Source organism: Amycolatopsis viridis (assembly GCF_011758765.1).
In the GTDB taxonomy this organism is placed as follows: domain Bacteria; phylum Actinomycetota; class Actinomycetes; order Mycobacteriales; family Pseudonocardiaceae; genus Amycolatopsis_E; species Amycolatopsis_E viridis.
Map to the genome: position 1 here is coordinate 1120545 of NZ_JAANOU010000001.1, position 226566 is coordinate 1347110.

A 226566-nucleotide genomic window follows, 5' to 3' on the forward strand; every position below is an offset into this window, starting at 1 on the left:
GAGGGTGTGCGCCCCGTCGTCGATCTTCAGCGGCGGCAGGATCAGGCGGCTGCCGTCCCGGCGGGTGGCCAGCGACTGGTCGTCCAGCGTGACGACGACCCGGTCGAGATCGCTGTCCCGCGCTGCCGTCACCCGGATGGCGCGCAGCGACTCCGCGTTGGTCGTCACCCCGTCACCGAGTCCCTGGATGGCCAGCCCGAACGGGAGCGACTGCACCACGACCGGGGTCACGGCGACGGCCATCGTGGCGATGATGGTCACGAGGACCAGGACCGAGTTCTGCGACCGCGTCCCCATGTACCCCTCCAGCGCCGTGTGCCGAGCAGCGGACGCATTCCCCGGATCCGCGGGGTCACGCCTGAAAGCATCCCTTCGGGTTACACCCTGTTGCCTGTGTGCTACTCAGGGCGCACGTTGGAAGGCGTGACACCCAAACTGGCTTCCCTCGTCGCGGTCCTGTTCCTGCTCACGGCTTGCACGACGGTGGTGGACGGCCAGGCGCACGAGCAACGCGACGCCGGCCGGCAGCAGGCGGCGTTCGTGCCGGCGGCGCCGCCGCCCGCCGAGGTCGGGGCCAACGAGCTGGGCCAGGTGCCGGTGCTGATGTACCACCGGATCGTGGCCCAGCCCAAGTCGGTCTACGACCGCACGCCGGAGGATTTCCGGGCCGAGCTGGAGCGGCTCGACCGGGAGGGTTACGTGCCCGTCTCGGCCGCCGACTTCACCGCCCGCCGCCTGGACGTCCCGGCCGGCAAGCACCCGGTGGTGCTCACCTTCGACGACGGCGATCCCAGCCAGTTCACGCTCGGCCCGGACGGCGGCCCGGCTGCGGGGACCGCGGTGCGGATCCTGCTCGACTTCGCCGGGACCCACCCGCAGTTCCGCCCGGTGGCCACGTTCTACGTCAACGCCGAGCCGTTCGGCGACCCCGGTGGCACCCGCACCATCCCGTGGCTGCTGGACCACGGGTTCGACGTCGGCAACCACACGATGACCCACGCGAACCTGCGCTCGGCGGGGGAGAGCGCCGTGCAGAGCGAGATCGGGGACCTCGACGCCCTGATCCGCCGGGCGGCACCACAGGCCGCCCCGGCGACCATCGCGCTGCCGTTCGGCATCCACCCGCGGCCCAAGGAACTGGCGCTGGACGGCCCCGGCTACCACTACCGGGGGGCCTTCCTGGTCGGGTCGAACCCGTCGCCGTCGCCCTACACCGCCCGTTTCGACCCGCTCGACATCCCGCGCATCCGCTCGCAGGGGCCGACGGGCGACGAGGCCGAATACGGTTCCTCGGTGTGGCTGGACAAGCTCGCCAGGAACCGCGCCGGTCTGTACACGTCGGACGGTGACCCGGCGCGGATCTCCTACCCGAAGTCGGACACCGACGACGTGGCGGCCGAGTTCCGCGGTCAGGTCAACGCCTACTAACGATCACATCACGCTAGGCTGACCCGCGTGACGGACCCGGAGACCCCCGCGGCGGGGGAAGAACACCCAGGCCACGAGGACGGCGCCCGGCCGGGAAAGCGGGCCCGGAAGAAGCGCTCGTTCTGGGTCGAACTGCCGATCCTGCTCGTCGTGGCGCTCGCGCTGGCGTTCGTGTTCCAGCACTTCCTGGGGCGGGTCTACACGATTCCGTCGCGCTCGATGGAGGCCACGCTGCACGGCTGCGAGGGGTGCTACGGCGACAAGGTCCTCGTCGACAAGATCACCTTCGACTTCACCAGCCCCGCACAAGGTGACGTCGTGGTGTTCAAGGGCCCCGACGGCTGGGTGGCGAACGAGGCGTCCACCGAGCGCTCGGACAACGCGGTGCTGCGATTCCTGCAGAACGTCGGATCGCCGTTCGGATTGGCGCCGCCGGACGAGCAGGACTTCGTGAAGCGGATCATCGCGACCGGTGGCCAGACCGTCCAGTGCTGCGACGACCGCAACCGGGTCCTGGTGGACGGCAAGCCGCTGGACGAGCCGTACCTGCACTGGGAGAACCCCGCTCGCCAGTGGCAAGATTCGTTCCCGCCGGTCCGGGTTCCGGACGGCTACGTCTGGGTCATGGGCGACAACCGCAACAACTCGTGCGACTCACGCTGCGAACCGCACGACGGGCCCAGGGGCGTCGTCCCGGTGGACAACATCATCGGCAAGGTCCGCTTGATCGTGCTCCCGCCCAGCCGGTGGGGCACCGTCCACTAGCGATGGGCCGGCGCCGCCTGTGCCATGAGGTGTTGCAGGAGGATCACCAGCACCTGCTTGGTGGATTCGCGGTCCCGCGCGTCGCACAACAGGATCGGGACGCTGCCGTCCAGTTCGAGCGCCGCGCGGACCTCCTCGGTGCCGTACCGGTGGGCGTTGTCGAAGCAGTTGACCGCCACCACGAACGGCAGACCGCGGCGCTCGAAGAAATCCACGGCCGGGAAGCAGCTCTCCAGCCGGCGCGTGTCGGCCAGCACCACGGCGCCCAGCGCGCCCTGCGCGAGCTCGTCCCACATGAACCAGAACCGGTCCTGCCCCGGTGTGCCGAACAGGTAGAGGATCAGCTCCGGGTTGATCGTGATGCGGCCGAAGTCCAGTGCCACGGTCGTGGTGGTCTTCCGCTCCACGCCGGTCAGGTCGTCCACCCCGGCGGACGCCTGGGTGATCGACTCCTCGGTGCGCAGCGGGGAGATCTCGCTCACCGAGCCGACCATGGTGGTCTTGCCGACCCCGAAGCCGCCGGCGATCAGCAGCTTCACCACGGTGGCGGTGACGTTCCGCCGGGGTTCAGAGCCTGCGGATGCCATCGAGAACCGCCTGGAGTACGTGTTGGTCCGGGGTGTCGGAGGGGGGCTGGGACGTCCGGTAGATCACCTGACCGCGCTCGATCAGGTCGGCCAGCAGCACCTTCACGATCGGCACCGGCAGGTCCAGGTGCGCCGCGACCTCGGCGACCGACAGCGGCCGCTGGCACAACCGCACGATCCGGGCGTACTCCGGCGCCATCGTCGCGGCCTCGGCCGGAGCGGGCAGCGCCACCACGAGCGACAGCAGCTGCAGGTCGAGGTCGCCGGCGCGGGTGCGGCCGCCGGTGATCGTGTACGGCCGGGCGATCGGACCGGCCGCGTCATCGAACCAGGTGTCGTCGTCCCGCGAGGTCATCATGGTGCACTTTGCGGTTCAACCCGTGGCGCGGCGCTCAGCGCGGCACCGACCCGCTTGACCATCGTGTTCATCGCGTACGCGACCAGACCCATGTCGACGTCCTCGGCGGTCAGCAGCGCGAGGCAGGCACCCTGCCCGGCGGCGGTGACGAACAGGAACGCGTGCTCCATCTCGACGATGGTCTGGCGCACCGCGCCGCCGCCGAAGTGGCGCCCGGTTCCCTTGGCGAGGCTCTGGAACGCCGACGCGACCGCCGACAGGTGCTCACCGTCCTCTTCGGACAGGTTGGTGGACCTGCCGACGAGCAGGCCGTCGGCCGACAGCACGACGGCCCGGTCCGCGCCGACCACCTGCTGGAGGAGGTCGTCGAGGAGCCAGTCCAGCTCGTTGATTCCCGCGTGCGTCACGTGTGTTCTCCCCAGAACGTCGGTGGTGCTCGAATCCTGTTCGCGAGCGCGGCGAGTGCCCTGCTGGAACGCCGAGAGCCTGCTACGGGCCTGCTCGGGGCTGTCGGCGGGCACCGGGCTGTGGGCGGTGGTGGTGCGCGTCGTGGCCGGCTCGTCCTTCCTCAACTGCGGGGCCAGGTTCTGCTGCCGCCGGCGGCGCGGTAGCGGCGGGCGGTCGGGCGGGATCGGTCCGGCGTGCTGCGCTCGGACCTGCGGTGGCCGGGTGTCGACCGGAACGCGCTGGTCCAGCGGCGGACGTGCCGGAGCCTGCGGGCGCTGCGGCGGTGTGTGCTGCTGTGTTGTGTGCTGCTGGGGTTCGGTGGCGGCGACCGGAACGGTGGGGCGGAACAGGTCCCCTCGGGTATCCGCGTGCCGGCCCGGTGCGGGTGGCTCGGGCGGGGTAGCGGTCTCCGCCGGCCAGTGGTGGGCGGGCGCGGCCTGCGCCGGGACCGCCGTGTCCGCGAGCGGCCTCTCCTCGGGCAGCGGGGCGAGCAGTTCGGACCGGACGAGCACGATCGCGCGGGTGCCCCCGTAGGCGGACTCCCGCAGCGTGACCGAAATCCCGTGCCGGGCGGCCAGGCGCGCGACCACGAACAGGCCGAGACGCGGTTCCGCGGACAGCGCCATCACGCTGAAGTCCGGGGGCTCCCGCAGCATCGCGTTGAGCCGTTCGGCCTGCTCCGGCTCGATGCCCAGGCCCTGGTCCTCGATCTCGACGACCACGCCCCTGCCCACGACGTCGCCGAACACCTCGACCCGTGAGCTCGGCGGCGAGAACGAGGTGGCGTTGTCCAGCAGCTCGGCGAGCAGGTGCACCAGGTCGGCCACGACCGGGCCGGCAACCGCGACCTCGGGCAGCCTGCCGACGCTGACGCGCGCGTAATCCTCGGTCTCGCCGGTGGCGCCGCGCACCAGTTCGGCCAGTGCGACCGGGTTGCGCCACTGCCGTCCCGGCCGCTCGCCACCGAGGATGATCAGGTTCTCCGCGTTGCGGCGGGCTCGCGTGGACAGGTGGTCCAGGCGGAACAGCACGTCCAGCTGGTCCGGGTCCTCCTGCTTGCGCTCGGCCTCGTCGAGCGCCTTGAGCTGCCGGTGCACCAGCACCTGACTGCGGTGCGCGATGTTGAGGAAGACCTTCTTGGTGCCTTCCCGCGTCTTGGCTTCGTCCACGGCCGCGGCGATCGCCGTCTGCTGCGCCTTGTTGAAGGCGTCGGCGACCTGGCCGATCTCGTCGTCGCCGTGGTCCAGCAGCGCCACCTCGGAGTCGAGGTCGACGGCCTCACCGGACCGCACGCGCTCGACCAGCCGCGGGAGCTGCGTCTCGGCGGCCTCCAGGGTCTCCGCGCGCAGGCGCCGAAGCCGCCGGATCAGCCCGCCGGACAGGCGCCGGGCGACGAGGAACACCGCGAGCGACACGATCAGCGCGGCGGCGCCGGCGATGATCGAGGTGACCAGCGTGCGGTTCCCGTTGTCCAGGCCGATCTGGGTCGCGTTGGAACTCTGCTCGATGTAGAGGCTCATCAACGCGTTCCCGACCTGGGTCGCGGCGTCCCGCCACTGCGTCTCGGGGACCGGCAGCGCGCTCTGGTTGCCGTGCAGGAATGCGCTTTCCACCGCGCTGAGCGTCGTCCAGGCGGGACTGGCGAGCAGCGCGTCGTACTTGGCCCGCACCGACGGGATCATCTGCGGCGCGGCCACCTCCAGTTCGGCGTGGTAGGCGCCGATCTGGCCGATGTAGGTGCGGAACTCCTCCTCGGACAGGCCGCGGCCGGCGATGCCCGCCGCCGCCAGCGCGTCCCCGCGGGACATCGCGTCGGCCGCGGTGAACAGCGGCATCGCGGTGACCCGGAGGAACGCGGTCCGGGCGTCCGGCGCACCTTCGGCCACGCCGTTGAGCCCGTTGGCGAACTCGTCGATGATGCGGTTGTAGAAGGTGTAGGCGTCGAGCGGGGTGGCTTGCCTGCTGTCCACGCGCTGCCGCATCCCAGGCAGCTGCGCGAAGTTCGCGCTGGTCCTGGCGATGCTCTGACGCACCGGCTCGGGTGCGTCGCCGACCATGTCCTGCAGCACGGAGGCCATGCGGGCGGCGGTGGCGTCGGTTCTGGCGCGCGCCTGGAGAAGGTCCGCGCCGGGTGCGCTGTTGCTCGCCACGGTGCGCAGGGTCAGCACCCGTTCGGCGCGCACCGCACCGAAGAAGAGGGCGCCCGGCTCGGCCGAGTCGTGCACCTTGGTCGCGAACTCGCGTGCGTTGACCGCCTGCACGACCAGGTAACCCGCGAGCGCCACGCCCGCGAGCAGCAGGGCGACGCTGGGCACGATCGCGATCGCGAGCACCCTCGACCGGATCGAAGCACGCCGCCTACGTGTTCCGAATACCTTTTCCAACGCTCTGAGGAGCCTTCCCGCAACTCGATGTGATGGCCTCGGCCCCCGGACCGGAGTTTGACACCGTGCACACGAACCACGAGGGGTCGTGCGACCGGGAGAGTGAACCAGTCCGGACAAGTACGAGTCAACTTCACGTTCCGTCCGCAATCGACGCCGCACCGTGGAGAAGTCGTTCACTGCCCGGGGTTGTCGCCGCGGGATAAGTTCTTGTTACCGCCCGCGCCGCCGGATGGTCCGGGCGATTGCTCCGGATGGCCGTAGCCTCCGGGATCAGCGGCTTTCTTCGGGGCGTTCCGCACCGTGATCGCTCCGGTACCGCCGTGCCGAACCGGATTCCAGCGACTGGCCCCCCAGCGCGTGCCCCCGGTCCCGGCCGGCCGCGCTGTTGATCAGCTGTGGCCCGGTTCACGGGGTGTCGCCGGCGGCGGACGCTGCCCGTCCGGCCGAACCTGGTTCGCCGCTGCCGGATCTGCCGGAATGGTGCGGACGGGCCTCTTCATCCGGTTTCTTCGGGTGGTTTCCCGGCAATTCCGGTGCGAGGATCCCGGATATGGCGAAACAGCCTCTGACCACGGATCAGCGGAACTCGTTCCTGGCCGCCGTGCTCGGCTGGACGATGGACGCTTTCGACTATTTCATCGTCGTGTTCGTTTACGCCGACATCGCGAAAACCTTCGGTATGGGAAAGTCCGAGGTCGCGTTCATCACCACCGCGACGCTGATCATGCGTCCGGTGGGAGCGCTGATCTTCGGCCTCTGGGCGGACCGGGTGGGCCGTCGTGTTCCCTTGATGGTGGATGTCGCTTTTTACTCCGTTGTCGGTTTTGCCTGTGCCTTCGCGCCGAACTTCACAGTGCTGCTCGTTCTGCGGATGCTGTACGGCATCGGAATGGGCGGCGAATGGGGACTGGGCGCTGCGCTGGCGATGGAGAAGATCCCGGTCGCCCGCCGCGGGTTCTTCTCCGGGGTCTTGCAGGAGGGCTACTCCTTCGGATACCTGCTGGCCTCCCTGGCCTCGCTGGTCGTGCTGCACTGGGCCGGACTGTCCTGGCGGTGGCTGTTCGGGCTGAGCATCGTCCCCGCGCTGATCAGCCTGATCATCCGGTCGCGGGTCAAGGAGTCCGAGGCGTGGGAGCGCGCCCAGCAGCGGATGCGCGTGACCCGCACCTCGATCCGCGACATCCTGCTCGACCCGAAGATCATCCGCCGGTTCGTCTACCTGGTCCTGCTGATGACCGCGTTCAACTGGATGAGCCACGGAACGCAGGACGTCTACCCGACCTTCCTGTCCGCCCACACCAACGGCGGTGCCGGGTTGTCCAGCACCACCGCCACCTGGATCGCGGTCATCTACAACATCGGCGCGATCATCGGCGGGCTGATCTTCGGGTCGCTGTCCGAACGGTTCGGCCGCCGGCACACGATCGCGTTCTGCGCGGTGCTGGCGCTACCCATCGTGCCGCTGTTCGCGTTCTCGAGGACCGCCGCGCTGCTGTGCCTCGGGTCGTTCCTGATGCAGGTCATGGTGCAGGGCGCCTGGGGTGTGATCCCCGCGCACCTCACGGAGATGTCGCCGGACGCGATCCGCGGGTTCTACCCGGGCGTGACCTACCAGCTCGGCAACTGCCTGGCGGCGTTCAACCTGCCGATCCAGGAGGCTCTCGCGTCCACGCACGGGTATCCGTTCGCCCTGGCCGCGACGATCGTCCCGGTGCTGGTCGTCGTCACGGTGCTGACCCTGGTGGGCAAGGAGGCCAAGGGCATCGCGTTCGGCGCCGGCGGCGCGGACGTGCCCGCGCACGGGCCGGCGCTCGGTGCGGACGGCGAAGGCCGCCGAAGCTGACGCGCGCCCCGGCCGGACGGCTACTTCGCGGACGGCGGCCGGTTCGCGGGCGGCTGCTGCTCCTCGCCGCGGGCAGCCGGGCCGGCGAGCGCGGCGGGTGGCTTGCCGGTCGCCGGAGCGGCACCACCGGGCTTGCCCGGCGCCGCCTGACCCGCGCCACCCGGCACCGCCTGCGGGGCGGCGAACACCTTCGTCGCCGCCGAAGCCCCGCCACCGGGCGCGCCACCGCCCGCCGCGGGAACCGGGCCGGATCCGGGCGCGGGCGGCGGCACCGGCGGTACCGTCTTCGTCGCCTCACCGTCGGGCTCCGCCGCCGGGCGGCTCATGTCCACCACGGACTCTTCCCGCAGCGGCTCCAGCGCGGATTGGCTGCGCGCCAGCACCTCGTCGGTCTTGCGGAGCCGTCCGGCCACCTCCGCGCTGATCCGGGACAACCGCTCGACCAGTTCCCGCGCCTCGCGCTCGCGTTGCTCCGCGCGCGCCGTCGCGTCCTCGACCAGTGCCCGCGCCCGCGCGGTCGCTTCGTCGACGAGCCGCTTCGCCTCGGCCGTCGCCTCCGCGATGCGGCGTTCGGCCTGCTGCTTGCTCGCCGTCTGCTGGTCCGCGACGTGCTTCTCCAGCGCGGCGCGCTGCGTCGCCATCGACTGCTCGAAGTCGTGCTGCACGGTGCGGCGCTTGCGCTCGGCCTCGATGTCCAGCTGGGTGCGCCGCTGCGCCGCCTCGGCCGTCAGCCGCTCGACCTCGGCCTTGGTGGCCTCCAGCGCGCGCTTGTGCTCGGCCTGCAGGGCCTGCCCGTGCGAGTCCAGCTCGGACAGCAGGTTCTGGTACCGCTCCCGCAGTTTCGTGGACAGTTCGGTGGTCGCGCTCCAGTGTTCCTCCGCGGCGACCTGCGCCCGGGACGTGATCTCCTCGGCGCGCATCTCGGCCAGCTCCACGGTGCGCTGCATGCGCTCGTCGAGGTCCTCGATCCGCTCCGGCGGCCGCTTGAGCTCCTCCACCCGGTTGCGCAGCCGCGCGATCTCGCCGCGTGCGCCCTCCAGCTCCCGGGACAAGTTGCTCGCCTGGGTCATCGCGTTGTCGCGATCCGCGATCACCCGGCGCAGGTTCGCCTCGACGTGGTCCAGGTACTGCAGCACCTGGCCACGGTCGAAGCCGTGCCACACCTGGTTGTACTCACGCCTCAACGGCAGCAGGCTGTCGCGTTCGGAGACCATGGCAGAACCGTACCCGCGCACAGCGTGTTAACACCGTCAGGCCGCGGCCGGTGTGTCACTCACCAGTGGAATCCCCTGGTCAGTTTGATCAGGGCGTTCGCCGCGCGGGACAGGTGCCGCTCGCCCTTGCCGATGCGCAGCTCGCCGCCGCCACCGGCCGCCGCCGAGTCGGGGAAGACCCGGTACCCCTCGTAGGCGATCGCGTCGACCAGGCCGGGCAGCAGCGTGTAGGCCGCCTGGATCAGGTACCCCTCCGGGGTGCCGATGTGCTTGGGCCGGTTCTTCAGCGCCCGCACCACCATGGCCGCGGCCTGGTCCGGCGATTTCGTCGGGAACGCGTCGTAGATCTTCGTCGGCCGGATCATCGGCGTGCGGACCAGCGGCATGTGGATGGTGGTGAAGGTGATGCCGTCGCCGTGCGTCTCGGTCGCCGCGATCTTGCTGAAGTAGTCGAGCGCCGCCTTCGACGCGACGTAGGCGGAGAAGCGCGGCGCGATGCCCTGCACCCCGATCGACGACACGTTGACGATGTGCCCGAACTTCCGCTCCGCCATGTGCGGCAGCACCGCGAGGATCAGCCGCACCGCGCCGAAGTAGTTGATCGCCATCGCGCGCTCGTAGTCGTGGAAGCGGTCGAAGGACAGCTTGATCGAGCGCCGGATCGACCGGCCGGCGTTGTTCACCAGCATGTCGATGCGGCCGTGGTCGGCCAGCATCTGGTCGACGATCTTGCGCACGGCCTCCTCGTCGGTGAGGTCCGCCGGGTAGACCGAGGCGGACCCGCCGGCGGCGACGATCTCGTCCCGGACTTCCGTCAGCTCCGCCTCCCGCCGCGCGACGAGCAGCGGGACCCCGCCCTCCGCGGCGACCTTCAGCGCGGTCGCCCGCCCGATGCCGGACGAGGCGCCGGTGATGATCACGCGCCGGCCGTCCAGCTCGCCGCGCGGCCCGTGCTTGCGCGCGCGGAACGGGTCGAGGTGCTCGCGCCAGTACCGCCACAGCACCGGCGCGTAGTCCTCGATCCGCGGCACGTCGATCCCGCCGGCGGCCAGCTCCTTGCGGGTCGCCGCGGAGGCGAAGACCGACGGGAACGACAGCGTGTCCAGCAGGACGGCCGGGATGCCCAGGCGCTCCAGGAACGCGTCCCGGGTGATGGTGAACCCGGGCACGTGCTCGCTCAGCCGGGCCAGCTTCAGCAGGCCGCGGGAGAGCCGCCGGTCGAGTTCCAGGTTGATCGTCGGCGCGCCGGCCGCGCGAGCGAACGCGTTGTAGACGCACACCACCGACTGCGGTTCGGGGCTGACCAGGTGGAACGCGCGCCCGTCCAGCCCGGGCCGGACGACGAGTTCCAGCAGCGCCCTGGCCACGTAGTCGACGGGGACGACGTTCGTGTCGCCCAGGTCGGGCCCGGCGAGCGGCACGTCCGGCAGCGCGGCGAGCCTGCTGATCGCGGGGAACAGGTAGTACGGCCCGTCGATCTTGTCCATCTCGCCGGTCTGCGAGTGGCCCACCACCACGGCGGGCCGGTACACCCGCCACGGCACCTCGGACTGCTGCCGGACGATCCGCTCGGCCTCGAACTTCGTCCGGTGGTACGGGGTGGGCAGGCGCTGGCCGACGTCGAACATCTCCTCGGTGAACACGCCCTCGTGGTCACCGGCCACGGCCACGGACGAGACGTGGTGCAGGCAGCCGGCGCCGATGTCGGCGGCCAGCCCGAGCACGTGCCGGGTGCCGTCGACGTTGGCCTTGACGCTGGTCGCGTCGTCGGCGGTGAGGTCGTAGAGCGCGGCGAGGTGCACCAGCCCGTCCACCTTGCCGCGCAGCCCGGCGCGCACGTCCTCGCCGACGCCCAGGCCCTCCCGGCCGATGTCGCCGTCGACGAGGGTGACCTTCTCCGGGTGCGGCCAGCCGCTGACCAGGTCGGTCAGCCGCTCCCGCGACTTCTCGCGCACCAGGAGGAACACCCGCTCGACGTCCTCCCGCGCGAGCAGCAGCGGGGTGAAGTGGCGCCCGATCAGCCCGGTGGCCCCCGTGACGAGATACCCGGTCATGTGCCTGCCCTCCGCCGTGCCTGCCCCGACCGGCTGCATTGTGCGTCAGCGCGGCGGGCCTTGACCACAGTCCTAGTGCACGGGGTTCCCCCGGTGATCACCGGGCGAGGGTAAAGTCGTCTTTACTTGACGGGAACCGGCAGGGCGCTGCCGACGTTGAACCCGATGCAGGTGCCAGTAGATCCAGGAGGATCAGGTGCGTTCCACAAGCAACCCAGCGTTCCGCAACCTGCCTACCGGCGGCGCGGGATACGGCTCCTACGGGCCGAACGTAGGCTTCAACCAGCCCCAGGGCATGCCCGGGTACGGCATGCCGTCCGGCTACGGCGGCCCCCAGGCGCCGTCGGCCGAACGCCCCATGACGGTCGACGACGTGGTCATCAAAACCGGTGCGAGCCTGGCCACCGCCCTGATCACCGGCGTGCTCGCCGCCACCTGGGCGATGTCCCAGGCCCATGCGCGCGCGCTCGGCCCGGTCCTGGGGCTGATGGTCGGCGGCATGCTCGTCGGTCTCGTGCTGTCGCTGATCATGATCTTCCGGCGGAAGCCGAGCGGCCCGATGACGCTGCTGTACTCGGCGGCCGAAGGTGTCTTCCTCGGTGCGATCACCGGGCTGTTCGAGTTCATCTACCCGGGCATCGCGCTGCAGGCGATCGTCGGCACGGCGGGCGTGTTCATCACGATGCTGGTGGTCTACAAGACCGGTGCGGTGAAGGTCACGCCGAAGCTCACCAAGTGGATCATCGGTGCGACGGCCGGTGCTGCGATCCTGATGCTGTTCAACCTGATCATGAGCCTGTTCGGGGTGAACACCGGCCTGCGGGACGGTCACCCGCTCGCGATCATCTTCAGCCTGCTCGTGATCGGCATCGCGGCGTTCAACTTCCTGCTCGACTTCGACATGACGGACCAGATGATCCGCCAGGGCATGCCGGCCAGGTGGGCGTGGTTCGCCGCCTTCGGCCTGATGACCACGCTGGTCTGGCTCTACCTGGAGATCCTGCGCCTGCTGTCGTACCTGCAGAACGACTAGCGGTTCCTCGGCGCTTTCCCGTTCCTCAGGAGGACATCCGGTGACCAGCCGGGTGTCCTCCTTGTTTTTCGTCACCCTTCCGTGGGGCGGTGATCGCCAAGGCGGCTACGCGGTGTTTGATACGAGGCGTTGTCTCGTCCCTTTACATCTGTGAGGTCCGCGTGAGCGTCCCCCCACCGCCGGTTCCGCCTGGAGGGCAGCCGGCACCGTTCGGCAACCAGCCGCCCGCCGGCAACCAGGGCGCTCCCGGCGCGCCCGGCGGGCAGTTCGGTCCGCCGCCCGGCCACCCCGCGGGGGCCCCGCCGGCCTTCCCGCCGCCCGGCCAGTTCGGTCCACCGCCCGGGCAGCCGTTCGGCCCGCCACCCGGCCGTCCGGTGCAGCGCAAGCGTCGGCCGCCGTGGTTGCTGGTCCTCGCCCCGATCGTTGTCGTCGGGCTGATCGTCGTGGCGGCCGTTGCCGTCCTGCACTCCCCGGACAGCGCGGCGGTCGGCGACTGCCTGCACATCACCGAGTTCTCCAAGAGCGGCGACACGCCGTCGAAGATCGACTGCGGCGACCAGGAGGCGAACGTCAAGGTCGGGGTGAAGCTGGACGATGCGTCGTCGAAGTGCCCCACCGGCGACTACGACACCTACAGCGTCACCGGCCGCGGCGACTACAAGCTGTGCCTGATGATCAACGCGCACGAGGGTGACTGCTTCGCCAACGTCACCTCCGACACCGCGGGTTACAAGCGCGTCCCGTGCACCGACCCGGCGGCCGAGATCGAGTTCATCAAGATCGTCACCGGCCAGGCCGACGAGTCGGCCTGCACCGGGGTGAAGGCCGACGGCGCGGTCACCTACTCCGAGCCCGCCACGACCATGTGCGCGGTGGCGAAGAACCGCGACAGCGCCTGATCCAGGACGCACGACGAAGGGGCCCGGCACCGAGCCGGGCCCCTTTTCCGTGTGCTGCCGAGAGGTCTAGCTGAGGCGCTCGATGACCATGGCCATGCCCTGACCGCCGCCGACACACATCGTCTCCAGGCCCCACTGCTTGTCGTGGTGCTGGAGCGAGTTGATCAGCGTCGAGGTGATGCGGGCGCCGGTCATGCCGAACGGGTGACCGACGGCGATCGCGCCGCCGTTGACGTTCAGCCGGTCGATGTCGATGCCCAGGTCCCGGTACGACGGGATGACCTGCGCCGCGAACGCCTCGTTGATCTCGACCAGGTCGATGTCGCCGATCGACATCCCGGCGCGGGCCAGCGCCCGCTGCGACGCCTCGACCGGGCCGTACCCCATGATCTCCGGCGACAGGCCGGACACGCCGGTCGACACGACCCGCGCCAGCGGCGTGATGCCGAGCTGCTTCGCCTTGGTGTCGGACATGATCACCAGCGCGGCGGCGCCGTCGTTGAGCGGGCAGCAGTTGGCCGCGGTGACACGGCCGTCGGGGCGGAACACCGGCTTCAGGCCGGACACGCCCTCCAGCGTCACGCCCGGCCGGGGACCGTCGTCCTTGGACACGACCGTGCCGTCCGGCAGGGTCACCGGCGTGATGTCCTTGGCCCAGAACCCGTCCGCGATGGCCTTCTCGGCCAGGTTCTGCGATCGCACGCCGAACTCGTCCATCTCCTCGCGGGAGACGTTCTTCAGGCGGGCGAGGTTCTCCGCGGTCTGGCCCATCGCGATGTAGACGTCGGGCACCTCGCCGTTCTCGCGCGGGTCCACCCAGGTGTCACTGCCCTCGGCAGCGACCTTCGCGGTGCGGGCCTCGGCGTCGGCGAAGAGGGGGTTGTGCGTGTCGGGCCAGGAGTCGGAGCTGCCCTTCGCGAACCGCGACACGGTCTCCACACCGGCGGAGATGAACACGTCACCCTCGCCGGCCTTGATCGCGTGCAACGCCATCCGGGTGGTCTGCAGGCTGGAGGAGCAGTAGCGGGTGATGGTGCACCCGGGCAGGTGGTCGTACCCGAGCTGGACCGCGACGGCGCGGCCCATGTTGAAGCCCTGCTCACCACCGGGCAGGCCGCAGCCGAGCATGAGGTCGTCGATGTCCTGCGGGTCCAGCTGCGGCACCTTGTCCAGCGCGGCGCGGACCATCTGGACGGTCAGGTCGTCCGGCCGCATGCTCACCAGCGAGCCCTTCCCGGCGCGGCCGATCGGCGAACGCGCCGCGGAGACGATGACGGCTTCAGGCATGGCGGGACACTCCTTCGGGTCGGGCTAAGCGCGTGCTTACCCACATCCTGCACCCTGGGAGCGCGCGGTCAAACCCCTGCGCGACGTCCACCACCCTTACCCTGGGGGCGTGGACTACGTCGAGCACATCGCAGACCTCGTGGGCAACACCCCGCTGGTCAAGCTGAACTCCCTCGCCGAGGGCCTGGCACCGCTCGTGCTGGCGAAGGTGGAGTACTTCAACCCGGGCGGCAGCGTGAAGGACCGCATCGCGCTGCGGATGGTCGAAGCCGCCGAAGCCTCGGGCGAGCTGCGGCCCGGCGGCACCATCGTGGAACCGACCTCCGGCAACACCGGCGTCGGCCTGGCGATGGTCGCCCAGCGCAAGGGCTACAAGTGCGTCTTCGTCTGCCCGGACAAGGTGAGCGAGGACAAGCGCAACGTGCTCAAGGCGTACGGCGCCCGCGTCGTCGTGTGCCCGACGGCCGTGCCGCCCGAGCACCCGGACTCCTACTACTCCGTCTCCGACCGGCTGGTGCGTGAGATCGAGGGCGCCTGGAAGCCCAACCAGTACGCCAACAAGGAGAACCCGGCGAGCCACTACGAGTCGACCGGCCCGGAGATCTGGCGGCAGACCGAGGGCCGGATCACCCATTTCGTGGCGGGTGTGGGTACCGGCGGCACCATTTCCGGTACCGGCCGTTACCTCAAGGAGGCGTCGCAGGGCCGGGTGCAGGTGATCGGCGCCGATCCCGAGGGTTCGGTCTACTCCGGCGGCACCGGCCGTCCCTATCTGGTCGAGGGCGTCGGCGAGGACTTCTGGCCGGACACCTACGACCGCGGCATCGCCGACGAGATCATCTCCATTTCCGACGCCGAGTCCTTCTCGACCACCCGCCGCCTCGCCCTGGAGGAGGGCCTGCTGGTCGGCGGCTCGTGCGGGATGGCCGTCGCCGCCGCGCTCAAGCTCGCGCAACGACTCGGCCCGGACGACGTGGTCGTCGTGCTCCTGCCCGACGGCGGCCGCGGCTACCTGGGCAAGGTGTTCAACGACCGGTGGATGGCCGGCTACGGCTTCCTCGAGCCGGACTCCTCCGGCGCCACGGTCGGCGACGTGCTCCGCGCCAAGACCGGGTCGCTGCCCGACCTCGTGCACACGCACCCGAACGAGACGGTCGCCGAGGCCGTTGCCATCCTGTCCGAGTTCGACGTCAGCCAGATGCCGGTCGTCAGCGCCGAACCGCCGGTGATGGCGGGCGAGGTGGTCGGCGCGGTCAACGAGCGGGAGCTGCTGGAGGCCCTGTTCACCGGGAAGGCCCAGCTCGCGGACCGGCTGGACAAGCACATGTCGCCGCCGCTGCCGACGATCGGCGCGAGCGAGGGCGTCGGCGCCGCGATGAAGGCGCTCTCCGGTGCCGATGGCGCGCTCGTTCTGGTCGACGGCAAGCCCGCCGGCGTGCTGACCAGGCACGACCTCCTGGGCTTCCTCGCCGGACGCTGAACCGGGTTTCATCGCACGGAACCGCCGGGGCGTTACGAGCGTCCACCAGTCGCATCCGATAGCGTGTGGCCACCCAGACCAACGTGAACACATACTGTCATTCCTCTCGAGGGGGTTCAAGACCCACATGAGCGCTCCGCAGCCGCCCAACCAGCCGTGGGGTGGCGGTCAGCCGCCTCAGGGTCCGCCGAGCGGTCCCCAGCAACAGTCAGACAACCCGTTCGACTCCTCCGAACCGACCCAGGTCGTGCAGCCCGGCGAGTCGCAGCAGCCGTCCGAGGGTGGTTCGTTCGGTGAGACCGCGGAGCCGACTCAGGTGGTGCAGCCCGATGGCGACCCGAACGCCACGCAGAAGGTCAACCCGGGCGAGACGTCGGGCGCGGAGTCCACGCAGCTGATGCCCCCGGGCTCGCAGTCGCCCGGCATCCCGTACGCGCCGCCGCCCAGCGCGGCCGACAACCCGGGCGCGGTGAACCCGCAGCAGGGCTTCGCGCAGCAGGGCTTCGGTCAGCAGGGTTTCGGCCAGCAGCAGCCCGGGTTCGGGCAGCAGCAGCCCGGTCCGTACGGCCAGCCGCCGCAGGGCTACGGCCCGCCCTCGCAGCCGGGTGGCTTCGCCCAGCCGACGCAGAATTTCGCGACGCCGGGTTACGGCCGACCGGGTGGCGGCGCCGGGAACAACGCGCTGTTCGGTTACATCGCCGGTGGTGTCGCCGCGCTGCTGGGCCTGATCGCCGCCATCCTGGTGCTGGTCGATTTCGGTGACGCGAGCAACTACGCCAAGCTCTACGACACCGTCAAGGAGCAGGCCTCGAACCTCGGGCTGCCGAGCCCGGGCCTGATCTGGTTCTACCTGATCATGATCTTGGTCGGTTCCCTCGCGGCACTGGCCGGTGGTGTGCTCATCGCGCTGGCCGGCCGGGTCAGCGCCGCGCTCCGGAAGATCGCACCGATCCTGACCGCGGTCGGCGGCTTCCTGCTGCTGCTGTTCGCCATCCTCTTCATGACCGCGTTCCCGAGCCGGGTGGACGTGCCCGGCAAGGCGATCATGTACCTGATCTTCGGGATCATCCTGCTGGCGATCGGCGTCCTGGGTCTCGTCCCGGGGACGAAGCAGTTCGTCGGCCTCGGCGAGGGCGGCGGCGGGCAGGCCGGCCCGGGCGGCTTCGGTGGCCCCGGCGGGTTCGGCGGTCCGCCGAGCGGCGGGTTCCCGCAGCCCGGTCACCCGGGTCAGTTCGGGCAGCCGCAGTACGGTCAGCCGGGCGGGCCGAACCCGGCCAGCGGTGGTTTCCCGCAGCCCGGCCAGTACGGCCAGCAGCCCGGATACGGCCAGCCGGGGCAATACGGCCAGCCGGGGCAATACGGCCAGCCGGGGCAGTTCGGCCAGCCGGGCCAGCCGGGCCAGTACGGCCAGCAGCCGGGTTACGGGCAGCCGCAGCCCGGTCAGTACGGGCAGCAGCCCGGATACGGCCAGCCGCCGCAGCAGCCGCAGCAGCCGGGCCCCTACGGGCAGCCCGGTCAGCAGCCGCCGCAGCAGTGGTGATCCGCTGAGTTCTCCCGTCGATGCCCCCGGCCCGGTGCCGGGGGCATCGGCTTGTGCCCGGCTGGTGCCGGCCCCCGTGCCGGCGTCGCTAGGGTGAGCGCCGACCCGATTCGATCCCCTGGGGGCGCCGTGACCAGACGCGACGACCACGAGCCGCGTCCCAGTGCCGTGACCGCGACCCTCGCCGGCGCTCTCGGGCTGGTCCTCGCCGGGGTGCTGGGGTACCTGCCGTTGAAGTTCTTCGTCGACTACGGATTTGCCGGGATGGACGGCAAGGTGCGCGTCGTGCTCGTGATCTATTCGGCGGCCGCGCTGGTGCTGCTGGTGGGCGCGCTGGCGACGTTCTTCCGGGCGGTCGCCGGTGCGGTGCTGCTGCTGGCGGGCGGTCTGCTCGCGGTCGCCGCGGTGGTTGGCGAACCGGTCCTGCTCTACCCCGGCTACTTCGGGGACTTCTTCGCGGCCATGTTCCGGTTCGCGCCCGACGACGCGTTCGTGCGGGTCGGCGCCGCGGTCGGCGGCCCGGTCGTGTTCGTGCTCGCGCTGCTTCCTGGCACCTTCCGGTACCTGCGGTACCGCCCGGCTGGTAGTTGGTAGTGGTGACCTTTCCGTCCCCTCCCGAACCCGCCGCGACCTCCCGCGGCGGCGGCACCGGCATCACCGCCGCGATCCTGGCCCTCCTCGGTGGCCTGTTCCACCTCATCGGCGTGGCCGGTGGCGCGGTGATGCTCGCCGGCGACGACGACCTGGCGCGTGGGCTGCTCACGTTCGCCGCGCACCTGGTGCTCGCCGCGACCCTCGTCACCGGCGGGGTCGGGCTGATCCTGCCCAGGGAGTTCGGCCGCGCCGCGACCATCGCCGGGTCGGCCGCGGCGCTCGCGGTGTACCTGCTGGTGCTGGTGCTCGGCGCGTTCGGCGTGTACTTCCTCGGGCTGGTCGACGGGGACGTGCCGCTGGTCTACATCGCCGTGTTGTGCGTCCCGGCGGTCGGCACGCTGGTGCTGGCGAGCCTGCCGCCCACCGGGCGGTGGGTGGCGCGCGGCTGGTCGTAGGCTGGGGCAATGACCCACGACCTCTCCTCCGCAGGCTTCGAGACACGCGCCATCCACGCAGGTCAGGAGCCTGACCCGCGGACGGGTGCGGTCATCGTGCCGATCTACCAGACCTCGACCTACGCACAGGACGGTGTCGGCGCCACCCGTGAGGGTGACTACGAGTACTCGCGCACGGCGAACCCGACGCGCACCGCGCTGGAGGAGGCGCTCGCCTCGCTGGAGGGTGCCCGGCACGGCCTGGCGTTCGCGTCCGGCATGGCCGCCACCGACGCGGTGCTGCGGACCGTGCTGCGCCCGGGCGACCACCTGGTGCTGGGCAACGACGCGTACGGCGGCACTTTCCGGCTGATCGACAAGGTCCTCAAGCTGTGGGGCGTCGAGTACGGCATCGCGGACCTGTCGAACGCGGACGAGGTGCGCGCCGCGATCCAGCCCGAGACGAAGCTGATCTGGTGCGAGTCGCCGTCCAACCCGCTGCTGGGCATCGCGGACCTGGCGGTGCTGGCGGAGATCGCGCACGGCGCCGGTGCCCGGCTCGTCGTGGACAACACGTTCGCCACGCCCTACCTGCAGACGCCGCTGGCGCTCGGGGCGGACATCGTCGTGCACTCGACCACGAAGTACCTGGGCGGCCACTCGGACGTCGTCGGCGGCGCGGTGCTCACCAACGAGGACGAGCTGCGGGAGAACCTGTTCTTCCTGCGCAACGCGGCCGGCGCGGTGCCCGGCCCGTTCGACGCCTGGCTGACCCTGCGTGGCCTGAAGACGCTCGCCGTCCGGATGGACCGGCACTGCGACAACGCCGAGCAGATCGCCGAGATGCTGGTGGCGCACCCGAAGGTCGCCGAGGTCTACTACCCGGGCCTGCCCGGGCACCCGGGCCACGACCTCGCGGCCAAGCAGATGCGCCGGTTCGGCGGCATGGTCTCCTTCCGTCACGCCGACGGTCACCAGGCCGCCCTGGACGCCGCGGCGCGCACGTCGCTGTTCATCCTGGCCGAGTCGCTCGGCGGCATCGAATCGCTCATCGAGCACCCGGGCCAGATGACGCACGCGAGCGTCGTCGGCTCGATGCTCCAGGTGCCGGAGGACCTGCTGCGGTTGTCCGTGGGCATCGAAGACGCCCGTGACCTGAGCGACGACCTCCGCTCCGCGCTGGGCTGAGGCGTGTTCCGCCTGTGGCTTGCGCCGCGGGGCGGGTAGCGGAACCACGCGTGCCGGTTAGCGGCCCACCCGCCCGCGGCTCCGCCGCTTGGGCAACCGCCCAACACGGCGCCGCAACCGCCCAACACGGCGCCGCCAGCGGCAAACACGGCGCCGCCAGCGGCAAACACGGCGCCGCCAGCGGCAAACACGCGGGTGGCCGCCGTGTTCGCCGTTCCGGGTGGCGTGTTGGCCCCTGCGGGTGGCGTGTTTGCCGTTCCGGGCGGTGTGTTTGCCGTTCGGATTGTGGCGCCGGACCGGGGAGACGAGCCTCCGGATCCGCGGCTTCGGTCGTCGGTGCGCGGCACGCCGGGAGCGTCAGGGGCGGTAGTTGTTCAGCTCGGCGGTTTTCGCCTCGCCCGGCGTGGTGCCGGTGCGGATGCTGTGCAGGTCCGTCCGGTCGACGCAGCCGCCGACCAGTTCCACGTAGTTGTCGTGGCGGATGTACTGGCCGGGATCGCCGCAGCCGGCCCGGTCCACCGTGTAGACGGCCGCGCCGGTGAGGGCCAGCGCCGAGGTCACGCCCGCGACCAGCGGCAGCAGTCCGGCCGCACGCGTGGCACGCCGGACTCTGCTGCCCGTTTCGCTCCGCGCTGGCATGGCTACTCCCGATTCGCCGTCCTGACCGGCTCCAGGGTACCGAAACCGCCGCCGCCGGAGTGGCATGATCCGGGATATGGATCTGGTGGACGTCGAACGCATCCGTGCGGCGCGGAAGCTCCTCGCGGGCATCACCCGCGTGACCCCCATGGAGCACGCGCGGGATCTGGAAAAGTCACACGGCGGGCCGGTCCACCTCAAGTGCGAGAACCTGCAACGCACCGGTTCGTTCAAGATCCGCGGTGCCTACACGCGGCTGCACGGCCTGAGCGCGGAGGAGCGGGCCCGCGGGGTGGTCGCCGCCAGCGCGGGCAACCACGCGCAGGGGGTGGCGCTCGCGGCGTCGCTGCTGGGCATCTCGTCGACGGTGTTCATGCCCACCCGTGCCCCGCTGCCGAAGCTGGCCGCCACCCGCGGGTACGGCGCGGACGTGCACCTGCACGGTGACGTGCTGGAGGAGGCCCTCGCCGAGGCGATCGCGTTCGCCGACCGGACCGGGGCGGTGTTCATCCACCCCTTCGACCACCCCGACATCATCGCCGGGCAGGGCACGGTCGGTCTGGAAATCCTGGAGCAGGTACCGGAAGCGGCCACGGTCCTGGTGCCCACCGGCGGGGGCGGGCTCGTCGGAGGCGTGGCGTGCGCGGTGAAGGCGTCGCGGCCGGACGTGCGGGTGGTCGCGGTGCAGGCCGAGGACGCCGCGGCGTACCCCCCGTCGCTCGCCGCGGGAGGACCGGTGCGGTTGCGCGAGATGCAGACCATGGCCGACGGGATCGCGGTCGGCCAGCCCGGCCCGGTGAGCTACGCGCACGTGGCGGCGAAGGTCGATGACGTCCTCACGGTGTCGGAGGAATCGCTGTCCCGCGCCGTGCTGCTGTGCCTGGAACGGCGCAAGCTGGTGGTCGAGCCCGCGGGCGCGGCGGCGGTCGCCGCCCTGTTGCAGTACCCGGGCGAGTTCGCGGCGCCGGTGGTGGCTGTGGTCTCCGGTGGGAACGTGGACCCGTTGCTGCTGCTGCAGATCATCCAGCACGGCATGACCGCCGGCGGGCGCTACCTCGCGCTGCGGCTGCGCGTGCCGGACCGGCCGGGCTCGCTGGTGTCGGTGCTGTCCCGGGTGCGGGACCTCGGCGCGAACGTCCTCGACGTCGAACACTCGCGGATCTCCGGAGCACTGGCCCTCGGCGAGGTCGAGATCGCGCTCAACCTGGAGACCCGAGGGCCGGCGCACTGCCAGGAGGTTCGCACCGAACTCCAGCGCGCCGGGTTCACCGTCGTCGGCTAGCGAGTGCCGAAGAGCTGCGTGCGCAACGCCAGCGCAGTTCGCTGGACACTGTGTCCAGTGGTCGGCCACGATGATCCGGCAACATGCGCAATCTGACCAGGAGGTCGCGGTGGACGCGCTCGACGCCAAGTTGTTGCTGCTGCTCACCGACGCGCCCCGGCTGAACGTGCTGGAGTGCGCGCGCCGGCTCGGCGTCGCCCGCGGCACGGTCCAGGCCCGCCTGGACCGGCTGACCGAGCAGGGCATCCTCGGCGGGTTCCCGCCCGAGCTGGACCTCGCCGCGATGGGCTACGGACTGACCGCGTTCGCCGTCCTGGAGATCGCCCAGGGCAGGCGCACGGCGGTGGCGGAGGCGCTGGCGGCGATCGAGCAGGTGTGCGAGGTGCACGCCACCACCGGGCAGGGCGACCTGTTCGTGCGCATGGTGGCGCGCGACCACGACGACCTGCAGCGCGTGATCGACGCGGTGGTCAGCGTGCCGGACGTGCGGCGCACCTCGACGTCACTGGCCCTGTCGACCCCGGTGCCGCCGCGGGTCCGGCCGCTGCTGGAACGGCTCGCCTACGAAACGAACTCCAGGTAGCGCTTGGCCGAGCGCTGCACGACCTCGTGGCCGTCCCGGCGCACCACCGCGTCCCACCACGCGCCGTAGATCGCCTCGAAGCGGTAGCCGGCGAGGATCTCCGCCGCGCGGCGCACGACGGCAGGCCGTTCCGGGATGAGGTTCGGGTAGCTGTACATGAAGGCCACGAACTCCCGGTCCGGGATGACCTGCACGATGTCGCCGGACAGCAGGGCGCCCTCACCGTGCTCGCCACCGGACCAGTGCAGCACGGTGCCGCCGGCGAAGTGCACGCCCAGGTTGATCAGGGTCAGCTCGTCGCTGATCCGCTTCGTGCGCCCGCTCCACAGCTCGATCCTCCCGTCCGGGCGGCCGATCCACTGCCGGTCGTGCTCGTGCAGGTAGACCGGCACGTCGAAGGCTCGGGCCCACTCCACGCACGTGGTGTAGTAGTGCGGGTGGCTGATCGCGATGCCGGTGATGCCGCCGCGGGCGGCGATCTCCCCGGCGATGGTGTCGTCCAGGTAGGCCGTGAGGTCCCAGAGGAAGTTGCCGCCCGCCGCCTCCACGAGCAGCGCCCGCTGGCCGATGGCGAACTTCGGGGTGCAGCCGATGCCGGTGATGCCCTCACCCTCCGGCCGCACGAGGGCCTCGTGTTCGGACCGGAGCGTGGCGAAGTCGGTCCACTGCTGGCCCGAGGGCGGGACGTACTGGCGCTCGTCCTCGCAGATCGGGCAGTCCTCCCGCGGCGCGGCGTACTGCATGCCGCAGGTCATGCAGATCGGGTTCATGCCGCCACGCTAGCCGCTCCGGCACGACGAGAGCGGCTGTTCCGAGCTGATTCTCCCAGCCGGAACAGCCGCTCTCGGAAGTCGTGGGCTCAGCCGGTGTAGGGCACGGCCTTGATCAGGGTGACCTTCTGCGTGCTGCCGTTGGGCAGCTCGTACTCACGCGACTCGCCCTCCTTGGCGCCCAGCAGGGCCTTGCCCAGCGGCGACTCCGGGGAGTACACGTCCAGGTCGCCCTCCGAGGCGCCCTCTTCACGGGTGGCGAGCAGGAACTTCTCCTCCTCGTCGTCACCGTCGTAGCGGACGGTGAGGACCTTGCCGGGACCGGCGACGCCGTCGTTCGCCGGGGCTTCGCCGACCTTGGCGGACCGCAGCAGCTCCTGGAGGTGCCGGATGCGCGCCTCCTGCTGGCCCTGCTCCTCACGGGCGGCGTGGTAGCCCCCGTTCTCCTTGAGGTCGCCTTCCTCGCGGCTGTCGTTGATCTTCGCAGCGATGACCGGACGATTCTCGATCAGCTCGTCGAGCTCGTGCTTGAGCCTGTCGTAGGCTTCCTGGGTCAGCCAGGTCACCTGGGTGTCGCTCACGGCCACCATCTCCTCGTCGTGCCTGCCGGACATGGGTGTTCATGCCGGCGGCCGCACTGCATCGAGTGCGGCTGGATAAAGGAAAAACACGGCCCGTCTGGGCCGTGCCGGTAGATCAGGGTACCACGGCAGGGCTGGTCAGCGCCGGTGCGCACGTCAAGAGCCGGGCATTCGGCGCCTCATTCACCCCGTTGGCCGCTAACTCCTTGACAAATACTCCGGTATGTCGTAGGAGCACCCGTACACGTCCGCGGTGACCGGCTGGTCGATGCTCCGCACCACCGCGTCGACGCGCGTGGCCCCCGGCGGGACGTAGACCTCGCGCCGCCCGCTCTCCGCGCCGCTGATGTCCCGCGTCCGCACGATGCACACGCCGGGCCGTCCCGGTTCGTCCCGCGTCACGTTGAGCGACACCGTCATCGCGTTGCCCGGCAGCTCCTGGAACGTGACCCGCTCCGCCGTGATCGGCGCGGCGCCCAGGTTCAGGTACCCGATCCACGCCACGGCGCCGCCCACGGCCACCGCCACCACGGCGTACGCCCACCGGCGCCAACGCCGGCTCGGCCGCTGGGGGCGCCCGTAGCGGCCTTCCGGCAGCGACGGGGGCGCGCTCGCGGTGCTCAAGCCGGGCCTCCGATCCAAACTGTCGTACCCCCGGGGACAATGGGGGCAACCGCAGTATCCCTCCGCGGTGGAATACGTATTCAGAAGGGGTCGTTGGACGCATGGTGGGTTCTGTCGAACTGGTGTCCGGGTCGGGATCGCGCCTGCGTCTCATGGCGGTGCACGCCCATCCCGACGACGAATCGAGCAAGGGTGCGGCCACGATGGCCCGCTACGTGGCCGAGGGTGCCGAGGTCATGGTCGTGACCTGCACCGGAGGCGAGGCGGGCAGCATCCTGAACCCGGCCATGGACCGGCCCGACGTGCTCGCCAACATGTCCGCCATCCGCCGCGAGGAGATGGCGAAGGCCGCGCAGATCCTCGGCGTGCAGCACCGCTGGCTGGGTTTCGTCGACTCCGGCCTGCCAGAAGGTGACCCGCTGCCGCCGCTGCCCGAGGGCTGCTTCGCGCTCACCCCGCTCGAGGAGCCGGTGCGCGAGCTGGTCAAGGTCATCCGCGAGTTCCGCCCGCACGTGGTGCTGACCTACGACGAGAACGGCGGCTACCCGCACCCCGACCACATCCGCTGCCACGAGGTCTCCGTCGCGGCCTTCGACGCTGCCGCCGAGCCGGACAACTTCCCGGAGGCGGGCGAGCCGTGGCAGCCGCTCAAGCTGTACTACATCCACGGGTTCTCCCGCGCGCGCATGGAGGCCTTCCACGAGGCGCTGGTCGAGGCGGGCATGGAGTCGCCGTACGCGGAGTGGCTCGGCAAGTGGGACCCGGACCGCGCCGACGTCATGGAGCGGGTCACCACCCGCGTCGAGTGCGCGGACTACTTCGAGGTCCGGGACGAGGCGCTGAAGGCCCACGCCACGCAGATCGACCCGGACAGCCGCTGGTTCTTCGTGCCGCTGGAGATGCAGCGCCGGGTGTGGCCGACCGAGGAGTACGAGCTGGTCCGGTCGCTCGTCGACAGCACGCTGCCCGAGGACGACCTGTTCGCGGGCATCCGTGAGAAGGTGAACACATGAGTCTCTTGTTGCCGGTGACGGCGCCGGTCGCCACGACCGCCCTCGTCCTCGCGCAGCAGCCGGGCAACGGCGACAACGGCGGCCAGGGCGAGGACTTTGGCAAGTCCTCGCCGCTGGGGTTCCTGATCCTCCTGCTGTTCCTCATCGCCGTCGCCCTGCTGGTGCGCTCGATGACCAAGCACCTCAAGCGGGTGCCGCCGACGTTCGACCCCGAGGAGCAGGCCGCCGCGGAGGCGAAGGCCGGCGAGCCGGGCGGTGAACCCGCTGCCGCGCGCGCTGGGGAGCCCGCCAAGCAGCCGGAGAAGAGCGAGAGCAGCTAGCGCGGCGATGCCGCGGAGGCCGTGACACCCTGGTGGCATGGCCAATCGACTCGCTGCCGCGACGAGCCCGTACCTGCTGCAGCACGCCCAGAACCCGGTCGACTGGTGGCCGTGGGGCGCCGAGGCGCTCGCCGAGGCCCGGCGCCGGGACGTGCCGATCCTGCTCTCGGTCGGCTACGCGGCGTGCCACTGGTGCCACGTCATGGCCCACGAGTCCTTCGAGGACGCCGAAACCGCGCGCCTGATGAACGAGCACTTCGTCAACATCAAGGTCGACCGCGAGGAGCGTCCCGACATCGATGCGGTCTACATGACCGCGACCCAGGCGATGACCGGTCAGGGCGGCTGGCCGATGACCTGTTTCCTCACCCCGGACGGCGAACCGTTCCACTGCGGTACCTACTACCCGCCGCAGCCGCGGCCCGGGATGCCGTCGTTCCAGCATCTCCTCGTCGCGGTGGCGCAGGCGTGGCAGGACCGGCGTGACGAGCTGCGCGAGGGCGCCGGGAAGATCGTCGAGCACCTCGCCGGGCAGCTCGGCCCGCTGCCGCCGGCCCCGGTCGACGCGGGCGCGCTGGACGGCGCGTTGCGGAGGCTGGCCGCGGAAGCCGACCGTGAGCGGGGCGGATTCGGTGGGGCGCCGAAGTTCCCGCCGTCGATGGTGCTGGAGTTCCTGCTGCGCCACCACGAACGCACCGGGTCCGCGGAAGCGCTGTCCCTCGCCGAGTCCAGTGCCGGGGCGATGGCGCGCGGCGGCATCCACGACCAGCTCGCCGGCGGGTTCGCCCGCTACTCCGTCGACGCGTCCTGGGTCGTGCCGCACTTCGAAAAGATGTTGTACGACAACGCGTTGCTCTTGCGCTGCTACGCGCACCTGGCCCGCCGCACCGGCTCCGCACGCGCTGCGACGGTGGCGCGGATGACCGGGGCCTTCCTGCTGGAGCGCCTGCGCACCACCGAGGGCGGGTTCGCCGCATCACTGGACGCCGACACGCTCGGCGAGGAGGGGCTGACCTACGTCTGGACGCCCGCGCAGCTGCGCGAGGTGCTGGGCGACGAGGACGGAGCCTGGGCGGCGGAGCTGTTCACGGTCACCGCATCGGGCACGTTCGAGCACGGCAGCTCGGTCCTCCAGCTGGTGCGCGACCCGGACGACCCCGCGCGCTTCGAGCGCGTGCGGGCCGCCTTGCTGGCCGCGCGGGACCAGCGACCGCAGCCGGGCCGGGACGACAAGGTGATCGCGGCCTGGAACGGGCTGGCGATCACCGCGTTGTGCGAGGCGGGTGTCGCGCTCGACGAGCCGGGCTGGGTGGCCGCGGCCGAGCGGGCCGCGTCCGCGGTGCTCGGCATCCACCTCCGTGACAACCGCCTGCGCCGCAGCTCCCGGGACGGCGTCGCCGGGGACGCGGCGGGGGTGCTGGAGGACTACGGCTGCCTCGCCGAGGGCCTGCTCGCCCTGCACCAGGCGACCGCCGAGCCACGCCGGCTCGCCGAGGCGGTGAACCTGCTGGACATCGCGCTGGAGCAGTTCGCCGTCGCGGGGTCCCCGGGTGCGTTCCACGACACCGCCGACGACGCCGAGGTCCTCGTGCACCGGCCCGCGGACCCGACCGACAACGCGAGCCCGTCCGGCGCCTCCGCGCTGACGAACGCGCTGGTCACCGCCTCGGTGCTGGTCGGAGGGGAACGCGCGGCACGGTATCGGGCGGCGGCCGAGGAGGCGGTCCGGCGGGCCGGGCAGCTGATCGCGAAGGCGCCGCGGTTCGCCGGGCACTGGCTGACCGCGGCGGAGGCGCTGCTGGCCGGGCCGGTCCAGGTCGCCATCGCGGGCCCGGACTCGACGGAACGCGACCTCCTGCGTGGGGTGGCTGCCCGGCGCGTGCACGGCGGCGCGGTCGTGGTGGCCGGGGAGCCGGACGCGGACGGGGTGCCGTTGCTCGCGGACCGGCCGATGGTCGATGGGAAGACCGCCGCCTACGTCTGCCGCGGCTATGTCTGCGACCGGCCGGTGACCAGCCCGGACGACCTGGTCGCCGCCTTGTCCGCCGGCAGTGAACACCGGTCCTGACTGCGCGCTACACGAGTAGCGTCAATAGCGATGTAATCAAGTAATCATCGCTGGAGGCGAGACCGATGCGGACGCACGCGCAGTGGGGTCGGGGCTGGAAGGGCCGTGGGCAGGCCGAGGTGCCGCCCGCGGACGACGCGGCGGGCTGGTTCGCCGGCCGGTTGCCCGACGGCTGGTTCACCGGCACCCCGGACATCACCGTCGACCGCGAGGAGATCCTGGTCGTCGGCGAGCTGCCGGCCCTGACCGAGGAGTTCGCCGACGACGCCGCACGCGCCGCGGCAGAGGCCGGCCGCATCAGCCGGTTCCGCGAGGAGACCCGCGAGCAGCGCATCGAGATCGCGCGGCAGGCCGAACACCGGTACCAGCGCAAGGTGTCGTGGGGCGCGCGCCTGGGCGGCAGCGAGGAGTTGTTCACCACACAGTCCGTGCCGGTGATGACGCGGCTGCGGCAGCCCGAGCGGCTGGTGCTCGACACCTTGGTCGACGCCGGGGTGGCGCGGTCCCGCTCGGACGCGCTGGCCTGGGCCGTTCGCCTGGTCGGGCAGCACGCCGAACAGTGGCTGGGTGAGCTGCGCGAGGCCATGTCGAAGGTGGACGAACTGCGCCGCGAGGGACCGGATCTGGGCTGAGCTCACCCTGCGGGATCGCGGAAGTTACGCCAGAGTAGGAACATGAACCCCGATGCGTTGACCGCGGTACTGGATGGACAGTGGGCCCAGCTGCGCCGGGAGATTCGCGCGCAGTTCGCGGACTACGACCACGACGAGCCCCACGACCTGAGCACGGAGGAGTACCGGGCCTGGGTGCTGGAGCGCCTGCGTGAGCTGGCGAAGAGCGGCTGGCACCGGCTCGGTTTCTCCACCGAGTACGGCGGGGGCGGGGACATCGGCGGCTCGGTCGTGTCGTTCGAGATGCTCGGTTACGGCGACCTGTCGCTGATGGTGAAGTCCGGGGTGCAGTGGGGCCTGTTCGGCGGCGCGATCCAGCTGCTCGGCACCGCGCACCACCACGAGCGCTACCTCGCCCGGATCATGGACCTGGACCTGCTCGGCTGCTTCGCGATGACCGAGACCGGGCACGGCTCCGACGTGCAGCACCTGCGCACCACGGCGACCTACGACCCGGCGACCCGGGAGTTCGTCATCGACACCCCCGACGAGCAGGCGCGCAAGGACTACATCGGCAACGCCGCCCGGCACGGCCGCATGGCGGTGGTGTTCGCGCAGCTCGTCACGGGTGGGGAAAGCCGCGGCGTGCACGCGTTCGTGGTGCCGATCCGCGACGAGGCCGGCGCCCCGCTGGCTGGCGTGGAAATCGGCGACGACGGCCGCAAGGCAGGGCTCAACGGCGTCGACAACGGGCGCCTGACGTTCCACTCCGTGCGGGTGCCGCGCGACGCGCTGCTCAACCGCTACGGGGATGTGACCGAGGACGGGACCTACACGAGCCCGATCGACAGCGACAACCGCCGGTTCTTCACGATGCTGGGCACGCTGATCCGCGGCCGGGTCAGCGTGGCCGGCGGTGCGATCCACGCCACGGAGCGGGCGCTCGCGATCGCGACCCGCTACGCGGAGCAGCGCCGCCAGTTCGCCCGGCCCGACGGCTCCGGCGAGGTCGTGCTGCTGGATTACCGGGCGCACCAGCGGAAACTGCTGCCCGCCATCGCGCGGACCTACGCGCTGCACTTCGCGCACGAGGAGCTGACCCGTGCGCTGCACGACCTCCAGAGCTCCGCCGAGGCCGGGGAACGCGCGCAACGGGAGCTGGAATCGCGTGCGGCCGGGATCAAGGCGGTCGCCACCTGGCACGCGACCCGGACCATCCAGATCGCGCGGGAAGCGTGTGGCGGCGCGGGATACCTGGCGGAGAACCTGCTCCCGGCGCTCAAGGCCGACACCGACGTGTTCACCACGTTCGAGGGCGACAACACGGTACTGCTGCAACTGGTCGCGAAGGGACTGCTGACCAGCTACCGCGACCACTTCGCCGATCTGAGCCCGCTCGCCACCGCCCGGCTGGTCGCCGAGCAGTTCGTCGGCGCGGTGATCGAGCGGACCGCGGCGCGCAAGGTGATCGAGCGGCTCGTGGACGCCGCACCCGGCCGGGACGACGACGGCGTGCTGTTCGACCGCGGCTGGCAGCTGAAGCTGTTCGAGGACCGCGAACAGCACGTGCTGGAGGGCTGCGCGCGGCGGCTGCGCCGGGCCGCGGAGGCGGACCCGTTCGAGGTGTTCAACGACGCGCAGGACCACGTGCTGCGCGCGGCGCGGGTGCACGTCGACCGGGTCGTGCTGGAGGCGTTCGTCGCGGCCATCGACCGGTGCGCGGACGAGGAGGCGCGTGCGCTGCTGAACCGGCTGTGCGACCTGTACGTGCTGTCGAACGTCGAAGAGGACCGCGCCTGGTTCCTCGAACACGGCCGGCTCACCTCGCCGCGGTCCAAGGCCGTGGTCGCCGCGGTGAACGACCTGTGCGCGGAGCTGCGCCCGCACGCGCGGCTGCTGGTGGACGGTTTCGCGGTGCCGGAACCGTTCCTGCGGCCCGCGATGCTGCGTTGAGCGGGCCTCGCGAGGGGCTTGATCAGCCGATCGGTGGTGCCAGGTATTCCAGCGCGTAACCCTCACCGGAGGGGGTTACGCGCGCGATGCCGGGCGAGTCGAGGTGGGCGCCGGCTACGAAGTGGTGTGGTTGGGTCAGTTGTTCGAGGAGTGTCCCCCGCGCGGCGCGCGCCTGGGACTGGTTGCCGTCGAGCTCCCAGGAAACGTTCGGCTGATCGAATTGGAGCGTGGGAACGTGCACGGTGTCGCCCCAGGCGAGAAGGTGGCCGGCGCCGCTGCTGACCTCGTAGACCGTGTGACCGGGGGTATGGCCCGGCGTCGGGATCGCGGTGGTCCAGTCGTTGATCGCGGCATTCTCCGACACGGGAACGACCCGGTCGCGGAACGACTCGAGCCGTCCCGTGAACACCGAGGTGTCGGCCGCGCCGATCCACACGCGTTCGAGTTCGGGGAACGCCTCTGAACCGTCGGGCGCGATCAGGCCGCTCACGTGGTCTACGTGCCGGTGGGTGATGGCCACATCGGTGACCTGTGCGCGGTCGATCTCCGCTTCCTCGAGCGCGTCGTAGATCAATCCCATCGTCGGGTCGTGCCACGCGTTGGACGCACCGGTGTCGATGAGAACCGACCGCGTGCCGTCGGTGACGAAGAAGGCGTTGACCGACAGCCGCAAGTTGTCGCCGGCCAGCGGGACGGCGGCCGGCAGCTCATCGAGGGCGCGTCCATTCTCATCGCGGAGCCGCGTCGGCGCCATGTCGATGTACCCATCTCGCAACGAGATCACCTGCAGATCGCCGAATTCGAACCTCGCGTGGTGCCGGCCACTCGAAACCAAGCGCATGGAACACTCCCAGAATGTCTTCGATAGAAGAACTGCTCTCCTTTAGGAGAGACCATACACTGCTGGGAGCGAGGTAGCCATCGATCAAGGAGCACGATGGTCGAGCAAGACGGATACGCAGCCGGGCCACAGCGCCGTGACGACCTGGCGGGCGCGTTCGGCGCGAACGTGCGGCGACGCCGCGAGGAGGCGGGCCTGACGCTGGATCAGCTGTCCACGCGGTCATCGGTCAGCCGGGCGATGCTGTCCAAGGTCGAACGCGGCGAGAAGAGCCCGACGATCGGTGTCGCCTCCAGGATCGCCCACGCGCTCAACGTGTCGCTCTCGGACCTGATCGATGCGCCCGCTGCGGCCGCGTCCGGTGTGGCCGTGGTCATGCGCGTGAACGAACGCCCCGTTTTCCGTGACCCGGAAACCGGCTTCGAGCGGCACATCGTTTCGGCGGCCCCGGGCGCGGGAGGAGCCGAGGTGGTGTTCCACCACCTCCCCGCGCAGGTCTCCACCGGCCTGCTGCCCGCCTATCCGCCGGGTACGGAGAAGCAACTCGTGGTGCTCGACGGCACCCTCACCGTCGCGCTCGGCGGGATCAGCGAGACCCTGAACGCAGGCGACTCCCTGTTCTTCCAGGCCGACGCGGACCACGGCTTCGCCAACCGAACCGGCGAGCCCTGCGAATACATCATGGTCATCTCGCGCAGGACCTGATCGTCCGCAGTTCGCGGTAGCTCAGGCGGACAGGGCGAGCCAGACCGCGATGTAGTGCGAAACCGCGGCGAGCACGGTGCACGCATGGAAGAATTCGTGGTACCCGAAGGTGTTCGGCCAGTAGTTGGGCCACTTGACCGCGTAGAAGACCGCGCCGGCGGTGTAGAACGCGCCACCGACCAGCAGCAGCACGAGCGCCGTGACACCGGCGTGCGTCGCCAGCTCGGGCAGCACGAAGATCGCCACCCAGCCGAGCGCGACGTAGATCGGCACGCCCAGCCAGCGCGGCGCGCCCGGCCACAGCATCTTCAGCGCGACCCCGGCCACCGCCCCGCCCCACACCACGGCGAGCACGACGTACCCGGTGGGCTTCGACATCGCCAGCAGCGTGAACGGGGTGTACGTGCCCGCGATGAACAGGAAGATCATCGAGTGGTCGGCGCGCTTCATCCACTGGTAGGCACGCGGGCTCCACAGCCGCCGGTGGTACAGCGCGCTGACCCCGAACACGCCGAGCACGGTCACCCCGTACACCGAGGTGGCCAGCACCGCCAGGCCGGACACCGTGGCGGCGGCGAAGGCGACCAGGGCGGCCACGCAGGCGAGCGCGCCGAAGAACGTCCAGAAGTGGATATGCCCGCGGAGCCGGGGCCGCGTGTCGACGAAGGACGGTGGGTCGGTCTCAACGGTCACACCCACCAGGTTACGGCCCCGTAGGTACCGCGCCAGCCAACCGTGGCCCGCCCCACGCCACTCCGGACGGCTGCGTACATTGGTTGGACGTGAGTCTTCGCTCCTTCGCGTCCAAGGTCGTCTACGGCGTGTACAGCCGCCGGCTGATCCAGCAGGCGGCCGGCAAGCATCCGCGACATATCGCGATCATGCTGGACGGCAACCGCAGGTGGGCGCGGGAAGCGGGCTTCACCGACGTCTCCGACGGGCACCGCGCCGGCGCCCGCAAGATCGCCGACTTCCTCAGCTGGTGCCGCGAGGCCGAGGTCGAGGTCGTGACCATGTGGTTGCTGTCCACGGACAACCTCAGCCGCGCCAGCGAGGAGCTCGAACCGCTGCTGGAGATCATCGCCGACGTCGTCGACGAGCTCGCCCAGCCGGGGAACCCGTGGCGCATCCGGGTGGTGGGCGCGCTGGACCTGCTGCCCGAGCCGATCTCCAAGCGCCTGCAATCCGCGGCGGCCAGCACCGAGAGACGCACCGGGATGGAGGTCAACGTCGCCGTCGGTTACGGCGGGCGGCAGGAGATCGCCGACGCGGTCAAGAAGCTGCTGCTCCACCACGCCGACGAGGGCACCCCGATCCGCGAACTGGCGAAGATCCTCGACGTCGACCACATCTCCGAGCACCTCTACACGTCGGGACAGCCCGACCCGGACCTCATCATCCGCACCTCCGGTGAGCAACGCCTCTCCGGTTTCCTGCTGTGGCAGTCCGCGCACTCCGAGTTCTGGTTCACCGAGGCGTACTGGCCCGCGTTCCGCCGCGTCGACTTCCTGCGCGCGCTGCGCGACTACGCCTGGCGGCACCGCCGTTTCGGTACTTGACAACACCCACCGTCGTCATTTCGCCCGTTCTCCTCTACCGACGGTGAGATGACAACCTGGTGAATCACCTGCTCGGCTGCCTGCACGAAACGGCCGACGCAGGTAACTTCCGAAGTGATGGCTCGTGACCTTGCGGACCATCACGGGAGGCCCTGGTAGTGGCGGTTGTAGAGCTGACGGCGCGTGAGCCGTTCGCGATACCCACGAGGGGGCCGGCACCCGGCCCTCGTGGCCCTGCGCGCTGACGCAGAAGCGACAGCGAAGAGCGGACCAGCCAGGGTGGTGCCCGGCCCAGCGAGTGTGGGCGTGGTGCCACGTCCACGAGGGAGATGCCGTCGTGACTACGCAGCGTTCGTCCCGTAGGGCCTCTGGCCGCTCATCGAATTCCGCGGAGGGCACCGCAGAACCCCCGAGTACCGTTCCCGGGCAGCACACCTACGTCCTGGACACCTCGGTCCTGCTCGCCGACCCGTGGGCCATCACGAGATTCGCCGAGCACGCTGTGGTCCTGCCGTTGGTCGTGATCAGTGAACTGGAGGCGAAACGGCATCACCCCGAGCTGGGCTGGTTCGCGCGGGAATCCCTGCGCCAGCTCGACGACCTGCGGCTCAAGCACGGCCGCCTGGACGCCCCGATCCCGATCGGTGACACCGGCGGCACCCTGCACGTCGAGCTGAACCACTCGGACCCGACGGTCCTGCCGCCCGGGTTCCGCACCGACTCCAACGACCACCGCATCCTCGCCTGCGCCCTCAACCTCAAGGTCGAGCGCACGACCGTCACGCTGGTCACCAAGGACATCCCGTTGCGCGTCAAGGCCGGTGCGGTCGGCCTGGATGCCGAGGAGTACCGCGCGCTCGAGGTCACGCCGTCCGGCTGGACCGGGATGCTCGACGTCGAGGTCCCGCAGGAGGCCGTGGACGCGTTGTTCCGCGACGGCGTCGTGGACCTGGCCGAGTACGGGCTGCCCGAGGTGGGCGAATCGCCGTGCCACACCGGTCTGCGGCTCGTCGCCGGCTCCGGCTCCTCCAGTGCGCTGGGGCGGCTGACCCCGGCGAAGCAGGTGAAGCTGGTGCGCGGCGACCGGGAGGCGTTCGGCCTGCACGGCCGGTCCGCCGAGCAGCGGATCGCGCTGGACCTGCTGCTCGACCCGGACATCGGCATCGTCTCCCTCGGCGGCCGGGCCGGCACCGGCAAGTCGGCGCTCGCGCTGTGCGCGGGCCTGGAGTCGGTGATGGAACGCCGCGAGCACCGGAAAGTGGTCGTGTTCCGCCCGGTGTACGCGGTCGGCGGCCAGGACCTCGGCTACCTGCCGGGGTCGGAGTCGGAGAAGATGCAGCCGTGGGCGCAGGCGGTGTTCGACACGCTCGGCGCCCTCGTCAGCCAAGAGGTGCTGGACGAGGTGTTCGACCGCGGCATGCTCGAGGTCCTGCCGCTGACGCACATCCGCGGCCGTTCGCTGCACGACTCGTTCGTCATCGTGGACGAGGCGCAGTCGCTCGAGCGCAACGTGCTGCTCACGGTGCTGTCCCGGCTGGGCACGGCGTCCCGCGTGGTGCTCACGCACGATGTGGCGCAGCGCGACAACTTGCGCGTCGGCCGCCACGACGGGGTGTCGGCGGTGATCGAGAAGCTGAAGGGCCACCCGCTCTTCGCGCACGTCACGCTGACCCGCTCGGAGCGGTCGCCCATCGCGGCGCTGGTCACCGAGATGCTCGAGGATCACGGCTGAGTTCCGTGCGGGCCGCCTCCTGCCGGGGCGGCCCGCACGGCTCACCAGCCCGCGGGCAGCGGCCGGCCCTCGGCGAAGCCGGCGGCCGACTGGATACCCACCACCGCGCTGCGGTGGAAGTCCTCGATGTCGCGGGCGCCGGCGTAGGTGAACGCGGACCGCACACCCGAGCAGATCGAGTCGAGCAGGTCCTCGACCCCGGGACGCTGTGGGTCCAGCAGCATCCGCGACGAGGAGATGCCCTCCTCGAACAGCGCCTTGCGCGCCCGCTCGAACACGTTGTCGGTGCGGGTGCGGGCGCCCACGGCACGCTTGCTGGCCATGCCGAACGACTCCTTGTACGGCCGCCCGTGCTCGTCGTAGCGCAGGTCACCGGGGGATTCGTGGGTGCCGGCGAACCACGAGCCGACCATGGCCGCAGACGCGCCGGCCGCCAGGGCCAGCGCGACGTCCCGCGGGTGCCGCACACCGCCGTCGGCCCACACGTGCTTGCCCAGCTCCCGCGCGGCCTTCGCGCACTCCAGCACCGCGGAGAACTGCGGGCGGCCGACGCCGGTCATCATCCGCGTCGTGCACATCGCGCCCGGCCCGACGCCGACCTTGACCACGTCCGCGCCGGCGGCGATGAGGTCGCGGGTGCCCTCCGCGGTGACTACGTTGCCCGCCACCACCGGCACCGCGGGCGAGACCGAGCGGACGGCCTTCAGCGCGGCGATCATCTTCTCCTGGTGGCCGTGCGCGGTGTCCACCACGAGCGTGTCGATGCCCGCGGCCAGCAGCGACTCGGCCTTCGCCGCCACGTCCCCGTTGATCCCGACCGCGGCCGCGACCCGCAGCCGGCCCTGTGCGTCCACGGCCGGGGTGTAGATGCCGGCCCGCAGCGCCGCCGTCTGGGTGAGGATGCCGGCGAGCTTGCCGTCGGCGTCCACGCCCAGCGCGACCTGCGCACCCGCGGCGTGCAGGCGCTCGAAGACCTCCCGTGAGGGGGTGTCCAGCGGGCAGGTGACCGCCGGTTCGTAGGCGACCTCGGCGACTCGGGCGAACCGGTCGACACCGGTGCACGCCGCCTCGTCCACGACACCCCGAGGGCGCCCGTCCTCGTCGACCACGACGACAGCGCCGTGCGCGCGCTTGCCGATCAGGTTGAGGGCGTCGGCGACCGCGTCACCGCCGGTGAGGACCAGCGGGGTGTCCCAGACCGGGTGCCGGTGCTTCACCCACGCGACGATGTCCGCGACCGCGGCCGGGTCGACATCCTGGGGCAGAACGACCAACCCGCCGCGGCGGGCGACCGTCTCGGCCATCCGCCGCCCGGCGACGGCGGTCATGTTCGCGACGACGATCGGGATCGTCGCGCCGGTGCCGTCGACGGTGGACAGGTCGACGTCGAAACGCGACTCCACGCCCGACCGGCTGGGGACGAGGAAGACGTCGTCGTAGGTGAGGTCGTGAGCGGGCCCGTGGCCATCGAGAAAACGCACGAGTCCCCAGACTACGGCACAATCGTGACCATGGCCGATCGGGACCGCGACGCCGAGGGGCGGCCGCGCAACGCCCGCCCCCGCGACGGGCTCGGGCGCCCGTTGCCGTACGGGGCGCCCGGGGTGTCGCGCCAGCCGGAGGGCGTGGTGCGCACGCCCGCGGAAACCGTGACGGAGGCGCAGCGCCTGCTCGACGCCGGCCGCCCGTTCCACGCGCACGAGGTGTTCGAAGACGCGTGGAAGTCCTCGGACGGGCCGGATCGCGCGTTGTGGAAGGGTTTGGCGCAGCTGGCGGTCGGGCTCACGCACTCCGCGCGGGGGAACCTGAAGGGGGCTGCCTCGCTGCTGGCCCGGGGTGCGGCCGCCATCGAGCCGTACGCGGCGCAGGCTCCGCACGGGATCGACGTGGCCGGACTCCTGCGGTGGGCGCGCGCGGGCACGGACGCACCACAGGACCTGGCCACCCCGCGACTGACCTGACGCCCCCCGGCCACCCACCACCGCCAGCGGCGAACACGCCGCGCGCAGCGGCGAACACCTCGCGCACGGCGGCGAACACGCCGCGCCCAGCGGCGAACACGGCGGCCAACACGCCGCGCCCAGCGGCGAACACAGCGCGCACGGCGGCCAAGACGGCGCGCGCAGCGGCCAAAGCGCTACCGCTAGTGGCCAACACGCCGCCGCGAACGGCCAACACGCCGCGCCCAGCGGCGAACACGGCGCGCACGGCGGTCAAGACGGCGCGCACGGCGGCCAAAGCGCTACCGCCAGTGGCAAACACGGCGCCGCGAGTGGCCAACACGCCGCCGCGAACGGCAAACACGGTGCCGCGAGGGGCGAACACGCCGTCGCCAGCGGCGAACACGCGGGATGCGGCGTGTTTGCTCCTCCGGGCGGTGTGTTGGCCGGTTTGGGTGGCGTGTTGGCGAGTCCGGGCGGCGTGTTGGCGAGTCCGGGTGGCGTGTCAGTGGTCGCGGTGTCGGTGGCCGGGGCTCAGGCGACCTTGCGTGCGCCCTCGAGGTTCGCCGCGAGGTTGTTGATCGTGCGGGCCTGTGCGGTGTAGTCCATCGACGAGAACTCCCACGGGAAGACCTGCCCGGCCGCGGCCGCGGGCATCCGCGCGAACGTGACCTGCTGCATCAGCGCGTTCCGGTCCATCGCGCGCAGCGAGTACAGCACCACGTCGGTCGGGTACCTGCCGATGTTCTCCCAGCTCACGTGCTCCCAGTAGTACTTCGAGCCGCCCGGGTCGGGGTAGGTGAGGCCGAGCTCGGTGTAGCTGCGCAGGGCCGGGTCGTCGGCGGCCTTCGCGATGTAGACGCCGTCCCCGGGGTACGCGGCGATCGCCATCACGGTCAGGCCCTTCGCGGCGGCGTTCTTCAGCCGGGCGCGCGCGTTCTCGTAGTCCTGCCGCGCCGCCGCGGCCGGCTCCGTGCCCAGGGCCCGCGCCAGCTCGACCGTCCGGTCCACGACCCCGGTCGCCGACCCCGCCATCTTCAGCGCCACGATCGGTGCGATCTCGGCGACGGCCCGCTGCTGGGTGACGTCCTTGAACCCGTACAGCGGCGCGTTCCGGTCGATGGTCCCGGCGCTGTCCACCGGGTAGGCGTGGGTGAGGATCAGGTCCGGCTTCGCGGCGGCGAGGGCTTCGATGTCGATCTCGCCGTAGGTCCGGCCGACCTCCTTGACCTGACTGAGGTCGCGGCCGCGGAAGTTCACGTCGTCGGCCATCGCGGTGTAGCCGAACGCGGCGGCGGGGGTGATTCCGTAGTTCCACAGCGACGCGACCGCGTCGGTGAGCCCGGCGATGCGCGCCGGGCGGGCGCCGAGGTCGACCTTGGTACCCAGGTCGTCGGTGAACGACCAGGCGCTGCTGCCCGCAGCCGGGTTCGATCCGCCCGAACCGCAGGCGGCGAGGAGGCCGGTCGCGGCCACGGCCAGGCTGCCGGTGAGGAACGTCCGGCGGGTGGTCGTCATGGGGTCACCTTTCTTCGGGGTCAACGACGTCGGAGGAGGAGCCAGATGAGGTAGGGCGCGCCGATCGCGGCGGTGATCAGGCCGACCGGGACCTCCCACCCGAAGGCGGTGCGGCCCAGCAGGTCGGCGGCCTGGACGAGCAGGGCTCCGCCGAGTGCGGACGCGACCAGCGGCGGCCGGGACCCGCCGGTGAGGCGCAGCATGATCTGCGGGGTCACGAGGGCGACGAAGCCGACCGGCCCGGCGGCGGCGACGGCCGCGGCGGTCAACCCGACGGCTACCGCGATGGTCGTCAGCCGCGCGGTCTGGATGCGCACGCCGAGCCCGGCGGCCGCGTCGTCGCCGAGCTGGGTGACCGCGAGGGTGCGGAGGAGGGTGAGCGCGGCCGGGACGAGCAGCGCGGTGAGGACGATCAGCGGGACGGCCTGGTTCCAGCTGACCGCGCTGATGGACCCGACCAGCCACACCGTCGCCTGGGCGGCGCTGTTGATGCTGGCGAGGATGAGCAGCCAGTTGGTGAGCGCGGCGAGGACGGCGGCGCACCCGATACCGACCAGCACCAGCCGGAAACCGTCCACACCGTGACGCCAGGCGAAACCGTAGACCGCGAGGGCCGCGAGGAGACCACCGGCGAGCGCGGCGACCGGCACCCCGAGGGTGATGGTGCCGCTGCTCAGGCTGTAGACGCCGCCACCGAAGACGATCACCGCGACGGCGGCCGCGGACGCGCCTCCGGTGACGCCGAGGATGTCGGGAGTGGCCAGCGGGTTGCGTGAGATCGTCTGGGTCAGCGCGCCGGCCATGGCGAGGCACGCGCCGGCGAGGCATCCCGTGATCGCTCGCGGAAGCCGCAGGTCGAACAGGATGTGCCGGTCGATCCGCGCACCGCCGCCGGCGAGGAGTTCGGGCAGCTGCCCGAGCGGGATCGGGTACTCCCCGATGGTCAGTCCTACGGCGGTGACCAGGAGCAACACACCGAGCGCGACGAGGCACACCGTGGCCGCGCGGGTGTGCCGCCGCGCGCCGAGGGCGGCGGTGCGGGTGAGCGGCGCCATCAGAGCTTCGCCATCCGGGTGCGCCGGGCGATGACGACGAAGGCGCCACCACCGAGGACGGCGAGCGTGATGCCGGCCGGGATCTCGGCGGGCCCGGCGACCAGGCGCCCGACCACGTCGGCGAGCAGCAACAACACCGCGCCGGCCAGCGCCGAGCACGGGACGAGCCACCGGTGGTCGGGACCGGTCACCGCGCGGACCACGTGCGGGACGATCAGGCCCAGTGCGGTGATCGGGCCCGCGGCGGCGGTCGCCGCGCCGGCGAGCAGGGTGACCGCGGTGAGCCCCACGAGCCGGCTCACCGCGACCGACTGACCGAGGCCCCGCGCGGTGTCCTCGCCGAGCGAGACCGCGTTCAGGGCGCGCGTGTTGATCATGGCCAGGACCAGCCCGGCGACCACGAACGGCAGAACGGTGGCGCTGATGCTCGCGTCCCGGCCGCTGACCGAGCCGACGACCCAGCGGCGGTAGACGTCGAGCGTCGGGTTGTCGCTCAGGACGACCAGCGAGGTGAAGGTCGACAGCAGCGCCATCACGGCCGCCCCGGCGAGCGCCATCGGCACCGCGTTGAGCTGGCGCCCGGTGGACCCGATCGCGAACACCGCCGCGGTCGCGATCAGTGCACCGGCGAACCCGAACACCACCTGCCCGCGCGGGTCGCCGATCCCGAACAGCTGGGCGGCCAGTGCCACCGCGAGCGCGGCGCCCGCGTTGATGCCGAGCAGACCGGGGTCGGCCAGCGGGTTCCGGGTGTGCCCCTGCATGAGGACCCCGGCGGCGCCGAGGGCGAGGCCGACGAGCACCCCGAGCGTGGTGCGGGGCAGGCGCAGGTCCCGGACGATGGTCGCTGCTTCGCTGCCTTCGTCGTGCAGCAGGACCCGGACCGCGGTGCCCAGCCCGAGGTTGTTGCTTCCCAGGACCAGGCTGAGCGCGACCGACACGACCAGCGCCACCAGCAACGACATCAGGAGCACCGGTGCCCTGCGCGGCGTCCTGCGGGCGGGTGGGGCCGAGACGATCGCGTTCACGGTTTGCAACTTAGCTTAGCCGTACCTAAGTCGGAAGTGTGACATTCGTTCAGGTTCTGGACACGCGGTGGACCGTCCGGCGGCCCGCGACGGTCACCCGCCGCTGATGACATGGCCGCATGTGCATGAATTGCGGGGTTTCCCGGCGTGGCTTCCTCCAAGCGGCGTCGGTGGCCGGGGCGGTCACGCTCGCGCCGGTGACGTTCGCCGAAGCGGCCGAGGGGCAGGCCGAAACCAGGGTGCTGACCGGCCGGTTCGAACCGGGCACCGCGGACTTCGTCTACCTGCCGGTGGAGGTGCCCGCCGGGGTGAACCAGCTGTCGGTGGTCTACAGCTACGACAAGCCGGCCGTGCCCAGCGGGACGCCCGGCAACTCGTGCGACATCGGCATCTTCGACAACCGCGGCACGGCGCTCGGTGGTGCCGGCTTCCGCGGCTGGTCGGGCGGTTTCCGCGACCGCTTCACGATCAGCCGCACCGAGGCCACCCCGGGCTACCTGCCCGGGGACATCACGCCCGGCACGTGGTACATCGTGCTCGGCCCGTACATGATCGCCCCACAGGGCCTGAACTACCGCGTCGAGGTGACCCTCACCCACGGCCCAGCCGGCGCCGCGTACCAGCCGAACTACCCGCCCGAGCGGACGCGTACCCGCGGCCGCCGGTGGTACCGCGGCGACTGCCACCTCCACACCGTGCACTCGGACGGCAAGCGGCTACCGGCCGAGGTGGCCGCGGGCGCGCGGGCAGCCGGGCTCGACTTCATCACCTCGACCGAGCACAACACGTCCTCGTCCCACGGCGTCTGGGGCGAATTCGCCGGGGACGACCTGCTGATCATGCTCGGCGAGGAGGTCACCACCCGCAACGGGCACTGGCTCGCGCTCGGTCTGCGGCCCGGTCAGTTCGTCGACTGGCGATACCGGTCCCGGGACGGCAAGCTGCCCGAGTACCAGCAGGCGGTGCACCGTTCCGGCGGACTCTGCGTCGCCGCGCACCCGAACGGCCCGTGGGTCGCGAGCAACTTCAAGTTCGGCTACACCGGCTTCGACGCGGTCGAGGTGTGGAACGGCCCGTGGACGTGGGACGACGAGGCCACGTTGGCCGACTGGGACAACGGCCTGGTGGAATCCCTGCGTGGCAAGGGGAACTGGGTTCCCGCGCTGGGCAACAGCGACGCGCACAGCCCCGGCAACACAATCGGGCTGCCGCAGACCGTCGTCTCCGCCGACGCGCTCACCCGTGACGCGATTCTCGCCGGGATCAAGGCCGGGCGCAGCTGGATCGCCGAATCGGCGGGTGTCGACCTGTCGCTCGTCGCGACCGGGCCGCGCGGCCAGGCCGCCGGGATCGGCGACCGTCTCCCCGCGGGCGACGCCGACAAGGTTGCCGTGCGCCTGGACGTGTCGGGTGTGCCGAACGGAACCGTGCGGCTGATCACCGACGAGGGACAGATGTTCCAGCAGAGCCTGCCCGCTTCCGGAAGCGGCACCGTGACGTGGCTGACCACGCCGGCGGTGTCGGCGTACGTGCGTGCCGAGGTGCGCCACCCCCGTGCCGATGGTTCCCCGGGTGCCCCGGCCGTGTCGCCCGAACCGAACTTCGGACCCATGGCGGCGATGACCAACCCGATCTTCCTCGGCCGCGCGTGACGTCCTGACGGTCCCGCGCGGCCCGGGGCGGCCGCGCGGGATGGCGCGCTGTCCGCGGTCTGCTCAGTGGTCGACGGCCAACCGGATGCCGAGGCCGATGAAGATGCCACCGCTGGTGACCTCGATGCGGCGCCGTGCGGCGTGTTTGCGGCGCAGCCACCCGCCGATGCGGCCGGCCAGGACGCCGACGGTGCCGTCGACGAGGAACTCGAAGGCGATCATGATCGCGCCGAGGATCGCGAACTGCAGCCAGACCCGGCCCAGTGCCGGGTCGATGAACTGCGGGAGGAACGCGATGGTGAAGGTCACCATCTTCGGGTTGAGCAGGTTGGTCAGCAGGCCGGAGAGGTAGGCGCGGCGCCCCGGGACACCCGTCGTGTGTTCCTCGTCCGCACTGGTGCCGCGCTTCCGGATGGCCTGCGCACCGAGGTAGATGAGGTAGGCGGCGCCGACGACCCGGACGACGGTGAACGCGACGGGCACGGCGGCGAACAGCGCGGCGAGCCCCGCGCGGCGACTGCGACGTGCACGGCCTCGCTGGTGGCGACCCCGGCGGTGGCGTGCAGGCCGGAGCGGGGACCGCCGCGCATGCCGCAGCCCAGGATGAACAGCATGTCGGGGCCCGGGATCACCATGGTGATGATGGTGGTGGCCAGGAAGGCGAGCAGCAGGTGCGGGTCGATCGGCATGCCCCATCCCGACATCCGCCCGGTCGAGGCGAGCTGTTTCCGGTCGGCACCACATCACAGCGGCCGGGTGGAAGCCGGGGCACGGCCGCAACCCCGGTGCCACTCCCGTCGTGGCACGCCTTGCACATCGATGTCCGCGCAGAGCGCACCGGCGGCAAGCCGGCCATGGACGAGACCGGCTCCCACTGTGCCACGCCAAGGTGGATGGGATCAGCCGCGCCAGCGGCGCCGGGACGCACCGCTGTGCTCAGCCGCGCACCGTGGCACGGACCGCGTCGATCGTGTCCGCCTCCCCGGGGTCCTTGTCCGGGCGGTACCGCACCACGCGCGCGAACCGCAGTGCGACGCCACCCGGATAGCGGGTGCTCACCTGCGCACCGTCCAATTCGATCTCAACCACCAGCTCCGGCCGGACGTACACCGTCCACCGGTCGCGGTGGGACTCGATCTCCTGGAACACCCTGGTCTGCCACGCCAGGAGTTCGTCGGTCAGCCCCTTGAACGTCTTGCCCACCATGATCGGCGGCCCGCCGTCCGGGTCGCGCGCACCGAGGTGCAGGTTCGACAGGTAACCGGTTCGGCGGCCGTGGCCCCACTCGGCGGCGAGGACGACGAGGTCGAGCGTGTGCACCGGCTTCACCTTCAGCCACGCCCGGCCCCGCCGCCCCGCCGCGTACGGCGATTCGAGCGCTTTCACCATCACGCCCTCGTGCCCGGCCTCGAGGGCGGCCGCGAGGATCGCGTCCGGATCGGACGGTTCGGCCCGGCCCGGGATGAGGTGCTCGCCGGCCACCCGGCGCAGCGCCTCGTTGCGGTCCCGCAACGGCCTGTCCAGCAGGTCCGTGCCGTCCAGGTGCAGGCAGTCGAAGAAGTACGGCCGCAGCAGCAACGCGCGCACCTGCTCCTCGCGCGTGCTGCCGAACCGGCTCATCGTCTCCTGGAACGGCCGGGGCCTGCCGTCGTCGGTCAGCGCGAGCGTCTCGCCGTCGAGCACCACCGACCGGCACGGCAGTGCGCGCACCAGCGACACCAGCTCGCCCACGTGCTGGGTGATCTCACGCAGTGTTCTCGTGTAGACGTGCACCTCGTCGCCGTCGCGGTGCACCTGTATCCGCGCTCCGTCCATTTTGTACTCGACGATGGCGGACGGGTGCTCGCGCACCGCCTCGTCGAGTGACTCCGCCGGGGACGCCAGCATCGGCCGCAGCGGACGCCCCAGCTCGAGCCCGAACCGCCCGAGCGCGGCCTCGCCACCGGTGACCGCGGCCAGCGCGGTGACCGGCAGCCGCCCGGACAGCATGAACGCGCGGCGGACCGCCTCGGCCGGCACGTCCGCGGCCGCGGCGATGCCGTCCAGCATCACGCCTTCCAGCGCTCCCTGCCGCAGCTCGCCGGTGAGCAGGCGGAAGAGGAACTGCTGTTCGGCCTCGGTGGCGCGGGTGAACAGCTCCGCCAGCAGGCCGGACCGGCGCCTGGCCGACCCGCTGCCGGCAGCGGCACCCACCTCTCCGAGGACCGCGTCGACCTCGGCCACCGTCAGGTTCGCCGTGTCCGCCGGGCTCGCGCCCAGCTCGGCCAGCGTGCGCCACCCCGTCCCGATCCGGCCCTGGGTGGGCCGTCCGGTCAGGAACGCCACGACGGCGGGCAGCTCCCGCTCGTCCGCGCGGTTGAGCAGGTCTGCCAGCGTCGTGATCTTCGCCTTGCGCGAGCGGGTGGCCGCTAGCGAGGCGGAGGCTGTGACGACGTCGGCGAGGAGCATGCGGACATCATCTCCCGGCCCACCGACAATTTCCGTGGACGGTGCAGGACCAGCACCACTGCCGCCAGGCACACCACCAGGCCGAGCAGACCACGCAGCGTGATCGTGTCACCGAACATGATCCAGGCGAGCACCATCGTCGTCGGCGGGGTGAGGTACAGCAGGGTGGACACGGTGGTCACCGAGCTACGCCGGAGCACCAGCCAGTAGCAGCCGTATCCCCCGAACGTGGAAAACAGCACGACCCACCCGATCGCGACCCAGAATTCCGGGACTGGTGGCGGGGTCAGCTGGCCGGTCGCGGCCGCGATGCCGGTGAACAGCACGGTGCTCGTGAGGCACTGCACGACGAGACCGTCCATCAGGGGCACGTCCGGCGCGGTGCGGCGTTCCAGGAACGTGGCGGCCACCAGGGCCAGCATCGCCAGGAACGGCAACCCGTAGGCCAGGACCGGGGTGCCCGGACTGCCCGAGAGGTCGCCGCCGACCACCAGCGCGACCCCGGCGAGCCCTGCGACCAGGCCCGCCCATCGCCGCACCCCGGCTCGTTCGCCGAGCACGAGCTGCGCGAGGACCACCGCGGCGATCGGCTGCAACGCGGCGATCAACGCCGTTGTGCCTGGTGGCACGCCGAGATCCGCCGCCGCGTACGTGAAGTACAGGTAACCGGCCTGGGAGAGCACGCCGAGACCGGCGTGAACCGCGGCATCGCGGGGCCGCATCGAGCGTCGCCGGACCAGCCACCACGCCCCGAGCAGCAGGCCCACCACGATGAACCGCCAGGCGAGCAGGGTCACCGGACCGCTGGACCGGGCACCCAGCGTCGCGCCCACGAACCCCGAGCTCCAGAACAAGACGAACCCGGCTCCGGGGATGGCGTTCCGGCCCATGCGGTCTCCTTCCAGGTATACAGATCTGTTTAGTCACCGTAGCTATACCGGTGGGTGTACTGTCAAGTCGTGGAGACGGAAAAGCCGCTGACCCCGGCCGCTGAACGGATCCTCACGGTCGCCGAGGAACTGTTCTACGCCAACGGGATCCACGCGATCGGCGTCGACACGATCGCCGCCGAGGCCGGGGTCACCAAGAAGACCCTCTACGACCGGTTCGGGTCGAAGGCCGAACTGGTCGCGCTCTACCTGCGCCGCCGGGACGAGCGGTGGCGGGATTGGGTGCACGGGTACGCGGACCCGCGCGCGGCGCCGCAGCGCCGCATCCTGCGCGTGTTCGACGCCCTCGCCGACTGGATGAGCATGGCGAACAGGCGCGGATGTGCGTTCGTGAACGCGCACGCCGAGCTGCCCGCGGCCGACCACCCGGCGCAGCAGGTGATCGCGGCCTCCAAGGAGTGGCTGCTGGACTACCTGCGGCAGCTCGCGGCCGAGGCCGGGGCGCGCAACCCGGCACGGCTGGCGGAAGCGTTGCTGATCCTGATCGAGGGCGCCACGGTGGTCGCTTCGCTGGACGTGCTGCCGACCGCGGTGGCCGCGGCGAAGCGGGTGGCGAAGTCGCTGGTCGACGAGGCGACCGCGGCGCGCTGACCGGCCGCTCCCCGATCTCGCGGCAGGCGGACGGTACCCGCCCGGTTCAGCTGTACCCGGTCGGGCTGCTGTTCGGCGTCCGGTTCGGCACCGCGACCCAGGTGCTGGGGCCGGCGCGCGTCGAGCACCGCTGGAGCTCAGCCCAGTGATGCGGCCCGGCGGGCCGGACTGAGCGCGGCGGCCAGATCCTCGCGGGCCCGGAACACGCGGGACCGGATGGTGCCGACCGCGCACTCGCACACCTCAGCCGTGTCCGCATAGGACAGACCGACGACCTGGGTGAGCACGAACGCCTCCCGGCGTTCCGGCTCCAGCCCGGCGATCAACGCGCGCAGCACGACGAGCCGGCCGTGGTCCGGCGTGTGCGCGCCGCTCTGTTCGGCGGTCGCGACCCAGTCCTCCACCTGGTTGGTCCGCGGGCGCCGCCGGCTGGTGCGCAGGTGGTCCGCGGCGACGCGCTTGGCGATCGACAGCAGCCACATCCGGGCCGGTGACCGACCGGCGAAGGACGGCAGGGCGGCGAAGGCACGCAGGTAGGTTTCCTGCACGAGGTCCTCGGCGGCGCCGGGGTCGGACAGGTAGGTGAGCAGCCGGTGCAGCTGCCGCTGCGTCGCCGACACGAACCGCTCGGCGGCCACCTGATCGCCGCGGGCGGCCAGGAAGGCGTGCCGGGTGATCTCGTCGTCGTCCACTTCGCGTTCCTCCCGCGAGCATGATCATGGGGCGTCCATGGAACCGCACACTCCGGGAAATCCCAACCGGTCCCACATCGCGGGGCGGCGCGGCGGAACTATCCCGCCACCCGTGACGACCAGGCAGGTATGGACTGTGCGACCGCGCGCGAGGCGATCTCGGCCACTCTGGACGGTGAGGACCCCGGGGTGGCTCCCGCCGCGCTGGACGAGCACCTCACGCGCTGCGCGGCATGCGTGGCCTGGCAGGACGAGGCCGCGGCCGTGACCCGGCTGGTGCGCCTCGAACCGGCCGCCACCGCGCCGGATGTGACCGAGCGTGTGCTGGGCCACGCGCCGCCACGCACCGCCGGAGGCGACTGGCCGCGCTGGGCGCTCGGGCTCGCCGCAGCCGCCCAGATGTCGATCGCCGTGTCGTTGCTGTCCGGGCCGCACGCGATGGCAGGCGGGATGGCGGTCCAGCCCGGCTCCCACCTGGAGCACGAGTCCGCGGCGTTCAACTTCGCTGTCGCGGTCGCGCTGCTGTGGGCGGCCGCGAAACCCGGGCAGGCCCGCAGTCAGCTACCGGTGCTGCTCAGTTTCACCGCCGTGCTGGGCGGGCTGTCCCTGCTGGACGCGCTGGGCGGCCGGGTCGGCTGGGAACGCCTCGCCAGTCACCTGCCGCTGGTGTTCGGCGTGTGCTGCGCGGCGCTGATCGCGCGCCGGGACGGCCGGTGGCCGTGGCCGGGCAACCGGGCGGGCGCCCGGCCTGGGCGCAGAGCGGGCCGCGGCGGCAGCGCGCACGAGCTCGCCCAGCCGGGCACGCCGTCCCGCGAGCATCAGCCGCCGGCGGCCCGGCGCAGGGTGGCCTGATCGACGTCCTCGGTGCTGATCCAGCTGGCGAGCGACCCCAGCGCCCGCTCGGACTCCGAGCCGGGCTCCGCCGTGTAGGTGAGCAGCGCCTGGTCGGGTTCGTCCGGCAGGCGGAACGTCTCGTACCGCAGGTGCAGCTCGCCGACCAGCGGATTGTGGATGAGCTTGTGGCCGTGGGCCTTGTCCCGCACGTGGTGCCCGGCCCACAACCGCCGGAACCGCTCGCTGCCCAGTGACAACTCACCGATCAGCTGGGGCAGCCGCGCATCGTCCGGGCACCGGCCCGCCTCGGCCCGCAGGTTCGCCACCAGGTCCTGGCAGACCTGGTCGAACTCGGGGTGCAGGGCGCGGGCCTCGTCCTCGTTGAGGAAGAACAGCTTGGCCATGTTGCGGTCCTCGGCCCGCACCGAACCGAAGTCGAAGGTGAGGATGCCGCCGAGATCGTTCCAGGCCAGCACGTCCAGGTAGCGGCCGAAGACGAACGCCGGCACGGCCATCGCGTCCAGCAGCTGCTGGAGCGCCGGCCGCACCTGCTGGGCGGGGCACCAGCCCGGCCGCTTGCGCCGCGGGACGGCGAGGTTGTGCAGGTAGGTGCGCTCGTCCGGAGCCAGCCGCAACGCCCGGGCGAGCGAATCGAGCACCTCGTCCGACACGTTGGGTGCGCGGCCTTGCTCCAGCCGGGTCAGGTAGTCGACGCTGATCCCGGCCAGCTGGGCCAGCTCCTCGCGCCGCAGCCCGGGGACCCGCCGCCGGGTGATCCCCTCGGGCAGTCCCAGCTCGCGCGGATCCAGCGCCGCGCGCCGCGCCTTGAGGAACGCCCCGAGATCAGCTCCGTCCATGCCGCCCAGTATCCCAGGGTGGCAGCCCGTTGCCTGGTACTGCCGGACCCAGGTCGAGCGATGCCTGGTCCGGTCCTCCCGTCGGCGGCAACGTGGTTGGCACAGGCACTACGAGGGAGGAACCCGACATGCGACGACGGATTCTCGGCGGCACCGGCATCGAGGTCAGCGAGTACACGCTGGGTGCGATGATGTTCGGCGCGTGGGGCAACCAGGATCACGACGAGTCGATCCGCATGATCCACACCGCGCTCGACGCCGGCATCAACTTCGTCGACACGGCGGACATCTACTCCGACGGCGAGAGCGAGGTCATCGTCGGCAAGGCGCTGAAGGGGCGCCGTGACGACGTGGTCCTGGCGACCAAGGGGCACTTCGAAAGACTCGGCGGCGGCGGCAGCAACTCCCGCCGCTGGCTGACCAAGGCACTGGACGCCAGCCTGCGGCGCCTCGACGTCGACCACGTGGACCTGTACCAGGTCCACCGGCCCGACCACCTGACCGACATCGACGAGACCCTGTCCGCGCTCTCGGACTTCGTGCGCGCCGGCAAGGTGCGTGCGGTCGGGTCGTCGGTCTTCCCGGCCGAGCAGATCGTCGAGGCGCAGTGGGTCGCCGAGCGGCGCGGGCACGTGCGGTTCCGCACCGAGCAGCCGCCGTACTCGATCCTCAACCGCGGCATCGAAGCGCACGTCCTGCCGACCACCCAGCGTTACGGCATGGGCGTCCTGACCTGGGGGCCGCTGGCGGCGGGCTGGCTGTCCGGCCGGTACTCGAAGCCGTCCGATGTGGACCTGCAGGCCGGCCGGGTCGCCGTGCAGAACCACAAGTTCGACCCCGCCATGCCCGGGAACGCGGCGAAGCTGGCGGCGACGAACGAGCTGAAGAAGATCGCCGCCGAGCTGGGCCGCCCGCTGACGCACCTGGCGCTGGCGTTCGTGCGCTCGCACCCGGCGGTCACCTCGGCGATCATCGGGCCGCGCACGCCGGAGCAGCTCACCGACCTGCTGGCCGGTGCGGACCTGGTGCTCGACGACGAGGTCCTGGACCGGATCGACGAGATCGTCCCGCCGGGCGTCGACCTCAACGCGGCCGACCCCGACTACACGCCGCCCGCGCTCGCGGACAAGTCCCTGCGCCGCCGCTGATACGGCGTGGAGGCCACCCGCCCGGGTGGCCTCCACCGGCTCACCTGCCGCCGCGCGCCATCCGGAGCACGTCGAGGGCCTCGTCGAGCTGGGCCTCGGTCAGCTTGCCCTGCTCGATGTAGCCGCGCTCGACCACGACCTCGCGGATCGTCTTCAGCTCCTTGAGCGCCTGCTTCGCGACCGCGGCGGCCTCTTCGTAACCGATGTACTTGTTCAGCGGCGTCACGATCGACGGGGAGCCCTCGGCGTAGGCCCGGGTGCGCTCCCCGTTGACCGTGATCCCGGCGATCACCTTGTCGGCCAGCAGCCGGGACACCGCGGCCAGCAGGCGCGCCGACTCCAGCACGTTCCGGGCGATGACCGGCAGGTTCACGTTGAGCTGGAAATTGCCCTGCGAACCGGCGTAGGCCACGGCCGCGTCGTTGCCGATGACCTGCGCGACGACCTGCAGCGTCGCCTCCGGGATCACCGGGTTGACCTTGCCCGGCATGATCGACGAGCCCGGCTGCAGGTCGGGCAGCTGCAGCTCGGCCAGACCGGTGCGCGGACCGGAACCCAGCCAGCGCAGGTCGTTGGCGATCTTGGCCAGCGACACCGCGACCGTCCGCAGGTGACCGGAGGTCTCGACCACGCTGTCCTGGCTGGCCTGCGCCTCGAAGTGGTTGCGCGCCTCGGTCAGCGGCAGCCCGGTGACCGTCGCCAGCTCCTCGGCCACGGCGGCGCCGAAGCCCTCCGGCGCGTTCAGCCCGGACCCGACCGCGGTACCACCGATCGGCAGCTCGCCCAGCCGGCCCAGTCCGGACTCCAGCCGTTCGATGCCGAAGCGGACCTGCGCCGCCCACGCCCCGGCCTCCTGGCCCAGCGTGATCGGCACCGCGTCCATCAGGTGCGTGCGGCCGGACTTGACGATGTCCTGCCATTCCCCGGCGCGCCGCTCGATCGTCTCGGCGAGGTGCGTCAGCGCCGGGACGACGTCGGTGAGCACGGCCTCGGTCGCGGCGATGTGGATCGTCGTCGGGAACGTGTCGTTCGACGACTGCGAGGCGTTGACGTGGTCGTTCGGGTGCACGTCGGTGCCCAGCGCGCGGCTCGCCAGGGTCGCGATGACCTCGTTGGCGTTCATGTTCGACGAGGTGCCGGACCCGGTCTGGAACACGTCGATGGGGAAGTGCGCGTCGTGCTCGCCCGCGGCGACCTCGTCGGCGGCCGCCGCGATCGCGGCGGCCAGGTCGTCGTCGAGCACCCCGAACCGTGCGTTGACCCGCGCCGCGGCGGCTTTGAGCAGGCCGAGCGCGCGGATCTGGGCGCGCTCGAGGCCGCGGCCGGAGATCGGGAAGTTCTCGACGGCGCGCTGGGTCTGGGCCCGGTACAGCGCGTCCGCGGGCACCTTCACCTCGCCCATCGTGTCGTGTTCGATCCGGTATTCCTGTTCAGCCATAACCCGAGTCTGGCCCTTCCGCCCGGTGCTCGCTTCGTGTGTTTGCGCACCCGGAATGGTTGAATCGGACGTGTCCTGGATCACTGCGAAAGGGTGGCCGCGCGGATGGCTCTGTCAGTGGACGTGCTGATCGTGGGGGCGGGTCCGACGGGCCTGTTCGCCGCCTACTACGCCGGGTTCCGCGGTCTGTCGACGGCGGTCGTGGACTCCCTGCCCGAGGCCGGCGGTCAGGTCACCGCGATGTACCCGGAGAAGCTGATCTACGACGTGGGCGGGTTCCCCGCGGTGCGCGGCCGGGATCTGGTCAAGGGCCTGCTCGAACAGGCCGCGCCGTGGCACCCGCGGTACCTGCTCGGGCGCAAGGCCGAGGAGCTGCGCCGCGGCGCCGACGGGCTGGACGTGGTGCTCGACGGCGGTGAGGTGGTGCACGCGGGCGCGGTGCTGATCACGGCCGGGATCGGCGAGTTCACGCCCCGGCCGTTGCCCGCCGGGGACGGCTGGCTCGGCCGCGGCATGGTTCACTTCGTGCCGTCGCTGGACGCCCACGCCGGGCAGGACGTGGTGGTCGTTGGCGGCGGCGATTCGGCGTTCGACTGGGTGCTGGCGCTGCACCCGCTCGCGTCCAGCGTGACGCTCGTGCACCGGCGCGCGAAGTTCCGCGCGGCCGAGTCGATCGTCGCGCAGGCCCGCGAGCTGGGGGTGCGGATCATCACCGACGCCGAGGTCACCGAGCTGCGCCCGGGGCCGGACGGCGCGCTCGCCGAGGTCGAGGTGCGGGTGAAGGACGCGGAGGCGCTGGTGCTGCCCGCGCAGGCGGTGGTGGCCGCGCTCGGGTTCACCGCCGATCTCGGGCCGCTGGAGAACTGGGGCCTGGACATCCACCAGCGGGCCATCCGCGTCGACTCGACCATGGCGACCGGGGTGGAGCGCGTGTTCGCCGCCGGTGACGTGGCGGCCTACCCCGGCAAGGTCAAGCTCATCGCGACCGGGTTCGGCGAGGCCGCGACCGCGGTGAACAACATCGCCGTCACGCTCGACCCGGAGGCCCACCTGTTCCCGGGGCACTCCAGCAACCCGTGATCACACCGCCGGCGCCGTGGTCGTCGGCACGGTGGTCGTCGGCACCGTGGTCGTAGGCACCGTGGTCGTCGGCGGCGCGGGGCTGGTGGTGGGAGCCGGGCTGGGTGCCGGAGCGGGCGCGGGTGCCGGGGCGGCCGGCGGGGGCGCGGTCTGCTCGGCGATCCACTGCGTGTACGCCACCGCCGAGGTGTAGATCGACGGCGCGGTCGTGCACGTCGAGTCGTTGTTGCCGGAGCGGCTGGTCAGGCCGAGCAGCAGCCACCGGTCACCGGCGCGGAGCAGCTCCGGTCCGCCGGAATCGCCGTAGCAGGCGCCGGACTTGCCGCCCGGGGAGTCCGTGCACAGTTCCGTCGCGGCGTCGATCGCGGCGCACCGCGTCACCTCGACCAGCGTCGTGTCGAGCTGCTGCAAGTCGATCGGCGGGGCTCCGCACCCTGGGGTCGGACAGGTCTGGCCCCAGCCGAGCAGCCGGACCGGCGTGCCGGCCGCGGCCGGCGTAGCCAGCCCGATCGGCGCGGCCTGCACCGGGCTCGCCAGGTGGACCAGTGCGATGTCCCCGCCCGGGCCGTTCGGGTTGTAGCCCGGGTGGGAGATGACCCGGTCGGGGCGGCCGATCTCGCCACCCTGCGTGCGGTCGTTGCTGCCGACGCGGGCCGTGAACGCGTTCGCCGTCTGGTCGTGGACGCAGTGCGCGGCGGTCAGCAGCCACTGCGGCGCGATCAGCGACGCCCCGCAGAAGTGCCGGCCCGCGGTCGTTTGCAGCGACGCCACGAACGGGTAGGGCTGGTCCGCGGACACGCCGCCGACCAGGTCCGGCCGGGCCGCCGCCGGCTGTCCGAGCACGCCTAGGGCGAGCAGGCAGGCGGCGGCGGCCAGCAGGAGTCGTCTCACGGCAGCGGGGGCACCACGTCGTCGTCGGGGGAGCCGGTCAGGACGCCGTCGAAGTCCACCGACGAGTAGGCGCGCAGCTTGGTCAGGCGGTGGTAGCCGTCGATCATCCGCACCGTGCCCGACTTGGACCGCATCACGATCGACTGGGTCGTCGCGCCGCCGGCGCGGTAGTGCACGCCGCGCAGCAGGTCGCCGTCGGTGACGCCGGTCGCGCAGAAGAACACGTTGTCGCCGCGCACCAGGTCGTCCGTGGTGAGCACGCGGTCGAGGTCGTGACCGGCCCCGATCGCCTTCTCGCGCTCGGCGTCGTCCTTCGGCCACAGCCGGCCCTGCAGCTCCCCGCCCAGGCACTTCATCGCGCAGGCGGTGATGATGCCCTCGGGCGTGCCGCCGATGCCGAGCAGCATGTCCACGCCGGTGGTCGGGCGGGCCGCGGCGATCGCGCCGGCGACGTCACCGTCGGAGATGAAGCGGATCCGGGCGCCCGCCTCGCGGACCTCCTGGACCAGCTTCTCGTGCCGCGGCCGGTCCAGGATGCAGACCGTCACGTCGGACACGTCGCTGTGCTTGGCCTTCGCGACCCGGCGGATGTTCTCCGCGACCGGCGCGGACAGGTCCACCACGCCCGCGGCCTCCGGTCCGACGGCCAGCTTCTCCATGTAGAAGACCGCCGACGGGTCGAACATCGCGCCGCGCTCGGCGACCGCGAGCACCGCCAGGGCGTTCGGCATGCCCTTCGCCATCAGGGTGGTGCCGTCGATCGGGTCGACGGCGACGTCGCAGGCCGGGCCGTCCCCGTTGCCCACCTCTTCGCCGTTGTAGAGCATCGGGGCTTCGTCCTTCTCGCCCTCACCGATGACGACGACACCGCGCATCGAGACGGTCGAGATCAGCTGGCGCATCGCGTCGACGGCCGCACCGTCGCCGGCGTTCTTGTCGCCCTTGCCGACCCACCGGCCCGCCGCCATCGCGGCGGCTTCGGTGACGCGCACCAGTTCCATCGCGAGGTTGCGATCCGGCGCTTCCCGGCGTCTGGTCGTGCTCGGGGAATCGGTGCCGCTGGTCATTGCTGCCCTCCACGGTCGTGCTGGCCGGGTAACGATTCTCGCAGACTCGCGCGGGCTCGCAGGGCAGCGGCGTGATGGTGAATGTCACCCCTCGTCGCCGGTCGGGTCCTCCACGGACTTCAGGGCATCCTCGATCCGGTGACGCGCGCCTTCCAGGTGCCGCTCGCAGAGCTTCGCGAGGTGCTCGCCCTTCTCCCACAGCGCCAGCGACTGCTCCAGGGACAGGCCGCCCGCCTCCAGCTCGCGGACGACCTCGATGAGCTGGTCGCGGGCCTGTTCATAGTCGAGTTCTTCGGTCACCGGGTTGTGCTCCTCGCGGGTCGACGAGCGCACACTACCGCGGTCGCCATCGCGTGGTCGTACCCGGCGAAGGCGGTCGCGAACTCCTGGCCGTCGCCCTCGGTGATCGCCAGTTCGATGTCGCTCTGCGCGTGGGCCACCCGCCGGCGGTGCGGCGCGCCGTCGTGGAACCACCACTTCGTGCCCACGTAGGCCGAGGTCGCCTCGGACAGCTGGCGCAGGCGGACGTCCAGGTCCCAGCGACCGGGCACGGCGCACCCGGCGAGCAGCGACACCCAGCAGGCGCCGGCCGCGGCCTCCGCGGCGCCGGCCCGGTCGAGGACGGTGCGGGCACCGGCCCGCGCCGCGGCGTCGGTGGTGAGCGGGAGGAACGTCGCTCGGGCGGAACGCAGCACTTCCTACTCCCCGGGTTCAGTCGATCGCGCCACCGCGTGCACCGCTCCGTCGACGACGCGCACGCGCAGCGGAGTTCCCTCCGCAACTTCAGAGATGTGCCGGAGCACCTGGAGGTTGCCCGCCTCGTCGCGGTACTGCACGACGGCGTACCCGCGCTCGAGGGTCGCCGCCGGGCCGAGCGCGGCCAGCGTGCCGCGAGCGCCGGCGATGGCGGCCTGTTCGTGCGAGACGAGGTTGAGCACGGCGCGCCGGCCGCGTTCCCGGTGCAGCTCGATCTCGTCGGCCCGCCGGTCGACCGGGCCCATCGGATCGGCCAGGACGGGCCGGCTGCGCAGCTGGTCGAGCAGCCGGCACTGGGTGTCCACCCAGCCGTGCAGGGCGCGCCGGGCCCGGTCCCGCAGCTGCCGCACCCGCTCGGTCTCCTCCTTGACGTCCGGCACCACGCGCTTGCCGGCGTCGGTCGGCGTGGAGCAGCGCACGTCGGCGACGTGGTCCAGCAGCGGTGTGTCCGGCTCGTGCCCGATCGCGCTGACCACGGGCGTGCGTGCCGCCGCGACCGCGCGGCACAGGGTCTCGTCGGAGAACGGGAGCAGGTCCTCCACACTGCCGCCACCGCGCGCGATGACGATGACCTCGACGGACGGGTCGGCGTCCAGCATGTGCAGCGCCTTGACGATCTGCGGCACGGCCTGCACGCCCTGCACCGCGGTGTTGACCACCTGGAACGGCGCGGCCGGCCAACGAGCGTGCGCGTTGACCAGCACGTCCCGTTCCGCGGCCGACGCGCGGCCGGTGATCAGGCCGATGCCCTTGGGCAGGAACGGCAGGCGGCGCTTGCGCTCCGCGGCGAACAGGCCCTCGGCGGCAAGCAGGCGGCGCAGCCGTTCGATGCGGGCGAGCAGCTCACCGATGCCGACCGCGCGGATCTCGCTCGCCCGCAACGAGATGGTGCCGCGCCCCAGGTAGAACGTCGGTTTGGCGAAGACGACCACGCTCGCGCCGTCCCGCAGCGGCGGTTCGATGCCGCGCAGCAGGCCGGTCGGGCAGGTGACGGTCATGGACACGTCGGCAGCCGGGTCGCGCAGCGTGAGGAACGCGGTCTGCGTGCCGGGGCGGGCGTTGACCTGCGTGACCTGGCCCTCGACCCACACCGAGCCGAGCCGGTTGATCCACTCGGCGATCTTGCGGGCGACGGTGCGGACCGGCCACGGGTTCTCCGCGCTGGTGGGTTCGGCGCTCACTCCGCGTCGGCGTCCCCGGTGGCGTTGGCGCGCTGCACGTTGGTGATGCGCCGGGCCAGCATGCCCACGAACTGCGCCCGGTTGCCGTGGGCGCGCTCGTAGGCCAGCAGCTCCTCGAGTTCGTCCAGGGAGAAGCGGCGCAGGCGGGCGCGCAGCTGGGGGAGCGTGAGCTCGTCGTAGTTGTCCAGGCCGAGCGGGCCGTCGCCGGTGCCGGCCGGGCTGTCGAACTCGCCCTCGGCGTGCTCCTCGCCCAGGGCGCGTTCCTCCTGCTCCCAGGGGCTGTCGGCGACATCGGCGAGGACGGCGTCCGGGCGGTGGCCGTTGCTGCGTGGTTCCTCGGCCGGCGAGCGGTCCGTGGTCAGGTCCTCGTCGAAGGTGGCCCAGCTGGGCGTCTCCTCGACCGGGCGGAGTGACGACAGGGCGTCGTCACCGCGGATGGCCAGCTCGGTGATCTGCTGCTGCATGCGCATGGAGAACTGGAGCACGCCGGAGATCACCGTGACGGGCAGGCCGAGCAGCGTCTTCGGCAGGTCACGGGCGCGCTCGGCGGCGGTCACGGCGAGTCCTGCGGCGACGCGGAGGGGAAGCGGGAACGGCTTCATGGGTACAGCGTGCCGCACCTGGGCCGGTCAGCCCAACCGGCGCGGCGGGCAGAGGTGACCGGACGCACAGATTCCGGGTGGGAAGCCGGCCGGTGGGCGCCCGGGCGGCCCGGGCGGCGGCCCGTACCCTGGAGGTATGACTGCTGCCTCCGAGCCCGTCAAGCGTGTGCTGCTGGCCAAGCCGCGCGGCTACTGCGCCGGTGTCGACCGGGCCGTGGTCGCCGTGGAGAAGGCGCTCGAGCTGTACGGGCCGCCGGTGTACGTGCGCAAGGAGATCGTGCACAACCGCCACGTGGTGGAATCGCTGCGTGAGCGGGGGGTCGTCTTCGTGGACGACACGTCCGAGGTGCCCGAGGGTGAGCTCGTGGTGTTCTCCGCGCACGGCGTGTCCCCGGCCGTGCGCGCGGAGGCGGAGGAGCGCAACCTGCGCACCATCGACGCGACGTGCCCCCTGGTGACCAAGGTGCACAAGGAGGTCAACCGGTTCGCCGGCCAGGACTACGACATCCTGCTCATCGGGCACGAGGGGCACGAGGAGGTCGAGGGCACCGCGGGCGAGGCGCCCACGCACGTGCAGCTGGTGGACACCGCCGAGGACGCGGCGAAGGTCGAGGTGCGCGACCCGTCGAAGGTCGTGTGGCTGTCGCAGACCACGTTGAGCGTGGACGAGACGATGGAGCGCGTCGACCAGCTCAAGGGCCGCTTCCCGAACCTGATGGACCCGCCCAGCGACGACATCTGCTACGCCACGTCGAACCGGCAGACGGCCGTGAAGGCGATGGCCCCGGAGTGCGACCTGGTGCTGGTGGTGGGCTCGAAGAACTCGTCGAACTCGCAACGCCTGGTCGAGGTGGCCAAGCAGGCCGGCGCGAAGGACGCACACCTGATCGACTTCGCCCACGAGGTGGACGAGTCGTGGCTGGCGGACGTGACGACGGTCGGTGTCACGAGTGGCGCCTCGGTGCCCGACGTGCTGGTGATGGACCTGCTGAGCTGGCTGGCGGACCGCGGCTGGGGCGAGGTCCAGGAGGTCACCACCGCCAACGAGAAGATCGCCTTCGCCCTGCCCCGCGAACTGCGCCGCGCCTGAGCGGGGCTCGCCGCCCCGGCCGCGTGGCAGCTGTCCTGGGTTGCCGGCCGCCGCTCCGGTGAGGCGGCGCGTGGGGCTCTGCGCGGCGGCCCGCTTTGCGCGACGGCGTGCTGCTTGTTCGACTTGTTCGACGGCGGTGACTTGTTCGACGGCGGTGAGGTGTGGTGCGTGCGGTGCCCGCTGCCGGTGGTGCGCCTGCCTGGCGGCCCGTTCGGCCGGTGCTGTGCCCCCGGGACAGCCCTCGTGACTCGCTGGCCGGGGCTTCGAGCGCGTGCGCACTCGCCACGTGCTGGGCTGCGACCTCGTTCGGTGTGTGCCTGGTGGCCCGCTGGCCTTCGCTGCACGTCGACGCAGGAGCGCCGCTGTGAGGCTCGCCGCGCCTCATCGCCGGCGATGCTCTCGCGCCTGCGTGGGGGTGCCGGTTGGTCGTCGAGGCGAGTTTTCGTGGCGCCCCGCGGTCGCTCTTCGCAGCTGCGCGCTGTGGGGTGTGGTTGCCGGTTGCGGCTGCCGAGTTGTCGTGTCCTTGGCCGCAGTGGTTGGGGAGGGACCGCAGGGTTGGGGAGGGGTGCGGTGGTGGGGAGGGGTGAGCCGCTGCCCCTCGCCGTGCCGCTCCGCGCAGCCCGCGCTCGGGCTTGTTGGCGGCAGGTCAGGCGTCGTCGTCCCAGGGGCGGCGGCGTGGCGGGATTCCGCGGCGGCCTTGTGGGGCGCGGCGCGGCTCCTGGAGCGGGTCGCCGGCTCGCGGCGGGACCCGCCGGGCACGGTTGGCGGCACCGCCGGACCGCGGCTCGCCGCCGCGGCGATCGTCCTCCTCCGGCGGCACGCCACGCTGACGAGGGCGTCGGCCCACTGGTGGCGTCTTACCGCCGCGCGCGGCGGGGTCCCGGCGCGGCTCGTCCTCCCCGGCGCGGCGACCACCGGAGTCGCCGTCGGCACGCCCCCGGCGAGGGGTGGCCGCGGCGCGCCGCGGATCATCGTCCGGAGGCAGCCGACGCCCCGGGCGTCGCCCGCTCGACGCCCGGCCGGCAGCCGCCGCACCACCACCGGTGCGGCCCTCCTTCGCGGCACCGGCGCGGTCCTCTCCGCCGCCGGTCCGGTCGGCGGCCGGCCGCCGACCCCGTGATTCGGCACCGCTGCGACCCGCGCCACCGGGACGCTTCGGGGCCGTCGGCCGCTTGCTGTCCCCGCTCTTGGCTGTCAGATCCGGGTTTCGCTCGCGGTAGATGCGCACGATGCCCAGTACCAGGGTGCAGCCCGTCGTGACCGCCATGGTCGGGAACCCGTTGATCAGCGGCGTCCCGATGGCCAGCGCCTTGCTCAGCATGTCGCTGTTCTCCGGCATCCCGGACACCAACAGCACCACTCCGGGCACCGTGATTCCGAGGATGAGCGGAGGCTGCACCATCGGCCCGAACAGGCTGCGCCGCTGCACGGCGCACACCGCCGCGACCGCGCCGATGAAGTACGCGCCCTGGAACAGCCAGCCGAGCGAGTGCCGCGTCTGCATGTCGATGACCGCACCGACCACCGCCAGTCCGAAGGCGAGGAGCACGGCACCCCACCACGGCAAGCCGCGGCGGTCACCGACGATGGGACGCTGATCCCACGGCAGCGGCACGTCGTCGGCGTCGGAATCGCTCCGGCGATCGGGAATGGCGGTCACGAGGCAACACCGTAACCTGTAGCGCGCATCACCGGCTCCCCATCCCGCCGAGGATGGGGTCAGGCCACTGCTCGGGCCCGCCCGGAACGGGTCCTGATCAGCGGTTTCGGCGCCGGTGACCGTGCTGGCAACCCGGCGGTAACCCAGGATTTTCGCTAGCTCGCCGCGATCTCGTCCCCCCTTCGGATGGGGGCGACCTCGGAGGGGCTTCCTGCCGCCTCCGACAGCGGCGCCACAGCCGCCCGGAACCCCTCGAGCGCATCCAGTTCCCGCCGCCGCGCCGACAGGAACCGCTGCAGGTGGGTGCTGCTGAGGTTGAGCGCTTCGACCGCGTTTCCCGCCGCCCGGTGTGCCGCCGCCGCACCGGCCCGGACCCGCTCGATGTCGGCCACGACCGCCCGGTCGCTCGCGGCGAACAGTGCGGCCGACGCCACCACCGCGAATCCGGTCGGCCCGCACAGGAACACCCGCCGGTCGAGCATCCAGCGCAGCAGTTCCGGATCGGTGTCCAGCGCCGCCACCACGGCCGCGTCGGAGGGCACGAACATCACCGTGCCGTAGATCGCGTCGGCCCAGCGCTGGTATCCCTTCCCCGCCAGTTCGGCGGCCCGGGAGCGCAGGTTGCGGACGTGCACCCGCAGAGCGTCCATCCGCTCGTCCGGATCGTCGGTCTCCACCGCTTCCGCCCAGCAGGCGAGGCTGGCCTTCGCGTCGACCGGCACGCTGCGGTCGCCACCGACCCGCAGCACCATGTCGGGTTTGGCCGAGCCACCGCCGCCCAGGTCGGTCTGCAGTGTGTAGTGCAGCCCCTCGCGCAGCCCCAGCGCGCGCGCCGTCTCGGCCAGGACCTGCTCGCCCAGTTCGCCCCGGCCGCTGATCGAGGCGAACGCGACCTCGTACCTGCGCAGCGCCGCCTGGTGCTGATCCACGCGTGACCGTTCGGCTTCGACCAGGCGAGCCGCGGCGTCGGCGCGGCGCACGCTGTCGCCGTAGAGCCGCCACAGCAGGGCGATCGCCACGACCAGGACCACAGCGATCGCGACGGCTGCCGTGGTGATCACGGTGGAGGCCACTGCCGCCCTCCTTTCTTGATCGTCGAGAACGTGACCGCATCATGGCGGAGGGCACCGACAAAAACCGGGCCCGCCCGTCCCGATCTTCTCCGAACACACGTTCGGGTGAAGCCGAGCGGTGTGTCTGCGGGTTTCTGTCGGACCGTCCTCCTAACTTGGGCCACGTGAGACTCCTGCACACCTCCGACTGGCACGTCGGACGCACCTTCCACGGGCTGGACCTGCTCGCCGAGCAGGACACCGTGCTCGCGCACCTCGCGGACGTCGTGGCCGCCGAGGGGGTCGACGTCGTCCTCGTCTCGGGCGACATCTACGACCGGGCCGTGCCCTCGGCCGAGGCCGTGCAGGTCGCCAACCGGGCCCTCGGCCGCCTCCGGCACGCGGGCGCGCAGCTGGTCCTCACGTCCGGCAACCACGACTCGGCCCCACGGCTCGGTGCGTTCGGCGAGTTCGCCGCGGCCGGCGGCCTGCACCTGCGCACCACCATCGACCGGATCGCCGATCCGGTTGTGCTGGACGATGCCCACGGTGCGGTCGCGATCTACGGCATCCCCTACCTGGAGCCGGAACCGGCTCGGCAGGCGCTCGGCGTGACCGGTGCGCGCGGGCACACGGCCGTGCTCACCGAGGCGATGCGACGGATCCGGGCCGATCTCGCGGAACGGCCGCCCGGAACGCGGTCGGTCGTGCTCGCGCACGCGTTCGTCACCGGGGCCGCGCCCTCCGAATCGGAACGCTCCATCGCGGTCGGCGGGGTCGAACAGGTGCCGGGTTCGGTGTTCGACGGGGCCGACTACGTCGCGCTGGGGCATCTGCACGGGCCGCAGACACTCGCCGAGCACCTGCGGTACTCGGGCAGCCCCGTCGCCTACTCGTTTTCCGAGGCGCAGCAACGCAAATCGGTGTGGATCGTCGATCTCGACGGCTCGGGCCTGGCGGATGTCCGGCGGCACGAGCTGCCGGTTCCGCGCCGGCTGGCCAAGCTCAGCGGTCGTCTGGCGGAGCTGCTGGCCGACCCGGCGCACGACGATCTGGTGGAGTGCTACCTCTCGGTCACGCTCACCGACCCGGTGCGCCCGGTCGATGCGATGCGGTCACTGCGCGACCGCTTCCCGCACGCCGTCCACCTGGAATGGCAGCCGGAGAACGGGAAGACGTCGGCGGCGCTGCGGTACGCCGCCGCCGTGCGGGGGCGTTCGGACGAGGAGATCGCTCGCGGTTTCCTCGACGACTGCCGCGGGGCGCCGCCGAACGAGCGGGAGGCCGGGTTGCTGCGCGCGGCCCTGGAGAAGGCGGACAGGGAGGACGCGGCATGAGGCTGCACCGGCTGGAGGTGGCGGCGTTCGGACCGTACCGGTCCCGGCAGGTCGTCGATTTCGATGCGCTTGGGGCCGACGGGCTGTTCCTCCTGCACGGCGACACCGGCGCGGGGAAGACGACACTGCTGGACGCGGTGGCGTTCGCCTTGTTCGGCACCGTTCCCGGCGCCCGCGGGCAGGTCAAGCGGTTGCGCTGCGACCTGGCCGATCCGGAGGAGCCGACCGAGGTCGTGCTCGAGCTCACGGTGCAGGGGCAGCGGTTGCGCATCGTGCGCAGCCCCGAGTACCAGCGTCCGAAGCGGCGGGGCGAGGGGACCACCACGCAGCAGGCCAAGGCGGTGCTCACCTGGATCGGTGTGCCACCCGCCGGTCAGCCGGCCGAGGGACTGACGCGCATCGACGAGGTCGGGCGCACGGTGCAACGCCTGCTCGGGATGAGTGCGGATCAGTTCTTCCAGGTCGTGTTGCTGCCGCAGGGGGAGTTCGCCCGGTTCCTGCGCGCCGACACCGACGAGCGGGAAAAGCTGCTGGAAAGGCTGTTCGGCACCAAGCGGTTCGCCGATGTCGAGGCCTGGTTCCGGGAACGGCGGGCGGAGCAGCGGCGCGAACTCGACCAGCAGCGCCAGGAGCTGCGGGAGTGGACGGCGCGGTTCGCCCAGGTGGCGGGCGCGGAGGTGCCCGAGGAGGACCTCGCAGGCTGGGTGGCGCGGACCGGCGAGCGGATCCGGGCCACGGTCGAGCGGGCGCGGGAGGACGAGCAGCGCGCGCGAGCCGCGCGCGAGTCGGCCGACGAGCTGCTGGCCGAGCGGTTGTCGGCCGCCGAGCGGGTGCGCCGGGTCCGGGAGGCGCACCAGCGGCTCGCGGTGCTGGCCGAGCAGGAGGACGAACGCACTCGCTGGGCGGACGAACTCGCCGCGGCGCGGCGCGCGGCGACCGTCGTGGCGGTCGCGGCTCAGGCTGACCGGTGCGCGACGCAGCTCGACGAAGCCCGGCTCGCCGAGGAGCGCAAGGCCCAAGCGCTGGCAGCGACCGGTTTCGTGAACGCGGAGGTGGACACCGCGGAACTGCGCAAGTTGTCCGGGCAGTTGAGTGAGGAAGCCGGTGCGCTGGCCGGACTCGTCGCCGAAGCCGAACAGCAGGTGCGGGATCAGCGGGACATCGAGCGCTTCGCCGAGACGGCGGCGGACGCGCGAGCGCGGGTCGAGGTGCTCGGCGAGAAGCTCGCCGGTATCCCGGAGCGCGCGCGGGATCTGCGGGAGCGGCTCGAGGTCGCGATCGACGCCGAGGCGAAGCTCGGTGAGGTCCGCAAACGGGAGGCCGACCTGGTCGCTGCTGTCGCGGACGCGGAGCGCCTGCCCGCGGCGCGGCGCGCCCTGGACGATGCGGAAGGGGCGGCACGGGAGGCGATCGACCGGCATCAGGAGGCACGCGAACGGTTTCTCGAGCTGCGCCGGTGGCGGCTGGACGGCATGGCGGCCGAGCTCGCCGCACGTCTGACCGCCGGATCGCCGTGCCCGGTGTGTGGTTCCTCCGACCACCCGGCACCCGCGATCGCGGCGCCCGAGGCCGTCTCACCGGAGCAGGAGCACGCAGCCGAGGAAGCCGAGGCACGGGCGGAGCGGCGGCGCAAGGCGGCCGAGGCGGCCCGGCACGACGCGGAAACCAAGCTGGCCGCGCTGCGCGAACGCTTGCGGGGCCGGGACGGTGCCCAGCTGGGCGAGGAGCTGTCCGCGTTGCGTAAGGAGATCGCCGGTCTGAATGCGCTGGCGGAACAGCGTGCACCGCTCGCCAAGCAGGTCCAGGCGACCGAAACCGAGCAGCGGGAACTCGACGAGAAACGCGCGGCGGAACTGCAGAGGGCCACCGCGGCGGAAACCCAGCGGCAGGCGTTGACCGAGCGCGTCGCCGAGCGTGCGCGACGGCTCGACGAGGCACGGGGCGAGCACCCGGACGTCGGCGCGCGGCGTGCTCATCTGACCGGGATCGTGCGGGCCCTGGACGCACTCGCCGAGGCACGCGCGGCCACCGCGAGCGCGGCCGGGCAGCTCGAGCGTCAGCGCGTCGAGGTGCGGGAAGCCCTGCACCGCGCCGGCTTCGAGACGGTGGCGGAGATGCGGGCCGCCGCGCGGGACGAGATGACGATCCGCGACCTCGAGCAGCGCCTTGCCGAGGCCGGCGCTGCCGAGGCGGCCGCACGAGCCACCCTGAACGAGCCGGAGCTGTCGGGGGTCGGGCCGGACGACGAGGTCGACGTCGAGTCGGCGAAGGCCGCGGCCCGGTCGGCGCGGGAACGGGCCGAAGCCGCGTTCGCCGTCCTGCGCTCGGCGAACGCACAGGCGGACGCGCTCGGCACGCTCGCCGAACGGCTGACCGCCGCGACCGAGCGGCTGCGGCCGCTGGAGGAGGAGTTCGCCGAGCTCGACGCTCTGACCGACGTGGTCAACGGGCGCGGGCAGAACGCGCGGAAGATGTCGCTGCGGTCGTACGTACTGGCGGCCCGGCTGGAGGAGGTGGCCCTCGCCGCGACGGCGCGGTTGCAGACGATGAGTCAAGGGCGCTACTCGTTCGTGCACTCCGACGCGGCCGGATCCCACGGCACGAGGGGTGGCCTGGGACTGGACGTGCTGGACGACTTCTCCGGCACGATCCGGCCGGCGAAGACCCTCTCCGGCGGGGAGTCGTTCCTCGCGTCGCTGGCGCTGGCGCTGGGGCTGGCGGACGTGGTCGCGGCGGAGACGGGTGGCTCGCTGCTGGACACGCTGTTCGTCGACGAGGGGTTCGGCACCCTCGACTCCGAGACGCTCGACGTGGTGATGAACATCCTCGACGAGCTGCGGGCCGGTGGCCGGGTGGTCGGCCTGGTGTCCCATGTGGAGGAATTGCGGCAGCGGATCCCGACCCGGCTGCGGGTGCGCAAGTCCCGCACCGGGTCGAGTTTGGAGCTGCAAATGGCGTGATTTCTCAGGCGTGATAAGGGGTTTCGTGGTCGAGCAGCCACCGCTTGGCATCGACGCCCCAGCGGAAGCCACCCAGCGCGCCACCGATGCGGAGCACGCGGTGGCAGGGCACGAACAGCGCCGCCGCGTTGCGGGCGCAGGCTGAAGCCGCGGCCCGGACAGCGGCGGGACGGCCGGCCAGCGCGGCGTACTCGCTGTAGGTGACGGGCTTGCCGGCGGGCACCGTGCGCAGCACGTCCCACGCGTGCTGCAGGAACTCGCCGGATCGCTGGCGCACCGGAATGTCGTCGATCGCGTCGAGTTCGCCCTCGTGGTAGCGACGGACCGCGGTGCTGACCGCGCCGAGGTCGCGTTTCTCGCGCAGGTCGGACGGGCGCAGTGCGGGGGAGATCTGGGGAGTCAGCAGGTCGAGATCGGCCGTCCAGCCCGAGGCCAGTACGGCGCCGTCGCCGGCGACGATGGCGGTGAACGGGCCGATCGGGGTGTCGGTGGTGGCCCAGTGGGCAATGCTCATGTCGGTTCTCCTTGCGGGGGTTCAGGCTTGGCTCGAGCGCCACAGGTACATGCCGGCGTAGGACCGCCAGGGCCGCCACGCCTGCGCTCGTTCGGTCAGGGCTGGGATGTCGTCGGCGATGCCGAGGGCGGCCGCACCCTTGCGGAGCACGAGGTCGCCGGTGAGCAGCACGTCGGGGACGCCGAGGACGCGCATCAGCACGTAGTCCGCGGTCCACGGTCCGACACCGGTGAGCTCGAGCAGTTCGGCGCGCAGCTCGGCGGGGTCACGGCCGACGTGCACGTCGACCTCGCCGGACGCGAGCGCCGCGGCGGCGCCCAGGATGGCGTCCACGCGGCGCTTCGGGCCGCGGAGCACCTCGTGTCCGCGCTCGGCGACCGCCTCGGCCGTGGGGAACAGCAGCACGCCGTCCTGCCACGGGACCGGATCACCGAGCGCGGCGGTGAGGCGGGCCGCGGCGGTGCGCGCGGCGGCGACCGACACCTGCTGGCCGAGCATCGCGCGCAGCACCAGCTCGGGACCGTCGGCCGCGCCCGGGACCCGGACACCCGGGGTCGCCGCGACCGCGGGCGCCAGCGCCGGGTCCGCGCCGAGCACGCGCGCCACAGCCTCGGGGTCGGCGTCCAGGTCCAGCAGCCGCCGCGCGCGGGTGACGGCGGCCCCCAGGTCGCGGACGTCGGCGAGCTGCAGGTCGCAGCGCACGTGCCCGTCCCGTGGCGTCAGCGTCACGGACGCGGCGCCGTGCGGGAGCCGCAGGGTGCGGGCGTAGCTGTGCTCGTCGGCGGACTCGACACCGGGCACCGCCCGTGCGGCGAAGAAGCCGAGTAGCCCGGCGGCGTCGAACGGCGGGCGGAACGGCAGCCGCAGGGACAGCCGCGTACCGGCGGTGCCGGCGTCGGGCTCCACGGCACCCGCGCGCCGCCGGGCCGCGGCGGCGGCCGCACGCAGCTGCGACGGCGTGCGGGCGAACACCTCGCGGATGGTGTCGTTGAACTGCCGGATGCTGGCGAAGCCGGCGGCGAAGGCGACGTCGGCCAGCGGCAGCTCGGACAGCTCGATGAGCAGCCGCGCCGAATGCGCCCGGTGGGCGCGGGCCAGGGCCAGCGGTCCCGCGCCGAGCTCGGCGGTCAGGACCCGGCCGAGCTGCCGCTCGGAGTAGCCGAGCCGGCGGGCCAGGCCGGGCACGCCCTCACGCTCGATGACGCCGTCCGCGATCAGCCGCATCGCCCGCGCAGCGAGGTCGGCGCGCACATTCCACTCCGGCGAGCCGGGCACGGCGTCGGGCAGGCAGCGCCGGCAGGCGCGGAAACCGGCGGACTGGGCCGCGGCCGCGGTCGGGTAGAACCGCACGTTCTCCTGCCGCGGCGTGAGCGCCGGACAGGACGGCCGGCAGTAGATGCCGGTGGTGCGGACGGCCGTGATGAACTGGCCGTCGAAGCGGGCGTCGCGTGAGGCGACCGCGCGGTAGCAGCGCTCGGCGTCCCGCCAGAGAGCCTGGTCGGCTGGTGCCACGGTGGCTGTCATGGGTTCGATACTGCCAGCAGGTCAGCCGCTCGACTGGCGGAAATCCGACATAGGTGTGAACGGGCGGCCGGGCCGGGTGCGGGGCCTGCCCCGTAGACTTCGGAGCCGTGAGTCTGACCCTCGGTATCGTCGGCCTGCCCAACGTCGGCAAGTCGACCCTGTTCAACGCGCTGACCCGCAACGACGTGCTCGCGGCGAACTACCCGTTCGCGACGATCGAGCCGAACGTGGGCGTCGTGCCGTTGCCCGACGAGCGGCTGGACAAGCTCGCCGAGATGTTCGCCTCCGCTCGCACCGTGCCGGCGACGGTGTCCTTTGTGGACATCGCGGGGATCGTGAAGGGTGCCTCCGAGGGTGCCGGTCTCGGCAACAAGTTCCTCGCGAACATCCGCGAGGCCAACGCGATCTGCCAGGTCATCCGCGTGTTCGACGACCCGGACGTGGTGCACGTCGACGGCCGGGTCGACCCGTCGTCCGACATCGAGACGATCAACACCGAGCTGATCCTCGCCGACCTGCAGACCTTGGAGAAGGCGCTGCCGCGGCTGGAGAAGGAAGCCCGGACGAAGAAGGAGAACCGGCCGGCGCTGGAGGCCGCGCAGAAGGCGAAGGAGATCCTCGACGGCGGCCGGACGTTGTTCTCCGCCCAATCGGAGATCGACTCGGCGCTACTGCGCGAGCTGAGCCTGCTGACCCTCAAGCCGTTCCTGTACGTGTTCAACGCCGACGAGGGTGTGCTGACCGACCAGGCCAAGCGCGAGGAACTCACCAAGCTGGTGGCTCCGGCGGACGCCGTCTTCCTGGACGCGAAGGTCGAAGCCGAGCTGCTCGAGCTCGACGACGAGGAGTCGGTGCGGGAGCTGCTGGAGTCGGTCGGCCAGGCCGAGCCGGGTCTGCACGCGCTCGCCCGTGCCGGCTTCCACACGCTGGGCCTGCAGACGTACCTGACCGCCGGTCCGAAGGAGGCGCGCGCGTGGACGATCCCGCAGGGCGCCACCGCGCCGCAGGCCGCGGGCGTCATCCACACCGACTTCGAACGGGGCTTCATCAAGGCCGAGGTCGTCTCGTTCCACGACCTGGTGGAAGCCGGTTCGATGGCCGCCGCGCGCGCCGCCGGCAAGGTCCGGATGGAAGGCAAGGACTACATCATGGCCGACGGCGACGTGGTCGAATTCCGCTTCAACGTCTGATCAGGCCCTGTTTGGCCTGGTCAGATGCTCAGGCCGCTACCGGATTCGTCAGTGGTTCGTCGGAGCGACCGACAACGTCCGCGCACAACCGAGTGGATGCCAGGGCGGATTTCGTCCTCCGCATTCGGCCAGAGGCGGGCTTCGTCAATCGTTTGCCAGGGCACCTGTCGTGCTCGCGAACGGGATCGTCCGCGAGTGCGGAACACCCAGGTCAGAGTCCGGCAGACCGGCCGCTACCTGACATTCGCTGTGCGTCGTCTCTCGGCGCTGTGCTGTGACCACTACGACCGGTTCCGCCTACTTCGGTAGGTCCAGGGCCGGTCTTCATTCTTTCTGGGTGGTGTGCTTGGGCGGAGCAGTCAAGGAGTACCGACGCTACGACCAGCAGGTCGACCTGCTCGCCGAGCGCGGGATGGATGTCCGAAATGGCGCTTCCCCAATCTCTCGTAATCGACCGCGAGACACGAACGATGAGCCACGCGGGTTCGGCCTGACGGCGGTACCCGGATCGGCGGGTGGGCGTGCGGGGCCGGTTCACACCGGCCTGGACGGCACGGAACGCCCAGGCCGGGGATGCCTGGGCGTTCCGCACCACCGAGGTCAGCAGGTCACGTTCACGGTGCCGCTCGGTTCGAAGGAGACGTGCACGTGGTCGTAGTGGTTGGCCGTGGCGTCGCCGCGGTCTTCCATCGCCGACCAGCCGCTGCCGTCGTTGTAGCGCTGCCGCCAGATCACGTACTTGACGTTGAACTCCGCCCGGTGGGCCAGCACGTAGTCGGCGATGGCGTTGCCCTTCGCCGTGTCCACCATGAAGTCCAGGGCCAGTCCGCTCGGGTGGTCGCTCGTACCGGAGCGGCCCGCCCGGCCGCCCACCTCGGCCACGTCGAACTTCGCCTTGATGTGGTTGCCCACCTTCGCGACGTGGGGCAGCGTCCCGGCCAGCACCGAGGAACACGCGTTCGCCGCTGTGGTCGTGGTCCTCGGCGTCGTCGTGCTGGACTTCAGGGTCGTGGTGGTCGTCGAGGTCGTCGAGGAGGCCGGCGGGGTGGTGGTCGTCACCGGGGGCGGCGGCGGGGTGGTTGTCGTCGTCAGGACCGGGGGCGGCGTGGTCGTGACCGGTGGTGGCAACGGCGCCATCTGAGCCGCCAGGCCGGAGGTGTCCGTCCGGCTGAGGTTGCCGGTCAGCCACACGGCGAGGCCCAGCACGACTGCCGCGGCCAAGCCGATCGCCAGCGGAACCGTCAACGATTGTGTTTTGGATCTATGTCGACCTGCCATTGCGGAAGATCACCAGTTTCGGGGAGGGGACTTATTCAGCCATTCGGGGGATGGCCGCCGGTCAGATTACGAACCGGACACGAAGAAGTCACCAGCGAGTGGCTAGGCACACAGATCATCTGCGCAGGAAAACGGCCCGCCGGAAGTTCCGGCGGGCCGGTGGCCGGCTGGGCTCAGCCCAGAACGGCGAGGGCGAGGACGGCGACCAGGGTGATGGCGGTGGCCAGTCCGGTGACCCAGGCGCGCTGGACGGGCGACAGGGCGGGCGTGCTGTTCATGGCGACCTCAGGGGTGAGCAGGTACTTCCGCGCGTGACAGCGCCCGCGAGGCCCCGGTCGTTACGGCCTGGTCACTGGTGTGACCTATTTCACTCCTGCGGCCCTCGGTGCCGGGCCGTATACCAGAACACCCCGCCCGCCGCGGCGATCATCAACCCGAACGACAGCACCGCGACGACGACCGCCTGTGTCTCGCCCGCGGCGCTGCCAGGATCGGACGGCGTGACCGCCTGCGCCGTCCCGGCCAGTACTGTCAGCAACAAGGCGACCGCGGCTCCCAAGCCGGCCAGTCGCGCGACAACCTTTCCCATGTGCGTTCCCTCCACCCGGGAAACGCACCGGACCGGCCCCGATGTTGCCGGTCCGACGGAGATCACAACGCGTCGATCGTGCTGTCGATCTGCTCGGCCAGCGACACGTCCTGAGCGGTGATCCCGCCCGCCGAGTGCGTGCTGCACCGGAACGTGACCGTGCGCCACCGGATGTCGATGTCGGGGTGGTGGTTCACGCTCTCCGCGATCTCGGCGACCCGGTTCACCACCGCGATCGCCTGCGGGAAGTTGGCCAGCTCGGCCGTGCGCTCCAGCACGTCGCCCGAGCGCTGCCAGTACGGCAGCTTGTTGAGGGCTTCGGAGATCTCCGTGTCGCTCAGTAGTTCCGCCATGTGCTCCATGGTGGTACCGCGGCGGGTACGCTGCACGGTTGCCACGGGAGTCCGGGTTGTCCGGGCTGAGAGGCGGGCCTGTCCCGCGACCGTTCGCACCTGATCCGGATCATGCCGGCGCAGGGAGGCCCGACTCCTCTCGCCGGCCCGAGCGAGGAGTGGTCATGAAGTTCCGCACGGGCGTCCTGGTGGGCCTGGTCGCCGCCCTGACCGCCGGTTGCACGCTGGCCGGCAACGACAGCGCCTCCGGCCCGTCCACGGTCACGCTCGTCACCCACGACTCGTTCGCCGCGCCGCAGCAGGTGCTCGACGCGTTCCAGCAGCAGACCGGCATCAAGATCAACGTGGTGAAGAAGGGCGACGCCGGCGCGCTCACCAACACGCTCGTGCTCACCAAGGCCAACCCGATCGGCGACGCCGCGTTCGGCGTCGACTCGACATTCGCCTCCCGTGCGCTGAGCGAGGGCGTCTTCACGCCCTACACCAGCCCCGAGGCCGACCGCGGCCCGCAGCGCTACGCCGTGGACTCCGAGCACCGCCTCTCCGCGGTCGACCTGGGTGACGTGTGCCTCAACATCGACACCGGCTGGTTCGCCCAGCACGGCGTCCCGGCGCCGGCGACCTACGACGACCTGGTCAAGCCCCAGTACAAGGACCTGCTAGTCGTGGAGAACCCGGCCACCAGCTCGCCGGGGCTGGCCTTCCTGCTCGGCACCGTCGCCCGCTACGGCGAGCAGAACTGGCAGAACTACTGGACCCAGCTCAAGGCCAACGGCATGCGGGCCGACGCGGGCTGGGAGGAGGCGTACGGGCAGGACTTCTCCGGCTCCTCGGGCAAGGGCCCGCGGCCGATCGTGGTGTCCTACGCGTCGTCGCCCGCGGCGGAGATCGGCGATGACGGCAAGCCGCGCACGAAGGCCCTGCTGGACACCTGCTACCGCCAGGTCGAGTACGCCGGTGTGCTCGCCGGTTCGCCCAACGCGGCCAACGCGCAGAAGGTGATCGACTTCCTGCTGTCCCAGCAGTTCCAGGCGACGGTGGCGGAGAACATGTACGTCTACCCGGCCCGCGAGGGCGTGGCGCTGCCCGCGTCCTGGACGACGGCCGCCCCGCTGCCGCCCAACCCGGCGAGCCTGCCCGCGGCCACCGTGCAGGCCGGGCGTGAGCAGTGGATCTCGCAGTGGCGCTCGTTGCTCGGCCAGTGAGCCGCGCCGGGCTCGGGCTGGCGGCACTGGCCGTGCTGCCGCTCGGGTTCCTGGTGGTGTTCTTCGCGTGGCCCGTCGGGGCGATCCTGCGGCTGGGTTTTGTCGACGGCGGGGTGTTCGCCGCGCTGGCCGGGGGCGAGACGTGGCGGCTGGCCTGGTTCACGCTCGCCCAGGCCGCCGGCTCGACCCTGGTCGCGGTGGCCGCGGGCATGCCGGTGGCGTTCCTGCTGGCGCGCGTGCAGCTTCCCGGGGTGGGGATCGTGCGCACGCTCGTGCTGGTGCCGTTCGTGCTGCCCACCGTGGTGGTCGGCCTGGCGTTCCGCGCCCTGTGGACCGACGGTGGCTGGTTGTCGATCGTGCTGGCCAACGCGTTCTTCAACGTCGCGGTGGTGGGCCGGACGGTCGGTGGGCTGTGGGCGCTGCTCGACTCGCGCGCCGAGGATGCCGCTCGCGCGCTCGGCGCCTCCCGGTGGCGGGCGTTCCGCTCGGTGACGCTGCCGGCGTTGATGCCGGCGATCACGTCCGCGGCGGCGGTGGTGTTCCTGTTCTGCGCCACCAGTTTCGGCGTGGTCCTGATCCTCGGCGGCGCGCGGTACCGGACGCTGGAGACCGAGATCTACCTGCGCACCGAAAACCTGCTCGACCTGACGGGCGCGGCGGCCCTGTCACTGGTGCAGATCGCCGCCGTGCTGGCCGTGCTGCTGCTCGGCGCGGCGGCGCGCCGGCGCCGGGAGAGCGCGTTGCGGCTGCGGTCCCGCCGGGAGACCGCGCGCCGCCCGGTCCGCGGCGAGTGGGCGGTGGTCGCGGCCGCGGTGGCGGTGCTCGGGCTGTTGCTGACCCCGATCGTCGCGTTGCTGGTGCGCTCGGTGTCCGCCGGCGACGGCTGGAGCCTGGCCGGCTACCGGGCGCTGGCGGGCACCGGCAACGACGGCACGTTGCAGGTGTCCGGCTGGGATGCGGCGCTGAACTCGCTGCGCACCGCCACCGACGCGACGGTCCTCGCGATGGTCGTCGGTGTGTCGGCGTCGGTGCTGCTGGTCGCACTGCGGCGGTCGCCCGGGCGGCTGGCGCGCGGGGTCGGCGAGTCGATGGACGCCGCGCTGATGCTGCCGCTCGGCGTGTCCGCGGTGACCGTCGGTTTCGGGTACCTGGTGACCCTCGACGCGCTGCCCGGCGACCTGCGCCGGTCGCCGCTGCTGGTGCCGCTGGCACAGGCGCTGGTGGTGATCCCCCTGGTGGTCCGGACCGTGCTGCCGGTGGTCCGCTCGATCGACGACCGCCTGCGCCAGGCGGCGGCGACCCTCGGTGCGAGCCCGCCGCGGGTGTGGCGGGAGATCGACGTGCCGCTGGCGATGCGCGCGGTGATCGCGGCGGCGGGTTTCGGCTACGTGGTCGCGCTCGGCGAGTTCGGCGCGACGAGTTTCCTCGCGCGCCCGCAGGCACCGACGCTGCCGGTCGCGATCGCGGCGCTCATCGCGCGGCCCGGGCAGCTCAACAACCAGATGGCGTACGCGGCGTGCGCGCTGCTCATGCTGGTCACCGCGGCCGCGGTGATCGTGATCGACCGGCTCGCGTCCGGCCGGGTGGGGGAGTTCTAGCGATGGCGTTGACCGTGTCCGGCCTCACCGTGCGGTATGGCTCGTTCACCGCCGTCTCCGGCGTGGACCTGGAGATCGCCGACGGCGAGGTGCTCGCGTTGCTCGGCCCGTCCGGGTCGGGCAAGTCGACTCTGCTGCGTGCGATCACCGGCCTGGAACCGGTCAGCGCGGGCAGTGTGCGGTGGGACGGCGCGGACCTCGCGCGCGTACCGGTGCACCGGCGCGGGTTCGGGCTGGTGTTCCAGGACGGTCAGCTGTTCCCGCACCGCGACGTCGCCGGGAACATCGCGTTCGGGCCGCGCATGCACGGGATGCCCGCCGCGGAGCGGGCGGAGCGGGTGAACCGGCTGCTGGACCTGGTCGGCCTGGCCGGTTACCAGCGGCGTCGCGTCACCGAGCTGTCCGGTGGTGAGGCGCAACGGGTCGCGCTGGCCCGTGCGCTGGCGCCCGAGCCGCGCCTGCTGCTGCTGGACGAGCCGCTGTCCGGGCTGGATGCGGGGCTGCGCGAGCAGCTGGCTGTGGACCTGGCCGAGGTGCTGCGCACCGCGAAGATCACCGCGCTGCTGGTCACGCACGACCAGGAGGAGGCGTTCACACTGGCCGACCGGGTGGCCGTGATGCAGGCCGGGCGGATCCGTCAGGTCGGCGCGGTACGCGAGGTGTGGCGCCGGCCCGCCGACGAGAACGTGGCCCGCTTCCTGGGCGTCACCACCGTGACCGGCGGCGAGGCGGTGGCCGGGGTCGTGCGGTGCGCCTTCGGTGAGGTCGCGGTGCCCGACGCGGCGGACGGGCCGGTGCGGCTGGGGCTGCGCCCGAACGGCTTGCGGCTGGCGGCGGACGGCGTCGCCGGTGCGGTGCTGAGCACGGTGCACCGCCGCGACCACGTCCGGCTGTCGGTGCGTACCGCCGCGGGCACGGTGGACGCGGTCGCGGCGGTGTCCGCCGACGTGAACCCGGGCGACGAGGTCCGGCTCGCACCCGACCCGGACGGCGTGGCCCTGCTCGGGAGCTAACCGTCCTTCGTGGACAGCCGGGCGTAGGCCAGGGACAGGCCGATCACGATGTAGCACGCGGCCCGGATCGCGCCTTCGCTGAGCTGACCGGTGGGTATCGGATCGCGCAGGATGTCCGCGATCGCGTTCCACGACTTCGGCAGCAGGAACGGGTGCAGCCAGTCCACCGCCGACAGCAGGAGCAGCACCGTCGACACCACCGTCCCGGCCAGCACCGACACCACCACGAGCATCGGGTGCTCGGTGCACGCCGAGATCGCCAGCGCGATCGCCCCGACCGCCCACAGCTGCAACGTCACCCAGGCCGCGGCCAGCGCGACGCGCCCCAGGGCATCCGCAAAGGACAGTGTGTTGCCGGACAGGGTGAACAGGGACCCGGTTCCGTTGATGACCAGGCCGGTCAGCATTGCGACCACGGCCATCAGCAGCGCCGCGGCCAGCGTGAAGGTCGCCACCCCGAGCGACTTCATCAGCAGCAGCCTGCCCCGGCTGACCGGGGCGAGCAGCAACCCGCGCAGCGTGCCCACCGACGATTCACCGGCCAGTGCGTCGCCCGCCGACATCGCGGTGATCAGTGGCAGCAGCAGGTTCAGCGTGAGGCCGAGCGTGGCCAGCGGCAGGACCAGCGCGTTCCCGGCCGCGGTGGTGAGCAGCGCATCGCCGCCGCCGTTCCCGCCGCCCGGCCCGGCGCCGGTGTTCGCCGCGATGGTCAGGCCGACGCCGATGATCACCGGGATCAGCGCGAGCAGGCCCAGCACGATCAGCGTGCGGGGGCGGCGGAAGATCCACCGCAGCTCGGCGCGGTACAGCCGGTGGAACGGCACACTCCACCGCTCCACCGGCGCCGCGTCCAGCGTCGCCGTCATGCCGCCTCCTCGTCGGTCGCGGCAAGCCGCGGCAGTGTTATGACGTCGGCGGGCATGGTGTTCGGTGATTCGCTCGCGAGCTCGCTCATGCCGCCCCCTCGTCGGTCGCCGCGAGCCGCGGCAGTGTTATGACGTCAGCGAGCATGGTGTTCGATGATTCGCTCGCGAGCTCGCTCATGCCGCCCCCTCGTCGGTCGCGGCAAGCCGCGGCAGTGTCATCACGTCGGCGAGCACGGCACTCATGCCGCCCCCTCGTCCACATCCGGCAGGCTGCCGGATTCGGCATCGCGCTGCGTCAGCCGCGCGAACAGGTCCTCGAGCCCGGTGCGAGCACGTTTCGCCTCGTGCACGGCGATCCCGGCCCGCACCAGCACCTCGATCACCTGCGGCGCGGTGGCCGCGGTCAGGTCCGCGCGCACCCCCTCCGGGGTGAGCCGGGCCGCGATCCGGTTGTCGCGCAGGGCGCCGAGCGCCCGGTCACCGTCCGGAGTGGACACCGCCAGCGACGGGGTGCCGGATTCCAGCAGCTCGGCCAGTTCGCCCTGCGCCACGACCGTGCCGTCGTGCAGGACGGCCACGTGCGTGCACGTCGCCTCCACCTCGGCGAGCAGGTGCGAGGACACCAGCACCGTGACGCCTTCGGCGTGCAGCTCCGCGATGATGTTGCGGATCTCCCGGGTGCCGGCGGGGTCCAGGCCGTTCGTCGGCTCGTCCAGCACCACCATCCGCCGCGGCACCAGCAGCGCGGAGGCGAGCCCCAGCCGCTGCTTCATGCCCAGCGAGTACCCCCGGTAACGCCGGTGCGCCGCGTGTCCCAGCCCGACCCGTTCCAGCGCGTTCTCGACCGCCCGCGGGATCGCCGCCGACGACAGTCGCGGCTCGGCCGCGGCGACGCGGCGCAGGTTCTCCCGCCCGGACAGGAACGGGTGGAAACCCGGCCCCTCGACCAGGGCGCCGACCTCCGGCAGGGCGCGCGGCGCGCCCTCCGGCATCCGGTGACCGAGCAGCTGCACCTCACCTTCGGTGGGGCGGACCAGGCCGAGCAGCATCCGGATCGTGGTGGTCTTGCCCGACCCGTTCGGGCCGAGCATGCCCAGCACCGCGCCCTCCGGCACGTCCAGATCGACCTGGTCCACCGCGACCGCGGTCCGGTACACCTTGCGCAACCCCCTGGTTCGCGCGGCCAGTGCCGGACCCCCCGTGGGTGCCCCGGCCGGGGCACCCACGGGCAGTGTCTCCGTCATTTCGCTCCCAGCGCCTCGGTGAGCACCTGCTCGGGAACCGCGCCGACGGCGAAGCGGCCGTCGTCGGTGACCAGTGCGGTGGCGACCTTGGTGGTGATCACGTAGCCGGTGCCGAAGGCGCCGCTGACCGGCTTTCCGAGCCGCGCCAGCATGGCCTTCGGGTCGACGTTCTGCCCGCCGCCGTTCTGCTGCGGGGCGAGCGCCTGCGCCGGCAGCGTGCCGGTGAGCACGGTGTCCCAGCCGTCGCCGTGGGCCTGGACGGCGTTGCCGGCGCTCGTGCCGTCCGGGTGTCCGGCGGGCGCCTGCTCCTCGGTCACCTTCGCACCCTGCGGTGGCGTGAACTGGAATTCGCTCGCCGCCTGCGGTGTGAACGCGATGTCGCTGAACGCCACCTGGAACGCCGGGTCGGCGGTGCCGTAGGTCATCACGGCCAGCCGCAGCGGCACCCGCTTCTCGGCGTCCACCGCGACGCGCACCTCGCGCAGCAGCGTCCGCTCGGTGGGCTTGGGCGTCAGCACCAGCTCGTAGGCCGGGCGATCGGCGACGCGGGCGGTGCCCTCGACCGTCACGGTGCTGCTCTCCCGGACCTTGGCCAGCAGCTGCGCCGCGGCCGTGGCCGGGTCGCTCAGCTGGTACTCCTGCGGCTTCGGCAACGCCTCCGCCGGAACGGTGGTCTTGGTGGCCGCGTTCTTCGCCGAGTCGTAGGTCCACACCGTGGTGCCGTTGCGCACGATCGTGTGTTCGCTCGCGCCCTGCTGGATCGAGACCTTGCTGTCGCCGGACCCGTCGTTGACCACGCGCGCCCCGTCGATGTTGAGGTCGATGCCGCCGGGCAGGCTCGAAACCGGCAGTCCGAGGTTGTTCGTCACCGCGACCGACCCGGCCAGCGCCGGGGTCTTCGTGGTGACCACCGACTGCACCAGCTCCTCGGCGCTGATGGACGGCAGCTGAGGTGCCTCACCGGCGGTGGCCGGCATGGCGAGCCAGGCGAGCCCGGCGGCGCCGAGCGCGCACCCGCTGACCGCGGCGGTGATGGCCTTCGTCTTCGGCTGCATTGTTTCTCCCTGTGTCAACGAGCACCAGTGTGCTCCTTCCCCGCCGCAGACACTGCTCCCTCGGCCCTGAGATGGGACTGAGATGCTGAGAGTGCGCTGAGAGCGGGCGCCCGGGCGGGCGAAACCGGGCATGCTTGGGCACTGTGAACCCACGGATCCTGGTCGTGGACGACGAGCCCGGCGTGCGCAAGGCGCTGCACCGCGGGCTGCGCGCGGAAGGCATGGACGTCGTCACCGCCGCGGACGGCCCGAGCGGGCTGCGCCTGGCGCAGACCGGGTCGTTCGACGTGCTGCTGCTGGACATCATGCTGCCCGGGCTGTCCGGGTACCGGGTGCTGCAGGCGCTGCGTGCGCAGGGCGTCACCACACCGGTGCTGCTGGTCTCGGCCAAGGACGGTGAGGTCGACCAGGCCGACGGTCTCGACCTCGGGGCGGACGGGTACCTGGTCAAGCCGTTCTCGTTCGTCGTGCTGGTCGCGCAGATCCGGGCGGTGCTGCGCCGGGCCTCGGCGGACGGGTCGCGCGGGCCGTTGCGCATCGGCGGTCTGGTGGTCGACCGCGCCGTGCGCGAGGTGCGCTGGCACGACGACCCGGTCCCGCTGAGCCCGCGCGAGTTCAGCCTGCTCGAGGTGCTGGTCGGCCGCGCCGGGACGGTGGTCACCAAGGACGAACTGCTGCGCGCCGTGTGGGGTGACGAGCAGGCCGCGACCCGCAACGTCGTCGAGGTCTACGTCGGGTACGTGCGCCGCAAGCTGGACGCGGTCGGCGCCGGTGCCCTGGTGCGCACCGTGCGCGGCCACGGCTACCTCGCCTCCGACGCCGCACTGGACGAGGTCCTGCCCGGGTGAGTTTCCTGCGCCAGTGGTGGGAACGCCGGTCCATGCAGTTCCGGATCACGGCGCCGGCCGCCGCGGTCACGCTGCTGTTCCTGCTGAGCCTCGCCGTCGTGGCCGGGCGGGGGCTGGGTCCGCTGCGGAATTCGTCCGTCGACACCGAGCTGTCCGAGGCGCTGGGTCCGGCGGCCGTGGCCGTGTCGGCGGGGCGGGTGCCCGCGCCGCCGGACGGGGTGGTCCTGCGCGTGCTGGACACCGCGGGTGGGCCGGTCGACGGCGGGCCGCCCCCCGGGCTCGGGCCGGGCGAGGTGCGCGCTCTCGAGGCGGGCCAGCCGGTCACCGTGGCACGGATGCGGTGGCTCGGGTCAGTGGTCACCGCACCGGGCGGCCAGTTGCGGCTCGTCGCCGCCGGCACCGGGCTGGTCGGTCAGCGGGCGGCGGTGCAGCGGGCAGCCGGGTGGCTGCTGGGGGCGGCGGGGATCGGCGCGGTCTGCGCCGCCGTCGCGACCTGGCTGGTGGTGCGGTTCGCGTTGCGGCGCGTCAGCGGCCTGCGCCGGACGGTCCGCGCGTTGCCGCCGGGCGAGCGGGTGCCGCTGCCGGAGGCCGACGACGAGCTGCGTGCCCTGGCCGCGGATTTCAACGCGCTGCTGGCGCGGCAGGAGGAGGCGAACCAGCGGTTGCGGCGGTTCACCGGGGACGCCGCGCACGAGCTGCGTTCGCCCGTCGCGTCGATCCGCGTGCAGGCCGAGGTCGCGGTGGCCAACCCCGATCCGGAGCTGGCGCAGGAGACGCTGGCCGACATCCTCGCCGAGGCGGAGCGGCTGTCCGGGTTGCTGGACGGGTTGCTGACGCTGGCCCGGTCGGATGCCGGTGAGCTGCCCCCGGCCGAGGCGGTCGAGCTGCTCACCGAGGCGCGGGCCGCCGCGGACCGGTTGCCACCCGGTTCACCCGCCGTGCGCGTCACCGGGGTGGCCGGTAAGGCCTGGGCGCACGCGGCGCACTCCGAGGTGGAGCTGGTGCTGAACAACCTGCTGCGCAACGCCTGCCGGTACGCCTCCGCGCAGATCGTGGTGTCGGTGCTGCCCGGGCACGCCACCGTGCGGCTGGTGGTGGACGACGACGGGCCGGGCATCCCGCCCGAGCACCGCGACCGCGTGTTCGACCGGTTCTACCGCGTCGGTGACGACCGGGCCCGCACCTCCGGCGGGACGGGGCTCGGGCTCGCCATGGTCGCCGAGGCGGCGCGGCGGCGCGGCGGCCGGGTGTCGGTCGGCGAGTCCCCCGAGGGCGGCGCCCGCTTCCAGATCGTGTGGCGGTCGGCCGGTAACGTCTCGGCCTCGTGAAGGTGATCGTGGGAGCGGCCATCGTGCGGGACCGGTCCCTGCTCGCGCAGCAGCGCGCGTATCCGCGTGACGTGGCGGGCCTGTGGGAACTGCCGGGCGGCCGGGTCGAACCCGGAGAGTCCGAAGTGGACGCCCTGCGCCGGGAGTGCCGCGAGGAGCTCGGGGTGTCGGTCGCGGTCGGCGACCGGGTGGGGCCGGACGTACCGCTGCGAGCCGGGCTGGTGCTGCGGGTGTTCGCTGCGGAGCTGGTCGAGCACCACGCGCGGCCGCGGGCGCTGGACCACCAGGCGCTGCGCTGGCTGGATGCCGCCGGCCTGGACACCGTCGAGTGGTTGCCCGCGGACCAGGTGCTGCTTCCCGACCTGCGGCACCTCCTCGGGGCGGGCCACGCCGGCGGCGGTTGAGGCTGCGCCCGTTGCCCGGTCAGGCACCGGCGCCGATCAGCCGCATCGCCGAGGTCAGCCGGTGCTCACCCCGCTCGGCGGCGCGGGCCGCGCCCGCCTTGCGGATCCGCGCCAGCTCGCCCGGGTCGTCCAGCAGCTCCACCGTCCGTTCCCGGATCGGGCGCAGCACCTCGATCACCGCCTCGGCCACGGCTTCCTTGAGCGCGCCGTAGGAGGAGAACTCGGCGGCCAGGTCGGCGGGGTGGCCGCCACGGCAACCGGCCAGGATCTCCAGCAGGTTGGCCACCCCCGGACGGTCCGCGGGCTCGTACTCGACGCCGGTGAACCCGTCCGTCACGGCGCGCCGCACCTTGCGCCGGATCAGGTCGGGCTCGTCGAGCACGAACACCACGCCCGCCGCGTCCGGCGTCGACTTCGACATCTTGCTCGCCGGGTCACCGAGGTCCCGTATCCGTGCCCCGGCGGGTGGCAGCACCGCGCGCGGCACCGTGAACACCTCGCCGTAGGTCCCGTTGAACCGGCGGGCCAGCGCCCGCGCCAGCTCGACGTGCTGGTTCTGGTCCTCGCCCACCGGAACCTCCGCCGCGCCCTGCAGCAGGATGTCCGCCGCCATCAGCACCGGGTAGGTGAGCAGGCTCAGCCGCACGCCCGGCTGCCCGCTGCCCTTCTCCTTGAACTGGATCATCCGCGCGGCCTCGCCGTAGCTGCAGGTGCACTCCAGGATCCAGGTCAGCGCGCCCAGCTCACGGGACAGGTCCGACTGCACGAACAACCGCTCGGAAGGGATGCCGGACGCGACCAGGATCGCGAGCACCTCGCTGGTGCGCGCCCGCAGCCTGGCCGGGTTGTGAGTGGTCGTCATCGCGTGCAGGTCGGACACGAAGTACAGGTCGTCCGGCCCGCGGCCGGACGCCCAGCGCTGGACGGCGCCCAGGTAGTTGCCGAGGTGGGTGTGGCCGGACGGGGTGATCCCGGAGAGTCGCATCGGGGTTCCTCAGGTCGGTGGCCGCCCCCGCCAGGACCCCGGAACCACCGAAGGCCGCCTGCGCGGGCGGCCTTCGGGTTGGCTGATCTTCAGCGCACGTCGGAGGGGCCGCCTGCCGGCGGCCACCAGAAGCTCACGTTCGTGCGCATGCGGTCAGGGTAGCACCGCCCGGAAGTAATCCCGGCATTGCGTTCCGGAAAGACATTCTTTGGAATGTGGGACGGGTGTTGCACAAGTTACCGAAAAGCCGGCGGGGAAGATTTCCCGGGCGTCGTTTTCGGGTCTACCGTGGAGTTATGTTCATCGTGCTGATCGACTACACGGCTCCGGTGGAAGAAGTCGACTACCTCCTCGCTGACCACGCGAAATGGCTGGATCGTCACTTCGGTGCGGGCGAGTTCCTGGCCGCCGGGCGGCGCGCCCCGCACTCCGGGTGCGTCATCGTGACCAGGCCGATGCCCCAGGTGAAACTGGAGGCGGTTCTCGCCGCGAACCCGATCGTGCAGCGGCGTCTGGCGCAGTTCCGGATCATCGAATTCAACGCCACCCGGACCGCGCCGGAGCTCCGTCTGGTGAACGAGGCCCTGGTCGTCTAGGCGGCTGCCTTCGCCAGGTCCGCCTTCGCCCGCTGGAGTGCGAGAACCGGGCACTTCTTGCAGCGCGGCCGCGAGCGGCAGCACTTCTTCTTGACCTTGCCGGCCTTCATGAGCTTGCGGACGACCTTGCGCGGGTCCGCGGTCTTCTTGCCCACACGCCACTCCACAACGTCGGGGGTCGTCCTCTTAGGTTAGGTGAACCTAAGTGTTCTACCACCGTGGGCCTGGTCACAGCGGGGCACCAGGTATCCTGAACGGGATCGCGTATGCCACAGCGGGCCCGCGATTCATCCCTTCGAAATGTTCAGGAGCCCTCGCGTGCCCACAGCAACCGCCGAGAAGGTCCGCACCGACCTGCGTAACGTCGCCATCGTCGCGCACGTCGACCACGGCAAGACGACCCTGGTCGACGCCATGTTGCGGCAGTCCGGCGCCTTCGGTGAACGTGCCGAGGTCGTCGACCGGGTGATGGACTCGGGCGAGCTGGAACGTGAAAAGGGCATCACGATCCTCGCCAAGAACACCGCCATCCGCCGGGACACCCCGGACGGCCCGGTCACCATCAACGTCATCGACACCCCCGGCCACGCCGACTTCGGCGGCGAGGTCGAGCGCGGCCTGGCCATGGTCGACGGTGTGCTGCTGCTGGTCGACGCGAGCGAGGGTCCGCTGCCGCAGACCCGGTTCGTGCTGCGCAAGACGCTGCAGGCCGGCCTGCCGGTCGTGCTCGTGGTCAACAAGGTGGACCGCCCCGACGCGCGCATCGCCGAGGTCGTCGAGGAGACCCACGATCTGCTGCTCGACCTGGCGGGCGACATCGAGGACCTGGAAGACACCGATCTCGACTCCGTTCTCAACCTGCCGGTGATCTACGCCTCGGCGCGCGCCGGCAAGGCCAGCCTGGAGCAGCCCGCCGACGGCGCGCTGCCCGACAGCGAGAACCTCGACCCGCTGTTCGACGTCCTGCTGCGCCACGTGCCGCCGCCCAAGGCCGACCCGGAGCGCCCGCTGCAGGCCCTGGTGACCAACCTCGACGCGTCCAACTTCCTCGGCCGCATCGCGCTCATCCGCATCCACGCCGGCAAGCTCCGCAAGGGCCAGACCGTCGCGTGGCTGCGTGAGGACGGCTCGGTGCAGAACGTGCGCATCTCCGAGCTGCTGGTCACCGAAGCCCTGGAGCGGGTGCCGGCGCAGGAGGCGTCGGCGGGTGACCTGGTCGCGATCGCCGGCATCCCGGACATCACGATCGGCGACACGCTGGCCGACGTGGACGACCCGGTGGCGCTGCCCCGGATCACCGTCGACGAGCCGGCGATCTCGATGACGATCGGCGTGAACACCTCGCCGCTGGCCGGTCGCAACGGCGGGGACAAGGTCACCGCGCGGCTGGTGAAGGCCCGGCTGGACCAGGAGCTGATCGGCAACGTCTCGATCCGCGTGCTGCCCACCGAGCGCCCGGACACCTGGGAGGTCCAGGGCCGCGGTGAGCTGGCACTGGCGATCCTGGTCGAGCAGATGCGCCGTGAGGGCTTCGAGCTGACGGTCGGGAAGCCGCAGGTGGTCACCAAGACCATCGACGGCAAGTTGCACGAGCCGTTCGAGCGGTTGACGCTGGACATCCCGGAGGAGCACCTCGGCGCGGTCACCCAGCTGCTCGCCGCCCGCAAGGGCCGCATGGAGGACATGACCGGGCACGGCACCGGGCGGATCAAGCTGGAGTTCGTGCTGCCGGCGCGCGGCCTGATCGGGTTCCGCACCGACTTCCTGACCGAGACCCGCGGCACCGGCATCGCGAACCACGTGTTCGAGGGCTACCACCCGTGGGCCGGGGAGATCCGCACCCGGCACAGCGGTTCGCTGGTCGCCGACCGGTCCGGCCCGGTGACCTCGTACGCGATGATCCAGCTGGCCGACCGCGGCACGTTCTTCGTCGAGCCGGGCGCCGAGGTGTACGAGGGCATGGTCGTGGGCGAGAACCCGCGCGCGGAGGACCTCGACATCAACATCACCAAGGAGAAGAAGCTCACCAACATGCGTTCGTCCACCGGTGACGAGCTGGAGCGCCTGGCCCGCCCGCGCAAGCTCGGCCTGGAGGAGGCGCTGGAGTTCTGCGCCGTGGACGAGTGCGTCGAGGTCGCGCCGAACGCGGTGCGGGTGCGGAAGGTGACGCTGGAGATGACGCAGCGGGCCAAGGAGCGGTCGCGCGCCAGGTCGCGCGGCTGATTCCGCCCGGCCGTGACAGGGGACGTTCACGGGATGGACGTCCCCTGTTTTCGTCGGGGAGGGGAACCCCGGCACTCTCCGCGACGTCCTCCTTTCGGCGGTACCTGATCCGGTGACAGCGCGTGCCGGCCGGTCTGGCACTCTCGGTACCGCGGCCAGTGGCCTTGTGACACCATCATGGGCTCATCAGGGAGGCAGCGTGCGGACGAGCGGTAAAGCGGCGGCACTGATCACGGTGCTGCTGACCGCGTTGGCCGCCTGCACCAGTACCCCGCCGCACCCGGTCGTGACGTCACCGGTGGCCCAGTCGTCGACCCCCGCGGTGCCGGCCCCCTCGCAGATCGTGATCGGCGTGGACGACATCGGGGGCGGCTACAACCCGCACAACCTCGCCGACCAGTCGACGATCACCACCGCGCTGGCGCAGATGATGCTGCCGTCGGTGTTCCGGCCCGACGAGCAGGGCGAATACCGGCTCGACACCACGCTGATGCGTTCGGCGGAGGTCACCTCGACCGAGCCGTTCACGGTCACCTACCTGATCCGGCCGGACGCCTCGTGGTCCGACGGCGCGCCGATCGCGGTGGAGGACTTCGTCTACCTGGCCGACTCGATGCGCGATCAGCCCGGTGCCGTGCAACCCGCCGGGTACCGGCTGATCAGCAACATCCAGCCCAGCGAGGGCGGCAAGGGCGTCCAGGTGACGTTCTCCCAGCCCTACCCCGGATGGAAGACGCTGTTCTCGAACCTGCTGCCGCAGCACCTGCTCAAGGACGCGCCCGGCGGCTGGCAGAGCGCGCTGCAGGACAGCTTCCCGGCCTACGGCGGCCCGTTCTCGATCAAGACCCGGGACAACGCGCGCGGCGAGATCATCCTGGAACGCAACGAACGGTACTGGGACAAGCCGGCCGCGGTGGACCAGATCGTGCTGCGCCGCTCCGACGCCGCCGGTCTCGCCGGTGCGTTGCGCAGCGGCAACGACCAGTTCGTCATCTCCCGCACGGACGGAAGTGGCCTGAACCAGTTCCAGGCGCTCGGCCCGGCTGTCCGGCTGCAGACCGTGGCGAGCCCGCGGCTGGCCGAGGTGTTGCTGCGCCCGGCGAACGGTCCCTTGGTCGACGACCGCGTCCGCGAGGCGGTGTCGGCGATCGTCGACCGCGGCAAGCTCATCGACGAGGGTGCCGACGGCGGCCCGTCGGCCGGCCTGCGCGCCGACGCTCAGGTGCTGGCCCCCTCGCGGCCCGGCTACGCGCCGACCGTCCCGGCCGGGTACGGCGTGCCGGATCCGGCGAAGGCCGAGCGGTTGCTGACCGAGGCGGGGTACGTCAAGGAAGCCGGGATCTGGCGCAAGGACGGCAAGGCGCTCACGCTCGTCGTGGCCTCGCCCGGGCAGCAGGAACCGTACGCGGGCATGGCCAAGGAGCTGAGCACCGAGCTGGTCGCGGCGGGTGTTCAGGTGAACCGGCTGAACCCCCAGCCGCGGGACCTGTTCGCCAACCTGCTGGCGTTGCCGGTCAGCCAGGGCTCGACCACCCCGACGGGCAACACGGGCGCGGTCGGGGTCGACATCGCGGTCGTGCCGGTGCCGGCGGGTGGTGATCCGGCGACGGTGCTCGCCTCGACGTTCGGGTGCCGTCCCGGCCAGTCCACCCCGTCGGCGAACGTCGCGGTGATCCCGGCCAATCCGGCCGCGATCTGTGACGAGAGCCTGCAGAAGGCGATCGAGGAGGCGCTGACCGGTGCGACACCGCTGCCGGAGGCGCTGACCGAGCTGGAGCCGAAGCTGTGGGCCCAGCACATCGCGATCCCGCTGTTCCAGCTGGCCGACACGCTCGCCACCGGGCAGGGGATCTCGGGCCTGACCGCGGGCCCGCCGATGCTGGGCCCGTTCGGCGAAGCCGTGAACTGGACCCGCATCGGCCGCTGACCCCCCACACCGGCAAACACGCCGCCACGAGCAGCAAACACGCCGCCACGAGCGGCAAACACGCCGCCACGAGCGGCAAACACGCCGCCACGAGCGGCAAACACGCCGCCACGAGCGGCAAACACGCCGCCACGAGCGGCAAACACGCCGCTGGGGGCGTGTTTGCCCTTCCGGGCGGCGTGTTTGCCGGTGCGGGCGCTGAGTTGGGCGTTCCGGGCGGTGAGTTGGCCGCCCGGCGTCAGATCAGCTGTCGCGCCTCGGCGTAGTGGCAGGCCGACGGGTGTCCCTGCCCGTGGTCGACGAGCAACGGCTCCTCGTCGATGCACTTCGTCCGCTCGGCGTCCGACAGCTCGTTCGCGAACTTGGGGCACCGCGTGCGGAACCGGCAGCCGCTGGGCGGGTTCGCCGGGCTGGGCACGTCACCGGTGATCACGATCCGCTCCCGGCTGCGCTCCTTGCGCGGGTCGGGCACCGGGATCGCCGAGATCAGCGCCTGCGTGTACGGGTGCGCCGGGTTGGAGAACAGCTCTTCCGACGGCGCCGTCTCCACGATCTTGCCGAGGTACATCACCGCGATGCGGTTGGCGATGTGCCGGACGACGGACAGGTCGTGCGAGACGAACAGGTACGACAGGCCGAACTCCGCCTGCAGGTCCTGCAGCAGGTTCAGCACACCGGCCTGGATGGACACGTCCAGTGCGGACACGGGCTCGTCCAGCACGAGCAGCTTCGGCTGCAGCGCGAGCGCTCGGGCGATGCCGATGCGCTGCCGCTGGCCGCCGGAGAACTCGTGCGGGTACCGGTTGCCGTGCTCGGGCCGCAGGCCGACCGTGGCGAGCAGCTCGCGCACCCGCTCCCGGCCGCCCTTCTCGTACAGCCCGTGGATGCGCAGCGGCTCGGCGATGATCTCGTTGACCGGCATGCGCGGGTCGACCGAGGCGTACGGGTCCTGGAACACGATCTGCATCTGGCGGCGCAGGGTCTGCATCTGCTTGCGGTGCAGCTTGTGCAGTTCGGTGCCTTCGAAGAACACCTCGCCGCCGGTCGCCGGTTGCAGGTTCAGCACCACGCGCGCGGTGGTCGACTTGCCGCAGCCGGACTCGCCGACCAGGGCGAGCGTCTCGCGCTCGAAGATGTCGAACGACACCCCGGACACGGCCTGGACCTCGCCGATCTGCCGCCGGATCAGGCCGCCGCTGCGCACCGGGAAGTGTTTGACGACGTTGCGGGCCGACAGCACCGGGGTCCGCTGGTGCTGCTCGGGCAGCACGCCGGTTGCGCTCTCGCTCATTCGGTTTTCTCCCCGGGGATCACCGCGGCCACCGCGTCGACGTCGTCGACCGAGGTGGGGTTGAACAGATCAGTGGCTTCGCGGCCGGCCAGCTGGTCGCTGAAGTGGCAGGCCGCGGTGTGCCGGCCGTCGGTGGTCGGCTCGAGCACCGGCTCCTCCTGGTCGCAGATCTCCGCGGCCATCGGGCAGCGCGGGCTGAACGGGCAGCCCGGCGGCATGTTCACCACGGACGGCGGCGAGCCCGCGATCGGGGTGAGCCGGTCGGTCTTGATGTCCAGCCGCGGCAGGCTGCCGAGCAGGCCCAGCGTGTAGGGCATGCGCGGGGTGTAGAAGATGTCGTCGACCGTGCCGGACTCGACCACCTTGCCCGCGTACATGACCTGCACCCGGTCCGCCTGTCCGGCGATGACACCGAGGTCGTGGGTGATCAGCACCATGGCGGCGCCGGTCTCCTGCTTCGCCGCCTGCAGCGCGTCCAGGACCTGCGCCTGCACGGTCACGTCCAGCGCGGTGGTCGGCTCGTCGGCGATGATCACCTCGGGCCGGTTGGCGATCGCGATCGCGATCACCACGCGCTGCCGCATGCCACCGGAGAGCTGGTGCGGGTACTCCGTCGCCCGCTGCTTCGGGTTCGGGATGCGGACCAGGTCGAGCAGCTCCACGGCCTCCTTGCGGGCCACGTCCCGGCGCACGTCGTGGTGCGCGGTGATGGCCTCGGCGATCTGGTCGCCCACCGGGTACACCGGGTTGAGCGAGGTCATCGGGTCCTGGAAGACCATCGCGATGCCGCTGCCGCGGACCCGGGTCATCTCCTTCTCGGAGATCTCGAGCAGGTTCTGGCCCTTGAAGTCAATCCGGCCCTCGACCCGCGCGGTCCGGGGCAGCAGGCCCATGACCGCCATCGAGGTCACCGATTTGCCGGAACCGGACTCACCGACCACGCCCAGCACCTCGCCGCGGCCGAGCTGGTAGCTCACGCCGCGGACGGCCTGCACCGGGCCGTCGTCGCTGGGGAACGTGACGGACAGGTCCTCCACCGAGAGGACGGGATCGGCCGTCGTCCGGTCGTCGAACGAAGTCATGCGCGCACCTTCGTCTGCTGGGGGTCGAACGCGTCGCGGAGCCCGTCCCCGATGAAGTTGATCGTCAGCGCGATCAGGATGATGAACAGGCCCGGGAAGTAGAACAGCCACGGGCGGGTGTCGACCGCGGTCTGCGCGGCGCTCACCAGCAGGCCGAGCGAGGTGTCCGGCGGCCGCACGCCGAAGCCGAGGAACGACAGCGCGGTCTCCAGCAGGATGCCGATGGACACCAGGATGGTCGCGTTCACGATCACCGAGCCCAGTGCGTTCGGCACGAGGTGCCGGAAGATGATCCGGGCGTCGCCGGCGCCGAGGGCGCGGGCCGCCTCGACGAACTCCTTCTCCCGCAGCGACAGCACCACGCCACGGGCGACCCGGGACACGTAGGCCCAGTACAGGCCGGCGATGACGACCGCGATCAGCCACCAGCTGCCGCCCACGTTGTGCGCGAGCACGGCGGCGACGGCGAGCAGCGGCAGCGTGAGCACCAGGTCGGAGATGCGCATCAGCACGGTGTCGATCCAGCCGCGGTAGTACCCGGCGACCGCACCCCAGATCGTGCCGACGACCGTCGAGAAGATCGCCACCAGCACGGAGATCTGCAGCGAGATCTGGGTGCCGCGCAGGACGTTCGCGAGCATGTCCTTGCCGACTGCATCGGTGCCGAACGGGTGCGCCCCCGACGGCGGCTGCGAGTTGTCGGGCGTGATGTCGTCCGGCCCGTACTTCCACAGCCAGCCGCCGACGTAGGCCAGCAGCACGATCAGCAGCAGGAGGACGAGGCTGGCCACGGCCAGCCGGTGCTGCAGGAACCGGCGCAGGACGAGCTGGAACTGGCCGCGTTCCCGGACGGTGAACTCGCGCTCGACCTGCGGTTTCGGCGCGTTGTCCGCGAGCTGGGCGGTCGCGGCGGTCTCGGTGGTTGAGCGCTCAGGCATGGCGGATCCTCGGGTCGAGCACGCCGTACAGCAGGTCGGCGACAAGGTTGAACAGGATGACGAAGGTCGCCGAGATGAGCAGCCACGCTTCGACGGCGTACACGTCGCTCTGGGAGATGGCGTCGAGCAGGAAGCTGCCCGCGCCCTGCCACTGGAACACCTTCTCGGTCACGACGGCGCCGGAGATGATGGACGCCAGGTCCAGTGCGGTGACCGTGGTCAGCGGGATGAGGGCGTTGCGGAGCGCGTGGCGCCGCATCACCACGCCGCGCGACAGGCCCTTGGCGCGGGCGAGCCGCACGTAGTCGCTGTTGAGCACCTCGAGCATGGACCCGCGCTGGAACCGGCTCCACGACGCGTAGGAGATCAGCGCCAGCGAAATGGTCGGCAGGATCATGTGCCCCAGTACGTCGCCGAGGTGGGCCCAGAAGCCGCCCTGCACGTAGATCGAGCTCGCGCCGATGGTGTAGAAGACCTGGCCGCCGGTGCTGTTGTTGATCGAAATCCCGGCCTGCTTGAGGAGCACCGCGAGCCAGAACGCGGGCATCGACAGGAAGAGGAAACCGAAGAAGGTGGCCGTGTAGTCCAGCTTCGAGTACTGCTTCACGGCGCTCACGGCACCGACGACGATCGCCAGGATCAGCGCGATGATCATCGCGAGGAAGATCAGGCGGAAGGTGACGCCGAAGCGGGAGAGGATCTCGTGCCCGATGTCCGTCGTGGAGTTCACGGACGGGCCGAAGTCACCGCGGAAGATGCCGGTGATCCAGTTCCAGTAGCGCTCCATGAGCGGCTGGTCCAGGTGCAGCCGGTGGGCTTCGGCAGCCAGGGTCTGCGGTGGTGGGGGTGGGTTCCGCGTGATGAGGGGATCGAGCGGGTTGGCCGACAGCGACACCATCACGAAGACGAGGAACGTCGACAGGACGAGGATCGGCACCGACACGAGCAGCCGGCGCAAGGCGAAGGCGAGCATGGAGGTCTTCCTGCTGAAGTGCGACCAGCACGCCGCTCGTGACGGCGGAACCGGGCGGCGCGATCTGTCGAGTTGTGGTGGACGAGTGAGGGGCGGGGGTGGGGGAGACCGGCGCCGCCGGCCTCCCCCCGACATTACTTCTCGGTAATGTACTCCCGTCCAGGCGATCAGCCCTTCCGGATGCCCCATTCCTGCATGTTGTAGACCGGCCCGTCGAGGGTCGAGTTGTTGCGAACGTTGGCGACGTTGTCGTACGACGCGATGAAGGTCGGCTTCTGGTACAGCGGAAGCACGTACGCGTCCTCGGACATCAGCTGGTCGGCCTGGTTGAGCGCGTCGGTCGCCTTGGCCTGGTCGGTCTCGGTGTTGGACTGCGCGATCAGGCTGTCGACCTGCGGGTTGCTGTACTTGCCGTAGTTGCTGGCGGACCCGCTGGGCCAGTTCTGCGCGGCGTTGTTGAACGGGAACGGCGAGGCGACCCACGCGAACACGATCACGTCGAAGTCACCGCTGCTGGTCGTCTTGCCCAGGGAGTCGGTCGGCACGATGTCGACCTTGACGCCCAGCTGGCTAGCGGCCTGCTGGAACAGCTCGCACTCGTTCTGGCGGATCTGGTTGCCCACCGTGTAGCGCATGCGCAGGGTCGGCACCGGCGCACCGCTCGGGTCGATCAGCTGGTTGCCCTGCAGCTTGTAGCCGGCGCCGGTGAGGATCTGCTTCGCCTTGTTGATGTCACCGGAACCCTGGCCGGTGGCGGACACGACGTCCTTGTAACCCTCCTGGCCTGGCACGAAGTTGTGGCTCCCCAGCGGCTTCACCTTGTTGGTGAACTGGCCGACGGTCTTGTTGATCGTGGCCTGGACATCGACCGCGGTGAACAGCGCCTGACGCAGTGCCTTGTTGGCCAGCGCCGGGTTCTTCAGGTTGAAGTCGATGTGCTCCCAGGTGAGGCCGAGGCCGATGTAGGAGGACACGCCCGGGATGTTGCGCACCTGGTTGACCAGGTCGACCTGCGGCTGCGGGTAGATGACCTGCACCTCGTGGTTCTGCAGGGCCGTCGGCTCTTGCGAGGCGTCGGTGATGATCCGGAAGATCACCCGCGACAGGTGCGGCTTGGCGCCCCACCAGGACGGGTTCGGCACCATCGTCAGCGACACGTTGTTCTGGAAGTTGTCCACCTTCCAGGGGCCGCCGGACCAGGTCGGAACGGTCTCGCCGAACCACTTGTACGACTCGGCCAGGCCGGCCGGGCTGTTCAGGTCACCGTGCTGGGCGGCCAGGTGCGCGGGGTAGATCGCGCCGCTCGAGCTCCACAGGTTCTTCCAGTCGGTGTACGGCTTGGCGAAGGTCACGGTGACCGTCTTGCCGTTGTCCGAGCCGACCACCGAGGAGATCTGCTCGTAACCGGAGGTGTTGGCGGGCGCGCAGTCCGGGCAGTCCTTGCCGTTCTGGACCTTCCAGTTGTAGATGAAGTCGTCGGCGTTGAACGGGGTGCCGTCGGACCAGACCGCCTTCGGGTTGAGCTTGTAGACCACCGTCTGCGGGTTCGTGCTGGTGATGTCCGCCGAGGTCACGAAGTCCGGGTTGAGGACCGGCTTGAGGTCCGGCGACGTGTAGTAGGTGTAGGGCAGCAGGCCCTTGGTCACCATCCCGGTCTCGAAGACGTTGCCTTCGGCCGAGGTGACGTTCCAGTTCGCGATGTTCTTCTCGATCGCCATCGTGACGTCACCGCCGTCCTGCAACTGGTCGGCGGCGGCCGAGTTGCAGGTGTTCGGGCTGGAGTCGCACTGGGCGAAGGCCTGCCCCGTCTGCACGCCGCTGTTGCCCCCACCGCCACCGCCGCACGCGGCGAGGACCAGCGCTGCGGTCGCGGCCAGCGCGCCGATACCGGCGGCGCGTGACTTCGTCTTCCCTAACATTCATTCTCCTTGCTCGACGCCGTCGTGGGTTCCGAGGCGGCCTCGTCCTGTGGCGGCGAACTGTCGAGGTGATCGAGTTTGCTCACCGTAGTCGTGCAACGTAGGCAGAGGAACAGCTCAAGCGGCCACTCAGCGTGAGATTGTGATGGAACAGTGACGCGCGGTCTCTCACTCGAACGGGTGACATAGGCCACCGCTCGTGGTTGCCGGACCTGCCCCCCGGAACTCGGCGCACGGCCACCCCTTCGTGGATATCCCCTGCTACGGCGCGGTGCGTAGCTCGGGGGAGAATAACCGACGGATCCCACTTTGTGGACCCCGCGAAAGGAGTAGTCACAAGCCTGTGACCGCAACGCCACACAATCGCCGAATTAACCTGATTCCGTGACCACTACCGCTGACCGCCGGCTTCTCCTCGTGCACGCCCACCCCGACGACGAGAGCATCACCACCGGTGGGACCATCGCCCGCTACGCCGCAGAAGGTGTCGACGTAACCCTCGTGACCTGCACACTTGGCGAGGAGGGGGAGATCATTCCGAAGGGTCTGGACCAGCTCGGCGCGTGGGCGGGGGACCAGCTCGGCGGCTACCGGTCCGGGGAGCTCGCGGCGGCCGGACGGGCACTGGGGTTGACCCGCCAGTGTTATCTGGGGGGTATCGGCCGGTGGCGTGATTCGGGCATGGCGGGCACGCCGTCGGCGGAGCACCCGCGCGCCTTTTCCGGAGGAGATCAACGTGAGCAGGCGGCCCAGTTGCGTGCCGTTCTGGACGAGGTGCGCCCCCAGGTGGTGGTCACCTACGACGCCTTCGGCGGGTACGGGCACCCGGACCACGTCCAGGCACACGCAGTAACCATGATCGCCGCGGCCGATGCCCCGTACGTGCGACGCGTCTTCCACATCGCCGCCTCCCGGGATGCGCTCGCCCGCGGCGTGGCGCGGTTGCGGGAGGAGCCCGGCCTGCCGTGGCGGCTGCCGGCCGACGGCGAGCTGCCCACCACCCCGGACGAGGAGATCACCACCGCGATCGACGTGCGCGGTCACCTCGATGCCAAGATCGCCGCACTGGCCGCGCACGAGACGCAGGTCAGCGTGCGCCCGCCGGCGTTCGCGCTGTCCAACGGCATCGCGCAGCCGATCGGCGAGGTCGAGCACTACGTCCTCGTGCACGGCCCGGCCGAGGGTGCCGGGCACGACCTGTTCGGAGGGCTGTAGGTGTCCAGGCTGGTGCTCGTTCTGCTGGTGATCGACGCGGCCCTGCTGGCGGTGCTCGAGCTGTTCTTCCTGCCGCTCCGCGTCGCCGGGACGATCCCGTTCCCGGTCACCGCGCTGGTCGCGGCGCTCACCACCCCGCTGCTGGTGCGGCTCGCCGGACGGCTCGTCGCGCCACGTGCGGCGTTTGCCCCGCTCGTGGTGTGGGTACTGGTGGTGGTGATCGTCGGGTTGTTCGGGCCCGGCGGTGATCTCGTGCTGCTGCAGGACTGGCGGGCGTTGCTGCTCATCGCCGGCGGGGCACTCCCCGCGGCCATGAGCCTGGGCGGCGTGCTCGCCCTCCCGTCGAAGAGAGGTGCTGCCGGTCGTGGGTGAAGCGATTTCCGATCGCCAGGTCGTCGCCGTGCTACGCCCGGTCGTGCGCGCGTCCGGCCCGGTGCTGCACGCGTTGCGCACGCCCGGCCGCCTGGAAGGGCTCGCGTCGATCCGGTTGCCGGGATCGGCTGCGTGGGAGGCGACGGACCGCGCGGGGCACGTGGACTGGTGGGTCAACCGGCTCGGCCGGCTGACCTCGCTGGTCACCGCGATCCCCGGGCTCGGCGGCGCGCTCGCCGACCGGCTGCCGGTGCAGGACGCGCTCGGCACGGCCGCGCAGGCGCTGCTGCTCACCGCGATCGCGGAGGAGTACGGCGTGCGCGACACCGGGGACAAGGTGCGGCTGGTCGCGTGGGTACTGTTCGGGCGGGACATCGACGCGGCGCTGGCGGCGGGCAAGCACGACGAGTACGACCCGGCCGAGGAGGACGCCGAGACCGCGAAGCTGGCCGGCGAGTTCTCGCAGATGGAGCACCGGCCGCGGCGGATCTCACTCAAGTCCGCGGGCAAGACGCTGTGGCGGATGGGCCGCGCGCTCATGGCGATCACCGGCGAGCTGGAGAAGCGTCCGCACGGCCGGTTCTACCACCGCGCCGTGGGGATGCTGCCGGTGGTCGGTGTGGTCGGGGACTACCTGGGTGAGCGCAGCGGGCTCAAACGGGTCCGCCGCCGCGCGGACGACTGGTTCGCCCGCGCGGCCTGACGCCTAGCGCCAGAACTGGAAGGTCTGGCCGCCGAGCCGGGCCGTGTAGGCGTTGCCGCCGCACACGCCGTAGAGCCAGTACACGACCTCCCAGAACGCGGCTCCGACCGCGGGGACCGCGAACAGCAGGGCGAACAGGATCAGCGGAGCCCACGGGCGGGCCTTCGCGCCGAACTCGCGCGCGTCGGGGGACAGGTAGGGCTCGATCGCGCCGTACCCGTCCAGGCCCGGCACGGGCAGGATGTTCAGCACGAACGTCGCGATCTGCAGCAGGGCCAGGAAGGACAGTCCCACCAGCAGGGTGATGGGCATCGGCACCAGCTGCACCGCCACGGCCAGCACGATGCCGAACAGCAGGTTCGTCAGGGGGCCGGCCAGCGAGGTCCACGACGCGAACGCCCGGTTGCGCAGTGCCCACCGGTTGATCCACACCGCGCCGCCGGGGAGCGGGATCCCGCCGATGACGAGGAAGAGCAGCGGCAGCAACAGGGACAGGACCGGGTCCGTGTAGCGCCGGACGTCCATGTTCAGGTAGCCCTTGGAGACGACCTCGTAGTCACCTCCCTTGTAGGCCACGAAGGCGTGCCCGAACTCGTGCAGCGTGAGGGACAGCGCCCATCCGCCGACGACGAGGATGAAGACGCCCGCCACCGTCATGGTGTCGTCGGTGCGGGGCTCGCCGAACGTCGCGAGTAGGCCACCCACCACGGTGAGTGCGAGAATGCCGAAGAAGACGGGACTGGGTCGGACCGCGGATCGTTGCACGTGGTCCAGTCTCCCGCATCCCGGCGAGTTGATGTTCGGCGTGTCCGCTTGCGCAGCGGGCGGGAAGCATCCCCCAACCTCGCTACTCCGCTTGACCTAGCCTCATTACACGGGTGTAATCACAGTGCTGTTATTCGTTGCTGCAAGGGGGCGACGGGTACGGCGTTGCAAGACCGCCAGCCTGGGGAGTGCGTGGAAGCAGAGGAGGCGGACGTGCGGTTGGAATCCGGCGGAAGGGATTGGGGGAACGTCGTGGAGTGGCGAGAAGGCCCGGAGGTGGAGCTGGGCGAGCTCGTCGACCTCTTCGACAACGACGAGCCCCCCGAGTGGCAGGACCGCGCCTTGTGCGCGCAGACCGACCCCGAGGCGTTCTTCCCGGAGAAGGGCGGCTCGACCCGTGAGGCGAAGCGAATCTGTCAGGGCTGCGAAGTGAAGGGCGAATGCCTGGAGTACGCGCTGGCCCACGACGAGCGCTTCGGCATCTGGGGTGGTCTGTCCGAACGGGAGCGTCGCAAGCTGAAAAAGCGGGCTGTGTAAGGGATTTCACGCCTGCTTCACAACAAGGTGGTAGGTCTTCGGGTGCTCGTTGCGGTGCTCGGGGTGACTGCCGGCTCGGCTAGGCTGGCGCGGCAGAAGATCCTCACCGGTCGCCGCCGCCCACTGGAGAAGCCTTGCCCGACAACGTGACCGTCCCGGACAGGGCCTCGACGGTGGCCAGGATCGCCCCAGCGGTGGGCATTTTCGTGGTTCTCGCCGCGCTGGGACTTTCGGTGAACGCGGGACGGCTCGGCTTCGACCTCGCCGGCGGGCGGCTGTTGCCGGCCGGTTCGCTGAGCGAGGTCTGGTCGGCTTACCTCGCGAACTGGCACCCCGTCGGCGGCGGTACCGCGAGTGCGCCGCCGGCCGCGCTGGCGGTGCTCGGGATCTTCGGGGCGCTCTGCACGCCGCACGGTTTCGTGTCCGTGCTGATGATCGCCGACGCTCCGCTCGCCGGGGTGTCGGCGTACCTCGCGACGCGCCGGCTGCCGGTGCAGCCGTGGGTGCGGGCGGTGACCGCCGGTGCCTACGGACTGCTGCCGGCCGCGACCGCCGCGGTGGCGCAGGGCCGGCTCGACGTCGTGGCGGCCCACATCCTGCTGCCGCCGGTGATCGCCGGGATCGCCGGTCTGCTGGCCGGTCCGGGGCAGCGCTGGCTGCACTCGTCGTCGTTGTGCGCGCTCGGCCTGGCCGTGCTCGGCGCGTTCTCGCCGCTGGCGCACCTGCTGGCGCTCACCGGTCTGGTTGCCGGGTTCGTGGTGCTGCCCTCGCCCGCGCCGTTGCTGAAACGGGCCGCGGCGGTGGTCATCGTGGTGCTGGTGCCGTTGGCGCTGCTGATGCCGTGGCCGGTCGTGCTGGTCAACCACCCGGCGCTGGTGCTGCACGGACTGAGCGGCCCGGGCGACCCGGTCACTGCCGTCGAGCTGGCCGGGCTGGATCCGGGCGGTGCCGGGGCGTGGCCGGCCGGGCTCGCCGTGCTGCTGGCCGCCGTGGTCGCGTTCGCGGTGCGGCCCGGGCGCGGGGCCGCGGCGGGTCTCGCGGTGGTGGTGCTGGGGATCGCGGGCCTGGCGCTGGTGCGGCTGGTGACCGTGACGCCCCTGCAGGGCGGGCCGGTGTCGGCGGGGTTCGCCGGGGTGCCGCTGCTGGTCGCCGGGGCCGGGCTGCTGTGGATCGTGTTGTCCACCTGCCGAGGCGACCTCGGCAAACCCGTGCTGGCCGGTGGGGCGGCGCTGGTCGTCACGCTGGCCGTGGCCTTCGTGGTGGCGGGCAGCGGTGGGCCGCTGCGATCCGGCGGCGGCCCGGCGCTCGCGCAGGACCAGGCCGACGAGCTGGCGCGCACCGGCCGGTCGGTCCTGGTGCTCGGTGGCGGCGGGACACCCGCGATGCAGACGGGCGGCCGGATGCCCCGGTTCGGGGACGACCAGCTGGCGGTGAGCGCGGCAACGCCCACGCGCCTCGCGGGCTGGCAGGAAGCGCTGACGGGTGCCGATCCGGGACGCATCCGGGCGGCGCTGTCCGGCGCCGCGGCGTCCGGCGCGTTGTTCGTGGTGCTCCCGGCGGGCACGGAACCCGGCCCGATCGTGGCGACCGCCCCCGCCCTCGCGTCCCCGGTCGCGCCGACCAGCGACGGACGGGCCGTTTTGCGGTTGCTGGAGCCCGGTGGTCAGGTCGTGCTGATCCCGCCCGGGGTGGCGCGGCAGGCGGTGACGTCCCAGGCCCCCACGAGCACCCTGGGCGTGACACCGGTGGACGCGCAGCTGCCCGACGTGCGGGTGCGGGTGTCTGACGGCGTGCCCGGACGGCTGCTCGTGCTGGCCGCCGAGTACGAGGACGGCTGGCGCGCCCGGGTTGACGGCCGCGCGGTGCCGGTCGTGCCGGCGTGGGGGCACCAGGTGGCGGTCGCGGTGCCGACCGCGCAGGCGGACGTGACCGTGGAGCGCCCCGCCACCCTCCGGGACGTGCTGTTGCTGGTCCAGGTGGCGGCTGCGCTGTTCACCCTGCTCACCGCGGTGCCCACCGGGATCGGCGCGGCCCGCCCGCCGCGGCCGCAGCCGGTGCCGACGACCGGATCGTGAGCGGGCGGGGAGCTACTCGCCCTCGATGACGTCCGGTTCGACGCCCAGGTAGCCCGCCACCTGCTCGACCAGCACGTCGTGCACCAGGTCCGCCAGTTCGCCCGGGTCCTTGGCGCGCGCCTCGAGGGGCCGGCGGTACAGCACGATCCGCGCGCGCGTCGGCAGGCCCGTCCGGTCGACACCCGCCGGGACCAGCCGGGACAGCGGCACTGCCCCGTCGTGCAGCACCCCGTCGTCCTCGGGGGCACCGCCGCCGCGGATCTCCGGGACGTCGTCGACCGCGACGTCGAGCTTCGTCAGCTGGTCCCGCCACCGGGCCTCGATCGGCTCCAGCGCGTCGAGCACGAGCTGGTCGAACTTCTCCGCACGGCTGGCCGCAGCGGGCAGGCTCGCCGGGTACAGCGGCCCGCGCAGCCCGCGGCCGTGCCGGTCCCGGCGGACACGCCGCCGATGCCGGGAACTTCGAGCCATGGACACATCCGGAAGGTTACGCGTTGGCCTCGGCCCGTGGCGTCCACCGGTGCGCCTGCGCGCAGTTGCCGGGGGGAAGCGCTATCGTCTGCGATCGTGTCGAGCGTACGAAAGTGTTCGCGAACGGGGTGCCTGAACCCGGCCGTCGCCACGCTTACCTACGCCTACAGCGATTCGACCGCGGTGGTCGGTCCCCTCGCGACGGCGTCCGAGCCGCATTCCTACGACCTGTGCGAGGAGCACGCGCTCCGGCTGACCGCACCCCGGGGCTGGGAGGTCGTCCGGCACGAGGGCGAGTTCGCCGCGCCGGACCGCTCCGACGACGAGCTCACGGCGCTGGCCGAGGCCGTCCGCGAGGCCGGCCGGTCCGACAAGCCCGCCCCGCCCCCGGAGCCGGAGGGACCCTCCGGGCGGCGTGGGCACCTGCGGGTGCTGCCCGACCCGATCTCGTAGGTCACGCCGCATCCGCCCCGTGTTCCCCCGGTAGGCTCTCGGGTATCCGCAGTCCATGGACAACTCCCGGGGAGAGCGCGTGTCAGACCTGTCGGCCATCGTCAAGGCCTACGACATCCGTGGCGTCGTCGGCGAGCAACTCGACGCCGGCCTGGTTCGGGACTTCGGCGCGGCCTTCGCGTTGCTGATCAAGCCCGAGTCGCCGTCGGTGGTGATCGGCCACGACATGCGTGAGTCTTCCCCGGGGCTGGCCGCCGCGTTCGCCGAGGGTGTCACCTCGCAGGGGCTCGACGTCGTGTCGATCGGCCTGTGCAGCACCGACGAGCTCTACTTCGCCTCCGGCTCGCTCAACCTGCCCGGCGCGATGTTCACGGCCAGCCACAACCCGGCCAAGTACAACGGCATCAAGCTCTGCCGCGCGGGCGCCGCCCCGGTGGGGCAGGAGTCCGGGCTCGCCGAGATCCGCGACACCGTCGAGCAGGGTGTGCCGGAGTTCGCCGGGCAGCCCGGCAGCGTCACCGAGCGGGACGTGCTGCCGGACTACGCCGCCTACCTGCGCCGGCTCGTGGACCTCTCCGGCAGCCGCCCGCTGAAGATCGTCGTGGACGCCGGCAACGGCATGGGTGGCCACACGGTTCCGACGGTCTTCGAGGGCCTGCCCATCGAGATCGTGCCGATGTACTTCGAGCTCGACGGCAGCTTCCCCAACCACGAGGCCAATCCCCTGGACCCGAAGAACCTGGTCGACCTGCAGGCCAAGGTCCGCGAGGTGGGTGCGGACGCCGGGCTGGCCTTCGACGGCGATGCCGACCGCTGCTTCGTCGTCGACGAGAACGGCGACCCGGTGTCACCGAGCGCCGTCACCGCGCTGGTCGCGGTGCGCGAGCTGGCCAAGGAGCCGGGCGCGACGATCATCCACAACCTGATCACCTCGCAGGCGGTGCCGGAGATCGTCGCCGAAAACGGGGGCAAGCCGGTGCGCACCCGGGTCGGGCACTCGTTCATCAAGCAGGAGATGGCCACGACCGGCGCGATCTTCGGCGGCGAGCACTCCGCCCACTACTACTTCCGCGACTTCTGGCGCGCCGACACCGGCATGCTGGCCGCCCTGCACGTGCTGGCCGCGCTCGGCGAGCAGGACGGGCCGCTGTCCGAGCTGACCGCGGAGTACTCGCGGTACGCGGCCTCCGGCGAGATCAACTCGACCGTGGACGACCAGGTCGCCAAGCAGCTCGCGGTCAAGGACGCGTTCGCGCGCCGTCCCGGCGCCGAGATCGACGAGGTGGACGGCCTGACGGTGAAGCTGCCCGGCAAGGCGTGGTTCAACCTGCGCCCGTCCAACACCGAGCCGCTGCTGCGGCTCAACGTCGAGGCCGCCGACGCCGACGCGGTCCGCGCGCTGACCGACGAAGTCCTCGCGATCGTTCGCAGCTAGGGAGGTACCCCCATGGCAGTCGCGCTCGATGCCCAGTTGCTGGAGATCCTGGCGTGCCCGTCGGACGACCACGCGCCGCTGCGGCCGGGAACGGCGAGCGACCCGGAGGCCGACGCGCTGACGTGCACCTCCTGCGGCCGTGAGTTCCCGGTCCGGGACGGGATCCCGGTCCTGCTGCTCGACGAGGCCACGCTTCCAGGTGAGTCCCGTGCCGATGGTGCTTGACGACACGCTCCTGGACGACCCCGCGCGCCTGGCGGAGGCCGACACGGCAGGACTGCTCAGGGCCGCGGCGATGGCGGGCGCCCAGGTGCGGTCCACCGCCGAGGCCGCCGCGGACGCGGAACTGGCTGACCGGCTGGACCTGGGCCGCCCCCGCGCGCTCGTCCTCGTCGTCCGCCCCGGGGTGAGCCGCAGCGTCGCGCGTCTGCTGTACGCCCTGCTCGCGCCGGCCTGCCCGGTGCCGGTCCTCGTCAGCGAGGCGGTGCCACCGTGGATCGGGGCGCTGGACGTCGTCTTCGCGCACACCGACGACCCGTTCGACCGGGAGCTGGCCGCCGGTATCGAGCGGGCCGCCCGCTACGGCGCCACCGTCGTGCTGTCCGGGCCCAGCGAGGGCCCGGTCGGAGCCTCGCTCGCCGGGAAGGGCATCCAGCTCGTCCCCCGGGTCGCGGTGCCGCCGGAACTGACCTTCGCCCGCGGCCTCGCCGCCGGGCTGCTCACCGCGAACGCCCTCGGCCTGCTGGTCGCCGACGTGCAGTTGCTCGCCGACCAGCTGGACTCCGAGGCGGAGCGCGCCCATCTCGGCCGCGACTCCTTCGCCAATCCCGCCAAGGCGCTCGCGCTGCGCCTCGCGGACCGGATCCCGCTGCTGTGGGGGCTGGACCCGATCGCGGTCTCGGTCGCCCAGCACGCCGGCTACGCGCTGGGCGCGTTCGCCGGGATCGTCGCCGACATCGCGGACTACCGTCAGGCGCTCACCCGTCGCGCGCTGCGTCAGGCGGCGGCGAGCAGCTCCGGCGAGCGGGACATCTTCGCCGACCCCGATTTCGATACCGACCTGCCGAACTACCGGGTGCTGCTGCTCGCGGTGCACAGCGGTCCGGCAGCCGACGCGGTGCGCCACGAGGCTTCGAATACGCTTCCCGGGGCCGGAGTGGTGGCTCCCGCGGACGAGATCGTCGGTGACGAGCCCGTGCGCGCCGGGGTGCTCGCGCTACGGTTCGAGCTGGCCGCGGTCTACCTCGGGCTGGCGACCGCCACGACGGGTGGCGGCGGGCACTACGAACCCGCGTCGGCCTGACGCCGGTTCGCGCTCGATCCCGTGGATCGGGCCAGGGGTTGGAAGAGCCAAGGAGTTGAGAACACGGTGGAGCTGCTGCGCAATGCGGTGCGGCCCTACGCCTGGGGGTCCCGGACGACCATCCCCGAGCTGCTGGGCCGCGAGGTGCCCGCGCCGCACCCGGAGGCGGAGCTGTGGATGGGCGCCCATCCCGGCGACCCCTCCCGGATCCTGGGCCCGGACGGCGACGAGCGCACGCTGCTGGAACTCGTCGAGGCCGATCCGCTCGGCCAGCTGGGCCGGGAATGCGCCGAGCACTGGGGCAACCGGCTGCCGTTCCTGCTGAAGATCCTCGCGGTCGAGGAGCCGCTGTCGATGCAGGCGCACCCGTCGGCCGAGCAGTCGGCCGAGGGGTACGCCCGTGAGGAGGCCGCCGGCATCCCGCGGGACGCGCCGAACCGGAACTACCCGGATCCGACGGCCAAGCCGGAGCTGGTGTGCGCGCTGACCGAGTTCCACGCGCTGGCCGGGTTCCGCAAGCCGGAGCGCACGGTCGAGCTGCTGCGTGCCATCGAGACGCCGGGGCTGGCCAAGTACACCGAGCTGCTGGCCGCCCAGCCGGACTCGAACGGCCTGCGGGCGCTGTTCACCACGTGGATCACGCTGCCGCAGCCGGTGCTGGACGAGCTGCTGCCCGAGGTGCTCGACGCGTGCGTGCTGCACGTGAAGGACCACGGCGAGTTCGACGTCGAGTGCCGCACCATCCTGGAGCTGGGCGAGGCGCACCCGCGGGACGCCGGCGTGCTGGCCGCGCTGCTGCTCAACCGGCTCACGCTCAGCGCCGGCGAGGCCATCTACCTGCCGGCCGGCAACCTGCACCTGTACCTGCACGGCACGGCGGTGGAAATCCTGGCCAACTCGGACAACATCCTGCGCTGCGGGCTGACCCCCAAGCACGTGGACGTGCCCGAGCTGCTCCGCGTGGTCGACTTCACCTGCGCGGACATGCCGATCCTGCGTGGCGAGCCGTCCGAGTGCGGCGAGGTGTACACGACCGACGCGCCGGAGTTCGAGTTGTCCCGTTGCGAATGGGACGCCGGTGAGACCGGCGCGCTCCGCGTCGGCAACGGCAAGCCGCAGATCCTGCTGTGCACGCAGGGCTCCGTGCGGGTCAAGGCGGAGAGCGGCCAGGAGCTGGAGCTGCGCCGCGGCCAGTCGATGTGGGTCCCGGCCTCGGATCCGGCGGTCGCGGTCCACCCGGCCGAGGCCGGCCGGACGCAGCTGTTCCGCGCCACCTCGGGCTGCCTCTAGCGACCACTTGGCGGACGCGACCTCAGACCGGGTCGATCACCGCGTTGCGGATGTGTTCGTAGATGACGTTGGTGCGGACGTCGGCGACCTCCTGGCGCTGGGTGAGCCGGTCGATGACGAACGCGTAGAGGCTGTCGTTGTCCGGGACGGCCACGTGCACCAGGAAGTCCTCGCCGCCGGTCACCACGAACACGCCCAGGGTTTCCGGCTGCCGCGTCACCCATTCCCGGAAGGCATCGATGACCCGCCGGGACGGCGGCCGCACCCGGATCGCGATGAGCGCCTGTACCCGGCGGCCGATCTTCGCCAGGTCCAGGTCGACGTGGTAGCCGCGGATGACGCCCCGCTCCCGCAGGGCGCGGACGCGTTCCAGTGACGTGGAGGGGGAGACGCCGGTGGCCGCGGCCAGCTCCCGGTTGGTTCGCCGTCCGTCGCGCTGCAATTCCCGCAGCAATGCCTGATCAAGTTCGTCCAACTCGGCCAATAGCGGCCTCCTGTCGAATTTAGTTCGGTGTTAGTGGACGAGTCTCGCATGTCTGCCTAGCGTGCTGCACTGTGACCACAGATGATCAGGTAGAAGTTCAGCTCGACGCCACCACTCGCACCGCCAAGGTGAAGTGGGTGATCGTCGCCGACCCGTCGCTCGGCCCGGGTCTCGTCGCCAACGCCACCGCCTGCCTCGGCGCCGCCGTCGGCAAGGTCCTGCCGTCACTGGTCGGCCCCGAAGTCGCCGACGCCTCGGGCCGGCCGCACGCCGGCCTGCCGTGGACCGGCTGCTCGATCCTCGCGGCCGACGCGGCCAGGCTGCTGGAGATCCGCGCCAAGGCGGCGAACCGCGAGGGCATTTTCGTCGCCGACATGTCCAAGCACGCACAGGCCAGCCGCTCCCACGACGAGTACACGGCGGCGATGGCCGGCACCGACGAGGCGGCCTTCGAGTACCACGCGGTCAGCCTGGTGGGCCCGCGGAACAAGATCGATAAGCTGGTCGGGGGGCTGCCGTTGCTGCGCTGAACGGGCGGCGCGCGCAGGGCGCCGGACCCGGGGTTCTAGGCTCACTTCCGGCAAAACGGAAAGACTCAGCAGGGGGTCAGCGTGTCGGCAAGTGGCGGAACGAAGGCGATCCTCGCGGCACTGGGCGCCAACGCCGGGATCGCCGTGGCGAAGTTCGCCGGATTCCTGGTCACCGGATCGTCGTCGATGCTCGCCGAGTCGGTGCACTCGCTCGCCGACACGTCCAACCAGGGCCTGCTCCTGCTCGGGCAGCGCCAGTCCCGCCGGCGCGCCACCCGCGAGCACCCGTTCGGCTTCGGGCGAGAGCGGTACTTCTACTCGTTCGTGGTCGCGCTGATGCTGTTCACGCTCGGCTCGGTGTTCGCGCTCTACGAGGGCATCCACAAGATCGAGCACCCGGAGCCGCTGACCAGCCCGCTGGTCGCGGTGATCATCCTGGTGGTCGCGATCTGCCTGGAGGGCTACTCGTTCGTCACCGCGATGAAGGAGTCGCGCACGATCAAGGGGGAGGCGACCTGGTGGCGGTTCATCCGCCAGTCCCGCACCCCGGAGCTGCCGGTCGTGTTGCTGGAGGACAGCGGGGCGCTGCTCGGCCTGGTGTTCGCGCTGGCCGGTGTCGGGCTCTCCGAGCTGACCGGCGACCCGGTGTGGGACGGCGTGGGCACCGTCCTGATCGGTGTCCTGCTCGGGATCATCGCGATCATCCTCATCGTCGAGATGAAGAGCCTGCTGATCGGCGAGGGCGCCACCGACCGCGAGCTGGACAGCATCTGCGAGGCGCTGGCCGGCGGGCGGGTCGAACGGGTGATCCACATCCGCACCCAGTACCTGGGCCCCGACGAGCTGCTCGTCGCCGCGAAGCTGGCGCTCGCGCCGCGGCTGGAACTGTCGGAGGTGGCGAGCGAGATCGACGCCGCCGAGGCCAGGGTGCGTGAGCGGGTGCCCGCGGCGCGGCTCATCTACCTGGAACCGGACCTGGATCGGCAGCCGGTGTGAACCATGGGTGGCTCCCGTCACCCGATCGCGTTAGGGTGACCAACCGTACCTGAGATCCAGGACACGGCGGGAGGAGACACCCTTGCCAGGTAACGGGCTGTGGCGCACGAAGTCCATCGAGCAGTCCATTCAGGACACCGACGAGCCGGGCACCAGGTTGCGACGCAACCTGTCGGCCTGGGATCTCACGGTGTTCGGGGTCGCGGTGGTGATCGGCGCCGGTATCTTCACCCTGACCGCACGCACGGCGGGCGACTACGCGGGACCATCGGTGTCGCTGGCGTTCGTGTTCGCTGCGATCGCCTGCGGCCTGGCCGCACTCTGTTATGCCGAGTTCGCCTCGACCGTGCCGGTCGCGGGCAGCGCGTACACGTTCTCGTACGCCACCTTCGGCGAGTTCGTGGCCTGGATCATCGGCTGGGACCTGGTGCTGGAGCTGGCCGTCGGTGCGGCCGCGGTGGCCAAGGGCTGGTCGGTGTACCTGGAGACGGTGCTCGGCTACATCTTCGGCAAGGGCACCAAGACGAGCTTCGAGATCGGGTCGGTCACGGTCGACTGGGGAGCGCTCGTCCTGGTGGCCGTGCTGGCGATGGTGCTCGCGTTCGGCACGAAGCTGTCCTCGCGCGTCTCGATGGTGATCACCGCGATCAAGGTCGGCATCGTGCTGTTCGTCATCGTGCTCGGGCTGTTCTACATCAAGGGTGCCAACTACTCGCCCTACGTCCCGCCGGCCTCCACGGGCGGGTCCGGGCAGAGTGGTGTGGACCAGTCGCTGTTCTCGCTGATCGCGGGCGGGGCGAACAGCTCGTTCGGCTGGTTCGGCCTGCTGGCCGCTGCCTCGCTGGTGTTCTTCGCGTTCATCGGGTTCGACATCGTGGCCACCACCGCGGAGGAGACGAAGAACCCGCAGCGCTCGGTGCCGCGCGGCATCTTCGGCGCGCTGGCGATCGTCACCGTGCTGTACGTGTCGGTGTCGCTGGTGGTCGTCGGCATGGTGCCCTACGGCGACCTGGCCACCGCCGCGGGCGACGGCAGCCACAAGACGCTGGCGACCGCGTTCGCCGCCAACGGCGTGAACTGGGCGGCGAACATCATCTCGGTCGGCGCACTGGCCGGTCTGACCACCGTGGTGATGGTGCTGATCCTCGGCCAGACCCGGGTGCTGTACGCGATGTCGCGGGACGGTCTGCTGCCGCGGTCGCTGGCCCGCACGAGCGAGCGCGGCACCCCGGCCCGGGCGACGGTGCTGGTCGCGGTGATGATCGGGGTGGCGGCGACGTTCTTCCCGGCGGACAAGCTGGAGGAGATGGTGAACGTCGGCACGCTGTTCGCGTTCATCCTGGTCTCGGCGGGTGTGCTCGTGCTGCGCCGGATCCGCCCGGACCTGCCGCGCGCGTTCCGGGTGCCGGGCGTGCCGGTGGTGCCGATCCTCGCGATCCTGGCCTGCCTGTGGCTGATGCTGAACCTGACCGTGCTGACCTGGCTGCGGTTCCTGGCCTGGATGGTCGTGGGCGTCGTCATCTACTTCGCCTACAGCCGGCGGCACTCGCTGCTCGGTAAGCGCGGGGCGACCGGAACACCGCTGCCGGTGGGAGGCGCTGACCCGACCCGACCCTGAGGACGTGATCGGGGGAAGTCCCGGATCTCACCGGCCCGGCGCTCGGCTAGCGTCGGGCCGGTGATCCGGAAACTGCTGCTCGTCTTCCTGGGAGCCGCGGCGGTCTGCCTGGTGCCCTGGGTCCTCTACCTCGCCAACACGCTGCCCGACCAGTTCGACACCGCACAGTGGCGGGTGGCGTGGGTGGGGTTCGACGTGGCGCTGGTGGGGTGTTTCGCCGCCGCCACGTGGCTGGGGCTGCGCCGCCGCCGGGCGGCGGTGCCACTGCTGGCGGCCACCGCGGCCCTGCTGGTGTGCGACGCCTGGTTCGACGTCGTGCTCGACTGGGGGTCCGCCGACCGGTACGCGAGCCTGGCGCTCGCCGTGTGCGCCGAGCTGCCGATCGCCGTGCTGCTCATGCTGACCGCGCGCAAGCTGCTGAGCGGCGACATGCGGCCACGCCCGCTGACGCTCCGCGACATCGAGATCCGCAGCGACCCGGGCTACGAGCGGGTGCTGCGCGAGCTGCCCGCCACCGCGGGCGAACTGACGCGCCGCCTCGGTGCCGATGCTTCCGGGCGCGTTGCGGTGCTGACCGAAGCCGGGTACGTCCGGCGGCGGTGGGACGGCCGGTGGCACGCCCTCCCGCAGAACACGAAGGAGCCGCGGCCCGCGGAATTCACCGGGACCCACCAGCAGCAGGTCAGCGAGTACCTCGACGCCAAGTACGACCGGGAGCTCGAATTGCTGTCCTGGGCCGCGCGCAACCGGGACGGGTTCGGTTCGTGGGCCACCGCCTGGCGGGGCCAGGCCTGGCTGACCGAACCGGAGCTGCGCCGTCTGGAGGCGGAGTACCAGGATCTGGTGGCCCGGTACTGCCGGATGCGCCCCGCCCCGGCACGCGGGTCGCGTGAGCTCGCGGTACGGCTCTACACGTTCCCGCTACCCGGCTGACGGGGTCTTCAGGTGGAACCGGGTCAGGTCGGGGAACAGCGGAACCTGCTCCGCCTCGCCGCTCGCCGCCCGGCCGGGCATCTCCAGCCCGGCGGCGATCGCCACCGCCTGGTCCCACTCCGGATCCACCAGGTAGTCCGCCTGCCCGAGCACCCCGGCCCGCCACCGGCGGGCGCCGGGCGGCGGGGGCACCGGGTCGGGGAGCCAGTGGTCGCCGCCGAGCACCAGCGCACCGGTCGCGCCCGGGACGGCCGGCAGGAGCGCGCCCCAGCCGCCGTCGGGCAGGTAGCCCTCGCCGGTCAGCTTGCCGCCGTCCACCCGGTGCCGCCAGGTCGTGACGCCGCCGCCGAAGATGTCCGTCCCGCGGGCCAGCCCGCGCCACCGGCCCCCCAGCGACTCGTGCAGCGCGGTGAGCGCACTGTGCGGCAGGACGGCCGGGAACGCCCGCTGGTACCCCCACTGCAAGGGTGACCCGGCGCTGAGCAGGCCCACCCGCTCGCGGTCCGCCGGCGACAGCGTGTGCACGAGCCGCGCGGCCGCGATCACCGTCAGCACGCTGCCCAGTTTCTCCCCGCTCAGCACGACCCGCGTGTTCGGCTCGGCCAGGTGCTCCTGTGCGCGGGCCGCGAGGTCCGGCACCACTTTCAGCGCGTAGCACGGCGGGATCGCCGGGTGCGCCGCGCGGGGCCAGAAGCACACCAGATCCGCCAGTGCGCCGAGGTGCCGGTTGCGGCCCGGTTTGGTCGCCGCGGTGTAGACCACCCGCAGCAGCCCCACGGCCAGGAACCCGAGCCCGAGCACCCCGGCGGCGGACAACGGGTCGAGCCAGCCCGGCAGCGTGTGGAAGCCGTACCAGGCGACCAGCAGCGCGGCCGCCCCGAGCGACAGCCCGGCGACGACCCCGAGCGCGAGGTGGTGCAGGTGCCGTCGTTCCCAGGCCGACCGCGCCCAGGCGGCGGCCGCGGTCCGCTCGTCCGACGGCGACTGGAGCATCCGCACGATCTCCGGCACCCCGCGCGAGCGGCGCCGCAGCGGCACCCCGACGGCGAATCCGAGCACGCCCAGCACGACCGCCAGCACCAGACCGCCGCCCCACAGTGCTGTCACCAGGCGGTAGCTGTCCGGCAGGCGGAGGTCGCCGGCCCCGGCCAGCCGCCGCAGCCCGATGGCCAGGCCCGCGCCGAACCCGCCGCCGAGCAGCGCGGCCAGCGCCAGCGCGGGAGCGGCCGCCCAGCCGCCGGCCCACGGGCGCAGCCGCGTGGGCAACTCCCGCCAGGTGCGGCGGGCCAGCAGCGCCGCGGGGACCAGCAGCAGCGCGAACAGCAGCCACGCGCCGAGCAGGGCCGCGCCGATGGCCTCCACGGTCGGGTCCGACCCGGCCGGCACCCCACCGCGGACCGCGGTGGCGACCAGCAGCGCGACCGCCACGGACAGCAGCCCGGCACGTGCCCACCGCGGCAGGTGCCGCGCGCCGGACGCCGACGTGACCAGCGCGACACCGGTCAGCACCAGCGCGGCGGCCCAGAGCAGCCGCCCGGGGACGTCGGCCGGCACGTCCAGCGGGCCGCCCACGGCGACCAGGACCACCGTGCCCAGCGCGGCGACCGCGTGCACACAGCGCAGCACCGGCGAATCCGTGTCGCCGCGCAGGACGTCGCCCGGGAGCGCGTCACCGGGCGGCGGTGGCGGGTGCGCCCGGACGGTCCAGTTCGCCCCGGACACCCGGTACAGCACGAAGACCACCGCGGCGACCGGCAACAGCCCGGCGGTCAGCCGGAGCTGCCCGACGTCCCGCAGCCAGTCGGGCAGCCCGGGCAGGCAGTGGTGGCCGGGCGCCAGGCACTGAGCGGCGAACAGGTCGAGCGTGACGACCGCGACCTGCGCGACGAGCAGCATCGTCAGCACCAGCGCGGCGATCCGCAGCACACCCCGGCAGAGCGCGCCCAGCACGGCGGCGGTGCGGCTGCCGTCCGGGACCGGCGGCAGCATCCAGTGCGCCACGTTGGCCAGCGAGAACGGGAAGAGCAACGCCCACGTGGCCTTCGCCGCGCCCCCGGAGGTCATGCCGCTCCACAGGTAACCCTCCAGCGTGCGGGGCACCGAGCGGCCGAGCGCCGGCAGTACCGGGCCGGGCGCCGGGCGCCGTAGCCGGTCGGCGGGGCGGACGACCCGGCCCACCCCGTCCCCGGCGACCTCCACCGTGCCGGCCGCGTCCAGCAGGTCCTCGCCGGTGGTGCCGGACAGGCCGGGTACGCGTAGTTCGACCACTCGGGTGTCGGGCCCAGGAAGCGGCACGTGGCTGTCTCCTTTTCCGGGTGTTCCGCGATGAACGGACAACGGTAGTGTTCAGGTGGAGTCGATCGTTGGAGGAAATGCCGCTATGACCCCCGAAAGCGTTGCGAAGTGGCACGACACCCGCAACGGGGTGGAATTCGCCGTCGCGGATCTTGAGCTGGCCGAATTCGGCCGCAAGGAGATCCGGCTGGCCGAGCACGAGATGCCGGGGCTGATGGCGCTGCGCCGTGAGTACGCGGAGGTGTACCCGCTGCGCGGGGCGCGGGTGTCGGGCTCGCTGCACATGACCGTGCAGACGGCGGTGCTCATCGAGACCCTGGTGGCGCTCGGCGCGGAGGTGCGCTGGGCTTCCTGCAACATCTTCTCCACGCAGGACCACGCGGCGGCGGCCGTCGTGGTCGGCCCGCACGGGACGCCGGAGGCGCCGCAGGGGGTGCCGGTGTTCGCCTGGAAGGGCGAGACGCTGGAGGAGTACTGGTGGTGCACTGAGCGGATGCTGACCTGGGACGGTGCGGGTCCCAACATGATCCTCGACGACGGCGGCGACGCGACGATGCTGGTGCACAAGGGCACCCAGTACGAGGCCGCCGGGGTGGTGCCGCAACCCGACGACAACGACTCCGACGAGTGGAAGGTCGTGCTCGGGCTGCTCCGGGAGTCGCTGGCCGCCGACGGGCAGAAGTGGACGCGCATCGGCCAGGGTGTCCGCGGTGTGACCGAGGAGACCACCACGGGCGTGCTGCGGCTGTACCAGCTGGCGGCGGCCGGTGACCTGCTGTTCCCGGCGATCAACGTCAACGACTCGGTGACGAAGTCCAAGTTCGACAACCGCTACGGCATCCGGCACTCGCTGATCGACGGCATCAACCGCGGCACCGACGTGCTGATCGGCGGCAAGGTCGCGGTGGTCTGCGGCTACGGCGACGTCGGCAAGGGCGCGGCGGAGTCGCTGTCCGGGCAGGGCGCGCGGGTGATCGTCACCGAGATCGACCCGATCTGCGCGCTGCAGGCGGCCATGGACGGCTACCAGGTCAAGACGCTGGAGAACGCGCTGCCGGAAGCCGACATCGTGATCACCACGACCGGCAACAAGGACGTGGTGATGGCCGAGCACATGGCCCGCATGAAGCACCAGACGATCGTGGGCAACATCGGCCACTTCGACAACGAGATCGACATGGCCGGGCTCGCCCGCTATCCCGGTGTCCGGCGCATCAACATCAAGCCGCAGGTCGACGAGTGGGTGTTCCCGGACGGCCACTCGATCATCGTGCTGAGCGAGGGCAGGCTGCTGAACCTGGGCAACGCCACCGGCCACCCGAGCTTCGTGATGTCGAACAGCTTCTCCAACCAGGTCATCGCGCAGGTCGAGCTGTTCACCAAGCACGAGGAATACGACAACGAGGTGTACCGCCTGCCCAAGAAGCTGGACGAGAAGGTGGCGCGCATCCACCTCCAGGCACTGGGTGGCGAGCTGACCAAGCTGACGAAGGACCAGGCCGAGTACATCGACGTCGACGTCGAGGGCCCGTTCAAGTCGGAGCACTACCGCTACTGACCGCACCAGGCCGCGCTCGGGTGCTATCATCGACCTCGTATGTGATAGCATGGCACCATGCGGCAGATGATCACTCGTCTCGACGACGAGTTGCATGCCCGGGTCAAGGCGAAGGCCGAGGCGGAGGGGCGCAGTGTCAACGAGTTCGTGACCGAGGTCCTGAAAGCCGCGGTCGACCGGCCGGAAGCCCGGCAGGAACGCAAGCGGCGGTTGCTCGCCGAGGGGAAACTGGTCGCGTTCGCGCCTGAAGCGCCGGTACCGAGCCGGGAGCAACTCGATGCTCTCCTGCGGGGCAGTGGAACCGCCGTCAGCGAGGCACTGGACTGGTCGCGAGGCGAGTGGTGACGATCTTCTACGCGGACACGAGTGCAGTGGTGCGCGCCTTCCTGCCGGATGAGCCCGAGCACGAGCAGATGGTGGAGCTGCTTCTCGACAACGAAGATCTGGTGCTGACGAGCGAGCTGACAAGGGTTGAGTTCGCCAGTGCGATGGCGACCGCGCGGAACAACGGGCGGATCCGCGATGCCTCGGGAGCGCTCGCCCGCTTTGACGCCGAAGCCGGTGGTGAGGGCGCGTTGAGTCTCGTGCCGCTGGTGCCCCAGGTGATCATGCCGGCGGCCTGTCGCCTCGTGTCCGACCACCACGCGCTCCGCACGCTCGACGCGATTCATCTGGCTGTCGCCCTGCACGACACCACCGGGCTGGCGAATGGCGAGCCGGTCGTGATGGTGACCCGCGACCGACGCCAGGCCGAGGCCGCCGAGGCGCACGGCCTCGAGGTGCGCTGACCACCGCCGGATAGCCTGTGCCCGTGGGACGGCTGGTGGTCATCGAGGGGCTGGACGGCGCGGGCAAGCGCACGCTGACCGACGGCCTCACCAAGGCGCTGCACGACCAGGGCCGCACGGTCGCCACGCAGGCGTTCCCCCGCTACGGCCGCAGTGTCCACGCCGACCTGGTGCGGGAGGGCCTGCACCGCCGCCACGGCGACCTCACCGACTCCGTGTACGGGATGGGCCTGCTCTACGCCCTCGACCGCCGGGGCGCGGCCGGCGACATCCGCCGCGACCTGGCCACCCACGACGTCGTCCTGCTGGACCGGTACGTCGCGTCCAACGCCGCCTACGGTGCGGCCCGCCTCCGCCAGCACGCCGACGGCGCGTTCGTGCGCTGGGTGCGGGAGATCGAGATCGACCGGTTCGGGCTGCCGCTGCCGGACGCCCAGATCCTGCTGCGCGTCCCGCCCGCCGTGGCCGCCGAGCGGGCCGACCGGCGCGCCTCGGCCGACGCCGACCGGGCCAAGGACGCGTTCGAGTCCGACGACGATCTCCAGGCCCGCTGCGCCGCGGTCTACGACGAACTGGCGGCGATGTCGTGGTTGTCCGGTTGGCACGTGGTGGACGGCGCGGCGGGAGTCGACCACGCCGAGCTCGTCGCCCGGCTGGTCCATCCGGGCTAACGTGCCTGCTCACTTCCCGGGCCGTTCGCAGGGTCGCGCGTCACGAACGGTCTCCGTAGTGCGAATATGTGGTCATGAAGGCACGTGTGTTGGTCGTCGACGACGACCCCGCTCTTGCGGAGATGCTCACCATCGTGCTGCGCGGCGAGGGGTTCGACACCGCGGTGGTGGCGGACGGCTCCCGGGCGCTCCCCGCGCTGCGGGAGCTCAAGCCCGATCTCGTGCTGCTCGACCTGATGCTGCCCGGCATGAACGGCATCGACGTCTGCAAGGCGATCCGGGCCGAGTCGGGAGTGCCGATCGTCATGCTCACCGCGAAGAGCGACACGGTCGACATCGTGCTGGGCCTGGAGTCCGGCGCCGACGACTACGTGGTCAAGCCGTTCAAGCCGAAGGAGCTCGTCGCGCGCGTGCGCGCGCGGCTGCGGCGCACCGAGGCCGAGCCCGCCGAGACTCTCACCATCGGTGACCTGGCCATTGACGTGCCCGGCCACGAGGTGACCCGGGACGGCAAGGCCATCCCGCTCACCCCGCTGGAGTTCGACCTGCTGGTCGCCCTGGCCCGGAAACCGCGCCAGGTGTTCACCCGCGAGGTCCTGCTCGAGCAGGTGTGGGGTTACCGGCACGCGGCCGACACCCGCCTGGTCAACGTGCACGTCCAGCGGTTGCGCTCGAAGGTCGAGAAGGACCCCGAGCACCCCGAGGTCGTCCTGACCGTCCGCGGCGTCGGCTACAAGGCGGGTCCGCCGTAACAGTCAGATGAAGCGAAGAGTTCCGGCCTTCGTCCGCGCGGTGCTGCGGCTGGCCCCCCGCGCGGGCGCCTACCTGCGCGGCCGTGTGGTCGCGTTCGGCGTGCTGTGGCGGCGGTCGCTGCAGTTCAAGGTGACCGTCTCGACGCTCGCGTTGTCCTCGGCGGTGGGGCTGGTGCTGGGCATGGTGCTGCAGAACCAGATCACCCAGCGCCTCACCGACACCAAACGGCAGGCCGCCGTCGCGCAGACCCTGCAGGTCGTGCGCACGGCCGAGAACGAGCTGGTCGGCATCAGCGACCAGGACGCGCTGGCCGACCGGCTGCAGAACGCCCTGAAGAAGATCACCAGCAGTTCCTCGGAGGACCAGGGCACGGCCGCGTCCGCCGCCGGCGCGTTCGAGCCCGTGCTGACCGCGGGCGGCGACGACTCCACCGACTCCGCCGGCCCCATCACCAAGGTGCCCGACGGCCTGCAGCGGTTCGTGGAGAGCAACCAGGTCGCCTGGCAGATCAACACCGACACCGACCCGGACGGCACGCGCACCACGCACCTGATCGTCGGCGCCCCGGTCACCAGCACCGGTCGCCCGGTCCAGCTGTACCTGCTGTTCCCGATGACCGCGGAGCAGAACACCGTCCAGACCGTGCAGAACACGCTGCTGGTCGGTGGCCTGGTGCTGCTCGTGCTGCTGGCCGGCATCACGAACCTGGTCACCCGGCAGGTGGTGCGCCCGGTCCGGCAGGCGGCGGCCGCCGCGGCCCGGTTCGCCGGTGGTGAGCTGGACGAGCGCCTGCCGGTCACCGGCGAGGACGACCTGTCCAAACTGGCCGTGTCCTACAACGAGATGGCCGCGAGCATCCAGCACCAGATCCGGCAGCTGGAGGAGTTCGGCACCCTGCAGCGCCGGTTCACCTCGGACGTCTCGCACGAGCTGCGCACCCCGCTGACCACCGTCCGGATGGCCGCGGACGTGCTGCACGCCTCGCGCGAGCAGTTCCCGGCCGGTCTGGCGCGGTCCACGGAGCTGCTGGTCGACGAGCTGGACCGGTTCGAGGCGCTGCTCGGCGACCTGCTGGAGATCAGCAGGCTGGACGCCGGTGTGGAGGAGCTGGCGGCCGAGTTCATCGACGTCTCCTCCATCGCCCGTCGCGCGGTGGAGCAGGTGCGGGTCATCGCGGGCAACGCCGAGACCGAGATCGAGCTGGACCTGCCGGAGGAGGAGACGCTCGCCGAGATCGACGCGCGGCGGGTCGAGCGGATCCTGCGCAATCTGCTGGCCAACGCGGTCGACCACAGCGAGGGCAACCCGATCCGGCTCACGCTGGCCGCGAACGAGCACGCGGTCGCGATCACCGTCCGGGACCACGGCGTCGGCCTGCGACCGGGTGAGGCCGATCTGGTGTTCAACCGGTTCTGGCGCGCCGACCCGTCCCGCAACCGCCGCACCGGCGGCACCGGGCTGGGGCTGGCGATCAGCCACGAGGACGCCCGGCTGCACGGCGGGCAGCTGGAAGCGTGGGGTGCGCCCGGGCATGGTGCGTGCTTCCGCCTGACGCTGCCGCGCACGCAGGGCGAGCCGATCGGGGAGAGCCCGCTGCCGCTGGTGCCCGGCGACGCCCCGGCCACCAACGGACACCTGCAGGTCGGCCTGCCCACCGAGTACACGCTCACGATAGGTGAGATGCGCAAGGAGGACGTGTGACGCTCCTGGCGCGGCTGTTCGCGTTGATGTCCTGCCTGGTGCTCGCGGTGGGCTGCGCGAACGTGCCCGAGGAATCGCAACCGGTCGCCGTTCCGCAGCAGGAGCTGGGGCAGCCGGTCAACCCGGACGTGCCGCAGCCGGCGAAGGACCTGGACGCGCTGACCGTCGTCCGCGATTTCGTGCGGGCGAGCGCCCAGCCGATCAGCAACAACGCGGCCGCCCGCATGTACCTCGACGACGCGGCCGGCAAGGCGTGGACCCCCGGCAAGGTCATCACGATCATCGACGACGTGTTCGCGACCGTCCCGGCGGCGGGTGCCGACACCACGGCCAACCCGAACGAGGTCAACGTCGTGCTGCGCGGCGTGAGCGTGGGTTCGCTGCGCGAGGACGGCGCGTTCATCTCGCTGCGGGCGCCGGTGGAGCTGAAGCTGCTGGTGCGGCGCCAGTCGGACGGGCAGTGGCGGGTCACCAACCCACCGCCGAACCTGGTGATGCCCTACAGCGACTTCACCGCGAACTACGTGCGGGTGCAGGCGTTCTTCTTCGCGCAGGACTCGAACACGGTGGTGCCGGACCTGCGGTACGTGGCCGGGAAACCGCAGTCCGGCCTGGCCGGGCGCGTGGTGGGGCTGTTGCTCGCCGGACCGTCGACGAGCCTGGTCGGCGCGGTGCGGAACCTCCTCCCGGAGGGCGCGAACACCGAGGGCAACGTGACGACCGCGCCGGATGGCGCGCTGGTGGTGCCGCTGACCGGGGTGGCGGACCAGACGGCGGACGTGCGGCGGTTGATCGCGGCGCAGATCGTGCTGTCGATGCAGTCGGTGACGACGAACCGGGTGCGGCTGCTGTCCGACGGCGCGCCGCTGGTGGACGGGCACGAGGACTGGGTGCCGAGTGACCTGCCGTCCTACACCACGCTGGCGTCGCCGAGCGCGGACCAGCCGGGGCTGGTGACGGTGAACGGCCGGGTGCGCTCGCTGGGCGACGGTTCGCTGATCGCCGGCCCGGCCGGCCAGAGCGGCGGGTACCAGGTGGCCAGCGCCGCACAGTCGATCGACGGCAAACAGCTGGCGGTCGTCGAGTTCGCCGACGGGCGGCAGCGGTTGCGGGTCGGCCCGTTCGGCAAGGACGCGGTCCCGGTCGACCTGGCCGGCGCGACGATGACCCGGCCGACCTGGCGGCCGACCGCAACCGCGGACGGCTCCGGCGAGGTGTGGACCGTCGTGGACGGGCAGACGGTGGTGCGGACGCTGCGCACGCCGGACGGCGGCTGGGTGCCGCAGGTGGTCAACGCCGACGAGATCCTGCAGGTCGGGGCGATCAGCGTGCTCCGGTTGTCCCGGGACGGCGCGCGGGCCGCGGTGGTGGCCGGCGGGCAGCTGCTGGTGGCGTCGGTGGTGCGTGCCCAGGACTCGGTGACGCTGCGTGCGCCGCGGATCCTGCAGGGCGGCACGCTGGGCGGTGTGGTGGACGTCGACTGGCTCAGCCAGGACACCCTGGTCGCCGCGACGACCATGCCGTCGCAACCGGTGGTGAAGATCCCGATCGACGGCCTGCGGCTGGACCCGTTCAACATCTCCAACCTGACGCTGCCGGTGCACGCGATCACCGCCGCGCCCGGCCGGTCGATCGTCGTGGCGGACGACGGCGGTCTGTGGACCGCCGCCGACGTGGGCGAGGTGTGGCGCCCGCACCCGCACAGCTTCGGCGGCAACGCGTCGCCGTTCTACCCGGGCTGAGCCGCCCGGGTAGAACGGCGTGCGCTCAGCCCGTGACGATCTCGCCGCTCTGCACGACGTACCGGAAGCGCGCGGGCTCGGCCAGCACGCCGACGTCGGCGAGCGGGTCACCGTCGACCACCAGCAGGTCGGCGTGCGAACCCGGCCGGAGCGTGCCGATCTCGCCCGCCAGGTTCACCAGCTCGGCAGCGATCGTGGTGGCGGACCGGATGATCTCCAGCGGCGGCTGCACCTCGGCCCGCAGGCGGAACTCGTGGTTCTGGTGCCGGTGCATCCCGCCCAGCAGGTCGGTGCCGTACACGATCCGCACGCCGCCGCGCGCGGCCCGTTCCAGCGCCGCCAGCCCGGCGCCGAGCACCTCGTCGACCTTGCGCCAGCTCGCCTCCGGCAACCCGAACTCGCGGCCCTCCTGTTTGAGCGCCCAGTACGTCACCAGCGTCGGCACCAGGAACGCGTCGTGCTCGCGGAAGAGCTCCACGCTGCGATCGTCGATCAGGTTGCCGTGCTCGATCGACCGCACCCCCAGCTCCAGCGCCCGGTTGACGGCCCGTGCCGTGTAGGCGTGCGCGGCGACGTACCGGTTCGCCGCCTCCGCCTCCTCCACGATGGCCCGCAGCTCATCCGCCGAGTACTGGGTCGAGTCGATGCGATCGGTGGGCGAGGCGACCCCGCCGGAGGCCATCACCTTGATGTGGTGCGCGCCCTTGCGCAGCTCGTCGCGCGCGGCCTCGCGCACCGCGTCCACACCGTCGGCGATCCGGCCGAGGCCGGCGCAGCACGGGTGGTCGTCGTGCACGCGGGTGCCGCGGTTGCGGTTGTCGCCGTGGCCGCCGGTCTGGCTCAGCGCCCGCCCGCAGAACAGCAGCCGCGGCCCGCGGAACAGGCCCTCCGCCTGCGCGTCGGCCAGGCCGTAGTCGGCACCGGAGGCGTCCCGGACCGTGGTGAACCCGCGGTCCAGCATCCGGCTCATGGTCCGCGCGCTGTGCAGGGCCACGTAGGACGGTGCGGTGGACGGCAGCGACCCCAGGTCCGCGGTCGAGGCGGTGACGTGCACGTGCGCGTCGATCAGACCTGGCATCACCACGGCGCCGCGCACGTCCTCGACCCGGGCGCCGCCGGCGGCCAGGCCGCGTCCGGTCTCCACGATCCGCCCGTCCGCGCACCGCAGATCGCCCTCGCTGTACTCGCCGGTCTCCGGCTCGAGCAGGGTCGCGTTGCGCAGCACCAGGTCGCCGCTCACCGGGCGTCCACCACCTTCCGCAGGGCCGGAACGGCCAGCGGCGCGAGCTCCACCGCTGCGGCCACCGACGTGTCGTCGTAACTGCCTTCCGCGTCGAGGATGTTCAGCGCGCCCAGCGTGCGGCGGCCGTCGACCACGGGCACGTTGATCACCGAGCCGCAGCCGAGCGAGCCGATCAGCTCGGCGTCGGCGAACACCGCACGCACCGCTTCCCGGTCCGCGCCCAGGTAGGGCTGCTGTTTCTCGATGCACTGCTCGAGCCAGCCGGCGGCGATCTCGACGGTCTTCTCGCCGCCCACCGGGTACTGCTCCGGGTGACTGCTGTACACGCGGCGCATCGCGCGGCGCTCCGGGATCCAGGCGAGCACGGTGAACAGCCGGACCCCGATCGCCGCGGACACCTCCGATTCCACTCTGGACAGGTCGGTCACGTGGTCATCTCCTTGGTGGCGGCGACGGGAGCGCCGTTCTCGGTCAGTTCCTCCAGCGAGCGCCCGGCCGTGGACAGGCCGAACACCAGCACGCACAGCACCCCGATCGCGAGCACCGCGGTGGTCAGGCCGAACACGCCGCCGAAACCGAGGCTCGCCGCGAACACGCCGATGATCGTCGGGGCGAGGATGCTGCCGACGCGGCCGAACGCGCTGGACAGTCCGGTGCCGGTGGCGCGGATCCAGGTCGGGAACACCTCGGGGGTGTAGGAGTAGACGCCCGCGTAGGTGCCGTTGAGGAAGAAGGACAGCACGGCGCCGGCGAGCGTGATCGACCACGGCGCGTTCATCTGGCTGAGCCAGAACGCGCTGACCGCCGAGCCGGTCAGGTACAGCGCGATGGTGTGCTTGCGGTCCAGCCGCTCGGACAGCCAGGCCGCGGAGAAGTACCCCGGCACCTGGGCGAGGTAGATGATGATCGAGAACTCGAAGCTCTTGGTCACCGTGATGCCGCGTTCGATCAGCAGTGTCGGGATCCACGAGAAGAAGCCGTAGTACGAGAACGTGATCACGAACCACACCGCCCAGATGACCGCGGTGCGGCGGGCCATCTTGCGGCTCCACAGGAATTTCAGTGCGGTGAGCAGTCCGACCTTCGGGGTCCTGGTCAGTGGTTCGGTCACCGATTCCGGGACCGGCGGCAGGGGCCGGCCGGTCGCCTTCTCGACGTCCCGCTCGATCTTCGCCACCACGCGTTCGGCCTCGTCCCGGCGGCCCTGGGTGAGCAGGAACCGCGGTGACTCGGGCAGCGAGCGGCGCCACCACAGCAGCAGCACGATCGGCAGCGCCGTGAGCACCTGCGCGATCCGCCAGCCTTCGGGCAGGGCGGACACCACGAACCGGCCGAGGAGCGCCGCCGCCACGAACCCGAAGGAGAAGAACCCGGCGAGGGCGCCGACGAACCAGCCGCGCCGCTTGGCCGGCACGAACTCGGACAGGAACGGCGCGATGATCGCGCTCTCCGCGCCCGCGCCGGCCCCGGCGAGGACCCGCGCGCCCAGGAAGACCTCGTAGTTGGGGGCGAACGCGGCCACCACGGAGAAGAGCGCGTAGAAGGCCAGCGCGTACATCATGACCTTCTTGCGGCCGATGCGGTCGCCGAGCAGCCCGGCCGCGATCGCGCCGAAGAGGAACCCGAACGGGGTGGCCGAGCCGATGAGGCCGAGCTGGCCGTTGGTCAGGCCCCAGACGGTCTTCGCGCTGGGCAGGAGGAACGCGACGACGGCGGAGTCCATGCCGTCGAAGGTGTAGCCGAGGCCGCCGATCAGGAGGAGGAGGTAGTGCGGCCGGCTCAGCGGGAGCCGGTCGAGTCGTGCCAGGAGGGTCATGACACGCCTTCCGTGGGGAGGGGAATGGTGCGGTCAACATAAACTGCAAATCAGCGCATCTGCAATATGCTTTGCATGTCTGTAACACGAGGCCGTGGGATACGGTGAGCGCGGCAGGAGGGCGTGCGGTGGCGGACGAGGGTTTCGCGGAGTGGTTGCGCGAGCGGATGCCGGCGCGGGGGTTGCGGCCCAAGTCGGCGGCGGTGGTCGACGTGCTGGTCTCGCAGCCCCGGCAGGCTTCGTTCGGTTCGACGGGTGACCTGGCCCGGCTCGCGGGTGTGAACGTCGCGACCGTGACCCGGACGGCGCAGGCGCTCGGGTTCGCCGGGTGGCCCGCGTTGCAACAGGAGTTGCGGGCCCGGTACCTGTCGTCGCTGAGCGCGCCGCAGGTCGCCGAGGAGCACCACAGCGCGGGGTCGCCGGCGTCCGCGTCGTTGCGGCGGGATCTGGACAGCCTGGCACTGGTGAACCGGCGGTTCGACGAGGCCGAGGTGCGGGCCGTGGCCGAGGCCGTGGCTGCGGCCCGCCGGACGACCGTCATCGCCGACGGCAGCTACGCCGCTGTCGGGATCGCCTTCGCCCACAATGCGCGCCTGGCCGGCTACGACGTCCACGCGGTCACCGCGGGGGACGCCGAACTGGCGAACGCCACGGCGAAGATCACCGGGGACGACGTCCTGGTGGCGATCAGCTTCTGGCGGCTGTACGAGAGCACGGTGCGCGCCGCGAACGAGGCGCACTCCCGGGGCGCGCGCGTGTTCGCGATCAGCGATGCCGCGAGCCCGGCGCTGGCGGGCGCCGCGGAGCGGGTGCTGATGGTTCCGGCCGAGGGCGTCACCTTCTTTCCGTCGTTGACCGCCGGGATGGCCCTGGTCCAGGCGATCGTGGCGCAGCTCGCCGCGGTCGACCCCGCGCGCACGAACCGGTCCATCGAGGCCGCCGAGGCCATGTGGTCCCGGTTCGAGCTGCTCCACCGCCGCCCCACCGGCGCGGCCGCCCGGGGGCGGACCGAGCCCGGATCGGCCGGGGCGGGCCTGGGCGGCGAGGAGCCGGGCGAGGGCTGACTCGAGCGTCGGCCTTGCTGAGCGGTGTTCCGCTGAACCGGGCCGGGCTGCACCGGGCCGGGCTGCGCCGGGCCGGGTCGGCCGCCCCGGCTCGGGTGCCTGCGGTCGTTCGGGTGCGGTCGCGTTCGGACTGGCTGACTGACTGACGGTGCCGGCGTGCGCCGGGGCCCGGGCCGGGCCGGCGTGGGTGGCCGGGGGTGGCCTGGGCGCCGCTGAGCCGGGCGCCGCTCGCCGCAGCCCAGGTCCGCGGCACCGCGGGTGGCTTCAGCCCGGGTTTGCCCAGGTGCGGGCACGCGGCGAAAGCCGCGCGAAGCGCTCCGGTGCCCGGCATCAACGGCGAAGCGAGCGCCTGCGTGACGATCAGCCCGCCGCGGTCAGCACCAGCGCTGCGCTCACCTCCCATCCCGCTCCGGCGAGCGTCCGGGTGCAGGCGGCGATCGTCGCGCCGGTGGTGATCACGTCGTCGAGCAGGACGACGGGGCTGCCGGGCGGTGGGTGGCCGCGGCGGTCGAGCCGGAGCCGGCCGGCGAGGTTCGCGGCTCGCTGGTCGCGGTCGAGGCCCACCGCGTCCCGGGCGCGGGACGACAGCGCCAGCGCCGGGGCGACCGCCGCCGCGTGACCGGCCCGCGCCAGGTGGACGGCGCAGCGCCGGGCCAGCCGCAGCAGGTGCGCCCCGCCGCGCCGCCGCGATGCCGCCCGGCGCGACGGCGCCGGCACCAGCCACCACGTCCCGTCCGGCGCCGCTCGCGCCTCGGGCAGGTGGAGCACGGCGGCGGCCAGCGCGCGGCCCAGCGGATCGGCCAGGTCGCGCCGGCCGCGTTCCTTGTAGGCCAGCACCAGGCGGCGCGCGGTGCCGTCGTACCGGGCCAGCGCGTGCACGGGCACGTCGACCGCCGCGCGGGGCGCCGGGTGCGGCCGGGCCAGTTCCAGCAGGCAGGCCGCGCAGCAGCCGGCGCCGGCCGCGCCGCAGCCGGCGCACCGGGCGGGCAGGAGCAGGTCCAGGGAGAGCGATCCGAGGTTCATGCGAAGAGTGTGCGGACGGGCACCGACAGTTTCGGGCAGTCGTCGGACGCCGGCCGGGGCTTCACCCATCCGGGCGCATCTTCCCGGGAACGCGAGTGCGTCGGCGGCCGTTGTCCGGACATGAGGCCCTGGAACGCCGGAGCGGGTCGCCCGCAAGCGCCCAGGGGAGTGCTGCGGCTGTCGCGGTGTCCAGTCACCCACGGACGGGCACGCCGGATAACGCCGGAATGTCAAGGTGAAAACCAGCCCGGTGCCCTGATCCGAATGGAGCAGCAGGTCACCGGGTCTGGACGCGTTCAGACGCGTACCGTCACCGGTTCCCGGCTCGTGACATCCCCCGGCCCGGGGGGTTTTGTGATCCGGATTACCGCGCTAGCGTGCTGCGCTATAGCAAGTCCCGCCGGCAGGGAGGTGAACAGCCGATGACCCTGGCGCCGACGGAAGATTGACCCCCGGTTTGCGATCAGACCGGTTCGGGCGGGAGCGGCGTCGGCGCCGATCCATGAGAGCTCTCGAACTCATTCCGCAATGAGGGAGGTCGTGTATGGAAATCGTCGTCAAAGGCCGTAACGTCGAGGTGCCGGATCACTACCGCACACACGTCGGTGACAAGCTCGAGCGCCTGGAGCGCTACGACAAGAAGGTCTTCCGCTACGAGGTCGAGCTGTTCCACGAGCCCAACCGCCGGCAGCTGAAGAACTGCCAGCGCGTGGAGATCACCGGCCGGGGCAAGGGTCCGGTCGTCCGCGCCGAGGCCTGTGCGGGGGACTTCTACGCCGCTCTCGACACCGCCCTGAGCAAGATCGAGAGCCGCCTCCGCAAGATGCACGACCGCCGGCGCGTCCACTACGGACGCCGCTGCCCGGAATCCGTCGCGGAAGCGACGTCGAGCGCCCTCGCGGCGGGAGCGACGCCGGCCACCAGCCGTGCGTCGACCGCGGTGATGGAGGCGCCCGCTCCCGCGGCCGAAGAGGTCGGGACTGCCCTCCCGGAGGACATCGAGCTGCCCACCCAGCAGCGCGGGTACGACGAGGCCGAACACCTCCCCGGCCAGATCGTCCGGGAGAAGCACCACTCTGCCAAACCCATGACCATCGACCAGGCCCTCTCCGAGATGGAGCTGGTCGGACACGACTTCTACCTCTTCAACGACGTCGAGGCCGGCGTCCCGAGCGTCGTCTACCGGCGCAAGGGCTTCGCCTACGGCGTCATCCGCCTCGACCAGTAGCGGCGTCCGCGAACGGCCCGCGCGCCACCTGCGCGCGGGCCGTTTCGTGCGCGTACGCACGGTGCGTGCGCGCACGCGGGCTCCTTCCCTACGATGGAGGGTGCGCAACGACCCGCACCCACGGGTCGGACAGGGTTCGGATATGGCGCGGTCCCGGGACAGAGCCTGGGTGCGTCCCAACAGCTAGTGAGGTCGACCGGATGGTTCTCAACCGCCTGCTGCGCGCGGGCGAGGGCAAGATGATCAAGCGGCTGCGCAACATCGCCGATCACATCAACACCCTCGAAGACGAGGTGAAGGACCTCACCGACGACGAGCTGCGCGCCAAGACCGCCGAGTTCCGCAAGCGGCACGACGGTGGCGACGGCGAGTCCCTGGACGACCTCCTGCCGGAGGCCTTCGCCGTGGCCCGCGAAGCGGCCCTGCGCGTGCTCGGCCAGCGCCCCTACGACGTTCAGCTGATGGGTGGCGCGGCCCTGCACCTCGGTCAGGTCGCCGAGATGAAGACCGGTGAGGGCAAGACCCTGACCTCGGTCCTGCCGGTGTACCTCAACGCGATCTCCGGCAAGGGTGTCCACGTCGTCACCACGAACGACTACCTGGCCAAGCGCGACTCGGAGTGGATGGGCCGGGTCCACCGCTTCCTGGGCCTCGAGGTCGGCGCGATCCTGTCCGAGATGACCCCGGTGGAGCGCCGCAAGGCGTACCACGCCGACATCACCTACGGCACGAACAACGAGTTCGGCTTCGACTACCTGCGCGACAACATGGCGTGGACCCTGGAGGACTGCGTCCAGCGCGGCCACAACTTCGCCATCGTCGACGAGGTCGACTCGATCCTGATCGACGAGGCGCGGACACCGCTGATCATCTCCGGCCCCGCCGAGCAGTCGGCCCGCTGGTACGTCGAGTTCGCGCGCATGGCGCCGCTGATGAAGCGCGACACCCACTACGAGGTCGACGAGCGCAAGCGCACCATCGGTGTCACCGAGAAGGGCGTCGCGTTCATCGAGGACCAGCTCGGCATCGACAACCTGTACGAGTCGGCGAACACGCCCCTGGTCGGCTACCTGAACAACGCGCTCAAGGCCAAGGAGCTGTACAAGCGCGACAAGGACTACATCGTCCGCGGCGGCGAGGTCCTCATCGTCGACGAGTTCACCGGCCGGATCCTGGCCGGCCGCCGGTACAACGAGGGCATGCACCAGGCGATCGAGGCCAAGGAAGGCGTCGAGATCAAGGCCGAGAACCAGACGCTGGCCACGATCACGCTGCAGAACTACTTCCGCCTCTACGACCGCCTGTCCGGGATGACGGGTACCGCCGAGACCGAGGCCGCGGAGTTCCACCAGACCTACAAGCTGGGTGTGGTGCCGATCCCGACCAACCGCCCGATGGTCCGCAAGGACCAGCCGGACCTGATCTACAAGACCGAGGAGGCGAAGTTCGAGGCGGTCGCCGAGGACATCGCCGAGCGGCACGCCAAGGGCCAGCCGGTGCTGGTCGGCACCACCAGCGTGGAGAAGTCCGAGTACCTGTCGAAGCTGCTGGTCAAGCTGAACGTGCCGCACGAGGTGCTGAACGCGAAGTACCACGACCGCGAGGCGCTGATCGTGGCGCGCGCGGGCCGCAAGGGCGCGGTCACGGTCGCCACGAACATGGCCGGCCGTGGTACCGACATCGTCCTGGGCGGCAACCCGGACATCATCGCCGACGAGCGGCTGCGCGAGCGCGGCCTGGACCCGGTGGAGAACTCCGCGGAGTACGAGGCCCTGTGGCCGAAGGTGCTCGAGGAGGTCAAGGCCGAGGCCAAGGCGGAGGCCGAGGAGGTCCGCGAGGCCGGTGGCCTGTACGTGCTGGGCACCGAGCGGCACGAGTCGCGCCGCATCGACAACCAGCTGCGTGGTCGCTCGGGCCGCCAGGGCGACCCCGGCGAGTCGCGGTTCTACCTCTCGCTCGGTGACGAGCTGATGCGCCGGTTCAACGCGGTGATGGTCGAGCGGGTCATGACCACCATGCGCCTGCCGGACGACATGCCGATCGAGCACAAGATGGTCTCGCGGGCCATCAAGAGCGCGCAGACGCAGGTCGAGCAGCAGAACATGGAGATCCGCAAGAACGTCCTCAAGTACGACGAGGTGATGAACCAGCAGCGCAAGGTCATCTACGCCGAGCGCCGCCGGGTCCTCGAGGGCGAGGATCTGTCCGAGCAGATGCAGCACATGCTGGTCGACGTGCTCACCGCCTACGTGGACGGCGCCACCTCGGAGGGCTACGCCGAGGACTGGGACCACGAGAAGCTGTGGACCGCGCTCAAGCAGCTCTACCCGGTGTCGGTCACCTGGGACGAGCTGGTCGACCAGCACGAGGACCTCAGCCCCGAGGTGCTGCGCGAGGCGTTGATCGAGGACGCGAAGGAGGCCTACGCCCGGCGCGAGGCCGAGATCGACGGCCGGGTCGGCGAGGGCGCGATGCGGCAGCTGGAACGGCAGGTGCTGCTGTCGGTGCTGGACCGCAAGTGGCGCGAGCACCTCTACGAGATGGACTACCTCAAGGAGGGCATCGGCCTGCGGGCCATGGCGCAGCGCGACCCGCTGATCGAGTACCAGCGCGAGGGCTTCGACATGTTCAACGCGATGCTGGACTCGTTGAAGGAGGAGGCCGTCGGCTTCCTGTTCAACCTGCAGGTCGAGGCTGCGCAACCGCAGGAGGGGGCGGCTCCCGCGGCCGCCGCGCCGGCGGCCAACGGCCGGCACGCCCAGCCGGTGCCGGAGCAGCCGGAGCCGGAGCGGCCGGCGGTGCCGAACGCGCTGCGCGGCAAGGGGCTCGGCAGCGACGGCGAGCAGCAGGGCCTGACGTTCTCCGGCCCGGCGGAGCAGGGCGGCGTGCAGTCGCGTGGCACGACCGCGACGTCGGCCGGGGACGGCGCCGCGGGCGGTACCCGGCGGGAACGCCGGGCGGCGGCGCGGACGCAGGCGAAGCAGTCGAAGAAGCGTCGCTGAGGTGAGCTCTTCCGGAGGGCCGGCGCCGGGTGGCGCCGGCCCTCCTGTTGTTGCCGGTCACCGCCGGCGCGCCGGGCGGGAACTGCCGCCCGGTGCACCATCGGTGCAGGTCAGCGCCGTGGCTGGGGTTGTACGAGCACGAAGAAGCCGCACCGCCAGCCGGTCTCGGAGTGGTCGAAGCGCGCCATCACCGCGGACGCTCGCTGGTGCGCGTGGGCGGTGCCGCAGATTTCGATCGTGCGCGGACCGCTCCGGCTCGCCCGGACCGACCTGACCGTGTACCGCGGGCCGGGTGCGGCCGGTGCGGTTCGCAGGTGGTGGTACATCCGCGGGGTGAGGACCGGGCGCAGCTGGCTCGGTGACCGCCGGCCCGAGCGGACCTCCAGGATGGCTGTCAGGACGGCTCGCGCGTGCCGCAGTTCGAGCGGCTCCCCGGGGTGTCCGCGCAGCCGGGTGAGCGGCGAACCGCCCTGTTCCGGGATGACCACCGGCGGTGTCGCGCCCCGGTTCGGTTCGCTGGGGTGCAGCGCTTGCAGAAAGGTGTCGGTCAAGGTTCCCCCTCGTCGAGTTGTACCGCTCTGTAGAGCGGTCCTCCCCGGCGGTCCGGACAGGGGGCGCCCGATGGAGTGATCCGGGCGGATAGGGTCACCACCGTGCTGCGCGGGCTGGTATTCGACTACGCCGGTGTGCTCACCGATCCGGACGCCGGTGACCTGCTCACCGCCGTCGACCAGCTCCGCTCACGGGGCATCCGCACCGCGCTCCTGTCCAATGCGGACGGTGGCGCGGGCCGGGGACGGCTCGCCCGGTACTTCGACGTGTTCGTGTTCTCCGGGGAGGTCGGCCTCGCCAAGCCGGATCCCCGCGTCTTCCACCTCACCGCCGAACGACTCGGCCTGCCCGCGTCCGCGTGCGTCATGGTGGACGACTCGCGCCGGAACATCGACGGCGCCACCGCCGCCGGCATGACCGGGGTCCACCACACCTCGGTGGCGGACACGCTGGCCGAGCTCAGCGCGTTGTTCCCCGCCTGACCAGTTCGAAGCACAGCACGGCGGCGGCCGCCGAGACGTTCAACGACTCGACCTCGCCCGGCATCGGGATCGACAACCACCCGGTCACCAGCGCGGCGACCGCGTCGCTCACTCCCGCCGTCTCACCGCCGAGCACGAACGCCGCGCGTTCCGGCAGCGGCGCGTCGAACAGCGACGGACCACCCTGGGCCCCCAGTGCGTACAGCCCGTACCCCGCGTCGGCCAGCATGGATGCGGCTTCGGCCGCGGTCGCGCAGCGCAGCACCGGTGCGCGGAACGCCACGCCCGCCGACGCCTTCACCACCAGCGGGTCCAGCGCGGCCACGCCGCGCCGGGGCACCACGATCCCGCCCAGCCCGGCCGCCGTGGCCGTGCGCAGGATCATGCCGACGTTCGCCGGGGTCGTGATGCCGTCCAGCAGCAGCACCCGGGCCGGTGCGTCGGCCAGCGCGGCGCTCAGCGGGCGCATCCGGGGCGCTACGACGTCTGCGAGCACCCCCTGGTCCTGCTTGCCGTTGCCGGCCAGCACCTTCACCCGGTGCGCGCTCGCGCGCTGCACCGGCACGCCGGCCGCCCGCGCCGCGCGCTCGATCTCGGCGGCCGCGGGGCCGCGCGCGGTGTCGGCGAGGATGACCTTGTCGACCCGCAGCTCCGGGTCGTCCAGCGCTTCCAGGACCGGTTTGCGCCCGTAGACGGTCAGGAACCGGTCCTTCGGGGAGACGGTGGTGTCGGTGGCGTCACGCACCCGGCAAGCCTAGTTTCCGGTGCGGGCGGCGGTGGGCCGGCGGGTGGGGTAGCGGAGGTGTTTGTGTCAGGATCGCGTCATGCCCGACCGTCTTTCCGCCCTCGACGCGTCGTTCCTCTACCTGGAGGACGCGACGACGCCGATGCACGTGGGCGGCGTCGCGATCTTCGAGCGGCCCCGGGACGGGCACGGCCACGAGCAGGTGCGGTGCCTGATCCGGCAGCGGCTGGCCTACCTGCCGCGCTACCGGCAGCGGGTCCTCAACGTGCCCGGTCACCTCGCGCGACCGGTGTGGGTGGACGACGTCGACTTCGATCTCAACTACCACGTCCGCCGCTCGGCGCTGCCCGCGCCGGGCACCGACGCCCAGCTGCACGAGCTCGTCGCCCGCCTGATGGCCCGGCCGATGGACCACGAGCGGCCGTTGTGGGAGGCGTATTTCGTCGAGGGGCTGGAGGGCGACCGCTTCGCGCTGGTGACCAAGACGCACCAGTCCGTCGTGGACGGCAGCGGAACCGTCGAGCTGGGACAGCTCATCCTGGATTCCGAGCCGCAGCCGTGCGAGGACACCGAGGGCGCCGGGGACGCTGCCGACCCCTGGGTGCCCCGCCGCCTGCCCAGCGCCGCGCAGCTGGTGCTGGACGCGGTCAGCGAGACCGTCCGGCGGCCGGGCGAGCTGGTCGAGAACGTGCGCGACGTGCTGAGCGACGTCACGGCGACCGCGGACAAGGTCACCGATGCGCTCGGCGGGGTCGCCGCCGCGCTGCACCGGGTGGTCTCGCCGGCGCCGTCCGGGCCGCTGAACCGGCACGTCTCCGGTGGCCGGGTGTTCGCCGTGGTCCGCACGCGCCTGGAGGACTACCGGAAGGTCCGCGCCGAGCACGGCGTCACGGTCAACGACATCGTGCTCGCGGCGATCACCGGCGCGCTGCGGGATTGGCTGCTCTCCCGCGGCGAGGCGGTGTCCGAGGCGACCAGCGTGCGCGCGCTGGTGCCGCTGGCCGTGCTCGAACCGGACACGGTCGAGTTCTCCCCGGCCGGACTGGTCAACAACCGGGTGGAGCCGTTCCTGGTGGACCTGCCCGTCGGGGAGCCGAACCCGGCGCTGCGGCTGCAGCACATCAGTCACACGCTGCGCGCGCACGCCGAGGCCGGCCGCTCGGTCACCGCGCGTGCCATGCTGCGGGTGGGCGGGTTCGCCCCGGCCACGATGCACGCGCTCGCTGCGCGCGCGGCGGGGTCGTTCTCCGGCCGGATCTTCAACCTGCTGGTCATCAACTCACCGGGGCCGCAGGTGCCGCTGTACGCCGGGCAGGCGAGGATGACCGAGATGTACCCGGTGATCCCGCTGGCGCGCAACCAGGCGCTGGCCATCGGGGTCACGTCGTACCACGGTGGCGTCTACTTCGGACTGAACGGCGATCGCAAGGCGCTGTCCGATGTGGACGTGCTCGCCGGCATGATCGAGGATTCACTGGAAGAGCTGAAGGGTGCGAGCTGGTGAGGGTTTACCTTCCGGGCACGATCGGGATGTTGCGCAGGCTGGTGGCGGACGGCAGTCTGCAACCGCCCGGCGGGACCGGGTTCGCGCTCACCCCGGCGCTGCGCGAGTCCTACGTCAGCGGTGACACCGAGGAGCTGGAGTACGCGGCGCTGCTGGACGCCGCACGCGCGTCGCTGCGGCTCATCGGCGCGGCCGAACACGACGCGGGCGACGCCAAGGAGCCGTGGCGCCGCGTGGTGATCGCGGTCGACGTCGAGGACGCGAAGCCGCGCCCGGACCTGGACGCGCCGGTGGTGAAGCTGTCCGGACCCATCAGCTACGAGGACGTGGCCGCGGTGCACGTGGACACGGAGGAGGCGGAGGAGGCCGTGCGTGCCGCCGCCCGCGTCATCGACGCCGCCGATCTGGGTGATCCGGACGCGGAGTTCGTGCTCGGGGAGGCCGAGGACCACGAACTCGCCTGGTACGCGCCTGGAGAGCTGCCGTTCCTCCTCGACCTGCTCTAGCGTGGGGGACAGGCCACGAGCCCTGTCTGGAGGAGGTAGGCATGGACGCCATCACGAACGTGCCCGTCCCGGTCAACGAGCCGGTCCGGACCTACGCGCGGGGCAGCGCCGAGCGGGAATCCCTGCAACGGCGGATCGCCGAGCTGGAAGGCGACAAGCACGAGCTGCCGCAGACGATCGGCGGCCGGAAGCGGTTCGCCGGCGGCGACACGTTCGACGTGGTCCAGCCGCACGACCACGCCCACGTGCTGGGTACGTCCGCGCAGGCCACCCCGGCGGACGTCGCCGACGCGGTGGCCGCGGCGAAGGAGGCCGCGCGGGTGTGGCGGGAGACGCCCTTCGACGAGCGCGCCGCGGTGTTCCTGCGCGCCGCGGACCTGATGGCCGGCCGGTACCGGGACACGCTCAACGCGGCGACCATCCTCGGGCAGTCGAAGTCGGTGCAGCAGGCCGAGATCGACGCCGCCTGCGAGCTGATCGACTTCCTCCGGTTCAACGTGCACTACGCGCGCCGGATCCTCGCCGAGCAGCCGAACTCGGTGCCCGGTGCGTGGAACCGGATGGACTACCGGCCGCTGGACGGGTTCGTCGTGGCGATCACCCCGTTCAACTTCACCGCGATCGCCGGGAACCTGCCCAGCGCGCCCGCCCTGATGGGCAACACGGTCGTGTGGAAGCCGACGCCGACGCAGCAGCTGGCCGCGCACTACACGATGGAGGTGTTCGAGGAGGCCGGCCTGCCGCCGGGCGTGATCAACCTGGTCACCGGCGACGGGCACGCGGTCAGCGAGGTGGCGCTGGCCGATCCCGGGTTCGCCGGCCTGCACTTCACCGGGTCGACCGCGACGTTCAAGTTCCTGTGGCGGCGGATCGCTGACAACCTCGACTCCTACGGCAGCTACCCGCGGATCGTCGGCGAGACGGGCGGCAAGGACTTCCTCGTCGCGCACGCCTCGGCGAACCGGGAGAAGCTGGTGGCCGCCCTGGTGCGGGGCGCGTTCGAGTACCAGGGGCAGAAGTGCTCCGCCGCCTCCCGTGCGTACCTGCCGCGGTCGTTGTGGGAGAGCGGACTGCGCGACGACCTGGCCGACCTGACACGCACGGTGAAGTACGGCGACGTCACCGACTTCTCGGTGTTCGGCGGCGCCGTGATCGACGCCCGGGCGTTCGCCAAGCACCGTGACCTGCTGGGCAGCGTCGGCGCGGACCCCGATCTGGACGTGCTGGTCGGCGGCCACTGCGACGACTCGATCGGGTACTTCGTGGAACCGACGGTGCTGGTGTCCGGCGATCCGGCGCACACCGCGTTCGCGACGGAGTACTTCGGGCCGATCCTGGCGGTCCACGTCTACGACGACGCCGCCTACGGCGAGATCCTGGAGCTGGTCGACCGCACCTCCCCGTACGGGCTGACGGGCGCGGTCTTCGCCGACGACCGTGCGGCGGTGCAGCAGGCGCACCAGGCGCTGCGGTTCGCGGCCGGGAACTTCTACGTCAACGACAAGCCGACCGGGTCGATCGTGAGCCAGCAGCCCTTCGGCGGCTCGCGGGGCTCGGGGACCAACGACAAGGCAGGCTCGATGTTCAACCTGCTGCGCTGGACGAGCCCGCGGTCGGTCAAGGAAACCTTCGACGCGCCCACCGGGATCGCCTACCCGCACATGGGGTAGCGGACGCGGAACGGCGCGGCCCCGGAAGCCGGGACCGCGCCGCTGCCGTGCTGTTCGGGGATCAGCCGTTGAGCTTGAGCTCGCCCACCTGGTCGGCGGGCGGGGCGGTGACGGTGACCGGGGCGCCCCAGTCGGTGTACTTCATCTTGACGGTGGCCTGCTGGCTTTCCGCCGGGGCACCCACTGCCTTCATCATCGGGCTCAGGTCCTCGGTGACCTGCACCGGCAGCTGGTCGTTGTTGAGCCACAGCTCCAGCGGGAACGTGACGCCGTTCATCGACTTGAGCCGGTCGAGCATCTCCGCGGGCATGCCCGTGCCGGCCAGCTCGTCAGCGGCCTTCGCCACGTCGATGTTGACCCAGTAGTGGCTGACCTGCTGCCCGTCGAGCGTGGTCTGCTCGCTGCGGGTGATGGTGCCGGCCTTCTGGATCTGCTCCAGCGACTGCGCCGGGTTGTTCGACTCGGCCTGGTCGAGGCTCGCGCCGAGCGCCTTGGCTGCCTCGCTGCCCTGCGGGAGCTTGGCCCACGGCTTGCCCCCGGCGGCGGCCTGCGCGTTGGCCGGCAGCTTGAGGTACATGACCTTGTCGACGATCCGCATCTCCTGGGTCCGCCCGGCGACGTTCGTCGTCATGGCCATCGCGGTGTCCGAGCCGGCGAACCGGCCCTCACCGGATCCGGTGATCTCCTGGCCGCCCATCGACATCGACATGGTGAACTTCGCCGACTGCGCCTGGCTGGTCTTGGCCGAGGCGGCGCGGACGAGGTCCTGCGCGTTGCCGAACAACGACGGGCCGACGGCGTTCCCTCCGCCGGTGGCCGCCTGGCCGCCACACGCGGACAGGCCGATCACCAGCGCCAGGGCTCCGGAGACCAGAGCGGTCTTCTTCATGCGGGAGGTCCCCCTTGCATCGATTCACCCCAACGGGTGAGTAGACAACACATGTCCGAACGGGACCCCCGCGTTACGGCGTCAGCGCCCCGACTTGAGCACACCCACCTGATCGCGGGTGGCGCGGCGACGTCGACCGGGCCGCCCCAGTCGGTGCATTTCATGGTCATGCTAGCGTTCTGCGCTTTTGCGGTAGCGTCGGCTGCCGTCATGAGCGCGTCGTGGTCCGGCGTGACCGGAACCGGGAGCTGGTGAGCGGTGAGTCGCAGCCGGTCGAGCACGTTCACCCGGTAGTGGCTGAGCTGTCGCCCGTCGATGTGGTCTGGTCGCTGCGCGTGATCGTCACGCGTGGCTTGACCGGCTCGCGGAATGCGGGCACCGCGTAAGGATCACACCTCGAGCCCGGCGCGTGAGGCCAGCAGGCGGCGCAGGGACGGCAGCCGGCGCTGGTCGGAAACCTCGTCCAGCATGCAGCCTGGGTCCTCCGGCGGGCCGAGGTGGCCGCATCCGGGCGGGCACTCCTCGGCGGCCTCGGCGAACTCGTCGAATGAGGCGACGATGTCGTCCGCCGTGACGTGGGCCAGGCCGAACGAGCGCACGCCGGGCGTGTCGATGACCCAGCCGCCCCCGGGCAGCGGCAACGCGACGGCTGCGACCGAGGTGTGCCGTCCCTTGCCGATCGCGCTGACCTCGCCGGTCGCCAGCTCCGCGTCCGGCACCAGCCGGTTCACCAGTGTCGACTTGCCGACCCCGGAATGGCCGACGAGCGCGGAGACCCGGCCGCGCACGGTACCGGCCAGCGGCAGTGAGTCCTCGTCGTGGCGGGTCACCACGGACGGCACGTCCAGCTCGGCGTAGCGCGCCAGCAGCTCGTCCGGGCTCGCCAGGTCCGCCTTCGTCAGGCACAGCACCGGCTGCAGGCCCCCCGCGAAGCAGGCGACCAGGCACCGGTCGATGAATCCGGGACGCGGCGGCGGATCGGCCAGCGCGGTGACGATGAGCAGCTGCTCGGCGTTCGCCACGACCACCCGCTCGTACGGGTCGGTGTCGTCCGCCGTGCGGCGCAGCAGGCTGGTGCGGTCGTCGACGCGGACGATGCGCGCGAGCGTGCCGGGCTCCCCGCTGGTGTCACCCACCAGCCCCACCTGGTCGCCGACGACGACCGGCGTGCGCCCCAGCTCCCGTGCCCGCATGGCGGTGACCAGCCGGTCCGGGTCGCTGTCGATCGCGCAGGTCCAGCGGCCGCGATCCACCGCGATGACCATCGCCTGGGTGGCGTCGGCATGGGTCGGGCGGCGCTTGCTGCGCGGCCGCGAACCCTTCCCCGGGCGCACGCGGACGTCGCTTTCGTCCAGATCGCGCCAGTTCCTGCCAGCCAAGCCCATGCCTCCTTCCGCGCACAGATGATCCCCCATCCCGCTCGCCAGCGGCGCGTCACCCGTGTCACGATGGGTACTCCGGCAGCCGGTTCGAAGGAGTTGGGTGACATGTGCGGCCGTTACGCCGCGAAGAAGAACCCGGCAGATCTGGCCCAGGAGTTCGACGCCGTGGACGAGACCGACGGCAAGGCCCGCGAGGCCGATTACAACGTCGCCCCGACGAAGAACGTGGTGACCGTCGTGCAGCGGCACCCGCGGGACGCCGAGGGCCAGGTCCTGGAGGACGAGCCGAGCGTGCGCAGCCTGCGGGTGATGCGCTGGGGGCTGGTGCCGTTCTGGGCCAAGGACATCTCGGTCGGCAACCGGATGATCAACACGCGCGCCGAGACCGCCTCGGAGAAGCCGGCGTTCAAGAAGCCCCTCGCCCGGCGGCGCTGCCTGGTGCCCGCCGACGGCTGGTTCGAGTGGCGGCGCACGGGCAAGCAGAAGGAACCGTTCTTCATGACCCGCCCGGACGGCCGTTCGCTGTCCTTCGCGGGGATCTGGGACACCTGGCGCGACCCGAAGAACCCGGACGAACCCCAGCTGATCACGTTCTCGATCATCACGACCAACGCAGCCGGCCGGCTCACCGAGGTGCACGACCGGATGCCGCTGGTCATCCACGAGCGCAACTGGGCGGACTGGCTCGACCCGGACCGCACCGACGTCGAGGAGCTGCTCGCGCCGCCGCTGGACCTGATGGACACGATCGAACTGCGTCCGGTGTCCGACCGCGTCAACAACGTCCGCAACAACGGGCCGGAGCTGATCGAGCGGGTCGAGCAGGCGACCGATCTCGACCGCGCCGGCAGTGAGGCCCTGTTCGACCTGCCCCAGCCATGACCCGCATCGAGATCCCGACCCCGCACGGCCCGGCCAGGGCGGAGCTGCACTGCGCCCCGGACGGCACGGCGGTGCTGATGCTCGGCCACGGTGCCGGCGGCGGGATCGCAGCGAAGGACCTGGTGGCCGCCGCCCGTGCCGCCCAGGCGGCCGGTGTGCACGTCGCCCTGGTCGAACAGCCGTACCGGGTGGCCGGCCGCCGTGCGCCCGCGCCGGCGAAGCAGCTGGACACGGCGTGGCTCGCGGTCGCCGAGGAACTGTCCGTCCGTTTCGACGAGCTGCCCGTGGTGTTCGGCGGGCGTTCGTCCGGAGCGCGGGTCGCGTGCCGGACCGCGGCGGCCGGGCAGGCGGTGGGCGTGCTCTGCCTCGCGTTCCCCGAGCACCCCCCGGGCAAGCCGGAGAAGAGCCGGCAGGCCGAGCTGGACGCCGTGGAGGTGCCGACGCTGGTCGTGCAGGGCGAGACCGACCCGTTCGGCTGCCCGAAGCCGGGCCTGCACCACGAGGTGGTCGTGATCCCCGGCACGCACTCCCTGGACGCCGACCTGGAGTCGCTGCACCGGACTGTGCACGAGTGGCTGGCGAAGGTGCTGCGGCCGCTGACCTGAGGGGGTGACCGGCTCTGCGCGGGCGGTCCCGCCCCGGGGTCAGCCCCGGATCGGTGCGACCGTCGCGGACGTGAGACGCACCAGGTCGGCCGGGGCGAGCTCGACCTCCAGGCCGCGCCGGCCCGCCGAACAGTAGATCGTGTCGAACTCCACCGCGGACGCGTCGACGACCACGGGCAGCCGGGACCGCTGCCCCAGCGGGGAGATGCCGCCCAGGACGTATCCCGTGGCGCGCTGGGCGGCGGCCGCCTCCGCCATCTTCGCGCGTTTGCCGCCCGCCGCCGCGGCCAGCGCCTTGAGGTCGAGCTGTCCGGTGACCGGCACCACGCCCACGGTCAGCTTCCCGTCCACCTCGGCCACGAGCGTCTTGAACACCCGGTCCGGTTCGACGCCCAGCGCCTCGGCCGCTTCCAGCCCGTAGGACTCGTGCTTCGGGTCGTGGTCGTAGGCGTGCAGCTGGTGCGCGACCTTCCGCTGGGTGAGCAGCGCGGTCGCCGGCGTTCCCTTCCCGGCCATGGCCAGCACCGTAACCGCCGGGCGCAAGTGCTTTTCCGGCGGCGGGGAATGCCCGCGGACCGTGGGGTGTTGTCAGGGGCGTGCCGTCAAAGCTTGCTGATCGCCGAGCCCGAGTGCAGGCCGTCACCCGCCCGGCCGGTGTGCCCGGCCCGGGCAAGCCCGCCCGCGTATCCTCGAAGCTGTCGCACGCGTACCCGGCCACGGGTGCGGACCGCTTCGACGCGGATGGGAAAGGGAACGGTTTGCCGAGCACGCAGAACTCCGCGGTGCCCGAATCCGGCTCCGAGCAGGAGCGGATCGAAGAGCGCGCCGAGCGCTTCGAGCGCGACGCGATGCCGCTGCTGGACCAGCTGTACTCGGCCGCACTGCGGATGACGAGGAACCCGGCCGACGCCGAGGACCTCGTCCAGGAGACCTACCTCAAGGCCTACGGCGCGTTCGCCTCCTTCAAGGCGGGCACGAACCTCAAGGCCTGGATGTACCGGATCCTCACCAACACCTACATCAACGGGTACCGGAAGCGCCAGCGTCAGCCGGTGCAGCAGCCCACCGAGGAGATCACCGACTGGCAGATCGCCCAGGCGGAGAGCCACACCTCGAGCGGACTGCGGTCGGCCGAGGTCGAGGCGATGGACCGGCTGCCGGACAGCGACGTCAAGGACGCGCTGCAGCAGCTGCCCGAGGAGTTCCGGCTCGCCGTGTACCTCGCCGACGTCGAGGGCTTCGCCTACAAGGAAATCGCCGAGATCATGGACACGCCGATCGGGACCGTGATGTCCCGTCTGCACCGTGGCCGCGCCCAGCTGCGCAACCTGCTCGCCGACGTCGCGCGCGAGCGCGGCTTCATCCGCGGCGCTCAGCGGGAGGCAGTGCGATGAGCACCGGTCGTGAGCCGCACAAGGACGACGTCCGCTGTTCCGAGGCGCTCGCCGAGATCTTCCTGTTGCTGGATCGCGAGTGCAGCCCGGAGCGCGACGCGCAGTTGCGCAAGCACATCGAGGACTGCCCGCCGTGCCTTGAGGAGTACGGCATCGACGAGCAGCTCAAGAAGCTGCTGCACCGCAAGTGCGGTGGCGACACCGCCCCCGACGAGTTCAAGCAGAAGCTGCGCGCGTCGATCTACAAGACCGTGCAGCGGCACGGTGACGTGACGGTCGAGCACACCCAGGTCCGGCTCGAGCAGAACGCGGACTAGGCGCGCGGTACGACGAAGGCCCCGGTGCTCGCGCACCGGGGCCTTTTCGTGCCGTGCTCAGCTGTTGGGCTTCTTGCCGTGGTTCGCGCCGTTCTTCCGGCGGTCGCGGCGCTTGCGGGCTCGCTTCGACATGCCTGCTCCTTCCCGTGTCGCGATCTGCCCACCAGTGTCTCAGGCCCGGCCCGGCGGGTGCCGGGAAGGTCCCGCTCTGGTTCACTTGAGCTGCCCCGAGGAGGAGTACGAGCGTGACGACACTTTCCGACCTGCTGGCCGAGAACACCGGCCTGTCCGGCGAAGCCGCCGACCACCTGCAGGCCGTGGTGGCCGAATGGCAGCTGCTCGCTGACCTGTCCTTCGCCGACTTCCTGCTGTGGGTGCCGGTCTCCCCCGAGCACAACGACAAGGGCGGCGACTTCGTGTGCGTCGCGCAGGCCCGTCCGACCACCGCCCCGACCGCGCACCCGGAGGACGTGGTCGGGGCCCGGTTCACGGTGGCGGAGCACCCTCAGCTCGCGCGCGCGATGCGGGAGGTGCGGATCTGCCGCGAGGAGGACCCGCACTGGTACCGCGACCTGCCGATGCGGCGCGAGGCGATCCCCGTCACGTTCGGCTCGACCGTCATCGCCGCGCTGTCCCGCGAGACGAACCTGGCCGCGCCGCGGGTGCCGAGCCCGCTCGAGGTCGCCTACCTCGGCAGTGCCGGCGACCTGTGCCAGATGATCGTGGACGGCACCTTCCCGCACGTCGACAGCCAGACCGACGTGCACACCAGCCCGCGGGTGGGGGACGGGCTGATCCGCCTGGACGCGGCGGGCAACGTCGTGTTCGCCAGCCCCAACGGGCTGTCTGCGTACCACCGCATGGGACACGAGGCGGACCTGGTGGGTACCCGGCTGGCGCCGTTGACGCGGTCGCTGATCCGGGACCCGTTCGACGCGACCGAGGTCGCCCACCGCATCCTCGACGCGCTGGACGGCAAGCCCGGCAGCCGCACCGAGGCGGAGTCGCGGCGCGGGGCGGTGGTGCTGTTCCGGGCGCTGCCGCTGCGGCCGCACGGTCAGCCGGCGGGGGCGCTGGTGCTGTGCCGGGACGTGACCGAGGTCAAACGGCGGGACCGGGCGCTGCTGTCGAAGGACGCGACGATCCGGGAGATCCACCACCGGGTCAAGAACAACCTGCAGACGGTGGCCGCGTTGCTGCGGTTGCAGTCGCGGCGCACGTCGAACGCCGAGGCGCGGCAGGCGCTGACGGAGTCGGTGCGGCGCGTCGCGTCGATCGCGATGGTGCACGAGGCGCTGTCGGTGTCGGTCGACGAGCGGGTGGATCTGGACAAACTGCTCGACAACGTGCTGCCGATGGTCGGCGAAGTGGCCACCGCGGAGTCGCGGGTGGGCATCAGCCGGTCCGGTTCGTTCGGGATCGTGGTCGCGGAGATCGCGACACCGCTGGTGATGGTGCTGGCGGAGCTGGTGCAGAACGCGGTGGAGCACGCCTTCCCGGATGGCCGGCCGGGCAAGGTGGAGATCGTGGTGAGCCGTTCGGCGCGCTGGCTGGACGTGCTCATCCGCGACAACGGGCGCGGTTTGCCGTCCGGGTTCTCACTGGAGCGCGCCGACGGGCTCGGGCTGCAGATCGTGCGCACCCTGGTGGAGTCCGAGCTGCGGGGATCGCTGTCACTGCGCAAGCTCAAGGACGGCGCGGGCCACGGCACGGAGGCCGCGCTGAGGCTGCCCCTCGGACGGCGGCCCTGAGCCTGCCCGTCAGAGTCGAGGCCGGTCTGAAAGCCCAGGTCAAGACGTTCAAAGGCCCGGTACCCGCGGGAGGTGGGTACCGGGCCTCAGAACGTTAGGTGGGGGCGTGTGAACCCCTGCGTCTGGTCCCGCGTACTCTCGTAAGAGACGCGTTAAGCGACGCCGCAGCGCGTAGGAAGGTCAGGCGGTGCGCATGCCGATGTGAGCACGACGGCGCTTGAGGGCGCGTCGCTCGTCCTCGCTCATTCCGCCCCAGACACCGGCGTCCTGTCCGCTGGCCAAAGCCCAGGCCAGGCACTCGGAAGCCACGGTGCAGCGGTGGCATACGGCTTTCGCCTCGGCGATCTGCAGCACCGCGGGACCGCTGTTCCCGACAGGGAAGAACAGCTCGGGGTCCTCGTCGCGGCAGGCAGCGTCGTGGCGCCAGTCCATTTCTGTGAGCTCCTTCTCGGGGCGCAGAGCGTGCTGCGCCACAGGTCGTCATGGCGGATCGTTTCTTGGGGTGCTTGTGAATGCTTTCACGAAGCACCGCTTTCGACAAGTGTTTTCGCGACATCGGTGAGTCAGCTCACCTGGTCAGGCGACCCCGCTGACCTGCGGTTTCTCTCCGAAACGGCCTCCCGGGCGGAAGGGCGATGCGGTGAATGGGCCGTGTGCGTCGACGAGCGGCACGGTGTAGATCGCCGGGACTGATCACTCACGCCAGCACGGTCAGCACGTCGGGCACGCTCGTGAAGTCCACCTGCGTCCGACGGCCGATCAGGTCGCCGTCCACCTGGAAGTTTACCGGTTCCGGAGCTGACACGCTCAGTTTTGCCAGGTCGTCGTACTTGACGAGGGCCTTGCCGCGGTGCTCGGCCTCCGCGCGCAGGGCCTGGCGCGCGTGCCGGAAGACGACCGGCAACGTCAGCTTGCGCAGGGCGAACAACCCGAGACCGCGTTCGAACGAGCTGCCGGTGTTCAGCCGCACCGGCCGTTCCCCGAGGTAGCTCCACGGATCGGTGTTCGAGACGAACGCCATCCGCACCTCGGCCGGTTCCTCGCCGGGCACGTGCACGGTGAGCGGCAGGCGCGGTGACCGCGGCCGGAAGTAACACGTCACCGCCGCCCGCATGTACAGCAGCGCGTTCGTTTGCTTGCCGCGCCGGTCCGCCACGGTCGCGACCACATCGGCGTCCCAGCCCAGGCCCGCGTTGAAGGTGAACCAGTGGCCGTCGGCGAGACCGAGCCCCACCCGCCGGCTCCGGCCGGCCTCGATGGCCGACAACAGCTGGTGCGTGGCCTCCACCGGATCCCGGGAGACGCCCAGCGCGCGGGCGAACACGTTGGCCGACCCGCCGGGCACGACACCGAGCGCGGGCAGCGAACCGCCGGGACCATCCGTGAGCATGCCGTTGACGACCTCGTTGACCGTGCCGTCACCGCCGTGGGCGACCAGCAGGTCGACCCCGTCGCGAGCCGCGTCCCGGGCCACCGCCAGCGCGTGCCCGCGGTAGTCGGTCTCCACGACCTCCAGCTTCACCTGGCTGGCCAGCGCGTGCGCGAGCACGTCCCGCCCACCGGCCGTGGTGGACGTGGCCTGTGGGTTGACCACCAGAATCGCGCGCATGCTCGCAGGGTAGGCCACGCAATGGCCTCCCCGCGGCGAGCGCGAACCTCGTCACTCCCGAAACGACTGCCGCTTGACCTCCCGTCGTCCGGCGTGGTCCGTTCGTCGTGACAAGTGCACCCCGGGCATCCGCCGGCTCATCGACGACAATCGAATCTTGGCCCCGGCGACGGCCGTTCGAAAACGGCCGACCGGGTGGCTTAGTATCGACGGTGTTCACGCACGGTCACCCGTGCCGCATATTCGCTGGTGGAAGGCCCTTCGCGATGCCGCTCGCCGACAAGATTTCACCCGCTCCGCGCGAGGTCAGGGCGGCGGGCGCGCTGACCGTCCTGCCGGGCGCCGGACTGCTGGTCTTCGGTGTCCTGCTGTTCGCCTCGCCCGGCGAGACCATGCCGCTGACCAGCGTGCTCGCCGAAGCCGCCTTCTACGTGCTGTTCGCCCTGGCGGTCGCCGGCTGCGGCGTCGGGCTGCTGTTCGGGCACACCTGGGCGCGCTCGCCGGGCCTGGTGCTGGCGCTCATCACCGCCGGTGTCGGCTGGTACATGGCCGGACCGTCCGGACGGCCGGGGTTCGGGGTGCCGATCATCATCCTCGGCGCGGTGATCATCGTGCTGCTGTTCCGCCGGCCGTCGCGGGCGTGGGCGCTCGGGCAGCACGAGGGCGAGACCGAGGAGGAGGCCGCCGAACGCGGCGGCATGGCGGGCCGCCGCCGCGAGCGCGGCGAAGAGGACTAGCCCAGCTTCGCGAGGTTGTCCAGGGCGGTGTCGGTCAGCCGGTAGACCGTCCACTCGTCCATCGGGATCGCGCCGAGCGACTTGTAGAAGCCGGTCGCCGGGTTCCAGTCCAGCACCGACCACTCCAGCCGTGCGAACCCGCGGTCGACGCACTCCTTCGCCAGCGTTGCCAGCAGCGCCTTGCCCAGCCCAGACCCGCGCAGCTCGGCCTTCACGAACAGGTCTTCCAGGTAGATGCCGTGCACCCCGCGCCAGGTGGAGAAGTTCAGGAACCACAGCGCGAAGCCGACGACCTCGCCGTCCTGCTCCGCGACGTGCCCGAACACGGCGGGCTCGTCGGCGAACAACGCGGCACGCAGCCGCTCGGCCGTCAGGTGGCATTCCTGCGGCGCCTTCTCGTAGGCGGCCAGCTCGTGCACCAGCTGCGCGACCTCGTCCACATCGGACTCGCGGATTCGGCGGATACGGCTGTCAGGCATGGGGGACCCCCGGGGTTCGAGCGGGTGAGCTGTCCCCGATCCTGCCAGAGTCAGGCCGTGCCCCAGACGCGTTCCGCCACGGCGGCGGTCAGGTCGAGCTTGCGCCGCTGCTCGTCCCAGGTCAGCGGATTGCCCTGGACCTCGGAGGCGAACCCGCACTGCGGGCTGACCGCCAGCGAGTCCAGCGGCACGAACCGCGCCGCCTCGTCCACCCGGCGCGCCAGGTCGTCCGGGTCCTCCAGCTCGCCGGTCTTGGTCGTGATCAGCCCGAGCACCACACCGGTGCCGGCCGGCACGTGCTGCAGTGGTTCGAACGTCCCGGCGCGTTCGGTGTCGTACTCCAGCAGCCAGTGGTCCACCGGCACGCCGCCGAAGACGTCCGCCGCGATGTCGTCGTAGAAGCCCTCGTTGAACCACTGGCCGCGGTAGTTGCCGCGGCAGATGTGCATGCCCACGCGGACCCCGCGCTCGGCGAGCAGCCGGACGACGGCGGCGTCGGCCTCGATGCAGCGTCGCAGCAGCGCCCGCGGGTCGATGCCCTCCGACTCCAGGAGCGCGAGGATCCGCGGGTTGGCAAAGGCGATGAAGCACGGGGCGTCGATTTGCACGTGCTGGACGCCGTCGGCGGCGAGCGCGGCCGCCTCCTGCTGCAGGACGGCCGACAGGTCCTCGACGATGTCGCCGCGGCTCGGGTAGTGCGGGCCGCTGACCTGCGCGTCCCAGTTCGCGATCACGAAATTGGTGACCTCGGGCAGGCTGATCTTGTACGGGCCGGGTGCGTGCGTGGCGAGCAGCGCGGCCTCGCGATCGGTGAACCGCTCGCGGTAGGCCAGTTTGCCGCCGACCAGCCGGAGGATGCTGCTGTCCTCCTCGGTCCGGTCGCCGGACTGCCACTCCAGCGACGGCGCCTGCTCGGCGAACCCGTCGACGTGCTCGGTGAGCCGGCTCATGAAGTCCGTGCGGAGGTACTCGCCGTCGGTGTAGGGGCCGATGCCGCTGTCCCGCTGCACCGCCAGCGCCTCTAGGATCGACTCCTGCTCGATGACCCGCAGCTCCGGTTCGGGGAGCCGGCCCGCGGCGTGCTCGGCCCGCGCCTGGAGCAACCGGGGCGGCCGCAGGAGGCTGCCGACGTGGGTGGCCCGCGCGAAGTCCGTCATGTTGATCACGCTAGGGCGATCGGATGACAACCCGCTGTCCCCGTTGACCCGCCTTTGCAGTGATCAGCCTTGTGCGGTGCGGGAGCGGTACTGCCCGACTCCCCGTTACCCCCACACGGCTCCCTGCTGTTGCTCACCTGGGTGAGCGCGCCCCGGTAGGATCACCGCGCGTGAACGAGGCTAGCCGCATGAACATCGTCGTCTTCCAGGTGAACGGCGACGAGGATGATCTGCTCCGTGGAACGGCGCCGGCCGAGGCCGAGGACGCCATCCGGCAGGCCTGGCGCCAGGTGCAGGGGGAGCGGCAGGTCCAGGCGTCCGACATCACCCGCGTGCACAGCGTCTGGCAACCCTCGCGGGTGGACCGGGTCTTCCTCGCCGCCACGTTCCGCGGCGCCGAGATCACCCACGAATTCGACCGTCCCGCCGACGGCGGCTGGAGCGCGGTCCTCGAAGCCGCCACCGACCCGGTCACGAAGGCTGAGGCCGAGCACCTGCGCGACGTGGTCGTGCAGGCCGAATCCGAGGGGGAGTGGCTGCCCACCCTCCACACCTACGACGGTCCGCTCAAGCTGTACGCCTCCTTGCCACTGGTGGGCGACCGGCTGCACCTCGGCTTCGCCAAGGTGACCGTCACGCCCGAGGGCCGGGTCCGCATGTCCCACCTGATGAAGTACGAGCTCGACGCCCTGAGTGAGGACGAGTTCGACGTGTTGGCCGGCGAAGCGGTCGGCAACCTCCGGCGCGGGCTTATGGTCAAGGTCCACCCGCACCCGGACAACGGGGCCCTTGTCGTGCTGGAGCGAGGTGGCAACAGCTTGTGCGCTGCATCCGCAGTCGTGATGGATGACTTCGCCGAGTCCATCGGTGCGCACGTCGGCGAGGACGAGCTGCTCGTGGCGCTGGTCAGCCCGGACCACGTCTACGTCGCCGGCCGGAACTCCGGCTGGGCTGAGCAACTCGCCGACTGGGTGCGCACCTCGCCCGACACGAGCGGCGACCTCGTGCCCTCCCTCCTGCTGGTCGACAGCTCCGGAATCCGGGAGATCATCGCCGAGCGGCCCACCGGACGGGTCCCGGCCGCGCCCGCCTGACCCGCCCCACGCTTGCACGCTGCGTGTACCGAAGTGCCGCCGGTCGGCGCCGAGGAGCGCCGCGGCGATCAGGACGGCGGGATGTTCAGGTGCTCGATCTTCGGTTCGCCCCGTTCCTCGCCCAGAACGGTGACGCCGGCCGGATCCAGTCCGAAGTGGACGCCGGCGGTGGCGGGCAGCCCGATCCAGCGGGCGATCAGCACCCGGCTGAAGTGGCCGTGGCCGACCAGGATCACCTCGGTGTCGGCCAGCGCCGCGCGGACCCGCTCCAGCAGGGCGTCCGCCCGCGCGCCCACCTGCTCGGCGCTCTCACCGCCGGGCATCTCGTGCGTCCAGACGGTCCAGCCCGGCACCGACTTGCGGATGTCGGCGGTGGTGACCCCCTCGTAGTCGCCGTAGTCCCACTCGGCCAGGTCTTCGGTCCGCTCGTCGATGCGCAGACCGGCGAGCTCGGCGGTGCGCACCGCGCGCTGCCGTGGGCTGGTCAGCACCAGCGCGGGTCCCTTGCGCAGCGACTGGAGGGTCAGCCCGGCGGCGCGCGCCTGGTTCTCGCCGGCCGGGGTGAGCGGGATGTCGGTGCGGCCGGTGTGCCTGCCGTTCACCGACCACTCGGTCTGCCCGTGGCGGAAGAGGAAGAGCTCGTGGTCCACGTTTGCGAATATAACCACCGATCTGGTTTGCTACTCGCCGGTAACATTGGAGGTGCCGGTGATGTCGACCTACTCCCTGTGGCAGCGCCTGAGCGGGCTGCCTGGCGGCAAGCGGCTGTTCTCGGCCGCGATCTGCCTGCGTGTGCCCTATTTCGGCTCGGTGCTGCCGACCGTCGAGGAGCTGCGCCCCGGCTTCTGCGCGGTGCGCGCGCCGAAGTGGTGGGGTGTTCACAACCACATCGGCACGGTGCACGCGATCGCCGCCTGCAACCTCGCGGAGATCGCGATGGGCATGCTCGCCGAGTCGACGCTGCCGGCCACGCACCGCTGGTTGCCCAAGGGCATGACCGTCCGGTACGTGGCCAAGGCGGAGACGGCCCTGCGCGCGGTCGCCGAGCTGCCGGAGATCCCGGAGTTCGGCGACGAGGGCGTGGAGCTGCCGGTGCCGGTCGTCGTCTCCGACCGGGCCGGCGAGCCCGTGGTCACGGCCACCATCACCATCTGGGTGACGCGCCGACCTCAGTAGTCGCGCAGACGGACCGTGGTGGTCTGGGCGTAGGAGTTCGTGCCCGCCGCGGCGGGCAGGCCCAGCCTGCGGTTGGTCAGGCGCGCCTGCGGCCCGCAGTTCTCCGTCGCCGGCACGGCGAATTCGTCGTCCCGGGTGGCGAACTGCAGCGTCAGCGGATCGGTGGACACGACCCTCGTGGGACCGTCGGCCCGCAGGACCGTGTGGATTACTCCGGTCGCGCAGTTGCGCGGCAGGTAGGGCGCGTCGAACTCGGCGACGAGGTCCATCTCGCCCTTGCGCTGCGCGTCCGAGTGGAAGTCGGAGTAGCCGCCGTAGCCGAACCGGATCGTGCCGTGCGGAAGCCCGGGCACGGCGACCGGTTCGGATCTCAGTGCTCCGAACACCTGCGCGTACTGCCCGCCGAGCTTCCCTTCGGCGAAGGTCAGGCGCATCGGCCCCAGCGGCAGGTCGCGCACGGTGCCGAAGGACATCGTGGCGGCCGAGTCGAGCACCTCGCAGCGCCACTGGGCCGGGTCCGCGCCGGCCGGCAGTGCGGGGCAGTCGGCGAAGGTGTTCTCGGCCGCGGAGGCCGGCTGGGCGGCGGCGGTGACGGCGGTCAGGGCGGCGGCGGCGACGGCGGCCGCGGCGAGTGCGATCTTCATGATCGAAATCATGTCTGGCCTGCGAGCTCGGCACCATCGGGGAACACCCGGAGGCGACCCTGGCATCTGACCCCGGGGAATTAACACCGTTTACAAGAACGGTGTACCCGAATATGGTTCGCGTTATGTCTTCCCTGTCACGACGCAGGTTCCTCGGCCTGACCGCGCTCGGTTCCGCCGCCACCCTGGGGCTGACCACGATCTCGACCCGGACCGCCTCGGCGGCCCCCGACTACTCGCCCGCCGTCGTCGTCGGCACCGGCTACGGCGCGGCAGTCACGGCGCTGCGTCTCGGCGCGGCCGGCATCCCCACCCTCATGCTGGAGATGGGCCAGCTGTGGAACACCCCGGCCGCCGACGGCAAGATCTTCCCGGACATGCTGAACCCGGACCGGCGGTCGATGTGGTTCAAGAACCGCACCGAGGCGCCGCTGGCCTCGTTCCTGTGGCTCGACGCGGCGAACCGGAACATCGACCGGTACGCGGGCGTGCTCGACCGCGTGCACTTCGGTGAGATGTCGGTCTACGTGGGCCGCGGCGTGGGCGGCGGCTCGCTCGTCAACGGCGCGATGGCCGTGACACCGAAGCGCTGGTACTTCGAGGAGATCCTGCCCGAGGTCGACGCCGACGAGATGTACGGCAGGTACTACCCGCTGGCCAACTCGATGCTGGGCACCAACAGCATCGACCCGGCCTGGTTCGAGACGTGCGACAGCTACCAGTTCGCCCGGGTGTCCCGCAAGCACGCGCAGAAGGCCGGGCTGACGACCACCTTCGTGCCCAGCGTGTACGACTTCGGCTACATGCGCCGCGAGGAGGCCGGGGAGGTGCCCCGGTCCGCCCTGGCGTCCGAGGTCATCTACGGCAACAACCACGGCAAGCGGTCGCTGGACAAGAGCTACCTGGCCGCCGCGCTGGGCACCGGCAACGTGACCATCCAGACCCTGACCGAGGTGCGCGACATCGCCCAGCAGCAGGACGGCACCTACACGCTCACCGTGCGGCAGATCGATGCCGCGGGAAACGTGCTGGGCGTGCGGCAGCTCGGCGCCAAGTACCTCTTCCTCGGCGCGGGCAGCCTGGGCTCGACCGAGCTGCTGGTGCGCGCGCGGGACACCGGCAAGCTGCCGGACCTGGGCGAGGAGGTCGGCCGGGGCTGGGGCACCAACGGCAACGTGATGCTGGGCCGCGCCAACCACGTGTGGGACCCGGTCGGTGCGGTCGAGTCCGGCATGCCGGCGATGGGGATCGACGCCTGGGACGACCCGGTCCACCCGGTGTTCGCCGAGATCGCGCCGGTGCCCGCCGGGCTGGAGACCTGGGCGAGCCTGTACCTGGCGATCACGAAGAACCCCGAGCGCGGGTACTTCGCCTACGACCCTGGCGCGGACCGGGCGGTCCTGCGCTGGGACGTCGCGCAGGGCCAGCCCTCGATCGACGCGGCGAAGAGCCTGTTCGACAAGATCAACGCGGCGAACGGGACGATCTACCGGTACGACCTGTTCGGCGACACCCGGGCGTTCGAGAACCGGTTCACCTACCACCCCCTCGGTGGGCTGGTGCTGGGCAAGGCGACCGACCTGTACGGGCGCGTCAAGGGCTACCGCAACCTCTACGTCACCGACGGCTCGCTGATCCCGGGCAGCACCGGCGTGAACCCGTTCGTGACGATCACCGCGCTGGCCGAGCGCAACATCGCCCGCGTGCTCGCGGAGGACTTCTAACCCGCGCGCAGTTTTTCGTAGTGGGCCACGCAGTCGGCGTAGCGCGGCAGCAGCCCGGACGCGGCGGCCTCGGCGAGAGCCGGGGCCGCCGCGTCCTTTTCGGACAGGATCGGCTCCGGCTGCGACGGCCACGGCAGGTCCAGCTCCGGGTCCAGCGGGGTGATCCCGTGTTCGGCGGACGGGTTGTACCCGGTCGAGCACAGGTAGGCCATCACGGTGTCGTCCTCCAGCGCGACGAACGCGTGCCCGAGGCCCTCCGCCACGTACACCGCGCGGTACCCGACCGAGTCCAGCCGCACCGCGTCCCAGGTGCCGAAGGCCGGGGAGCCGACCCGCAGGTCCACCACCACGTCCAGCAGCGCGCCCCGCGGGCAGTACACGTACTTCGCCTGACCGGGTGGCGTGTCCGCGAAGTGGACGCCGCGGATCGTGCCGCGCCGCGACACGCTGTGGTTCGTCTGCGCCACGTGCAGCGGGTGCCCGATCGCCTCCACCAGCGCCGCCTCCTGGAACGGCGCGACGAACAGGCCGCGGTGGTCCGGGAACGACCGGGGCGTGAACTCGTAGGCGTCCGGGACGGCGAGCTGGCGAACCTCCATGGGTTCTGAACATAGAGGCCGCGAAGTCCTTCCGGTACGAGGGGGAGGGCTGCCGGCGAGACCAACCAAGCCGGACGGACGTCTTGCTATCCGGCCCGTGACCTCACCTTTTTGTGACATCAGCCGCACCTCGGCATCACAACCGGTACCTGTCCTGCAACACTGGGGGGACCGCCGCGTTCGCGGCCGTCGCCTCACCAAGGGCTTCGCACGGCCGAGACGGACGCCGAGCCGGCTGCCGGCGCCACCGCGCCCTGGCTCCCGCGCTGCGAGATCAACCACGCCACTGGGGGTGGGGGCAGTGTCCCTGCACACGGTCCCGGGAGGGATTTCTTTTCCATGACTTACGCTCAGACCTTCGACACGAGGGCGGGAACACCGATGGACGAGGTCAGCAAGAGCACGGCGGCCGAGGCGGCGCCGCCGACGGTCACCGGCGTGTCGCCGGTGACCGACGACGAGATCTTCCGCGGCCACGAGGGCGGCAAGCTCTCGGTGGCGGCCACCCGGCCGATCTCGCAGCCCCGCGACCTCTCCATCGCCTACACGCCCGGCGTGGCCAAGGCCAGCCGGGCCATCGCCGAGAACGCCGAGCTGGCCGAGCGCTACACGTGGGCGCACCGGCTCGTGGTCGTCGTCAGCGACGGCACCGCCGTGCTCGGACTGGGTGACATCGGCGCCAGCGCGTCCCTCCCGGTCATGGAGGGCAAGTCGGTGCTCTTCAAGACCTTCGGCGGGCTGGACTCGATCCCGCTGGTGCTCGACACCAAGGACGTCGACGAGATCGTCGAGACGCTGGTGCGGCTGCGCCCCTCGTTCGGCGCGGTCAACCTCGAAGACATCTCCGCCCCGCGCTGCTTCGAGCTGGAGGACAAGCTCAAGGAGGCGCTGGACTGCCCGGTCATGCACGACGACCAGCACGGCACGGCGATCGTGACGCTGGCCGCGCTGCGGGGCGCGAACCTGGTGCTCGACCGGGACATCGCGCAGCAGCGGGTCGTCATCTCCGGTGCCGGCGCGGCGGGCGTGGCGTGCGCGAAGATCCTGCAGGAGGCCGGCGTCGCGGACGTCACGGTGCTGGACTCGCGCGGCATCATCCACGCCGGCCGGGACGGGCTGAACCCGGTCAAGGAGAAGCTCGCCGAGACCACCAACAAGTCCGGGCTGCGCGGCGGCCTGGCCGAGGCGCTGCGCGGCGCGGACGTCTTCCTCGGACTGTCCGGCGCCACCATCGAGCCGGAGCTGCTCGCCGGGATGGCCGCCGACCCGATCGTGTTCGCGCTGTCCAATCCGGACCCGGAGGTGCACCCCGAGGCGGCTGCGGAGCACGCCGCGATCGTGGCCACCGGCCGCAGCGACTTCCCGAACCAGATCAACAACGTGCTGGCCTTCCCGGGTGTGTTCCGGGGCGCGCTGGACGCCGGTGCGCGGAAGATCACCGAGAACATGAAGCTGGCCGCCGCGGAGGCGATCGTCGCGGTCGCGCAGGAGGACCTGGGCCCGGACCGCATCGTGCCGAGCCCGCTCGACCCCCGCGTCGCGCCCGAGGTCGCCGCCGCGGTGGCGAAAGCGGCCGTCGAGGAGGGCGTCACCGGCTAAGCTGGGTCTTCCCCGGGGTGTTCTCGTTCCGCGCCCCCGGGACAGGCTGCACGGGAGGGCGTGTTGATCGAGTTCGACGGCGTGACCAAACGCTATCCGGACGGCACGCTCGCCGTCGACGACCTCAGCCTGACGGTCGAGGAGGGCACCATCACGGTGTTCGTCGGACCGTCGGGGTGCGGGAAGACGACGTCGCTGCGGATGATCAACCGCATGGTCGAGCCGACCTCGGGCCGGGTCCTGCTCGACGGCAAGGACATCCGCGAGTCGGACCCGCCGGTGCTGCGGCGCGGCATCGGGTACGTGATCCAGAACGCCGGGCTGTTCCCGCACCGGACGGTGCTGGACAACGTGGCCACCGTCCCGGTGCTGTCCGGATGGGGCAAGCGGAAGGCCCGCGACCGCGCGGCCGAGCTGCTGGAGATCGTCGGCCTGCCGCTCGACCTGGGCAAGCGTTATCCCGCGCAGTTGTCCGGGGGGCAGCGGCAGCGGGTCGGCGTCGCCAGGGCGCTCGCGGCGGACTCGCCCGTGCTGCTGATGGACGAGCCGTTCTCGGCAGTCGACCCCATCGTCCGCGAAGGACTGCAGGACGAGTTGCTGCGCCTGCAATCACAGCTGGGCAAGACGATCGTGTTCGTCACGCACGACATCGACGAGGCCGTGCGGCTGGGCGACAAGGTGGCCGTGATGCGGGTCGGCGGGCGGCTGGCCCAGTACGGCACCCCGGCCGACGTGCTCCGGCACCCGGTCGACGACTTCGTGGCCTCGTTCGTCGGCCGCGACCGCGGCTACCGTGGACTGTCCTTCGTGGACTCCGCCGGCGTGGAGGTGCGCGACCTCGTCACCGTACCGCTGGGCGAGCGGGTGCCCGGTCCGACCGAGGACTGGCTGCTGGCGGTGAACGACGCGGGCGAACCACGCGGCTGGCTCGCCCCCGGTTCCACTGTGGACGCACCGCTCGCCGAGACCGACCTGGTGGCCGGCGGGTCGCTGTACCGCCGCGGCACCTCGGTGCGCGGCGCCCTGGATGCGGCGCTGTCGTCGCCGGCCGGGCTCGGCGTGGTGGTGGACGAAACCGGCAAGGCCGTGGGCGCGGTCACCGCGCGGCAGGTGCTCGACGTGATCGAAGCACCCCGCGCCACCCCGGCCGCCGGACACGAGTGACCTGATCGGCCGTCCCCGAGCCAGCCCGTCCTGCGAGCGCTCGCTGATCTTTCGCCTCCGGGTGCCGAGCCAGAAGAAAAGCGCCCTCCCCACGACTCGCGGGGAGGGCGCTTTCGCTTACCGGATCAGCTGAAGGCCTTGGCGATCAGCGCCTTCTGCTCGACCTCGTGCACCTTGGACGAGCCGGCCGACGGGGCCGCCATCGGACGCCGCGAGACGACGTCGAGCTTGCCGAGGACGTCCGGGAACAGCCGCGGCAGGTGGAGGCCGAAGAACGGCCACGCGCCCTGGTTCTCGGGCTCCTCCTGGACCCACACCACCTCGGCGCCGGTGTAGCGCTCCAGGGCGGCCAGCAGCTTCTTCTTCGGCAGCGGGTAGTACTGCTCGATCCGCACGATGGCGACGTCGTTCGCCTCGCGCTTGGCCCGCTCGGCCACCAGCTCCCAGTACAGCTTGCCGGAGGTCAGCAGCACCTTCCGCACCTTGCCGGGCTCGACCTGCGCGTCGTCGATCACCGACATGAACTTCGAGTCGCCGGTGAAGTCCTCGAGCGGGGACGTGGCGGCCTTGTTCCGCAGCATCGACTTCGGGGTGAAGACGATCAGCGGGCGCTGGATGCCGTCCAGCGCGTGCCGGCGCAGCAGGTGGAAGTAGTTCGCCGGGGTGGACGGCACCGCCACCGTCATCGAGCCCTCCGCGCACAGCGACAGGAACCGCTCGATGCGGCCGGAGGTGTGGTCCGGACCCTGACCTTCGTGACCGTGCGGCAGCAGCAGCACGACGTCCGACCGCTGGCCCCACTTGGCCTCACCGGACGAGATGTACTCGTCGATGACGGTCTGCGCGCCGTTGACGAAGTCACCGAACTGCGCTTCCCACAGCACGAGCGCGTCGTTGTTGGCCACCGAGTAGCCGTACTCGAACCCGACCGCCGCGTACTCCGACAGCGCCGAGTCGTAGATCATCACCCGGCCCTGCTCCTCCGCCAGGTTCTGCAGCGGAGCGTACTCGCGGCCGGTCTTGCGATCGATCAGCACCGAGTGGCGCTGGGTGAACGTGCCGCGGCGGGAGTCCTGACCGGACAGCCGCACGAGGCGGCCCTCCATGGCCAGCGACCCGAACGCGAGCAGCTCGCCGAAGGCCCAGTCGACGCCGCCCTCGCGGGACATCTTGTGCCGCCGCTCCATGACCGGCTTGACGCGCGGGTGCGGGGTGAAGCCCTCGGGGACGTCGACGAACGCGTCGCCGATCCGCTCGATGACCTCGGCCGGCACCGCCGTCGGGACCTTCGCCGGAACCTGTTGCTCCTCCTCGACCGAGGGGCTCGGCGCGATCGGGTGCTTCTCCAGCTCGCGGACCTCGTTGAAGACGTGCTCCAGCTGGCTCGAGAAGTCCCGCAGTGCGGCCTCGGCCTCCTCGACCGAGATGTCGCCACGGCCGATCAGCGACTCGGTGTAGGTCTTCCGGACCGAGCGCTTGGTGTCGATGATGTCGTACATCGCCGGCTGCGTCATCGACGGGTCGTCGCCCTCGTTGTGGCCGCGGCGGCGGTAGCAGATCATGTCGATGATGACGTCCTTGTTGAACGCCTGGCGGTAGTCGACGGCCAGCTTCGCCACCCAGTGGGCGGCCTCCGGGTCGTCGCCGTTGACGTGGAAGATCGGCGCGCCGATCATCTTCGCCACGTCGGTCGCGTACTGCGAGGAGCGGGCGTGCTCCGGCGCGGTCGTGAAGCCCACCTGGTTGTTGATGATGATGTGCACGGTGCCGCCGGTCCGGTACCCGCGCAGCAGCGCCAGGTTCAGCGTCTCCGCCACCACACCCTGGCCGGCGAACGCCGCGTCACCGTGCAGCAGCACGGGCAGCACCGAGAAGCCGCCGGTGTCGCTGTCACCCTTGTCGAGGATGTCCTGCTTGGCGCGGACGATGCCTTCGAGCACCGGGTCGACCGTCTCCAGGTGCGACGGGTTCGACGCCAGCGACACCTTGGTCTCGCCGTCGCCGAACATGCGGAAGTACTTGCCCTCCGCGCCCAGGTGGTACTTCACGTCACCGGAGCCGTGCGCCTGGCCCGGGTCCAGGTTGCCCTCGAACTCCTGGAAGATCTGCGAGATCGGCTTGCCGACGATGTTGGCCAGCACGTTGAGCCGGCCGCGGTGCGGCATGCCGATGACGACCTCGTCGAGCTCGTGCTCGGCAGCCTTGTCCAGGACGGTGTCCAGCAGCGGGATGACCGTCTCGCCGCCCTCCAGCGAGAACCGCTTCTGGCCGACGTACTTCGTCTGCAGGAACGTCTCGAACGCCTCGGCGGCGTTGAGCTTCGACAGGATGTACTTCTGCACGTTGGGGTCCGGCTTGGCGTGCGGGACCTCCACCCGGTCCTGGATCCAGCGGCGCTCCTCCGGGTCCAGGATGTGGGTGTACTCGACGCCGACCGTGCGGCAGTAGGAGTCGCGCAGCACGCCCAGCACGTCGCGCAGCTTCATCCGCTCCTGGCCGGCGAACCCGCCGACCGCGAACTCGCGGTCCAGGTCCCACAGCGTCAGGCCATGGGAGAGGACGTCGAGGTCCTCGTGGCGGCGCTGGCGGTAGTTCAGCGGGTCGGTGTCGGCCATCAGGTGACCGCGCATCCGGTAGGCGTCGATCAGTTCGAGCACCCGGGCGGTCTTGTCGATCTCGCCCTCGGGGATGTCCTCCACCCAGCGGATCGGCTCGTACGGCAGCCGCAGCGAGGTGAAGATGTCGTCGTAGAAGCCGTCCCCGCCCAGCAGCAGCTCGTGGATGCGCTTGAGGAACTCGCCCGACTCCGCGCCCTGGATGATGCGGTGGTCGTAGGTCGAGGTCAGCGTCATGATCTTGGAGACGCCCAGGTCGACCAGCGTCTTCTCGCTGGTGCCCTCGAAGTGCGCCGGGTACTGCATCGCCCCGACACCGATGATCGCGCCCTGACCCGCCTGCAGGCGCGGCACCGAGTGGTTGGTGCCGATGCCGCCGGGGTTGGTCAGCGAGATGGTGGTGCCGGCGAAGTCATCGGCGGTCAGCTTGTTGTTGCGGGCCTTCTTGACGATGTCCTCGTAGGCCTGCCAGAACTGGCGGAACGTCATGTTCTCGCAGTTCTTGATCGAGGCGACGACCAGCGTGCGGGCCCCGTCCTTGCCCTTCATGTCGATGGCGAGGCCGAGGTTGACGTGCTCCGGCGTGACGGCGTGCGGCTTGCCGTCGATGAGCGCGTAGTGCCGGTTCATGTTCGGGAAGTCCTGCAGCGCCCGCACCATGGCGTAGCCGATGAGGTGCGTGAACGAGATCTTCCCGCCGCGGGTCCGCTTGAGGTGGTTGTTGATGACGATGCGGTTGTCGGCCATCAGCTTGGCCGGGACGGCGCGCACGCTGGTGGCCGTCGGCACGGCCAGCGAGGCGTCCATGTTCTTCGCGATCGCGGCGGCGGCGCCCCGCAGCTGCTTGCTCTCCGCCTCGGCCGCGGGCTTCGCGGCGGCGGGCTTCGCCGCCTGGGCGGCGGCAGGCTGGGCGGCGGGCTTCGCGGGCTGGGCGGCCGGCTTCGCGGGCTGGGCGGCGGGCTTCGGCTGGGCGGGTGCGGCCGGGGCAGTCGCAGCCTGGTCGACCTGGCCGTTGCCCGCCTTCGCGGGCTGCTCACGGACGGGCGCGGGCGCGTCCGCCGGCTTCGACTCGCTGGTCTGCGTCGGCTTGAAGTCCGAGAAGAACTCGTGCCATGCGGCGTCTACTGAATCGGGGTCGGCGAGGAACTGGTCGTACATCTCCTCGACGAGCCATTCGTTGGGGCCGAACTGTGACGCAGGGCTGCTGCTGGACACGGCAGGGACTCGCCTCTATCCATATCTCGATCTTGTTGTCCGCTTGATGCGCCTACCAGGCTAACCCCCTCACGTTCACCGATGTGATCGAAGTGGCCCAAGTCCCGGCACGGAGGTTTGGGATTCCTCACTTAATCGGTCCAGCATACATCTGGGCGAGTATGGGGCCCGCCCTGACAGGTGCGGGACCGGTACGGGAACCGGTCCTGCCCGGCGCCCGTGGACGGCGCGTCTCCGCAGGTCATCGCGGCGCTGCCGGGGGAGCCCGAACCGCCGGTTCCGGGCAGCAGCCGCGCTGGCACAACCCTGGCAGATCGCTGTCGGCGATCGCGCCGTGCCCGGTGCTCCTCGGCCGGTTCCGACCGTACCGGCACCCGGGCGCCGGACTGCGCGGGCGGCCGGGCGGGCAGCTGGTCTGAGCCACCGGCCGGGCCGGGAGCGGTGCGGTGACCCGGGTGGCGGCAGCGGTTCGACCGGCCCGGCCGGCCCCATCGCAGCGGTAGCCTCGACGCGGGAGGTGGCGATGGATTCCGCGACACTGGTGGCCGCCCTGCGGCGGGTCGTTCCGGCCGACCGCGTGGTGGACGATCCCGCCGTGGTCGAGTCCTACCTGCAGGACCACGCGGAGTGGGCCGACTACGGGCGGGCCGCCGCGGTGGTCCGCCCGCGCGGGACCGCCGAGGTCCGCGAGGTGGTCCGGTTCGCGGGCGAGCACCGGATCCCGGTGGTGCCGCGCGGTGCCGGCACCGGCCTGTCCGGCGGCGCGAACGCCCTCGACGGCTGCCTGGTGATCTCCTTCGAAGCGATGAACTCCGTGCTGGAGATCGACCGCGCGGAACGGCTCGCGGTCGTGCAGCCGGGCGTCGTCAACGACGACCTGCGGGCGATCTGCGCCGAGCAGGGGCTGTGGTACCCGCCGGACCCGGCGAGCGCACCGTGGTCGACGATCGGCGGGAACGTGGCCACCAACGCGGGCGGGCTGTGCTGCGTGAAGTACGGCGTCACCAGGGACTACGTGCTCGCGCTCGAGGTCGTCACCGGGCGCGGCGACGTGGTCCGGCTGGGGCGGCGCACCGCGAAGGGCGTCGCGGGCTACGACCTGTGCGGGCTGATGGTCGGCTCGGAGGGCACGCTCGGGGTGATCACCGAGGTGACCGTACGGCTGCGACCGCAGCGCGAGCCGGAGCGCACCATCGCCGGGTACTTCCATTCGGTGGTCGCCGCGGGGGAGGCGGTCAGCGCGGTGTCCGCGTCCGGCGTGATCCCGTCGGCGCTGGAGCTGGTCGACCGGCACTGCCTGGAAGCGGTCGACGCCTGGAAGAACATGGGCCTGTCCACCGAGGCGAACGTGGTTCTGCTGGGCCGTGTCGACACCCCGGGGCACGCGGGGGAACAGGAGGCCCGCACGATCCTGCGCTGCTTCGAACAGGCCGGCGCGACCTGGGCGGCGCTGTCCACGGACGAGCAGGAAGCCGAGGCGTTGTTCGACGCGCGCCGCCTGGCGTACCCGGCGCTGGAACGGCTCGGCCCGGTGCTGACCGAAGACGTGTGCGTGCCCCGCGCGCTGGTGCCCGAGATGCTGGCCCGGATCGAGAAGGCCGCCGCGGCGCACGACACGCTGATCGCGAACATCGCTCACGCCGGTGACGGGAACCTGCACCCGCTGCTCATCACCCCGATCGGGGACGACGCGGCCCGGCAGCGGGCGCAGGCCGCGTTCGAGGACATCATCGCCGACGCCGTGGCGCTGGGCGGAACCGTCACCGGGGAGCACGGAGTCGGCCTGCTGAAACGCGGCGGCCTGCGACGCGAGGTGAGCCCCGAAGTCCTGGCGATGCACCGCGCCGTGAAGGACGCGCTGGACCCGTTGGGAATTCTGAACCCGGGGAAGGTTTTCGCTTAGCTGCAGGGATCCCAGGGCGCCGCAGCAGGTTCGCTTCCGCGCCGGCCTGCGCCCGGGGGCGGCCAACACGGTGCCCGGAGTGGTGGACACGCTGCCCGGGGCGGCAAACACGCTGCCCGGAGTGGTGAACACGGTGCCCGGGGCGGTGGACACGGCGACGGGAGCGGCTAACACGGTGCCGGGGGCGGCAAACACGCTGCCCGGGGTGGCAAACACGCTGCGCGGGGCGGCCAACACGGTGCCGGGGGTGGCAAACACGCTGCCCGGGGTGGTGGACACGGCGCCGGGAGTGATGAACACGGCGACGGGTCGGTGTTAGTTGCCGGTTCGCCAGAGTTGGGCGTAGTGGCCGTTCGCCGCGAGGAGTTCGTCGTGCGTGCCCTGCTCGACGATGCGGCCGTGGTCGAGCACCACGATGCGGTCGGCCCGGGCCGCGGTCGCCAGGCGGTGCGCCACGACGAACGTCGTGCGGCGGTTGACGAGTCTTTCGGTCGCCGCGAGGACCGCGGACTCCGTCGACGGATCCAGTGCGGCCGTGGCCTCGTCGAGCAACAGGACGTCCGGGTCCACCAGTTCCGCCCGGGCCAGCGCCACCAGCTGCCGCTGACCGGCCGACAACGACCGGCCCCGCTCGCCCACCGGCTGGTGGAACCCCTGCGGCAGGGCGGCTACCGCGTCGATCGCGCCCACGGCTCGCACCGCCGCCTCGACCTGGGCGTCGGAGGCGGACGGTGCGCCGTACCGGACGTTGTCCGCGACCGTGCCGGAGAACAGGTGCGCCTCCTGCGGCACGACCCCCATCCGCCGGTGCAATCCGGCCGGGTCGTAGTCCCGCACGTCGACGCCGTCGATGCTCACCTTGCCGCTCGTGGCGTCGTAGAAGCGCGCCGCCAGTTTGACCACAGTGGACTTCCCGGCCCCGGTCGCGCCGACCAGGGCGACCGTCTCGCCCGGCGGAACCTTCAGCGAGATGTCCGTCAGGGCCAGCGCGTCCGTGCCCGCGTAGGAGAAGTCGACCGCGTCGAACGCGACCTCGCCCCGCAGCCGTTCGGGCACCGGCACCGGGTCGGTGGGCGGCGGCACCGAGGTCGGCGTCCGCAGCAGTTCGCCGATCCGGCGCAACCCGACCTTCGCCTGCTGGTAGCCGTCGAACACCGACGACAACTGCTGGATGGGGGAGAAGAACAGGTTCAGGTACAGCAGGAACGCGAGCAGCACCCCGACCGCGAGCGTGCCGTGCGCGACCCGGTTCGCCCCGGCGATCAGCACCACGGCCTCCGCGACCCCGGACAGCAGCGTGACGAACGGGAAGTACGTCGCCACGTACCGCTGGGCCCGCAGCCGCGATCGCCGGTAGGCGTCGCTGCGCGAGGCGAAGTCCTCGGCCGACCGCTCCTCGCGGCTGTACGCCTGGGCCACCCGCAGGCCGCTCACGTTCTCCTGCATGTCGGCGTTCACCGCGCTGACCTTCTCGCGCGCCTCGGTGTAGGCCGCGCTGGACAACCGGCGGAAGATCACGGTCGCGATCACCAGCACCGGCACCACCGACAGCGCGTACAGCGCCAGGGAGACGTCGGTGATCAACAGCGCGCCGGTGATGCCGATCAGCGTCAGGGCGCTGATCACGGCCTGCGCGACCCCGGTCTGGAGGAAGGTCGACAACGCGTCCACGTCCGTGGTCATCCGCGTCATGATCTTGCCGGACAGTTCGCGCTCGTAGTAGTCCAGCCCGAGCCGCTGCAGGTGCGCGTAGCTGCGGACCCGCAGCGAGTACAGGACCGTTTCCCCGGCGCGCGCGGTGATCCGGGTCTGCGCCGCGATCACGAACCAGTCCGCCGCGATGATCACCGCGCCGATCCCGGCGCACAGCCACACCACCCACGCCAGGCCGGTCCGCACGCCGTGGTCGACGCCCTGCTGGTACAGCGCTGGCAACGCGATCGACGCGGCCGCGTCCAGACCCACCAGCAGCACCGCGGTGATCAGCAACGCCCGCACCGGCCGCAACGCCGAGCCCAGCCGGAACCGCGGGTCGGGCCGGGTCACCGAGTCCGGGTCCAGCGGCGGCCGGTCCACGGCGGGCGGCAGCTTCCGGACACCTTCCAGCAGCTCGGCCGTCGGCGGCACGTTCAGCGCGCCGCCCATGCCGCCGCCCCCGGGCACCGGCGCCGGTGCGTTGCGCCGCTCCGCCGACTCGGCCATCTCGGCGACCGCGTCCCGCTCGTCCCGGTCCGGCCACAGCGCGGGCGTGACCCCGGTCGGCGGGCTCGCCGCGCAGTCGCGCTTGTGCACCTGCTCCACCCCTTCGCCGGGGCCGGCGATCAGCTCGCGGAACAGCTCGCAGCGCTCCTCCAGCTCGGCCGCGGTGCCGACGTCGACCACCTTGCCCGCGTCCAGCACGGCGATCCGGTCGGCCAGCGTCAGCGTGGACTTGCGGTGCGCGATCAGCAGGGTGGTGCGGGCCGCGGTGACCGAGCGCAGCGTCTCGTAGATGGCGGCCTCGGTCACGGTGTCCACGGCGGAGGTGGCGTCGTCGAGGATCAGCACCCGCGGATCGGTCAGCAGGGCCCGCGCCAGGCCCAGCCGCTGCCGCTGGCCGCCGGACAGCGTCAGCCCGCGCTCCCCGACCTGGGTGTCGTAGCCGTCCGGCAGCTCGGAGATGAAGTCGTGCGCCTCGGCCGCCTTCGCCGCGGCGATCACCTCGTCGTCGGAGGCGTCCGGGCGGCCGTAGGCGATGTTGTCGCGGATGGACGTGGAGAACAGGAACGCTTCCTCGAACACCACGCCGATGGCCTGCCGCAGGTCGGCCATCCGCACGTCCCGCACGTCGCGATCGCCGAGCCGGACACTGCCCGAATGCGCGTCGTAGAACCGGGGCAGCAGCAGCGAGATCGTCGACTTGCCCGATCCGGCCGTGCCGACCAGCGCCAGCGTCTCGCCGGGTTCGGCGCGCAGGCTCAGCCCGTCCAGGACCGGTTCCGACCGCGTGTAGCCGAACCGCACGTCGTCCAGCTCGATACCCAGCGGGCCCTCCGGCAGCGGCTTCGGATCGGCCGGGTCGGTCACCTCTGGCTGCGCATCGACCAGCTCGTAGACGCGCTCCGCCCCCGCCCGGGTCAGCTGGGCCTGCACCACCAGCGCGGACATCATCCGGGCCGGGCCGATCAGGCCGGACACGTAGCTGGCGAACGCGAGGAACGTGCCGAGGCTGACCTGTCCGTTCAGCGCCAGGATGCCGCCGAAGGCCAGCACGGCGACCTGCCCGGCGGCCGGCAGCGCGGACGTCGTCGCGGTGGGCACCGCGGCCAGCCGGGCCGCGCGCAACCGCTCGGCGAACAACCGCCGCGCGGTCTTCTCCAGCCGCGCGACCTCCCGGGCCTCCTGCCCGAAGCCCTTGACGACCCGCACGCCGGTGACGGTTTCCTCGACGTGCTGCGCCACGTCCGCGGCCCGCTGCTGCGCCGACCAGGTGGCCGGGAACAGGCGTTTGCGGGCCGTTCCGGCGACGATCGCCACCGCGGGCACCACGATCAGCGCGATCACGGTCAGGCCCGGCGACATCCACAGCATCGCGGCGACGGAGAACACCGCGAACACCACCGAACCCGCCGACAGCGGCACCACGAACAGCAGCGACACGACCAGTTGCAGGTCGGTGATGGCGCGCGACACCACCTGCCCGGTGCGCAGCGAGTCCTGCTTGCCGCCGTCCAGCCGGGACACCGCGTCGAACACCCGCTGGCGCAGGTCGTGCTGCACGTCCAGGGCGAGCCGCCCGCCGACGTACCGCCGCACGAACGCGGTGCCGAACATGAGCAGCTGGACACCGATCAGGCCGGCGACGAGCAGGCCCAGCCGGTCGGTCTGCCGCAGCACCGCGTCGTCCACGGCGACCTTCACCAGCAGCGGGCTCGCGGCCTGCAGGCCGACGCTGAGCACCGCCGCGGCCATCGCCGCCACGACCAGAACCGGATGCCGCCAGCAGGCCGCGGCCAGCCGGCGGATCCAGCCGTTCGGTTCGTCCCCGGAATCGCGTAGTGGTCGTGCGGTCACCACGCCAGGTTATGCGTGCCCGGTCAGGTGATGTCGCGGCGCTGGTTCGAGCCCCAGCCGGCGGCGAAGAACACCGCGGTCCAGGCGAGGAACACCAGCGCGGCGGCCCACCACGAGATCACGCCGGGCGCGCCGGCCGCGAGCTGGAGGCCCAGCTTGTCCCAGTGCTCGACGTCACCCGGCAGGTTGAGCGAGCTGATCCCGAACGCGTCCGCGGCGATGCCGCCGACGATCCCGTTCGCGGCGCCGTTCGGCAGGATCGCACCGAAGATGTCGCTGGTGTTCCACAGCGCCACCAGCAGCACGTTCTCCACCAGCAGGAACCAGCCGATCAGCAGGATGACGGCCAGCACGACCCGGTTCAGCACCGCGCCGAACCCGATGCCGAACAACGTCACCAGGGCGTAGGCCAGCACGGTCCCGCCGAGCGCGGCGAGCCACTCGCCGCCGCTGGGCAGCCGGCCGCTGTCGACGGTGGCGACGGTCGCCAGCGCCGCGACCGCGAAGCTGAGCAGCCCGTACAACGCGCCCCACAACAGGTAGGTGATCATCTTCGCGGTCAGCGCGGACACCCGGTTCGGCGCGGTGAGGAACGTGGTGGTGATCGTCCGGCTGCTGTACTCGCCGGCCAGCGCGAAGACGCCGAAGATCGCCGGGATCAGCTGGGCGATGTTCACGCCGTGCGCGATGCTCAGCAGCCCGACGGGCAGCGCGTCGGCCGACATCCCGGCCTGCCCGGCGATGATCCGGGCGGTGCCGCTGCCGATGTAGTCGGCGAAGTCGTTGGTGATCCGGCCCCACACGAACGACATCCAGAACGCGACCAGCACCAGCGGGACGATCAGGACCCACCAGGTGTTGAGGCTGAGGGTCTTGCGGAACTCCGCCTTGATCAACCGGCCCATCAGCCCTGACCTCCCCAGCTGCCGTTGCCCTGCTGTTGTCCCGGCGGTACTTGCTGGTACTGCTGCTGCGGCGGGTAGCCGGGTGGCGGCGGGCCCCATCCGCCCTGCTGCGGCGGTCCGTAGGGCTGCGGCGGCATGCCCGCGTACTGCGGGCTGGTCAGCTGGAAGAACAGCCGCTCCAGATCGGCCCGCTCCTCCTCGATCCCGTAGACGGCGAGGCCGGCCTTCGCGACCAGGTCACCGATCTGCTGGCGGGTCGCGCCGATCACCGCGACCCGGCCGTCGGGGGTCGGCTCCACCTGGGTGAACCCGCCTTCCTGAAGCGCTTTCACGAGCGCGTTCGGATCCGCGGCCTGCACCAGCACGCGGGACTGCTGGCTGCTGCGCAACTGCTCGAGCGGACCGTAGTAGCGCGTCACGCCGTGGCTGATGATGACCACCTGGTCGATCGTCTGCTCCACCTCGGACAGCAGGTGGCTGGACACCAGCACGGTGCGGCCCTCGCGGGCGTAGGCGCGCAGGAAGTTGCGCAGCCACACGATGCCTTCCGGGTCGAGTCCGTTCGCCGGTTCGTCCAGCACCAGCACCTGCGGGTTGCCGAGCAGCGCGGTGGCCAGCGCGAGCCGCTGCCGCATGCCCAGCGAGAACCCGCCCGCGCGGCGATCCGCGACACCGGAGAGCCCGACCAGCCCCAGCACCTCCTCGACCCGCTGGTCCGGCACACCGATCGCCGCGGCGTACACCTTCAGGTGATTCCGCGCGCTGCGCTTGGGGTGGAAGCCCTCGTTCTCCAGCACCGCGCCGACGACCTGCGCCGGATTGCCCAGCTGCTGGTAGGGGCGGCCGTTGATGGTCGCGACACCGGCCGACGGCGTCACCAGGCCGAGCACCATGCGCAGGGTCGTCGTCTTGCCCGCGCCGTTGGGGCCGAGGAAGCCCGTCACCGAACCGGGGCGGACCTCGAAGCTCAGGTTCTGCACCGCGGCGACCGGCCCGAAGTGTTTGCTCAGGTTCTGCACGACAATCCGGCCACTGCCGTCGTGCTGCATGTGCGCCCCTCCCCGCCCGGTGAACATGATCGCGGGGCACATAGTGCCCTACTCGCGACCGGATGAACCGATCCGGCGCCGCGTGTCGGCGGGCGGGAGGACAAAAAGGGGCGACCCGCTCAACCAGCCTGGGGGTCACTGGGAGCGGGCCGCCACGTACCAGCTTAGGTGCTGTCCCGGGACTTCGCCCACGCGGGGGGCCAAGTTCCCCGGGAAAAATTCTTCACGGATCGTGCGGTGAGGTGGGCGGTCCCTGACCCCGGAAGCGGTGGGACCGCCCACCCCGCTCAGGCGAGGGTCTCGGCCAGCGGTGTGTGGGTCAGGTCGTGGGCCTGCGCGACGGCCGCGTTGGTCAGGGCTCCGGCGTGGGCGTTCAGGCCCAGCGACAGCGGCTGGTTGCCGCGCAGCGCCTGCTGCCAGCCGTGGTCGGCCAGCTGGACCGCGTAGGGGAGCGTGACGTTGGTCAGCGCGTAGGTGCTGGTGCGCGGGACCGCGCCGGGCATGTTGGCCACGCAGTAGAACACCGACTCGTGCACGGTGTAGGTCGGGTCGTCGTGCGTCGTCGGGTGCGAATCGGCGAAGCAGCCGCCCTGGTCGATCGCGATGTCGACCAGCACGCTGCCCGGCTGCATGCGGGCGACCAGATCGTTGGACACCAGTTTCGGTGCCCGCGCGCCCGGCACCAGCACGGCGCCGATCACCAGGTCGGCCTCCAGCACGGCCTGCTCCACCGCGAAGGCGTTGGAGGTGACGGTGCGGATCCGGCCGCCGAAGTCGTGGTCGATCTGCCGCAGCCGGTCCACGTTGGTGTCCAGGATCTCGACGTCGGAGCCGAGGCCGAGCGCGATGCGCGCGGCGTTCAGGCCGGCGACGCCGCCGCCGATGACGACCACGCGGGCCGGGTGCACGCCGGGCACGCCGCCGGGCAGCACGCCGCGGCCACCGCTCGGCTTGAGCAGGGAGTGCGCGCCGACCTGCGGCGCGAGCCGCCCCGCGACCTCGGACATCGGCGCGAGCAGCGGCAGCGCTCCGGTCGGCTGCTGCACGGTCTCGTACGCGATCGCGGTGGTGCCGGCGTCCAGCAGCGCCTGCGTCAGCGGGCGGTCGGCGGCGAGGTGGAGGTAGGTGAACAGGACCTGGTCGCGCCGCAGCCGCGAGTACTCCTCGGCAACCGGTTCCTTGACCTTGAGGACCAGCTCACCCTCGGCCCACACGTCGTCGGCGGTGGCGAGGATCTTCGCCCCGGCGGCGACGTACTCGTCGTCGCTGATCGCGGACCCGGTTCCGGCGCCGGCCTCGATGAAGACCTCGTGGCCGCGGGTGGTCAGCTCGTGCACCCCGGCCGGGGTCACGGCGACGCGGTACTCGTGCTTCTTGACCTCGCGGGGGACGGCGATGCGCACTGCTTCCTCCTGCTGGTGATGAACGTGGTGGTGACCACGGTGAACCACTCGGATGGCGGTGTCATCGTGCGATGGGGACAATTCTCCCGCGCTTGGGTGGTGCCATCAGGACAACGTGTTGACCTACACCTTGGTCGAGATCGCAGGATGATCTCCATGAGAGCAGTGTGGTTGATCGAGTTCGGCGGACCCGACGTGCTGGTGGCCGGGGACGCACCGGATCCGGTGCCCGGTCCCGGCCAGGTGCTGATCGGCGTGACGTTCGCCAACACCACGTTCGTGGAGACGCAGTTCCGGTCGGGCCTGCCCGGGCCGTTCCGGGCGGAGCCGCCGGTCATCCCGGGCAACGGGGTCGGTGGCGTGGTGCTGTCCGGCCCGGACGACCTGGTGGGGGCGGCGGTGGTGACCAGCCTGACCGGGTCGGGCGGCTACGCGGAGCGGGTCGTGGTGGACGTGGGCGCGCCGTTCCGGGTGCCGGACGGCCTGGCGCTGGACGACGCCGTCGCGTTGCTGGCCGACGGCCGGACGGCGACGGCACTGATCCGCGCGGCCGGGGTGTCGGCGGGGGAGCGGGTGCTGGTGCTGGCCGCCGCCGGTGGGGTGGGCAGCGTCCTCGTGCAACTGGCGCGCAACGCCGGGGCGACGGTGATCGCCGCGGCCGGTGGCGCCCGGAAGACGGCGGTGGCGCTCGACCTCGGCGCGGAGACGGCCGTGGACTACACCCAGCCGGGCTGGGCCGCCGAGGCCGGCCCGGTGGACGTCGTGTTCGACGGTGTGGGCGGGGCGATCGGCGCGGCCGCGTTCGGCCTGGTGCGGCGCGGCGGACGGCACTTCAGCTACGGACTGGCCAGCGGCGGGTGGACGGAGGTGTCCGAAGAGGAGGCGTCCGCGCGTGGTGTCCGGTTGCACAGCGGTGCGCTGGGCAGTCCGGCGGACCTGCGCGCCGCCACCGAGTGGGTCCTGGCCGAAGCGGCCGCCGGACGGGTCAAACCCCTGATCGGGCAACGCTTCCCGCTCGCGCGGGCCGCCGACGCGCACCGGGCCATCGAATCCCGCGGGACGATCGGCAAGACGCTGCTCGAAGTCTGATCGCGCGAACCCGCGCCCGTGCACCGGGCGCGGGTTCCGCTTCGTCAGGCGGTGTCCGCCCGGGCGGCATCGCGGGCGGCGATCACCCCGGCGCGGGTCACGCGCATGATCACGCCGAACTTGTTGTCGTGCCGCTGGATCAAGTGGGATTGCAGCTCCGGCCACCGCGCGCGGCCGGACGGGTCCCAGCTGGGCACCGCGCACCGGATGCACGGCCCGGCGCGCTCCCCGGTCACCTCGAGCGTCACGTCGCCGGCCCGGAGCACCGTGCCAGCCGTCCAGTCCTCCTCGGCGAACGGCGGTGCATCGAGCGTCAGGTGCAGGTTCGGCCGGAACCGGTCGAGGTCGACCGGCCTGCCGAGTTCCACGGCGAGCGCCGCCAGCGACGCGGCGAACGTGACCAGCACCGTCGGCCCGCGGTCCTGCTGCCCGTCGGCCGCGCGGAGTTCCACCGGCATCCCGAACGAATCCGACAGCGCCTCCGCCAGCCCGGGCTCGTCCCAGTTCCACGCCCGGCCGTCCGGGGCGTGCAGCACCGGCGGCTTCGGCGGGTCGATCACCGGACCGTACTCCGCGCCCCAGGCGAGCATCGCGGGGTGCTGGCGCACCGTCAGCAGCTTGCCGCGGCGCCGGTTCCGGCCGTCGACGAGCGCGTGCGCCCGGTCGCCCGCCACGCCCCGTTCGTCGAACCGCGCGGCCTCGACCTCCTCGCCCCGCAACGACTTCACCGGCCAGCGGCGCACCGCGGCAACGGACCCTTCGAACACGAACCCTCCTACGACCATCGCACGGTCACCAGTTGCACCAGCAGCGCCAGGCGGACGTCGGCATCGTCCAGGTCGAGCGGCACAAGGTCGAGCACCCGGCGCATCCGGTACCGGAACGTGTTGGGGTGGATCCGCAACGCCTGGGCCGCGGAGCGCGGATCGCCGGGGTGCCGCAGCCACTCGTAGAGCGTCTCGACGTACTCGGTGCGGTTGGCCCGGTCGTACTCGCGCAAGGTGTCCAGCGGCCCGAGTTCCACCACACCCGCCGCGGCCGCGGCCGTCGCCGTGCGGTGCAACGCCAGCGCCGTCCACAACCCGTCGAAGCTCCCGGACGACGCCTCGACCACTCCGGCGCGCAGCAGGCTCAGCGTCTCCTCGGCCTCCGCCCGGGACCGCGGCAGCTCGCCGAGCTTCACCGCGCTCCCGGCCGCCACCCGGGGCGCGCCCCGCGCCGGGTCAGCCAGCGCGGACCAGTCCGCCCCGTCCGGCACCACCGTGTACAGCAGCCCGCCCAGCTCTGTCGCGATCGGACGGTGCCCGATGCCCTGCGACATCCGTTCCAGCAACGCCAGCCGCAGTCCTTCGTCGTCGCCGGGAGTGTCGATCACCACCACCCGGTGCGGCTCGTCGGTCAGCTCCAGCTCCGCGACCGCCGCGCGCGGCCCGGCCTTTCCCTCCAGCACGGCGCGCAGCAACTCGGCGGAGGCCCGCCGCTGCGCGTCCGCGTGGGCGCGCCGCCGCAACAGGTGCAACGCCACGACCGGCGCGGTGTCCGCGAAGGCCGCCGCCCGTTCGTCCGACACCGGCCCGCGCACCACCGCCCACATCGACCCGAGCAGTTCGCCACCCATCCGGATCGGCACGATCAGCCGCGGCAGCGTGCCGTCCCGTTGCGCGGGCACGAAAATCGTCTGCCGCCCGCGGGACAGTTCCCGGAACACCCCGCGGGAGCGGAACTTGGCGAGCACGTCGTCCGGGATGCGGCGCCCCATGATCGTGGACACCCGCGCCGGGTCGGTGATGTCCTGCCGCGCGGAGTAGGCCAGTACCCGCGAGTTGGTGTCCTCGATCGTCACCGGCGCGTCCACCACCGCCGCGACCGCGTCCGCGAGCCGGAACAGGTCACCCGACCCGGGATCGCCCTCCAGCGACTCCGGTTCCTCGGCCGCCGCGTCCAGCACCGTCCGCAGCAGCCACACCAGCTGCGCCCACGCCGTCGCCGCGTGCACCTCGATCAGCGCGATGCCCGCGGACCGCGCCGCCCGCCGGACCGGCGGCTTGCGGGCGACCGGCGGTTTCAGCAGGACCGCCGCCGCGCCGGCCGCGGCGCTGCTGCGCACCAGCTCGACCGCCGCGTCCTGGCCGGTCGTGGCGACGCCGAGCACCAGGTCGCCCGCCGCGAGTTGCGCGGGCGCCCCGGGCTCGGCGATCACCACGTCCGCCACGGCCGGGCAGGGATCCGGCAGCTGCACGGCGTGCAGCAGGGTCGGCCCCACCCGGTCGACGACGCTGCGGACGGACACCACTTCCGCAGAATACGGGCTACCTGCTCAGGACACGGGCCAGGACGTCCCGCAGGGTGGCCGCCGGGTCCGCGGTGCCGCCGGCCGAGCGCCACGCGACGATCCCGTCCGGCCGCACCAGGCTCGCGCCGCCGTCGCGCAGGCCGAACCGCGTGCCGAACACACCCTGCGGGTCGTCGAAATCGCGGCCGGCTTCCCGGTGGTCCAGGTCGAGACCGGTCTCGGCGCGGACCGCGTCGACCGCGTCGCGCCATCCGCCGGTGGTGAACAGCACCCAGCGGTGGCCCAGGAAGTCCCACGTGGAGCCGGTCGTGGTGGGCACGGTCGGCGCGCGGAACCCGGGCCGCCCGGACGGTTCCACCGGGTTCTCCAGCCGGTCGGTGTCCCCGGCGTCTTCGACGAGCACGGCGCCGGACCGGTAGCGGAACCCGAGGGTGAGGGCCGTCTGGTCGACGGGTTCGGGTGCCCCGGTCAGGTCGAGCTCGGGGAACATCCGCTCCTTGGCGTTGTGCAGCGAGGTGCCGACCACCATCTCCGCGATCGGCCTGCGCTCGGCGTCGTAGCTGTCCAGCAGGCCCGGGCCGGCGTCGCCCCGGATCACCGCGGCGAGCTTCCAGGCGATGTCGTGCCCGTCGCCGACCGCGGTGTTGCCGCCCATGCCGCCGGTGGGCGGGGTGACCTTGGCGGCGTCGCCGACCAGGAACACCCGCCCGGCGGAGAACCGCTCGGCGATCCGCGCGGCCATCTCCCACACGCCCGTCCACTGGATCTTCGGTTGCAGATCGGGCAGGTCGGTGGCCAGCCGGATCAGGTGGACCAGCCGCTCCTCCGGGAAGTCCGCGGCGGTTTCCCCGCGCTCGGGGTGCAGGTCGACGGCGCAGACGTAGCGGCCGGGCGTGTCGGAGTTGGTCAGCGCGCCGGTGAACTCCGGGTTCTGCAGGTAGTAGAGGTCGGTGACGTCGCGCTCCAGGCGGTCGCCGAGGTCGGCGTCGAACACGACGCCGATCGAGTGCGCGATCGCGCCGATCCCGGTGGTCCCGATGCCGAGGGTTTCGCGGATCCGTCCGCGGCCGCCGTCCGCGGCGACCAGGTAGGACGCGCGGACGGTGGTCTCCGCGCCGCTGTCCCGCGACCGCAGGACCGCCGTCACCCCGTCCGCGTCCTGCTCGAACGACACCATCTCGGTGGAGAACCGCACGTCCGCGCCCGCCGCGCGGGCCCGCGCGAGCAGGATCGGCTCCACCACGTCCTGGCCGGCCATGCCCCACGGCGCCGCGGTCGCCGCGCTCAGGTCGACCTCGCCGAGGTCCTCGACGAGCCGATGGAACACCGGGCCGCCCAGGCTCGCCGCGACGGTGATCTTCAGGCCCTGCGAGGCCCGCTTGCTGACCCCGAGCACCTCGTGCTCGATCCCGGCGAACCGGTACAGCTCCATCGTGCGCGGTGTCTGGCCGCTGGCGCGCGGGTGCAGTGCGGTGCCCGGATGCCGGTCCACCGTCAGCACCTGCACGCCCTCGAGGGCCAGGAACATGCTCGCGGACAGGCCACCGAGCCCGGCCCCCACGACCAGGACGTCGACGTTCTCCATGATTCCTCCTTGCTGTGGAAATCCCCGTTGATGAATATCTTAGACACTGAGAGATTTAGTTGGCAAGAGGAAGCCGGTTCCCATGTGCTGGGAACCGTTGGGGGCGGTTGCCCGGTTTGGCTAACTTCGGTCCCGGCGCCCCTTGCTCCGACAGCCACGCACCGAGGAGAACGACGATGACCCAGTCGCAGGCCTGGTCCTTCGAGACCAAGCAGATCCACGCCGGCGCGAGCCCCGATCCGGCCACGGGCGCCCGGGCCACGCCGATCTACCAGACCACGTCGTACGTGTTCCGCGACAGCCAGCACGGCGCCGACCTGTTCAGCCTCGCCGAGCCCGGCAACATCTACACGCGGATCATGAACCCGACGCAGGACGTGCTCGAGCAGCGCGTGGCTGCGCTCGAGGGCGGCGTGGCCGCGCTGGCCTTCGCGTCCGGCACCGCCGCGACCAACGCGGCGATCCTGAACGTCGCCAACGCCGGTGACCACATCGTGGCCAGCCCGAAGCTCTACGGCGGCACCTTCAACCTGTTCCACTACACGCTGCCCAAGCTCGGCGTCGAGGTGTCCTTCGTCGAGGACCAGAACGACCTGGAGCAGTGGCGGGCCGCGATCCGACCGAACACCAAGGCGTTCTTCGCGGAGAGCCTGGCCAACCCGGGCAGCGACGTGCTCGACATCCGCGCGGTCGCCGACGTGGCGCACGCGGCCGGGCTGCCGCTGATCGTCGACAACACGATCCCGACGCCGTACCTGCTGCGCCCGATCGAGCACGGTGCCGACGTCGTGGTCCACTCGGCGACCAAGTACCTGGGCGGGCACGGAACCACGATCGCCGGCGTCCTGGTGGACGGCGGCACCTTCGACTTCGGCGCGTACCCGGAGCGCTTCCCCGGCTTCACCGAGCCGGACCCGAGCTACCACGGTCTCAAGTACTGGGAGGCCCTCGGCCCCGGCGCGTACGCCGCCAAGGCGCGCGTCCAGTTGCTGCGCGACACCGGTGCGGCCATCGCGCCGCTCAACAGCTTCCTGATCCTGCAGGGCATCGAGACGCTGTCGCTGCGGCTCGAGCGGCACGTCAGCAACGCCAAGGCGCTGGCCGAGTGGCTGGAGCAGCGCGACGAGGTCGAGCGCGTCTACTACGCGAGCCTGCCGTCCAGCCCGCACCACGAGCTGGCCCGCAAGTACCTGCCGCAGGGTGCCGGCGCGGTCCTGTCGTTCGAGCTGCGTGGTGGCGTGGAGGCCGGGCGGAAGTTCGTCGACGGCACCGAGCTGCACAGCCAGCTCGTCAACATCGGTGACGTGCGCAGCCTCATCGTCCACCCCGCCAGCACGACCCACAGCCAGCTCACGCCTGCCGAGCAGCTGGCCAGCGGCGTGACCCCGGGCCTGGTGCGGCTCGCCGTCGGGCTGGAGGGCCTGGAGGACCTCAAGGCGGACCTCGAGGCCGGGTTCCGGGCGGCCAAGGCGGCCCTGTGACAGAACCGTCCACTGTGGATCTCCCGCCGGTGACCGGCGCGTGGCGGGCGGGAGATCCACCGGGACGGCGGCAGTGGTCCGCCGGCGGACGGCTACGGCTGGACGCCGGCGGCACCCTGCCGGAGTACCGGATCGCGTACGAGACGTGGGGGCGGCTGAACTCCGACGCCTCGAACGCCGTCCTGGTTGAACACGCCCTCACCGGCGACAGCCACGCCGCCGGCCCGGCGAGCCCGGGTCACCCCACCGCGGGCTGGTGGGACGGCCTGATCGGGCCGGGCCGCGCGCTGAACACCGACGAACTGTTCGTCGTGGTGCCGAACGTGCTCGGCGGCTGCCAGGGATCGACCGGGCCGTCCTCACCCGGTCCGGACGGGCGGCCGTGGGGCAGCCGGTTCCCGCGGATCACCATCCGCGACCAGGTGCGCGCGGAGGCCGTGGTCGCCGACGAACTGGGCATCGACCGCTGGGCCGCCGTGCTCGGCGGGTCGATGGGCGGGATGCGGGCGCTGGAATGGGCGGTGACGTTCCCCGGCCGGGTCGCCGGGCTGCTCGTGCTGGCTGCACCGGCCGCCTCCTCGGCCGACCAGGTCGCCTGGGCCTCGCCCCAGCTGCACGCGATCACCGCCGACCCCGGATGGCGCGGCGGTGACTACTACGACGCGCCGCCCGGTGCGGGGCCGCACCGCGGGCTCGGGGTGGCGCGGCGGATCGCCCACGTGACGTACCGCAGCGGGCTGGAGCTCGACCAGCGGTTCGGCCGCCGGCCGCAAGGCGCCGAGGACCCGCTCGGCGACGGCCGGTACGCCGTGGAGTCCTACCTCGATCACCACGCGGACAAACTGGTGCGGCGCTTCGACGCGGGCTCCTACGTGCTGCTGACCCGGTCGATGAACACCCACGACGTCGGCCGCGACCGCGGTGGGGTGGGCGCCGCGCTGGCCCGGGTGACCGCGCGGAGCGTGATCGCGGGTGTGGACAGCGACCGCCTCTACCCGATGCGGCAGGCACACGAGCTGGCCGCCGGGATCCCGGGCGCGGGCGAGGCGGCGGAGATCAACTCGCCCTACGGGCACGACTCGTTCCTGATCGAGACCGAGCAGGTGGCGAACCTGGTGAAGGCGCTGCTGCACTGAGCCCGGCCGGGGCGGTCCGACCGTGGTCGCCGAGGTGCGCGCGACCCGTCTCAGGTCAGCGCCTCGGAGATCCAGTCGGTCACCGGCAGGTCCCGGTCGAGGCATTCGGTGGACAGCCGGATCGTCCAGCGCAGCGCTTGCAGCGTGAGGCTGTTCACCTCCGCGCGGTTCGCGCTCGCCAGGGCGATCTCCACCTGTTCGGCCGCGGCCTCGGTGTTGCCGTGCACCTCGGCCAGCAGCGTGCGGACCGCCGTGCGCACCGGCGGGTCGGCCTGGTCGATCGAGACCTCCGCACCCGTCTCGTCGAACACCTGCACCTTCACCGGCGCGCTGCCGCCGTCACCGAGGGTGGTCACCATCGTGCTGCACTCCTCGAACAGCAGCAGCATCAGCTCGCGCGTCTCGTCGTGGCTCGACGGGGCCACCTCGTCGAGCGCGTCGTCGTCGCGGCCGAGCTGCATCGCGACGAGGGCGCGCTGCGCTCGCGAGATCAGCTGCTGCCGGTCGGAGGTCACGGGGTCTATCAAAGCCGGGGAAAGCCGTTCAAGGTAGTGGGAAAAACGAGTGACGTGCCGATCACGCGGCGGCCTGCAGCGCGCCGAGCGCGAGGCGCCGCAGGAGGACGGCCAGATCCTCGTCGTCGAGATGGCGGTTGTACGGGGTCGAGTTGATCAGCCCGAACACGGCGTGTGCCGCCGAACGAGCCTGGCGTTCCCCCACTCCGGGGACGGCGTCGCGGATCACCTTCACCCACACCTCGACGTAACGCCGCTGCAGCGCGCGCACCTGCTTGCGGTCGGCGTCGGTGAGGTTGGCGAGGTTGCGCTCCTGGACCGTGATCAGCGACGGGTGGGTGAGCGCGAAATCGACGTGGAACTCGACCAGCTCGGTGAGCGCCTGCCCGGGGTCGGAGGTCTGCTCGACGCGGGCGGTGCCGCCGTCGAGGAGGTAGTGGCTGATCGAGTTCAGCATCTCCCCGAGCATCGCGTCCTTGCTGCGGAAGTGCCGGTAGAGCGCCGGGCCGGAGATGCCGACCGCCGCGCCGATGTCGTCGATACCGACGCCGTGGAAGCCGTGCCGGGCGAACAGCTCGGCCGCCGCGCTCAGGATCTCCTCGCGGCGCGTGGCCTTCTCGCCGGTGACCAGCGGGGTGGGACTCGTCGACACGCGACCATCTTATCGAGTCAGGTTAGCGAGCGCTAACGTCGGCTCGTTGTCACCTGTTGGTAGACGGAATGCCTCCCAACGGGGGTCCCTTGCGGGCAGCGCACCTGGTAATCGTTCAGTAGTGCTTCGCTCACGGAAGGTGGTCCCCGTTGTGCTGAGAACGCTTGCCGTCGCCGCCGTCGCGGCCCTCACCGCGATCGGCCTGAACTGGGGGATTGCCGGTGCGGACACCCTCGACTACGTCGCCCTCGGCGATTCCTACTCCTCCGGGGTGGGTGCCGGGAGCTATCTCGACTCCTCCAGTTGCAAGCGCAGCTCGAACGCCTACCCGGAGCTCTACGCCCGGCGGACGTCGGCCTCGCTCGACTTCCGGGCGTGCTCCGGCGCCAAGACCTCCGATGTGGTGGCCAAGCAGGTCGGCGCGCTGTCCCCGGGGACCGATCTGGTGACGATCAGCGTCGGTGGCAACGACGCCGGCTTCGCGAGCGTGATGCAGGACTGCATCCTGGGCGGGGACTCGGGCTGCCGGACGGCGATCGACAACGCGAAGGCGTTCGTGGCCGGGACCCTGCCGGGGCTGCTGGACAAGACCTACGGGGAGATCCGGTCGCGCGCCCCGGAGGCGAAGGTGGTCGTGCTGGGGTACCCGCACTTCTACAAGATCGGCGGCTCGTGCTCGGTCGGGCTGTCCGACACGTCGCGCGGTTACGTCAACAGCGGGGCGGACGCGCTGGACTCGGTCATCGAAAAGGAGGCGTCGGAGGCGGGCTTCGCGTTCGTGGACGTGCGCCCGGCCTTCACCGGGCACGAGATCTGCTCCGGTGCGTCCTGGCTGCACAGCCTGACGTACCCCGTCGACGAGTCCTACCACCCGACGGCGACCGGTCAGGCGCAGGGCTACTACCCGGCGCTGGTGGCCGCGATGCGCGACCTCCGGGTGTGAATCCCGGGTCAGGGCGGCCGGCCCGCACCGCTTCGGTAACGCCTGGCGCGGGCACGGCGACGATCATCGTGTGCAGGCGGAGACGAGCTGGCTGCCCCCGTGGAGCACGGACCCGGCCACGTTCGCCGCCTGGGGTCAGTGGGCCGGCGCGCTGGGCAGCATGGCGGCGGTGATCGTCGCGCTGGCGCTCGCGGCGGTGGACGGCCGTCGGCGGCGACGGGAGCTGGCGGACCGGCAAGCGGCGCAAGCCCGCACCGTGACCTGCGCGGTCGTGCGCCGCATCGGCGAGGACGCCGACCGGGACGAGTTGTCCGTCGTCGTCCAGAACCACGGGCAGCTGCCGGTCACCGATGTCTACCTCCGGGACGTCCGGATGCATTTCGGGGGCACCACGCTGCGGGATTGGGATTTCGCGGCGCCCCATCAGCGTGACGAGGGGCGTGCCTACCCGTTGGACACGGTGATCGGTCCGCAGGATCGCGCCAGCTCCCCTCGATTGATCTTCCGTGACCTGCCGGAGGACGGTTCACCCCTCGACCGGGGTGAGGCGACCACGCGGTTCGCCTTCCTCGATGCGAGTGGACTCTGGTGGGAACGGATCAACAACGGGCCGCCCCGGCGGATCTACACCAGTCAGGAGAAGGACAGGATCGAGAGGCGGGCGTTCCGGCGGCTCGTCGTCGCCATCGCGGCCGTCTCCGTGCTGGTCGGCCTCGGTGTCGGCGCCCTCACGGCCACGCTCGAGATCAACTTCGTCACTTCTCTACTGCTCGATGCCATCGTGCTGGCCGGTGCCGGATATTTCATCATCCGCAAGGTCGACGGCAAGCCGCTGCTCCCCTTCCGTCCGGGGAAGTGAGCGCCCGCGCTGGACAGCGCACGTTAGCCGTGGTTAACATCGACCCGTGCGTTAACGCCTGCTAACCATGTTCGGCGTCGGATGAGGAGGGTCATGGACTTCCCGGTGCTCGGCACCTCCGCGGACCCGCGAAGCGAGCAGTACGCCCGGAACGCGACCGCCCACGCGGAGCTCGTCGAGGATCTGCGCAAGCGCTTGGCGACCGCTCGAACCGGTGGCCCGGAGAAGGCGCGTGCCCGGCATGTGGAACGCGGCAAGCTCCTGCCCCGCGACCGCGTCGACGCCCTGCTCGACCCGGGCTCGCCGTTCCTCGAACTCTCGCCGCTGGCCGCGAACGGCCTCTACGAGGACGAGGCTCCCGCGGCGGGCATCATCACCGGCATCGGCCGCGTCTCCGGGCGCGAGTGCGTCGTCATCGCCAACGACGCGACCGTCAAGGGTGGCACGTACTACCCGATGACGGTCAAGAAGCACCTGCGAGCGCAGGAAGTCGCCCTGCACAACAACCTGCCGTGCATCTACCTGGTCGACTCCGGCGGCGCCTTCCTGCCGAGGCAGGACGACGTGTTCCCCGACCGCGAGCACTTCGGCCGCATCTTCTACAACCAGGCGACCATGTCCGCGCGCGGCATCCCGCAGATCGCGGCCGTCCTGGGCTCGTGCACGGCCGGTGGCGCGTACGTGCCGGCGATGAGCGACGAGGCGGTCATCGTCCGCAACCAGGGCACCATCTTCCTCGGCGGCCCGCCGCTGGTGAAGGCCGCGACCGGTGAGGTGGTCACCGCCGAAGAACTCGGCGGCGGCGACGTCCACGCCCGTCAGTCCGGCGTCACCGACCACCTCGCCACCGACGACGCGCACGCCCTGTCCATCGTGCGCAACATCGTCGCCACCCTCGGCCCGCGTAGCCCGCGCCCATGGGAAACCCGCCAGGTCGAGGCCCCCGCCGTCGACCCGGAGCAGCTCTACGGTGTCGTTCCCACCGACCCCCGCACGCCCTACGACGTGCGTGAGGTCATCGCGCGGATCGTCGACGGCAGCCGCTTCGCGGAGTTCAAGAAGGAGTACGGCACCACCCTCGTCACCGGTTTCGCGCACATCCACGGCCACCCGGTCGGCATCATCGCCAACAACGGTGTGCTGTTCGCCGAGTCCGCGATGAAGGGCGCGCACTTCATCGAGCTGTGCGACCAGCGGTCGATCCCGCTGGTCTTCCTGCAGAACATCAGCGGCTTCATGGTCGGCAAGGCCTACGAAGCCGGCGGCATCGCCAAGCACGGCGCCAAGATGGTCACCGCGGTCGCCTGCGCCCGGGTGCCCAAGTTCACCGTCATCATCGGCGGCTCGTTCGGCGCGGGCAACTACTCGATGTGCGGGCGGGCGTACTCGCCCCGCTTCCTGTGGATGTGGCCGAACGCGCGCATCTCCGTGATGGGCGGCGAGCAGGCCGCCTCGGTGCTGGCGACCGTGCGCCGCGACTCGATCGAGAGCCGTGGCGGCGAGTGGCCCGCCGACGAGGAAGAGGCGTTCAAGGAACCCATCCGCCGCCAGTACGAGGAGCAGGGCAGCCCCTACTACTCGACGGCGCGGCTGTGGGACGACGGCGTGATCGACCCGGCGGACACCCGCATGGTGCTCGGCCTCGCGCTGTCGGTGGCGGCGAACGCGCCGCTGGAACCGGTCAGCTACGGCGTCTTCCGGATGTGAGGGGCATGTTCGACACCGTCCTCATCGCCAACCGCGGCGAGATCGCGGTTCGCGTCATCAGCACCCTGCGGCGCCTCGGCATCCGCTCGGTCGCGGTCTACAGCGACGCCGACGCGGACGCGCGGCACGTGCACGAGGCCGACACCGCGATCCGCATCGGACCCGCCGAGGCCACCCGCAGCTACCTGTCCATCCCGGACATCGTCCGGGCCGCCGTGGACTCCGGCGCGCAGGCCGTCCACCCCGGATACGGCTTCCTCGCCGAGAACGCCGAGTTCGCCGCCGCGTGCGAAAAGGCCGGGCTCACGTTCATCGGGCCCCCGCCGAGCGCGATCGACGCCATGGGCGACAAGATCCGCGCCAAGGCCACGGTCTCCGCAGCCGGTGTCCCGGTCGTGCCCGGTCTGTCCGATGTGGACGACTTCGCGAAGGCGGCCGACGAGGTCGGCTACCCGTTGCTGCTCAAGCCGTCCGCGGGTGGTGGCGGCAAGGGCATGCGGCTGGTGCAGGAGCCCGGCGAACTCGCTGCCGCGGTCGAGTCCGCGCAGCGCGAGGCCCGCGCCGCGTTCGGCGACGACCGCCTGCTGCTGGAACGGTTCGTCACCACGCCCCGGCACATCGAGATCCAGGTGCTCGCCGACACCCACGGCACGGTCCTGCACCTCGGTGAGCGCGAGTGCAGCCTGCAGCGCCGGCACCAGAAGATCATCGAGGAGGCGCCGTCGGTGCTGCTCGACGAGCAGACCCGGGCGCGAATGGGTGCCGCCGCCGTGGAAGCGGCCCGCTCGGTCGGGTACGTCGGCGCGGGCACCGTGGAGTTCATCGTCTCGGCGCGCCGGCCGGACGAGTTCTTCTTCATGGAGATGAACACGCGGCTGCAGGTCGAGCACCCGGTGACAGAGCTGGTGACCGGGCTCGACCTGGTCGAATGGCAGGTGCGCGTCGCCGCGGGCGAGCCGCTCACGCTGACCCAGGAGGACATCCGCCTCGACGGCCACGCCGTCGAGGCCCGTGTCTACGCCGAGGACCCGGCCCGCGGGTTCGTGCCGACCGGCGGCACCGTGCTGGCGCTCGACGAGCCGCGCGGCCAGGGTGTCCGCGTGGACTCCTCGCTCGCCGAGGGGTCGGTCGTCGGGTCGAACTACGACCCGATGCTCGCCAAGGTGATCGCGTGGGGCCCGGACCGGGCCGCCGCGCTGCACCGGCTCGACCGCGCCCTGGCGGGCACGGCCGTGCTGGGCGTGCCGACCAACGTGACGTTCCTGCGTGCCCTGCTGGGCGACCCCGACGTGCGGGCCGGGAACCTGGACACCGGGCTCGTCGAGCGCCGGCTCGACGAGCTGGTCGGGGCGGCGGTGCCGGCGGAGTTCTTCGTCGCCGCCGCGATGGACCGGCTGCTCGGCCTGGTGCCCACCGGCACCTCCGACCCGTGGGCCGTGCCCAGCGGGTGGCGGCTCGGCGGCCCCGGCGGGGTCCGGTTCCGGCTGCGTGCCGGGGACACCGAGGCGCTGGTCACGGTCGAGGGCTCCCCGGACGACGCCCGGGTCACTGTGGACGGTGGCGACCCGGTGCCGGTGTCCGCCCGGCGCACGGGCAACCGGCTCGAGGTGCACTACGACGGCGAGTTCCGCCGGTACCTGCGCGCCGATGCGCCGCAGGACCGGGTGTGGCTCGGCCGGGACGGGCACGGCGTCGTCATCGGGGAACGGCCCAACCTGCTCGCCACCCACGGCGAGGCGAACGAGGCGGGACCGGTGACGAGCCCGATGCCGGGCACGGTGCTGGTGGTCAAGGTCGCGCAGGGCGACGTGGTGCGCGCGGGTGCGCCGCTGCTGGTCGTCGAGGCGATGAAGATGGAACACACGCTGGTTGCCCCGGTCGACGGCGTGGTCGAGGAACTCCGCGTCCAGGTGGGCCAGCAGGTGGCCCTCGACGAGACGCTCGCGGTGGTCAAGGAGCAGAAATGATCGACTTCCGGCTCGGCGAAGAGTACGAGGCGCTGCGCAAGACCGTGCAGGACTTCGCGCAGTCCGAGGTGGCCCCCGTGATCGGCGGCTTCTACGAGCGGGAGGAGTTCCCGTACGAGATCGTCCGCGGCATGGCGCGCATGGGCCTGTTCGGGCTGCCGTTCCCGGAGGAGTACGGCGGGATGGGCGGCGACTACTTCGCGCTGTGCCTCGCGCTGGAGGAACTGGCCCGGGTCGACTCGTCGGTGGCGATCACCCTGGAGGCGGGCGTGTCGCTGGGCGCGATGCCGCTCTACCGGTTCGGCTCCGCCGAGCAGAAGGCGAAGTGGCTGCCCGCGCTGTGCGCCGGTGAGGCGCTGGGCGCGTTCGGCCTGACCGAGCCGGGTGGCGGTTCCGACGCCGGCGCGACCCGCACGAGCGCGAAGCTGGACGGCGGCGAGTGGGTGATCAACGGCAGCAAGTCGTTCATCACCAACTCCGGCACCGACATCACCCGGCTGGTCACCGTCACCGCGGTGACCGGCGAGAAACCCGGTGGCGGCAAGGAGATCTCGGCGATCATCGTGCCGTCCGGCACGCCCGGGTTCACGGTGGCGCCGAAGTACTCGAAGGTCGGCTGGAACGCCTCGGACACCCACGAGCTGTCCTTCACGGACTGCCGGGTGCCCGCGGAGAACCTGCTCGGCGAACGCGGCCGCGGGTACGCCCAGTTCCTGTCCATCCTGGACGAGGGCCGGGTCGCGATCGCTGCGCTGAGCGTCGGGCTCGCGCAGGGCTGTGTCGACGAGTGCCTGCGGTACGCGGGGGAGCGGGAGGCGTTCGGTCACCGCATCGGCGAGTACCAGGCGATCCAGTTCAAGATCGCCGACATGGAGGTCCGCGCCCACACCGCCCGGCTGGCCTACTACGCGGCCGCGTCGAAGATGCTGCGCGGTGAGCCGTTCAAGAAGGAGGCCTCGATCGCCAAGCTGGTCGCCTCGAACGCGGCGATGGACAACGCGCGGGACGCGACCCAGATCTTCGGCGGTTACGGCTTCATGAACGAGTTCCCCGTCGGCCGGTTCTACCGGGACGCGAAGATCCTCGAGGTGGGCGAGGGCACCAGCGAGGTGCAGCGCATGCTGATCGCCCGCGAGCTGGGTCTTCGCTGAACCGGGCGAACTGAGGCAACCTGACGCGCCCCCTGCGCGTGTATCCCGGGGACGAACTGGGACGGTCTGTGCAGGGGGCGCGGTGGACGAGGACTTCGCGGAGTTCGTGCGGGCGGCATTGCCCGGGCTGCTGCGCTACGGGCACCTGCTCACCGGCAACCCGCATGACGCGGCCGACCTGGTGCAGATCGTCCTGGAGAAGATCGGTTCCCGCTGGGGCGCGTTGCGCACCGCGGAGAGCCCGCTGCCGTACGTGAAGCGGGCGATGGCGAACACGAACATCAGCCGGTGGCGCGGCAGGCGGCGGGAGAACCTGGTGGCCGACATCCCGGAACCGCCGCCGTTCATGCAGCCCGATCGTCTCGAGAACGAGCCGTTGTGGCAGGCTCTCGCCGCACTGCCACCGAGGCAGCGGACAGTCCTGGTGCTGCGGTATTACGAGGGGTTGTCCGAGGCCGAGATCGCGGACGCGATGCGGATCAGCCGGGGGACGGTGAAGAGCCAGGCCAGCAAGGCGCTGGCGAGCCTGCGCGGAAGGTTGGGGAGCCTGGTGGGGGCCGAGTTGTGAACGTCGAGGACGAGCTGAGCCGGTTGTTCCAGGACGAGCGCCTGGACGTTGCGGTGCGTCCGGATGCCGAGCAGCTGGTGGTCGCGGGTGCCCGGCGACGGCGGCACCGGCGCACCGCGGCGGCCGTCACCGGCGGGGCGCTGGCGATGGTCGCGCTGACCGCGATCGGCATCGCGCTGGCCGGCGTGGACGGTGGCCGGATGGACACCCTGCCCGCGACGAACCCGCCGATCCCCGCGGTTCCGACGACCGCGGCCTCGGTGCCCGGGGAGCCGGTGTTCCCGCCACCGTCGAGCAACGCGGTGCCGCCCTCCGCGTCCGGCGGGGCGATGTCGTCGAGCGCGACGGTCCCGGGCAGCGGTTCCCGCACACCGGCGCCCAGTTCGTCCTCGGCGCCGGCGTCGAAGCAGCGCCCGGCCTCCACCGACCCGACGATCGGTCCGAGCGGCTGGGGCCGGCTGGTGCTCGGGATGAGCGAGGCCCAGGCGGTGGCGACGGACGAGTTCGACATGTCGGAGGGCGTGTCGGGCAGTCCCTGCCACCGGTACTGGTTGCGCAACGGTGGCAGCAGCCCGGTCGACATATCGCCCAGCTACGGGGTGGCGCGCATCTCGGCGAAGCCCGGGGTGACCACGCCGGAGGGAATCGGGGTGGGCTCGACGGACGATGAGGTCATGGCGGCCTACCCGAGCGCGACGAAGACCGGCTACGTGATCACCGCACCGGTCCCGGGCAACTCGCGCGCGGTGTACATCTTCACCACGGACCCGTCGCAGAAGATCTTCAGCCTCCGCCTGGAGCTGGCCACGCACAACTGCTGACCGCCACCACCTGTGACACCTCTGGTCAAGATGTAAGTTACCCGGCAGTATGTTCGGCATGGCAACGTTGCATGGCAAGGTCATCGTGATCACCGGCGGCGCGCAGGGCATCGGCGCCACCACGGCCGCCGCCCTGGTGCGGATGGGTGCGCGGGTCGCGATCGGCGACCTCGACCCGGTCCTCGCCGAGAAGACCGCGGGTGAACTGGGCGGCGGCACGATCGCCCTGCCGCTGGACGTCACCGACCACGCCGGTTTCACCGCGTTCCTGGACGAGGTCGAGCGCCGCCTCGGCCCGATCGACGTGCTGATCAACAACGCCGGCGTCATGCTGCTCTCGCCGCTGGCGGACGAGGACGACGCCGCCACCGCCCGGCAGATCGAGGTCAACCTCGGCGCGGTCATCCACGGCACCCGGGAGGCGATCCGGCGGATGCGACCGCGCGGCCGGGGCCACATCGTCAACGTCGCCTCGATGGCGGGCAAGGCCGGGTTCCCCGGCGCGGCGACCTACTGCGCGACCAAGCACGCGGTGGTCGGCCTGTCCGAAGCGGTACGGCAGGAGCTGCGCGGGTCGGGAGTGGACATTTCGTGCGTGATGCCCGCGGTCGTCCGCACCCACCTCGCGGACGGGCTGCCGGAGACGAAGCTGTTCCCGTCACTGCGACCGGAGGACGTGGCCGCGGCGATCGTGGCGACGGTGCGCAAGCCGCGCTTCGACGTGTTCGTCCCGAAGTCGCTCGACCTGACCGGCCGGGTCAGCCGGCTGGTGCCGCGCGCCGCCGCCGAGTGGTTCATGCGCGCGATCGGCGCGGACAAGGTGTTCACGCAGGCGCACGCGGATGCGCGGGCGGAGTACGAGGCCAGGGTGCGGCGGGCGTGAAGTACCGTCGATCCGGCAGACAGGATCACGGGCTGTGAACGGAGTTTCGAGGTAGATGGTGGTTCCCGGAGTGGCCGCGCTGGCCGCCAACGCGCTCGGTGTGCTGCGCGGCGGTCTCGCCGACCTGCGACCGGTGCCGCGGGTGCTGGTCGACCAGGGCCCGAACCGGTCGCTGTACCGGATGACGCCGTCCGCGGACGGCGACCCGGTCCTGCTGGTGCCGCCGCTGGCCGCGCCCGCGCTGTGCTTCGACCTGCGCCGCGGTTGCAGCGTCGCCGAGCACCTGGTCGAACGGGGCCGGCGCACGTACCTCGTCGACTACGGCACGGTCGCGTTCTCCGACCGGCGGCTGGGTATCGAGCACTGGATCGACGAGGTGCTGCCGCGGGCGATCCGGAAGGTCAGCGAGGACTCCGGTGGCCGCCGCGTGCACCTGGTCGCCTGGTGCCTGGGCGGGCTGTTCTCGTTGCTGACCACGGCGGACCGGCCCGACCTGCCGGTGCAGTCGATCACCACGGTGGCCTCGCCGGTCGACTTCACCGCGATCCCGCTGGTCGCGCCGTTCCGGCCGCTGGTGGACCTCACCGGCGGCTACCTGCTGACCCCGCTGTACCGGATGCTCGGCGGCGCACCGTCCTATGTGGTGGAGCGCGTGTTCTGGGCGACGGGCATCGACAAGCAGCTGACCAAGCCGCTGGCGATCCTGCAGAACCTGGGCGACCGGGACTACCTCGCGCAGATCGAGGCGGTCGACCACTTCATGGACAACATGATCGCCTACCCGGGCCGCACGTTCGGGCAGATGTACCACCGGTTCTTCCGGGCGAACGACCTCGTCGAGGGCGGGCTGGACCTGAACGGGCGGATCATCTCGCTGTCCGGGGTGAAGGTGCCGACGCTGGTGATCGCGGGCCGCAACGACACGATCGCCCCGCGGCGCGCCGTGGAGCGCCTGGTGACGTTGCTGGAGAACGCGCCGGAGGTCCGGTTCGAGTCCGCGCCCGGCGGTCACCTCGGCGTGCTGACCGGCCGCCGCGCCCGGGACACGACGTGGCGCCACATCGACGACTTCCTCGGCGAGCAGCTGTCCGCTTAGGACTTCATCTGCCCGATCTGGATCAGGTTGCCGCAGGTGTCGTCGAACACCGCGGTGATCACCGTGCCCATGTCGGTCGGCTCCTGCGTGAACCGCACGCCCAGGCCGCGCATCCGCTCGTACTCGGCGTGCACGTCGGCCACCGCGAACATCGTCCACGGGATGCCGTCGGCGACGAGCGCGTCCTTGAACGGCTTCGCCGCCGGGTGCCCGCTCGGTTCCAGCAGCAGCTCGGTGCCCTCCGGGTCCTCCGGCGACACCACCGTCAGCCACCGGGCGTCACCCATCGGGATGTCGTGCTTCTTCACGAAACCCAGCACGTCGGTGTAGAACCGCAGCGCCTTCTCCTGGTCGTCGACGAGCACGCTCGCCAGGTTGATCCTCACGTCTGTCCCCGCTTCCCGAGCCACCGCTCGACGATCGGTTCGAGCGGTTTCGTGTTGATGTAGTGGAACTTGTACCGGCCCTCGCGCCGGGTCTCGACCAGTCCGGCGGACTCGAGCACGTCCAGGTGCTGCGACACCGCCTGCCGTGACGAAGCGAGCCCGTGGATCGACACCAGCCGCGCGCACAGCTCGAACAGTGTCTGCCCGTCGCGGTTGGTCAGTTCGTCGAGGATCGTCCGGCGCGTGGGATCGGCCAGGGCTTTGAAGACGTCACCCACGCCCGCCACGATAGGCAAGCGAATACTTGCCTGTCAACCTCGAGTTTTCTGTGTATGTTAGGACCGATCCTAGGGAGGTTAGGAAATGCCGCGTGGGAGGATCACCCCGGACGCCCTGGTGTCCGCCGCCGCCGACCTCGCCGACGAGATCGGCTTCGAGAACGTGACGCTGGCGGCGCTCGCCAAGCGCTTCGGCGTGCGCGACGCCAGCCTCTACACCCACATCCGGGGCCTGGCCGACCTGCGGGAACGCGTGGCGCTGCTGGCGCTCACCGAGTGGGCCGACGCACTGAGCGCGGCCGTGGCGGGACGCTCCCGCCGGGAAGCGCTGGTCGCCTTCGCCGACACCTACCGGGCTCTGGCGACGGGGCACCCCGGCCGCTACGCCGCGACCCGGCACCCCGTGTCACCCGAGCGGGCCGCCGCGACGCCGGGCGTCGCCCGCATCATCGAGGTCTGCTACGCGCTGCTGCGCGGCTACGACCTGTCCGAACCCGACGCCACCGACGCGGTCCGGTTGCTGCGCAGCACGTTCCACGGCTTCAGCGATCTGGAAGCCACGGGCGGGTTCACCGCCGACCACAGTCTCGACGTCTCGTGGCGCCGCGCGGTCGACACGCTCCACCACACCCTCGCCAACTGGACGAAGATCCCGTGACCCGACAGGAGAAATCGATGTGCATCACCCTCGGCGACATCGCCATCGACTACCGCGAGCGCGGCGACGGCCCACCACTGCTGCTCCTGCCCGGCGGTGCCGGCCACGCCGGCGTCCTCGACGAGCTCACCGCGCACTTGGCCGCCCACTACCGGGTCGTCGCGATGTCCAGCCGCCTGGTCTCGGCGCGCCCGGACGGCGACCAGCACCCGAAGGTCTACGCCGAGGACGTCCTCGGCCTCATCGAGGCGCTCTTCGACGAGCCGCCGGTCGTGTTCGCCTTCAGCGCCGGCGCGATCACCACTCTTGACCTGCTGACCCGCCACCCCGACCGCCTCCGCCTCGCGGTCGTCCACGAGCCCCCGGTGCTGAACCTGCTGCCGGACGCCGGACGCCACCGCGACGCGTTCGAAGCGGTCCGGGCGGCCGCACGCGCCGGGGACCTGGACGAAGCGGGCCGGCTCATGACCGAAGCGATGACCGCGCCGGGGCCTGGCGGCGACTCGCCGGACCTGCGCCACGACGGCGACTGGCTCGACGGCTACGCCGGGACGAGCGCCGAACCGCCGACGCCGGAGCTGCTGGAGCTGTTCGCCCACCTCCGCGAACTCCAGCCGCTGTTCCTGGAGCACGTCCTGGTCCCGTTCACCAGCACGGAGGTCGACCTGGACGCGCTCGGTGCGGTGGGCTCGCGACTGGTGCCCGCCGCCGGAATCGACTCGCGGGGCCAGCTGCCCTACCGGGCCGCGGCCGCGCTGGCGACAGGGCTCGGTCTGCCGCTGACCGAGTTCCCCGGCGGCCACCTCGGGTCGGTGGAGCGCCCCGCGCAGTTCGCCAGGGCCCTCACCGCGCTCGTCGAAGCCAGGCGGGTTTGACGACCTGGACAACGGCGTTGTCAGACGCGGTCCACGGTGTCGCGATCGAACCCCGGCCACTCCTGGCCGCGGGCGACCTCGCCGCCCCAGGGCAGCAGCGCCTCCCTCCGGGATAACAGGGAGAGTCGCACCCGGGCGGAGGGCGTTACGGCGAGCGGGAAGATCTTTTGTGGACGGTCAGAGGAGGTCCGTGACCGGGGTGCGCCAGTGCACGCGGAGAGTGGAGCTATCGCCGCGCAGGTTCTCGCCGCGGTAATGGAGGGTGCGCAACCGCTCGCGCAGGGCGTCGACCTGGTCGGGTGGGTAGGGGTCGCCGATGAGGGCGTGCCGCAGGCTGGGTGCCGGGACGAGGACGTCGAGCCGCCGGTCGGCCGGGCGCGAGTCGAAGAGGGCGAGCTGTTCGAGGCGTTCGCACGTCGCGAGCGGGGCGAGGGTGTCCAGGCCGCGGAGGAGTTCGAGGATCAGGAACCGCAGGGCGGGATGCCCGGCGAGTGCCTGGAGGCCGGGGACGTGCTTGAGCGCCCCGAGGGAGACGGCTTCGAGGTTTACGCAGTCGGCCAGGGCGCCGAGGTCGGCGAGTCCGCGGATCTGGAACAGGGCGAGCCCGCGCAGCGTCGGGATGCCGGCGAGCGGGGTCAGGTCGCGGATGCCGCCGAAGTCCATGGCGAACGTCTCGAGCGCGGGGTGGCCGCGCAGGGGCTCGAGGGTTTTCACACGTGGGGAGCGCAGTGCGAGGTGGCGCAGGGAGGAGGCGCCGGCGATGGCCTCGAAGTCCCTGCCGTGCTCGTCGAGGGAGAGCGTGACCAGGTTCGTCAGTTCGCCGAGGAAGGCGAGGGACGGTTTGGTGGAGTCGGTGCGGCCGAGCCGGAGATCGCGGAGTCCGGTGAACTCGGCGAGCACGTCGAAGGCGGTGGCGTGCGGCAGGTCGAGGGCGAGTTCGCGCACGTGGCGGAACTGGCGCAGCTGCGTGGGATCGGCCTCGCCCAGCAGGTGGAGCGCGACGCCCGGATGCACGGCGATCGCCTCCGCCGCGGCGGCCAGGACGGGTGCGGGCAACGGCGCGTCGATGAGGAGCCGCTCGGCCCCCGACCCGGCGAGGCGCGGTTCGATGGTGGCGGGATCGGTGTCCGGCCGGAGCTTCACCGTCGCTCGGCGCACGCGGAAAGCTTAACGTCGCTCCGACGGCTCAGGCGTTGTGGACGGTGTCGGCGTGCCGGTGCGCGACTTTCCATTCGCCGTCCTCGCGGCGGTAGACCTGGGTCGCCCGCAACGTGTACTCGCGGGGCTCGCCGTCGACGGAGGCCCGGGTGTGCTCGTAGCCGACCGTGTAGGCCATATCACCGACCACATCCGCCGCGACGATCTCGTGTTCGTAGGAGGTGCAGTCCGAGAAGGAGGCGCCGAGCCGGCCGAACAGCTCGTCGATCTCGTCCTGGCCGGTGGCGTTGAGCCAGGCGCCCAGGACGGACACGGGCTCCTGACGGGACCAGATCGCCCGCCGCGGCGCGGAATCCCCGTTGTGCAGCGCGATCTCCGCCTCGCGCAACCGGGAGCCCACCCAAGCGAGGAAGTCGTCGCGATCGCCCATGGTGCACCTCCGGAGCCCATTGAACGCGCAAATCGGCGGGAAGGCCAGGACCACGATGAACCCGCCCGGCTCCCGAGAACACCGAGCCGGGCGGGTTCAAGTCACCGAGCTACTTCAGTTCGGCGCTCGTCTTCCCCAGGCTGGGGATCTGTGCCTGGTACCTCTGTTTACCGTGGGATGTTGCTGGGCTTGGCCCTCATGACTTGGGGCTGAGGTGATCTCCTCGCGGCCCGGCTGCCCTTGGGCGCGCCGTGGGGAGGTCACCGGACGCGCCCTTCCTGATCTCCGAACGGTGGCGGGGCCAGGCAACGGCCTTGGCTTCGGACCTACACCCACCTCCTGCCGTCCAGTCATGAGCGCGCCCGGTTGGCCGTCGACGGCGTGCTCGGACGGCCCGAGCCCGGTGACGGCCTGCAGACGGCCTGAGCTTGAAAACGGCCCGTCCGGTCATCCGGGCGAACGAGAACCGCCCGGCTCTCTGCACCATGCGAGCCGGGCGGTTTTCCGTGTCCTACAACCTACTTCAACTCCGCACTCGTCTTCCCCAGCAACCGCCGCGCGACGATCAGCTGCTGGATCTGCTGCGTTCCCTCAAAAATGTCCAGGATCTTCGAATCCCGGGCCCACTTCTCGAGCAGCATTTCCTCGGTGTAGCCGAGCGTGCCGATCAGCTCGACGCACTTCAGCGTGATGTCCACTACGGACCGGCCGGCCTTCGCCTTCGCCATGGAGGCCTGCAGTGAGTTCGGCTTGCGGTTGTCGGCCATCCACGCCGATTCCAGCGTCAGCAGGTACGCCGCCTCGTAGTCGGCTTCCAGCTCCAGGTACGCGGCCGCCGCGGCGTGCTGGTGGTGCGCGGGCCGGTCGTAGTCCACCACGACGCCCGCCTCGGCCAGGATCTTCGCCGTCTCCTCCAGCGCGGCCCGCGCCAGGCCGACCGCCATCGCCGCGACCAGGGGACGCGTGTTGTCGAAGGTCTGCATGACCCCCGCGAACCCCTTGGACGTGTTGATCTCCGGCGAACCGAGCAGGTTCTCCTTCGGCACGCGGCAGTTGTCGAGCCGCAGCACCGCCGTGTCCGACGCGCGGATCCCGAGCTTGTGCTCCAGCCGCACCACCTCGAAACCCGGCGTGCCCTTCTCCACCACGAATGACTTGATCGCCGCGCGGCCGACGCTTCTGTCCAAAGTGGCCCAGACGACCACGGCGTCGGCGCGGGCGCCGGAGGTCACGAAGATCTTTTCGCCGTTGAGGACGTAGCTGTCGCCATCCTCGGTGGCCGTCGTGGTGATGTTCGCCGAGTCCGAACCGGTGCCCGGCTCGGTGATCGCCATCGCGGCCCACACCTTCGCGAACCGCTTGAGCTGCTCGTCGTTGGCCACCGAGGCGATCGCCGCGTTGCCCAGGCCCTGTCGCGGCATCGACAGCAGCAGACCGACGTCGCCCCAGCACATTTCGATCGTGCCGAGCACGGTCGCCAGGTTGCCGCCGTTGCGGTTCCCGGTCGCCTTCTCCTTCTCGTTGCGCCGCACGCCCGCGGCGCCGGCGCCGCCCTCACCGGAGGAGTTCAGCCCGTCCAGCACCGCGGCGAACATGTCCAGCTCGACCGGGTACTCGTGCTCCGCGCGATCGTACTTGCGGGAGATGGGGCGCAGCACTTCCGACGCCGCCTGGTACGCCTGGTTGATCAGCGCCCGGGCCTTCTTCGGGGTTTCCAGATTGATCATGATGACCTTCCCAGGCTTGTCAGAGGAGGACGACGCCCTCGAGCACACCGATCGCACGCAGGTCGCGGTACCACCGCTCGACCGGGTGCTCCTTCACGAACCCGTGCCCGCCGAGCAGTTGCACCCCGGCGCTGCCGATGCGCATGCCCTTGTCGGTGGCCAGCTTGCGGGCGAGCGCGACCTCGCGGGCGAACGGCTTGCCCTGCTCGGCCCGCGCCGCGGCACGCAGCACGACCAGGCGCATGCCCTCCAGTTCGATCGCGATGTCCGCGACCGAGAACGCCACGGCCTGCCGGTGGCTGATCGGCTCGCCGAACGCGGTGCGCTCGTTCACGTACGGGATCACGTAGTCCAGCACGGCCTTCGCGGTGCCCGTGGCCAGCGCGGCCCAGCCCAGCCGGGACAGGCGGACGGCTTCGGCGAACACTTCCGGCGAGCCGCCGCCCAGCAGCGCGCCCGCGGGCAACGGCACCTGCTCCAGGTGCAGCTTGCCGGTCGCCGCGCCACGCAGGCCCATGGCCGGATCGGGCTCCACGGACACGCCCGCGGTCGACGACTCGACGAGGAACAGCGCCGGTCCGCGCCCTTCCAGGTCGGCCGACACGACGAACAGCTCGGCCTGGGCGGCGCGCGGGACCAGCGACTTGACGCCGTCGAGCTGATAACCGCCGGGGGTGCGGCGGGCCTTGGTGGCGGGCCGGAAGGGGTCGAACAGCGGTTTGCCCTCCAGCAGGGCCAGCGCCGCGGCCGGCACGTTCTCGCCGACGAACTCGGGCAGGTAGTCCGCCTGCTGCTGCGCGTCGCCCCAGAGCACGAGTGCGTTGCTGACCGCCGACGGCGCGAGCACCGCGACGGCCAGGCCCAGGTCGCCGTGCGCGAGAGCCTCGGCGACCAGCGCGTTGGTGACCACCGACCGCTCGGTGCCGGCGCCGCCCAGCTCCTCCGGGATGCCGATTTGCGTCACGCCGAGCTCGGCGGCCCTGGTGAGCAGGCCGTCCGGCGGGCTGAGCTTCTCGTCGGCCTCGGCGGCGGCGGGCCGCAGCTGCTCGGCTGCGAACTCGCCCACCGTCTCGACGATCATCCGCTGGTCTTCGGTCGGGGTGAGGTCGAACAGGCCCTTGTCCTCGGCCGGGGCGGGGCGGGTCCCGGCACCACGGTGCCGGCGGGCCGAGGTGAACGTCCGGCTCGCCGCGCCCGCGACCTTGAAGCCGTTCCGCGTCGCCGCGGCGACCAGGTTCTGCACCGGTTCGCGCAGCCCGGCGCGTTCCAGGGCCCTGCTGCCCGCGAGCCGGGAGAGGGCGGCCAGGCCGAGGCCCATCACGTCCCGTTTCCGGCCGCCGTTCTGCCTGAGCGCTGCCACGTGGCACTCCCATCGCCGTTACCTACTCACGAGTAGGTTAGCGTACCCAGGCGGGTGATCGCCAGCCGGACCGAAATCGGCGGAAGCAGTCCGCGGCCGGCCTGTCCCGTTGTACTGTGCGTGCGTGTCTGATGACCTGGGGGATGGGTCGAGTTCGAGCGAGAGCCCGGTCCAGTCGGTGGCCTCCGCGATCACCAGCGTGATCGGCGGCCCCGACCAAGCGAAGTCCTTCGCCGACGGCGCGAAACACATGCTGGCCGAAGCGCAAGCCGGCCAGTGGGCGGTCGACGAGGAAACCGGCACCCACCTGCGGAACGCGATTTCCCAGGCGCGCAAGCAGTTCGACGGCTTGCGAATTCGCGTCGATCTGCTCCGGCAGCGGCCCAAGCTGGGCGACGACACGTACGCGATCACGGTCGCCGAGCACATGCGCGGCGCGATGGACTCCGACGAGCAGTCCCTCGTACGGGTGTTCCTGGCGTTGCTCGAGGGGCTGGACAGCCTTCGGGAAGCGCTGGACGTGGCCATCGCCAATTACGATGCCGCTGACGATGCCGCGGTACAACGGCTCGGGCAGTTCAAGGACTGAGAGACACGTGACTCCCACATTGCGCACCACACGTTTTGTCGCGACCCTCGTCGCAGCCCTGAGCGTTACCGGATGCGTCACGACCATGGCGGGATCTCCCTCGCCCGCTCCGGCGGTCCCGTCCACCGGGGCCGTGGCTGCAGCGGACGTGCTGAAGTCAATGGATGCCTGCACCGTGTTGAACCAGCTGTTGGCCGGCCAGGGGTTCGACCAGGGGGAGCGGAAGACCACGCGGAACGAATGCGTCGCGACGAAGCTCGATTACGGTGGTCTGGGCATCGCACTGGACCCAGTGCAAAATCTCGCCGAACTCCAGGCGCAGCTTCCGGGAACCACCGGCCTCCAGATCAGCGGACGCAAGGCACTGATGGGGCAGCCCAGCGGTCCGGGGTCCTGTGAAGTCGGTCTTGAGGTGGACGAGCACGCCCGCGCGGTCGTCATCGCGTCGATTTCTCGCTCGGATCTCCGTGACCAGGTGTGCACCGCGGCGCAGGAGCTCGCCACGAAGCTCGAGCCAGTGTTGCCCAGGGGCTAGTTCAGGTCCAGCACCGCAGCCATCATGGCGTGGAGCTGGCCCGCGAACAGGGACGCAGTATTTCGGGCGTTTCAAGGACTGAGGGAACCAGTGATCCGTAGCTCAGCCGTGGTCGGCCTCCTGGCCGGCCTCGCTGTGGGTGTGACGGCGTGCACCGCCACCGTGAACGGCAGCCCGTCGCCGGCTCCCGGACCGCCGGCGACCAGCACCCGGGATGCGCTGGGCTCGCTGGACGCCTGCGCCGTGCTCGATCAGCTGCTCGCAAGACCGTCCGGAACGAGTGCGTGGCGTCGAAGAGCGGATACGGCGCCCTTGCGATCGCACTTGATCCGGTCCAGCGGCTGGCCGAGCTGCGAGCCCAGGAACCAGGAGCAGCTTCCCTGCAGGTCAACGGTCGGCAGGCGCTGCAGACAGGGTCCGCGGTCGATGGGATGTGTGAGGTCGCACTGGCGGTCGGTGAGCACGCTCGTGCACTGGTCGTCGCGTCGATCACGCGGTCCGAAGTCCGGGACCAGGTGTGCACCGCGGCGCAGGAGCTCGCCGCGAGGCTCGAGCCGTTGCTCCCCAAGAGCTAGCCCAGGTCCAGCACCGCGGCCATCAGGGCCCGCAGCTCGCCCGCCAGGCAGGGGCGCTGGTTGACGCGGCGGGTGCGGGACAGGTCGTTCGCGATGGTCAGGGCGGTGTGCACGGTGATTTTCGCTTCCCGGGGGTTCAGCGACGGCTGCGCCGCGCCCAGCAGGCCGACCCACTGGGCGACGTAGTCCCGCTGGATGCGCCGCAGCTCGGCGCTCTCCTCCTCGGCGTAGGTGACCGCGTCGGCGGAGAACGACACCGCCAGCTCGGCCGAACCGGTCAGCACGCGCACGTACGAGCCGATCAGCCCGCGCAGCGCTTCCGTCTCGTCGGCGCTGCTCAGCCGCACCCGCTCGGCGTCCAGCAGCAGCCGGTCGGCCGCGCGGCGCGCGATCGCCCCCAGCAGGGCAGCCTTGCTGGAGAAGTGCCGGTACACGCTCGGTCCCGCGATGCCCGCCGCCGCCCCGATGTCCTCCATGCTCACCGCGTGGAAGCCCTCGCGCTGGAACAGTTCCGCGGCCGCGGACAGGATCTGCTCGCGCCGCGAAACGACCCCGACACCCGGCGACCCGGCGGTCGGCGGATCCGCCACGTCCGGCAGCCGCACGTCCAGGACCCGGCGCGCCAGGGCGGCCAGCAGCTCGGCGAACCGTTTGCGCGCCACCGACGTCCGGTGCACCGAAACGCTGCCGAACACGCTCATCGCCGCCCAGCACAGCAGCTCCGCGTCCGCCGGTTGCAGGTCGGCGCGCACGTTCATGAGCTCCTTGGCCCACGCCGCCAGCAACGCCGCCGACCGCCGCCCGATCTCGCGCTGGTCCTCCGGCGCCAGGTGCCGACCCTCCCACCGCCACAGCGCCGCCACGTCCCGCCGCTCCACCGACGCCTCCGCGATGCCCCGCAGCAGCCGGTCCACCTGCGCGCCGTCCGGCCGGCGCAGGCTGGACAGCGCGGCCGCGGTCGCCTCCTCCATCTCCCGCACGCCGCCGAGCAGCACGTGCGCGAGGATCGCCTGCTTGTCCGCGAAGTGCCGGTACACCGCGGGCCCGGTGATGCCGGCGGCCGCCGCGATGTCGTTGATGCCCACGCCGTGGTAGCCGCGGGCGCGGAACAGCTCGGCCGCGAGGCCGGCGAGCTGGTCCTTGCGGTCGGGACGGCGGTGTGTACTCGACATGGTGATGCCACTCTAGCCGGAGTGAGAAGCGGCGCAAGCGGTTGACACCAGGGGAATCAGTAGGACTATGTTAGTGGCCATTAGCGTCAGACCCAGACGGATGCAGTAAGCAGGAAGGACCGTCGGTGTGAGCAACGAGGCATACATCTACGAGGCGATCCGGACGCCCCGTGGCAAGAACAAGGGCGGATCCCTGCACGGGGTCAAGCCGATCGACCTCGTGACCGGACTCATTCACGAGCTCCAGGCGCGGCACCCGGGCCTGGACCCGGCCGCGATCAACGACATCATCCTCGGTGTCGTCGCGCCGGTCGGCGACCAGGGCGGCGACATCGCCCGCGCTGCCGCGATGGCCGCCGGCCTGCCCGACACCGTCGCCGGTGTCCAGCTCAACCGCTTCTGCTCCTCGGGTCTGGAGGCCGTCAACCAGGCCGCGGCCCGGGTGCGCTCCGGCTGGGAGAACCTGATCATCGCCGGTGGCGTCGAGTCGATGTCGCGCGTGCCGATGGGCTCCGACGGCGGCGCGATGTTCACCGACCCGGCCACCAACTACGACACCTACTTCGTGCCGCAGGGCATCGGCGCGGACCTCATCGCGACCATGGAGGGCTTCAGCCGCGAGGACGTCGACCGGTTCGCGGTCCGTTCGCAGGAGAAGGCCGAGGCGGCCTGGTCGGGCGGCTACTTCGCCAAGTCCGTCGTGCCGGTCAAGGACATCAACGGCGTCACGATCCTCGACCACGACGAGCACCGGCGGCCGGGTACCACGCTGGAGAGCCTGGCCAAGCTCAAGCCGGCCTTCGAGGGGATCGGCGAGTTCGGTGGGTTCGACGCGGTCGCGCTGCAGAAGTACCACTCGGTCGAGAAGATCAACCACGTGCACACCGGCGGCAACTCCTCGGGCATCGTCGACGGTGCCGCGCTGGTGCTGATCGGCAACGAGCAGGTCGGCAAGGACCTGGGCCTGACCCCGCGCGCCCGCATCACGGCGGCCACGATCACCGGGTCCGACCCGACGATCATGCTGACCGGCCCGACCCCGGCCACCCGGAAGGTGCTCGACCTGGCCGGCCTCACCACCGACGACATCGACCTGTTCGAGCTGAACGAGGCGTTCGCGTCGGTCGTGCTCAAGTGGATGAAGGACCTGAAACTGCCGGACGAGAAGGTCAACGTCAACGGCGGGGCGATCGCGATGGGCCACCCGCTCGGCGCGACCGGTGCGATGATCCTCGGCACCATGGTCGACGAGCTGGAGCGGCGCCAGGCGCGGCGCGCGCTGCTGTCGCTGTGCGTCGGCGGCGGAATGGGTATCGCGACGATCATCGAGCGGGTGTGATCATGACCAACACTATTCGCTGGGACCAGGATTCCGACGGCATCGTCGTGCTCACCCTGGACGACCCCAACCAGTCGGCCAACACCATGAACGCCGACTTCCGCGAGTCCTTCGCGAACACCGTCGAGCGTCTGGAGTCCGAACAGGACTCCATCACCGGTGTGGTGCTGACCTCCGCGAAGAAGACCTTCTTCGCGGGTGGTGACCTGCGCGACCTGATTCAGGCCACGCCCGAGCAGGCGGCCGAGATCACCGAGCGCACCAACGAGATGAAGGCCCAGCTGCGCAAGCTGGAGACCCTCGGCAAGCCGGTCGTCGCCGCCATCAACGGTGCCGCGCTGGGTGGTGGCCTGGAGATCGCGCTGGCCACGCACCACCGGATCGTGGCGGACGTGCCGGGCGCCGTCGTCGGCCTGCCCGAGGTGACCCTGGGTCTGCTTCCCGGTGGTGGCGGCATCGTGCGCACCGTGCGGCTGCTCGGTATCCAGAGCGCGGTGCTGAACGTGCTGGTGCAGGGCCAGCGGCACAAGCCGGCCAAGGCGCTGGAGATCGGTCTCGTGCACGAGGTCGTGTCCAGTGTGGACGAGCTGCTGCCCAGGGCCAAGGAGTGGATCAAGGCCAACCCCGAGGCCCAGCAACCGTGGGACGTCAAGGGCTACAAGATGCCCGGCGGTACGCCGTCCAACCCGAAGTTCGCGGCCAACCTGCCCGCGTTCCCGGCCAACCTGCGCAAGCAGATCAAGGGTGCGCCGATGCCGGCGCCGCGTGCCATCCTGGCCGCCGCGGTCGAGGGCGCGCAGGTGGACGTCGAGACGGCGACGCGGATCGAGACCCGGTACTTCGTCAGCCTGGTCACCGGCCAGGTGGCGAAGAACATGACGAAGGCGTTCTTCTTCGACCTGCAGCACATCAACTCCGGCGGCTCCCGGCCCGACGGGTACGACAAGTACCAGGCGCGGAAGGTCGGTGTGCTCGGCGCGGGCATGATGGGCGCCGCGATCGCGTACGTGTCGGCCAAGGCCGGTATCGACGTCGTGCTCAAGGACGTGTCGCAGGAGGCGGCCGAGAAGGGCAAGGGCTACGCGGTCAAGCTCGAGGAAAAGGCCCTGTCCCGCGGCAAGACCACCAAGGAGAAGTCGGACGCGCTGCTGGCCCGCATCAAGCCGACGGCCGACCCGGCGGACTTCGCGGGTGTGGACTTCGTGATCGAGGCGGTGTTCGAAAGCCAGGAGCTCAAGCACAAGGTCTTCGGCGAGATCGAGAACATCATCGACCCGGACGCCGTGCTCGGCTCGAACACCTCCACGCTGCCCATCACCGGCCTCGCGCAGGGCGTGCAGCGGCAGGAGGACTTCATCGGCATCCACTTCTTCTCACCGGTGGACAAGATGCCGCTGGTGGAGATCATCCGCGGGGAGAAGACCTCGGACGCCACGCTGGCGAAGGTCTTCGACTACACGCTGCAGATCAAGAAGACGCCGATCGTGGTCAACGACAGCCGCGGCTTCTTCACCAGCCGGGTGATCGGCACGTTCCTCAACGAGGCGGTCGCGGCGGTCGGTGAGGGTGTCGAGCCGGCGTCGATCGAGCAGGCGGGTTCGCAGGCCGGTTACCCGGCGCCGCCGTTGCAGCTGATGGACGAGCTGACGCTGACCCTGCCGCGGAAGATCCGGGAAGAGACGCGCGCCGCGATCGAGGCGGCCGGCGGCACCTGGCAGTCGCACGCCTCCGAAGCGGTCATCAACAGGATGATCGACGAGTTCGACCGCAAGGGCCGCTCCAGCGGCGCCGGTTTCTACGACTACGACGAGAACGGCAAGCGCGCCGGGCTGTGGCCCGGGCTGCGGGACGCGTTCAAGTCCGGCAGCGGCAACGTGCCGTTCAAGGACCTGCAGGAACGCATGCTGTTCGCGGAAGCTCTGGAGACGGTGCGGTGCTTCGACGAGGGTGTGCTGACCTCGGTGCAGGACGCCAACATCGGCTCGATCTTCGGCATCGGGTTCCCGGCGTGGACGGGCGGTGTCATCCAGTACATCAACCAGTACGAGGGCGGCCTGCCCGGTTTCGTGGCGCGGGCACGCGAGCTGGCCGAGCGCTACGGTGACCACTTCCAGCCGCCGGAGTCGCTGGTGAAGAAGGCCGAAGCCGGCGAGAAGTTCGAATAGGACGGACGACGAGGCGCCCTCCCCGGCAACGGGGAGGGCGCCGTTGTCTGTTCTCGGCACCCAGAACGCAACGCTTCACGGCTCAACGGCGCTTCGCGTCGCTCAGAGCAGGGGTGGCACCGCGGCGTCGATGAGGTGGGGGCCGGGTTCGGCGAGTGCGCTGCGGAACTGGTCGGCGAGTTCTTCCGCGGTGGTGGCCCGGGACGCCGGCACACCCATGCCTTCCGAGATCCGCACGAAGTCGATGCCGGGCCGGGCGAGGTCGAGCAGGTCCTGCGCCTTCGGCCCGGCGGCCTCCGCGCCGACGCGCTGGAGTTCCATGCGCAGGATGGCGTACGCGTTGTTGTTCAGGATCACCGTCGTCACGTTCAGGTTCTCCCGTGCCATCGTCCACAGTGCCGAGATGGTGTACAGCGCGCTGCCGTCGGACTGGAGTGCGATGACGGGACGGTCAGGGGCGGCGATGGCGGCACCGGTGGCGACCGGGAGCCCTTGCCCGATCGCACCGCCGGTCAGGGTGAGCACGTCGTGGCGCGGGGCGCCCGCCGTGGCGCCCGGAAGCAGCAGCCCGGACGTGTTGGCCTCGTCGGAGATGATCGCGCCGTCCGGCAGCAGGGCGCCGATCACGTCGACCCAGTTCTGCACGGTGAGCGGGCCGCTCGGCAGGGCCGGGCGGGCAGGCTCCTGCAGGACCGGTTCCGCGTCCTGCGCGACCTCGTCCGCGAGTGCCTCGAGCGCGGCCAGCACGTCCTGGTCCAGCGCCGCGAGCGTGTGCACCTGCGCACCCTCCGGCACCAGGTCGCTCGGCTTGCCCGGGTAGGCGAAGAACGACACCGGCGACCCGGTCCCGGCCACGATGACGTGCCGCACACCGTCCAGCTGCCACTGCACCTGCTCGGCCAGGTACGCCAAGCGCTCGATCGTGGGCAACCCGGCGCCGCGCTCCAGCCGCGCCGGGAAGGTCTCCACGAACGGCTTCGCACCGGTCGCGGTCGCGATCCGGCTCACGGCGCGCAGCCCGGCCTCGCGGCAGGCGGGGCCGCCCACCAGCACCGCCACCGGTTCCCCGGATCGCAGCACCTCCGCGACCGCCTTCACCGTGGTGTCACCGACGCGCTGGGGCGCGCGCGGCGGGACGGGTTTCACGGCGACCCCACCGTCGCCCCAGGACACGTCCGCCGGCAGGATCAGCGTGGCCACCTGGCCCGGCGCCTCCTGCGCCGCGGCGACGGCGAACGCGGCGTCCGCGCCCACGTCCGCCGAGTTGGCCGAGCGGCGCACCCAGCCCTCGAGCGACCCGGCGATCGCGTCGATGTCCGACTCCAGGGGCGCGTCGTACTTCTTGTGGTACGTCGCGTGGTCGCCGACCACGTTCACCACCGGCACGTGCCCGCGGCGGGCGTTGTGCAGGTTCGCCAGACCGTTGCCCAGCCCCGGGCCGAGGTGCAGCAGCGTCGCGGCCGGCTTGCCCGCGATCCGCGCGTAGCCGTCCGCCGCGCCGGTGACGACGCCCTCGAACAGGCCGAGCACGCCCCGCATCTCGGGCACCGAGTCGAGCGCGGCGACGAAATGCATTTCCGACGTGCCCGGGTTGGCGAAACACACGTCGACACCCGCGTCGGCTAGCGTGCGGATCAGGGACTGCGCGCCGTTCATTCCACTCCTCGGTCGAACAGGACATCCGGGTTCAGGATGCCCTTCGGGTCGAACGCCTGCTTGATCCGGCGCAGCAATGCCATCCTGGCCGGGTCCTCGAGCGCGCGGAAGTGGTCCTTCTTCGCCTGCCCGATGCCGTGTTCACCGGAGATCGCCCCGCCCATCGCGATCGCCGCGCTGAAGATGTCGTGCAGCAGCCGGTGCCGTTTCTCCGGGTCCTGGCAGAAGATTCCCATGTGGACGTTGCCGTCGCCGGCGTGCCCGCAGCCGATGGCGCCGGACTCGGCGGCGGTCGCGAGCTCCCGGACCTTCGCGAGGAAACCGGGCATCTCCGAGCGTGGCACGACGACGTCGATCACGTCGTCGGCACCCGCGGCCTTGGCCGTCCAGAACGCCTTCTCGCGCGCCGCGATGAGCTTGCGGGCCGACCCGCCGTCGAGCACGTAGACCTCCGACGCACCCAGCTCGCCGAGCAGCTCCCCGGCCCGCTCGACGTCACCGTCCAGGCGGTCACCGTCGCGGCTTTCCAGGCCGACCACCAGATACGCCTGGGTGGCGTCGCGGACCTGCTCGGGGACGCCCAGCTCCAGCTTCTCCGTGTAGCTGATCGCCGCCATCGTGAGGTTGTCGATGTACTCCAGGATGTTCGGGGTCAGGCCGCTCGCGATGATCTCCGGCACCGCGCGCATCACCTGGTCCAGGTCGCCGAACGGGGCGAGCAGCGTCGCGGCGTGGGCCAGGCGCGGGTGGAGCTTGACGATCACCTCGGTGACCAGCGCGAGCGTGCCCTCGGAGCCGATGATCAGCTGGGTCAGGTCGTAGCCGCTGGAGATCTTCGATGTCTTGCCGCCGGTGCGGATGATCTCGCCGGTCGGCAGGACCGCTTGCAGGCCCACGATGTTGTGCCGGGCGACGCCGTACTTCACCGCGCGCATGCCGCCGGCGTTGGTGCCGACGTTGCCGCCGACGCTCGCGCTGAGTTCGCCGGGGTAGACGGTGTAGGCGAGGCCGGCTCCGGCGGTCTTCTCGTCCAGGTCGGCGAGCGTGACGCCCGGCTGGACGACGGCAACCTGGTTGGCGGCGTCGACCTCGAGCACCGCGTTCATCCGCTCGAACGAGACGAGCAAGCCGCCCGCCCGCGGGCGGGCCGCGCCGGACAGCCCGGTGCCGGAACCGCGCGCCGTGACCGGAAGGTCGTGTTCGGCGGCGAGGGTCAGCAGGGCGGCGACCTCCTCGGCGGTGGCGGGTTTCGCCACGTATGCCGGTTTCGCCGGCTCGACGGTGAGGGATTCGTCCTTCGCGTAGTCGTCCGGGACGGCGTCCCCGGTGAGGAGGTTGTGTTCGCCCACGATCTCGGCGATCCGCCCGGTGACGTCGCCCATGACGTACCCCGTCCTTTCCCGCGCCTGCCGTTGCCCGCAGCGTAGTACGGAAGGACCTCGAGCCGGAAGCGAAGACGATTCACGTTTCTCTCGCTCGGCTGATCCGCGCATCCGGGTGGACGGGGACCCGGGATACGGGTGCGGGGCCGGTCCGCGCCAACGTCACCGGCCCCGCATCTTCAAGACTGTCCCGGCTCAGACCAGCCAGCCGAGAACGTGCGCAAGACCGGCCAGGATGTTGGTGACGATGTCGTGGCCGTGGTGAACGTGCGCAGCAAACATTCGGAGGGGCTCCTTAGCGAAATCGAACGGTGAATCGGACTGCTTTCGAAAGCGCCGAAAGATTTTCAGCTTCGCCAGGGGCTGTCAAACCGCCCGGCAAGCAGGAGAGTCCGTCGGAGATCGCGGCGGAAAATCCGCCCAGCCTAAACATGTAACTCTTTCGGGTTTTGCGGTGGGGGGTGAAAACGCTTGTCGTAGCACCGTCGGGCGGGGCCACCTGGGCCGATGCTGATCTTGGTCGGCATCCTCGGCGGCGCCCGCCCGATCGAGTGAAGCTGTTGCCACGTAAGGTAATCCCCTAATGATCAGGCTAACGAGTGACGGGGGTCAGGGGATCAGCCCCTAACGGCCGCGGCTCCCGGTTCACTCCGCGCGAGCGAAGGAGAGGGTTTCGCCCTCCACGCCGCGTAGCCACAGGTCCTGCGCGGCCGCCGCCATTTCCGGCAGGCCTTCCACGATCGTGGCGAACACGTTGCCCGGAACCCAGCCGGCGTCGCCGTTGATCAGCAGGTTGTTCCGGCCGTAGAAGATGGCGAGATCGGTCGCGCCCTGGTCGCTGTGCGCCTCGCTGCTCTCCTCGTACCCGTATGCCGGGTTGCCGATCTCCCACGCCTCGAACCCGAAATAGACGACGTCGCCCGGGATCGGCGTGATGGTCGGGTTCTCCCGTCCCGGTTTCGGGTCGGCGAACGGCGGCACCAGCGTGTAGACCTCGTTGCGGGCGTACTTCGCGTGGTAGGCCGAACCGCTCTGCGGCAACGCGTCCCACACCGCCTGACAGGTCCGCGGAGCCTCCGCGTCCAGCAGCACGGCACGGCAGGACACGCCGCGCTTGTCGAGCGAGATGGTGATGTAGCGGGCCAACGTTGCCTCTCCCTACTTGGAACCGGTGACGGTCGCGACGGTCTCGGCCCAGATCGCGAGCGCGTCGTCGATCTGCTCGGCGGTGACCACGAGCGGCGGGATCATCCGCACGACGTTGGAGTAGGCACCACAGGTGAGCAGCAGCAGCCCGCGCCGCGCCGCCTCCTGCTGCGCGGCCGCGGCCGTCGCGGTGTCCGGCGTGCCGTCCGCCTTGGTGAACTCCGACCCGACCAGCAGGCCCAGCCCGCGCACCTCGCCGATCTCCGGCGTCTTGTCGCCGATCAGCCGCGCACCCTCGAGCAGCTGCTCGCCGCGCGCCGCCGCGTTCTCGACCAGGTTCTCCTCCTCGATCACGTCGAGGGTGGCCAGCGCCGCCGCGCACGACACCGCGTTGCCGCCGTAGGTGCCGCCCTGGGAACCGGGGAACGCCTTGCTCATCAGCTCCTTCGACGCCGCGATGCCGGACAGCGGGAACCCGCTCGCCAGGCCCTTCGCGATCAGCACCACGTCCGGGCGCACGCCGAAGTGGTCATGGCCCCAGAACCGGCCGGTGCGCCCGAACCCGGTCTGGATCTCGTCGATCACCAGCAGGATGCCGTGCCGGTCGGCGCGCTCGCGCAGCCCGGCCATGAACTCGGAGTTGGCCGGCACGTAGCCGCCCTCGCCGAGCATCGGCTCGATGAAGAACGCGGCCGTCTCGTTCGGGGCGCTGATCGTCTGGAAGAGGTAGTCCAGCTCGCGCAGCGCGAACTTCGTCGCGGTCTGCTCGTCCCAGCCGTAGTGGTAGGCGTAGGGGAAGGGGGCCACGTGCACGCCGCCCATGAGCGGCGAGATGCCCGCGCTGAACCGGGTGCCGGAGGTGGTCATGGTGGCCGCGGCGACCGTGCGGCCGTGGAACCCGCCCTGGAAGACGATCACGTTCGGGCGCCCGGTCGCCTGCCGGGACAGCCGCAGCGCCGCCTCGACGGCCTCGCTGCCGGAGTTGGCGAAGAACAACGAGTCCAAACCGGACGGCAGCACGTCGCCGAGCCGCTCGGTCAGCTTCAGCAGCGGCTGGTGCATCACGGTGGTGTACTGGCCGTGGATCAGCTTGCCGACCTGCTCCTGTGCCGCCTTGACCACCTTCGGGTGGCAGTGGCCGGTGCTGGTCACGCCGATCCCGGCGGTGAAGTCGAGGTGGCGGTTGCCGTCGGTGTCGTAGAGGTAGGCGCCTTCGCCGTGCTCGACGACGACCGGAGTGGCCTGCTTGAGCAGGGGGGAGAGCTGGGCCATGACGGCGGAACTCCTAACGCGGAGTGAGCTTGTAGATTGTTGACAATCTGTCTAGCATGGCCCGTGGACAGGCGCAAGGTTGATCAGGAGGACTGATGGGCGAGCTGACCGAAACGGGTGTCGTGGAGGCCGTCGGCAAGGAGCTGTTCATCGGCGGGAAGTGGGTCCCGTCGAGCACCGGCCGGACCTTCGCGGTCGAGGACCCCGCCACCGGCCAGGTGCTCTGCGAGGTGGCCGACGCCTCGCCGGAGGACGGCAAGGCCGCCCTCGACGCCGCGGTCGCCGCCCAGGCCGACTGGGCCAGGACGGCGCCGCGCGAGCGCAGCGAGATCCTGCGCCGCGCCTACGAACTGCTCAACGCGCGCGTCGACGAGCTGGCGCTGCTGATGACCCTGGAGATGGGCAAGCCGCTCGCCGAGGCGAAGGGCGAGGTCGCCTACGCCGCCGAGTTCTTCCGCTGGTTCTCCGAGGAGGCCGTGCGCATCGACGGCGGCTACCAGGTCGCGCCCAACGGGGCGGGCCGGTTCCTCGTCACCAAGCAGCCGGTCGGGCCGTGCCTGCTGATCACGCCGTGGAACTTCCCGATGGCCATGGGTGGCCGCAAGATCGGCCCGGCCATCGCCGCCGGCTGCACCATGGTGATCAAGCCCGCCGAGCAGACCCCGCTGTCGATGCTCGCGCTGGCCGCGATCCTGACCGAGGCGGGGCTGCCCGCGGGTGTCCTCAACGTCGTCACCACCAGCAACCCCGGTGGCGTGATGGAGCCGATGATCAAGGACGGCCGCGCGCGCAAGCTGTCGTTCACCGGTTCCACCGCGGTGGGCCGCAAGCTGCTCGAACAGTGCGCCGACAAGGTGCTGCGCACGTCCATGGAGCTGGGCGGCAACGCACCGTTCCTGGTCTTCGACGACGCCGACCTGGACGCGGCCGTCGAGGGCGCGATGCAGGCCAAGATGCGCAACATCGGCGAGGCGTGCACCGCGGCCAACCGGTTCTACGTGCAGCGCGGGGTGGCCGGGGAGTTCGCGCGCCGGCTCACCGAGCGGATGTCCGCGCTGCCGCTGGGCCGCGGCACCGAGCCGGGCGTGGTGGTCGGCCCGCTGATCGACCGGGACGCGGTCGCCAAGGTGACCGAGCTGGTGACCGACGCCGCGCAGCGCGGCGCCAAGGTGCTCACCGGCGGGGCCACTGTGGACGGACCGGGCAACTTCTACCAGGCGACCGTGCTGACCGACGTGCCGCGGGACGCCCGCATGGCGAGCGAGGAGATCTTCGGGCCGGTCGCGCCGATCAGCGTGTTCGACGACGAGGACGAGGCGGTCGCGGCCGCCAACGACACCGAGTACGGCCTGGTCAGCTACGTCTACACCAACGACCTCAAGCGCGCGCTGCGCGTGTCCGAGGCGCTCGAGGCCGGCATGATCGGGCTCAACCAGGGCATCGTGTCCAACCCGGCAGCGCCGTTCGGCGGTGTCAAGCAGTCCGGGCTCGGCCGCGAGGGCGGCACCGTCGGCATCGACGAGTTCCTCGAGACCAAGTACATCGCGGTGAGCCTGTGAGCACCTACCGGATCGCGAGCATCCCCGGGGACGGCATCGGGGTCGACGTCACCGCCGAGGCGCGCCGGGTCCTGGACCGGGCGGGCGAGCTGCACGGGTTCCGTCTGGAGTGGACGGAGTTCGACTGGAGCTGCGAGTGCTACCTGGCTACCGGCAGCATGATGCCCGACGACGGGATCGAGCAGCTGCGGCCGTTCGACGGGATCCTGCTCGGCGCGGTCGGGTTCCCCGGCGTGCCGGACCACGTGTCCCTGTGGGGGCTGCTGATCCCCATCCGGCGCGCGTTCGCCCAGTACGTGAACCTGCGGCCGGTGCGGTTGCTGCCCGGCACGCGGTCGGTGCTCGCCGGCCGGGAGGCCGACGAGCTGGAGATGGTGATCGTCCGGGAGAACACCGAGGGCGAGTACTCGCAGATCGGCGGGCGGCACAACTCCGGCCAGCCGGGCGAGTTCGCGGTGCAGCAGTCGATCTTCACGCGGACCGGGGTCGAGCGGATCATCCGGTTCGCGTTCGAGCTCGCCCGGACCCGCACCGGGCGCGTCACATCGGCGACGAAGTCCAACGGGATCATCCACACGATGCCGTTCTGGGACGAGGTGTTCGCCGAGGTCGCCGCCGAGTACCCGGACGTCCACAGTGAACAGACGCACATCGACGCGCTGGCCGCCCGCATGGTGCAGCACCCCGACCGCCTGGACGTCGTGGTCGGCTCGAACCTGTTCGGCGACATCCTCAGCGACCTGGCGGCCGCCGTGACCGGCGGGCTGGGTATGGCGCCGTCCGGCAACGTCAACCCGCCGGGCGAGTTCCCGTCCATGTTCGAGGCGGTGCACGGCAGCGCGCCGGACATCGCCGGCCAGGGCATCGCCAACCCGGTGGCGCAGATCCTCGCGGGCGCGATGATGCTCGACCACCTGGGTGAGACGGCCGCGGCCGCCGCGGTGCGCACCGCGGTCGAGCGGGCGCTGTCGGCCGGCGAGGTGGCGACCCCGGACCTGGGCGGGAAGTCGACGACCACCGAGCTGGGTGCCGCCGTCGCCAGCGCCATCACCTGACCCACCGCCCGACCGCCCCACCCACGCCCGGCCGCCCCACCCACCGCCCGGGCCGGCCAACCCACCGCCCGGACCGGCCAACTCACCGCCCGGAGCGGCGAACACGGCGCCCGGAGCGGCGAACACGGCGCCCGGAGCGGCGAACACGGCGCCCGGGCTGGCCAACTCACCGCCCGGGCTGGCCAACTCACCGCCCGGGCCGGCCAACTCACCGCCCGGAGCGGCGAACACGCGCCGCCGTCGTGTTTGCCGCTCGTGACACCGTGTTGGTCGTTCCTGGCGCCGTGTTTGCTGTTGGTGGCGCCGTGTTGGTCGTTGGTGGCGCCGTGTTGGTCGTTGGTGGCGGCGTGTTGGCCGTCGAGGGTCGCGGCGAGGGTGCGCGAAAGGCCGGGCCGAGCTGCGGGAGCAGGCATATCTTCACCCGGAATGGGCACACCACTGGCACCGGTGGAGTCGAGGTGCGGGAGTGGTTCATGGAGTTGCTGGGTGTCCGGGTGCCCGGTCCGGCGTCGGTGGTCAAGGGGCTGGCCGGGGCGGTGCTGTCACCGCTGGGCAGGTCCCGCCGCCGGATCTGGTCTTGCCCCGGGCGGCTGCACATCGAGGCGCACGGCGTCCACGGCCCGGGCGGTGAAGCGGTTGCGCAGCGGATCGAACAGGCCCTCCAGCAGCACCCGGGTGTCGCGTGGGCGCGGGTGAACGCGCCCTCCTCCCGCGTGATCGTCGGCGTGTCCGATCCCGCGCCGGACAGCGACGAGCTGATCCGGCTCGTCGAGGAGGCCGAGAGCGCCCCGGCCGATCTCGGCGAGCAGCTCGCCGAGGACGAACTGCACCACCCGGCCGACGGCCCGCGCGGCACCCGCCTGCTGCCGACGCTGGCCGCGGACACCTTGGGGCTCGGTCTGTCGCTGATCACCCGGCTCGCGCCCTGGGCGCCGATCCCGACCGAGATCGCCGCGCTGCCCAACGTGGTCGACCTGCACCCGCGACTGCGGGAGATCGCCGCCGCCCGGGCAGGCAGCCGGGAGAAGGCGGACTCCGCGACCTCGGCGTTCGGCGCGTTCGCGCAGGGTCTGGCCTCCGGTGGCGAGGGCACGGTCGTCGACATCCTCCAGCGCGCCGAGCAGTGGCGCGAGGCGCGCGCACACGAACGGCAGTGGTGCCAGGCCGAGAGCCGGCTGATCCACGGTCCGGACGACGCGGCCGCCGGACCGGTCGTCGTCGAGCGCCCGCGGGAGCTGCCGGAGGGACCGGTCGAACAGTACGAGGAACGCATTCTCAACCTGGGTGCCGCCGCGGCCGCGGTGTCGCTGCCGTTCGCGCGCCCGCGCCGGGCGATCGGGATCGGGCTGGCCACGCTGCCGAAGGCCGCCGAGGCCGGGCGCACCGCGTTCGGCGCGCGCCTGGGCCGGGTCCTGGCCACGCAAGGCGTGCTGGTCATGGACCGGTCGGTGCTGCGTCACCTGGACGCGATCGACACGCTGGTCCTCGACGAGGAGGCGTTCGACACCGGGCACATGATCCTCGGCGATCTCGTTCCGCTCGGCGCTGCCGGTTCCTCCGAAGTGGTCGAGCGCGCGTGGCAGCTGTTCGACGCGCACACCCCGGAGAAGGTCCACTCCGACGGCGGCTGGCGGCTCGGCCCGCTGGACGAACTCGGGGTCGACGAGGGCGCGCACGAACGCGAGCAGCTGGAGAAGCGGGGTGCCGCCGCCGTCCTCGGGTTGGTGCACGAGCAGAAGCTCACCGCCGTCATCGGGCTCGGCAGGCAGGTGCCGCCGGGTGTGGCTGCGGTCATCGCCGCCGCCCGCCGCTCCGGCATCGAGGTGATCAGCGCGAACGGCGGGCACGCCGCGTTCGAGGCCGACCGGCTGATGCCCGGCGGCGAGCGGCTCGTGCCGACCGTCCGCGAGCTGCAAGGTGAGGGCCGCGTCGTGATGCTGGTGTCGGACGACCGGCGCGCGCTCGGTGCCGCCGACTGCGGCATCGGCACCCAGCGGCCGGGCGACCCGCCGCCGTGGGGTGCGCACCTGCTGATCGGCGCGGAGATCGGGGTGGCTGCGCTGGTCGTGGACGCGATCGCCGCCGCCCGGGAGGTCAACCGGGACAGCATCTGGTTGTCGCAGGGCGCTTCCGGTGTCGGTGCGGTCGCCGCGTTGCAGCCCGGCCGCCGCAGCCCGGCCAACCGCGCGATGCGGGCGGTGAACCTGGGCGCAGCCGTGGCCCTGACCAACGCGCACCGCCGCGCGAAGCGGCTCGCGGAGCGGGATCTGAGTCTGGCCGGGGACGCCGCGCCCTGGCACCTGATGCCGGTGGACGTCGTCCTCGACCGGCTCGGCACCGACCCGGACGGGTTGAGCGAGGACGACGCCGCCAAGCGTGCCCGGGCGCGCGGCACCGGCAGCGGTGGCCGCACCGGCTTGATGCAGGCGTTCATCAACGAGCTGTCCAACCCGCTCACCCCGGTCCTGATCGGCGGCGCGGCGCTGTCCGCGTCGGTCGGCTCGCCCGTGGACGCCGCGCTGGTCGCCGGGATCACCGGGGTGTCCGCGCTGGTCGGCAGCATCCAGCAGGTGCACACCGAGAAGCAGCTCGCCGAGCTGCTGAGCCGGTCGGCCATCACCACCACCGTCGTGCGTGGCGGCCGGGAAAGCGTGGTCAGCGCCGACGACCTCGTGCCGGGCGACATCATCCGGCTCACCTCGGGCGACGTGGTTCCCGCCGACTGCCGGCTGCTCGACGGCGACGGGGTGGAGGCCGACGAGTCCTCGCTGACCGGCGAGTCGCTCCCGGTCACCAAGGACCCGGCTCCGGTGATCGCCGCGGACGTCGCCGAGCGCGCATCCATGCTCTACGAGGGCACGACGATCGCCGCCGGTGTGGCCACCGGGATCGTGGTCGCCACCGGAGTGGACACCGAGGCGGGCCGCAGCATGGCGATGGCCCGGGAGAACGCGCCGATCACCGGGGTCGAGACGCGGCTCGCGGAGCTGACGTCGAAGTCGATGCCGCTCGCGATCGGCTCGGCCGTCGCGGTCGCCGGTGCCGGACTGCTGCGCCGGGTACCGCTGCGGCAGAGCCTGTCCGCGGCGGTGAACCTGGCGGTCGCGTCGGTGCCGGAAGGACTGCCGTTCCTGGTCAGCGCCGCACAGCTGGCCGCGGCACGCCGGCTGGCCGAGCACAACGCCCTGGTCCGCAACCCGCGCAGCATTGAGGCGCTGGGCCGGGTGGACGTGCTGTGCTTCGACAAGACGGGCACGCTCACCGAGGGCACGCTGACCGTGCACGAGGTCGACGACGGTCGCAAACGCCGCACTGTCGAGGAGCTCGATCCGGACACCCGGTCGGCGTTGCTGACCGCGTTGCGGGCGACACCGCACGCCGAGGACCCGTCCGAGCTGCCGCATGCGACGGACCGGGCGATCGTGGAAGGGGCGCAAGGGGTTTCCCTGGACACCGGCGGGTGGGAGCTGGTCGACGCGGTGCCGTTCGAGCCGTCGCGCGGTTACCACGCCTCGCTGATGCGCCGCGGGGACGAGCTGGTGCTGAGCGTCAAGGGCGCGCCGGAGTCGGTGCTGCCGCGCTGCGCTCTCGACGAGGGGCAGCGCAAGAAGCTGACCGGCCGGATGAAGAAGCTCACCAAGACGGGACAGCGGGTGCTCGCCGTTGCCGAGTCCGCAGTGGACAGCACCGACCTCGACGAGGACGCAGTGCGGGGCCTGCGGTTCACCGGCTTCGTGGCGATCGCCGATCCGGTGCGGGGGAGCGCGGCGGCCGCCGCGGCGGACCTGCGGGCGGCCGGCGTGCAGATCGTGATGATCACCGGTGACCACCCGGACACCGGTGAGGCGATCGCGGGCAAGGTCAGCGAGAACGGCGCCGACCTGCACGTGGTGACCGGTGCGGAGCTGGACGCGATGGACGACGAGCAGCTGGCGTCCACTTTGGAGACCGTGGACGTGGTTGCGCGGTGCAGCCCGGCGCAGAAGGTGCGGATCATCAAGGCGTACCAGAAGCACGGGCACACGGTCGCGATGACGGGGGACGGCGCGAACGACGCGCCCGCGATCCGGCTCGCGGACGTCGGCATCGCGCTGGGCGGCCACGGTGCCCCCGCCGCGCGCGCCGCGGCCGACCTCGTGGTGACCGACGATCGGCTGGAGACGATCATCGCGGCGCTGGTCGAGGGGCGGGCCATGTGGGCGTCGGTGCGGGAGGCGCTGGCGATCCTGCTCGGGGGGAACCTCGGCGAGATCGGGTTCAGCGTGCTGGGTGCGACGCTGACCGGCCGGTCACCGCTCGGTGCGCGGCAGTTCCTGCTGGTCAACCTGCTGACCGACCTGGCGCCGGCCCTGGCGATCGCGCTGCGGCGGCCGGAGGACGGCGCCGATCTGTTGCGGGAGGGTCCGGAGAGCTCGCTCGGCAAGCGCCTGCAGAAGGACATCGGCGTGCGTGCCGGGGTGACGACGCTGGGCGCCACGAGCGCGTGGATGCTGGCCCGGTTCACCGGCCGCAGCCGCCGGGCGAGCACGGTCGCGCTCGCCGGGCTGGTTGGTACCCAGCTGGGGCAGACCTTGCTGACGGGCGGGCTGAACCCGTCGGTGGTGGCGACGTCGCTGGGTTCGGTCGCCGTACTCGCGGCGGTCATCCAGACGCCCGGGGTGAGCCAGTTCTTCGGCTGCACGCCGCTCGGGCCGGTGGGCTGGGGGATGGCGCTGGGCAGCGCTGGCGCGGCGACGGCGGTGGGTGCACTGCTGGGCCCGAGGATCGCGGAGTGATCGGCCGCGGCGTACCCGGCGACGCCGGCGTACCGGAGTGTCCCGTTACCGGTCCGATGTGGACCGGATACCGGGCGCGCCGCCGCGTTCAGGCGTACAGGCTGGTCCCCGGGGCGAGCCGCTGCACCGCGTCCTCCATGTGCGCCTCCAGCAGGGACACCGCCTGTTCCTCGTCGGCGGCGCCGATCGCTTCCGCGATCCGCTTGTGCTCGGTCACCCGCTCCTCGTTGGTGGCGTAGGTCCGGTGCAGCGCGGACAGGCACATCCGCGTCTCGATCAGCAGCGTGCGCGCCATCCGGCCGAGCCGCCTGCTGCCGGAGGCCGCCACCAGCTCCTCGTGGAAGCGGACGTCGGCCGCGGACACCTCGTCCGCGTCCGTTGCGGAGGCCATGTCCTCGACCGCCTCCAGCAGCCGCGCGGCCACGGATTCCGCTTCGCCGATCCGCAGCACCCGGATCAGCGCGGCCCGTTCGATGGCGAACCGCGCGGAGTAGATGTCGTGCACGTCGTCCGGTTCCAGGTCGATCACGAACAGCCCGCGGTGCCGCTCGCTGCGCAGCAGGCCCTCCGAGACCAGCCGTTGCATCGCCTCGCGCAGCGGCCCGCGGGACACCTGGAACCGGCCGGCCAGCTCGGTCTCACCCAGCTGCGTGCCAGGCGCGAACGTGCCGTTCATGATCGCCTCGCGGAGCTGCCGGGCGATGATCGCCGCGGTCGACTCCCGGCTCACCGGTTCGAGCTCGGTCAGGGCCATCGCTCACCTGCTTTCCGCGAACAGTCTGCCCAGCTGTTCGCACCGGGGCACCCGGCCGGTCAGCCGGAGCCCTTCCCAGACCGTCACCTGGTTCGCGGTGAGCACGGGCTTGCCCAGCCGCTCCTCGATCGCGGTGAGCACGCCGAGCGTGCGCATCGCGGTGTCCGGTACCAGCACGGCGTCGGCTGCGGGGTGGTCGTGCGCCACGGCCAGCTCGACCACCGCCTCCGGCGTCAGCCGGCCCACCTCCGCGGCGGTGTCGATGCCCTCGCTCGCCATCGCCACCACCTCGATCCCACCCGCGGCGAGGAACTCCACGAACAGTTTCGCCACGTCGTCCGGGTAGCTCGCGGCCACCGACACCCGCTTCAGGCCGAGTGCCCGCGCGGCCCGGACGAAAGCGAACGAGGTGCTCGACGCGGGCCTGCCCGCGGCCGCCGCCAGCTTCTCCACCTGCTCGTGCGCGCCTTGCCAGCGGTAGACGAAGCTGCCGCTGGTGCAGGCCCAGACCACCGCGTCCGGCTGGTGCCCGGCCAGCAACCGGGCGCCTTCCGCGAGCCGCTGCTCGCTGCCCAGGTCGAGCAGTTCGGGCACGGCGTGCAGGTCGGTGCCGTAGATGTGCTCGACCGGCAGCGCGATCTGCTCGCCCAGCAGTCCCTCGGCGAAGGGGTAGTCGTCCTCGGCGGCGTGGTCCGGGTAGATGAAGCCGACGGTCGTCATGCACGAACCTCCCAAGATTGTTGACAATCCTACGGTACGGTGTTCAGGACACTTCACGCAGCCACTTGCCCGGCCCGACGATCGGCAGTTCCATGCGCCGCAGGCACGCCCACATCGTCAGCTGGTTCGCGGTCAGCACCGGTTTGCCCAGTGCGGCCTCCAGCGGTTCGATCACGTCGTAGGTCGGCAGGTTCGTGCAGCTCACGAAGATGGCCTGCGCGTCGCGGTGATCGGCACCGAGGATCCGCTCGGCGATGGTCCGGTAGCTGACCTTCCAGATCCCGCCGCCGAGACCGAGGTGGTCGCTGGAGACGGTGTCCACGTTCAGCTCGGCGAGGAAATCGTGCAGGCTCCGGGTCAGGTCCGCGTCGTACGGGGTGATCACCGCGACCCGGTGGACGTCCAGCAGGTGCAGCACCTCGGCCAGCGCGCCCGAGGTCGTGACCGCGTCCGGCGCGCCGGCGTCGCAGATCGCCTTGCGCAGCGACCGTTCGTAGTCGACGCCGTTGACGAAGCTGCCCGAGGTGCACAGGTAGGCGACCACCTCCGGCTCCACGTGCAGGACGTCGCGGGTCGCCGCTGCGAGGTGCTGGTGGTTGCTGACCAGCTGGGCCATCTCCATGCTCACCGGCACCGGCTCGTAGGGGGTGCGGGCCAGGTGCAGTGACACCTCCACCGGAATCCATCGCCAGAGCTCGCGCTCCAGCGCCAGATCGAAGGGGGCGATGACTCCGATGCCTCGCTGTGCCAGTGGCCCGTCGAAGACAGGGAAGTCGAAATCCAAGGCTCAGCCTCCGAAGGAAGATCTCAAGGAAGCCTCCGGGGTGGCTCCTCGGATTGTTGACAATCATACGACCGGCTCCTACCGTGTCAACGGTGATCGGCAAGGAGAAACCGGTGCTGGCGGTGCTCTGCGGTGACGACCAGGCCGGGGACCTCACCGGATCACCGGCCATGCAGGGCATCGAATCGACGGCCCTCGTGCGTTACACCGGTGCGGCCGGGCTCGCGGACGCGCTGCGGGACGCCGATGTCCTTTTTGTCTACGACTTCCTGTCCCGCGCGGTACCGGACGCCTGGCACGCGGCGAACCGGTTGCGGTGGCTGCACATCGCGAGCGCCGGCGTGGATCCCGTGATGTTCCCGGCCATGCGGGACAGCGACGTCGTGCTCACCAACTCGCGGGGCGTGTTCGACGACTCCATCGCCGAGTACGTGCTGGGCGTGGTCCTCTCCTTCGCCAAGGACCTGCACGGCTCGCTCGACCTGCAGCGCGAGCGCCGCTGGCAGCACCGCGAGACCGAACGGATCGCCGGGCGCGAGGTGCTGATCGTCGGCACCGGGCCGATCGGCCGTGCCATCGCGCGCATGCTGCGCGCCGCCGGGATGCGGGTCGCGGGCGCCGGCCGCCGGGCGCGGACGGGCGACCCCGACTTCGGCACCGTGCACGCCTCGGCCGCGCTGGCCGAGCACCTGCCCGCCTACGACTACGTGGTGGCCGTGGCGCCGCTGACCGAACAGACCAAGGGCCTGTTCGACGCCGCCGCGTTCGCCGCGATGAAACCGTCCGCGCGGTTCGTCAACGTCGGCCGCGGCGAGCTGGTCGTCACCGGCGACCTCATCGAGGCGCTGCGGTCCGGCGCGATCGCCGGTGCCGCGCTGGACGTGTTCGACACCGAACCCCTGCCGGCGGACAGTCCGCTGTGGACGATGCCACGCGTGTTGATCTCCCCGCACATGTCGGGTGACTTCCTCGGCTGGCGCGATACCCTGATCGAACTGTTCGCCGACAACTTCCACCGCTGGCGGACCGGCACCCCGCTTCGTAATGTCGTGGACAAGCAGCTGGGGTATGTGCCGTCGGAGTAGGTGAGGAGCCACCATGAGCACCCTGTTGACGGCGAGTGAGCTGGTCGCCGCGTATTCGACCGGCGAGATCAGCCCGGTCGAGGCGACCGAGGCCGCGCTGCGCTCGATCGAGGAGCGGGACAGGGAGTGCAACGCGTTCTGCCTGGTGGACCCCGAGGTGGCGCGCGAGGGCGCGAAGGCGTCGGAGACCCGGTGGCGCGAGGGCAACCCGATCGGCTCGCTGGACGGGGTGCCGGCCTCGATCAAGGACATGTTCCTGACGCAGGGCTGGCCGACCCTGCGTGGTTCGGCGTGCATCGACCGCGACCAGCCGTGGGAGGAGGACAGCCCGGTCACCGCGCGGCTGCGGGAGAACGGGCTCGTGCTGCTCGGCAAGACGACCACGCCCGAGCTGGCGTGGAAGGGTGTCACCGACAACCCGCTGACCGGCGTCACCCGCAACCCGTGGGACCCGGCGAAGACGCCGGGCGGGTCGAGCGGTGGCAGCGCGGCGGCGGTGGCGGCCGGGATGGGTGAGCTGTCGGTGGGTACCGACGGTGGCGGTTCCGTGCGGATCCCGGCGTCGTTCTGCGGGATCGTCGGGCTGAAACCGACCTACGGCCGGATCCCGATGTGGCCGGCCAGCCCGTTCGGGGCGCTGTCGCACGCGGGGCCGATGGCGCGGTCGGTGTCCGATGTCGCGTTGTTGCTGGACGTGCTGGCGTTGCCGGACCACCGCGACCCGACGGCGCTGGAGCCACCGGTCGGCGCGTACCGGGAAGCAGTGCGGCGAGACGTGCGCGGGTTGTACGCGGCGTTCTCCCCGACGCTGGGCTGGGCACACGTGGACCCCGAGGTGCGGCGCATCGTCACGTCGGCGGTGGCGGCGCTCGACGAGGCCGGGTTGCGCGTCGAGGAGACGGACCCGGGGTTCAGCGATCCGCGCGAGGCGTTCGACGTGCTGTGGTCGACCGGCGCAGCCCAGTGGCTGGACACCTTCCCGGCCGGTTCCGAAGACAAGATCGACCCCGGCCTGCGGCGGTTGTGGGAGCAGGGCAGGACGTACTCGGCGTCGGACTACCTGGCGGCCAACGCCGAGCGCGCGTCGCTGGGCATCCGCATGGGCGAGTTCCACACCCGCTTCGACGTGCTCATCACCCCGACGGTGGCCGTCCAGCCGTTCGACGCGGGCTTCGACGTGCCGCCGGGCAGCGGGATGAGCGGCTGGCCGGAGTGGACGCCCTTCACGTACCCGTTCAACATGACCCAGCAGCCGGCCATCAGCGTGCCCGCGGGATTCACCGACGGCGGGTTGCCGGTGGGATTGCAGATCGTCGGCCCGCGGCATTCCGATGATCTGGTGCTGGCGGTCGCCCGGCTCGTCGAGGAGCTCCTCCCGTGGCCGACCGACCGGCCGGCAGGCCGCTGACCGGCCGATCCACAGAGGACTGCGGCACCAGCCACCCCACCCTGCGTGCCGGTCCCCGCTGTGCTGTGCTGGAGGCATGCGCAGAACGACTTTGGGCAAGAGCGGACTCGACGTCTCCCGGATCGCGTTCGGGACCTGGCAGCTCGGCGGTGACTGGGGCTCCTTCGACGAGGACGCCGCCATCCAGGCCATCCGGCACGCGCGTGAGCTGGGCGTCAACTTCTTCGACACTGCCCAGGCCTACGGCTTCGGCACGTCCGAGGCCCTCCTCGGCCGTGCGCTGCGCGACGAGCTGAACCGCGACCGCGACAGCCTGGTGATCGCCACCAAGGGCGGGATCAACCCGGGCAGCGACCGGCCCCGGGACGCGCGCCGCGACTGGCTGCGCAAGGGCGTCGAGGAAAGCCTGCGCCACCTGGACCTCGACCACATCGACCTGTACCAGGTGCACTGGCCCGACCCGGACACCCCGGCGGAAGAAACCGCGGCCGCGCTGCAGGAACTCGTCGACGAGGGCAAGATCCGGCACGTCGGCGTCTCCAACTACGACGCCGAGCAGCTCGCCGCATTCGACCGGACCCGTCCGGTGGAGACCCTGCAGCCGCCGTACCACCTGTTCCGCCGCGCGATCGAGCAGGACCCGCTGCCGTACTGCCGCGAGCACGACATCGGCGTCCTCGTCTACAGCCCGCTCGGCAGCGGGCTGCTCACCGGCGCGCTCACGCCGCACACCACGTTCGAGGACGGCGACTGGCGGGCGCACTCCAGCGCCTTCCAGGGAACGAACCTGCAGAAGAACCTCGAGGTCGTCGAGCAGCTGAAGAACCTCGCCGCCGAGAAGGGCGCGACCGTGAGCCAGCTCGCGATCGCCTGGACGCTGCACCAGCCGGGCGTCCACGTGGCGATCGTCGGTGCGCGGCGGGCGAAGAACATCGAGGACAGCGTTGCCGCCGCGGACCTCGATCTCACACCCGAGGACCTGACCCGCATCGAGGAGATCGCCTCGTCCGGCATCCAGGTCGAGGGCGCCAGCCCGGAGGGCGTCGCCTGAGCCGGGCGCGGACCGGACGGCGGGCGGGCAGCCGTCCGGTCAGCGCGCCGCGAACTCCAGCTCCTCCAGCGCGGTGTCCAGGTGGGTCAGGATCCGCTGCAGGTGCGGCACGGACCGGCGGCATCCGGTGATCCCGAAATCCAGGTTGTCCCCGTTGCTGGTCAGCGTGATGTTGAGCGCCTGGCCGTCGAGCAGTACCGACGCCGGGTAGATGCCGTCGAGCTTCGCGCCGTTCCAGTACATCTGCTTGCGCGGCCCGGGCACGTTCGAGATCACCAGGTTGAACGGCGGGCGCGTGTTGTTCACGACGCCGGGCACGGGGGAGATACCCAGCTGCGCCACGTTGATCCCCGACAGCAGCAGCGCCTGCAGCGGCGTCAGCTCCTTGAAGATCCGCTTCGCCTCGCGCATCGACCGGTGGATGGTCATCAGCCGGGCCGCCGGATCGGACCGGTCGGTGCCGAGGTTGCACAGCACCGCCCCGATCTGGTTGCCCGAGGCCTCGCCGGAGTCGGCCGGTTTCCGCATCGACACCGGCACCATCGCGATCAGCGGCGCGTCCGGCAGCGCGCGCTGCTCGATCAGGTAGTCGCGCAGCGCGCCGGAGCACATTGCGAGCACGACGTCGTTGCGCGAGGTGCCGGTGGCGGTCGCGATCGCGCGCACCCGCTTGAGCGGCCAGGACTGCGCGGCGAACCGGCGGGCACCACCGATCGGCACGTTGAAGATCGTCTTCGGTGCCTGCATCGGCATCAGCAGCGTGTGCTCCCGGAACGCCTCCCGCGCCACCTTCACCGCGGCCGGCGCCATTCCCGCGACCTGCTTCAGCGAACTGGCGCCCAGCCGCAGCAGTGACCGTGCGTTACGCGGCGGTTTGCCCTGCGGGAGATGACGCGAGCCCCACGGCGGCGGGCAGCTGCGGTCGTCCGGATCGTCCGACAGCGTGCCCTGCAGGTGCCGCAGCGCCGACACACCGTCCATCAACGCGTGGTGCACCTTGCTGTACATCGCGAACCGGCCGTCCTCCAGGCCCTCCACCAGGTGGATCTCCCACAGCGGGCGGTGACGGTCGAGCAGGGTGCTGTGCCAGCGCGAGGTCACTTCCAGCAGTTCCCGCACCCGGCCGGGATAGGGCAGCGCGGAATGCCGGAAGTGGTAATCGAGATCGAGTTCCTCGTCGCGCACCCAAGCGGTGTAACCGAGTGTGTTCACCGGGCGAGCGGGACGCTGCCGGAACAACGGCCGCACGTCGGTGTTCTTCACCAGGTCCTCACACAAGCTGCGCAGGTACGTGTGATCGGCGCCCTCGGGGGTCTGGAACAGTTGCAGCCCGCCCACGTGCATCGGGTGCTCGCGGCTTTCCACCAGCAGGAACATCGAGTCGGTGAAGGGCATCAACGGCATCGGTGACCACCTCTCCGTCCGGGCGGCGGTGTGCCCAGGGTCATTGAGTCTACGCGCACTGCTACCGCGCCGGGGACAATCTACGCTGAGGGGATGACCATCCCGACGGACCCGGAAACGGGCGAGTTCAAGCGATCGCCGAACCGCTTCACGGCACGGATCACCGCCGGCGGCGCGGACGGCTGGCCGGTCGAAGCGGGCCGGTACCGGCTGGTCGTCAGCCGCGCCTGTCCGTGGGCGAGCCGGGCGCTCGTCGTGCGGCGCCTGATGGGACTGGAGGAAGCGCTCTCCGTCGCGATCGCCGATCCGATCCAGGACGATCGCAGCTGGCGGTTCACGCTGGACCCGGGTGGCCGCGACCCGGTGCTGGGCATCGAGTTCCTGGGTGAGGCGTACCGCGCGGCCGACCCGGAGTACGACGGCGGGATCAGCGTGCCGGCGATCGTCGACATCCCGAGCGGGAAGCTGGTCACCAACGACTACCCGCAGATCACGCTGGACCTGGACACCGAGTGGGGCCGCTACTACCGCGACGGCGCGCCCGATCTGTACCCGGAGAAGCGGCGCGACGAGATCGACGCGATCAACCGCGCGGTGCACCGGGACGTCAACGCGGCGGTGTACGAGGCGGGTTTCGCCACGAAGCAGTCCGCCTACGACGACGCCTACCGGCGGCTGTTCGCCCGGCTCGACGAACTGTCCGACCGGTTGGCGGGGCAGCGCTACCTGGTCGGGGACACGATCACCGAGGCCGACATCCGGCTGTTCACCACTCTCGTCCGGTTCGACCCGGTCTACCACGGGCACTTCAAGTGCAACCGGAACAAGCTGTCCGAGATGCCGGTGTTGTGGGCGTACGCGCGCGATCTCTTCCAGACGCCCGGGTTCGGCGACACCGTGGACTTCGACCACATCAAGCGGCACTACTACCAGGTGCACGAGCAGGTCAATCCCACCCGGATCGTGCCGAATGGTCCGGACCTCGCGGGCTGGGCGCAGCCACACGGGCGCGCGGACCTCGGTGGCCGCCCGTTCGGCGACGGCACGCCACCGGGGCCGCCGCCGCGGGACGAGGTCGTGCCACCGCAGTGGTGATGCGGTGCCCTACGCTGACGGCGTGACGAAGACCGGCGCCCAGCACCTCGCGGACGCGCTGCTCGAACTCGGGGCCGAGGTCGCGTTCGGTCTTCCGGGCGTGCACAACCTGCCGATCTGGGAGGCGCTGGCGGACAGCCCGCTGCGGCTGGTCGGGGTGCGGCACGAGCAGACCGCCGGATACGCGGCGGACGGGTTCGCGCGCGCCACCGGCAAGCTCGGGGTCGCGATCGTGACGACGGGTCCGGGCGCGGCGAACACGATCGCCGCCGTCGGCGAGGCGAGGGCGTCCGGGTCGCCGGTGCTCGTCATCGCGACCGACATCCCGGCCGCGCTGCGCCGGCCCGGCGTGGTGCGTGGCGTGCTGCACGAGACCGGTGACCAGGCCGCGTTGTTCGCGCCGGTGACCAAGGCGGCGTTCACCGTGGATGCGCCGGAAGACCTGGCGCCGACGGTCCTGCGCGCCGCCCGGCTGGCGGTGGAGCCGCAGAGCGGGCCGGTGTACGTCGGGATACCGACAGACTTCCTGCGGTACAACGGTTCCCGCGGCCCGGACCCGGAGCCGACCGAGACGTTCCCGGCGCTGTCCGTCGGGGACCTGGACGCGGCCCGGCACATGCTGGCGATGGCCTCGAAACCGTTGATCTGGGCCGGCGGCGGCGCGGTGCGCGCGGAGGCCGGGCCGGTGATCGGGCAGCTGGCGGAGAAACTCGCCGCACCGGTGATCACGACGTTCGCCGCGCGTGGACTGCTGCCGCCCGTGCACCCGTGCGCCGCACCCAATCCGGTGCACGCGCCGGAGGTCGGTGTGCTGTGGGACGAGGCCGACGTGGTGCTGGGCATCGGCACCGACTTCGACGGGCTGATGACGCAGAACTGGGCGATGCCCCAGCCGCCGAAGCTGATCGTGATCAACGTGGATCCGAAGGACGCGGCCAAGAACTACCCGCCGGACATCACGCTCGTCGGCGACGCGCGGGACGTGGTACCCCAGTTGCTGCGGGGGCTGCCGGCGCGGCCGGGGCTGGGTGAACTCACCGAACGGCTGCAGCGGATCTCCGACCAGGTGCGCCGCCGGGTCCGCCGCGAGGAGCCGCAGGCCGCGGACTTCCTGCGCACGCTGGAGGAAACCCTGCCCGAGCACGCGATGCTGGTGGCCGACATGTGCATCGCCGGCTACTGGGCCGGCGGGTTCCACCGGGTGGCGGCGCCGCACCGCTTCGCCTACCCCATGGGCTGGGGCACGCTGGGGTTCGGCTTCCCCGCCGCACTGGGTGCCGCGGCCGCCGGGACGGGCCGGGTGGTCTGCATCAGCGGCGACGGCGGTTTCCTGTACGGCTGCGGCGACCTGGCCACGCTGGCGCAGGAGTCCTTGCCGGTCACGGTCATCGTCGTGGACGACGGTGGTTACGGCATGCTCCGCTTCGACCAGGACCGGGAGGGCCTGCCGCACCGCGGGGTCGACCTGCACACGCCCGATTTCGTCGGTTTGGCGCGATCGTTCGGCGTGGACGCCGGGCGGGTGGACGGGTTCGGCCGCGCGTTCCGGCGGCTGCTGGGCGAGTTCGTGCGGAGCGCCGAGCCGAACGTCCTCGTGGTGCGCGCGTCGTTGAAGCCTCCCGTGAACACCTCCCCACGCTGGTATCGGACGCCGAAGCCCGGCCGGTAGGCCACGCCCGCCGGCTCGCCCTACCACCCAGCCGCCGCCGAATTCCGAGTCGCGTCACGGCCGCTCGGAGCCGGTGTCACGCCTGCGGCTCTCGCCGAGGTCGGCCCAGTCGGCGCTTCCCTGCGAGGTGTCCTGTTCGTGGGCGTTGTGGCAGTTGTTCGCGATCCACCCGAGGACGTTGCCCAGCGCGGCACCGATGTCCCCGCTCTTCCAGCTCGTGCCCATCTGCTTCAGCCCGTCCTCGTAGATGTCGCACATCGAACTGCTTTGGGCTCCCCACAAGTCGACCCAGTCCGGCCCGGCCAGCACGGAGCCGACGGTGAACGCGACGCACGTCCGGCCATTGGTCTCATGCGATTTGCCGAAACTGTCCGAGTTCTTCTTCTCCTCGTGCTTCTCGAGGTTCCACGTCCTGCCCTGGGAATCGAACCCCTGCACCGGGGTGGGGCTCTTCCCGTCCATGATCATGCGACTGACTCGCGGAGAGTAGTTCCGGTCGTGAATCTCCCACCTGAGCTCGTATTTGTTCTTCTCGCCGAAGAAGTTGCTCCAATATATGTTCAGAATGGCGGTTTCGAGGTCGTCGCCGGGCTCTTCGAGCGGCGAGATGTTCACGTAGTATTGCACATGCGCGGCCTGGCCCCAGAACTCGCCGTAATCGGCGATGCAGTTTCCGAACTCGCCGGGCCGAAGGTTCACCGGTGGCTCGTACCCATTTCGCCATCCTTCTTTTTTGCTGGTCCAGGCGAACGGCCGGTACATCATCTCGCCGGTACCGTTGATCAGGATGAGATCGGTGACACAACCCGAGGTGAGGCCGCTCGCCGGCCGGAACTCGCTCAGACTGTTCAGTGGATACGTACCCATTCGAATCTCCCGTGTGATCACAGATCATCCGCTCAGCGAACGCCGTTCCAGTTCGTCAGCTCGTAGAACGTCCGGTAGTGGTTGCTGGTCTCGTACCACCGGGTGGGCCCTCCTGACGTGCTGATACCGCGCACCAGCCGGGTCCCGTCGCGCCCGCCCTGCGTGGTGGGGAAGAGCGTGAAGCTGTGGTAGGTGTAGCCCGTCGGCAGCGGCCCCGGGTTGCCCAGGTTGTGAAAAGGGCTGCCCTGCGTGGTGGCGTTGTTCCTGATGAAATTCGCTCGGTCCCGATTGTTGCCCTCGTTGAACTGACGGTATTGCGTCAGATCCCGGGTGCCGGATACCCGGCCGCCCTGACGTGGAATGTTGGGCGCGATCCCGGTATTGGAAGCGGCTCCGGGAGACCTCGCGTAACGTTGCGTTTTCTGGTTCGGTTTCCGCTTCGGTGGCATGTGCGGCCCACCTCCGTTTCGTGCCGATCTTGACAAGTCCCGGCGGTGTCGATCGCCGGTTCCCCAGCATTCGGCGAGTTCCCCTGCTCGCGCGGGGTCATGCGGACCGCTGGTGGAATCACCCGGCCAAGCGAAGGACTGGCGAGCCGCTGCACGCTGATGCGGCTGTCACCACCCGGCTCCTGCCCCGGCGTCGGCCGGGAAAGCTTGCCGGTACAGCGACACAACTTCGATCCGGTCGCGAATGTTTCGCACGTTTGGATCCCCGGAAACGGGGCCGAACTGAAACGCGCTGCTGTCGGCAGCCTGAATGGCTGGGAGGCCTGCCGGACGAGATCACCGCCGCCGGTGGGAAATCCGGCACGATCCACTTGCCGCTCGACCTGCCCCTGACGCACCGTGCCGGCGGGGGCGACGAGCTGTGGCGAATCAGCACGGTCCCGTCGCCGTTGCGCCGGCGGGGAGCAAGTGGCCGGACGGTCCGTGCGGACGGGCGAGTGAGCGGGCCACACGTGGGTAGCCCGGGGGCGGACGTGCCACAACAGGAAGGAGCACGACGATGTCGGCCCCGAATCCGATTCAGATGCAGAAGTTCCTGGCGGGTGTGGACTACCCGTGCACGCGTGACGAGCTCGTGGAGCACGCGCAGAGCCAGGGCGCGCCGGATGACGTGCTGGGCCACCTGCGCCAGCTGCCGGACCGCGAGTACGACGGCCCGAACGCGGTGAGCGCCGAGTTCTCCCGCACCTGACCCGAAAAACCGCCACGGCGTCGTGCGCGACCGCGCGGCGCCGCTGGCGCTGCCTGGAGGACGTGCATCACCCTGCGGGTGGGGATGACGGCGGCCGGTCACGGGAGGGCCGGGTTCTTGTCGGTGGCAGGCCGTAGGGTCTGCGGCGTGATGGATTACCTGAGCATCCCGACCGCGGCCGGTACGTTCGACGCGATCGCGGCCGGTCCCGTCGACGGCAGGCCCGTGCTGCTGCTGCACGGGTTTCCAGAGGCGGCGGTGTCGTGGGAGCACCAGGTCGCGGTGCTGGGCGACCGGGGTTTCCGCGCGGTGGCGCCCGACCAGCGCGGGTACTCGCCGGGCGTGCGCCCGGAGCAGGCCACCGAGTACGGCATGGACGAGCTGGTGGGCGACGTCCTCGCCATCGCCGGCACGTTGGGGTGGTCCCGGTTCGACCTGGTCGGGCACGACTGGGGCGGTGCGGTCGCCTGGTGGACGGCGTCCGAGCACCCCGAGCGGCTCCGCACGCTGACGGTGGTGTCGACACCGCACCCGGGCGCGCTGGGTCACGCCCTGCGCGTGGACGAGGACCAGCAGTTGCGGTCGCAGTACATGCGGGACTGGCGCTCGAGCTCGACGGAGCGGCAGATGCTCGCGAACAACGCCGAGGCGCTGCGGCGGATGTTCGAGTGGAAGGTGCCGGCGAGCCGGGTCGACGAGTACATCCGGCGGCTGTCCGAGCCGGGAGCCCTGACCGCGGCGCTGAACTGGTACCGCGCGAACCGGCCGCGGGCCGCGATCGAGAAGGTCGCGGTGCCGACCCTGTACGTGTGGAGCACGGAGGACGTCGCGTTCGGCTCGACCGCCGCGCTGGAAACCGAGAACTGGGTCACCGGGGCCTACTCGTTCCAGATGCTGGAGGACGTGACGCACTGGGTTCCCGAGGAGGTGCCCGAGGTCCTGACCGCACTGCTGCTGGAACACCTGACCGCGTTCGGCGCGGACCGTGCTTGACCTCCAGTTAGGTAGAAGTTCTACGGTCGGATCGTGATCAAGGAATACTCCGCTGAAGTACTGGCGGCCCAGCCCATCGGGGCGTGGAGCAGCGAAGCATCCCGGCGCGTGGTGGGCGCGCTCCGCGCCGCGCTGGCGGTCGAGGACCTCACCCAGCCGCATTGGTGGACGCTCAACCACGTTGCCGGGAAGCCGGGGGAGTGGACGCGCCAGGCGCTGGTCGAGCGCCTGGCGAGGTACGACGACCTCGGTATCGACTTCGACGAGGTCTTCGACGACCTCCTCGCCCGCGGCTGGATGACCGAGCGGGACGGGCGGCTGACGCTCACCGAGGCAGGGGAAGCCGGCCGGGTCCGGGCGCGGGAGCGCAACGCGCGGGTCCACGAACGGATGCACGAGGGTGTCGACACCGCCGACTTCGTGACCACCATCAACGTGCTGCGGCGCATGGTGGCGAACCTCGGTGGCGACGGCAACCTGCCGGACTGATGCGCGTTTCGGCAGTGGCTCGCGTGGCATCGCCCCGGGTAGCGGAACCCGAGGCGATGCCGGTGGGCGCTCCGCCGCTGCGGAAGCAGAACCTAGGCGGCCTCTTCCGCGCCGATCAGCGCGTCCCAGTGCCGCTGTGCGACCGGGCGCCATTCCACGTGCCTGCGGTGGAACAGTTCCGCGGCCTTCGCGCCGCTCCAGTTCTCGGGTAGCAGCCGGCCCGGCAGCCGGGGGTCGAGGAACGGGAAGCGGCGCCACTCGTGCACCAGCCGGGTCTGGGCGTGCAGCACCGCCTCACCGGACGCGGGTGCCAGCCCGGCGAATTCGTCGACGAAGTCCTCGTACCGCTCCTCGAGGGCGGTCAGGTCCCACGCGCGGGCGACCATGGCGTCCTCGTCGCCGACGCTGCCGTAGGCCGCGACGAACGACATCGCCTCGGCGTCCAGCCCCAGGTCACGCACGATGGCCTTCGCTTCGTCCTGCCTGCTCGGATCGGGGCTGATCCACACACCGGGCGTCGGTGAGCCGAAGCCGGCCCAGGTCAGCCGGGTGCGCAGGCTGTGCCGCAGGTCCCGCTTCGTCTCCGGCACCGACACCAGCAGCATGAGCCAGCTGCCGTCCCACGGGGTGTGCTCACGGCCGAAGCCGTAGATGCGCTCAGCGCCTTCGGTCAGCAGCCGCCGGCCCGGCGCGGTCAGCGACCACCGCACCCGGCGGCCGTGCCGTTGCGACACCAGCCAGCCTTCCGCGGCGGTGCGGGCCAGTGCCTGGCGGGCCGACTTCTCCTCGATGCCGAACATCGCGAGCACGTCGACCAGGGTCGAGGTCCACACCGGGCGGTCCCGCGGCAGCACGAATTCCCCGAGCACGGTCATCAGAACCGACCTCGCGCTCGTGTGACTGACCTCGCGCCGCCTGCTCACGGTGGGGCGGGTCGTGATGTCCGCGATCGCGCTCACCTCCCGCGAAGCCGACCTCGACGTCTTTGGCGTGCCCAGGCTAGCCCACCCGATCCGGCTCCCGGAGCGTGGTCGTTCCGCGCCGGACAGGTGACCGGTTTTCCCCGGAGCCTGGGAGCTCTCACCGATGGCGCAGCAGGGCCGTGGCGATGGCGACCTGGACCGGTTCCAGTGCCGCCTTGCCGCCTTCGACGTCCCACAGCGCGTTCTGCAGCACCCGGCCGAGGGTCCAGCCGGTTGCCCGGTTCCGGTCCAGCCCGAGGACCTCGGTCAGCAGGTCGAAGCGCCGGAGCACCGCGCGAGCAACGTCACCGGTGGCCGTCACCTCGTCCCACCGGCTGTCCAGCGTGGGCAGCAGGTCGAACCCCGGGTCGCCGGCCAGCGGTTCGGGATCGATCGCCAGCCAGGGTTCGCGTGTTCCGGCGAGAACGTTGTCGTAGTGCAGATCCCAGTGCAGCAGGCGGTCGCCCGGTTCACCCACGAGCTCGGCGACGGCGGACGCGCAGGTGCGCACCAGCCGCTGTTCGGCGGGATCCGCAGGGCCGGCACCGCACGCGGAACCTGGTCGAGCATGGCTCCGGCGATGTCGGACAGCCGTCGCAGACCCGCCGGGGCGGGCACCGCGGTCAGCCGCGCCAGCAGATCGGCCAGGATGTGGATGGCCTCGGTGTCGTCGGGGATCGCGGACAGGGGCCGGGTCGCGTCCAGCCGCTCCAGTAACTGCGTGGCGGTGTGGTCGTCGTGGTCGAGCAGGCGGACGGTCCCGTCGCCGTTCCACGCCCGCAAGCCGGCCGTGCTCCCGGCGGTCTCCTCCCGCGGCTGCTGGAGCTTCAACACGGCGGGAGTTCCGTCGGACCGGCGCACGGGCAGGACCAGCGACGCCATGCCGTACGCCGGCGGGCCGTCGACCCGCAGGCCCCAGCGCTCCAGGAACTCGCCGGCCAGACGGGGCAGCTCGGCGACCATGCCCGCGCCGCGGGGCCGTGCACGCCGTAAGACGCGACGAATCCGTCCGGCACGTCGACGGGGACAGGTGTGGTCACGGGAAATTCTCCTTCGTCAGCTCGAAATTCGGGCGCGGTGAACGAAGGAGATCGCGGAGGGGCCCGGGCACCGGGCAGGCGTCAAACCATGCCGCCAGCGTACCCGGGAACGATCACGGCCAGCGTGGTGACGCGCGGCCGTCGCGGCGGCTCAGGCGATCTCGTCGGCCAGCAGGTCGCTGAGGTCCGCGCCCGGCCGCAGCTCGGCCGGTTCCGCGCCGCGGCGGAACAGCCGCGCACCCGCCTGCTCGCCGCCGAGGGTGAGCGCCCGGTCTTCGCGGCGCAGCCAGGTGCCTTCCCGCAGGCCCAGCACCGGCACGTCGTTCTCCTCCAGGAACTGTTCGATCCGCTCCTCGCGGGTTTCGCCCATGTGGGTGGCGGACGGCGGCGCGTCCAGGTAGTGCGGGTTGATCTGGAACGGCACGAACCCCGCCGCCTCGAACGCGGGCGGCTGCACGATCGGCATGTCGTTGGTGGTGCGGATGGTGGGGCAGGCGACGTTCGTGCCCGCACTCGATCCGATGTAGACGGTCCCGTGCGCCACCCGGTCGCGGATCGGGGCGAGCAGCTCGCGGCGGTAGAGCTGGCGCAGCAGCCGGAAGGTGTTGCCGCCGCCGGTGAACACCGCCTGCGCGGAGTTGAGCAACCGGATCGGGTCGTCCTGGTGGGCGCCGGCGACCTCGACTCCGAACGGGGCGAGCGCCTTGGCGACGGTGGCCGTGTAGCCGTCGTGGTCGGCCAGCGCGAACGGGACGAACACCAGCCGGCGCACGTCCGCCAGCACCTCGGCCAGCGCGTCCGTCGCGTGCTCCAGGTAGCCGCGTCCGGGCGCGGTCGAATTGGACAGCAGCAGCAGACGCATCGACGTTTCCTTCCCGGCGTTCGCTCCCCGAATGCCTACCACGTGGGGTGCGCGGTGTTGCGACGGAAGTGAGCCCGGCCACTACGCTGGTGACATGGCAGGTGACGTGCTTCCCGACCCGTCCACTGCGTTCGGGCAGCGGGTGCGTGAGCGGCTCGAGCGCGAGCGGGTCGTGTGGCTGACCACGGCCGGCGCCGACGGCACCCCGCAACCGAACCCGGTGTGGTTCCTGTGGGCCGGCGACGGGTTCCTGGTGTACAACGCCGTGCACGCGAAGCGCTTGTCGCACATCCGGGACCGGCCGCAGGTGTCGCTCAACTTCGACAGCGACGGGCAAGGTGGCGACATCGTCGTGTTCCGCGGCCTCGCCCGGCCGGTCGACTCGCAACCGGGGCCGCACGAGAACCCGGCGTACGTGGCGAAGTACGGCGACGCGATGACCCAGATCAGCGGCAGCCTGGAGGCCTTCGGGGAGGCGTACCCGCAGGCCGTGCACATCACCGTCCGTGGAGTGCGCGGCTTCTAGCCCGCGGGGGTGCGCGGGCTCGGCCGGTCGTCCAGCAGGTCGGCGGGGTGCACGCCGAGCGCCTCGGCCATGCGGAACAGCGTGTCGAGCGTGATGTTGCGGGTGGGGCGCGGGCCGCCGGTCGCCAGTCGCGACCGTTCCAGCTCGGCGACGACCGAGCGGGACACCCCGGCCCGGTCGGCGAGGTCGGCCTGGCTCAGGTCGCGCTCCCGACGGAACCGCCGCACCCGTGTCGCCAGCGCGCGCAGCCGGGCGTCCAGGGCCTCCTCCATCGTCACAGCGGCACAGCCTACCAATGGTCGTGTTCTCCCTACTTTTTGTCCTTTACATGCTACCGTGCAGGGGTGAACAGAGAACTCGCCGCGCACGGTCCCGCCTACCTCTACGAACTCGTCGCCGACGACCTGGCCCGCCGCATCGAGAGCGGTGAACTCGCGGTCAACCAGCCGCTTCCGGCCGAACAGGTGCTCGCCCGGCAGTACGGCATCGCGCTCGGCACCTGCCGCCACGCCACGCGGATCCTCCGCGACCGCGGTCTCGTGCGCACGATCCCGTCGAAGGGCACGTTCGTCGTCGAGCGACCGCGGCGCACACCCGTCTACTGCTTCGACCAGCTGCTCGGCGTGGCGTGACTAGACGACCTGGTCGCGCACCTTGCGCAGCAGCCGCAGGTCCACGCGGGCCGGCTCGGCCGCCAGCCAGTCGCCGATCACCTGCACGAACTGGTCCGGCGTCATGGGCGGCGCGGGCACGTCGAAGTCCTCGTCGGTGGTGATCGCGCCGGTGCGGCTCGGGTAGACGATCAGCGCCCCGCGGATCTCCGCGCCGGGCAGCAGCGCCCGGAAGGCATCGAGCGCTTCCGGTAGCTGTGTCGCGCCGCCGCGGAACCGGCGGTTGTCCCGCCACAGCTCGCCGTACTCATCGGCCGCGTAGTGCCCGGGCAGCCACGTCTTCGACTCGATCAGCACCAGGCGCCGCCCAGCCAGCACCGCGTGGTCGATGTCGGCGAAGACCGAACCCGGCCAGGCGAGCCCATGGAAGATCCGCGCCCCCGGCAGCCGCGTCAGGTACCGCTCCAGCAGCTCCGCCGTGAGCCGCTCGCCCCACTGGTCCGGCTCACTGCCCGGGCTGCCGAAAACGACCTCACCGGCGAACTCCTCGTCCACCGCGCGCTCGGCCCGCACCATCTCCAGGTGCTGCCGCACCAGCCAGATCGCCACCGCCGACGCGAGCACCAGCCACACCGCGACCGCGAGTGCCCCCGCCATGATCGGCAGCACCACGAGCAGCAGCCACGCCAGCAGCAAGGCCGCCGGTGCGTGACCGGGTGCGGCGCGGTCTCCCGCCCGTGCCTTCTCGCGC

General features: G+C 71.4%; 209 protein-coding genes, 2 pseudogenes and 1 riboswitch (2 of these 212 running past the window's edge). Of the genes and pseudogenes, 112 read left to right on the forward strand and 99 right to left on the reverse strand.

The features are described from left to right. Nucleotides 1-297: the 5' end (the start) of a putative glycoside hydrolase gene (locus tag FHX46_RS05640; protein WP_167111278.1), read on the reverse strand. 1269 nt of this gene lie to the left of the window's left edge; 297 of the gene's 1566 nt are visible here — the first part of the coding sequence; its start codon is at nt 295-297; its stop codon lies off the left edge, out of view. A 126-nt stretch (nt 298-423) separates the two neighbouring features. Here FHX46_RS05640 and FHX46_RS05645 point away from each other — a divergent pair, with 126 nt between their 5' ends. Next, nucleotides 424-1428, forward strand: coding sequence for a polysaccharide deacetylase family protein (locus tag FHX46_RS05645; protein WP_167111280.1), 1005 nt, complete (start codon nt 424-426; stop codon nt 1426-1428). Nucleotides 1429-1455: 27 nt separating this feature from the next. After that, nucleotides 1456-2187 (forward strand): annotated as a pseudogene (gene lepB / locus FHX46_RS05650) (signal peptidase I); the annotation flags it as partial. Nucleotides 2188-2189: 2 nt separating this feature from the next. On the opposite strand, the gene FHX46_RS05655 reads toward lepB, so the two are convergent. Genes FHX46_RS05655 through FHX46_RS05670 form a run of 3 tightly spaced genes read right to left on the reverse strand, consistent with a single transcriptional unit; the run spans nt 2190 to nt 5918 of the window. Next, nucleotides 2190-2780: a GTP-binding protein gene (locus FHX46_RS05655; RefSeq protein WP_167111282.1), complete on the reverse strand. Its 591-nt coding sequence runs from the start codon at nt 2778-2780 to the stop codon at nt 2190-2192. Beyond that, nucleotides 2761-3135, reverse strand: a complete 375-nt coding sequence (locus tag FHX46_RS05660; protein WP_167121162.1) for a DUF742 domain-containing protein — start codon at nt 3133-3135, stop codon at nt 2761-2763. Before FHX46_RS05660 ends, FHX46_RS05655 begins: the two co-directional genes overlap by 20 nt. Next, on the reverse strand, nt 3135-5918 hold the full coding sequence (locus FHX46_RS05670; protein ID WP_449224093.1) for a nitrate- and nitrite sensing domain-containing protein: 2784 nt from the start codon (nt 5916-5918) through the stop codon (nt 3135-3137). Before FHX46_RS05670 ends, FHX46_RS05660 begins: the two co-directional genes overlap by 1 nt. A 604-nt stretch (nt 5919-6522) precedes the next feature. On the opposite strand from FHX46_RS05670, the gene FHX46_RS05675 reads away from it, so the two are divergent. Continuing rightward, nucleotides 6523-7815, forward strand: a complete 1293-nt coding sequence (locus tag FHX46_RS05675) for an MFS transporter (RefSeq protein ID WP_208400014.1) — start codon at nt 6523-6525, stop codon at nt 7813-7815. A gap of 20 nt (nt 7816-7835) precedes the next feature. On the opposite strand, the gene FHX46_RS05680 is transcribed toward FHX46_RS05675, so the two are convergent. Continuing rightward, the gene (locus FHX46_RS05680) at nt 7836-9029 is read right to left on the reverse strand and encodes a cell division protein DivIVA (protein ID WP_167111284.1); all 1194 of its coding nucleotides are present in this window, start codon (nt 9027-9029) and stop codon (nt 7836-7838) included. 59 nt (nt 9030-9088) lie between these two features. After that, nucleotides 9089-11083: an SDR family oxidoreductase gene (locus FHX46_RS05685; protein WP_167111286.1), complete on the reverse strand. Its 1995-nt coding sequence runs from the start codon at nt 11081-11083 to the stop codon at nt 9089-9091. A 196-nt stretch (nt 11084-11279) separates the two neighbouring features. On the opposite strand from FHX46_RS05685, the gene FHX46_RS05690 reads away from it, so the two are divergent. Continuing rightward, the gene (locus FHX46_RS05690; protein WP_167111288.1) at nt 11280-12116 is read left to right on the forward strand and encodes a Bax inhibitor-1/YccA family protein; all 837 of its coding nucleotides are present in this window, start codon (nt 11280-11282) and stop codon (nt 12114-12116) included. A gap of 161 nt (nt 12117-12277) precedes the next feature. Next, entirely contained in the window at nt 12278-13015 is a 738-nt protein-coding gene (locus FHX46_RS05695; protein WP_167111290.1) for an LppU/SCO3897 family protein, read from the forward strand. Nucleotides 13016-13081: 66 nt separating this feature from the next. Here FHX46_RS05695 and FHX46_RS05700 read toward each other — a convergent pair whose 3' ends face one another. Next, a complete protein-coding gene (locus FHX46_RS05700; protein WP_167111292.1) occupies nt 13082-14302 on the reverse strand; it encodes an acetyl-CoA C-acetyltransferase in 1221 nt (406 codons plus the stop codon). A gap of 109 nt (nt 14303-14411) precedes the next feature. Here FHX46_RS05700 and FHX46_RS05705 point away from each other — a divergent pair, with 109 nt between their 5' ends. From FHX46_RS05705 to FHX46_RS05725, 5 genes are all read left to right on the forward strand, one after another. Beyond that, nucleotides 14412-15782, forward strand: coding sequence for a cystathionine beta-synthase (locus FHX46_RS05705; protein WP_167111294.1), 1371 nt, complete (start codon nt 14412-14414; stop codon nt 15780-15782). 247 nt (nt 15783-16029) lie between these two features. After that, complete coding sequence (locus FHX46_RS05710; RefSeq protein WP_167121168.1) at nt 16030-17322, forward strand: DUF4064 domain-containing protein; 1293 nt, start codon at nt 16030-16032, stop codon at nt 17320-17322. A 129-nt stretch (nt 17323-17451) separates the two neighbouring features. Continuing rightward, nucleotides 17452-17916, forward strand: coding sequence for a hypothetical protein (locus FHX46_RS05715; protein WP_167111296.1), 465 nt, complete (start codon nt 17452-17454; stop codon nt 17914-17916). Between the two features lie 2 nt (nt 17917-17918). After that, entirely contained in the window at nt 17919-18371 is a 453-nt protein-coding gene (locus FHX46_RS05720) for a hypothetical protein (RefSeq protein WP_313886037.1), read from the forward strand. Between the two features lie 9 nt (nt 18372-18380). After that, a complete protein-coding gene (locus FHX46_RS05725; protein ID WP_167111300.1) occupies nt 18381-19538 on the forward strand; it encodes a cystathionine gamma-synthase in 1158 nt (385 codons plus the stop codon). A 357-nt stretch (nt 19539-19895) separates the two neighbouring features. On the opposite strand, the gene FHX46_RS05730 is transcribed toward FHX46_RS05725, so the two are convergent. Then, complete coding sequence (locus tag FHX46_RS05730; RefSeq protein WP_167111302.1) at nt 19896-20177, reverse strand: hypothetical protein; 282 nt, start codon at nt 20175-20177, stop codon at nt 19896-19898. Nucleotides 20178-20253: 76 nt separating this feature from the next. Between FHX46_RS05730 and ilvA the strand changes: the two genes are divergently transcribed. Further along, a complete protein-coding gene (gene ilvA, locus FHX46_RS05735; protein ID WP_167111304.1) occupies nt 20254-21459 on the forward strand; it encodes a threonine ammonia-lyase in 1206 nt (401 codons plus the stop codon). Nucleotides 21460-21529: 70 nt separating this feature from the next. Next, on the forward strand, nt 21530-22042 hold the full coding sequence (locus FHX46_RS05740; protein ID WP_167111306.1) for an Lrp/AsnC family transcriptional regulator: 513 nt from the start codon (nt 21530-21532) through the stop codon (nt 22040-22042). Here the strand turns inward: FHX46_RS05740 and FHX46_RS05745 are convergent. From FHX46_RS05745 to FHX46_RS05755, 3 genes are all read right to left on the reverse strand, one after another. Further along, nucleotides 22021-22812: an MBL fold metallo-hydrolase gene (locus FHX46_RS05745; RefSeq protein WP_167111307.1), complete on the reverse strand. Its 792-nt coding sequence runs from the start codon at nt 22810-22812 to the stop codon at nt 22021-22023. The genes FHX46_RS05740 and FHX46_RS05745 overlap by 22 nt on opposite strands. An 89-nt stretch (nt 22813-22901) precedes the next feature. Then, nucleotides 22902-23402 carry a transcription elongation factor GreA gene (gene greA / locus FHX46_RS05750; protein WP_167109261.1) on the reverse strand — a complete coding sequence of 167 codons (501 nt, stop codon included), beginning with the start codon at nt 23400-23402 and terminating at the stop codon, nt 22902-22904. Between the two features lie 189 nt (nt 23403-23591). Continuing rightward, on the reverse strand, nt 23592-24017 hold the full coding sequence (locus FHX46_RS05755; protein ID WP_167111309.1) for a DUF4307 domain-containing protein: 426 nt from the start codon (nt 24015-24017) through the stop codon (nt 23592-23594). A 101-nt stretch (nt 24018-24118) separates the two neighbouring features. Between FHX46_RS05755 and mca the strand changes: the two genes are divergently transcribed. The 5 genes from mca (at nt 24119) to FHX46_RS05780 (ending at nt 29982) form a co-directional block, all read left to right on the forward strand. Next, nucleotides 24119-25030 carry a mycothiol conjugate amidase Mca gene (gene mca, locus FHX46_RS05760; RefSeq protein ID WP_167111311.1) on the forward strand — a complete coding sequence of 304 codons (912 nt, stop codon included), beginning with the start codon at nt 24119-24121 and terminating at the stop codon, nt 25028-25030. Then, nucleotides 25027-25350, forward strand: a complete 324-nt coding sequence (locus tag FHX46_RS05765) for a hypothetical protein (RefSeq protein WP_167111313.1) — start codon at nt 25027-25029, stop codon at nt 25348-25350. Before mca ends, FHX46_RS05765 begins: the two co-directional genes overlap by 4 nt. A gap of 37 nt (nt 25351-25387) precedes the next feature. Further along, on the forward strand, nt 25388-27418 hold the full coding sequence (locus tag FHX46_RS05770) for a thioredoxin domain-containing protein (protein WP_167111315.1): 2031 nt from the start codon (nt 25388-25390) through the stop codon (nt 27416-27418). Between the two features lie 65 nt (nt 27419-27483). After that, nucleotides 27484-28050 (forward strand): hypothetical protein, encoded by a 567-nt coding sequence (locus FHX46_RS05775; protein WP_167111317.1) that lies wholly within the window; start codon nt 27484-27486, stop codon nt 28048-28050. 42 nt (nt 28051-28092) lie between these two features. After that, the gene (locus FHX46_RS05780; RefSeq protein WP_167111318.1) at nt 28093-29982 is read left to right on the forward strand and encodes an acyl-CoA dehydrogenase family protein; all 1890 of its coding nucleotides are present in this window, start codon (nt 28093-28095) and stop codon (nt 29980-29982) included. A gap of 22 nt (nt 29983-30004) precedes the next feature. Here FHX46_RS05780 and FHX46_RS05785 read toward each other — a convergent pair whose 3' ends face one another. After that, nucleotides 30005-30823 (reverse strand): MBL fold metallo-hydrolase, encoded by an 819-nt coding sequence (locus tag FHX46_RS05785; RefSeq protein WP_167111320.1) that lies wholly within the window; start codon nt 30821-30823, stop codon nt 30005-30007. Nucleotides 30824-30919: 96 nt separating this feature from the next. Here FHX46_RS05785 and FHX46_RS05790 point away from each other — a divergent pair, with 96 nt between their 5' ends. Further along, nucleotides 30920-31528 (forward strand): helix-turn-helix domain-containing protein, encoded by a 609-nt coding sequence (locus tag FHX46_RS05790; RefSeq protein ID WP_167111322.1) that lies wholly within the window; start codon nt 30920-30922, stop codon nt 31526-31528. A 21-nt stretch (nt 31529-31549) separates the two neighbouring features. Here FHX46_RS05790 and trhA read toward each other — a convergent pair whose 3' ends face one another. Beyond that, complete coding sequence (gene trhA, locus FHX46_RS05795; RefSeq protein ID WP_167111324.1) at nt 31550-32221, reverse strand: PAQR family membrane homeostasis protein TrhA; 672 nt, start codon at nt 32219-32221, stop codon at nt 31550-31552. A gap of 89 nt (nt 32222-32310) precedes the next feature. Here trhA and FHX46_RS05800 point away from each other — a divergent pair, with 89 nt between their 5' ends. Then, entirely contained in the window at nt 32311-33087 is a 777-nt protein-coding gene (locus FHX46_RS05800) for an isoprenyl transferase (protein ID WP_167111326.1), read from the forward strand. 337 nt (nt 33088-33424) lie between these two features. Next, on the forward strand, nt 33425-34819 hold the full coding sequence (locus FHX46_RS05805) for a PhoH family protein (protein ID WP_167111328.1): 1395 nt from the start codon (nt 33425-33427) through the stop codon (nt 34817-34819). A gap of 41 nt (nt 34820-34860) precedes the next feature. Here FHX46_RS05805 and guaB1 read toward each other — a convergent pair whose 3' ends face one another. Then, nucleotides 34861-36300 carry a GMP reductase gene (gene guaB1, locus FHX46_RS05810; protein WP_167111330.1) on the reverse strand — a complete coding sequence of 480 codons (1440 nt, stop codon included), beginning with the start codon at nt 36298-36300 and terminating at the stop codon, nt 34861-34863. Nucleotides 36301-36330: 30 nt separating this feature from the next. Here guaB1 and FHX46_RS05815 point away from each other — a divergent pair, with 30 nt between their 5' ends. Further along, a complete protein-coding gene (locus FHX46_RS05815) occupies nt 36331-36780 on the forward strand; it encodes a DUF309 domain-containing protein (protein ID WP_167111332.1) in 450 nt (149 codons plus the stop codon). A gap of 513 nt (nt 36781-37293) precedes the next feature. On the opposite strand, the gene FHX46_RS05820 is transcribed toward FHX46_RS05815, so the two are convergent. From FHX46_RS05820 to FHX46_RS05830, 3 genes are read right to left on the reverse strand one after another with little or no spacing between them, the layout of a single operon-like run. Next, complete coding sequence (locus FHX46_RS05820; RefSeq protein ID WP_167111334.1) at nt 37294-38277, reverse strand: ABC transporter substrate-binding protein; 984 nt, start codon at nt 38275-38277, stop codon at nt 37294-37296. Nucleotides 38278-38297: 20 nt separating this feature from the next. Next, a complete protein-coding gene (locus tag FHX46_RS05825; protein ID WP_167111336.1) occupies nt 38298-39332 on the reverse strand; it encodes a FecCD family ABC transporter permease in 1035 nt (344 codons plus the stop codon). Continuing rightward, the gene (locus tag FHX46_RS05830) at nt 39332-40360 is read right to left on the reverse strand and encodes a FecCD family ABC transporter permease (protein WP_167111338.1); all 1029 of its coding nucleotides are present in this window, start codon (nt 40358-40360) and stop codon (nt 39332-39334) included. The genes FHX46_RS05825 and FHX46_RS05830 overlap by 1 nt, the downstream gene beginning before the upstream one ends. Before the next feature lie 197 nt (nt 40361-40557). On the opposite strand from FHX46_RS05830, the gene FHX46_RS05835 reads away from it, so the two are divergent. Continuing rightward, nucleotides 40558-42012, forward strand: coding sequence for a CehA/McbA family metallohydrolase (locus tag FHX46_RS05835; protein ID WP_313886038.1), 1455 nt, complete (start codon nt 40558-40560; stop codon nt 42010-42012). Nucleotides 42013-42075: 63 nt separating this feature from the next. Here FHX46_RS05835 and FHX46_RS05840 read toward each other — a convergent pair whose 3' ends face one another. From FHX46_RS05840 to FHX46_RS05850, 3 genes are all read right to left on the reverse strand, one after another. Further along, nucleotides 42076-42495, reverse strand: a complete 420-nt coding sequence (locus tag FHX46_RS05840; RefSeq protein WP_313886039.1) for a LysE family translocator — start codon at nt 42493-42495, stop codon at nt 42076-42078. A 453-nt stretch (nt 42496-42948) separates the two neighbouring features. After that, nucleotides 42949-44460 (reverse strand): ATP-dependent DNA ligase, encoded by a 1512-nt coding sequence (locus tag FHX46_RS05845; protein ID WP_167111342.1) that lies wholly within the window; start codon nt 44458-44460, stop codon nt 42949-42951. Continuing rightward, nucleotides 44421-45350 (reverse strand): DMT family transporter, encoded by a 930-nt coding sequence (locus tag FHX46_RS05850; protein WP_167111344.1) that lies wholly within the window; start codon nt 45348-45350, stop codon nt 44421-44423. The genes FHX46_RS05845 and FHX46_RS05850 overlap by 40 nt, the downstream gene beginning before the upstream one ends. A 69-nt stretch (nt 45351-45419) precedes the next feature. Between FHX46_RS05850 and FHX46_RS05855 the strand changes: the two genes are divergently transcribed. Then, entirely contained in the window at nt 45420-46001 is a 582-nt protein-coding gene (locus FHX46_RS05855; protein WP_167111346.1) for a TetR/AcrR family transcriptional regulator, read from the forward strand. Between the two features lie 137 nt (nt 46002-46138). Here the strand turns inward: FHX46_RS05855 and FHX46_RS05860 are convergent, their stop codons facing one another. Then, nucleotides 46139-46693, reverse strand: a complete 555-nt coding sequence (locus tag FHX46_RS05860; RefSeq protein WP_167111348.1) for a sigma-70 family RNA polymerase sigma factor — start codon at nt 46691-46693, stop codon at nt 46139-46141. Between the two features lie 129 nt (nt 46694-46822). Here FHX46_RS05860 and FHX46_RS05865 point away from each other — a divergent pair, with 129 nt between their 5' ends. Beyond that, on the forward strand, nt 46823-47545 hold the full coding sequence (locus tag FHX46_RS05865) for a zf-HC2 domain-containing protein (RefSeq protein ID WP_167111350.1): 723 nt from the start codon (nt 46823-46825) through the stop codon (nt 47543-47545). On the opposite strand, the gene FHX46_RS05870 is transcribed toward FHX46_RS05865, so the two are convergent. Beyond that, nucleotides 47512-48384, reverse strand: a complete 873-nt coding sequence (locus FHX46_RS05870) for a helix-turn-helix transcriptional regulator (RefSeq protein ID WP_167111352.1) — start codon at nt 48382-48384, stop codon at nt 47512-47514. The genes FHX46_RS05865 and FHX46_RS05870 overlap by 34 nt on opposite strands. Nucleotides 48385-48512: 128 nt before the next feature. Between FHX46_RS05870 and FHX46_RS05875 the strand changes: the two genes are divergently transcribed. Further along, the gene (locus FHX46_RS05875) at nt 48513-49532 is read left to right on the forward strand and encodes an aldo/keto reductase (RefSeq protein ID WP_167111354.1); all 1020 of its coding nucleotides are present in this window, start codon (nt 48513-48515) and stop codon (nt 49530-49532) included. Between the two features lie 40 nt (nt 49533-49572). Here the strand turns inward: FHX46_RS05875 and FHX46_RS05880 are convergent, their stop codons facing one another. Beyond that, nucleotides 49573-50970, reverse strand: coding sequence for a class II fumarate hydratase (locus FHX46_RS05880; RefSeq protein WP_167111356.1), 1398 nt, complete (start codon nt 50968-50970; stop codon nt 49573-49575). A gap of 105 nt (nt 50971-51075) precedes the next feature. Between FHX46_RS05880 and FHX46_RS05885 the strand changes: the two genes are divergently transcribed. Further along, nucleotides 51076-52050: an NAD(P)/FAD-dependent oxidoreductase gene (locus FHX46_RS05885; RefSeq protein ID WP_167111358.1), complete on the forward strand. Its 975-nt coding sequence runs from the start codon at nt 51076-51078 to the stop codon at nt 52048-52050. Here the strand turns inward: FHX46_RS05885 and FHX46_RS05890 are convergent, their stop codons facing one another. The 6 genes from FHX46_RS05890 to FHX46_RS05915 all read right to left on the reverse strand — a co-directional run bounded on the left by FHX46_RS05890 (nt 52051) and on the right by FHX46_RS05915 (nt 56547). Further along, nucleotides 52051-52941, reverse strand: coding sequence for a S1 family peptidase (locus tag FHX46_RS05890; RefSeq protein WP_167111360.1), 891 nt, complete (start codon nt 52939-52941; stop codon nt 52051-52053). Further along, entirely contained in the window at nt 52938-54008 is a 1071-nt protein-coding gene (gene glpX / locus FHX46_RS05895) for a class II fructose-bisphosphatase (protein ID WP_167111362.1), read from the reverse strand. Before glpX ends, FHX46_RS05890 begins: the two co-directional genes overlap by 4 nt. An 84-nt stretch (nt 54009-54092) precedes the next feature. Continuing rightward, complete coding sequence (locus tag FHX46_RS05900; RefSeq protein WP_167111364.1) at nt 54093-54308, reverse strand: exodeoxyribonuclease VII small subunit; 216 nt, start codon at nt 54306-54308, stop codon at nt 54093-54095. Further along, nucleotides 54305-54703: a hypothetical protein gene (locus tag FHX46_RS05905; RefSeq protein WP_167111366.1), complete on the reverse strand. Its 399-nt coding sequence runs from the start codon at nt 54701-54703 to the stop codon at nt 54305-54307. Before FHX46_RS05905 ends, FHX46_RS05900 begins: the two co-directional genes overlap by 4 nt. A 3-nt stretch (nt 54704-54706) precedes the next feature. Beyond that, nucleotides 54707-55945 carry an exodeoxyribonuclease VII large subunit gene (xseA, locus tag FHX46_RS05910; RefSeq protein ID WP_167111368.1) on the reverse strand — a complete coding sequence of 413 codons (1239 nt, stop codon included), beginning with the start codon at nt 55943-55945 and terminating at the stop codon, nt 54707-54709. Then, nucleotides 55942-56547, reverse strand: a complete 606-nt coding sequence (locus FHX46_RS05915) for a lipid droplet-associated protein (protein WP_167111370.1) — start codon at nt 56545-56547, stop codon at nt 55942-55944. Before FHX46_RS05915 ends, xseA begins: the two co-directional genes overlap by 4 nt. A gap of 136 nt (nt 56548-56683) precedes the next feature. Here FHX46_RS05915 and FHX46_RS05920 point away from each other — a divergent pair, with 136 nt between their 5' ends. Continuing rightward, nucleotides 56684-57637 (forward strand): 4-hydroxy-3-methylbut-2-enyl diphosphate reductase, encoded by a 954-nt coding sequence (locus tag FHX46_RS05920; RefSeq protein ID WP_167111372.1) that lies wholly within the window; start codon nt 56684-56686, stop codon nt 57635-57637. 646 nt (nt 57638-58283) lie between these two features. Here FHX46_RS05920 and FHX46_RS05925 read toward each other — a convergent pair. Next, nucleotides 58284-59297, reverse strand: coding sequence for a DUF6542 domain-containing protein (locus FHX46_RS05925; RefSeq protein ID WP_167111374.1), 1014 nt, complete (start codon nt 59295-59297; stop codon nt 58284-58286). 155 nt (nt 59298-59452) lie between these two features. Then, nucleotides 59453-60370 (reverse strand): DNA recombination protein RmuC, encoded by a 918-nt coding sequence (gene rmuC, locus FHX46_RS05930; RefSeq protein ID WP_167111376.1) that lies wholly within the window; start codon nt 60368-60370, stop codon nt 59453-59455. Between the two features lie 164 nt (nt 60371-60534). Between rmuC and FHX46_RS05935 the strand changes: the two genes are divergently transcribed. Continuing rightward, on the forward strand, nt 60535-61686 hold the full coding sequence (locus FHX46_RS05935; protein WP_167111378.1) for an exonuclease SbcCD subunit D: 1152 nt from the start codon (nt 60535-60537) through the stop codon (nt 61684-61686). Further along, nucleotides 61683-64646: an AAA family ATPase gene (locus FHX46_RS05940; RefSeq protein WP_167111380.1), complete on the forward strand. Its 2964-nt coding sequence runs from the start codon at nt 61683-61685 to the stop codon at nt 64644-64646. The genes FHX46_RS05935 and FHX46_RS05940 overlap by 4 nt, the downstream gene beginning before the upstream one ends. 4 nt (nt 64647-64650) lie before the next feature. Here FHX46_RS05940 and FHX46_RS05945 read toward each other — a convergent pair whose 3' ends face one another. Both FHX46_RS05945 and FHX46_RS05950 read right to left on the reverse strand, forming a co-directional pair. Further along, complete coding sequence (locus FHX46_RS05945; protein ID WP_167111382.1) at nt 64651-65160, reverse strand: methylated-DNA--[protein]-cysteine S-methyltransferase; 510 nt, start codon at nt 65158-65160, stop codon at nt 64651-64653. 21 nt (nt 65161-65181) lie between these two features. After that, on the reverse strand, nt 65182-66684 hold the full coding sequence (locus FHX46_RS05950) for an AlkA N-terminal domain-containing protein (RefSeq protein WP_167111384.1): 1503 nt from the start codon (nt 66682-66684) through the stop codon (nt 65182-65184). 107 nt (nt 66685-66791) lie between these two features. Between FHX46_RS05950 and ychF the strand changes: the two genes are divergently transcribed. Further along, entirely contained in the window at nt 66792-67874 is a 1083-nt protein-coding gene (gene ychF, locus FHX46_RS05955; RefSeq protein WP_167111386.1) for a redox-regulated ATPase YchF, read from the forward strand. Between the two features lie 600 nt (nt 67875-68474). Here ychF and FHX46_RS28970 read toward each other — a convergent pair. Continuing rightward, nucleotides 68475-68786, reverse strand: a complete 312-nt coding sequence (locus FHX46_RS28970; protein ID WP_313886040.1) for a hypothetical protein — start codon at nt 68784-68786, stop codon at nt 68475-68477. Here FHX46_RS28970 and FHX46_RS28975 point away from each other — a divergent pair. Next, complete coding sequence (locus FHX46_RS28975; protein ID WP_167109604.1) at nt 68773-69015, forward strand: hypothetical protein; 243 nt, start codon at nt 68773-68775, stop codon at nt 69013-69015. The two genes, FHX46_RS28970 and FHX46_RS28975, sit on opposite strands and share 14 nt — an antisense overlap. A 504-nt stretch (nt 69016-69519) precedes the next feature. Here the strand turns inward: FHX46_RS28975 and FHX46_RS05970 are convergent. Both FHX46_RS05970 and FHX46_RS05975 read right to left on the reverse strand, forming a co-directional pair. After that, on the reverse strand, nt 69520-69741 hold the full coding sequence (locus FHX46_RS05970; protein WP_167111387.1) for a hypothetical protein: 222 nt from the start codon (nt 69739-69741) through the stop codon (nt 69520-69522). Between the two features lie 62 nt (nt 69742-69803). Then, entirely contained in the window at nt 69804-70094 is a 291-nt protein-coding gene (locus FHX46_RS05975; protein ID WP_167111389.1) for a 4a-hydroxytetrahydrobiopterin dehydratase, read from the reverse strand. A gap of 33 nt (nt 70095-70127) precedes the next feature. After that, nucleotides 70128-70237, forward strand: a riboswitch (TPP riboswitch). Between the two features lie 21 nt (nt 70238-70258). On the opposite strand from FHX46_RS05975, the gene FHX46_RS05980 reads away from it, so the two are divergent. From FHX46_RS05980 to FHX46_RS05990, 3 genes are read left to right on the forward strand one after another with little or no spacing between them, the layout of a single operon-like run. Beyond that, on the forward strand, nt 70259-71299 hold the full coding sequence (locus tag FHX46_RS05980) for a thiamine ABC transporter substrate-binding protein (RefSeq protein ID WP_167111391.1): 1041 nt from the start codon (nt 70259-70261) through the stop codon (nt 71297-71299). Then, nucleotides 71296-72897 (forward strand): ABC transporter permease, encoded by a 1602-nt coding sequence (locus tag FHX46_RS05985; protein ID WP_167111393.1) that lies wholly within the window; start codon nt 71296-71298, stop codon nt 72895-72897. The genes FHX46_RS05980 and FHX46_RS05985 overlap by 4 nt, the downstream gene beginning before the upstream one ends. Nucleotides 72898-72899: 2 nt before the next feature. Next, entirely contained in the window at nt 72900-73910 is a 1011-nt protein-coding gene (locus tag FHX46_RS05990) for an ABC transporter ATP-binding protein (RefSeq protein ID WP_167111395.1), read from the forward strand. On the opposite strand, the gene FHX46_RS05995 is transcribed toward FHX46_RS05990, so the two are convergent. The 3 genes from FHX46_RS05995 to FHX46_RS06005 form a co-directional block, all read right to left on the reverse strand. Next, entirely contained in the window at nt 73907-74776 is an 870-nt protein-coding gene (locus FHX46_RS05995) for an ABC transporter permease subunit (RefSeq protein ID WP_167111397.1), read from the reverse strand. The two genes, FHX46_RS05990 and FHX46_RS05995, sit on opposite strands and share 4 nt — an antisense overlap. Before the next feature lie 239 nt (nt 74777-75015). Beyond that, nucleotides 75016-76020, reverse strand: coding sequence for an ABC transporter ATP-binding protein (locus FHX46_RS06000; RefSeq protein WP_167111399.1), 1005 nt, complete (start codon nt 76018-76020; stop codon nt 75016-75018). Continuing rightward, nucleotides 76017-77075, reverse strand: a complete 1059-nt coding sequence (locus FHX46_RS06005) for a LolA family protein (RefSeq protein ID WP_167111401.1) — start codon at nt 77073-77075, stop codon at nt 76017-76019. The genes FHX46_RS06000 and FHX46_RS06005 overlap by 4 nt, the downstream gene beginning before the upstream one ends. Before the next feature lie 143 nt (nt 77076-77218). Between FHX46_RS06005 and FHX46_RS06010 the strand changes: the two genes are divergently transcribed. Genes FHX46_RS06010 through FHX46_RS06020 form a run of 3 tightly spaced genes read left to right on the forward strand, consistent with a single transcriptional unit; the run spans nt 77219 to nt 79655 of the window. Further along, nucleotides 77219-77923, forward strand: a complete 705-nt coding sequence (locus FHX46_RS06010) for a response regulator transcription factor (RefSeq protein ID WP_167111403.1) — start codon at nt 77219-77221, stop codon at nt 77921-77923. Between the two features lie 32 nt (nt 77924-77955). Beyond that, a complete protein-coding gene (locus FHX46_RS06015; RefSeq protein ID WP_208400678.1) occupies nt 77956-79251 on the forward strand; it encodes a sensor histidine kinase in 1296 nt (431 codons plus the stop codon). Further along, nucleotides 79248-79655: a (deoxy)nucleoside triphosphate pyrophosphohydrolase gene (locus FHX46_RS06020; protein WP_167111404.1), complete on the forward strand. Its 408-nt coding sequence runs from the start codon at nt 79248-79250 to the stop codon at nt 79653-79655. The genes FHX46_RS06015 and FHX46_RS06020 overlap by 4 nt, the downstream gene beginning before the upstream one ends. 19 nt (nt 79656-79674) lie before the next feature. On the opposite strand, the gene trpS is transcribed toward FHX46_RS06020, so the two are convergent. Continuing rightward, nucleotides 79675-80640 (reverse strand): tryptophan--tRNA ligase, encoded by a 966-nt coding sequence (gene trpS, locus FHX46_RS06025; RefSeq protein WP_167111406.1) that lies wholly within the window; start codon nt 80638-80640, stop codon nt 79675-79677. 296 nt (nt 80641-80936) lie between these two features. Here trpS and FHX46_RS06030 point away from each other — a divergent pair, with 296 nt between their 5' ends. Further along, nucleotides 80937-81236: a YciI family protein gene (locus FHX46_RS06030; RefSeq protein ID WP_167111408.1), complete on the forward strand. Its 300-nt coding sequence runs from the start codon at nt 80937-80939 to the stop codon at nt 81234-81236. Here the strand turns inward: FHX46_RS06030 and FHX46_RS06035 are convergent. Beyond that, nucleotides 81233-81391: a hypothetical protein gene (locus FHX46_RS06035; RefSeq protein WP_167111410.1), complete on the reverse strand. Its 159-nt coding sequence runs from the start codon at nt 81389-81391 to the stop codon at nt 81233-81235. The genes FHX46_RS06030 and FHX46_RS06035 overlap by 4 nt on opposite strands. Before the next feature lie 145 nt (nt 81392-81536). On the opposite strand from FHX46_RS06035, the gene typA reads away from it, so the two are divergent. Continuing rightward, the gene (gene typA, locus FHX46_RS06040) at nt 81537-83459 is read left to right on the forward strand and encodes a translational GTPase TypA (RefSeq protein ID WP_208400023.1); all 1923 of its coding nucleotides are present in this window, start codon (nt 81537-81539) and stop codon (nt 83457-83459) included. 199 nt (nt 83460-83658) lie between these two features. Continuing rightward, nucleotides 83659-85386 (forward strand): ABC transporter family substrate-binding protein, encoded by a 1728-nt coding sequence (locus FHX46_RS06045; RefSeq protein WP_390622587.1) that lies wholly within the window; start codon nt 83659-83661, stop codon nt 85384-85386. Nucleotides 85387-85624: 238 nt separating this feature from the next. Here FHX46_RS06045 and FHX46_RS06050 read toward each other — a convergent pair whose 3' ends face one another. From FHX46_RS06050 to FHX46_RS06070, 5 genes are all read right to left on the reverse strand, one after another. Continuing rightward, nucleotides 85625-86677 carry an ABC transporter ATP-binding protein gene (locus FHX46_RS06050; RefSeq protein ID WP_167111415.1) on the reverse strand — a complete coding sequence of 351 codons (1053 nt, stop codon included), beginning with the start codon at nt 86675-86677 and terminating at the stop codon, nt 85625-85627. After that, nucleotides 86674-87759, reverse strand: coding sequence for an ABC transporter ATP-binding protein (locus tag FHX46_RS06055; protein ID WP_167111417.1), 1086 nt, complete (start codon nt 87757-87759; stop codon nt 86674-86676). The genes FHX46_RS06050 and FHX46_RS06055 overlap by 4 nt, the downstream gene beginning before the upstream one ends. Beyond that, the gene (locus FHX46_RS06060; RefSeq protein ID WP_167104684.1) at nt 87756-88697 is read right to left on the reverse strand and encodes an ABC transporter permease; all 942 of its coding nucleotides are present in this window, start codon (nt 88695-88697) and stop codon (nt 87756-87758) included. The genes FHX46_RS06055 and FHX46_RS06060 overlap by 4 nt, the downstream gene beginning before the upstream one ends. Beyond that, entirely contained in the window at nt 88690-89670 is a 981-nt protein-coding gene (locus FHX46_RS06065; RefSeq protein ID WP_167111419.1) for an ABC transporter permease, read from the reverse strand. The genes FHX46_RS06060 and FHX46_RS06065 overlap by 8 nt, the downstream gene beginning before the upstream one ends. Before the next feature lie 167 nt (nt 89671-89837). After that, nucleotides 89838-91589 (reverse strand): ABC transporter family substrate-binding protein, encoded by a 1752-nt coding sequence (locus FHX46_RS06070; RefSeq protein WP_167111421.1) that lies wholly within the window; start codon nt 91587-91589, stop codon nt 89838-89840. A gap of 384 nt (nt 91590-91973) precedes the next feature. On the opposite strand from FHX46_RS06070, the gene mshB reads away from it, so the two are divergent. Genes mshB through FHX46_RS06085 form a run of 3 tightly spaced genes read left to right on the forward strand, consistent with a single transcriptional unit; the run spans nt 91974 to nt 93879 of the window. Next, nucleotides 91974-92804, forward strand: coding sequence for an N-acetyl-1-D-myo-inositol-2-amino-2-deoxy-alpha-D-glucopyranoside deacetylase (gene mshB, locus FHX46_RS06075; protein WP_167111423.1), 831 nt, complete (start codon nt 91974-91976; stop codon nt 92802-92804). Beyond that, a complete protein-coding gene (locus tag FHX46_RS06080; RefSeq protein ID WP_167111425.1) occupies nt 92805-93176 on the forward strand; it encodes a hypothetical protein in 372 nt (123 codons plus the stop codon). After that, a complete protein-coding gene (locus tag FHX46_RS06085) occupies nt 93169-93879 on the forward strand; it encodes a hypothetical protein (RefSeq protein WP_313886042.1) in 711 nt (236 codons plus the stop codon). Before FHX46_RS06080 ends, FHX46_RS06085 begins: the two co-directional genes overlap by 8 nt. 3 nt (nt 93880-93882) lie before the next feature. On the opposite strand, the gene FHX46_RS06090 is transcribed toward FHX46_RS06085, so the two are convergent. Further along, nucleotides 93883-94644, reverse strand: coding sequence for a site-2 protease family protein (locus FHX46_RS06090; protein ID WP_167111428.1), 762 nt, complete (start codon nt 94642-94644; stop codon nt 93883-93885). A 282-nt stretch (nt 94645-94926) separates the two neighbouring features. Here FHX46_RS06090 and FHX46_RS06095 point away from each other — a divergent pair, with 282 nt between their 5' ends. Both FHX46_RS06095 and FHX46_RS06100 read left to right on the forward strand, forming a co-directional pair. Then, nucleotides 94927-95181 carry a WhiB family transcriptional regulator gene (locus FHX46_RS06095; RefSeq protein ID WP_208400690.1) on the forward strand — a complete coding sequence of 85 codons (255 nt, stop codon included), beginning with the start codon at nt 94927-94929 and terminating at the stop codon, nt 95179-95181. A gap of 194 nt (nt 95182-95375) precedes the next feature. After that, a complete protein-coding gene (locus FHX46_RS06100; RefSeq protein WP_313886043.1) occupies nt 95376-97256 on the forward strand; it encodes a hypothetical protein in 1881 nt (626 codons plus the stop codon). 12 nt (nt 97257-97268) lie between these two features. Here the strand turns inward: FHX46_RS06100 and FHX46_RS06105 are convergent, their stop codons facing one another. Further along, complete coding sequence (locus FHX46_RS06105; RefSeq protein WP_167104713.1) at nt 97269-97727, reverse strand: metallopeptidase family protein; 459 nt, start codon at nt 97725-97727, stop codon at nt 97269-97271. Nucleotides 97728-97823: 96 nt separating this feature from the next. On the opposite strand from FHX46_RS06105, the gene FHX46_RS06110 reads away from it, so the two are divergent. From FHX46_RS06110 to manA, 5 genes are all read left to right on the forward strand, one after another. Beyond that, complete coding sequence (locus tag FHX46_RS06110) at nt 97824-98180, forward strand: DUF3499 domain-containing protein (RefSeq protein ID WP_167111432.1); 357 nt, start codon at nt 97824-97826, stop codon at nt 98178-98180. A gap of 79 nt (nt 98181-98259) precedes the next feature. Beyond that, complete coding sequence (locus FHX46_RS06115) at nt 98260-99615, forward strand: phosphomannomutase/phosphoglucomutase (RefSeq protein ID WP_167111434.1); 1356 nt, start codon at nt 98260-98262, stop codon at nt 99613-99615. Between the two features lie 12 nt (nt 99616-99627). After that, nucleotides 99628-99840, forward strand: coding sequence for a Trm112 family protein (locus FHX46_RS06120; protein WP_167104722.1), 213 nt, complete (start codon nt 99628-99630; stop codon nt 99838-99840). Continuing rightward, nucleotides 99830-100918 (forward strand): hypothetical protein, encoded by a 1089-nt coding sequence (locus FHX46_RS06125; protein ID WP_167121174.1) that lies wholly within the window; start codon nt 99830-99832, stop codon nt 100916-100918. The genes FHX46_RS06120 and FHX46_RS06125 overlap by 11 nt, the downstream gene beginning before the upstream one ends. A gap of 66 nt (nt 100919-100984) precedes the next feature. Then, a complete protein-coding gene (gene manA / locus FHX46_RS06130) occupies nt 100985-102208 on the forward strand; it encodes a mannose-6-phosphate isomerase, class I (protein WP_167111436.1) in 1224 nt (407 codons plus the stop codon). A 22-nt stretch (nt 102209-102230) separates the two neighbouring features. Here manA and FHX46_RS06135 read toward each other — a convergent pair whose 3' ends face one another. Then, on the reverse strand, nt 102231-102683 hold the full coding sequence (locus FHX46_RS06135) for an Lrp/AsnC family transcriptional regulator (protein WP_167121176.1): 453 nt from the start codon (nt 102681-102683) through the stop codon (nt 102231-102233). A gap of 80 nt (nt 102684-102763) precedes the next feature. Between FHX46_RS06135 and FHX46_RS06140 the strand changes: the two genes are divergently transcribed. From FHX46_RS06140 to FHX46_RS06155, 4 genes are all read left to right on the forward strand, one after another. Next, nucleotides 102764-103222: a DUF2000 domain-containing protein gene (locus FHX46_RS06140; protein WP_167111438.1), complete on the forward strand. Its 459-nt coding sequence runs from the start codon at nt 102764-102766 to the stop codon at nt 103220-103222. An 81-nt stretch (nt 103223-103303) separates the two neighbouring features. After that, on the forward strand, nt 103304-104218 hold the full coding sequence (locus tag FHX46_RS06145; protein WP_167111440.1) for a cation diffusion facilitator family transporter: 915 nt from the start codon (nt 103304-103306) through the stop codon (nt 104216-104218). An 82-nt stretch (nt 104219-104300) separates the two neighbouring features. After that, on the forward strand, nt 104301-105836 hold the full coding sequence (locus FHX46_RS06150) for an APC family permease (RefSeq protein ID WP_167111441.1): 1536 nt from the start codon (nt 104301-104303) through the stop codon (nt 105834-105836). A 60-nt stretch (nt 105837-105896) separates the two neighbouring features. Beyond that, entirely contained in the window at nt 105897-106769 is an 873-nt protein-coding gene (locus FHX46_RS06155) for a winged helix-turn-helix domain-containing protein (RefSeq protein ID WP_167111443.1), read from the forward strand. Here the strand turns inward: FHX46_RS06155 and FHX46_RS06160 are convergent. Next, nucleotides 106758-109064: a hypothetical protein gene (locus tag FHX46_RS06160; protein WP_167111445.1), complete on the reverse strand. Its 2307-nt coding sequence runs from the start codon at nt 109062-109064 to the stop codon at nt 106758-106760. The genes FHX46_RS06155 and FHX46_RS06160 overlap by 12 nt on opposite strands. 85 nt (nt 109065-109149) lie before the next feature. On the opposite strand from FHX46_RS06160, the gene ahcY reads away from it, so the two are divergent. The 7 genes from ahcY (at nt 109150) to FHX46_RS06195 (ending at nt 116277) form a co-directional block, all read left to right on the forward strand. Continuing rightward, entirely contained in the window at nt 109150-110622 is a 1473-nt protein-coding gene (gene ahcY / locus FHX46_RS06165) for an adenosylhomocysteinase (protein WP_167111447.1), read from the forward strand. Nucleotides 110623-110679: 57 nt separating this feature from the next. Next, a complete protein-coding gene (locus FHX46_RS06170) occupies nt 110680-110967 on the forward strand; it encodes a FitA-like ribbon-helix-helix domain-containing protein (protein WP_167111449.1) in 288 nt (95 codons plus the stop codon). Next, the gene (locus tag FHX46_RS06175; protein WP_313886044.1) at nt 110964-111410 is read left to right on the forward strand and encodes a type II toxin-antitoxin system VapC family toxin; all 447 of its coding nucleotides are present in this window, start codon (nt 110964-110966) and stop codon (nt 111408-111410) included. The genes FHX46_RS06170 and FHX46_RS06175 overlap by 4 nt, the downstream gene beginning before the upstream one ends. A 23-nt stretch (nt 111411-111433) precedes the next feature. Continuing rightward, complete coding sequence (locus tag FHX46_RS06180) at nt 111434-112081, forward strand: dTMP kinase (protein WP_167111453.1); 648 nt, start codon at nt 111434-111436, stop codon at nt 112079-112081. A 74-nt stretch (nt 112082-112155) separates the two neighbouring features. Beyond that, a complete protein-coding gene (gene mtrA, locus FHX46_RS06185) occupies nt 112156-112833 on the forward strand; it encodes an MtrAB system response regulator MtrA (RefSeq protein WP_167104757.1) in 678 nt (225 codons plus the stop codon). 7 nt (nt 112834-112840) lie between these two features. After that, nucleotides 112841-114535 (forward strand): MtrAB system histidine kinase MtrB, encoded by a 1695-nt coding sequence (gene mtrB, locus FHX46_RS06190; protein WP_208400025.1) that lies wholly within the window; start codon nt 112841-112843, stop codon nt 114533-114535. Further along, nucleotides 114532-116277, forward strand: coding sequence for an LpqB family beta-propeller domain-containing protein (locus FHX46_RS06195; RefSeq protein ID WP_167111455.1), 1746 nt, complete (start codon nt 114532-114534; stop codon nt 116275-116277). The genes mtrB and FHX46_RS06195 overlap by 4 nt, the downstream gene beginning before the upstream one ends. A 25-nt stretch (nt 116278-116302) precedes the next feature. Here FHX46_RS06195 and FHX46_RS06200 read toward each other — a convergent pair whose 3' ends face one another. From FHX46_RS06200 to FHX46_RS06210, 3 genes are read right to left on the reverse strand one after another with little or no spacing between them, the layout of a single operon-like run. Continuing rightward, the gene (locus FHX46_RS06200; RefSeq protein WP_167111457.1) at nt 116303-117517 is read right to left on the reverse strand and encodes a metal-dependent hydrolase family protein; all 1215 of its coding nucleotides are present in this window, start codon (nt 117515-117517) and stop codon (nt 116303-116305) included. After that, the gene (locus FHX46_RS06205) at nt 117514-117948 is read right to left on the reverse strand and encodes a GAF domain-containing protein (RefSeq protein ID WP_167111459.1); all 435 of its coding nucleotides are present in this window, start codon (nt 117946-117948) and stop codon (nt 117514-117516) included. Before FHX46_RS06205 ends, FHX46_RS06200 begins: the two co-directional genes overlap by 4 nt. Next, nucleotides 117945-119336: an MFS transporter gene (locus tag FHX46_RS06210; RefSeq protein WP_167111461.1), complete on the reverse strand. Its 1392-nt coding sequence runs from the start codon at nt 119334-119336 to the stop codon at nt 117945-117947. The genes FHX46_RS06205 and FHX46_RS06210 overlap by 4 nt, the downstream gene beginning before the upstream one ends. A 167-nt stretch (nt 119337-119503) precedes the next feature. Here FHX46_RS06210 and FHX46_RS06215 point away from each other — a divergent pair, with 167 nt between their 5' ends. Then, on the forward strand, nt 119504-120400 hold the full coding sequence (locus FHX46_RS06215; RefSeq protein WP_167121180.1) for a MurR/RpiR family transcriptional regulator: 897 nt from the start codon (nt 119504-119506) through the stop codon (nt 120398-120400). Between the two features lie 360 nt (nt 120401-120760). On the opposite strand, the gene FHX46_RS06220 is transcribed toward FHX46_RS06215, so the two are convergent. Continuing rightward, nucleotides 120761-121423, reverse strand: a complete 663-nt coding sequence (locus tag FHX46_RS06220; RefSeq protein WP_167111463.1) for a ComF family protein — start codon at nt 121421-121423, stop codon at nt 120761-120763. A gap of 544 nt (nt 121424-121967) precedes the next feature. Here FHX46_RS06220 and hpf point away from each other — a divergent pair. Together hpf and secA are read left to right on the forward strand one after the other, a co-directional pair. Continuing rightward, entirely contained in the window at nt 121968-122651 is a 684-nt protein-coding gene (gene hpf / locus FHX46_RS06225) for a ribosome hibernation-promoting factor, HPF/YfiA family (RefSeq protein WP_167111465.1), read from the forward strand. A gap of 200 nt (nt 122652-122851) precedes the next feature. After that, a complete protein-coding gene (gene secA, locus FHX46_RS06230) occupies nt 122852-125653 on the forward strand; it encodes a preprotein translocase subunit SecA (RefSeq protein ID WP_167111467.1) in 2802 nt (933 codons plus the stop codon). A gap of 110 nt (nt 125654-125763) precedes the next feature. Here the strand turns inward: secA and FHX46_RS06235 are convergent, their stop codons facing one another. Beyond that, entirely contained in the window at nt 125764-126204 is a 441-nt protein-coding gene (locus tag FHX46_RS06235) for an Rv3235 family protein (protein ID WP_243871232.1), read from the reverse strand. Between the two features lie 102 nt (nt 126205-126306). Here FHX46_RS06235 and FHX46_RS06240 point away from each other — a divergent pair, with 102 nt between their 5' ends. Then, nucleotides 126307-126687, forward strand: a complete 381-nt coding sequence (locus FHX46_RS06240) for an HAD-IA family hydrolase (RefSeq protein WP_167111469.1) — start codon at nt 126307-126309, stop codon at nt 126685-126687. Here the strand turns inward: FHX46_RS06240 and FHX46_RS06245 are convergent. Further along, nucleotides 126665-127432 (reverse strand): TrmH family RNA methyltransferase, encoded by a 768-nt coding sequence (locus FHX46_RS06245; protein ID WP_167111471.1) that lies wholly within the window; start codon nt 127430-127432, stop codon nt 126665-126667. The two genes, FHX46_RS06240 and FHX46_RS06245, sit on opposite strands and share 23 nt — an antisense overlap. Before the next feature lie 79 nt (nt 127433-127511). Between FHX46_RS06245 and FHX46_RS06250 the strand changes: the two genes are divergently transcribed. From FHX46_RS06250 to pruA, 3 genes are read left to right on the forward strand one after another with little or no spacing between them, the layout of a single operon-like run. Further along, on the forward strand, nt 127512-128936 hold the full coding sequence (locus tag FHX46_RS06250) for a WS/DGAT/MGAT family O-acyltransferase (RefSeq protein WP_167111473.1): 1425 nt from the start codon (nt 127512-127514) through the stop codon (nt 128934-128936). After that, on the forward strand, nt 128933-129442 hold the full coding sequence (locus tag FHX46_RS06255) for a DUF6912 family protein (RefSeq protein WP_167111475.1): 510 nt from the start codon (nt 128933-128935) through the stop codon (nt 129440-129442). The genes FHX46_RS06250 and FHX46_RS06255 overlap by 4 nt, the downstream gene beginning before the upstream one ends. Before the next feature lie 41 nt (nt 129443-129483). Further along, nucleotides 129484-131112 carry an L-glutamate gamma-semialdehyde dehydrogenase gene (pruA, locus tag FHX46_RS06260; protein ID WP_167111476.1) on the forward strand — a complete coding sequence of 543 codons (1629 nt, stop codon included), beginning with the start codon at nt 129484-129486 and terminating at the stop codon, nt 131110-131112. 61 nt (nt 131113-131173) lie between these two features. Here pruA and FHX46_RS06265 read toward each other — a convergent pair whose 3' ends face one another. Both FHX46_RS06265 and rsgA read right to left on the reverse strand, forming a co-directional pair. Next, on the reverse strand, nt 131174-132001 hold the full coding sequence (locus FHX46_RS06265) for a hypothetical protein (protein ID WP_167111478.1): 828 nt from the start codon (nt 131999-132001) through the stop codon (nt 131174-131176). A 389-nt stretch (nt 132002-132390) separates the two neighbouring features. Then, nucleotides 132391-133380 (reverse strand): ribosome small subunit-dependent GTPase A, encoded by a 990-nt coding sequence (gene rsgA / locus FHX46_RS06270; protein ID WP_167111480.1) that lies wholly within the window; start codon nt 133378-133380, stop codon nt 132391-132393. 108 nt (nt 133381-133488) lie between these two features. On the opposite strand from rsgA, the gene FHX46_RS06275 reads away from it, so the two are divergent. Both FHX46_RS06275 and FHX46_RS06280 read left to right on the forward strand, forming a co-directional pair. Continuing rightward, nucleotides 133489-134265, forward strand: coding sequence for an SOS response-associated peptidase (locus FHX46_RS06275; RefSeq protein WP_167111482.1), 777 nt, complete (start codon nt 133489-133491; stop codon nt 134263-134265). After that, on the forward strand, nt 134262-134870 hold the full coding sequence (locus tag FHX46_RS06280; RefSeq protein ID WP_167111484.1) for an alpha/beta hydrolase family protein: 609 nt from the start codon (nt 134262-134264) through the stop codon (nt 134868-134870). The genes FHX46_RS06275 and FHX46_RS06280 overlap by 4 nt, the downstream gene beginning before the upstream one ends. A gap of 39 nt (nt 134871-134909) precedes the next feature. Here FHX46_RS06280 and ybaK read toward each other — a convergent pair whose 3' ends face one another. Continuing rightward, nucleotides 134910-135386, reverse strand: a complete 477-nt coding sequence (gene ybaK / locus FHX46_RS06285) for a Cys-tRNA(Pro) deacylase (RefSeq protein ID WP_167111486.1) — start codon at nt 135384-135386, stop codon at nt 134910-134912. A gap of 242 nt (nt 135387-135628) precedes the next feature. Here ybaK and FHX46_RS06290 point away from each other — a divergent pair, with 242 nt between their 5' ends. Both FHX46_RS06290 and rsrA read left to right on the forward strand, forming a co-directional pair. Further along, nucleotides 135629-136264 carry a sigma-70 family RNA polymerase sigma factor gene (locus tag FHX46_RS06290; protein WP_167111488.1) on the forward strand — a complete coding sequence of 212 codons (636 nt, stop codon included), beginning with the start codon at nt 135629-135631 and terminating at the stop codon, nt 136262-136264. Continuing rightward, nucleotides 136261-136581, forward strand: a complete 321-nt coding sequence (gene rsrA / locus FHX46_RS06295; RefSeq protein ID WP_167111490.1) for a mycothiol system anti-sigma-R factor — start codon at nt 136261-136263, stop codon at nt 136579-136581. The genes FHX46_RS06290 and rsrA overlap by 4 nt, the downstream gene beginning before the upstream one ends. 57 nt (nt 136582-136638) lie before the next feature. On the opposite strand, the gene FHX46_RS29110 is transcribed toward rsrA, so the two are convergent. Continuing rightward, nucleotides 136639-136713, reverse strand: a complete 75-nt coding sequence (locus tag FHX46_RS29110) for a 50S ribosomal protein bL37 (protein ID WP_369794341.1) — start codon at nt 136711-136713, stop codon at nt 136639-136641. A gap of 113 nt (nt 136714-136826) precedes the next feature. Here FHX46_RS29110 and FHX46_RS06300 point away from each other — a divergent pair, with 113 nt between their 5' ends. After that, the gene (locus tag FHX46_RS06300) at nt 136827-138332 is read left to right on the forward strand and encodes a sensor histidine kinase (protein WP_167111492.1); all 1506 of its coding nucleotides are present in this window, start codon (nt 136827-136829) and stop codon (nt 138330-138332) included. A 180-nt stretch (nt 138333-138512) separates the two neighbouring features. Here the strand turns inward: FHX46_RS06300 and FHX46_RS06305 are convergent, their stop codons facing one another. Then, nucleotides 138513-138764 carry a WhiB family transcriptional regulator gene (locus tag FHX46_RS06305; RefSeq protein ID WP_094008969.1) on the reverse strand — a complete coding sequence of 84 codons (252 nt, stop codon included), beginning with the start codon at nt 138762-138764 and terminating at the stop codon, nt 138513-138515. Between the two features lie 265 nt (nt 138765-139029). After that, nucleotides 139030-139941 (reverse strand): diacylglycerol/lipid kinase family protein, encoded by a 912-nt coding sequence (locus FHX46_RS06310; RefSeq protein ID WP_167111494.1) that lies wholly within the window; start codon nt 139939-139941, stop codon nt 139030-139032. 266 nt (nt 139942-140207) lie between these two features. Here FHX46_RS06310 and FHX46_RS06315 point away from each other — a divergent pair, with 266 nt between their 5' ends. Next, nucleotides 140208-140678: a hypothetical protein gene (locus FHX46_RS06315; RefSeq protein ID WP_208400026.1), complete on the forward strand. Its 471-nt coding sequence runs from the start codon at nt 140208-140210 to the stop codon at nt 140676-140678. On the opposite strand, the gene FHX46_RS06320 is transcribed toward FHX46_RS06315, so the two are convergent. Both FHX46_RS06320 and FHX46_RS06325 read right to left on the reverse strand, forming a co-directional pair. Next, the gene (locus tag FHX46_RS06320) at nt 140675-141157 is read right to left on the reverse strand and encodes a GNAT family N-acetyltransferase (RefSeq protein ID WP_167111498.1); all 483 of its coding nucleotides are present in this window, start codon (nt 141155-141157) and stop codon (nt 140675-140677) included. The genes FHX46_RS06315 and FHX46_RS06320 overlap by 4 nt on opposite strands. Before the next feature lie 50 nt (nt 141158-141207). Next, nucleotides 141208-142314, reverse strand: a complete 1107-nt coding sequence (locus FHX46_RS06325) for a cobalamin-independent methionine synthase II family protein (protein ID WP_167111500.1) — start codon at nt 142312-142314, stop codon at nt 141208-141210. Nucleotides 142315-142484: 170 nt separating this feature from the next. Here FHX46_RS06325 and FHX46_RS06330 point away from each other — a divergent pair, with 170 nt between their 5' ends. Further along, a complete protein-coding gene (locus FHX46_RS06330; RefSeq protein WP_167111502.1) occupies nt 142485-143408 on the forward strand; it encodes a hypothetical protein in 924 nt (307 codons plus the stop codon). 68 nt (nt 143409-143476) lie between these two features. Here the strand turns inward: FHX46_RS06330 and FHX46_RS06335 are convergent, their stop codons facing one another. Beyond that, complete coding sequence (locus tag FHX46_RS06335) at nt 143477-144058, reverse strand: acid phosphatase (protein WP_167104834.1); 582 nt, start codon at nt 144056-144058, stop codon at nt 143477-143479. 61 nt (nt 144059-144119) lie between these two features. On the opposite strand from FHX46_RS06335, the gene FHX46_RS06340 reads away from it, so the two are divergent. Continuing rightward, nucleotides 144120-144584, forward strand: a complete 465-nt coding sequence (locus FHX46_RS06340; RefSeq protein ID WP_167111504.1) for a hotdog fold domain-containing protein — start codon at nt 144120-144122, stop codon at nt 144582-144584. Here the strand turns inward: FHX46_RS06340 and FHX46_RS06345 are convergent. Beyond that, nucleotides 144578-145228: a hypothetical protein gene (locus FHX46_RS06345; RefSeq protein ID WP_167111506.1), complete on the reverse strand. Its 651-nt coding sequence runs from the start codon at nt 145226-145228 to the stop codon at nt 144578-144580. The two genes, FHX46_RS06340 and FHX46_RS06345, sit on opposite strands and share 7 nt — an antisense overlap. Nucleotides 145229-145353: 125 nt before the next feature. Here FHX46_RS06345 and FHX46_RS06350 point away from each other — a divergent pair, with 125 nt between their 5' ends. Continuing rightward, nucleotides 145354-146952, forward strand: coding sequence for a GMC oxidoreductase (locus tag FHX46_RS06350; protein ID WP_167111508.1), 1599 nt, complete (start codon nt 145354-145356; stop codon nt 146950-146952). Here the strand turns inward: FHX46_RS06350 and FHX46_RS06355 are convergent. Then, nucleotides 146949-147551 (reverse strand): dTDP-4-dehydrorhamnose 3,5-epimerase family protein, encoded by a 603-nt coding sequence (locus FHX46_RS06355; protein ID WP_167111509.1) that lies wholly within the window; start codon nt 147549-147551, stop codon nt 146949-146951. The two genes, FHX46_RS06350 and FHX46_RS06355, sit on opposite strands and share 4 nt — an antisense overlap. Before the next feature lie 447 nt (nt 147552-147998). Here FHX46_RS06355 and FHX46_RS06360 point away from each other — a divergent pair, with 447 nt between their 5' ends. Then, complete coding sequence (locus FHX46_RS06360; protein ID WP_449224102.1) at nt 147999-149150, forward strand: NAD(P)-dependent malic enzyme; 1152 nt, start codon at nt 147999-148001, stop codon at nt 149148-149150. Between the two features lie 60 nt (nt 149151-149210). Further along, entirely contained in the window at nt 149211-150314 is a 1104-nt protein-coding gene (locus tag FHX46_RS06365) for an ABC transporter ATP-binding protein (protein WP_167111511.1), read from the forward strand. A gap of 125 nt (nt 150315-150439) precedes the next feature. Here the strand turns inward: FHX46_RS06365 and FHX46_RS06370 are convergent, their stop codons facing one another. After that, nucleotides 150440-154144 (reverse strand): multifunctional oxoglutarate decarboxylase/oxoglutarate dehydrogenase thiamine pyrophosphate-binding subunit/dihydrolipoyllysine-residue succinyltransferase subunit, encoded by a 3705-nt coding sequence (locus FHX46_RS06370; protein ID WP_167111513.1) that lies wholly within the window; start codon nt 154142-154144, stop codon nt 150440-150442. Between the two features lie 523 nt (nt 154145-154667). On the opposite strand from FHX46_RS06370, the gene FHX46_RS06375 reads away from it, so the two are divergent. Next, nucleotides 154668-156047 (forward strand): FAD-binding oxidoreductase, encoded by a 1380-nt coding sequence (locus FHX46_RS06375; protein ID WP_167111515.1) that lies wholly within the window; start codon nt 154668-154670, stop codon nt 156045-156047. A 315-nt stretch (nt 156048-156362) separates the two neighbouring features. Here the strand turns inward: FHX46_RS06375 and FHX46_RS06380 are convergent, their stop codons facing one another. The 4 genes from FHX46_RS06380 to ald form a co-directional block, all read right to left on the reverse strand. Then, nucleotides 156363-160100, reverse strand: a complete 3738-nt coding sequence (locus FHX46_RS06380) for an ABC transporter ATP-binding protein (RefSeq protein ID WP_313886045.1) — start codon at nt 160098-160100, stop codon at nt 156363-156365. Between the two features lie 23 nt (nt 160101-160123). Then, nucleotides 160124-161005, reverse strand: coding sequence for an ABC transporter permease (locus tag FHX46_RS06385; RefSeq protein WP_167111519.1), 882 nt, complete (start codon nt 161003-161005; stop codon nt 160124-160126). Further along, nucleotides 161005-162096 (reverse strand): ABC transporter ATP-binding protein, encoded by a 1092-nt coding sequence (locus FHX46_RS06390; RefSeq protein ID WP_243871233.1) that lies wholly within the window; start codon nt 162094-162096, stop codon nt 161005-161007. The genes FHX46_RS06385 and FHX46_RS06390 overlap by 1 nt, the downstream gene beginning before the upstream one ends. Nucleotides 162097-162341: 245 nt before the next feature. Continuing rightward, entirely contained in the window at nt 162342-163457 is a 1116-nt protein-coding gene (ald, locus tag FHX46_RS06395) for an alanine dehydrogenase (protein WP_167111521.1), read from the reverse strand. 156 nt (nt 163458-163613) lie between these two features. On the opposite strand from ald, the gene FHX46_RS06400 reads away from it, so the two are divergent. Continuing rightward, the gene (locus FHX46_RS06400) at nt 163614-164546 is read left to right on the forward strand and encodes a zinc-binding dehydrogenase (protein WP_167111523.1); all 933 of its coding nucleotides are present in this window, start codon (nt 163614-163616) and stop codon (nt 164544-164546) included. 44 nt (nt 164547-164590) lie between these two features. Here FHX46_RS06400 and FHX46_RS06405 read toward each other — a convergent pair whose 3' ends face one another. Genes FHX46_RS06405 through rdmE form a run of 3 tightly spaced genes read right to left on the reverse strand, consistent with a single transcriptional unit; the run spans nt 164591 to nt 168424 of the window. Beyond that, nucleotides 164591-165313, reverse strand: coding sequence for an MOSC domain-containing protein (locus FHX46_RS06405; protein ID WP_167111525.1), 723 nt, complete (start codon nt 165311-165313; stop codon nt 164591-164593). A gap of 8 nt (nt 165314-165321) precedes the next feature. Next, nucleotides 165322-166839 carry a PucR family transcriptional regulator gene (locus FHX46_RS06410; protein WP_167111527.1) on the reverse strand — a complete coding sequence of 506 codons (1518 nt, stop codon included), beginning with the start codon at nt 166837-166839 and terminating at the stop codon, nt 165322-165324. 16 nt (nt 166840-166855) lie between these two features. After that, complete coding sequence (gene rdmE / locus FHX46_RS06415) at nt 166856-168424, reverse strand: aklavinone 12-hydroxylase RdmE (RefSeq protein ID WP_167111529.1); 1569 nt, start codon at nt 168422-168424, stop codon at nt 166856-166858. A gap of 176 nt (nt 168425-168600) precedes the next feature. On the opposite strand from rdmE, the gene FHX46_RS06420 reads away from it, so the two are divergent. Both FHX46_RS06420 and metX read left to right on the forward strand, forming a co-directional pair. Further along, complete coding sequence (locus FHX46_RS06420; protein ID WP_167111531.1) at nt 168601-169905, forward strand: bifunctional o-acetylhomoserine/o-acetylserine sulfhydrylase; 1305 nt, start codon at nt 168601-168603, stop codon at nt 169903-169905. Next, nucleotides 169902-171041, forward strand: coding sequence for a homoserine O-acetyltransferase MetX (gene metX, locus FHX46_RS06425; RefSeq protein ID WP_313886046.1), 1140 nt, complete (start codon nt 169902-169904; stop codon nt 171039-171041). Before FHX46_RS06420 ends, metX begins: the two co-directional genes overlap by 4 nt. Nucleotides 171042-171091: 50 nt before the next feature. On the opposite strand, the gene FHX46_RS06430 is transcribed toward metX, so the two are convergent. Both FHX46_RS06430 and FHX46_RS06435 read right to left on the reverse strand, forming a co-directional pair. Next, complete coding sequence (locus FHX46_RS06430) at nt 171092-171502, reverse strand: hypothetical protein (protein ID WP_243871469.1); 411 nt, start codon at nt 171500-171502, stop codon at nt 171092-171094. Between the two features lie 115 nt (nt 171503-171617). Then, nucleotides 171618-172208 carry an SACE_7040 family transcriptional regulator gene (locus FHX46_RS06435; RefSeq protein ID WP_167104888.1) on the reverse strand — a complete coding sequence of 197 codons (591 nt, stop codon included), beginning with the start codon at nt 172206-172208 and terminating at the stop codon, nt 171618-171620. A gap of 151 nt (nt 172209-172359) precedes the next feature. On the opposite strand from FHX46_RS06435, the gene FHX46_RS06440 reads away from it, so the two are divergent. The 9 genes from FHX46_RS06440 (at nt 172360) to FHX46_RS06480 (ending at nt 182203) form a co-directional block, all read left to right on the forward strand. After that, complete coding sequence (locus tag FHX46_RS06440; protein ID WP_167111533.1) at nt 172360-173151, forward strand: SGNH/GDSL hydrolase family protein; 792 nt, start codon at nt 172360-172362, stop codon at nt 173149-173151. A 169-nt stretch (nt 173152-173320) separates the two neighbouring features. Further along, nucleotides 173321-174010 carry a hypothetical protein gene (locus tag FHX46_RS06445; RefSeq protein ID WP_167111535.1) on the forward strand — a complete coding sequence of 230 codons (690 nt, stop codon included), beginning with the start codon at nt 173321-173323 and terminating at the stop codon, nt 174008-174010. A 93-nt stretch (nt 174011-174103) separates the two neighbouring features. Beyond that, a complete protein-coding gene (locus tag FHX46_RS06450; protein ID WP_167111537.1) occupies nt 174104-175717 on the forward strand; it encodes a carboxyl transferase domain-containing protein in 1614 nt (537 codons plus the stop codon). 5 nt (nt 175718-175722) lie between these two features. Then, a complete protein-coding gene (locus FHX46_RS06455; protein WP_167111539.1) occupies nt 175723-177684 on the forward strand; it encodes an acetyl-CoA carboxylase biotin carboxylase subunit in 1962 nt (653 codons plus the stop codon). Then, a complete protein-coding gene (locus tag FHX46_RS06460; protein WP_167111541.1) occupies nt 177681-178835 on the forward strand; it encodes an acyl-CoA dehydrogenase family protein in 1155 nt (384 codons plus the stop codon). Before FHX46_RS06455 ends, FHX46_RS06460 begins: the two co-directional genes overlap by 4 nt. 82 nt (nt 178836-178917) lie before the next feature. Further along, complete coding sequence (locus FHX46_RS06465; RefSeq protein WP_167111543.1) at nt 178918-179403, forward strand: SigE family RNA polymerase sigma factor; 486 nt, start codon at nt 178918-178920, stop codon at nt 179401-179403. Continuing rightward, nucleotides 179400-180224, forward strand: coding sequence for a hypothetical protein (locus tag FHX46_RS06470; protein WP_167111544.1), 825 nt, complete (start codon nt 179400-179402; stop codon nt 180222-180224). The genes FHX46_RS06465 and FHX46_RS06470 overlap by 4 nt, the downstream gene beginning before the upstream one ends. Before the next feature lie 49 nt (nt 180225-180273). Further along, entirely contained in the window at nt 180274-181107 is an 834-nt protein-coding gene (locus tag FHX46_RS06475) for an SDR family oxidoreductase (protein ID WP_390622591.1), read from the forward strand. Nucleotides 181108-181162: 55 nt separating this feature from the next. Continuing rightward, entirely contained in the window at nt 181163-182203 is a 1041-nt protein-coding gene (locus FHX46_RS06480; RefSeq protein ID WP_167111548.1) for an alpha/beta fold hydrolase, read from the forward strand. Here FHX46_RS06480 and FHX46_RS06485 read toward each other — a convergent pair. Both FHX46_RS06485 and FHX46_RS06490 read right to left on the reverse strand, forming a co-directional pair. After that, nucleotides 182200-182589, reverse strand: a complete 390-nt coding sequence (locus FHX46_RS06485; RefSeq protein WP_167111550.1) for a VOC family protein — start codon at nt 182587-182589, stop codon at nt 182200-182202. The two genes, FHX46_RS06480 and FHX46_RS06485, sit on opposite strands and share 4 nt — an antisense overlap. Beyond that, complete coding sequence (locus tag FHX46_RS06490) at nt 182586-182867, reverse strand: ArsR/SmtB family transcription factor (RefSeq protein ID WP_167111552.1); 282 nt, start codon at nt 182865-182867, stop codon at nt 182586-182588. The genes FHX46_RS06485 and FHX46_RS06490 overlap by 4 nt, the downstream gene beginning before the upstream one ends. A gap of 85 nt (nt 182868-182952) precedes the next feature. On the opposite strand from FHX46_RS06490, the gene FHX46_RS06495 reads away from it, so the two are divergent. Together FHX46_RS06495 and FHX46_RS06500 are read left to right on the forward strand one after the other, a co-directional pair. Continuing rightward, the gene (locus tag FHX46_RS06495) at nt 182953-183525 is read left to right on the forward strand and encodes a TetR/AcrR family transcriptional regulator (protein ID WP_167111554.1); all 573 of its coding nucleotides are present in this window, start codon (nt 182953-182955) and stop codon (nt 183523-183525) included. 17 nt (nt 183526-183542) lie between these two features. Then, complete coding sequence (locus tag FHX46_RS06500; protein ID WP_167111556.1) at nt 183543-184400, forward strand: alpha/beta fold hydrolase; 858 nt, start codon at nt 183543-183545, stop codon at nt 184398-184400. A gap of 177 nt (nt 184401-184577) precedes the next feature. On the opposite strand, the gene FHX46_RS06505 is transcribed toward FHX46_RS06500, so the two are convergent. The 4 genes from FHX46_RS06505 to FHX46_RS06520 form a co-directional block, all read right to left on the reverse strand. Next, the gene (locus tag FHX46_RS06505; RefSeq protein ID WP_167111558.1) at nt 184578-185558 is read right to left on the reverse strand and encodes a hypothetical protein; all 981 of its coding nucleotides are present in this window, start codon (nt 185556-185558) and stop codon (nt 184578-184580) included. A 28-nt stretch (nt 185559-185586) separates the two neighbouring features. Continuing rightward, nucleotides 185587-185988, reverse strand: coding sequence for a nuclear transport factor 2 family protein (locus FHX46_RS06510; RefSeq protein ID WP_167111560.1), 402 nt, complete (start codon nt 185986-185988; stop codon nt 185587-185589). Between the two features lie 518 nt (nt 185989-186506). After that, nucleotides 186507-187715, reverse strand: a complete 1209-nt coding sequence (locus FHX46_RS06515; protein WP_167111562.1) for an acyl-CoA dehydrogenase family protein — start codon at nt 187713-187715, stop codon at nt 186507-186509. Between the two features lie 19 nt (nt 187716-187734). Continuing rightward, nucleotides 187735-189033 (reverse strand): acyl-CoA dehydrogenase family protein, encoded by a 1299-nt coding sequence (locus tag FHX46_RS06520; protein WP_167121191.1) that lies wholly within the window; start codon nt 189031-189033, stop codon nt 187735-187737. 166 nt (nt 189034-189199) lie between these two features. Here FHX46_RS06520 and FHX46_RS06525 point away from each other — a divergent pair, with 166 nt between their 5' ends. From FHX46_RS06525 to FHX46_RS06535, 3 genes are all read left to right on the forward strand, one after another. Next, nucleotides 189200-189664: a hypothetical protein gene (locus FHX46_RS06525; protein ID WP_167111564.1), complete on the forward strand. Its 465-nt coding sequence runs from the start codon at nt 189200-189202 to the stop codon at nt 189662-189664. 133 nt (nt 189665-189797) lie between these two features. Next, complete coding sequence (locus tag FHX46_RS06530; protein ID WP_167111566.1) at nt 189798-190199, forward strand: DUF3558 domain-containing protein; 402 nt, start codon at nt 189798-189800, stop codon at nt 190197-190199. Nucleotides 190200-190630: 431 nt separating this feature from the next. Continuing rightward, a complete protein-coding gene (locus tag FHX46_RS06535) occupies nt 190631-190774 on the forward strand; it encodes a hypothetical protein (protein WP_167111568.1) in 144 nt (47 codons plus the stop codon). Here FHX46_RS06535 and FHX46_RS06540 read toward each other — a convergent pair. Further along, entirely contained in the window at nt 190771-191946 is a 1176-nt protein-coding gene (locus tag FHX46_RS06540; RefSeq protein ID WP_167111570.1) for a TetR/AcrR family transcriptional regulator, read from the reverse strand. The two genes, FHX46_RS06535 and FHX46_RS06540, sit on opposite strands and share 4 nt — an antisense overlap. Nucleotides 191947-192073: 127 nt before the next feature. Here FHX46_RS06540 and FHX46_RS06545 point away from each other — a divergent pair, with 127 nt between their 5' ends. Both FHX46_RS06545 and FHX46_RS06550 read left to right on the forward strand, forming a co-directional pair. Then, on the forward strand, nt 192074-193285 hold the full coding sequence (locus FHX46_RS06545; RefSeq protein ID WP_167111571.1) for an acetyl-CoA C-acetyltransferase: 1212 nt from the start codon (nt 192074-192076) through the stop codon (nt 193283-193285). A 2-nt stretch (nt 193286-193287) separates the two neighbouring features. Further along, complete coding sequence (locus FHX46_RS06550) at nt 193288-195450, forward strand: 3-hydroxyacyl-CoA dehydrogenase NAD-binding domain-containing protein (protein ID WP_167111573.1); 2163 nt, start codon at nt 193288-193290, stop codon at nt 195448-195450. A gap of 102 nt (nt 195451-195552) precedes the next feature. Here the strand turns inward: FHX46_RS06550 and FHX46_RS06555 are convergent, their stop codons facing one another. The 4 genes from FHX46_RS06555 to FHX46_RS06570 form a co-directional block, all read right to left on the reverse strand. Then, nucleotides 195553-197106 carry an acetolactate synthase large subunit gene (locus FHX46_RS06555; RefSeq protein ID WP_167111575.1) on the reverse strand — a complete coding sequence of 518 codons (1554 nt, stop codon included), beginning with the start codon at nt 197104-197106 and terminating at the stop codon, nt 195553-195555. Beyond that, on the reverse strand, nt 197103-198488 hold the full coding sequence (locus FHX46_RS06560) for an FAD-binding oxidoreductase (RefSeq protein WP_167111577.1): 1386 nt from the start codon (nt 198486-198488) through the stop codon (nt 197103-197105). The genes FHX46_RS06555 and FHX46_RS06560 overlap by 4 nt, the downstream gene beginning before the upstream one ends. Before the next feature lie 645 nt (nt 198489-199133). Continuing rightward, complete coding sequence (locus tag FHX46_RS06565; protein WP_167104938.1) at nt 199134-199634, reverse strand: DUF3830 family protein; 501 nt, start codon at nt 199632-199634, stop codon at nt 199134-199136. 12 nt (nt 199635-199646) lie between these two features. Continuing rightward, nucleotides 199647-200906: an aspartate aminotransferase family protein gene (locus FHX46_RS06570; RefSeq protein WP_167111578.1), complete on the reverse strand. Its 1260-nt coding sequence runs from the start codon at nt 200904-200906 to the stop codon at nt 199647-199649. Nucleotides 200907-201001: 95 nt separating this feature from the next. Between FHX46_RS06570 and FHX46_RS06575 the strand changes: the two genes are divergently transcribed. The 3 genes from FHX46_RS06575 to FHX46_RS06585 all read left to right on the forward strand — a co-directional run bounded on the left by FHX46_RS06575 (nt 201002) and on the right by FHX46_RS06585 (nt 208295). Continuing rightward, complete coding sequence (locus FHX46_RS06575; protein WP_167111580.1) at nt 201002-202465, forward strand: NAD-dependent succinate-semialdehyde dehydrogenase; 1464 nt, start codon at nt 201002-201004, stop codon at nt 202463-202465. Next, nucleotides 202462-203520 (forward strand): tartrate dehydrogenase, encoded by a 1059-nt coding sequence (locus FHX46_RS06580; RefSeq protein WP_167111582.1) that lies wholly within the window; start codon nt 202462-202464, stop codon nt 203518-203520. The genes FHX46_RS06575 and FHX46_RS06580 overlap by 4 nt, the downstream gene beginning before the upstream one ends. A gap of 473 nt (nt 203521-203993) precedes the next feature. After that, a complete protein-coding gene (locus FHX46_RS06585) occupies nt 203994-208295 on the forward strand; it encodes an HAD-IC family P-type ATPase (protein ID WP_167121193.1) in 4302 nt (1433 codons plus the stop codon). 88 nt (nt 208296-208383) lie between these two features. On the opposite strand, the gene FHX46_RS06590 is transcribed toward FHX46_RS06585, so the two are convergent. From FHX46_RS06590 to FHX46_RS06600, 3 genes are read right to left on the reverse strand one after another with little or no spacing between them, the layout of a single operon-like run. After that, nucleotides 208384-209049, reverse strand: coding sequence for a GntR family transcriptional regulator (locus tag FHX46_RS06590; RefSeq protein ID WP_167111583.1), 666 nt, complete (start codon nt 209047-209049; stop codon nt 208384-208386). A 3-nt stretch (nt 209050-209052) separates the two neighbouring features. Next, nucleotides 209053-209769, reverse strand: a complete 717-nt coding sequence (locus FHX46_RS06595; protein WP_167111585.1) for a maleate cis-trans isomerase family protein — start codon at nt 209767-209769, stop codon at nt 209053-209055. Between the two features lie 43 nt (nt 209770-209812). Then, entirely contained in the window at nt 209813-210553 is a 741-nt protein-coding gene (locus FHX46_RS06600; RefSeq protein WP_167111587.1) for a maleate cis-trans isomerase family protein, read from the reverse strand. 92 nt (nt 210554-210645) lie between these two features. Here FHX46_RS06600 and FHX46_RS06605 point away from each other — a divergent pair, with 92 nt between their 5' ends. From FHX46_RS06605 to FHX46_RS06615, 3 genes are all read left to right on the forward strand, one after another. After that, nucleotides 210646-211638 carry a D-2-hydroxyacid dehydrogenase gene (locus FHX46_RS06605; protein ID WP_167111589.1) on the forward strand — a complete coding sequence of 331 codons (993 nt, stop codon included), beginning with the start codon at nt 210646-210648 and terminating at the stop codon, nt 211636-211638. A gap of 13 nt (nt 211639-211651) precedes the next feature. Then, nucleotides 211652-213046 (forward strand): amidase, encoded by a 1395-nt coding sequence (locus FHX46_RS06610; RefSeq protein ID WP_167111591.1) that lies wholly within the window; start codon nt 211652-211654, stop codon nt 213044-213046. A gap of 76 nt (nt 213047-213122) precedes the next feature. Beyond that, nucleotides 213123-214097, forward strand: a complete 975-nt coding sequence (locus FHX46_RS06615; RefSeq protein WP_167111593.1) for an aldo/keto reductase — start codon at nt 213123-213125, stop codon at nt 214095-214097. Between the two features lie 39 nt (nt 214098-214136). Here the strand turns inward: FHX46_RS06615 and FHX46_RS06620 are convergent, their stop codons facing one another. Continuing rightward, on the reverse strand, nt 214137-215501 hold the full coding sequence (locus tag FHX46_RS06620) for a WS/DGAT/MGAT family O-acyltransferase (RefSeq protein ID WP_167111595.1): 1365 nt from the start codon (nt 215499-215501) through the stop codon (nt 214137-214139). A 93-nt stretch (nt 215502-215594) separates the two neighbouring features. On the opposite strand from FHX46_RS06620, the gene FHX46_RS06625 reads away from it, so the two are divergent. Next, on the forward strand, nt 215595-216596 hold the full coding sequence (locus FHX46_RS06625; protein ID WP_167111597.1) for a glutathione S-transferase family protein: 1002 nt from the start codon (nt 215595-215597) through the stop codon (nt 216594-216596). 22 nt (nt 216597-216618) lie between these two features. Further along, nucleotides 216619-218265: a thiamine pyrophosphate-binding protein gene (locus tag FHX46_RS06630; RefSeq protein WP_167111599.1), complete on the forward strand. Its 1647-nt coding sequence runs from the start codon at nt 216619-216621 to the stop codon at nt 218263-218265. Nucleotides 218266-218319: 54 nt separating this feature from the next. Here FHX46_RS06630 and FHX46_RS06635 read toward each other — a convergent pair whose 3' ends face one another. Beyond that, nucleotides 218320-219132 carry a hypothetical protein gene (locus FHX46_RS06635; RefSeq protein ID WP_167111601.1) on the reverse strand — a complete coding sequence of 271 codons (813 nt, stop codon included), beginning with the start codon at nt 219130-219132 and terminating at the stop codon, nt 218320-218322. Between the two features lie 32 nt (nt 219133-219164). Further along, nucleotides 219165-219581: a ribonuclease domain-containing protein gene (locus tag FHX46_RS06640; protein ID WP_167111603.1), complete on the reverse strand. Its 417-nt coding sequence runs from the start codon at nt 219579-219581 to the stop codon at nt 219165-219167. Nucleotides 219582-220140: 559 nt separating this feature from the next. On the opposite strand from FHX46_RS06640, the gene FHX46_RS06645 reads away from it, so the two are divergent. The 3 genes from FHX46_RS06645 (at nt 220141) to FHX46_RS06655 (ending at nt 221814) form a co-directional block, all read left to right on the forward strand. After that, nucleotides 220141-220332 (forward strand): DUF2795 domain-containing protein, encoded by a 192-nt coding sequence (locus FHX46_RS06645; protein WP_167111604.1) that lies wholly within the window; start codon nt 220141-220143, stop codon nt 220330-220332. Nucleotides 220333-220479: 147 nt separating this feature from the next. Further along, nucleotides 220480-221325 carry an alpha/beta fold hydrolase gene (locus tag FHX46_RS06650; protein WP_167111606.1) on the forward strand — a complete coding sequence of 282 codons (846 nt, stop codon included), beginning with the start codon at nt 220480-220482 and terminating at the stop codon, nt 221323-221325. A 33-nt stretch (nt 221326-221358) separates the two neighbouring features. After that, nucleotides 221359-221814: a MarR family transcriptional regulator gene (locus FHX46_RS06655; RefSeq protein WP_167111608.1), complete on the forward strand. Its 456-nt coding sequence runs from the start codon at nt 221359-221361 to the stop codon at nt 221812-221814. A gap of 92 nt (nt 221815-221906) precedes the next feature. Here FHX46_RS06655 and FHX46_RS06660 read toward each other — a convergent pair whose 3' ends face one another. The 3 genes and pseudogenes from FHX46_RS06660 to pepE all read right to left on the reverse strand — a co-directional run bounded on the left by FHX46_RS06660 (nt 221907) and on the right by pepE (nt 224678). Beyond that, the gene (locus tag FHX46_RS06660; RefSeq protein WP_313886274.1) at nt 221907-222737 is read right to left on the reverse strand and encodes a PaaX family transcriptional regulator; all 831 of its coding nucleotides are present in this window, start codon (nt 222735-222737) and stop codon (nt 221907-221909) included. Nucleotides 222738-222894: 157 nt separating this feature from the next. Then, a pseudogene (locus FHX46_RS28980) lies at nt 222895-223816 on the reverse strand (aminoglycoside phosphotransferase family protein). A 151-nt stretch (nt 223817-223967) separates the two neighbouring features. Then, nucleotides 223968-224678 carry a dipeptidase PepE gene (gene pepE / locus FHX46_RS06670; RefSeq protein ID WP_167111612.1) on the reverse strand — a complete coding sequence of 237 codons (711 nt, stop codon included), beginning with the start codon at nt 224676-224678 and terminating at the stop codon, nt 223968-223970. 94 nt (nt 224679-224772) lie between these two features. On the opposite strand from pepE, the gene FHX46_RS06675 reads away from it, so the two are divergent. After that, nucleotides 224773-225204, forward strand: coding sequence for a TIGR03667 family PPOX class F420-dependent oxidoreductase (locus tag FHX46_RS06675; protein WP_167111614.1), 432 nt, complete (start codon nt 224773-224775; stop codon nt 225202-225204). Here the strand turns inward: FHX46_RS06675 and FHX46_RS06680 are convergent. Further along, complete coding sequence (locus tag FHX46_RS06680; protein WP_167121195.1) at nt 225201-225476, reverse strand: helix-turn-helix transcriptional regulator; 276 nt, start codon at nt 225474-225476, stop codon at nt 225201-225203. The two genes, FHX46_RS06675 and FHX46_RS06680, sit on opposite strands and share 4 nt — an antisense overlap. Before the next feature lie 72 nt (nt 225477-225548). Between FHX46_RS06680 and FHX46_RS06685 the strand changes: the two genes are divergently transcribed. Beyond that, nucleotides 225549-225836 carry a GntR family transcriptional regulator gene (locus FHX46_RS06685; RefSeq protein ID WP_167111616.1) on the forward strand — a complete coding sequence of 96 codons (288 nt, stop codon included), beginning with the start codon at nt 225549-225551 and terminating at the stop codon, nt 225834-225836. Here the strand turns inward: FHX46_RS06685 and FHX46_RS06690 are convergent, their stop codons facing one another. Continuing rightward, nucleotides 225837-226566, reverse strand: partial view of a J domain-containing protein gene (locus tag FHX46_RS06690; protein ID WP_167111619.1) — the 3' portion only. It continues 326 nt past the right edge of the window; the window shows 730 of its 1056 coding nt (coding positions 327-1056); its start codon lies off the right edge, out of view; it ends in the stop codon at nt 225837-225839.

Coding starts and splice junctions, on each gene's coding strand:
- FHX46_RS05975 (WP_167111389.1), bottom strand. CDS start 70,094: ATGGCGGAACTACTGAGCGACACGGAGATCTCCGAAGCCCTCAACAAG.
- FHX46_RS06420 (WP_167111531.1), top strand. CDS start 168,601: ATGACCCAGTCGCAGGCCTGGTCCTTCGAGACCAAGCAGATCCACGCC.
- FHX46_RS05780 (WP_167111318.1), top strand. CDS start 28,093: ATGAACCCCGATGCGTTGACCGCGGTACTGGATGGACAGTGGGCCCAG.
- FHX46_RS05740 (WP_167111306.1), top strand. CDS start 21,530: ATGATCCGGCAACATGCGCAATCTGACCAGGAGGTCGCGGTGGACGCG.
- FHX46_RS05815 (WP_167111332.1), top strand. CDS start 36,331: ATGGCCGATCGGGACCGCGACGCCGAGGGGCGGCCGCGCAACGCCCGC.
- FHX46_RS05825 (WP_167111336.1), bottom strand. CDS start 39,332: ATGGCGCCGCTCACCCGCACCGCCGCCCTCGGCGCGCGGCGGCACACC.
- FHX46_RS05725 (WP_167111300.1), top strand. CDS start 18,381: ATGACCCACGACCTCTCCTCCGCAGGCTTCGAGACACGCGCCATCCAC.
- FHX46_RS06680 (WP_167121195.1), bottom strand. CDS start 225,476: ATGGAGGAGGCCCTGGACGCCCGGCTGCGCGCGCTGGCGACACGGGTG.
- FHX46_RS06390 (WP_243871233.1), bottom strand. CDS start 162,096: ATGTGCCCCGCGATCATGTTCACCGGGCGGGGAGGGGCGCACATGCAG.
- FHX46_RS06005 (WP_167111401.1), bottom strand. CDS start 77,075: ATGCAGCCGAAGACGAAGGCCATCACCGCCGCGGTCAGCGGGTGCGCG.
- ybaK (WP_167111486.1), bottom strand. CDS start 135,386: ATGGCCGGGAAGGGAACGCCGGCGACCGCGCTGCTCACCCAGCGGAAG.
- FHX46_RS05945 (WP_167111382.1), bottom strand. CDS start 65,160: ATGAGCATTGCCCACTGGGCCACCACCGACACCCCGATCGGCCCGTTC.
- FHX46_RS05660 (WP_167121162.1), bottom strand. CDS start 3,135: ATGACCTCGCGGGACGACGACACCTGGTTCGATGACGCGGCCGGTCCG.
- FHX46_RS06275 (WP_167111482.1), top strand. CDS start 133,489: ATGTGCGGCCGTTACGCCGCGAAGAAGAACCCGGCAGATCTGGCCCAG.
- FHX46_RS06535 (WP_167111568.1), top strand. CDS start 190,631: ATGTGTGAGGTCGCACTGGCGGTCGGTGAGCACGCTCGTGCACTGGTC.
- FHX46_RS06475 (WP_390622591.1), top strand. CDS start 180,274: ATGTTCGGCATGGCAACGTTGCATGGCAAGGTCATCGTGATCACCGGC.
- FHX46_RS06030 (WP_167111408.1), top strand. CDS start 80,937: ATGTTCATCGTGCTGATCGACTACACGGCTCCGGTGGAAGAAGTCGAC.
- FHX46_RS06620 (WP_167111595.1), bottom strand. CDS start 215,501: ATGCCGTTGATGCCCTTCACCGACTCGATGTTCCTGCTGGTGGAAAGC.
- FHX46_RS06625 (WP_167111597.1), top strand. CDS start 215,595: ATGACCATCCCGACGGACCCGGAAACGGGCGAGTTCAAGCGATCGCCG.
- rdmE (WP_167111529.1), bottom strand. CDS start 168,424: ATGGAGAACGTCGACGTCCTGGTCGTGGGGGCCGGGCTCGGTGGCCTG.
- FHX46_RS06320 (WP_167111498.1), bottom strand. CDS start 141,157: ATGCCTGACAGCCGTATCCGCCGAATCCGCGAGTCCGATGTGGACGAG.
- FHX46_RS05790 (WP_167111322.1), top strand. CDS start 30,920: ATGGTCGAGCAAGACGGATACGCAGCCGGGCCACAGCGCCGTGACGAC.
- FHX46_RS05885 (WP_167111358.1), top strand. CDS start 51,076: ATGGCTCTGTCAGTGGACGTGCTGATCGTGGGGGCGGGTCCGACGGGC.
- FHX46_RS06555 (WP_167111575.1), bottom strand. CDS start 197,106: ATGAACGGCGCGCAGTCCCTGATCCGCACGCTAGCCGACGCGGGTGTC.
- mtrA (WP_167104757.1), top strand. CDS start 112,156: ATGAAGGCACGTGTGTTGGTCGTCGACGACGACCCCGCTCTTGCGGAG.
- FHX46_RS06350 (WP_167111508.1), top strand. CDS start 145,354: ATGTCTTCCCTGTCACGACGCAGGTTCCTCGGCCTGACCGCGCTCGGT.
- FHX46_RS06455 (WP_167111539.1), top strand. CDS start 175,723: ATGTTCGACACCGTCCTCATCGCCAACCGCGGCGAGATCGCGGTTCGC.
- FHX46_RS06265 (WP_167111478.1), bottom strand. CDS start 132,001: ATGAAGAAGACCGCTCTGGTCTCCGGAGCCCTGGCGCTGGTGATCGGC.
- FHX46_RS06305 (WP_094008969.1), bottom strand. CDS start 138,764: ATGGACTGGCGCCACGACGCTGCCTGCCGCGACGAGGACCCCGAGCTG.
- FHX46_RS06120 (WP_167104722.1), top strand. CDS start 99,628: ATGGCAGTCGCGCTCGATGCCCAGTTGCTGGAGATCCTGGCGTGCCCG.
- FHX46_RS06450 (WP_167111537.1), top strand. CDS start 174,104: ATGGACTTCCCGGTGCTCGGCACCTCCGCGGACCCGCGAAGCGAGCAG.
- FHX46_RS06125 (WP_167121174.1), top strand. CDS start 99,830: ATGGTGCTTGACGACACGCTCCTGGACGACCCCGCGCGCCTGGCGGAG.
- FHX46_RS06055 (WP_167111417.1), bottom strand. CDS start 87,759: ATGACTTCGTTCGACGACCGGACGACGGCCGATCCCGTCCTCTCGGTG.
- FHX46_RS05940 (WP_167111380.1), top strand. CDS start 61,683: ATGAGGCTGCACCGGCTGGAGGTGGCGGCGTTCGGACCGTACCGGTCC.
- secA (WP_167111467.1), top strand. CDS start 122,852: ATGGTTCTCAACCGCCTGCTGCGCGCGGGCGAGGGCAAGATGATCAAG.
- FHX46_RS05775 (WP_167111317.1), top strand. CDS start 27,484: ATGCGGACGCACGCGCAGTGGGGTCGGGGCTGGAAGGGCCGTGGGCAG.
- FHX46_RS06550 (WP_167111573.1), top strand. CDS start 193,288: ATGACCAACACTATTCGCTGGGACCAGGATTCCGACGGCATCGTCGTG.
- trpS (WP_167111406.1), bottom strand. CDS start 80,640: ATGCGACTCTCCGGGATCACCCCGTCCGGCCACACCCACCTCGGCAAC.
- FHX46_RS06575 (WP_167111580.1), top strand. CDS start 201,002: ATGGGCGAGCTGACCGAAACGGGTGTCGTGGAGGCCGTCGGCAAGGAG.
- FHX46_RS06585 (WP_167121193.1), top strand. CDS start 203,994: ATGGAGTTGCTGGGTGTCCGGGTGCCCGGTCCGGCGTCGGTGGTCAAG.
- FHX46_RS06610 (WP_167111591.1), top strand. CDS start 211,652: ATGAGCACCCTGTTGACGGCGAGTGAGCTGGTCGCCGCGTATTCGACC.
- FHX46_RS06515 (WP_167111562.1), bottom strand. CDS start 187,715: ATGATCAATCTGGAAACCCCGAAGAAGGCCCGGGCGCTGATCAACCAG.
- FHX46_RS06070 (WP_167111421.1), bottom strand. CDS start 91,589: ATGTTAGGGAAGACGAAGTCACGCGCCGCCGGTATCGGCGCGCTGGCC.
- ahcY (WP_167111447.1), top strand. CDS start 109,150: ATGACCCCCGAAAGCGTTGCGAAGTGGCACGACACCCGCAACGGGGTG.
- FHX46_RS05765 (WP_167111313.1), top strand. CDS start 25,027: ATGAGTCTCTTGTTGCCGGTGACGGCGCCGGTCGCCACGACCGCCCTC.
- FHX46_RS06060 (WP_167104684.1), bottom strand. CDS start 88,697: ATGCCTGAGCGCTCAACCACCGAGACCGCCGCGACCGCCCAGCTCGCG.
- FHX46_RS06345 (WP_167111506.1), bottom strand. CDS start 145,228: ATGAAGATCGCACTCGCCGCGGCCGCCGTCGCCGCCGCCGCCCTGACC.
- FHX46_RS06250 (WP_167111473.1), top strand. CDS start 127,512: ATGCCCGACCGTCTTTCCGCCCTCGACGCGTCGTTCCTCTACCTGGAG.
- FHX46_RS06560 (WP_167111577.1), bottom strand. CDS start 198,488: ATGGGCGACGTCACCGGGCGGATCGCCGAGATCGTGGGCGAACACAAC.
- typA (WP_208400023.1), top strand. CDS start 81,537: ATGTTCAGGAGCCCTCGCGTGCCCACAGCAACCGCCGAGAAGGTCCGC.
- FHX46_RS05675 (WP_208400014.1), top strand. CDS start 6,523: ATGGCGAAACAGCCTCTGACCACGGATCAGCGGAACTCGTTCCTGGCC.
- FHX46_RS05685 (WP_167111286.1), bottom strand. CDS start 11,083: ATGACCGGGTATCTCGTCACGGGGGCCACCGGGCTGATCGGGCGCCAC.
- FHX46_RS05920 (WP_167111372.1), top strand. CDS start 56,684: ATGACTGCTGCCTCCGAGCCCGTCAAGCGTGTGCTGCTGGCCAAGCCG.
- FHX46_RS06590 (WP_167111583.1), bottom strand. CDS start 209,049: ATGGCCCTGACCGAGCTCGAACCGGTGAGCCGGGAGTCGACCGCGGCG.
- FHX46_RS06340 (WP_167111504.1), top strand. CDS start 144,120: ATGTCGACCTACTCCCTGTGGCAGCGCCTGAGCGGGCTGCCTGGCGGC.
- FHX46_RS06170 (WP_167111449.1), top strand. CDS start 110,680: ATGCGGCAGATGATCACTCGTCTCGACGACGAGTTGCATGCCCGGGTC.
- FHX46_RS06495 (WP_167111554.1), top strand. CDS start 182,953: ATGCCGCGTGGGAGGATCACCCCGGACGCCCTGGTGTCCGCCGCCGCC.
- FHX46_RS05865 (WP_167111350.1), top strand. CDS start 46,823: ATGGACTGTGCGACCGCGCGCGAGGCGATCTCGGCCACTCTGGACGGT.
- FHX46_RS28975 (WP_167109604.1), top strand. CDS start 68,773: ATGTGGTTGCCCACCTTCGCGACGTGGGGCAGCGTCCCGGCCAGCACC.
- FHX46_RS06325 (WP_167111500.1), bottom strand. CDS start 142,314: ATGACGGACTTCGCGCGGGCCACCCACGTCGGCAGCCTCCTGCGGCCG.
- FHX46_RS05680 (WP_167111284.1), bottom strand. CDS start 9,029: ATGGTCTCCGAACGCGACAGCCTGCTGCCGTTGAGGCGTGAGTACAAC.
- FHX46_RS06520 (WP_167121191.1), bottom strand. CDS start 189,033: ATGGGCCTCGGCCTGGCCGCCCTCTCCCGGCTCGCGGGCAGCAGGGCC.
- FHX46_RS06400 (WP_167111523.1), top strand. CDS start 163,614: ATGAGAGCAGTGTGGTTGATCGAGTTCGGCGGACCCGACGTGCTGGTG.
- ilvA (WP_167111304.1), top strand. CDS start 20,254: ATGGATCTGGTGGACGTCGAACGCATCCGTGCGGCGCGGAAGCTCCTC.
- rsrA (WP_167111490.1), top strand. CDS start 136,261: ATGAGCACCGGTCGTGAGCCGCACAAGGACGACGTCCGCTGTTCCGAG.
- FHX46_RS05875 (WP_167111354.1), top strand. CDS start 48,513: ATGCGACGACGGATTCTCGGCGGCACCGGCATCGAGGTCAGCGAGTAC.
- FHX46_RS05980 (WP_167111391.1), top strand. CDS start 70,259: ATGAAGTTCCGCACGGGCGTCCTGGTGGGCCTGGTCGCCGCCCTGACC.
- FHX46_RS05655 (WP_167111282.1), bottom strand. CDS start 2,780: ATGGCATCCGCAGGCTCTGAACCCCGGCGGAACGTCACCGCCACCGTG.
- FHX46_RS05770 (WP_167111315.1), top strand. CDS start 25,388: ATGGCCAATCGACTCGCTGCCGCGACGAGCCCGTACCTGCTGCAGCAC.
- FHX46_RS06210 (WP_167111461.1), bottom strand. CDS start 119,336: ATGACCCTCCTGGCACGACTCGACCGGCTCCCGCTGAGCCGGCCGCAC.
- FHX46_RS05785 (WP_167111320.1), bottom strand. CDS start 30,823: ATGCGCTTGGTTTCGAGTGGCCGGCACCACGCGAGGTTCGAATTCGGC.
- FHX46_RS06105 (WP_167104713.1), bottom strand. CDS start 97,727: ATGGCTCGAAGTTCCCGGCATCGGCGGCGTGTCCGCCGGGACCGGCAC.
- FHX46_RS06460 (WP_167111541.1), top strand. CDS start 177,681: ATGATCGACTTCCGGCTCGGCGAAGAGTACGAGGCGCTGCGCAAGACC.
- FHX46_RS05730 (WP_167111302.1), bottom strand. CDS start 20,177: ATGCCAGCGCGGAGCGAAACGGGCAGCAGAGTCCGGCGTGCCACGCGT.
- FHX46_RS06315 (WP_208400026.1), top strand. CDS start 140,208: ATGCCGCTCGCCGACAAGATTTCACCCGCTCCGCGCGAGGTCAGGGCG.
- FHX46_RS05745 (WP_167111307.1), bottom strand. CDS start 22,812: ATGAACCCGATCTGCATGACCTGCGGCATGCAGTACGCCGCGCCGCGG.
- FHX46_RS05870 (WP_167111352.1), bottom strand. CDS start 48,384: ATGGACGGAGCTGATCTCGGGGCGTTCCTCAAGGCGCGGCGCGCGGCG.
- FHX46_RS06510 (WP_167111560.1), bottom strand. CDS start 185,988: ATGGGCGATCGCGACGACTTCCTCGCTTGGGTGGGCTCCCGGTTGCGC.
- FHX46_RS06615 (WP_167111593.1), top strand. CDS start 213,123: ATGCGCAGAACGACTTTGGGCAAGAGCGGACTCGACGTCTCCCGGATC.
- pruA (WP_167111476.1), top strand. CDS start 129,484: ATGGACGCCATCACGAACGTGCCCGTCCCGGTCAACGAGCCGGTCCGG.
- FHX46_RS05950 (WP_167111384.1), bottom strand. CDS start 66,684: ATGACAGCCACCGTGGCACCAGCCGACCAGGCTCTCTGGCGGGACGCC.
- glpX (WP_167111362.1), bottom strand. CDS start 54,008: ATGACCAGCGGCACCGATTCCCCGAGCACGACCAGACGCCGGGAAGCG.
- FHX46_RS05995 (WP_167111397.1), bottom strand. CDS start 74,776: ATGACGGCGACGCTGGACGCGGCGCCGGTGGAGCGGTGGAGTGTGCCG.
- FHX46_RS06480 (WP_167111548.1), top strand. CDS start 181,163: ATGGTGGTTCCCGGAGTGGCCGCGCTGGCCGCCAACGCGCTCGGTGTG.
- FHX46_RS05845 (WP_167111342.1), bottom strand. CDS start 44,460: ATGCTCCTCGCCGACGTCGTCACAGCCTCCGCCTCGCTAGCGGCCACC.
- FHX46_RS05820 (WP_167111334.1), bottom strand. CDS start 38,277: ATGACGACCACCCGCCGGACGTTCCTCACCGGCAGCCTGGCCGTGGCC.
- FHX46_RS06430 (WP_243871469.1), bottom strand. CDS start 171,502: ATGCAGCTCGGCCGCGACGACGACGCGCTCGACGAGGTGGCCCCGTCG.
- FHX46_RS05915 (WP_167111370.1), bottom strand. CDS start 56,547: ATGAAGCCGTTCCCGCTTCCCCTCCGCGTCGCCGCAGGACTCGCCGTG.
- FHX46_RS06540 (WP_167111570.1), bottom strand. CDS start 191,946: ATGTCGAGTACACACCGCCGTCCCGACCGCAAGGACCAGCTCGCCGGC.
- FHX46_RS06500 (WP_167111556.1), top strand. CDS start 183,543: ATGTGCATCACCCTCGGCGACATCGCCATCGACTACCGCGAGCGCGGC.
- FHX46_RS06065 (WP_167111419.1), bottom strand. CDS start 89,670: ATGCTCGCCTTCGCCTTGCGCCGGCTGCTCGTGTCGGTGCCGATCCTC.
- FHX46_RS06280 (WP_167111484.1), top strand. CDS start 134,262: ATGACCCGCATCGAGATCCCGACCCCGCACGGCCCGGCCAGGGCGGAG.
- FHX46_RS06385 (WP_167111519.1), bottom strand. CDS start 161,005: ATGGGCCGGTTGATCAAGGCGGAGTTCCGCAAGACCCTCAGCCTCAAC.
- FHX46_RS05990 (WP_167111395.1), top strand. CDS start 72,900: ATGGCGTTGACCGTGTCCGGCCTCACCGTGCGGTATGGCTCGTTCACC.
- mtrB (WP_208400025.1), top strand. CDS start 112,841: ATGAAGCGAAGAGTTCCGGCCTTCGTCCGCGCGGTGCTGCGGCTGGCC.
- FHX46_RS05850 (WP_167111344.1), bottom strand. CDS start 45,350: ATGGGCCGGAACGCCATCCCCGGAGCCGGGTTCGTCTTGTTCTGGAGC.
- mca (WP_167111311.1), top strand. CDS start 24,119: ATGGTGGGTTCTGTCGAACTGGTGTCCGGGTCGGGATCGCGCCTGCGT.
- FHX46_RS05970 (WP_167111387.1), bottom strand. CDS start 69,741: ATGGGAAAGGTTGTCGCGCGACTGGCCGGCTTGGGAGCCGCGGTCGCC.
- FHX46_RS06640 (WP_167111603.1), bottom strand. CDS start 219,581: ATGCCACCGAAGCGGAAACCGAACCAGAAAACGCAACGTTACGCGAGG.
- FHX46_RS06675 (WP_167111614.1), top strand. CDS start 224,773: ATGGCAGGTGACGTGCTTCCCGACCCGTCCACTGCGTTCGGGCAGCGG.
- hpf (WP_167111465.1), top strand. CDS start 121,968: ATGGAAATCGTCGTCAAAGGCCGTAACGTCGAGGTGCCGGATCACTAC.
- FHX46_RS06015 (WP_208400678.1), top strand. CDS start 77,956: ATGCAGTTCCGGATCACGGCGCCGGCCGCCGCGGTCACGCTGCTGTTC.
- FHX46_RS06355 (WP_167111509.1), bottom strand. CDS start 147,551: ATGGAGGTTCGCCAGCTCGCCGTCCCGGACGCCTACGAGTTCACGCCC.
- FHX46_RS06635 (WP_167111601.1), bottom strand. CDS start 219,132: ATGGGTACGTATCCACTGAACAGTCTGAGCGAGTTCCGGCCGGCGAGC.
- greA (WP_167109261.1), bottom strand. CDS start 23,402: ATGGTGGCCGTGAGCGACACCCAGGTGACCTGGCTGACCCAGGAAGCC.
- FHX46_RS05880 (WP_167111356.1), bottom strand. CDS start 50,970: ATGGCTGAACAGGAATACCGGATCGAACACGACACGATGGGCGAGGTG.
- FHX46_RS06050 (WP_167111415.1), bottom strand. CDS start 86,677: ATGAGCGAGAGCGCAACCGGCGTGCTGCCCGAGCAGCACCAGCGGACC.
- FHX46_RS06310 (WP_167111494.1), bottom strand. CDS start 139,941: ATGCGCGCGATTCTGGTGGTCAACCCACAGGCCACGTCCACCACGGCC.
- FHX46_RS06220 (WP_167111463.1), bottom strand. CDS start 121,423: ATGAACCTCGGATCGCTCTCCCTGGACCTGCTCCTGCCCGCCCGGTGC.
- FHX46_RS06570 (WP_167111578.1), bottom strand. CDS start 200,906: ATGGCCCAGCTCTCCCCCCTGCTCAAGCAGGCCACTCCGGTCGTCGTC.
- FHX46_RS05700 (WP_167111292.1), bottom strand. CDS start 14,302: ATGCCTGAAGCCGTCATCGTCTCCGCGGCGCGTTCGCCGATCGGCCGC.
- pepE (WP_167111612.1), bottom strand. CDS start 224,678: ATGCGTCTGCTGCTGCTGTCCAATTCGACCGCGCCCGGACGCGGCTAC.
- FHX46_RS06595 (WP_167111585.1), bottom strand. CDS start 209,769: ATGACGACCGTCGGCTTCATCTACCCGGACCACGCCGCCGAGGACGAC.
- FHX46_RS06000 (WP_167111399.1), bottom strand. CDS start 76,020: ATGACGGAGACACTGCCCGTGGGTGCCCCGGCCGGGGCACCCACGGGG.
- FHX46_RS06215 (WP_167121180.1), top strand. CDS start 119,504: ATGCCGGCGCGGGGGTTGCGGCCCAAGTCGGCGGCGGTGGTCGACGTG.
- FHX46_RS06375 (WP_167111515.1), top strand. CDS start 154,668: ATGGATTCCGCGACACTGGTGGCCGCCCTGCGGCGGGTCGTTCCGGCC.
- FHX46_RS06645 (WP_167111604.1), top strand. CDS start 220,141: ATGTCGGCCCCGAATCCGATTCAGATGCAGAAGTTCCTGGCGGGTGTG.